Source organism: Flavobacterium sp. NLM (genome assembly GCF_002210235.1).
Taxonomy (GTDB): domain Bacteria; phylum Bacteroidota; class Bacteroidia; order Flavobacteriales; family Flavobacteriaceae; genus Flavobacterium; species Flavobacterium panici.
Genome location: NZ_LIAC01000002.1, coordinates 230,686 through 461,371 on the forward strand (window position 1 = coordinate 230,686; position 230,686 = coordinate 461,371).

The 230,686-nt window shown below is 35.0% G+C and carries 174 protein-coding genes and 1 riboswitch (1 of these 175 cut by a window edge); of the genes, 102 read left to right on the top strand and 72 right to left on the bottom strand.

Annotated features, from left to right (window positions below):
• The first annotated feature begins 80 nt into the window (after positions 1-80).
• On the top strand, positions 81-461 hold the full coding sequence (locus APR43_RS03055; protein ID WP_053471925.1) for an STAS/SEC14 domain-containing protein: 381 nt from the start codon (positions 81-83) through the stop codon (positions 459-461).
• 139 nt (positions 462-600) lie between these two features.
• On the opposite strand, the gene APR43_RS03060 is transcribed toward APR43_RS03055, so the two are convergent.
• Together APR43_RS03060 and APR43_RS03070 are read right to left on the bottom strand one after the other, a co-directional pair.
• Positions 601-822: a hypothetical protein gene (locus tag APR43_RS03060; protein ID WP_053471924.1), complete on the bottom strand. Its 222-nt coding sequence runs from the start codon at positions 820-822 to the stop codon at positions 601-603.
• A gap of 459 nt (positions 823-1,281) precedes the next feature.
• Positions 1,282-1,770 carry a hypothetical protein gene (locus APR43_RS03070; RefSeq protein WP_053471922.1) on the bottom strand — a complete coding sequence of 163 codons (489 nt, stop codon included), beginning with the start codon at positions 1,768-1,770 and terminating at the stop codon, positions 1,282-1,284.
• A gap of 251 nt (positions 1,771-2,021) precedes the next feature.
• On the opposite strand from APR43_RS03070, the gene APR43_RS03075 reads away from it, so the two are divergent.
• The 3 genes from APR43_RS03075 to APR43_RS03085 all read left to right on the top strand — a co-directional run bounded on the left by APR43_RS03075 (position 2,022) and on the right by APR43_RS03085 (position 3,741).
• A complete protein-coding gene (locus APR43_RS03075; RefSeq protein WP_053471921.1) occupies positions 2,022-2,420 on the top strand; it encodes a hypothetical protein in 399 nt (132 codons plus the stop codon).
• 218 nt (positions 2,421-2,638) lie between these two features.
• Entirely contained in the window at positions 2,639-3,115 is a 477-nt protein-coding gene (locus APR43_RS03080; protein WP_053471920.1) for a TlpA family protein disulfide reductase, read from the top strand.
• Between the two features lie 11 nt (positions 3,116-3,126).
• Complete coding sequence (locus APR43_RS03085) at positions 3,127-3,741, top strand: thioredoxin family protein (RefSeq protein WP_053471919.1); 615 nt, start codon at positions 3,127-3,129, stop codon at positions 3,739-3,741.
• Between the two features lie 50 nt (positions 3,742-3,791).
• Here the strand turns inward: APR43_RS03085 and APR43_RS03090 are convergent, their stop codons facing one another.
• Positions 3,792-4,523, bottom strand: coding sequence for an AAA family ATPase (locus tag APR43_RS03090; protein ID WP_053471918.1), 732 nt, complete (start codon positions 4,521-4,523; stop codon positions 3,792-3,794).
• Between the two features lie 30 nt (positions 4,524-4,553).
• The gene (locus APR43_RS03095) at positions 4,554-5,285 is read right to left on the bottom strand and encodes a YggS family pyridoxal phosphate-dependent enzyme (protein ID WP_053471917.1); all 732 of its coding nucleotides are present in this window, start codon (positions 5,283-5,285) and stop codon (positions 4,554-4,556) included.
• Between the two features lie 183 nt (positions 5,286-5,468).
• Here APR43_RS03095 and APR43_RS03100 point away from each other — a divergent pair, with 183 nt between their 5' ends.
• The 3 genes from APR43_RS03100 to APR43_RS03110 all read left to right on the top strand — a co-directional run bounded on the left by APR43_RS03100 (position 5,469) and on the right by APR43_RS03110 (position 6,908).
• Complete coding sequence (locus APR43_RS03100) at positions 5,469-5,696, top strand: thioredoxin (RefSeq protein ID WP_053471916.1); 228 nt, start codon at positions 5,469-5,471, stop codon at positions 5,694-5,696.
• A 270-nt stretch (positions 5,697-5,966) separates the two neighbouring features.
• Positions 5,967-6,230, top strand: a complete 264-nt coding sequence (locus APR43_RS03105; protein WP_053471915.1) for a DUF2024 family protein — start codon at positions 5,967-5,969, stop codon at positions 6,228-6,230.
• 72 nt (positions 6,231-6,302) lie between these two features.
• Entirely contained in the window at positions 6,303-6,908 is a 606-nt protein-coding gene (locus APR43_RS03110) for a MarR family winged helix-turn-helix transcriptional regulator (RefSeq protein ID WP_053471914.1), read from the top strand.
• Here APR43_RS03110 and APR43_RS03115 read toward each other — a convergent pair.
• The 8 genes from APR43_RS03115 to APR43_RS03150 form a co-directional block, all read right to left on the bottom strand.
• Positions 6,903-8,315: a PLP-dependent aminotransferase family protein gene (locus tag APR43_RS03115; RefSeq protein ID WP_053471913.1), complete on the bottom strand. Its 1,413-nt coding sequence runs from the start codon at positions 8,313-8,315 to the stop codon at positions 6,903-6,905. The two genes, APR43_RS03110 and APR43_RS03115, sit on opposite strands and share 6 nt — an antisense overlap.
• A gap of 121 nt (positions 8,316-8,436) precedes the next feature.
• On the bottom strand, positions 8,437-9,084 hold the full coding sequence (locus tag APR43_RS03120; protein WP_053471912.1) for a protoglobin domain-containing protein: 648 nt from the start codon (positions 9,082-9,084) through the stop codon (positions 8,437-8,439).
• 119 nt (positions 9,085-9,203) lie between these two features.
• The gene (locus APR43_RS03125; RefSeq protein ID WP_053471911.1) at positions 9,204-9,770 is read right to left on the bottom strand and encodes a cysteine hydrolase family protein; all 567 of its coding nucleotides are present in this window, start codon (positions 9,768-9,770) and stop codon (positions 9,204-9,206) included.
• Positions 9,771-9,843: 73 nt separating this feature from the next.
• Positions 9,844-10,806, bottom strand: a complete 963-nt coding sequence (locus APR43_RS03130) for a GlxA family transcriptional regulator (protein ID WP_053471910.1) — start codon at positions 10,804-10,806, stop codon at positions 9,844-9,846.
• Between the two features lie 16 nt (positions 10,807-10,822).
• Positions 10,823-11,716, bottom strand: coding sequence for a dienelactone hydrolase family protein (locus APR43_RS03135; RefSeq protein ID WP_053471909.1), 894 nt, complete (start codon positions 11,714-11,716; stop codon positions 10,823-10,825).
• Positions 11,717-11,847: 131 nt separating this feature from the next.
• Positions 11,848-12,141, bottom strand: a complete 294-nt coding sequence (locus APR43_RS03140; RefSeq protein WP_053471908.1) for a DUF3861 family protein — start codon at positions 12,139-12,141, stop codon at positions 11,848-11,850.
• A 19-nt stretch (positions 12,142-12,160) separates the two neighbouring features.
• A complete protein-coding gene (locus APR43_RS03145) occupies positions 12,161-12,892 on the bottom strand; it encodes a LytR/AlgR family response regulator transcription factor (RefSeq protein ID WP_053471907.1) in 732 nt (243 codons plus the stop codon).
• A complete protein-coding gene (locus tag APR43_RS03150) occupies positions 12,892-13,935 on the bottom strand; it encodes a sensor histidine kinase (protein WP_053471906.1) in 1,044 nt (347 codons plus the stop codon). Before APR43_RS03150 ends, APR43_RS03145 begins: the two co-directional genes overlap by 1 nt.
• 266 nt (positions 13,936-14,201) lie before the next feature.
• On the opposite strand from APR43_RS03150, the gene APR43_RS03155 reads away from it, so the two are divergent.
• From APR43_RS03155 to APR43_RS03170, 4 genes are all read left to right on the top strand, one after another.
• A complete protein-coding gene (locus APR43_RS03155; RefSeq protein ID WP_053471905.1) occupies positions 14,202-15,356 on the top strand; it encodes an efflux RND transporter periplasmic adaptor subunit in 1,155 nt (384 codons plus the stop codon).
• 5 nt (positions 15,357-15,361) lie between these two features.
• The gene (locus APR43_RS03160; protein WP_053471904.1) at positions 15,362-18,529 is read left to right on the top strand and encodes an efflux RND transporter permease subunit; all 3,168 of its coding nucleotides are present in this window, start codon (positions 15,362-15,364) and stop codon (positions 18,527-18,529) included.
• 18 nt (positions 18,530-18,547) lie between these two features.
• A complete protein-coding gene (locus APR43_RS03165; RefSeq protein WP_053471903.1) occupies positions 18,548-19,954 on the top strand; it encodes an efflux transporter outer membrane subunit in 1,407 nt (468 codons plus the stop codon).
• A 304-nt stretch (positions 19,955-20,258) separates the two neighbouring features.
• On the top strand, positions 20,259-20,747 hold the full coding sequence (locus APR43_RS03170; RefSeq protein ID WP_053471902.1) for a hypothetical protein: 489 nt from the start codon (positions 20,259-20,261) through the stop codon (positions 20,745-20,747).
• A gap of 108 nt (positions 20,748-20,855) precedes the next feature.
• On the opposite strand, the gene fucP is transcribed toward APR43_RS03170, so the two are convergent.
• The 7 genes from fucP to APR43_RS03205 form a co-directional block, all read right to left on the bottom strand.
• Positions 20,856-22,169, bottom strand: coding sequence for an L-fucose:H+ symporter permease (gene fucP, locus APR43_RS03175; RefSeq protein WP_053471901.1), 1,314 nt, complete (start codon positions 22,167-22,169; stop codon positions 20,856-20,858).
• A 158-nt stretch (positions 22,170-22,327) separates the two neighbouring features.
• Positions 22,328-22,768 carry a MaoC/PaaZ C-terminal domain-containing protein gene (locus tag APR43_RS03180; protein ID WP_012026101.1) on the bottom strand — a complete coding sequence of 147 codons (441 nt, stop codon included), beginning with the start codon at positions 22,766-22,768 and terminating at the stop codon, positions 22,328-22,330.
• A 203-nt stretch (positions 22,769-22,971) separates the two neighbouring features.
• Positions 22,972-24,039, bottom strand: coding sequence for a Gfo/Idh/MocA family protein (locus APR43_RS03185; protein WP_053471900.1), 1,068 nt, complete (start codon positions 24,037-24,039; stop codon positions 22,972-22,974).
• A 77-nt stretch (positions 24,040-24,116) separates the two neighbouring features.
• The gene (locus APR43_RS03190) at positions 24,117-25,343 is read right to left on the bottom strand and encodes an extracellular solute-binding protein (RefSeq protein ID WP_053471899.1); all 1,227 of its coding nucleotides are present in this window, start codon (positions 25,341-25,343) and stop codon (positions 24,117-24,119) included.
• 2 nt (positions 25,344-25,345) lie between these two features.
• Complete coding sequence (locus APR43_RS03195; protein WP_053471898.1) at positions 25,346-26,482, bottom strand: CaiB/BaiF CoA transferase family protein; 1,137 nt, start codon at positions 26,480-26,482, stop codon at positions 25,346-25,348.
• 1 nt (position 26,483) lies between these two features.
• Complete coding sequence (locus APR43_RS03200) at positions 26,484-27,629, bottom strand: CaiB/BaiF CoA transferase family protein (RefSeq protein WP_053471897.1); 1,146 nt, start codon at positions 27,627-27,629, stop codon at positions 26,484-26,486.
• On the bottom strand, positions 27,626-28,774 hold the full coding sequence (locus APR43_RS03205; RefSeq protein ID WP_053471896.1) for an ABC transporter substrate-binding protein: 1,149 nt from the start codon (positions 28,772-28,774) through the stop codon (positions 27,626-27,628). Before APR43_RS03205 ends, APR43_RS03200 begins: the two co-directional genes overlap by 4 nt.
• Before the next feature lie 323 nt (positions 28,775-29,097).
• On the opposite strand from APR43_RS03205, the gene APR43_RS03210 reads away from it, so the two are divergent.
• From APR43_RS03210 to APR43_RS03230, 5 genes are all read left to right on the top strand, one after another.
• Complete coding sequence (locus APR43_RS03210; RefSeq protein WP_053471895.1) at positions 29,098-29,862, top strand: SDR family NAD(P)-dependent oxidoreductase; 765 nt, start codon at positions 29,098-29,100, stop codon at positions 29,860-29,862.
• Positions 29,863-29,964: 102 nt separating this feature from the next.
• Entirely contained in the window at positions 29,965-30,819 is an 855-nt protein-coding gene (locus APR43_RS03215; RefSeq protein WP_053471894.1) for a fumarylacetoacetate hydrolase family protein, read from the top strand.
• A 216-nt stretch (positions 30,820-31,035) separates the two neighbouring features.
• Positions 31,036-32,049: a zinc-binding alcohol dehydrogenase family protein gene (locus APR43_RS03220; RefSeq protein WP_053471893.1), complete on the top strand. Its 1,014-nt coding sequence runs from the start codon at positions 31,036-31,038 to the stop codon at positions 32,047-32,049.
• A gap of 180 nt (positions 32,050-32,229) precedes the next feature.
• On the top strand, positions 32,230-33,027 hold the full coding sequence (locus APR43_RS03225) for an SDR family oxidoreductase (RefSeq protein ID WP_012026092.1): 798 nt from the start codon (positions 32,230-32,232) through the stop codon (positions 33,025-33,027).
• Positions 33,028-33,033: 6 nt separating this feature from the next.
• Positions 33,034-33,864: an amidohydrolase family protein gene (locus tag APR43_RS03230; protein WP_053471892.1), complete on the top strand. Its 831-nt coding sequence runs from the start codon at positions 33,034-33,036 to the stop codon at positions 33,862-33,864.
• Positions 33,865-34,067: 203 nt separating this feature from the next.
• On the opposite strand, the gene pelA is transcribed toward APR43_RS03230, so the two are convergent.
• On the bottom strand, positions 34,068-35,363 hold the full coding sequence (pelA, locus tag APR43_RS03235) for a pectate lyase (RefSeq protein WP_240514916.1): 1,296 nt from the start codon (positions 35,361-35,363) through the stop codon (positions 34,068-34,070).
• A gap of 14 nt (positions 35,364-35,377) precedes the next feature.
• Entirely contained in the window at positions 35,378-37,057 is a 1,680-nt protein-coding gene (locus APR43_RS03240; RefSeq protein ID WP_053471891.1) for a glycoside hydrolase family 28 protein, read from the bottom strand.
• A 421-nt stretch (positions 37,058-37,478) separates the two neighbouring features.
• On the opposite strand from APR43_RS03240, the gene APR43_RS03245 reads away from it, so the two are divergent.
• The 5 genes from APR43_RS03245 to APR43_RS03265 all read left to right on the top strand — a co-directional run bounded on the left by APR43_RS03245 (position 37,479) and on the right by APR43_RS03265 (position 44,532).
• Complete coding sequence (locus APR43_RS03245) at positions 37,479-39,980, top strand: L-rhamnose mutarotase (RefSeq protein WP_053471890.1); 2,502 nt, start codon at positions 37,479-37,481, stop codon at positions 39,978-39,980.
• A 176-nt stretch (positions 39,981-40,156) separates the two neighbouring features.
• Positions 40,157-41,221, top strand: coding sequence for a Gfo/Idh/MocA family protein (locus tag APR43_RS03250; protein ID WP_053471889.1), 1,065 nt, complete (start codon positions 40,157-40,159; stop codon positions 41,219-41,221).
• A complete protein-coding gene (locus tag APR43_RS03255; RefSeq protein WP_053471888.1) occupies positions 41,218-42,798 on the top strand; it encodes a sodium:solute symporter in 1,581 nt (526 codons plus the stop codon). Before APR43_RS03250 ends, APR43_RS03255 begins: the two co-directional genes overlap by 4 nt.
• A 221-nt stretch (positions 42,799-43,019) precedes the next feature.
• Positions 43,020-43,508 carry a hypothetical protein gene (locus tag APR43_RS03260; RefSeq protein WP_053471887.1) on the top strand — a complete coding sequence of 163 codons (489 nt, stop codon included), beginning with the start codon at positions 43,020-43,022 and terminating at the stop codon, positions 43,506-43,508.
• 4 nt (positions 43,509-43,512) lie between these two features.
• Positions 43,513-44,532, top strand: a complete 1,020-nt coding sequence (locus APR43_RS03265; protein WP_053471886.1) for a hypothetical protein — start codon at positions 43,513-43,515, stop codon at positions 44,530-44,532.
• Positions 44,533-44,544: 12 nt separating this feature from the next.
• Here APR43_RS03265 and APR43_RS03270 read toward each other — a convergent pair whose 3' ends face one another.
• Positions 44,545-44,760 (bottom strand): helix-turn-helix transcriptional regulator, encoded by a 216-nt coding sequence (locus APR43_RS03270; protein WP_053471885.1) that lies wholly within the window; start codon positions 44,758-44,760, stop codon positions 44,545-44,547.
• A 163-nt stretch (positions 44,761-44,923) separates the two neighbouring features.
• Here APR43_RS03270 and APR43_RS03275 point away from each other — a divergent pair, with 163 nt between their 5' ends.
• Positions 44,924-45,127 (top strand): SymE family type I addiction module toxin, encoded by a 204-nt coding sequence (locus APR43_RS03275; RefSeq protein ID WP_053471884.1) that lies wholly within the window; start codon positions 44,924-44,926, stop codon positions 45,125-45,127.
• A 361-nt stretch (positions 45,128-45,488) separates the two neighbouring features.
• Here the strand turns inward: APR43_RS03275 and APR43_RS03280 are convergent, their stop codons facing one another.
• Positions 45,489-46,700: an MFS transporter gene (locus APR43_RS03280; protein WP_053471883.1), complete on the bottom strand. Its 1,212-nt coding sequence runs from the start codon at positions 46,698-46,700 to the stop codon at positions 45,489-45,491.
• A 101-nt stretch (positions 46,701-46,801) separates the two neighbouring features.
• Here APR43_RS03280 and APR43_RS03285 point away from each other — a divergent pair, with 101 nt between their 5' ends.
• The 32 genes from APR43_RS03285 to APR43_RS03440 all read left to right on the top strand — a co-directional run bounded on the left by APR43_RS03285 (position 46,802) and on the right by APR43_RS03440 (position 116,346).
• Positions 46,802-47,620 (top strand): AraC family transcriptional regulator, encoded by an 819-nt coding sequence (locus APR43_RS03285; protein ID WP_053471882.1) that lies wholly within the window; start codon positions 46,802-46,804, stop codon positions 47,618-47,620.
• A gap of 436 nt (positions 47,621-48,056) precedes the next feature.
• Positions 48,057-50,243, top strand: coding sequence for a family 78 glycoside hydrolase catalytic domain (locus APR43_RS03290; RefSeq protein ID WP_053471881.1), 2,187 nt, complete (start codon positions 48,057-48,059; stop codon positions 50,241-50,243).
• 228 nt (positions 50,244-50,471) lie between these two features.
• Positions 50,472-52,145, top strand: a complete 1,674-nt coding sequence (locus APR43_RS03295) for a hypothetical protein (RefSeq protein ID WP_053471880.1) — start codon at positions 50,472-50,474, stop codon at positions 52,143-52,145.
• A 188-nt stretch (positions 52,146-52,333) separates the two neighbouring features.
• A complete protein-coding gene (locus APR43_RS03300) occupies positions 52,334-53,458 on the top strand; it encodes a glycosylase (RefSeq protein WP_053471879.1) in 1,125 nt (374 codons plus the stop codon).
• Between the two features lie 264 nt (positions 53,459-53,722).
• Positions 53,723-57,004, top strand: a complete 3,282-nt coding sequence (locus APR43_RS03305) for a glycoside hydrolase family 2 TIM barrel-domain containing protein (protein ID WP_240514918.1) — start codon at positions 53,723-53,725, stop codon at positions 57,002-57,004.
• Positions 57,005-57,192: 188 nt separating this feature from the next.
• Entirely contained in the window at positions 57,193-60,597 is a 3,405-nt protein-coding gene (locus tag APR43_RS03310) for a glycosyl hydrolase (RefSeq protein WP_053471877.1), read from the top strand.
• Between the two features lie 264 nt (positions 60,598-60,861).
• Positions 60,862-62,286, top strand: a complete 1,425-nt coding sequence (locus APR43_RS03315) for a sialate O-acetylesterase (protein ID WP_053471876.1) — start codon at positions 60,862-60,864, stop codon at positions 62,284-62,286.
• Positions 62,287-62,498: 212 nt separating this feature from the next.
• Entirely contained in the window at positions 62,499-64,829 is a 2,331-nt protein-coding gene (locus APR43_RS03320; RefSeq protein ID WP_053471875.1) for a DUF5703 domain-containing protein, read from the top strand.
• Between the two features lie 19 nt (positions 64,830-64,848).
• Positions 64,849-67,308, top strand: coding sequence for a polysaccharide lyase family 1 protein (locus APR43_RS03325; protein WP_053471874.1), 2,460 nt, complete (start codon positions 64,849-64,851; stop codon positions 67,306-67,308).
• A gap of 173 nt (positions 67,309-67,481) precedes the next feature.
• The gene (locus tag APR43_RS03330; RefSeq protein WP_053471872.1) at positions 67,482-69,497 is read left to right on the top strand and encodes a glycoside hydrolase family 127 protein; all 2,016 of its coding nucleotides are present in this window, start codon (positions 67,482-67,484) and stop codon (positions 69,495-69,497) included.
• A gap of 382 nt (positions 69,498-69,879) precedes the next feature.
• The gene (locus APR43_RS03335; RefSeq protein ID WP_053471871.1) at positions 69,880-70,866 is read left to right on the top strand and encodes a pectinesterase family protein; all 987 of its coding nucleotides are present in this window, start codon (positions 69,880-69,882) and stop codon (positions 70,864-70,866) included.
• Positions 70,867-71,524: 658 nt separating this feature from the next.
• Positions 71,525-74,905, top strand: a complete 3,381-nt coding sequence (locus tag APR43_RS03340; protein WP_053471870.1) for a SusC/RagA family TonB-linked outer membrane protein — start codon at positions 71,525-71,527, stop codon at positions 74,903-74,905.
• 19 nt (positions 74,906-74,924) lie between these two features.
• Entirely contained in the window at positions 74,925-76,898 is a 1,974-nt protein-coding gene (locus APR43_RS03345) for a RagB/SusD family nutrient uptake outer membrane protein (protein WP_053471869.1), read from the top strand.
• A gap of 138 nt (positions 76,899-77,036) precedes the next feature.
• On the top strand, positions 77,037-78,746 hold the full coding sequence (locus tag APR43_RS03350) for a polysaccharide lyase (protein WP_053472031.1): 1,710 nt from the start codon (positions 77,037-77,039) through the stop codon (positions 78,744-78,746).
• A 72-nt stretch (positions 78,747-78,818) separates the two neighbouring features.
• Positions 78,819-79,508: a DUF3826 domain-containing protein gene (locus APR43_RS03355; protein WP_053471868.1), complete on the top strand. Its 690-nt coding sequence runs from the start codon at positions 78,819-78,821 to the stop codon at positions 79,506-79,508.
• Positions 79,509-79,558: 50 nt separating this feature from the next.
• Entirely contained in the window at positions 79,559-81,265 is a 1,707-nt protein-coding gene (locus APR43_RS03360) for a polysaccharide lyase (RefSeq protein WP_053471867.1), read from the top strand.
• Between the two features lie 234 nt (positions 81,266-81,499).
• Positions 81,500-84,655: a DUF6298 domain-containing protein gene (locus tag APR43_RS03365; RefSeq protein WP_088636381.1), complete on the top strand. Its 3,156-nt coding sequence runs from the start codon at positions 81,500-81,502 to the stop codon at positions 84,653-84,655.
• A gap of 183 nt (positions 84,656-84,838) precedes the next feature.
• Positions 84,839-86,239 (top strand): glycoside hydrolase family 140 protein, encoded by a 1,401-nt coding sequence (locus APR43_RS03370; protein ID WP_053471865.1) that lies wholly within the window; start codon positions 84,839-84,841, stop codon positions 86,237-86,239.
• A gap of 187 nt (positions 86,240-86,426) precedes the next feature.
• Positions 86,427-87,995: a glycoside hydrolase family 28 protein gene (locus APR43_RS03375; RefSeq protein WP_053471864.1), complete on the top strand. Its 1,569-nt coding sequence runs from the start codon at positions 86,427-86,429 to the stop codon at positions 87,993-87,995.
• Between the two features lie 79 nt (positions 87,996-88,074).
• Complete coding sequence (locus tag APR43_RS03380; protein ID WP_053471863.1) at positions 88,075-88,992, top strand: glycoside hydrolase family 43 protein; 918 nt, start codon at positions 88,075-88,077, stop codon at positions 88,990-88,992.
• 180 nt (positions 88,993-89,172) lie between these two features.
• The gene (locus tag APR43_RS03385) at positions 89,173-91,038 is read left to right on the top strand and encodes an exo-alpha-sialidase (RefSeq protein WP_053471862.1); all 1,866 of its coding nucleotides are present in this window, start codon (positions 89,173-89,175) and stop codon (positions 91,036-91,038) included.
• 148 nt (positions 91,039-91,186) lie between these two features.
• Positions 91,187-93,958 carry a glycoside hydrolase family 78 protein gene (locus APR43_RS03390; RefSeq protein WP_053471861.1) on the top strand — a complete coding sequence of 924 codons (2,772 nt, stop codon included), beginning with the start codon at positions 91,187-91,189 and terminating at the stop codon, positions 93,956-93,958.
• A 168-nt stretch (positions 93,959-94,126) separates the two neighbouring features.
• Positions 94,127-95,545 (top strand): acetylxylan esterase, encoded by a 1,419-nt coding sequence (locus tag APR43_RS03395; protein ID WP_053471860.1) that lies wholly within the window; start codon positions 94,127-94,129, stop codon positions 95,543-95,545.
• 261 nt (positions 95,546-95,806) lie between these two features.
• Entirely contained in the window at positions 95,807-98,257 is a 2,451-nt protein-coding gene (locus tag APR43_RS03400; protein WP_053471859.1) for a glycosyl hydrolase family 95 catalytic domain-containing protein, read from the top strand.
• 176 nt (positions 98,258-98,433) lie between these two features.
• The gene (locus APR43_RS03405) at positions 98,434-100,002 is read left to right on the top strand and encodes an MGH1-like glycoside hydrolase domain-containing protein (protein ID WP_053471858.1); all 1,569 of its coding nucleotides are present in this window, start codon (positions 98,434-98,436) and stop codon (positions 100,000-100,002) included.
• 254 nt (positions 100,003-100,256) lie between these two features.
• Positions 100,257-103,007 carry a glycoside hydrolase family 78 protein gene (locus APR43_RS03410; protein WP_053471857.1) on the top strand — a complete coding sequence of 917 codons (2,751 nt, stop codon included), beginning with the start codon at positions 100,257-100,259 and terminating at the stop codon, positions 103,005-103,007.
• Between the two features lie 143 nt (positions 103,008-103,150).
• Positions 103,151-104,296: a sialidase family protein gene (locus tag APR43_RS03415; protein ID WP_053471856.1), complete on the top strand. Its 1,146-nt coding sequence runs from the start codon at positions 103,151-103,153 to the stop codon at positions 104,294-104,296.
• Positions 104,297-104,537: 241 nt separating this feature from the next.
• The gene (locus APR43_RS03420; protein WP_053471855.1) at positions 104,538-105,422 is read left to right on the top strand and encodes a sugar phosphate isomerase/epimerase family protein; all 885 of its coding nucleotides are present in this window, start codon (positions 104,538-104,540) and stop codon (positions 105,420-105,422) included.
• A 197-nt stretch (positions 105,423-105,619) separates the two neighbouring features.
• Entirely contained in the window at positions 105,620-108,349 is a 2,730-nt protein-coding gene (locus APR43_RS03425; protein WP_053471854.1) for a glycoside hydrolase family 20 zincin-like fold domain-containing protein, read from the top strand.
• 340 nt (positions 108,350-108,689) lie between these two features.
• Positions 108,690-112,220: a malectin domain-containing carbohydrate-binding protein gene (locus tag APR43_RS03430; protein WP_053471853.1), complete on the top strand. Its 3,531-nt coding sequence runs from the start codon at positions 108,690-108,692 to the stop codon at positions 112,218-112,220.
• 335 nt (positions 112,221-112,555) lie between these two features.
• The gene (locus APR43_RS03435; protein WP_053471852.1) at positions 112,556-114,973 is read left to right on the top strand and encodes a sugar-binding domain-containing protein; all 2,418 of its coding nucleotides are present in this window, start codon (positions 112,556-112,558) and stop codon (positions 114,971-114,973) included.
• Positions 114,974-115,134: 161 nt separating this feature from the next.
• The gene (locus APR43_RS03440) at positions 115,135-116,346 is read left to right on the top strand and encodes a DUF4272 domain-containing protein (RefSeq protein ID WP_053471851.1); all 1,212 of its coding nucleotides are present in this window, start codon (positions 115,135-115,137) and stop codon (positions 116,344-116,346) included.
• A 220-nt stretch (positions 116,347-116,566) separates the two neighbouring features.
• Here the strand turns inward: APR43_RS03440 and APR43_RS03445 are convergent, their stop codons facing one another.
• From APR43_RS03445 to APR43_RS03460, 4 genes are all read right to left on the bottom strand, one after another.
• Complete coding sequence (locus APR43_RS03445; RefSeq protein ID WP_053471850.1) at positions 116,567-117,562, bottom strand: FAD:protein FMN transferase; 996 nt, start codon at positions 117,560-117,562, stop codon at positions 116,567-116,569.
• Positions 117,563-117,569: 7 nt separating this feature from the next.
• The gene (locus APR43_RS03450; RefSeq protein WP_053471849.1) at positions 117,570-119,753 is read right to left on the bottom strand and encodes a PepSY domain-containing protein; all 2,184 of its coding nucleotides are present in this window, start codon (positions 119,751-119,753) and stop codon (positions 117,570-117,572) included.
• A gap of 136 nt (positions 119,754-119,889) precedes the next feature.
• Entirely contained in the window at positions 119,890-120,372 is a 483-nt protein-coding gene (locus APR43_RS03455) for a DUF2271 domain-containing protein (RefSeq protein WP_053471848.1), read from the bottom strand.
• A gap of 43 nt (positions 120,373-120,415) precedes the next feature.
• Positions 120,416-121,903, bottom strand: a complete 1,488-nt coding sequence (locus tag APR43_RS03460; RefSeq protein WP_053471847.1) for an ankyrin repeat domain-containing protein — start codon at positions 121,901-121,903, stop codon at positions 120,416-120,418.
• Positions 121,904-122,634: 731 nt separating this feature from the next.
• On the opposite strand from APR43_RS03460, the gene APR43_RS03465 reads away from it, so the two are divergent.
• From APR43_RS03465 to APR43_RS03475, 3 genes are all read left to right on the top strand, one after another.
• A complete protein-coding gene (locus APR43_RS03465; RefSeq protein ID WP_053471846.1) occupies positions 122,635-123,609 on the top strand; it encodes a ribonucleotide-diphosphate reductase subunit beta in 975 nt (324 codons plus the stop codon).
• A 12-nt stretch (positions 123,610-123,621) separates the two neighbouring features.
• Positions 123,622-125,319: a ribonucleoside-diphosphate reductase subunit alpha gene (locus tag APR43_RS03470; RefSeq protein ID WP_053471845.1), complete on the top strand. Its 1,698-nt coding sequence runs from the start codon at positions 123,622-123,624 to the stop codon at positions 125,317-125,319.
• A 173-nt stretch (positions 125,320-125,492) separates the two neighbouring features.
• Complete coding sequence (locus tag APR43_RS03475; RefSeq protein WP_053471844.1) at positions 125,493-127,094, top strand: Na+/H+ antiporter; 1,602 nt, start codon at positions 125,493-125,495, stop codon at positions 127,092-127,094.
• Positions 127,095-127,115: 21 nt separating this feature from the next.
• On the opposite strand, the gene APR43_RS03480 is transcribed toward APR43_RS03475, so the two are convergent.
• Complete coding sequence (locus tag APR43_RS03480; RefSeq protein ID WP_053471843.1) at positions 127,116-128,693, bottom strand: FAD-dependent oxidoreductase; 1,578 nt, start codon at positions 128,691-128,693, stop codon at positions 127,116-127,118.
• Between the two features lie 156 nt (positions 128,694-128,849).
• The gene (locus APR43_RS03485) at positions 128,850-129,506 is read right to left on the bottom strand and encodes a DUF6766 family protein (RefSeq protein ID WP_053471842.1); all 657 of its coding nucleotides are present in this window, start codon (positions 129,504-129,506) and stop codon (positions 128,850-128,852) included.
• A 209-nt stretch (positions 129,507-129,715) separates the two neighbouring features.
• Between APR43_RS03485 and APR43_RS03490 the strand changes: the two genes are divergently transcribed.
• Positions 129,716-129,919 carry a hypothetical protein gene (locus tag APR43_RS03490; protein ID WP_123924607.1) on the top strand — a complete coding sequence of 68 codons (204 nt, stop codon included), beginning with the start codon at positions 129,716-129,718 and terminating at the stop codon, positions 129,917-129,919.
• Positions 129,920-130,048: 129 nt separating this feature from the next.
• Entirely contained in the window at positions 130,049-130,231 is a 183-nt protein-coding gene (locus APR43_RS03495; RefSeq protein ID WP_053471840.1) for a hypothetical protein, read from the top strand.
• A 74-nt stretch (positions 130,232-130,305) separates the two neighbouring features.
• On the opposite strand, the gene APR43_RS03500 is transcribed toward APR43_RS03495, so the two are convergent.
• The 6 genes from APR43_RS03500 to APR43_RS03525 all read right to left on the bottom strand — a co-directional run bounded on the left by APR43_RS03500 (position 130,306) and on the right by APR43_RS03525 (position 144,326).
• Complete coding sequence (locus APR43_RS03500) at positions 130,306-131,157, bottom strand: outer membrane beta-barrel protein (protein WP_053471839.1); 852 nt, start codon at positions 131,155-131,157, stop codon at positions 130,306-130,308.
• 52 nt (positions 131,158-131,209) lie between these two features.
• Complete coding sequence (locus APR43_RS03505) at positions 131,210-140,995, bottom strand: T9SS type A sorting domain-containing protein (protein WP_165590689.1); 9,786 nt, start codon at positions 140,993-140,995, stop codon at positions 131,210-131,212.
• 14 nt (positions 140,996-141,009) lie between these two features.
• The gene (locus APR43_RS03510; RefSeq protein WP_053471837.1) at positions 141,010-142,146 is read right to left on the bottom strand and encodes an ABC transporter substrate-binding protein; all 1,137 of its coding nucleotides are present in this window, start codon (positions 142,144-142,146) and stop codon (positions 141,010-141,012) included.
• A 55-nt stretch (positions 142,147-142,201) separates the two neighbouring features.
• Entirely contained in the window at positions 142,202-142,795 is a 594-nt protein-coding gene (locus APR43_RS03515; protein ID WP_053471836.1) for a phage tail protein, read from the bottom strand.
• 682 nt (positions 142,796-143,477) lie between these two features.
• Positions 143,478-143,732: a hypothetical protein gene (locus APR43_RS03520; protein WP_053471835.1), complete on the bottom strand. Its 255-nt coding sequence runs from the start codon at positions 143,730-143,732 to the stop codon at positions 143,478-143,480.
• 249 nt (positions 143,733-143,981) lie between these two features.
• Complete coding sequence (locus APR43_RS03525; RefSeq protein WP_053471834.1) at positions 143,982-144,326, bottom strand: winged helix-turn-helix transcriptional regulator; 345 nt, start codon at positions 144,324-144,326, stop codon at positions 143,982-143,984.
• A gap of 227 nt (positions 144,327-144,553) precedes the next feature.
• Here APR43_RS03525 and APR43_RS03530 point away from each other — a divergent pair, with 227 nt between their 5' ends.
• The 5 genes from APR43_RS03530 (at position 144,554) to APR43_RS03550 (ending at position 148,508) form a co-directional block, all read left to right on the top strand.
• Entirely contained in the window at positions 144,554-145,045 is a 492-nt protein-coding gene (locus APR43_RS03530) for a GNAT family N-acetyltransferase (RefSeq protein WP_053471833.1), read from the top strand.
• 2 nt (positions 145,046-145,047) lie between these two features.
• Positions 145,048-145,533, top strand: a complete 486-nt coding sequence (locus APR43_RS03535) for a MarR family winged helix-turn-helix transcriptional regulator (protein WP_053471832.1) — start codon at positions 145,048-145,050, stop codon at positions 145,531-145,533.
• Between the two features lie 27 nt (positions 145,534-145,560).
• Entirely contained in the window at positions 145,561-146,409 is an 849-nt protein-coding gene (locus tag APR43_RS03540; RefSeq protein WP_053471831.1) for a helix-turn-helix domain-containing protein, read from the top strand.
• Between the two features lie 81 nt (positions 146,410-146,490).
• Complete coding sequence (locus APR43_RS03545; RefSeq protein ID WP_053471830.1) at positions 146,491-147,216, top strand: siderophore-interacting protein; 726 nt, start codon at positions 146,491-146,493, stop codon at positions 147,214-147,216.
• A gap of 320 nt (positions 147,217-147,536) precedes the next feature.
• The gene (locus APR43_RS03550) at positions 147,537-148,508 is read left to right on the top strand and encodes a hydrogen peroxide-inducible genes activator (RefSeq protein ID WP_053471829.1); all 972 of its coding nucleotides are present in this window, start codon (positions 147,537-147,539) and stop codon (positions 148,506-148,508) included.
• A gap of 414 nt (positions 148,509-148,922) precedes the next feature.
• Here APR43_RS03550 and APR43_RS03555 read toward each other — a convergent pair whose 3' ends face one another.
• Positions 148,923-149,690, bottom strand: a complete 768-nt coding sequence (locus APR43_RS03555) for an alpha/beta hydrolase (protein WP_053471828.1) — start codon at positions 149,688-149,690, stop codon at positions 148,923-148,925.
• A 205-nt stretch (positions 149,691-149,895) separates the two neighbouring features.
• Positions 149,896-150,312, bottom strand: a complete 417-nt coding sequence (locus APR43_RS03560) for an OsmC family protein (protein WP_053471827.1) — start codon at positions 150,310-150,312, stop codon at positions 149,896-149,898.
• 370 nt (positions 150,313-150,682) lie between these two features.
• Here APR43_RS03560 and APR43_RS03565 point away from each other — a divergent pair, with 370 nt between their 5' ends.
• Together APR43_RS03565 and APR43_RS03570 are read left to right on the top strand one after the other, a co-directional pair.
• Complete coding sequence (locus APR43_RS03565; RefSeq protein ID WP_240514919.1) at positions 150,683-153,139, top strand: hypothetical protein; 2,457 nt, start codon at positions 150,683-150,685, stop codon at positions 153,137-153,139.
• Positions 153,140-153,638: 499 nt separating this feature from the next.
• Positions 153,639-154,895, top strand: coding sequence for a retropepsin-like aspartic protease (locus APR43_RS03570; RefSeq protein ID WP_053474495.1), 1,257 nt, complete (start codon positions 153,639-153,641; stop codon positions 154,893-154,895).
• Between the two features lie 10 nt (positions 154,896-154,905).
• Here the strand turns inward: APR43_RS03570 and APR43_RS03575 are convergent, their stop codons facing one another.
• From APR43_RS03575 to kaiC, 9 genes are all read right to left on the bottom strand, one after another.
• Positions 154,906-156,843: an AAA family ATPase gene (locus tag APR43_RS03575; protein WP_053474496.1), complete on the bottom strand. Its 1,938-nt coding sequence runs from the start codon at positions 156,841-156,843 to the stop codon at positions 154,906-154,908.
• Between the two features lie 18 nt (positions 156,844-156,861).
• Positions 156,862-159,948, bottom strand: coding sequence for a DUF262 domain-containing protein (locus APR43_RS03580; RefSeq protein ID WP_053474497.1), 3,087 nt, complete (start codon positions 159,946-159,948; stop codon positions 156,862-156,864).
• A gap of 182 nt (positions 159,949-160,130) precedes the next feature.
• Positions 160,131-160,625 (bottom strand): hypothetical protein, encoded by a 495-nt coding sequence (locus APR43_RS03585; protein ID WP_053474498.1) that lies wholly within the window; start codon positions 160,623-160,625, stop codon positions 160,131-160,133.
• A 223-nt stretch (positions 160,626-160,848) separates the two neighbouring features.
• A complete protein-coding gene (locus APR43_RS03590; protein WP_053474499.1) occupies positions 160,849-161,082 on the bottom strand; it encodes a hypothetical protein in 234 nt (77 codons plus the stop codon).
• Between the two features lie 353 nt (positions 161,083-161,435).
• Entirely contained in the window at positions 161,436-161,840 is a 405-nt protein-coding gene (locus APR43_RS03595) for a response regulator (protein WP_053474500.1), read from the bottom strand.
• Between the two features lies 1 nt (position 161,841).
• Positions 161,842-163,098, bottom strand: a complete 1,257-nt coding sequence (locus tag APR43_RS03600) for a sensor histidine kinase (RefSeq protein WP_053474501.1) — start codon at positions 163,096-163,098, stop codon at positions 161,842-161,844.
• Positions 163,099-163,101: 3 nt separating this feature from the next.
• Positions 163,102-163,398 (bottom strand): circadian clock KaiB family protein, encoded by a 297-nt coding sequence (locus APR43_RS03605; protein ID WP_053474502.1) that lies wholly within the window; start codon positions 163,396-163,398, stop codon positions 163,102-163,104.
• A gap of 2 nt (positions 163,399-163,400) precedes the next feature.
• Positions 163,401-163,694, bottom strand: a complete 294-nt coding sequence (locus APR43_RS03610; protein ID WP_053474503.1) for a circadian clock KaiB family protein — start codon at positions 163,692-163,694, stop codon at positions 163,401-163,403.
• 1 nt (position 163,695) lies between these two features.
• Positions 163,696-165,375: a circadian clock protein KaiC gene (kaiC, locus tag APR43_RS03615; protein WP_053474504.1), complete on the bottom strand. Its 1,680-nt coding sequence runs from the start codon at positions 165,373-165,375 to the stop codon at positions 163,696-163,698.
• Positions 165,376-165,700: 325 nt separating this feature from the next.
• Here kaiC and APR43_RS03620 point away from each other — a divergent pair, with 325 nt between their 5' ends.
• From APR43_RS03620 to APR43_RS03655, 8 genes are all read left to right on the top strand, one after another.
• A complete protein-coding gene (locus APR43_RS03620) occupies positions 165,701-166,444 on the top strand; it encodes an SDR family oxidoreductase (RefSeq protein WP_053474505.1) in 744 nt (247 codons plus the stop codon).
• 506 nt (positions 166,445-166,950) lie between these two features.
• Positions 166,951-168,243, top strand: coding sequence for an epoxide hydrolase family protein (locus tag APR43_RS03625; protein WP_053474506.1), 1,293 nt, complete (start codon positions 166,951-166,953; stop codon positions 168,241-168,243).
• 251 nt (positions 168,244-168,494) lie between these two features.
• Complete coding sequence (locus APR43_RS03630; RefSeq protein WP_053474507.1) at positions 168,495-168,908, top strand: cupin domain-containing protein; 414 nt, start codon at positions 168,495-168,497, stop codon at positions 168,906-168,908.
• Positions 168,909-169,311: 403 nt separating this feature from the next.
• Positions 169,312-170,313 (top strand): alpha/beta fold hydrolase, encoded by a 1,002-nt coding sequence (locus tag APR43_RS03635; protein ID WP_053474508.1) that lies wholly within the window; start codon positions 169,312-169,314, stop codon positions 170,311-170,313.
• A 192-nt stretch (positions 170,314-170,505) separates the two neighbouring features.
• A complete protein-coding gene (locus APR43_RS03640; protein WP_053474509.1) occupies positions 170,506-170,916 on the top strand; it encodes an organic hydroperoxide resistance protein in 411 nt (136 codons plus the stop codon).
• A gap of 119 nt (positions 170,917-171,035) precedes the next feature.
• Entirely contained in the window at positions 171,036-171,776 is a 741-nt protein-coding gene (locus tag APR43_RS03645) for a DUF1223 domain-containing protein (RefSeq protein ID WP_053472762.1), read from the top strand.
• 405 nt (positions 171,777-172,181) lie between these two features.
• On the top strand, positions 172,182-173,198 hold the full coding sequence (locus APR43_RS03650; RefSeq protein ID WP_053472761.1) for a sensor histidine kinase: 1,017 nt from the start codon (positions 172,182-172,184) through the stop codon (positions 173,196-173,198).
• Positions 173,179-173,946, top strand: a complete 768-nt coding sequence (locus APR43_RS03655) for a LytR/AlgR family response regulator transcription factor (RefSeq protein ID WP_053472760.1) — start codon at positions 173,179-173,181, stop codon at positions 173,944-173,946. Before APR43_RS03650 ends, APR43_RS03655 begins: the two co-directional genes overlap by 20 nt.
• 220 nt (positions 173,947-174,166) lie before the next feature.
• On the opposite strand, the gene APR43_RS03660 is transcribed toward APR43_RS03655, so the two are convergent.
• The 3 genes from APR43_RS03660 to APR43_RS03670 form a co-directional block, all read right to left on the bottom strand.
• Entirely contained in the window at positions 174,167-174,979 is an 813-nt protein-coding gene (locus APR43_RS03660; protein ID WP_053472759.1) for a helix-turn-helix domain-containing protein, read from the bottom strand.
• 315 nt (positions 174,980-175,294) lie between these two features.
• Complete coding sequence (locus APR43_RS03665) at positions 175,295-176,173, bottom strand: oxidoreductase (RefSeq protein WP_053472758.1); 879 nt, start codon at positions 176,171-176,173, stop codon at positions 175,295-175,297.
• 291 nt (positions 176,174-176,464) lie between these two features.
• Entirely contained in the window at positions 176,465-176,851 is a 387-nt protein-coding gene (locus APR43_RS03670) for a DoxX family protein (RefSeq protein ID WP_053472757.1), read from the bottom strand.
• Positions 176,852-177,021: 170 nt separating this feature from the next.
• On the opposite strand from APR43_RS03670, the gene APR43_RS03675 reads away from it, so the two are divergent.
• The 12 genes from APR43_RS03675 (at position 177,022) to metQ (ending at position 188,511) form a co-directional block, all read left to right on the top strand.
• Complete coding sequence (locus tag APR43_RS03675) at positions 177,022-177,594, top strand: Crp/Fnr family transcriptional regulator (protein WP_053472756.1); 573 nt, start codon at positions 177,022-177,024, stop codon at positions 177,592-177,594.
• A 331-nt stretch (positions 177,595-177,925) separates the two neighbouring features.
• Complete coding sequence (locus APR43_RS03680; RefSeq protein WP_053472755.1) at positions 177,926-178,480, top strand: YceI family protein; 555 nt, start codon at positions 177,926-177,928, stop codon at positions 178,478-178,480.
• A 5-nt stretch (positions 178,481-178,485) separates the two neighbouring features.
• Positions 178,486-178,704, top strand: coding sequence for a tautomerase family protein (locus APR43_RS03685; RefSeq protein WP_012025971.1), 219 nt, complete (start codon positions 178,486-178,488; stop codon positions 178,702-178,704).
• 5 nt (positions 178,705-178,709) lie between these two features.
• Positions 178,710-179,444: an SDR family NAD(P)-dependent oxidoreductase gene (locus tag APR43_RS03690; RefSeq protein ID WP_053472754.1), complete on the top strand. Its 735-nt coding sequence runs from the start codon at positions 178,710-178,712 to the stop codon at positions 179,442-179,444.
• Between the two features lie 73 nt (positions 179,445-179,517).
• Positions 179,518-179,895 (top strand): nuclear transport factor 2 family protein, encoded by a 378-nt coding sequence (locus APR43_RS03695; protein ID WP_240514920.1) that lies wholly within the window; start codon positions 179,518-179,520, stop codon positions 179,893-179,895.
• Between the two features lie 16 nt (positions 179,896-179,911).
• A complete protein-coding gene (locus tag APR43_RS03700; protein ID WP_053472752.1) occupies positions 179,912-180,997 on the top strand; it encodes an NAD(P)H-dependent flavin oxidoreductase in 1,086 nt (361 codons plus the stop codon).
• Between the two features lie 309 nt (positions 180,998-181,306).
• A riboswitch (SAM riboswitch) is annotated at positions 181,307-181,407 on the top strand.
• 280 nt (positions 181,408-181,687) lie between these two features.
• A complete protein-coding gene (locus tag APR43_RS03705; protein ID WP_053472751.1) occupies positions 181,688-182,677 on the top strand; it encodes a TlpA disulfide reductase family protein in 990 nt (329 codons plus the stop codon).
• A 192-nt stretch (positions 182,678-182,869) separates the two neighbouring features.
• A complete protein-coding gene (locus APR43_RS03710) occupies positions 182,870-184,342 on the top strand; it encodes an aminotransferase class V-fold PLP-dependent enzyme (protein WP_240514921.1) in 1,473 nt (490 codons plus the stop codon).
• Between the two features lie 185 nt (positions 184,343-184,527).
• Positions 184,528-185,517: an NADP-dependent oxidoreductase gene (locus APR43_RS03715; RefSeq protein ID WP_053472749.1), complete on the top strand. Its 990-nt coding sequence runs from the start codon at positions 184,528-184,530 to the stop codon at positions 185,515-185,517.
• Between the two features lie 458 nt (positions 185,518-185,975).
• Positions 185,976-187,007, top strand: coding sequence for a methionine ABC transporter ATP-binding protein MetN (metN, locus tag APR43_RS03720; RefSeq protein ID WP_053472748.1), 1,032 nt, complete (start codon positions 185,976-185,978; stop codon positions 187,005-187,007).
• A complete protein-coding gene (locus tag APR43_RS03725) occupies positions 187,000-187,653 on the top strand; it encodes a methionine ABC transporter permease MetI (protein ID WP_053472747.1) in 654 nt (217 codons plus the stop codon). Before metN ends, APR43_RS03725 begins: the two co-directional genes overlap by 8 nt.
• 45 nt (positions 187,654-187,698) lie before the next feature.
• Positions 187,699-188,511 (top strand): methionine ABC transporter substrate-binding lipoprotein MetQ, encoded by an 813-nt coding sequence (gene metQ / locus APR43_RS03730; protein ID WP_053472746.1) that lies wholly within the window; start codon positions 187,699-187,701, stop codon positions 188,509-188,511.
• Positions 188,512-188,655: 144 nt separating this feature from the next.
• Here metQ and APR43_RS03735 read toward each other — a convergent pair whose 3' ends face one another.
• Entirely contained in the window at positions 188,656-189,324 is a 669-nt protein-coding gene (locus APR43_RS03735; protein WP_053472745.1) for a response regulator transcription factor, read from the bottom strand.
• A gap of 100 nt (positions 189,325-189,424) precedes the next feature.
• On the opposite strand from APR43_RS03735, the gene APR43_RS03740 reads away from it, so the two are divergent.
• From APR43_RS03740 to APR43_RS03775, 8 genes are all read left to right on the top strand, one after another.
• Positions 189,425-189,658: a hypothetical protein gene (locus APR43_RS03740; protein ID WP_053472744.1), complete on the top strand. Its 234-nt coding sequence runs from the start codon at positions 189,425-189,427 to the stop codon at positions 189,656-189,658.
• A gap of 108 nt (positions 189,659-189,766) precedes the next feature.
• Positions 189,767-191,794, top strand: a complete 2,028-nt coding sequence (locus tag APR43_RS03745; protein WP_088636382.1) for a sensor histidine kinase — start codon at positions 189,767-189,769, stop codon at positions 191,792-191,794.
• A gap of 158 nt (positions 191,795-191,952) precedes the next feature.
• Positions 191,953-192,555, top strand: a complete 603-nt coding sequence (locus tag APR43_RS03750) for a murein L,D-transpeptidase catalytic domain-containing protein (RefSeq protein WP_053472742.1) — start codon at positions 191,953-191,955, stop codon at positions 192,553-192,555.
• A 252-nt stretch (positions 192,556-192,807) separates the two neighbouring features.
• Positions 192,808-193,644 carry an STAS domain-containing protein gene (locus APR43_RS03755; RefSeq protein WP_053472741.1) on the top strand — a complete coding sequence of 279 codons (837 nt, stop codon included), beginning with the start codon at positions 192,808-192,810 and terminating at the stop codon, positions 193,642-193,644.
• 16 nt (positions 193,645-193,660) lie between these two features.
• Positions 193,661-194,059 carry an STAS domain-containing protein gene (locus APR43_RS03760; RefSeq protein ID WP_053472740.1) on the top strand — a complete coding sequence of 133 codons (399 nt, stop codon included), beginning with the start codon at positions 193,661-193,663 and terminating at the stop codon, positions 194,057-194,059.
• Complete coding sequence (locus APR43_RS03765) at positions 194,040-194,456, top strand: anti-sigma regulatory factor (RefSeq protein WP_053472739.1); 417 nt, start codon at positions 194,040-194,042, stop codon at positions 194,454-194,456. The genes APR43_RS03760 and APR43_RS03765 overlap by 20 nt, the downstream gene beginning before the upstream one ends.
• Complete coding sequence (locus APR43_RS03770) at positions 194,449-195,462, top strand: SpoIIE family protein phosphatase (RefSeq protein ID WP_053472738.1); 1,014 nt, start codon at positions 194,449-194,451, stop codon at positions 195,460-195,462. The genes APR43_RS03765 and APR43_RS03770 overlap by 8 nt, the downstream gene beginning before the upstream one ends.
• A 2-nt stretch (positions 195,463-195,464) precedes the next feature.
• A complete protein-coding gene (locus tag APR43_RS03775) occupies positions 195,465-197,081 on the top strand; it encodes a sensor histidine kinase (RefSeq protein ID WP_053472737.1) in 1,617 nt (538 codons plus the stop codon).
• Positions 197,082-197,135: 54 nt separating this feature from the next.
• On the opposite strand, the gene APR43_RS03780 is transcribed toward APR43_RS03775, so the two are convergent.
• The 13 genes from APR43_RS03780 to APR43_RS03845 form a co-directional block, all read right to left on the bottom strand.
• Complete coding sequence (locus APR43_RS03780) at positions 197,136-197,948, bottom strand: SDR family NAD(P)-dependent oxidoreductase (protein WP_053472736.1); 813 nt, start codon at positions 197,946-197,948, stop codon at positions 197,136-197,138.
• 125 nt (positions 197,949-198,073) lie between these two features.
• The gene (locus APR43_RS03785; protein ID WP_053472735.1) at positions 198,074-198,661 is read right to left on the bottom strand and encodes a TetR/AcrR family transcriptional regulator; all 588 of its coding nucleotides are present in this window, start codon (positions 198,659-198,661) and stop codon (positions 198,074-198,076) included.
• A gap of 96 nt (positions 198,662-198,757) precedes the next feature.
• Positions 198,758-199,240, bottom strand: coding sequence for a cupin domain-containing protein (locus APR43_RS03790; protein WP_053472734.1), 483 nt, complete (start codon positions 199,238-199,240; stop codon positions 198,758-198,760).
• Positions 199,241-199,325: 85 nt separating this feature from the next.
• Complete coding sequence (locus APR43_RS03795; RefSeq protein WP_053472733.1) at positions 199,326-200,786, bottom strand: FAD-binding oxidoreductase; 1,461 nt, start codon at positions 200,784-200,786, stop codon at positions 199,326-199,328.
• A 26-nt stretch (positions 200,787-200,812) separates the two neighbouring features.
• Positions 200,813-201,550 carry a Dabb family protein gene (locus APR43_RS03800; RefSeq protein WP_053472732.1) on the bottom strand — a complete coding sequence of 246 codons (738 nt, stop codon included), beginning with the start codon at positions 201,548-201,550 and terminating at the stop codon, positions 200,813-200,815.
• Between the two features lie 45 nt (positions 201,551-201,595).
• Positions 201,596-202,618 (bottom strand): heme-binding protein, encoded by a 1,023-nt coding sequence (locus APR43_RS03805; RefSeq protein ID WP_053472731.1) that lies wholly within the window; start codon positions 202,616-202,618, stop codon positions 201,596-201,598.
• Between the two features lie 55 nt (positions 202,619-202,673).
• Entirely contained in the window at positions 202,674-203,036 is a 363-nt protein-coding gene (locus tag APR43_RS03810) for a putative quinol monooxygenase (RefSeq protein ID WP_053472730.1), read from the bottom strand.
• An 89-nt stretch (positions 203,037-203,125) separates the two neighbouring features.
• Positions 203,126-204,400: a ferritin-like domain-containing protein gene (locus APR43_RS03815; RefSeq protein ID WP_053472729.1), complete on the bottom strand. Its 1,275-nt coding sequence runs from the start codon at positions 204,398-204,400 to the stop codon at positions 203,126-203,128.
• A gap of 5 nt (positions 204,401-204,405) precedes the next feature.
• Positions 204,406-206,286: a GMC family oxidoreductase gene (locus APR43_RS03820; protein WP_053472728.1), complete on the bottom strand. Its 1,881-nt coding sequence runs from the start codon at positions 206,284-206,286 to the stop codon at positions 204,406-204,408.
• Positions 206,287-206,301: 15 nt separating this feature from the next.
• Positions 206,302-206,724: a sugar dehydrogenase complex small subunit gene (locus APR43_RS03825; RefSeq protein WP_053472727.1), complete on the bottom strand. Its 423-nt coding sequence runs from the start codon at positions 206,722-206,724 to the stop codon at positions 206,302-206,304.
• Between the two features lie 866 nt (positions 206,725-207,590).
• Positions 207,591-208,832, bottom strand: a complete 1,242-nt coding sequence (locus APR43_RS03835; protein ID WP_053472726.1) for an MFS transporter — start codon at positions 208,830-208,832, stop codon at positions 207,591-207,593.
• A gap of 4 nt (positions 208,833-208,836) precedes the next feature.
• On the bottom strand, positions 208,837-209,049 hold the full coding sequence (locus APR43_RS03840; protein ID WP_053472725.1) for a hypothetical protein: 213 nt from the start codon (positions 209,047-209,049) through the stop codon (positions 208,837-208,839).
• Between the two features lie 10 nt (positions 209,050-209,059).
• The gene (locus APR43_RS03845; protein WP_053472771.1) at positions 209,060-209,653 is read right to left on the bottom strand and encodes a TetR/AcrR family transcriptional regulator; all 594 of its coding nucleotides are present in this window, start codon (positions 209,651-209,653) and stop codon (positions 209,060-209,062) included.
• Between the two features lie 207 nt (positions 209,654-209,860).
• On the opposite strand from APR43_RS03845, the gene APR43_RS03850 reads away from it, so the two are divergent.
• The 5 genes from APR43_RS03850 to APR43_RS03870 all read left to right on the top strand — a co-directional run bounded on the left by APR43_RS03850 (position 209,861) and on the right by APR43_RS03870 (position 215,350).
• Positions 209,861-210,262 carry a DoxX family protein gene (locus APR43_RS03850; protein ID WP_053472724.1) on the top strand — a complete coding sequence of 134 codons (402 nt, stop codon included), beginning with the start codon at positions 209,861-209,863 and terminating at the stop codon, positions 210,260-210,262.
• Between the two features lie 241 nt (positions 210,263-210,503).
• Entirely contained in the window at positions 210,504-210,839 is a 336-nt protein-coding gene (locus APR43_RS03855) for a hypothetical protein (protein WP_235992020.1), read from the top strand.
• A gap of 98 nt (positions 210,840-210,937) precedes the next feature.
• The gene (locus tag APR43_RS03860) at positions 210,938-212,593 is read left to right on the top strand and encodes a peptidase domain-containing ABC transporter (protein ID WP_053472723.1); all 1,656 of its coding nucleotides are present in this window, start codon (positions 210,938-210,940) and stop codon (positions 212,591-212,593) included.
• A 2-nt stretch (positions 212,594-212,595) separates the two neighbouring features.
• Positions 212,596-213,954 (top strand): HlyD family secretion protein, encoded by a 1,359-nt coding sequence (locus tag APR43_RS03865; RefSeq protein ID WP_053472722.1) that lies wholly within the window; start codon positions 212,596-212,598, stop codon positions 213,952-213,954.
• Entirely contained in the window at positions 213,935-215,350 is a 1,416-nt protein-coding gene (locus tag APR43_RS03870; protein ID WP_053472721.1) for a TolC family protein, read from the top strand. Before APR43_RS03865 ends, APR43_RS03870 begins: the two co-directional genes overlap by 20 nt.
• 253 nt (positions 215,351-215,603) lie before the next feature.
• Here the strand turns inward: APR43_RS03870 and APR43_RS03875 are convergent, their stop codons facing one another.
• On the bottom strand, positions 215,604-216,479 hold the full coding sequence (locus tag APR43_RS03875; RefSeq protein WP_053472720.1) for an NAD(P)H-binding protein: 876 nt from the start codon (positions 216,477-216,479) through the stop codon (positions 215,604-215,606).
• A gap of 80 nt (positions 216,480-216,559) precedes the next feature.
• On the opposite strand from APR43_RS03875, the gene APR43_RS03880 reads away from it, so the two are divergent.
• Positions 216,560-216,922, top strand: a complete 363-nt coding sequence (locus APR43_RS03880; RefSeq protein WP_053472719.1) for a winged helix-turn-helix transcriptional regulator — start codon at positions 216,560-216,562, stop codon at positions 216,920-216,922.
• A gap of 123 nt (positions 216,923-217,045) precedes the next feature.
• On the opposite strand, the gene APR43_RS03885 is transcribed toward APR43_RS03880, so the two are convergent.
• From APR43_RS03885 to APR43_RS24405, 8 genes are all read right to left on the bottom strand, one after another.
• Positions 217,046-217,435 carry a RidA family protein gene (locus tag APR43_RS03885; RefSeq protein ID WP_053472769.1) on the bottom strand — a complete coding sequence of 130 codons (390 nt, stop codon included), beginning with the start codon at positions 217,433-217,435 and terminating at the stop codon, positions 217,046-217,048.
• Positions 217,436-217,610: 175 nt separating this feature from the next.
• The gene (locus APR43_RS03890) at positions 217,611-218,174 is read right to left on the bottom strand and encodes a Crp/Fnr family transcriptional regulator (protein ID WP_053472718.1); all 564 of its coding nucleotides are present in this window, start codon (positions 218,172-218,174) and stop codon (positions 217,611-217,613) included.
• A gap of 481 nt (positions 218,175-218,655) precedes the next feature.
• Complete coding sequence (locus tag APR43_RS03895) at positions 218,656-219,900, bottom strand: sensor histidine kinase (protein WP_053472717.1); 1,245 nt, start codon at positions 219,898-219,900, stop codon at positions 218,656-218,658.
• 10 nt (positions 219,901-219,910) lie between these two features.
• Positions 219,911-226,012: a HAMP domain-containing protein gene (locus APR43_RS03900; RefSeq protein WP_088636384.1), complete on the bottom strand. Its 6,102-nt coding sequence runs from the start codon at positions 226,010-226,012 to the stop codon at positions 219,911-219,913.
• Between the two features lie 99 nt (positions 226,013-226,111).
• Positions 226,112-226,543 (bottom strand): response regulator, encoded by a 432-nt coding sequence (locus APR43_RS03905; RefSeq protein ID WP_053472716.1) that lies wholly within the window; start codon positions 226,541-226,543, stop codon positions 226,112-226,114.
• Complete coding sequence (locus tag APR43_RS03910; RefSeq protein WP_053472715.1) at positions 226,540-227,991, bottom strand: sensor histidine kinase; 1,452 nt, start codon at positions 227,989-227,991, stop codon at positions 226,540-226,542. The genes APR43_RS03905 and APR43_RS03910 overlap by 4 nt, the downstream gene beginning before the upstream one ends.
• A 109-nt stretch (positions 227,992-228,100) precedes the next feature.
• Positions 228,101-228,478: a response regulator gene (locus APR43_RS03915; RefSeq protein WP_053472714.1), complete on the bottom strand. Its 378-nt coding sequence runs from the start codon at positions 228,476-228,478 to the stop codon at positions 228,101-228,103.
• A gap of 155 nt (positions 228,479-228,633) precedes the next feature.
• Positions 228,634-228,786, bottom strand: coding sequence for a hypothetical protein (locus APR43_RS24405; protein ID WP_165590693.1), 153 nt, complete (start codon positions 228,784-228,786; stop codon positions 228,634-228,636).
• 138 nt (positions 228,787-228,924) lie between these two features.
• Between APR43_RS24405 and APR43_RS03920 the strand changes: the two genes are divergently transcribed.
• Positions 228,925-229,737 (top strand): helix-turn-helix domain-containing protein, encoded by an 813-nt coding sequence (locus APR43_RS03920; protein WP_053472713.1) that lies wholly within the window; start codon positions 228,925-228,927, stop codon positions 229,735-229,737.
• 80 nt (positions 229,738-229,817) lie between these two features.
• Positions 229,818-230,686 carry the 5' portion of a serine hydrolase domain-containing protein gene (locus APR43_RS03925; RefSeq protein ID WP_053472712.1) on the top strand. 793 nt of this gene lie beyond the right edge of the window, so 869 of the gene's 1,662 nt are visible here — the first part of the coding sequence; the start codon lies at positions 229,818-229,820; its stop codon lies beyond the right edge, outside the window.

Sequence of the window (230,686 nt, forward strand, 5' to 3'; positions counted from 1 at the left end):
AGTAAATTTGAGTAGCATTTGATATTGGATATCAAAAGAATAAAACAACTATTTAAATAACTCAAAAAGTGTAAAAAACCATGATACATCAAATTGACACTACTGATAACATTGTTGCCTTTAGAGCATTGGCAGAAGTAACAAAAGAAGATTTTTTAACCGCTGTGGTTCCCGCAGTAGAACATTTAGTAAAGCAAACTAACGAAATCAATTTTTTATTAGTACTCGATACTGATATTAAAAATTTCACAGCCGGTGCATGGCTTCAGGATGCACTTTTAGGATTAAAACATTTAGGGAAATGGAATAGGGCAGCCATCGTAACAGATTCTGAAGATATTATCTCTTTTACAAACGGGTTCAGTTATGTAGTTCCCGGAGAATTCCACGGATTTAAAAAAGAAGCTTTCAACAAAGCCTTAAACTGGGTTGAAGGAAATATAAATTTGCCGGCTAATTAATAAATTAGCTAATTAGAGAATGCGACAATTAGATAATTGATCATCAGCAAATAAAAACAAACATGACATTAATAGAAAATGCCCGTTAGGTTTAAAACCTTAACGGGCATTTTCGCAATTAGCAAACGTTTTTCTTTTATTACTTTGCTACTTTTTTATAAACTGCTGCAGACAATAATGGCAGTGCAAGACTTCCTACAATTGCGGCAGCTTTATTATGTCCGGTTTTCTTTAAAACAGCTCCAACTAAAATAGAACCAAATCCGGCAATAGCCAGCTGTTTTACAGAAAGATTAGCAGTATTATTTTCGATAGGTTTTATTCCGTGCAATAATGGGTCAATGAATTGTAAATTTTCCATGATTTTTATTTATTTAATTATACGTATTTCTATTTGTTAATATTCTTTTCTTTATCAGTTTCAGTCTCAATTTTTTCAATTTCCACTTTTTCTTTTTTTATAGCTTGTCGCAGAAGAGCAAAAAGACTCATATAAATGTTTGCCATAAACACCAGCGAAAACCCGGCCAAAATATACCCGCGCCAGTCGTTTAACAAAAGTTTATAATCTGTCAAAAATAAAAAGCCAATTGTAACGTAATGACTAAAACAATATTCGCAGGTAAAAAGATAAAAGAACTTTCTAGTGAGTAAAAACTTCTCATTTTGAGACCGTTTTACACACCATTCATGAGGTTCTCTAAAAATCTCTTCGTGCGTTATAGTCCAGCTGATACAAGCTATGGGAACAGACAGTATAAACAGCCAGAAAATTTGAGTTGCTATAGTCATAAACTGATAATGCTTTAACTAGTTTTTCTTATTCTCTCGGGTGATTTTCCGGATAATGTTCAGCGTCAAAATCGTCTAACTCTTCGTCATTATCAAGATCGCCGTCTTTTTCTAAATCATCTTCAGAATCTAAATCCGGATCATACTCATCATCAAAATCATTTTCTTCACCGTCATTTGTAATGGCATCATCTTCATTTATTATTCTTTCCTCATTTGGAATATTTTCAGATCTAACATTCGAATTTTTTTCAAAATCCTGTTCAGGATGTTTCAAATCTTCGATAAACTCTTCCTGATATTGATAAGGATCTTCATCTCTTGCATAATTGTCATTATCTATCAGTGTATTTTGCTCTATAACATCAGGATCGCTTTCGCCAAATTCCCAATTATTTTCTTTCTTTAAATCCTGTTTGTATTGATCTTCATTAGAATACGTCCCATCTACAAGCGTATTTTGATCTATAAAATCCGGATCCGTATGACCGTAGTCATAGTTGTTTTGCTTTTCCATGGCTTTACGTTTTAAAGTTGTATTTTACAAAGTTAGCAAGCGTGTAGACGGAATGTTTTACAGGAAAATAAATTATAGTTGCATAATTAACAGTTGCTTACGATTTAATGACCTAAGAAATATGTTCTCCAGCTTTTTTATTTCATTAAATTTGACTTATCATAACATATTAAAACTTTTTGCAGGAAATGCAATGCTATAGACAATCCTAAATTTACTTGGATTAATACATAATTAAAGAATAAAAGAATATGAAAAAGCTATTTTTAATTTTACTGTTTTTATTGCAAATCTCTGGAGTCTTTGCACAGAATCAAGTTGAAGATCCTTCATCAAAAAAAATTATCGGAACCTGGTATAATGATGCAAACCGAAATGCAAAATGGATATTTGGTTCAGATGGAAAGCTTTATAATTATGATAAAGATGTTTTCAAAGTTATGTTTCGCTATACTATTTCACACAGCTGTCAAAATAATTCAGATGATACTACTGAATTTATAACTTTAATGGATAAAGACGGAAATGAATTTTGTTTTAAAATAAATGCCATAAACGAGAATAAAAATGGGATTTTATCTTTAACCAAAATGGATACGATGCAGCCACTTCGTTTTGTCAATAATGTAAATATTAAAAGCGGAATGTAATTCCAAACGTTCCTACGGAACGTAACGAAAACACGCATATTTTTTTCTACCAACGAAATGTTCCTATGGAACATTTTTTTGTTTCTAAGAAATAAAACTTTGTGCCTTTGCGCCTTTGTGGCATTTTTTTTTCCTGCATTAAATTTTCATTAACAAAAAGTAAGATTTCATTAGTTTATATTTGTAAGGCACAAATTAATCCTAAAGCGTTGTACCTCATGAAAATCAAGTTTTTTTTCTATATATTTCTATTTGGTATTTTTTCAGTTTCAGCTTATAGTCAGAACGTGAAGCTGTTAAATATCAATCAGCTTAATGAAAGAATCAAAAACGGAAAAGACAGTACTTATGTAGTCAATTTTTGGGCAACCTGGTGCGCACCCTGCATTAAAGAACTGCCGCATTTCGAAAAACTCAGCGCAGAACACAAATCAGAAAAACTTGCTGTTTTATTAGTAAGCCTTGATTTCAAATCAAAATTAAGTTCAAGCGTCGTTCCTTTTGTGAAAAGAAAAAACCTGAAAAATGAAGTATTTCTTTTAAACGAAAGCAGTCCGCAGGAATTTATTGACCGAATTGACCCAAGCTGGTCAGGAAGTATTCCCGCAACACTTTTTATCAAAGATGATAAACGAAAATTTGTAGAAAGTGAATTTACCTATGAACAATTATTAACTGAATATAAAAAACTGTAAACCCGTAAACCATGAAAAAAATAATTCTATTATTCGCATTGGCACTTTCTGCCTTTTTAGCGCAGGCACAAACTGGAACAACTCTTAAAGCCGGAGATACTGCACCGGATTTTAAGTTAAAAAATGTAGACAATAAAGAAGTTTCTTTTGGAAGTTTTCCAAATGCTAAAGGTTATATCGTTGTTTTTACTTGTAATACATGTCCTTACGCTGTAGGTTACGAGCAAAGAATCATTGATTTAGATAAAAAATTCAAACCACAGGGATATCCGGTAATTGCCATTAATCCAAACGATCCGGAAGCTTCTACAGCAGATACTTTCAATAAAATGCAGGATTTAGCAAAAGAGAAAAAATATCCTTTCCCATATTTATTTGACGCAGGACAAAAAATTACTGACGAATACGGAGCAAAACGTACACCTCACATTTTTATCGTTTCTAAAACTGCAAAAGGAAATGTAGTAGAATATGTTGGAGCAATTGACAACGATCCGGAAGGAACAAAAACGGAGAAAGTAAAATATGCCGAAGATGTAATTGCATCTTTAAAAAGTGGACAAAAACCAGCTGTAACACAAACTAAAGAAATTGGCTGTACAGTAAAAAGAAAAGCAAAAGCTTAATTATCAGAATTTAATTTGTTTAAAAAACGCCTCAATATTGAGGCGTTTTTTTATGCAATAGTTTCGCTGATTTTCTGTTCTTTAAGTTCCAGTTCAGCAATAATTTGTTTTTTCATTATCGTCTGAATATAATCTTTTGCTTCAGCATAAGAAATATCATATTTACGTAGAATATCCTGAAAATGAACAGGAAAATCAGCTAGTAATTTATCGTAATAAATATTCAGTTCTTTTTCAGTTGGCATTTCAAATTTTAGTTTAATTTGAAATCTTCGCAGCAAAGCCGTATCAATACTGTTGTAAAAATTCGTAGCACAAATCAGTAAACTGTCCGTAGGTAAATAATCAATTAACTGAATAATTGTATTTACCAAACGTCTCATTTCGGCAACATCTTTATCGTCGCTTTCACGGCTTTTTCCAATTTGATCAAATTCATCCAGAAATAAAACGGCTTTTTCGCGAATCGCTTTGTCGAAAATCGCCTTTACATTTTTAGATGTTTCACCAATTTTAGCATTAATTAAAGTACTTAGGTTAATAATAACAATGCTTTTATTTAAAGCCGTTGCAATAGCTTTTGCAGTTGTCGTTTTCCCGCAGCCCGAATGTCCGTGAAGCAGAATTTTATTATCAACTTTAAGGTTATATTTTTTTAATTCCTCGATGTATTTATGCTCTTTTATGGTTTGAAGCAAAGCAGATTTATTCTCTTCGCTGAAAAGCAGATCGTCCAGCGCAATTTTTTCAGTATCGTTTACAACAAGTTCGTACAGATTCATTTGAGATTTTATTTCGTGCAAAATTAAGTTTTATTCTGCAATATTTTCGTTCCAGATTTCTTTCCCTAAAAAACGGTTTCCAAAAATAGAAATTCCAATTCGCACCATGTTGGAACCTTCGGCAATAGCCAATTCTAAATCCTGAGACATTCCCATAGAAAGTTTTAAATTGGTTATTCCATCAATTTTTGCATCGTAAATTTCATCTCTTATTTCTCTAAGCAAACGAAGCGACGGACGCATTTTTTCTTTCTCAACATCTAATAATCCAATCGTCATTAATCCTTTGATTTTTAAAGTATCATATTTTCTGATTTCTTTAATAAAAGAAACAACTTTTGAAGGTTCTAATCCAAATTTACTTTCTTCAAAAGAAGTGTTGACCTGAATGAAAACATCAAGATTTCTATTTTCTTTTAGAAGCTGTTTGTGTAATTCTTCCGCAAGACTTAATCTATCAAGAGATTGAATACAGCTTACATATTTCAAAATATCTTTGACTTTATTGGTTTGCAGATGTCCAATAAAATGACGTTCGATTTTTAAATCTTTTAATTCTGAATCTTTATCTCGAAATTCCTGCATTTTATTCTCACCAATCAGGTTTTCTCCAGCTTCGATTGCAATTCGTATTCTCTTGGCAGGAACAGTTTTAGTTGCCAATAATAATTGAACATCAGAAACATTTCTGCCAGAAAGTTTACAGGCATTTTCGATACGATCGTGAACCTGTTTCAAATTAAAAATAATATCCTCTTTCATAACAACAAAGGTATCGCTATTGTGGAATGTAAAAAAGATCCAGTTTTTTCTATATAAACTAGTCCAGTTTATTTGAAGAACCAGACCAGAAAATGCTCAGAAATGACAAAACTGGATTATTTAATGGTTAGGTATCCTGCCTAATTTTGTCTCGCAATGAAGTCAAATTAAAATCAAATCAAAATGAGTAAATCAATTTTTTATCATGCAGGTTGTCCAGTTTGCGTAAGCGCAGAACACGACATTTTAAATTTAGTAAAAGATGTTGAAGTAGTAAACATCGGAGAAGACAGATCTCGAATTGCTGAAGCTCAAAAGGCTGGTATAAAATCAGTTCCGGCTTTGGTAACGCCAAACGGAAATGTATTGCACATTAATTTTGGTGCTTCTATGGAAGAAGTGATTGGGTAAATACAAATAGTCTTCAAACTTTGTCAAAGTTTTAAACTTTGACAAAGTTGACTTATCAGAGAAAATAATATACTTAAAACAAAACAAGGAATTTAATTTTTAACACATAGAAACATAGATTTTTTCTTTTAAAAAGAGTGCAAAAAGAAACTAGTTTCTAACACATAGCTATGTTTGTTTAAACAAGTGAAACGCCTTTACAACGCTTTAAAAACTATGTCCCTATGTGTTTAAAAACAATAACACAACAAATAAAAAAATAAAAATAACATGAAAGTAGCAGTATGGGATACTTATGTAACCCGAAAAGACGGTAAAATAATGCATTTTGATATTTTGGTAGATGAAAATACAGACGATGCAAACCAGGTTTTTGAATATGGAAAAGCATACCTTAAAACAGTTTTACAAGAAGGTCAGCCTTTGACCTCAAAAGAATGCAGATTTTGTCATATTGACAAAGCGCCTGCAGATATAGAAAATCAAATTCTTAAAGACGGTTTTTCGATTATTGAAATGGAAAACTGTTATTAATTTTTCGTTTAGAATTATTAATTCATAGACTGAAAGTGTGGGGACTTTCAGTCTATTTTATTTGTTATAATTATGAAAAATATCTTCGATTTAGAAACGCAAAATAATAGTTTAGACGGAAAAATTACGGCAGGATTTGAACGCTTATCGCAAGTTTTCAGAGTTTTGTTATGGGAAAAGGCCAAAAAGCACGATTTGAGTCCAATACAGATTCAGGTTTTGATATTTATAAAACATCATACCAAAAATAAAGCAACCGTAAGTTATCTGGCGAAAGAATTCCATTTGACAAAAGCCACGATAAGTGATACAATCAAAATATTAGAACAAAAAGAATACATTACAAAAACTGTTAATGCGAATGATTCCAGAAGTTCTACAATCGAACTCACGGCAAAAGGTTTAGAAATGGTTTTGGTAACCGAAGATTTTACAGATCCGTTATTTGATTTGGTTAAAATAGTATCCGAAAAGGAGAAATCGGTTTTATGGAAAAATCTTAGTTCTGTAATTGAGCAATTGCATAATCTGCAAGTTATAAACGTTCAAAGTACGTGTCACAATTGCGGCTATTTTGTACAGCAAAATAAAAATAATTATTGCCGATTAATGGACATTAAATTAGAAACAAAAGACATCAGATTAGATTGTAACGATCACAAACCAGTTCGGTTATAAATATTTTGAAATTGCTTTTATTCCTTCTTCCATTTGTTCTTCGGTAAGGGATGCATATCCTAATCTAAATCCATTTATTGGAGTGCCAAAACTGAATTTTTCAGGAAACATAATTTTGATTCCTTTAGAAAGCAATTCGGTACAGACTTTTTCTGAGTCAACAATTTTATTCGGAACAATCCAAAAAGCCAAACCGCCTTCGGGTTTAATAAAAGTAATTTTATCTTTTAAATGAAGTTTACAAAGACTTTCAAAATGATCTCTTTTGGCTTTATAAATCAGGTTTGTTTTTTTGAGATGTCTTTTGATTTTGCCTTCATTAATCAGATGAAGAACGGCTTCTTCCATAATATTATCACCCTGAACATCAATTATTCTGCGGTGATTTGCTATTTTCTCAATATTTTGAGAAGAACTTGCCACATAACCAATTCGTAAAGCCGGAGCTACAATTTTACTCAAAGTTCCAATATAAATAAAGTTTTTCGCATTGCTGTAACTCGAAATCGGCAGAATTGGACGCTGTCCGAAATGAAACTCATTATCGTAATCATCTTCAATAATTGTAAATCCGTATTGATTAGAAAGTTCAATGAGTTTTAATCTTTTCTTTAAACTCATCGTAACCGTTGTTGGAAACTGGTGATGCGGCGTTACATAAATCGCTTTTACAGAAGAATGTTTTTTAAGATGATTTTCGACTTCATCTAAATCTAAACCATCTTTGGTAACACTAACCGGAAGCAGACTTGCACCGGCATTTTCAAAAGCTTCCCACGCAGGTTTATAACCCGGATTTTCTATTATCACATAATCTCCTTTTGATAATAAACAATGCGCCGCCAGATACATCGCCATTTGACTGCCGCGCGTAATGCAGATTTCATCTAAAGAAACATTCATTCCGCGTTTAAAATTCAGCATTTGTACAATTGCTTTTCGAAATTCGATATTCCCAAGTTCATTGCTGTAACCCATAATCTGCCAGCGCGATTTTCTGTTGAAAATTTCACGATAAGCACGTGCCAAATCGTTCATAGGAGCCAGGCGGCTGTCGGGAAGTCCGTCATCAAAAACGAGATGCGGTTTCTGATTTTCGACTGCAATATTGACTTGTGTTTCTGCTTTTTTATTTGGGCTGATTTCAGGAAGAATATCGGCAATAAATGTTCCTTTTCGGTCCATTGTAATCAGCCAGCCTTCGGCAATCAAAACATCTAAAGCTTCAATTACCGTGTTTCGGTTCACATTTAATAGTCCGGCCAGCTGACGGCTTCCGGGCAAAGCATTTCCACTGGTTAGTTTTCCGGATTTAACCGCATTGATAATAGCATCAGCAATTTGCAGGTAAAGTGCTTTGTCTGATTTTTTATCTAAGTGAATTTCAAATTGCCAAGGTCTGAGCATCTGGACTAGTGATTTAAATTAAAAGTGTATTTTGTGGGTAGACCAAATTTACAATAATTTTGTCGTGCAGTAAATAAAAAAACAGCCAGAACTAATCATTAGTTTTGGCTGTTTTTTTGTTTTAGAATTCTCCTTTTTTCATATAAGGCTGACCCCAAAGTATACTTTGCATTAAAACACTTTTTACCCAGGCATTATACATTTTATCAACATCGGCGGCACTTGCTCCGGTTTTTGCCAAAAATGGTTTTAACGTCGTTGTAACCGGAATGGTTAAAGCCGGAATATAACGATAATTGATCACAGGAACAGAAGTAACATTGTCTGTTTTATTTTTCTTGGTGGTGTAATGTCTTAAACCAATTTCATATTGATAGTTAAGCCAGTCCTGATCGTATTTTGCTTCAGCTGTTTGAAGAATCCACATTTTAAAACGACCTCTGACTTTTGCTAAATATTCTCCGTCTGGTTTTCCGGTTTTAGTGTTTCCAAAAAAGTAAACCAATTGTGGTGTAGATCCCACAAATCCGTACCAAACATCCAGAATGGCATCTGTTTGACCTTCAAGAATGTCGTGGCTCATTTGTAAATACTTTACATCTTCATCAGAAAAAAGTAAAGATTGTTCTAAAAGTTTTAATTCTTCAAGTGTAAACGGAGATTTCGCTACTTCTTTAGTTCCGTACGTATAACCGTGCGGTGCTTTTGTTTCCTGCGCTGCCGCTTGCAGGGTAATAATAAGTACTACTGCTAAAATTGCTTTTTTCATTTTTTTGATTTTTTGTTAGGACATTATCGTCATGACAAACTTAGGTAGGCATCCTAACTAAAAAATGATCCAGTTTTTTGATTTATAATACTAAACTGGTTTAAAAAGCCGCAATTATTTTATAGTAATTCTAATAATTTTTCAGTCGTAATTACTTCTGCAAATTCCTTATTCAGACTGGCTAAAGTAGTTTGATGAATTAATTCTGAATCAAATTTTTCACCATTTATTCCAACTCTATCAAAAGTAGCTGTGGCATCTGCAATTAATAAAGTTTCATAACCATAATTGCCCGCCATTCGTGTTGTTGTAGAAACACAATGATTTGTAGTTAAACCCACAATAACAAGATCGGTAATGTTTTGCGAGTCCAGTCTTTCTTTTAAATCAGTGCCAATAAAAGCGCTGTTTACATTTTTTGTAATTACTGGTTCATCGCCAATTGGTTTTGCTTCGTCTTTAATTTCAAATCCGGGATTAGAAGGATGTAATTTTGAATTTGGATGTACAGAACTGTGCACAATGTGAAAAATGGGTAATTGCAGCATTCTCCATTCTTTAAGAATTATTGCAATTTTTGTTTCGGCATCTTTATTGTTTCGGTTGCCGCCCCAAAAGTCTTCTTCATTAAAACCTTTTTGCACGTCAATTATGACCAAAGCGGGATTTTTTTCTCTAAGTTTCATTTATTTATCTATTTGATTAGATTACAAATGTACTTTGGAACTAAATGCAGAAAAAGGACAAACAATAGTCGGTTTAGGACAACAGGTTTTTGATCGAAGAACTCAAAGCATCGCTGTTTTGATGCAGTACAATTTTTAATTGTTTAGAAGTTTTGTAACCGCATAAATGGGCAATATGTTCTATTTTATAATCAGAATTAGCGAGAAGACTTTTTGCTTTTTCAATTCTTAATTTGGTTCGGTAATCAGCAATTGTAAGGCCAGTTTCTTTTTTAAAAATTCGGGTTAGATTTCTTGGGCTTACATAAACTAATTCAGCTAAAAATTCTATGGTCGAAGTTTTTTCTAAATTGTAAATAATCCAATCCTGAATGGTATGGATTTTTTCGTCACGATGATTTCGATATTGTAAATAAACGCTTTCCTGTTCTTCCGTTCCGTTTCTTCTTTTATAAACTACGAGTTCTTTGGCTATTTTTGATGCTGTTTCTTTGCCGTGTCTTTCTTCAATTAGAAACAAAGCCAAATCAATTCCGGTAACAATTCCAGCACTTGTGTAAATGTTTTCAGACTTCGTATAAAGTGTATTTTTTTGTGTTTTTACAAGAGGAAAATCAGTTTTAAGTTTCTCGACAAATTTCCAGTGCGTGGTACATTCTTTATAATCTAAAAGTCCTGATTTTGCCAAAAGAAAAGCTCCGGTACAAACACTGCAAATTGTAGTTTGATTTTGATTTGCTTTGTGCAGCCAGTCAAAAAATACAAGATCATCAGCAATTGAATTTAAAGCGCGCGTGCTAAATCCGGAAATAAAAATAATATCTTCTTTCTGCGGACTAACTTTTGTAAAATGAATTAATGAAGAAAGTTCTAAACCAGAATTTGAACTTACAGAAGATTGCCCGCTAATAAATATCAATTGATAATCCAAACCCAAATCACGAGCTTCCTGAAACACTTCGACAACACCGCTCAAATCAAGTAAAGTGACTTGCTTTGGAATATAGAAATAAACCGATGGTTTAGTTTTTGTCATTGTAGAAACTTCTCGTTTATTTTTTCAGTTTTATTTTAAAAAAATCGATAGTTCTTGTCCACGACAGCGTTGCCGCTGCTTCATCGTATCTTGGCGTTGTATTGTTATGAAAACCGTGATTTACATTTGGATAAAAATAAGCGGTATTTTCGACTTTATTTTTGTCTAAAACTTCCTGAAATGCCGGCCAGCCTTCGTTAACGCGTGTATCTAAGCCTGCGTATTGCAATAGGAGCGGAGTCTTAATTTTTTCGGCTTCTTCTTTTGTTGGCTGTCCGCCGTAATACGGAACCGCAGCCTTTAAATCGGGAATTTTTACGGCCATCATATTCGAAATCCATCCTCCAAAACAAAAACCGACAACGCCAATATATCCGTTGCAATCTGGGTGTGCTTTTAGATATTCGTAAGCGGCAATAAAATCTTCGAGCATTTCTTCGCGGGTACGTTTCTTTTGCAGTTCTCGACCTTCGTCGTCATTTCCGGGATAACCGCCTAATGGTGACAAAGCATCTGGCGCAAGAGTAATAAAACCTTCAATGGCAGCTCTTCGCCCCACATCTTCAATATACGGATTAAGTCCGCGGTTTTCGTGAACCACAATTATTCCGGCTAATTTCTTTTTAGAATCCGCTGGCTGAGATAAAAGCCCTTTTATAGAACCACCGCCTTTTGGAGAATCGTAGTTGATGTAGCCCGTTTTTAATCTAGGATCTGTTGGCTGCACCAAAATACTGTTGACATAATTGGGCGTCATAAAACTTAAAAGTGACGGAAGTGTAAGCGAACCAACCGCAAATATGGAAAGTTTTTCTACAAACTGTCTTCGGTTAATTTTATTATGAGCATAATCATCATATAAATCAAATACTTCCTGACTGATATCTTCTTTGGTTATTTTGTTATCCATGATCTTGATTTTTTGGGATAACTAAATTAGGGAATAAAAAGTTAATTGTTGATTATGAATTATGAATATTCCTTAGTGAATAGTTTTAGCTGGAGAAACTGAAAACTGTGACTGCGACTAAAAACTTCCGTTTAAAGACTTTTCAACTTCTTCATAAAAACTGGAAACACTTCATTCAATTCATCAAACAAAGGATTATTTCGGTGTTTTAGTTTTATTTCGCTGAATAATTTTAAACCAAGTGCAAATTGTGTGGCTTCGTGCGGGTTTTCGAATATATTTTTGTCCTTTATTTTTTGGATGATTCCGAAAATTTCGTCGTGATTATCGAATTCTATTCCCAGTTCTTTTGCCGGATGCGTGTCGCCGTTGGCATATTCTTTTAAGCTTAGAGTTAGATAATATTTGTTGGATCTTTTTTGCATGATATTTTAATTTTCAATATTATTTCAGCCATTTATCGACAATCGTTTTAAATGTTTCTTTGTATTGTTCGCCCACCGTAATTTCCGTTTTTCCAATGAAAATTGAATTCTTGGTAATGGCGTTTATTTTGTCAAGAGAAACGATAAACGAACGATGAACACGCATAAATTTTGCCGATGGTAGTTTTTCTTCTAAAGCTTTTAAGGATATCAGCGAAAGCACTCCTTTTTGAGAATCGTCAAGATGTACTTTTACATAATCTTTTAAACTTTCGATATATAAAATTTCTTTAAGTGGAATTCGAACCCATTGGTATTCTACTTTTAAGAAAATAAATTCATCATCTGCCGCAACTGTCTGGAAGTTGTTTGAAGCTTCTTCTGTTATTTGCAATACTTTATTTGCAGCACGCAGAAACTCCTCATAACTAAAAGGTTTTAAAAGATAGTCGACTGCATTTACTTTATAACCTTCAATAGCATAATGATTGTAAGCCGTTGTAAAAACGATTTTTGGCACTAAACCCGGCTGTTCCTGCAAAAGTCTCGCCAGTTCCATTCCCGTTAAATTAGGCATATTGATATCCAGAAAAACAAGATCTGGCTGTTTTTCCCGAATTATACTCATGGCTTCAACAGCATTATCACAGCTTGCCATTAATTGTAAAAAAGGAGTTTGTTCGATAAAAGTTTCGACAAGTCTTAATGCGAGAGGTTCATCATCTACTGCTATACATTTTAATGTTGTCATTACTCTAAGTTTATTTGCAGTTTTACATCATACATTCCGTTTTTACCAATGCCGGCTGTCAGCGTATGTTTATTTGGGTAAATTAAATGAAGTCTGCGTTTTGTATTCGTTAAACCAATTCCGCCTTCATCAGTCGTTGCTGTTTTTTCGAAATAGGTGTTTTTTACCTCAAATTCAAGATTACTTCCGTTTTGTCTCAGCGAAATATAAATTTCACTTTTATCCGTAGCATGAATGCCGTGTTTAAAAGCATTTTCTACTAAAGGTAGTAATAACATTGGAACAATTGGGTAATCGTGTATCTTTTCTGGAATGTCGGTTGTAATCGTCAATTTTTTGTTTGCACGAAGTTTCATCAGCGAGATAAAATCTCTCATAAACTCGGCTTCTTTTAATAAAGTAGTTGTTTCTTCCGTACTGTAAAGTAAGTAGCGCATCATTCGGCTTAACGTATGAAGCGCATTTCTCGAATCTTCAATATTTGTATAAGTAAGCGAATAAATACTGTTTAGGGAATTAAAGAAAAAATGCGGATTAATCTGCGCTTTCAGCATCGCCAGTTCGGCCATCGTTTTATCCTGTTCCAGTTTTTGTTTGTGCTGTGCGGCTTTCTGCCAATGCTGTAACATTGCCCAGCTCGTGCTGATTCCTAAAACCAATAAAGTGAGCATTAATACATAATTGTCAAAATATGGATTTCGGTATTTTTTAAACCCTAAAACTAAACTGATTTTATTATGAAGATCGGTTTGAGAAGTATAAAAATAGGCAATAACCTGCATGGCAAAAACGGTGAGAAAAGCCCAAATCAAAAACGGAGAAGTATTGTCTTTTATAATGGTTTTTGGAACTATGATTTTGGCATTAGAATAAAAAATGATAATTAGTAAAACCAATACAACGATCTGCCAAATCCAAAACACACCCGGAAGTATTACATTCCAGGTTAAAGGCATGTAAAACAACATGATAAATCCCAATAATACCCAGCTCAGAATATGAAGTCCGGTAAAATAATAAGGTCTATATACTTTTGGTGCCATTTCGAATTTTATCTTTTTTTGACAATATTACTCTTTATTTAAATGCGATTTTGAACCAATCGCTAAAAACAGAATTACAGTCCGTAAAAACCATTTTTGAGCCGATGAGTTTAGGAATTAAACGCTTGTTTAACTTTTAAAAAATCCCATCGTGTGTCAGGCTATCTTTATCGATTGTCATTTGCTCTCCGTCTATTTCAAAATTTTTGCTTGTTATATTTTATTTCTTTTGTTGTCATATAATCGATAATTAGATATTATTTCAAATGAATAAGCAATCATTTTTAAGCATTCTCGCAGCATCAGTTATTATCGCATCTTGCGGTAAAAATGATAAATCGGCTCAGGCCGGAGGCGCACCGCAGGTTAAAGAGTATAAAACGCTGACTTTACAGCCGGAATCTGCTACATTAAACAGCGATTATCCTGCCAGTATTCAAGGACAGCAGAATATAGAAATCCGACCTAGAGTTGAAGGATACATCGATAAAATATTTGTTGATGAAGGAGCGGTTGTAAAAGCCGGGCAGCCATTATTTAAAATAAGCGCGCCAGAATATGAGCAGCAAGTTCGTACAGCATCTGCCAGTATTAAAAGTGCTCAGGCCGATTTAAGTGCAGCAAAACTGGCTGTTAACAAAGTAAGGCCATTGGTTGAAAAAGGAATTATAAGCAAATACGATTTAGAATCGGCACAATATACTTATGAATCTGCTGTAGCTTCTTTAGCTCAGGCAAACGCCGCTTTAGTAAATGCTAAAACTAATTTAGGATACACAACTGTAACAAGTCCGGTTGACGGCGTTGTAGGTTCGATCCCGTTTCGTTTAGGAAGTTTGGTAAGTTCTAATACAGCTGAACCTTTAACTACAGTTTCAAGCATTGGAAATGTGTATGCTTATTTTGCTTTAAATGAAAAAGCACTTTTGAATTTTACTAAAGATTCCGGAGCTTCATTAAATCAAAAAATTAAAAGTCTGCCGGCAGTTTCTTTATTGCTTTCAGATGGTTCTGCATACGATCAAAAAGGAAAAATAGAAACCGTAAACGGATTAATTAATACCGAAACCGGAACTGTAAATATCAGAGCTCGTTTCCCAAATCCAAGAGGAGTTATCAGAAGCGGAAGCAGTACAACTGTTAGAATTCCAAATGACGTTAAAGATGTAATCATAGTTCCTCAAAGCGCAACATTTGAACTTCAGGATAAAATATTTGCAGTTGTTTTAGGAAAAGACAATAAAACTAAAAATGTCAATATCACGGTACTTGAAAACACAACTAATAATTATTATGTAGTAACAACCGGTTTAAAAGCTGGTGACGAAATTGTATTAGAAGGAGTTGCTGCTCTTAAAGAAGGAAGCGAGATTAAAGCTCAAAATCAAAAAGCAGAAACAGTATACGCCGATTTAAAATAAAAGAAATGTTTAAAAAATTTATACAAAGACCTGTACTCTCGACAGTAATATCTGTTATTATTGTCATTTTAGGTGTTTTGGGCCTAATTGAGTTACCTATTTCTCAGTATCCGGATATTGCGCCGCCTACGGTAAACGTATCGGCAAGTTATACGGGTGCCAATGCAGATGTGGTATTAAAAAGTATTGTAATTCCGCTTGAAGAGCAAATTAATGGTGTAGAAAACATGACGTACATGACTTCTACAGCAACAAATGATGGAAATGCTTCGATCAAAATTTTCTTTAAAGTAGGAACAAATCCTGATTTAGCAGCGGTAAACGTTCAAAACAGGGTTTCAAGAGCAACAAGTTTACTACCAGTAGAGGTAACTCAGGCTGGGGTTACGGTAACCAAGAGCCAGAGTAGTAACTTATTAATTTTCTCTTTATACAGTGAAGATAAAGCTTACGATCAGACATTCCTTCAAAATTATGCGAAGATCAACCTTGTACCGCAAATTCAGCGTGTAGTTGGAGTAGGAGATGTAACTGTTTTTGGTGCCAAAGATTATTCGATGAGAATCTGGCTGAAACCAGACGTAATGCAGCAATACAAACTGATTCCTAGTGATATTTCGGCTGCTTTGGCAGAACAGAATATCGAAGCCGCACCAGGTAAATTTGGTGAAAACGGAAATCAGGCTTTTCAATATGTAATTAAATATAAAGGACGTTTAACAAGTGCTCAGGAATTTGAGGATATTGTTATAAAATCAGTCGGAAACGGACAAATGCTTCGCCTTAAAGATGTGGCTAAAGTTGAGTTAGGCTCTTTAAGTTATGCTTCAACGATTAAAACAAACGGTGTAGAATCTGCAGCGATGGCGATCAGCCAGACTCCGGGATCGAACGCACGTGACGTAATCAACAATTCTAAAAAATTGATTGAAGAAGCAGCGAAGAGTTTTCCAAAAGGAGTAAAATATACCATTCTGGTTGACGTTAACGAAAACTTAGATGCTTCTATTGAAAAAGTAATTCATACTTTGATCGAAGCTTTTATATTGGTTTTTATTGTAGTATTTATTTTTCTTCAGGATTTTAGATCCACTTTAATTCCAGCAATTGCAGTTCCGGTTGCGATTGTAGGAACATTTTTCTTCCTGAGTTTATTCGGATTTACGATTAACTTATTGACGCTTTTTGCAATGGTACTTGCCATTGGTATTGTGGTCGATGATGCGATTGTGGTCGTCGAGGCAGTGCATGCCAAATTAGATCATGGTTATAAATCGGCTAAGAAAGCTACGATTGATGCGATGAGCGAAATTTCGGGAGCCATTATTTCGATTACATTGGTAATGGCTGCGGTATTTATTCCGGTAACTTTTATCAATGGATCAACAGGGGTTTTCTACAAACAATTTGGTATCACGCTGGCTGTTGCGATTATTCTTTCGGCAGTAAACGCTTTGACTTTAAGCCCGGCTTTGTGTGCTTTGCTTTTAAAACCACACGCAGACGATCATAAACATAAAAGTTATTTACAAAGATTTTATACGTCGTTTAACGTTGCATTTGAAAATGTAACCGAAAGATACAAGCGTTCGGTAAGTTTCCTTTCCGTTAAAAAATGGATTGTATTAGCCGCTATTGTGATTGCTGGTGCCAGTTTATTTTATATGATGAAAACTACGCCGTCTGCTTTCGTTCCTGCGGAAGATCAGGGAACTGTTTTTGCCAATATTAGTTTACCACCTTCGGCTTCGATGGAACGTTCTGATGTAATTGCTAAGAAAGTAGACAGTATAGCGAAAACTATTCCGGGAGTAAAAAACACGCTTCGTATTGTGGGGCAGAACTTTACGGCTGGAGCGGGAAGTGCTTACAGTATGGTTATTGTAAAATTATATCCTTGGGATCAGCGTGAGTTGAGTGTTAATGATGTTATCGGACAGCTTTTTGCTAAAACAAGCGGTATTCGTGAAGCTAATATTTTCTTTATTTCACCGCCAACAATTCAAGGTTTTGGACAAAGTGGTGGATTCGAATTCCAGCTTCAGGATAAAGGCGGACACACAACTGCTGAATTCTTTAAAGTGAATACGGAGTTCTTAGAAAAATTATCAAAACGTCCCGAAATACAATACGCAACAACGCCGTTTAATCCTGGTTTCCCTCAATATATGATGGATATTAATTTGGCAAAAGCCAAAGATGCAGGAGTTTCGATAAATTCAATTTTATCAACAATGCAGGGATATTATGGCGGATTGTATGCTTCGAACTTTAATAAATTCGGAAAACAATACCGTGTAATGATTCAGGCTTCACCGGAATTCCGTACCAATACCGAAGGACTGAACAAAATCTTTATTAGAAACAGTGCCGGAAACATGGCGCCAATTACAGAATTTGTAAAAATGACCAGAGTTTTTGGGCCGGAATCTATTTCAAGATTTAACCTTTTCTCTTCAATTGCTATTACGGGAGCACCAAATCCTGGATTTAGTTCCGGTGATGCGATCAAAGCAATTCAGGAAGTGGCAGCAGAAGATCTTCCGGCGGGTTATGGATATGAATTTTCAGGATTAACACGTGAGGAATTAGCCTCTGGAAGTGAAACGATTTTCATCTTTATTTTGTGTTTGGTTTTCGTTTATTTCTTACTGAGTGCGCAATACGAAAGTTATATTTTACCATTTGCGGTATTATTCTCGATTCCGTTTGGATTAGCGGGAGCGTATTTATTCTCGATTATTTTTAAACTGAACAGTAACATTTACCTGCAGATTTCCTTAATCATGTTAATTGGACTTTTGGCCAAGAACGGTATTTTGATTGTCGAATTTGCCTTGGACAGAAGACGAAAAGGTCTGCCAATTGTACAAGCCGCAATTGAAGGAGCCGTGGCGCGTTTACGACCAATTTTGATGACTTCGTTCGCCTTTATTTTAGGATTAGTTCCGTTGATGTTTGCTACCGGAGCAGGAGCTGTGGGGAACAAATCGATTGGTACAGGAGCTGTAGGAGGGATGTTAATTGGAACCATTTTAGGAGTATTTGTTATTCCGGTTTTGTTTATCATTTTCCAGACTTTACAAGAAAGAGTGAGCGGCCCTGCAAAAGATGGTTATGATGATGAAGACGATGACGAGGAAATTCAGTTAATAGAAGCTCACAAAGAGTAAAATTAAATTAAAACAGAGATGACTAATAGTTCAAATAAATATATTCTTATGGTAATTGCAGCCGCGCTTTTAAGTGCGTGCTCGATTACCAAAAAGTACGAACGCCCAACAACACTCTCGACAGATAAACTGTATCGTGATGAGGCTTCCGCCGATTCGACTACGATTGCAGATATGCCGTGGCAGAGCGTTTTTAAAGATGAAAAACTGAATGCATTAATTCAAAAAGGATTAGACAATAACCTTAATTTGAAAAATGCAATTGAGAATATCATACAAGCACAAGCTTCACTTCGTCAAAGTAAATTAGCGTATTATCCAACTTTACAATTGGATGCCAATGCAACACACACGAAACAATCTGAAGCAGGGCTAAACTTTCCGGCGGGAATTAATATCAATACCTTGACAACGACTTATAAATTAGGTTTGAGTACGTCTTGGGAAGCTGATATCTGGGGAAAATTAAGCAGTTCTAAAAGAGCGGCTTTAGCAGCTTATTTAGCTACAGATGCGGCGAAACAAGCGGTTCAGACGCAATTGATTTCAGATATTGCGAACAATTATTTTAGATTGCTGGCTTATGATAAATCGTTAAAAATCACACAGGAAACATTAGAAAGCCGTATTAAAAATGTGGCAACTATTAAAGATTTAAAAGAAGGCGCAATTGTAACAGGTGCGGCGGTTGTACAAAGTGAAGCTAATCAGTATGCGGCAGAAGTTTTGATTCCGGATTTGAAACAAAGTATTCGTGAAACCGAAAATGCTTTGAATATCTTATTAGGACAAGCTCCGGGACCAATTGACAGAGGTGAATTAGGAACGCAGGTTATTCCCGAAAATATTGCAATTGGTGTGCCTTCGCAGTTATTACAAAACCGACCAGATGTTCGTCAGGCTGAGTTTAATTTCAGAGTTGCTTTTGAATCTACAAATTTGGCTAAAACCTATTTCTATCCAAGTTTAACGCTTACAGCAAGCGGTGGATTTTCGAATTTAGAGTTAAAAGATTTCTTTAGTAATTCTATTTTTTATTCGATTATTGGAGGATTAACACAGCCTATTTTTAATCAGGGAAAAAACAAATTGAGATTAACAACTGCGCAGTCGCAGCAATTACAAGCTTACAATAACTTTCAGCAGAGTCTTTTAACGGCTGGTCAGGAAGTTTCGAATGCTTTGTATTCGTATCAAATGGCCGTTGAAAAAGAAGATTCAAGACAAAAACAAATTGAAGCTTTAGTAAAAGCAGTCGATTTTACGCAGCAGCTTTTAGAATACAGCTCTGCAACTAACTATACAGATGTATTAACTTCTGAACAAAATCTTTTAGCGGCGCAATTAAGCGGAATCAACGATAATTTACAAAAATTGCAAGCCGTTGTGAACTTATACAGAGCTTTGGGCGGAGGCTGGAAATAAAATTGTTTCAATTTGAATATTACGTTCGTCGTCAAAATTCGAACCTTGGTCTAAAAGATAATTTAGTGTAAAAAAAAGATTATATTTTTGATTGGTTAAAAATATTAGTATATCCGCCATTAAATTAAATTGAAACATGACTAAAACGCCTCAGAAATGGGGCGTTTTAAATTTAATATATATCGGTTGAAAAGTACTCTTCGTCGATTGATTTAATGTTTTTGTATAATGGATATTGTAAATGTAGATTTTGGCACTACTTTAGATTAATATCTACTAAAATTAATATTAAAAACTCAAAATCATGAAAAAATTAGTATTCGCCTCAGTATTATTTATGAGTGTATTTTTTGCCCATGCGCAGGTATCAGTCAATGTTAATATTGGAACACCTCCAAGCTGGGGACCAGAAGGGTACGATAACGACAGGTATTATTATTTGCCTGACATCGATGTGTATTATGATGTAAACCAAAGTGTATTTATTTACGACAACAGCGGAAATTGGACTCGTGCTAAAAGGCTTCCTTCAAGATACAGACAATATGATTTGTATTCAGGTTATAAAGTAGTTTTGACCAATTATAGAGGAGACGCTCCGTATACGTATCATACCAAACACAGAGCTAATTATCCAAAAGGTTATCACGGAAAACCTCAAAAAAACAGAGGCCCAAAACCTGAAAAGTACAACAAACCTAAAGGTGAGCACAAACACGATAATAAAAACAACAATAAATCTAAAAAAGATTCAAAAAAAGACCACGATCATTCCCACAATGATCATCATTAATTAAATAAACATGACAAAAAACGCCTCAGTAATGAGGCGTTTTTTTATAAATAAAATTGATGTAAGATTTATTTTCATCATTCACAATTCACAATTAACCATTCGCAATTAACCATTCACAATTTGATTGAGATTTTTTACTTTATGTCCATACAAACCAAACGATAAAATAATCACAAAACAAACCAGAGGAATTATATATCCAGACTGAATATCATCGTGTTTCATATCAATTAAAGTTCCCATTGCGTATGGAAGAATCGCTCCGCCTACAATTGACATTACCAGCCATGAAGAACCAGTTTCAGTATTTGATTTTAAACCAACCAATCCTAAAGAGAAAATAGTTGGAAACATAATTGACATAAAAAATCCGATGCCGCCAAGTGCATAAATAACTACAATTCCGGTTCCGTAAATGGCTAATAAACAAAGTACAATACTGGCACCACAGTAAATCGAAAGTAAGATATAATCTTTTACAAACTTCAGGAAGAAAGTACCAATAAAACGCCCTGCCATAAACAAGAAACCATAAACACCAAGATAATATCCGGCTGTTTTTTCGTCTAAATGTGCACCTTGCTGTGCAATTCTAATAAAGAAACTCGTAATACAAACCTGTGCGCCAACGTAAAAGAACTGCGCTACAACTGCCCAGCTTAAATGACGAAATTTTAAAACAGAGAAAAATCCCGGTTTAATTTCAGCTTCAGTATGTTGTGGTTTCATTGAAGGCAAATGCATGAAATAGAATATAATCGCAACTAAAACCAATACACTTCCTAAAATAATATAAGGCATTTTTACCGCAGCCGCTTCGCCTAATAAATACGTTGCTTTTTCAGCTTCCGGCATCGCTGCCATTTGTGCCGGAGTATGATTTTTTCCTGATAAGATAAATAACGAACCCACAATTGGAGCCACCATAGCTGCTAATCCGTTGAAAGAAGCCGCTAAATTCAATCTTTTAGAAGAAGATTCAGCAGGGCCTAAAATCGCAGCATAAGGATTGGCACTTGTTTCTAAAATCGTTAATCCGCAGCCAATTAGAAATAAGGCGAATAAAAACAATTCATAAGTTCTTGAATTTGCAGCAGGCACAAATAAAAAGGCTCCTGCAGCGAAAACCAGTAATCCGGTAATGATGCTGTTTTTATACCCAAATCGTTTAATGAGCATTCCCGCAGGAATCGCCATTATAAAATAAGCAAAAAACACCGAAGTATCAATCAATGTCGATTGGCGGTTGTTTAATTCACACGCCTTTTTTAAATGCGGAATTAAAATAGAATCCAGATTATGTGCCATTCCCCAAAGGAAAAATAAGCTGGTAATTAAAATAAATGGCAGAAGATAGTTTGTTTTTCCGCCTTCGGTCGGCACTTCGTGAAGATCGCCTGTTTGGTTTGTTACTTGCATTTGTTAGATAGTTTTTTTAAAGGTTCAAAGTGACAGAGTGACAAAGGTTCAAAGGTTTTTCTGTAGAGACGCACTGCAGTGCGTCTATTCTAAAGGTACTGAAAGGAGAAAAAACCTCTGTCCCTTTGGCACTTTGAACCTTTGTACCTCAAAAAGGATTATTTCTTTTTAACCAAAAGAAGGTGGTCGCATACCAAAACCACTTCACCTCTTTGGTTGATGATTTCGACATGTTCTGTTACGGTTCCCATTTCTGGATTTTTTGCTTCGCCTTTTTCAGAAATTGTGATTTCAGAATGGATTGTATCGCCAATATGAACTGGTTTTACAAAACGCATTTTGTCGTATCCTCTTGAAAAAGCTTCAGGATTTATTTCTGATGCCGTTAATCCGATTCCGATGGCAAAAACCATAGTTCCGTGTGCAATACGCTGTCCGAATGGCTGTGTTTTGCACCATTCCTCATCCATATGATGCGGGAAAAAATCTCCCGTATGTCCGGCATGAACCACAAAATCGGTTTCTGTAATAGTCCTTCCTAATGTAACTCTTTTATCTTCAAGTTGATAATCTTCGAAAAAGGTTGATTTGAAATACATAGTTTTTTGTTTTTTGAACCATATAAGTAATGTAAGGTCATTTAAGCAGTGCGTTGATTTTAAGAGTGCTTATTTTAGGTCATAAAAGCTATGCGCAAAATGATTTAAATGAACTTACATTACTTGTATGGTTTTAAATTTTTATTTCTACTTTTTACACAAAGTGATTAAATGAACTTATATCACTTATATGGTTTAAAATTTTATAGTTCAGTGAGGTAAATACCGCCGTTTGTGTTACTGATATAGCAAGCTTCAACGACTTTCATGGTGTCTAAAACGTCCTGAACGCTTGCTAATAATTTAGAATCTGAGCCTTCTTTAAAACGCATTAGATTCGACATTGTCCCTATGAAAGCTTCTGGAAACCAGGAACCTTCAAGATTGATTTTTTTCCATTCGTATTGACCGTTTTCGTCTTGAATTGCATATTCAAAAATGTCAGGAAGTCCGTCGGGATAATTCATTAATAAACCCATTTTGGCTTTAATGGCGCCTTTTGTGCCTTCCCATTTAATGTAGCTTTCTTCATGATTTGGACCAAAATGATGATCATGATTGGTATTAATCACCACATGTTTGTCTTCGCCATAATCTAAAATAATTGTAGAACGGCTCGATGATAATTTTTTAAGAGGATGTTTCGCTGTTTTCGCCATCACACTTTTCGGATTTCCCAGAAACGAGCGAATGCAATCGATATAGTGAACACTGTGAAAAAGAATTTCCAATCTAGGATGTTCCTTAATCAGTGGAAACAATTCCCACGGCGTATTTACCGTTACTTTAAATTCAAAATCGTATAAATCGCCAAGCAAACCTTCGTTAATTAAATATCTTGCAGCGCTCACAAAAGGCGAAAAACGGAGCTGAAAATTGATGGCAGCCACAAGGTTTTTTCTTTCGCAGACTGCTACTATTTCTCTGGCCTGAGCCAAATCATTTCCCATAGGTTTCTGAATCAAAACGGCGGCACCATCAGGCAATTGCTCCAATATTTCAATATATTGATCCGGCAAAACGGTAATATCGTAAACCGCATTTGACGGTGCATTTTTAACCGCATCGGCAACATTTTCAAAAACGTGCTGAATCTCAAATTCTTTGGCTAAATCGTGTGCTTTTGCAATCGTTCTGTTCGTAATGCCAAAAACCGTAAAACCAGCCATTTTGTAAGCGGGCAAGTGCGCATCTTTTACGATTCCACTTGCACCGATAATGATAATGGGCTGTTTGGTTTCAGGCAGTAAAGGTTTATATGGAATATTCATTTTGTAGTATATTTATGTTCAGTTAGCGGCGCAAACTTTGTCAAAGTTTAAAACTTTGACAAAGTTGACCAGCCTAATCAATTCGTTAGTTTTTCAATATTTTCCTGTGTTTCTTCTAAAAGTATTTTCGACGAAATATCCGTTTCAATTGCTTTTAAAACCATTTGATCTATCAATTCTGCTACTTTTGGCCAGATTGGAGTTTGCGGTAAAGTCAAAGCATTTTCATGCAGCATTTCCAGTTTATGATAATACGGAATCGTTTTGTTGATTTCGATATCACTCCAGGTTGATTTTCTGCATCCAATTCCGCCTTCGATTGTCAATAATTTATCGCTTTCTGCTGTTGTTGCAAATCGTAAAAAATCATACGCAAGTGCTTTATTTTTACTTCCAATGCCAATTGTATAAAGCCAATATACATTTAATGAAGCCGTTTTGTGATTTTCATCATGCGGTAATTCGGTAATATCCACTTTGCCTTTTACTTTCGATTCTTCAATTACTTCACACATCGAGGCAAATCCAAACCAATTAATTGCCATTGCAGCTTGTCCTTCGGCGAAAGCCATTCCTGCTTCAACAGAACCAAAATTCTTAGAACCCGGATGAACCGCATTTGTGTTGTTAACGATTTTTCTATAATAATCTAAAGCTGTAGCTGCTTGATCATGATTGATGTTTATTTTGTTCTGATCATTTAAAAGAGATCCCCCGCGCGTCCATAACTGCAGGCAGAAATCGAAAACCATATTATGACCGTCAGGATAATTGGCAAAAACACAGCCGAATAAGTTACTTTCCGGCCGATTAAAAAATGCGGCAATTTGGGTGAATTGCTCCCAAGTTTTTGGAGGGAACAATTCGTAACCAAATTGTTTCTTGAAGTTTTCTTTTTCGGATAAATCTTCAAATAAATCTTTTCTATAAATTAGACATTCCGGGCCGTCGTGAAACGGAAGTCCGTAAGTTCCGCCATTAATCTGCTGCAGGTTTAATAGCGATTGATGCCAGCCTTCAGGATAAACCTGCGGCGGGTTTTGATTGATAAAAGAAGTTAAATCCAGAACCGCTCTTTCATTTGCGGCATCAAAAATCCAATCGGTATTTAAGTGTGCTATATCCCATTTTCCGTTTTTTAAACCTTTATTGACGATGGTTTCTTCATAAAGATCGTGCAGTTCCAGCGGAACCATTTCAACCTCAATCTCAATATTGTTTTTCAGGCAAAATGCGTCCCACAGCTTTTGCAGCGTACTTTCAAAAGGAGAAAATTTTCTAACAGCGATTCTGAATTTGTCCATACTTATGCTATAAATTCTTTTATAATTCGCTCGTTATCTTGTCCTAATTTTGGAGAACCTTTATCAGATGTAAAATATTGACCATCAATTTTTATAGGACATCTTGTAGTTTTATACGTATAGCCGTCGAGCATTTCAACTTGTTGCGTAAATTCCAAAACTTTAAAACCATCTTCTTTGAAGAGCTGTTCGTAGTTTAAAACTCCCGCACACCAAATGTCAGCAGGTTCTAAAATATCCAGCCAAAACTGTGTTTCCTGTGTCAATAGGTGAGAAGCCAGGATATTTTTTATTTCGTCTCTTAGCGTAAATTTATTCTCTGGAAATTGTAATAATTCATCACATTTCAACAGTGAAGCTAAAACCGGAATCGATCCCATTGCCAAAGCCAGATAACCATTTTTAGTTTGATAAATTCCGTATGGCGCGCCTAAATAAGCGTGAGCATTATTAGTTTTAGTTCTAACGGGTAATTCTCCGCCATCATTAAAGAAAGTAGTAATCGTTTCAAACTGAAAATCAAAAGCAGATTCAAGCATACTTACCTGAACCGTTCCGCCTATATTTTGTGTTGCTTTTCGATATAAAGCCGCTAAAATTCCTTGTGCTAAATGTGCGCCCGCAAGCATATCTACAATCGATAATCCCATTGGTACCGGGCCGTCTTCCTGATTACCGCTCAGCCAGGTTAAAGCCGTTAAAGATTGTAGTAACAAATCTTGTCCTGGTAAATCTTTAAGTTCTGGATGATTCCCGAAACCAGAAATCGAAGCGTAAACTACCGTTGGATTTATCGCTTTTACATCATCATAACTTAAACCAATGCGTTCCATAACGCCCGGTCTGAAATTATGCATGACAACATCGGCTTTAGCCAGTAATTTTTTTAATTTTTGAAGTTCTTCCGGCTGTTTAAAATCAATGGCAAACGATTCTTTATTTCTGTTTATGGTATGAAAAACAGACGATTCGCCGTTCATGATTAAGTCAGAAGTATATAAGGTTCTGCAAATATCGCCAGTTCCCGGTTTTTCAATTTTTATAACGCGTGCGCCCAAATCGGCCAAGCGAAGACTCGCCGACGGACCCGATAGAAACTGACTAAAATCTACTATTAAATAATCTTCTAAAGGTTTCATTCTACTCGTTTAAAAATTGCTCGTGTATTATTAAATTATCTTCGCCCACTTTAGGCGCTGCTTTTGTGCTGCTTAAAATTTTGCCATCAAGCTGAATCGGACTTCGGGTTGTAACCAAAGTTTTGCCGTCTGAATTTTTTACGGTTTGTTTTAATTGTAATTCTTTCACAAAAGGCTGTTGATCCAAAATTTCGTAATTCAAAACTTTTCCTGCCCAAATACCTTGTTTTTGAAGTAATCCTAACCAATAATCTGCTTTTTGTTCGGCTAGTTTATCAGCTAAAATGATTCTGATTTCGTCTCTTTTTTTAAACCAAAGAGGTTTATCAGCATATTTTTTTAAATCAACTCCAAGCGTATTTCCTATGAAAAGTAAATCGCCCATTGCCAGCGAAATATAATCGTCTTCTGTTTTGTAAACTCCGTAAGGCGCACTTAAAAAAGCATGTGCACTTCCTTTAACATCACCTCGTTCAGGCTGTTGTCCGCCATCGTTTAAGAAAGAAGTAATGGCTTCAAACTGAACATCTAAAATAGATTCGAGTAAACTCACTTCAACCAAAACACCTTTTCCGGTTTTGGCTCTTTTTAATAAAGCAGCTAAAATTCCCTGTACAAAATGATTCCCGCACATTAAATCGGCGACAGCCAGACCAAACGGAACGGGACCCTGACTTTTTCGGCCGCTAAGCCAGCTTAAACCCGAGAGTGATTGCAAAAGCAAATCTTGTCCCGGTTTTTTTGCCCAAGGGCCTTTATCGCCGTAACCTGTTATAGTTCCGTATATTATCTTCGGATTTATGGTAAGCGTTGTAGTATAATCTAAACCGATTTTTTCCATCACGCCCGGTCTGAAATTATGCGTCATAATATCGGCCTTTTCGATTAGTTTTTTGATTAAAACCAAATCGTCTGGATTTTTTAAATCGGCTGCAAAAGATTCTTTATTTCTATTAATTGTATGGAACAAAAGACTGCTGTCGTCAACAAAAAGATCTTTAATGCTTAATTGTCGGCACGCTTCGCCTTTTACAGGACGTTCAATTTTAATAACTCTTGCGCCTAAATCGGCTAACTTTAATCCGGCAGAAGGACCCGCCAAAAACTGGCAGAACTCTAATACAATTAATCCTTCTAATGGTTTCATGAATTTTGCAATTTTAAGGATTTAGTATAAAGTCCATTTAATGCATCTAAAACCAGTTCTTCATCTCCGCCGTTTATTAAATAATCACGAACTACATCGCCGGCATGATCCTGAAAATACATATGTCCGGAATATCTTGGTCGTAGAAAAGCTCTTTCTAAAGCTGGTAAAGTATTTTTGAAATAATTGTTTGTTATTGAATTGATTCGGTCATTTTTCCAGGCTTGCAAATGTCCCGGCTGACCTCCGTTATCGGCAAAAATATTCTGCTGAACTTGTGATGAACCTGTAAATTCAGCATAACGAATTGCTTCGGGAATATGTTTGCTGAAAGATGAAACCGCTAATCCTGTTCCGCCCAGAGAACTAATCATAGGTGCATTATTCAGCTTAATCAAATCATAAAAATGAAGCAGATTTTTGCTGTATCCTGCTCTTGAATAATTAGAATATCCGTAAGCAAAAGGGCAGTAGGCAATTTCATCTGAATTTACCATGGCCTCGTAAACCTGAATTGGATTTCGGTTAAAATTTGCCGGATCAATTAATTGTGCCAATTCTCGAAACATCTGTAAAGCTTTTTTTCCTGTTTCTACAGAAATAACTTTTTCTTCAGACTGAAACGGAGCTTCGCTTAAACTGCAGCAAAACATATAAAAACTCATTAAAACATCAACCGGGATTCCGGCAAATGCGACTAATCCTTTTTTGGCTAAAGCCAATAATTCATTGTATGTCTGAGGCACTTCAAGTCCCTTTTTTTCTAAAATATCCAAACGTGCAGCAGCAACCGGAGTCGCGGCATCAATTGGCAAAGCCCATAATTTATTACTGAAAACATAACTTCCGTATGATTTACCTACGGTATTTATTTCCTGATCTTTAATATAATCGGCAGGCAGATAATCTGAGAGTGGGAGGATAGCATTTGTATGTGCTCCAAAACCAGTCCATGGATGATCGATAACCAACAAATCAAATCGTTTTGCTAAATCTTCGATCGAAGCATCTGCAAATTCTTGTAAACTTCTTTTCTCCCAGGTAATTTCGATATCCGGATTTAACTCGGTAAAGCGTTGTGCCGTTGCAACCATCGGTAATAAACCTCTTGTATGGTTCCACGTTATGCCTTTTAATACTGCCATTTTTCTTGAATTATGTATTTAGAAAATAATAAATGTAAAAAATACAATTACAAAATTAGGAATTAGATTGAATTGAGCAAGAAAATGTAACTTTTTACATTGATTTTTTTATCAAAAGTTTTGAACAAGGCATATTTTTTTACAAAGCAAATAAAAAATGTTATAATTTATTAAAGAATGATCATTTTATTATATTAGTAGAAAAATAAAATGCAAAATTATATTTAATCGATTACATTTGTAATTGTGTATTTTACATTTATTAAATTAACCACATTATTGGTTCCATTAATTGAGATTCTTAAATATTAAATTATAGTAAAATGTTTTCATTACAAAGTAAAAAAGCAGTCATAACAGGAGGCGGAAGCGGAATAGGAAGAGCAATTGCAGTCTTGTTTGCCAAACAGGGAGCAGAAGTTCATATTATTGATTTATCTATTGAAAGTGCGCAGGATGCTGTTGACGAAATTAAAAATGCAGGAGGAAATGTGTTTTCGTATTCGTGTAATGTTTCCAGTCAGGCTGATGTTAAAGCGACTTTTGAAAAAATAGGAAACATTAATATCTTAATCAACAATGCCGGAATCGCTAATATTGGTAAAGTTGACACGACTTCTGAAGCTGATTTTGATCGTGTAATGGACGTAAATGTAAAAGGAGTTTACAACTGTTTGTTTGCCGCGATTCCACAATTTAGGCTTTCAGGTGGTGGTGTGATTTTAAACATGGCGTCAATTGCGGCGTGGGTTGGAATCTCTGACCGATTTGCTTATTCAACTGCAAAAGGAGCTGTAATGGCAATGACTTTATCTGTAGCAAGAGATTATTTAAATGAAAATATCAGATGTAATTCTATTTCTCCGGCAAGGGTTCACACGCCTTTTGTTGATGGATTCATCTCTAAAAATTACGCAGGAAAAGAAGAAGAAATGTTCGAAAAATTGTCTAAATCACAGCCAATAGGCCGTATGGGAAAACCAGACGAAATTGCTGCTTTGGCTTTATACTTATGCAGCGAAGAAGCCGGATTCATCACCGGATGCGATTACCCAATCGACGGAGGATTTATTAAATTAAACAATTAGATACTGAGATTCTAAGATGTTAAAACTCTAAGAAAAAGCTCAGTATCTTAGAATCTCAGCATCTTAGCAACTTTTAAAAAATAACCTAAAAATAAGAATACAATGAAATTAATACGTTTTGGAGAAATCGGAAAAGAAAAACCAGGAGTTTTAATTAATGAAAAAAGATATGATGTTTCTTCTATCGTTTCAGACTTTAACGAAAGCTTTTTTGAAGATAATGGTTTAGAAATATTACAAAAAGCATTAGAAAGCAATCCTTCTTTACCAGAAGTTGATGCCAGTGTACGTTTGGGATCTCCGGTTGCAAGACCTTCAAAAATAATCTGTATTGGATTAAATTATGTGGATCACTGTAAAGAAACTGGTGCTCCAATTCCAACAGAGCCAATCATCTTTTTTAAATCAACGACTTCTTTATGCGGTCCGGATGATGATGTAATTATTCCGAAAAACAGCGTAAAAACCGACTGGGAAGTGGAGTTAGCATTTGTTGTAGGCAAAAAAGCCAGTTATGTTGAAGAAGCTGAAGCTCTAGATTACGTTGCTGGTTATGCTTTATTGAATGATTACAGCGAAAGAGAATTTCAAATCGAGCGCGGCGGACAATGGGCAAAAGGAAAAGGATGCGATACATTTGCGCCTCTTGGACCATTTTTGGCGACGAAAGATGAAGTAAAAGATGTTGATAATTTATCGATGTGGCTGAGTGTAAACGGTAAAAAATACCAAGACAGCAACACGTTGAATTTGGTTTTCAAAATCCCTTATTTACTGCATTATTTAAGTCAGTTTATGACTTTGCTTCCGGGCGATATCATTAGTACAGGAACACCACCGGGAGTTGGTTTGGGTATTAAACCAGATCCAATTTATTTAAAAGCGGGCGATGTTGTAGAACTTGGAATTGAAGGTTTGGGTACAAGCAAGCAGACTGCAGTTGCATATAAAAAGTAATTATTAACTCGTTGAGTATAATTTTTTTTAACAGATAGAGACATAGATATTCTATGCTCAAAAAAAGGCGTTTCACTTGCAATAACAAACATAGCTATGTGTAAATGATATATCATTTATTTTCGTCTTCTTATTAAAAAAGTAAAAACCTATGTTTCTTTGTGTTAAATAAAATTTCACGAATTGTGTTCTACGAGTATTTTAAAAAAATCAAAGATGAAATTTATTGTATGCGAAAAGCCGCAGGAATTTAAATTAAAAGAAAAAGAAATTCCCGAACCAAAAGACGGTGAAGTTCTCTTAAAAATAAAAATAATCGGAATTTGCGGGACTGATATTCACGCTTTTGGCGGAACGCAGCCGTATTTTGAATATCCCAGAATTTTGGGACACGAACTGGCAGCAGAATATGTAAAAGGAAATGCAGCAGGTTTTAAACCGGGCGATAAAGTAACTTTTATTCCGTATTTCAACTGCGGAAATTGTGTTGCGTGCCGAAATGGATTAACAAACTGCTGTGTAAATATTAAGGTTTTTGGAGTTCATATTGACGGCGGAATGGCCGAATATGTTTCTATTCCGGAGCAGTATTTACTTCACGGTCAAGGATTAGATTATGATGAACTGGCATTGGTTGAACCATTGGCAATTGCAGCGCACGGAGTACGAAGAGCGGCTGTTAAGTCAACAGATACTGTTTTGGTAATGGGAGCAGGGCCAATTGGAATTGGATTGATTCAGTTTGCTAAAATTGCGGGAGCAAGAGTGATCGTAATGGATATCAACGATTACCGATTAAACTTCTGTAAAACCGAATTGAATGCTGATGAAACTATTAATCCGTTAAATAATGATGTGGCCGCTAAATTAGCTGAATTGACAAATGGTGATATGGCGAATGTAGTGATCGATGCGACTGGAAATCAGAAAGTAATGAACAGCGCTTTCAATTATATTTCGCATGGTGGAAGATTTGTTTTAGTCGGCCTTCAAAAAGGCGAATTGAGTTTCAGTCATCCTGATTTTCATAAAAGAGAATCTACTTTGATGAGCAGTAGAAATGCGACTATTGAAGATTTTGAATATGTAATGAAATGTTTGAAAGAAGGTAAAATAGATCCTAAAAAATACATTACGCACAGAACGAGTTTCTCAGAAATGATTACGGATTTCGGACAATTAATTGACCCGAAAAATAATGTAATCAAGGCGTTAATTGAGATAGAATAAGATTATAGTTAAAAATTTTACGCCACAGTTTGTCATTCCGAGGAACGAGGAATCTCCACGAGAAACTCTACAAAGATTGGCGAATTTCTATGAGGAGCTTCTTGTGAAGATCCTTCCTTCGTCAGGATGACAAAACTGAGAAAAATATAGCTATTGCTAAACCTTTAAATAACCACAAAAATGGATTTAAATTTAAAAAATAAAATTGTTGTCGTTTCCGGTTCGGCTGGAAAGGAAGGCAGTATTGGAGAAACAATTATTAACCGAATTGCAGACGAAGGTGCTATTCCGGTTTTAGTTGACAGAAATGCAAGAGGTTTCGCTTACGCTGAAGCTTTCCAAAAAAGAGGAATAGATTCGTTATTTGTTCAGACTGATGTTACTGATCCTGTTGAAATCGAAAATGCTGTAAAAACAATCGTAGCAAAATACGGAAGAATCGATGCTGTTATCAACAATGTTGGTGTAAATGACGGTGCAGGATTAGATGCTTCTTATGAGGAATTTATGGATTCTTTGAAACTGAATGTCGTGAGTTACTTTTTGTTAGTTAAATACGCGCTTCCATACTTAAAAGAATCAAAAGGAAATATCCTGAATATTGGTTCAAAAGTAGCTTTAACAGGGCAGGGTGGAACTTCGGGTTATGCTGCTGCGAAAGGAGGAGTTTTAGGACTTACAAGAGAATGGGCCGTAGATTTGATTCAATTCGGAATCCGTTCGAATGCGATTATTATTGCAGAAAGTTATACTCCGGCGTACGAAGACTGGATTAAAACATTGGCAGATGGAGAAACCGTTTTAAAGAAAATCAATAAAAGTATTCCGTTTGAAGGCAGAATGACCAAAACAGAAGAAATTGCAGATACGGCGCTTTTCATTATTTCTGATCGTTCATCACACACAACAGGACAATTTGTTTTTGTTGATGGTGGTTACGTGCATTTAGATCGTGCTTTAATCAACGATGTTAACTAATTCAGGATGAATAACCGAATCGATTCTCATCAGCATTTTTGGAAATTTGATCCCGTTAGGGACAGCTGGATCGATGAAAGTATGTCGAAAATCCAAAGAGATTTCCTGCCGGATGATTTATTGCCTTTACTTACAGAAAATAAGTTTTCGGGTTGTGTAGCAGTTCAGGCAAGTCAGTCTGAAGAGGAAACCAATTTCCTTGTGGATCTGGCTTCAAAAAATGATTTTATAAAAGGAATCGTAGGCTGGGTTGATCTTCGTGCAGATAATATATCAGAACGTTTACTTCATTTTTCTTCGAATAAAACCATTAAAGGATTCCGACACGTTGTACAAGGTGAGGCCGATGATTTTATGTTTAGAGAAGATTTTCGCAACGGAATTTCGGCTTTAAAAGAGTTTGATTTTACGTATGATATTCTGATTTTTCATCGTCAGTTACCGGCTGCGATAAGTTTGGTAAAAGATTTCCCAGACCAAAAGTTCGTAATAGATCATATTGCAAAACCAGATATAAAATCAGGAAGCATTGATTCATGGAAAAGCGGCATCGAAGAAATCGCAAAATACGACAATGTATGGTGTAAAGTCTCCGGAATGGTCACAGAAGCCGATTGGAAAAACTGGAAACCAGAAGATTTAAAACCGTATTTAGATATAATTTTTGAAAATTTCTCAACAGATAAATTGATGTATGGTTCAGATTGGCCAGTTTTAAATGTAGCTTCTGATTATAAAGAGGTTGTAAAAACTTTAGAAGATTATATTTCGAAATTTTCTATCGAAGATCAAAATAAGATTTGGTTTGAAAATGCGGTTGCTTTTTATAATCTCTAAGAGATTTTTTGCCACAGATTAAAATGATTTTCACAGATTTTTTTTCTTTGTCAAAGTTCAAAACTTTGACAAAGATTTTCACTCATAAACTTGTCAAATATAGCCCGTGGTTTCAACCACGTGGACGTAATATTGTCACGCTTCGTATTGTGTTCCCGTGTTTGAAACCACGGGCTATGTTTGAAGATAGGGGGGCTAGTTTGTCATTTCGACCGAAGGGAGAAATCGCACTCGAAATTCCGCAATCTGTATCGCCAATCTTTGTAGATTATTACAGTGAGATTGCTTCGTTCCTCGCAATGACATCCATAATTCTTCAAAACATCATTTCCAGAATCCCATTTCTTCTGCCAAGCCTCATATTTCTTCAAAACCTTTTCCGGTTTATCTGTATACCACGCATAACCGCTTCTGCGCTCTCGGCTTACTTCTGCCAACGAATACAAAAACTGACTGTCTCTATCGCAGAATAAAGGTTTATGAGTTCCTAATTCATAATATCTCGTCCAGATTTGCGGTGCTGTAGAATCGGTTACAATGCGTACATCATTGGTGATTTTTTTATATTTAGATTCCATTTCCGGAGCTTTAAAACTTTCAACTCTGGTATTGTATATTTTAGAATCCTGAAACCATTTTACAGCACTTTGCACCGAGTTGATTATCTTTTCATTCGGATTCTCGATTGCCATTAAAAATAGCACTACATCAACACTTTCGGCGTTACAGATACTTGGCGGTTCAAACTTTCGCGCCCATGCAGGCAAAAGCGTAATTTCATCATGCTGCTGACACCAGGCCGTTAGTTTTCCATCGTCTTTAATCTGCATTTTTAAAATACAGTCAATTCCTTTTTCGTACGAAGCCGTTACTTTTTTTCGAGTTTTAGCATCGATAAATTCAAAATCAGGATCGTTGTTTACGATGTTTTTTAAAAGATTTATAATACCCATATAAGCGCCATCATTAAAGGTAATATGTCGGCTGTACCCTTTTTCTAAAGGAAAATATTGAGGCCATCCACCGTTATTGTATTGCGCTTCCAAAATAAAATCAATTCCTTTTAATGCACCGTCTTTGTATTTTTCCTCTTTAGTCAAAGTATAAACCTGAGCCAGATAATTGATGTGCGTATAAGTTGTTTCATTGTCAAAAGTAGTATGCAGAATCGGTTTGGTTTTAATAACCGTATCGATTTGCTTTGGAGTCAGAATCGCTTTCATATCGTAATTCTTCGGCCATCCGCCATTATTACGTTGAAAAAGCAAAATATTATCAGCGATTTTAGCATAATCCGTTTCAGCATATTGCGGCTGATTTGGAACCGGATTTACAATATTGGTCGCATCTTTAATGTGATACCAATGATTGGTTCCATCTGTAAAAGGTTTTGTACTGATTTCTGATTTTTCCTCTTTGTTAGTTTGTGCATTCGAATGTAGAAACGAAAAAGCACACAGACTTAAAACAACTGCTTTTGAATTATTAATAAAATTCATTTTTGAAATTGGGATTAAAATTTTACAGCTCCTTTTGGAACATCATTTCCAAGCGTCGTTGTTTTTGAAAAATCTAAATTTTTAGAAGAAACCAATTCGATATTAGCGTTTCCTTCACCATTGATATTTACAGCTTTAGAAGATGTAGAATTGAATTCAATATCTTTTAAAGACATATTTTTTACATTGTAAACTTCAAATACATTGCTGTTTTCTATATCTAGTTTCGCATTGTTGATTTCGATTCCATTTGCATCAATAATTGAAAATCCTTTTTCTGCCGTAACCGTTAAGTTTGAGATTTCGATATTCTCTAAATTCATTTCGGGAAGACCTTGTAAAAACACCGCTTGCTGTGCGCCTTTAATCGTAATATTTTTGATTGAAATGTTTTTAAATTGAGGCGTTTCTTCGTTTACCGGAATTGCTTTTGTGCTAACTGTATTTCCACCTTCGGCTAAAGTTTCAGCAATGGATTTTCCTCCATAATACAAATCGAACGAAATCGCCTGAGACGGAATATCAGTCATAAAAATATCTGATATATAAATATTCTCAACGATTCCGCCGCGTCCGCGAGTACTTTTAAAACGTAAACCCACATCAGTTCCCATAAAAGTACAGTTTGAAACATGCAGGTTTTTTACACCGCCAGACATTTCACTTCCAACCGTTACACCACCGTGTCCGTGATATACAATGTTGTTTCTTATGATAATATTTTCGCACGGAATACCTCTTTCACGCCCGTCTTTATCTTTTCCGGATTTAATGCAAATAGCATCATCACCAACATCAAAACTTGAATTTTCGATTAAAACATTTTTGCAGGATTCAACATCCAGTCCGTCGCCATTTTGGGAATACCAAGGATTACGAACCGTTACATTGCGCACAATTAATTCATCAACCATTAATGGATGAATATTCCACGCTGGAGAATTTTGAAAAACAGGTCCATCAAATAAAACTCTTTTACTGTTTTGAATACTTACTAAAACCGGACGAAGAAAATCGTGAATAGCTTCAAAATCTTCTTTAGTTTTTAAGTCAGGGCGAACATTTTGATCTGCACCTTTCGAACCTTTCAAATATTGTTCTGACGGATACCAACTGTCTTTCTTTTCATTTAAAACTCCGCCAGAAGCGACAAATTTCTTCCATTGCTCATCTGTCAATTTACTTTTTTTAACTTGTCGCCAAGCTTCACCAGAACCGTCCCAAACCCCATTTCCTGTAAAGGCAACATTCTCTAAGTTTTTGCCATAAATAGGTGAGATACAACGCCAAGTATTCAAACCTTCAAAACTGGTTTCAATAATGGGATATAAACTTTTATCTGTAGAAAATTTGATCAAAGCCCCTTTTTGCGCATGTAATTCAATATTGCTTTTTAGGATTATTGGCCCTGTAAGCCAGATTCCCGGAGGAATTATAACTTTCCCTCCGCCTTTTTTAGAAACAGCCTCAATAGCATCGGCGAAAGCCTTAGTATTTAAAACGTAACCGCCATTAACGGCACCAAAATCTTTTATGTTTACGCTTCTTGTGGGGATTTTTGGCTCATTAATTTTTACCATTTTAAATTCAATGTTTTTGTAAACATTTAGTTTTTGAGCAAAACCTGTTGTAGATATACTCATTATTAAAATGGTTATAACGGTGCAAACAAGGTTAATTCGGTTAGTTTTCATTCTTATTATATTGTGGTTATTATTTTCTTCGGAATGTTAAGTAAGTCTTTTATGTGTTAATTTTTTATTCAATGAATAAAAAAACTGTTTTATAAATTATAATCTATAAATGTAATCGATTACACAAATCTATTAAAAAAATATTATGAAACGACAATTTTGATAAGTTTATCATAGATTTTTTGAGAATTTAACTTTTTTCGAATGCGAAACGAAAGAATATTTAAAAGTCAATTTTCCATATTTAATCTGTAAAACTGAATGTTCATTAAATTACAGGAGGGTACAGGATGCATAGTTGTTTATGTTCGATTAAATTGTGCCGTATATTTAATTTAATTGTTAAAAATAATCAGAATGTAAAATATTTAGTATTTTAAATTTAGTTTCTGATAAGTTTAATGATGAAAAAAAGAAAATAATGCGTTTAATTCCTTTCAACAAATTACTAGTCGTTTTTTTGATGGTATTCTCGCTTTCAGCAAGTGGAGCAGAAATTTGGGTTTCAACATCAGGAAAAGATTCGAATCTCGGAACAAAATCAAGTCCGCTGGCAACGGTTCAAATGGCAATGCGAAAAGCCAGAGAACTTCGTCGTTTAAAAGATCCATCGATTAAAGACGGAATCCGAATCATAGTAATGAATGGAACGTATTATTTAAACGAACCTTTATTTGTACGACCAGAAGATTCTGGAACAGCAGAAAGTCCGACAACAATTGAAGCCGATGTAAATGCAAAACCAATTATAAGCGGTGGAATTGAAATCACAAACTGGAAAAAAGTCGGGATTTTAAATGGTAAAAAAGGAACATTTTGGGTTGCCGATGCGCCTCAAAAAGCGGGTTCAATCATCAATTACAGACAATTATGGGTAAACGGAAAAAAAGCCGTTAGAGCCAAAAATACTGCAGGAAATGCAATGGACAGAATTTTGTCTTGGGATCATGAATCGCAAACTTGTTGGATTCCGTTTAAAGATAAATCAGTGAAGTACGAACCAGGAATGGAAATGTTTATCGTACAATGGTGGTCGATTGCGAATCTTCGAATTAAAAATATTGAAGTACAAAAAGATAGCGCCAAACTTTCGTTTGAAGAACCAGAAAGTCGTATTCAAAGCGAACACCCATGGCCTGCACCGTGGATTTCTAAAAATAATGGAAATTCAGCTTATTTCTTAAACAATGCTTTTTCGCTTTTAAATGAACCCGGAGAATGGTATTTGGACAAGAAAAATGCTAAGATCTATTATATTCCAAGAGCAGGAGAAGACATTAATTCGGCAATTGTAACTGCGCCTGTTTTAGAAAATTTGGTTGAAGTAAAAGGAACGATCGATTCTCCTGTGAGCCATTTTAGATTTAAAGGAATTTCATTTCAGTACAGCAATTGGCTTCGTCCTTCACAGCAAGGTCATGTGCCATTGCAGTCTGGTTTGTATTTGTTAGACGCTTATAAATTAAAAGTTCCAGGAACACCAAATCAGGTGAATTTAGAAAATCAAGCTTGGGTGGGAAGACCACGTTCGGCGGTTGAAGTAAATTATGCCAACAATATTCAGTTTGAATCATGCCGTTTTGAGCATTTGTCTTCGACTGGTTTAGATTTAAATAAAGGAACAAATCACAATACTGTAAAAGGAAATTTATTTAAAGATATTGGCGGAAGTGCCATCAACGTTGGGATTTTCTCTGAAGAAGCTTTTGAAGCGCATTTACCTTTAATCATAAAAGATGAAAGAGAAATGTGTTCTGATGAAGTGATTTCAGATAATTTAATTACGAATGTAACCAATGAAGATTGGGGAACTTTAGGAATTAGTGCCGGTTTTGTTCGAAATATAACCATTGAACACAACGAAATTTCGGATGTGTCGTATTCCGGAATGGCGATGGGCTGGGGTTGGACGCATACGCCAAACGTAATGCAGAACAATAAAATTCTGGCGAATAAAATTCATCATTATGCAAAACATTTACATGATGTAGCAGGAATTTATACGCTTTCTGCACAGCCCAACAGCCGAATTGAAGAAAATTATATTGATAAGGTTTACTATAGCCCGTATGCACACGATCCGTTTTTATGGCTGTATTTGTATACCGATGAAGGAAGTGAAGGTTTTACGATTAAAAACAATTGGATTGCCGAAAAGAAAATCCTTAAAAATCATAACGGTCCAAAAGGAAATATTTGGGAGCATAATGATCCGTATGTAAGTTCTAAAATAAAAGATGCTGCCGGAATTAGAGCACCATATAAAGATTTAGAAAAAGAAGTCGTAATCGATGAAAAATGGGGACTGCAGGAAATGCCAAAACCGTATGCAATTGAATTGATAGGTTCTGATTTTGATATCGAAAAAATCAAATCGACTTTAACCGGATTTAGAATTGTAGGTCAGGAATTGTATCAATGGAAAAATCATTTGGTGATTTACGGAAAAATGAATCAGCCAGAAAGAACAAAGCGAAAACTGGCAGGCGCTTTTCCTTCTTTAGAAATTAAAATCTATGATGATTTGGTTTATGATTTCCAAAACTTCGAAAGATGTAAAGATTCAAAACCAGCATCAGACTGGGAAAATATTGTTTTAACGGCGAATCTTCCTGCTGATGAAAAACTACAAAAAGAATATGTAGAGTATCATAAAACACAATTTGAAAAATGGCCAGAAGTAGCCAAGGGTTTCTGTAATGCCGATTTTCAGCAATTACAGGTTTTCAAAAAAGACAGACAATTGATTTTGGTGATCAGTATTCCGAAAGGAGAAAATCTGGATAAACTAAATCCAAAAACAACCCAAAATAATCCACGTGTAGACGAATGGAACGCCTTAATGAAAAAATACCAAAGCGGAATCGAAGGCGCGAAACCAGATGAAACCTGGATTTTCTTAAACAAAGTAGAAGCGAAATAGTACGTTACGTTAAACCCGACAGGTTTTTAAAACCTGTCGGGTTTGTAATGCAGAAAATATTTTGCCACAGATTAAAAAGATTAAAATGATTTTTATAATCTGTGAAAATCCTTTTAATCTGTGGCAAGAAAAAAAATCTAAAATCTAAAATCAACAATCTAAAATAACCACACCTCATGTTAAAAATAGCCATTCTGGGACTTGGAGAAGGACGAAGCACAATGTCGGCCGCTATAGAAAGTTCAAAACTAGAACTTGTTAAGATATGCGACAGAAACGAAGAATTGTGTAAACAGCGAGCAAAAGAATTCGATTTTCATTCGTACACCACCAATTACGACGATTTATTAAACGATGCGTCAATTGACATTATAGCGATTTATACGCCAGATCATCTTCATGCACAACATGTAAAACAAGCTTTACTGCACGGTAAACATGTCGTTTGTACCAAACCCTTTATTGATGATCTTTCGGATGCCGCAGCACTTTTAGAATTAAGTAAATCAACTGGAAAGAAAGTTTTTATCGGTCAAAGTTCCCGTTTCTTCGAACCAGCCAAAAGGCAAAGAGCGGATTACGAAGCAGGTTTAATTGGAGATTTAATTACAATAGAAGCTCAATATCACGCTGATCACAGATGGTTTTTAAAGAAAGAATGGTCGTTATTGCAATCGTTTAAATGGTTGTACGGAGGTTTGAGTCATCCTGTAGATTTCATCAGATGGTATTTGCCAAAAATTGAGGAAGTAATGGGTTACGGAATGATTAGCAGTAATGGGCAATCAGCAGGTTTAAAAAATGAAGATACGATGCATTTTATCTTCAAAGCAACGGATGGAAGAATCGCCCGTGTAAGCGGTGTTTATACTTCGCCGACTCAGCCCGCACAACGCGACAGTGGAATGAGCACAATTTTAAGAGCTACAGAAGGGGCAAGTCAAGCTGATTATCATGAATTGCGCTATGCCGTTACTGATAAAACTGGCGAAGAAAAAGTAATTACTTGGGGCGATAGCACGATAAAATATTATTTCCGTTTTGAAGGACAAAGTCATCATGGTGGGGAATATCAGAATTATTTAGAATATTTTGTTGATAGTATCGAGCAAGGTTTTGAAGCTTATCCAAACATGGAAGAAGGAATTGGAACCGTTGCTTTATTACAGGCAATGGATAAATCTTTGCAAACTGGAATGCCGGTTAAAATAGCCGATATTCTTAACGAATACGGACTATGAACAGTATCTACGATAAATTAACCACGCTCGATTTTGTAATTGTTGCGGGTTATTTAGTGGCTTTATTAGTCATTGGATATGTGGTAAGTATGAAGCAGAGAAAGAAAAACGAAACGCTTTTTCTGGCCGGAAACTCCTTAAACTGGTACAGCATCGGGTTTAATATGTGGGGAACTAATGTTGGGCCTTCGTCATTATTGGCTTTTGCGAGTATTGGTTACGCAACGGGAATTGTAGCAGGAAATTTCGAATGGTACGCTTTTGTTTTTTTACTGCTTTTAGCGATGGTTTTTGCGCCAAGATATATTGCCAGTAAAGTAAGTACGATGCCCGAATATATGGGAAAACGCTATGGCGACAGTACGCAGAATATTTTGGCTTGGTATGCTTTGGTAAAAATATTAGTAAGCTGGCTGTCTTTAGGATTATTCAGCGGAGGCGTTTTAGTACGTCAGATTTTGGGAATTCCAATGTGGCAGAGCGTAACGGTTTTAGTAATTTTCTCTGGAATTTTTACGTTTGCAGGAGGATTAAAAGCGATTGCTAAAGTGAATGTTTTTCAGATGATTCTGCTGATTGTAGTTTCATTGACACTTTCCTTTTTAGGCTTGCAAAAACTGGGTGGAATCGATGTTTTAATTGCTAAAACACCTTCAAACTTTTGGAATTTAGTTCGTCCTTCAGATGATGCGCACTATCCGTGGCCGGCTATTTTATTGGGATATCCTGTTGCTGCGGTTGCTTTTTTTTGTACTGATCAATCGATGGTACAGAGTGTTTTAGGAGCTAAAAATCTGGAGCAGGGACAATTGGGCGTAAACTTTATCGGATGGTTAAAAGTTATGGCTTTGCCGTTGTTCATTCTTCCCGGAATTTTGTGTTATGCGTTATATCCAGAATTAGGAAGCAATTCTGATCTGGCTTATATGACAATGGTTACCAATCTTTTCCCAAGCGGAATGAACGGTTTGGTAATCTGTGTGATGATTGCGGTTTTGGTGGGAACAATTGGTTCTTCGTTAAACGCTTTAAGCACTGTTTTTACGAATGATATTTATGTTAAGAAAATCAACCCGACGGCAACTATTCAGGATCAAATTAGAATTGGCCGATTAACAATTGCTGCTGGATGTGTTTTTGCCATTCTAATTGCCGTTGCGATTGACAATATAAAAGGACAGAATTTATTCAACATATTTCAGGCGGTTTTAGGTTTCTTGGCGCCTTCGTTATCTGTTGTTTTCCTTTTGAGTGTTTTCTGGAAACGTACGACTAAAAAAGCCGTAAATGCAACACTTTCTTGGGGTTCGGCTTTTAGTTTGTTTGTTGGGGTTTTGTATCTATGGATTTTCCCTGCCGATAAATATCCTGCTTGGCCTCACTTTTTATTGATTTCATTTTACATTTTTGCTGTACTTTTAATTACAGCTGTTATTATTTCTTTAACCGATAAAAATCCTGAAGTTAATTTTTCAGATGAAAGGGATATTCCTAAAACGAGTAAAAAGGTGAAGCTTTTGTTTGGGTTGTTGGGGTTGACGATTTTGATTTTGTATTTGGTTTTTAATGGGAATTAGATAATTTACTTAGTTCTAATTTATATAAACGCTTCTTTTATACAGGAAGCGTTTTTTTTTATATTTATAAAATAAAGAATGTTGAAAACACGTGTAAATACGTATTAATTTGCGAAGAATAAATAGTACGTTTGCATCAACGGGCTTCCAAATGTTAAGTCTTAAATCGAATTTTATTATCTGAAAACTATTAAAAGAGATATTAAAAAATTATGTAGCATATGAATGATTTTTTTAACAAGCTATCCTCTTATAACCTATTTAATAATCTTCTTCCAGGAATATTGTTCGTAGTTTTAATCAATCACTTTACCAATTATAAAATTTCCCATGATAACTTACTAATTAACGTTTTTCTATATTATTTTATAGGTCTTACAATTAGTAGAATATCGTCTGTTTATATTGAACCATTTTTAAAAAAAATCAAATTTGTAACCTTTCGCGATTATAAACTTTTTGTAGATGCAAGTAAGAAAGATAATAAACTTGAAATATTATTAGAGGTAAATAATAAATTTAGAGTTTTATTGACTACTATTATTTTAGTAATATTATCTAAAGTTTACTATTCTATTGATCTTAAATGGTTTAATTTTTCTGAAAACACCCAAGAATATTTACTTCTTATTTTTATTGCGATAATTTATTTGTTCGCATATAGAAAACAAACAAATTATGTAATAAAAAGAATTGACGCTAATACTTAAAAGTATGGATTTTGTAATAGATTTTGTATATGTTGGAGATGGGGATGGAATTGTTATTTGGGCAAGAAACCCAAATGAATCAGACATTGTTTTGTTTCTTGATGGAGGAAATCAAGGTTTTGGAAGTAAGATTGTCACACATTACAAAAAATGGATCAAACCTCATTTGTATCAGAACAGAAGGATTGCTTTTATAAATAGCCATCCACATGCAGATCACATAAATGGATTAATTGAATTAGTCAAAGAACTTGGAGAAGAAATGACTTGGGGAATTTATAACGATCCTGTTAAATTTATTTCTGAAGAATTACGAGAGAATATTAGACAATCAGCATTAAGAAAAGAGGATGCGGACATTGAGCATCTTTACAAGTCATTTCAAAAAATTCAAGAATTAAATGACTTATGTGAAAAATTCAATATTGAAAGAATAGAGGCTTTAAGTGATGTTTTTAATTATAATAAAGTTAAGATTGTTTCACCATCAAGAGAGTTTTACAAATCTAAAGTTCAGCTGTTTACAAATATTGATTTCCTCAAAAAAGTTGATTATTCAAAATCTTTTACAGAAGTAAATGAAACAGATGAACTATTAAAACCTTGTCAAGTTGTTGATGAAAAAAACGATGCTTCTCCAGAAAATCTTTCCTCAACAGTTATTGAATTAATTGATAGTAATAACAAAAGGTACTTACTAACAAGTGATGCTGGAGTAGAATCATTTGATGATATGGAAAAGAATGGATTTAGTACTGAAAACTTATTTTTTGTTCAACTACCACATCATGGAAGTCGAAGAAATATAAGTACAAATTGGATTGGAAAGTTTGATCCAGAAATGTTTATAATTTCAGCAGAAGGAAATATAAAGCATCCTCGTAAAGCAGTTTTAAGTTGTATTAAAAAAAATCTACCGAATTGTAATATTTACAGTACTCATAAAAATAAAGGAACGCTTTCATATACAACAAAAAGAGATGTTTTTCCCAATAGAAATTGGGGGAGTGCAGAACCAATATAAAATTTGTTTTTTTTATGATTTATTCCCAGTAGAAACCAACAACTCCCGAATATCAACCTTCAAATATTTAGAAACCTCATAAAGTGTTTCAATAGAAGGCTGAGCTTCATTTGTACACCAACGCGAAACAGTCGATACAGTTTTACCTAAATGATTAGCTAATTCCTTACTAGTTCGATTGTTTTCAACCAAAACAACTTTTATTCTATTTAACTTAAGTTTCGACACAATGTTGATTTATTGACATATCATGCAAATATCTTATAAATTAAATATAATAAAAATAATACTTAGAATACTCAAAATTGCCCTAAAACAATAATTTAGTGTCTAAAAAATATTATTTGTAGTATAATTTTTACTATTTTTGTTTTAATGAAATAAAAATAAAATGAAACAATCAGCGAAAAGACGATTAAAAATACAACCAAAACATATTGCAAGATCATATCATCGATACGTTATATTTCCAGAAATTCGTCTTTGCGGAAAATGGCTTCAGAAAATCGGTTTTAATTACGGGAATTTCGTAACGATTGAACATCAGCAAAATAAAATCATTATTACAACCAACAATGAAATTGAAGCAAAATAAAAATCATCTATCTAAACATAACCCGTGGTTTCAACCACGTGGACGCAATACATAACATTCCGTTTATCAAAATACGTTTCCCGTGGTTGAAACCACGTGCTATGTTTTGAAAAAGATTGCAAATACACAGATAAAATTTTGCTCGCAAAGTCGCTAAGGCGCAAAGTTTTTTATGAGTTGCCTCCAGTTTTAACTGGAGGAATATATTATAACAATAGAAAGGCTTTAGCCAAATATCTACAATTTGGCTAAAGCCTTTTGAGCTTTGTATTATCTGTCATCCAGCTAAAGCTGGACGCAATTAAAATCTTAAATTAAAAAAAAACTTTGCGTCTTAGCGACTTTGCGGCATAAAAAAAAATTAATCAACCTTCTTTTTCTTCTCCAAATTCGGCAAGAATCCAGTAATAATCCCAATTAATGGCAGGAACGCACAAATCTTAAATACATATTCAATACTTGTAGCATCGGCAATTTTTCCTAAAATAGCAGAACCTAAACCGCCCATTCCGAAAGCAAACCCGAAGAAAAGACCAGCAACAAGTCCAACTTTTCCAGGCATTAATTCAGTTGCATAAACCAAAATCGCAGAGAATGCCGAAGAAAGAATTAATCCGATGATTACAGATAATGTTCCAACCCAGAATAAAGAAACATAAGGCAACATTAAGGTAAACGGAGCTACTCCTAAAATAGAAACCCAGATTACATATTTTCTGCCGTATCGATCTCCAATTGGACCTCCAATCAAAGTTCCTGCAGCAACTGCGCCTGAAAACAAGAACAGATAGACTTGTGACTGCTGAATCGTAATGTGGAATTTATCTATAAGGAAGAAAGTATAATAACTCGTAATACTGCTCATGTAGAAATACTTAGAGAAAATCAAAACCAATAAAATAACCAACGAAGCAATTACTCGGTTTTTAGACAAATGATGCGTTTCGATTTGGTGAGAAGCTTTATTCGCATTTCTTTCCGATAAATGTGCCGTATACCAAATCGCAATTTTATACAAAGCAAAAACACCAACTAAAGCGATAATACAAAACCAAGCGATATAAGATTGTCCGTGCGGAATAACAATAAAAGCAGCTAATAAAGGCCCGATAGCACTTCCGGCATTTCCTCCCAATTGAAAAATAGATTGTGCCAAACCTCTTTTTCCGCCCGAAGCCAAATGCGCCACACGCGAAGATTCAGGATGAAAAATCGAAGAACCAATCCCGATTAAACTTACTGATAATAATAAGTAAACAAAGCTTGAAGATATCGAAACCAGAAAAAGTCCAACCATTGTAAAACACATTCCAACAATCAGCGAATAAGGTTTAGAGTTTTTATCTGTATACATTCCCACAAACGGCTGTAAAATAGAAGCCACCATTTGGTAGGTTAAAGTAATAATACCAATTTGGGTAAAACTAAGATTAAAATTTTCTTTAATTAATGGATAAACAGAAGGGATAACAGCCTGTAAAAGATCATTAATTAAATGAGAAAAACTGATAATGAATAAGATCGAATAAGTGGTTTTTTTAACTATGTCAGGATTTGCTTTAATAGTGTCCATGGGATATTTTTTGATTTTTAAATTAGATTAAAAAACAACAGCTGTATTATTTTTTGCAAAGATTAAAAGAATACTAATGTCAGAATTGCTATATTTGGACAATGAATAGTCAATATCGGACATATAGAATGGCGCAGGAACATGGATACAGAGTTGATCCATCGATACCTGTTATTGGTTATACCGAAATGGTAACCAACGAAATGTGTATTTCGCATTCGCATCCAAGAGGTCAGTTAATTTATGCAACCCGTGGCGTAATGAATGTTGTGGTGGGCAATCATATTTGGGTTGTGAATCCGTTGCAAGGTTTGTGGCTTCCGGGCGGAGTAGAGCATCAGGTTACTTTTCAGAAAGACGTTAATTACTACAGCGTTTTTATCGATCCCTCTGCAATGGAAGGATTGCCAGAAAACAGTTTTTCATTTGATATTCCGATGTTTTTAAAGCAGTTGGTTTTTAAAATCATTTCTTTTGGAGTAGAAGGAAATCTTACGCCATCTCAAAAAAGAATTAGTGACGTTTTTTTAGACGAACTGGCTTTAATTGAGCCAAGTGCCACATTCTTGCCAACAACCAATCACGAAAGACTTCAAAAAGTTGTTGAACTTTTAATGAATGATGTTTCAAGCAAAAACACAATAGAATATTACGCCGAACTTTCTTTTATGAGCACCAGAACTTTGTCTCGTTTGTTTATTAAAGAGCTGGGAATGAATTTCAGCGACTGGCGTACACGTTTAAAATTATTGGAAGCTATAAAACGTTTAGGTGAAAAACAATCCATTAAAGAAATTGCTTTTAATTTAGGTTACGAAACTACAAGTGCCTTTATTTATATGTTTAAAAAGCATTTAGGAAAAACGCCTTCTAATTATATTTTAGAAGATGAAAATGAATCTGATAGGATGATTGCTTAGATTGTAAGCCTAAATTAGAACGCGGATAAAACGGATTTACTTCGTAAAGACTCGGATTTACACGGATTTTTCTTTTAGTTTTATCCAAATAACCACAATCAATGTCATTTCGACGAAGGAGAAATCTTCGCAAGTAACTCCGCAACGAAAGTCCAATCTTTGTAGAGCTTCTCGTGGAGATTTCTCCTTCGTCGAAATGACAAAAAAGAGCAAATAATTAAAATCCGCTTTCATCCGCATCTTCGCGATAGCGAATCTGTCTCATAAGCGTCCCATAAAATTGTAACATCATTTTTTTTAATACTAAAAAAGTAATAACTCATAATTTTTCCCTTAAAAAATTATCAAAAAGTACTCTTTTTTATGAAATAGCAGGATAGTGCAGGGTGTGAAATGTGATGAGAACACTTAACTTTAGTCCCAAAATAGACTAACTATGCTAAACCGCTTTTCCATTTTTAAGACTTTACTTCTTTTCGTTGCTCTTTTTTCTTGTTCTCAAATATCGGCGCAGGAAAAACCAAAAGAAGCGACATGGATCTGGTATCCAGGAGATTTTGAAGTTTGGTTAAGCAATAAAATGCAGGTAAGACGCACAGAACGCGAGGCAGTATTTCCACCGCTTTGGCAATATTATAGCCCTTACGCTTTGGTCACTTTTCAGACAGAAGTAGATATTCCAAAACCAGATGAAGTGAAAATCTTTTCAGAAGGACCTTTTCAATTACTTTTAGATGGCGTTCAGATTTACGGACAGCCAAAATCAATTGCAGTCCCTGCCGGAAAACATAAAATTTCCTTTAAAGTTTATAATCAGGAAGTGTTGCCAGCCATTTATATTGCTGGTAATTACGTTAAATCTGATGCTTCTTGGAAAGTAACCAACGAAGATAAACTTTGGATAGATGAAACTGGAAAAGCACAGCAATCCGGGACGCCTTGGGTTCCAGTTGGTTCTTGGAATTTTAATTCGCCAGAAAATAAACCTTCTGGGTTTAAATTAACAACCAAACCTTTAAGTGCGAAGAAAACCGAAAAGATAGGATCTGGCCAATTGGTAGATTTTGGAAAAGAAACTTTTGGTTACATTAAAATTCACGGCTTAAAAGGAAAAGGCAAACTAGCACTTTATTATGGTGAATCTCGTGAAGAAGCGTTAGATTCTGCCAAATGTGAAACCTTAGATCATTTATCTTTTGATGGAAAACAATCTGAAACCTACACACATAATGGCTCGAAAGCATTTCGGTATGTTCAGGTGCAAGCAGATGCAGGAGTAAAATACGATTCGATTTCGATGCTTTATGAATATCTGCCATTAGATTATCGTGGCGCATTCAAGTCTTCGGATGAACAATTGAATAAAATTTGGGATGTGTCGGCTTACACGATGCATTTAACGTCTCGTGAATTTTTTATAGACGGAATTAAACGCGACCGCTGGGTTTGGTCTGGCGACGCTTATCAAAGTTATTTAATGAATTATTATTTATTCTTTGATTCGGCTTCGGTAGAACGAACACTTTTAGCACTTCGTGGAAAAGATCCTGTAACGGCTCACGTAAATATTATAATGGATTATTCGCTTTATTGGTTTGTAGGTGTTTACGATTATTACTTACATACAGGTGATACGAAATTCATCAAAACTTTTTATCCAAGAATGAAATCGCTTATGGATTTCTGTTTAGAAAGAAGAAACAAAAACGGATTCCTTGAACCATTAGAAGGAGACTGGGTCTTTATTGATTGGGCAGATGGACTTCCAAAAACGGGCGAGGTTAGTTTTGAACAAATGCTTTTAGCCAGAAGTTTAGAAGCGATGGCTGTAAGTGCTGAAATTGCTGGTAAAAATGAAGATCAAAAACAATATCAAAAATTAGGGAATGATTTAAAAACGAAATTATTTGATGTGTTTTGGGATAAAAAAGAAAACGTCATGAAGCATCAGCGTATCGACGGTAAAATCCAAAATATTGTAACCAGATATGCTAATATGTTCGGTATTTTCTTCAATTATTTTACTGAAGAACAAAAACAAAATGTAAAAAAGAAAGTGTTGCTGAATAAAGATGTTCTTCAAATCACTACACCATACATGCGTTTTTACGAATTGGAAGCCTTGTGCGCAATGGGCGAACAGAATTATGTTTTAAAAGAAATGAAAGATTATTGGGGCGGAATGCTGAATGAAGGCGCAACCTCTTTCTGGGAAGAATACAATCCAAACAAAAAAGGAACAGAGCATTTAACGATGTACGGACGTCCTTACGGGAAAAGCCTTTGCCACGCATGGGGCGCAAGTCCGATTTACTTATTAGGAAAATATTATTTGGGCGTAAAACCAACTGCTCCAGGTTATTCAGAATATGAAATTAAACCAAATCTTGGCGGTTTAAAATGGATGGAAGGAAAAGTGCCAACACCAAACGGAGAAGTTGCCGTGTATTGCGACACTAAAGAAATCAAAGTAAAAGCAGGCGAAGGAGAAGGAAAATTGATTTTTGAAAGTTCAGTTAAACCAAAAACAAACTCTGGAACGATTACAGAATTAGCAAAAAATAAATATCAATTGATTGTAAAACCGAATGTGGAGTATAAAGTGAGTTATAAAGCTTTGTGAGTAATTAGTAATTAGTGAATAGTTTATAGCGTCGAGTTTGTCATTCCGAGGAACGAGGAAACACACTCGTAACCATAAAGATTATCACGTACAGTTTGTCATTTCGACGTAAGGAGAAATCTTCGCAAGTAACTCCGCAAAGATTGTCGATTATAGTTGCAGAATTCCTAGTGTGATTCCTCCTCCGTCGGAATGACAAAAAAAGCTCAATAAAAAAATAAAAAACCAATGTTTTCAAAAAATAAAAAATACAATTTCAAATTAAAAGCAGCTTTCCTAATGCTCTTCACTGTCTGCATTCAAGCCACAGCACAAACGACATGGAAACCAGCATCATTCGAAATTGTAAAATCCAATTACAAAACATTCAAAACGACACAATACGCTCATGTATTTTCAGGAAGCAAACACAATATAGTTCGTTTAGCTCCAGAATTACAAGGTTTAACGGGAATTGAACTTCCTTTGGATCAATATAAAAATGGAACAAATGCCCCTTTACAATTAAAATTTAAAGAGCCTGTTCAGGTTTTAATTGGTGTTTTTCAAGAAAATAATTCAGAATATCTTCAAGCTGATAAACTTCAAAAGTCTAAATTAATTTTAGAAAACGGATTGACGATTACAGGTTTACCTCCAGTAAATGTTTATGCGATTTCATTTCCAAAAGGAACACAAACTTTAAATCTTGGAAAAGGATTATTTGCTGTTTTAGGAGTTGTAAAAGCTTCTGAAAAGCTAGAACCAAGAAATGCCAATTTTCCAGACGGAAAACTTTGGAATCCAACTTTTATCGTTGAAGGATTTTCAGATGAAAAACCACTTTTCGAAATTATCGGCGGAGAAAATAAACCCGTTATTGATGAAGGAATGTCTGGAACAGAAGGAATTCAAGGAGGTTTTGAAGGAGGACGTGTGGTAAAAGTCGGAGATACGTATCATATGTTTCCAACTGAAAGAGCAGGAGAAAAAGGTGTTGATTACTATTACGATCGTGTAAAAACCAAAATTGGACATTGGACAAGTAAAGATGCCATTCATTGGAAAAGAGAATCAACCATTTATCAAGCAAGCGGAACTTACGCCGTTACAGAAGATGATAATCCAATGAACGATCGTCGTGCAGCCATCTGGTCGTATATGCCGGTTTTTAATGAAAAAGCAAACAAATGGTACGGCTATTATTTGGCTTATACCGTAAGTAAAACAATAGAACCAAATCATTCATTCGGAAGAATTTGGCGTTGTGAATCAACTGTAGACGGAATCAATGGAATTGGCGGCCCTTATAAAGATATGGGAATCATTATGGAACCCGGATTAGATTCTCAGCCTTGGGAAGGACGTCAGGGTGTTGCGTCATTTTTTCCATACCAAGTGGGCGATAAATATTTCGGCTTTTACAGCGGCGCTTATCCGTTTAATTCTTGGGCAGATTATCCAAAGAAATCGGGAAAAGGCTGGTTTGTGGCTTTAGCCGAATCCAAAAGTTTAGAAGGTCCTTGGTTGAGAATGAACAAAGGTCTGGAACCCATTAAAACCATGCATCCGCAGTTTGTAGAAAATCCAATTGTAAGTCAATTACCAAACGGTCTGTACATCGCTATTTTCGACGGTGGCCCAGACGGCTGGGGACACCATTTACCTAACATGATTGCGTATTCGTTATCGGCTGACGGAGTGAATTGGGCAGAAGCACATTATTTACCAATAGAAACCAAAGTTGATAAATGGTGGGATATTATGAGAACGCCTTTGTGCTTAATCCCAGAAGGAAATGACGTTTACACAATAGTTTATAATGCAATCGACTTAAAAAGAAGATTTCATCCAACAGGAATGGTAAAAGTAAAATTGAATAGAGATGTGATGGATTCTAAATTAAAAGAGTTGAAGAAATAAAAGAGAGTGGGAAGAAGAAAGATGCAAGAAGCAAGATTTTAGAATATAGAAAATAGAGAATAGAAAATAGAGAATAGAGAATAGAGAATAGAAAGTAAAAACTTTGCGACTCTGCGACTTTGCGAGATTAAATCTTTCCAAAACAAAAACTTAGAGCCTTAGCGCCTTCGTGGCAAAAAAACATAAAAATGAAAATTAAATACCTAATTCTAACCATTTCAGCACTTGCTATAACCAGCTGTGCGACCAAATACAAGAAAAGAGAAATTACCGACAGCGTAATGCAGGAGATTTACGAGGAAATTAAAACACCTTATAAATACGGTTTGGTAATGGTTCCAACTGACAACTCATACAAAATGGATTGTCCGAGTGTATTTAGAAAAGACGGCAAATGGTATATGACCTATTTAATTTACGATGGAAGAGGTTATGAAACCTGGCTTGCAGAAAGTGACAACCTTTTAGATTGGAAATATCTGGGAAAAGTAATGTCATTTTCAGAAAATGAAAAACACTGGGACGTCAACCAAAAAGCAGGATATATTTCGTTGCAAGATCCAACTTGGGGCGGAAGCTACGAATGGGAAAAATACGATGACAAATACTGGATGAGTTATTTTGGCGGAGACAGCAAAGGTTACGAAGCAGGCGTTTTATCAATCGGAATGGCATATACCAAAGAAGCGCCGACAAAACCACACGAATTTCAGAGATTAGAAAATCCGGTTTTGACTCCAAAGGACAAAGACGCCAGATGGTGGGATAATAGCACGATGTACAAAAACAGTGTGATTCGCGATAAAGATAAAGTGATAGGACATAATTTTATCATGTATTATAATGCCCGTGGTGATAGCATAAATCCGGCTAAAGGCGCTGAGCGCATTGCGATGGCGGTATCAAACGATATGAAAGAATGGAAACGTTATGGCGATAAACCTTTAATCAACCATCATAAAGGAATCTCAGGAGACGCTTATATTCAGCGTATTAATGATACTTGGGTTATGTTTTATTTTGGAGCTTTTTGGACGGGTTGGAATCAAGGCGCATTTAACCGTTTTGCAGTTTCGAATGATTTAGTAAACTGGACCGACTGGAATGGTGATGACTTAGTTAAATCATCAGAACCTTATGATGATATGTTTGCGCATAAATCATTTGTGGTAAAGCACGATGGCGTTGTTTATCATTTTTACTGCGCGGTTAATAAAGCAGAACAAAGAGGAATTGCCATTGCAACGTCTAAAGATTTAGGAAAAAGTAAATTGAATTTTGTGGCACCGCCGGAGAAAAAGAAGAAGAATTAAGAGGGAAGTACAAAGTACAAAGAATTAAGATATCGTACGTTTTAAAACCTGTCAGGTTTAATTACGCAAAAATAAATAAAGACACAGTTTGTCATTTCGACGAAGGAGAAATCTTCGCGTCAATATTCTACAAAGAGAGGAAATACTTTGTAGAGCTTCTTACGGAGATTCCTCCTTCGTCGGAATGACAAAAAAACGAATAAAAAAAATATAGAATTAATGTCCAAACCATTTCAAATAAATAACTTTTCAAGGTTTCGATTTTTGATACCAAAATCGGTATTCACATTTTTCATTTTACTTCTAACATATCCCACGCAAGCCCAATCCGTTACAGGAGAACCTGCTGGGATTCCAGAATTTCATAAAAAATACAAGTTTGCTCCGTGGGAAGATCCAACAGTTACAAGCATCAACAGACAACCATCAAGAGCAACAGCTTATTCTTACGCAAGTGTTGAAGACGCTTTAAAAGGCGATAGAACCAAAAGCCGAATCCAGATACTAAACGGCGATTGGGATTTTAAATATGCCGTAAATCTAAAAGAAGCTTCAAAAGATTTTTATAAAAATACGGTTTCAGGCTGGGATAAAATCGAAGTACCTTCCAATTGGGAAATGAAAGGATACGATAATCCAATTTACAAAAGCGCCGTTTATCCGTTTAGACCCATAAATCCACCTTATATTCCTAAAGATTATAACGGAGTTGGTTCTTACCAAAGAAGTTTTACGGTTCCAGAAAACTGGAAAGATATGACCGTTACTTTACATTTCGGAGCTGTAATTTCAGGTTTTGAGGTTTGGTTAAATGGAGAATTTTTAGGTTATGGCGAAGACAGTTTTCTGCCATCAGAATTTGATATTACGCCTTACTTGAAAGCAGGAGAAAATGTAGTTTCAGTTCGTGTAATCCGTTGGACAGATGGTTCTTATTTAGAAGATCAGGATCATTGGCGCATGAGCGGCATCCAGCGTGAAGTTTTCATTATGGCTGAACCAAAATTGCGTATTCAGGATTTCTTTGTTCAAACAAAATTAGACAAACAATATACAGATGCGATTTTTAAACTGCGACCGAAAGTGGAGAATTTAACAGGAGAAAAAATAAAAGATTACACGATGAATGTTCAATTGTATGATGGTAATAATACGGCAATGTTCAAAGAACCGCTTCAAAGACCTGTGATTGATTTGATCAACGAAAGTTATCCTCGTCTGGATAATGTACGTTTCGGATTCTTTCAAGAAACCATTAAAAATCCAAAGAAATGGAGTTCAGAAGAACCGAATTTATACACAATGGTCATTTCCATAAAAGATAAAAACGGAAATGTTACCGAAGCCAAAAGTTGTAAAGTTGGTTTCCGTTCAATTGAATTTTCGAAAGAAAATGGAAAAATGCTCATTAACGGAAAAGAAACCTATGTATATGGCGTAAACCGTCACGACCATCATCCAACAAGAGGAAAAGCCGTTACAAGAGAAGATATAAAACAAGATGTTACTACGATTAAAAAGTTCAATTTCAACTTTATACGTACAAGTCATTATCCAAACGATCCTTATTTCTACGAATTATGTGATCAATACGGAATCATGGTTATGGATGAAGCCAATCAGGAAACACATGGAATTGGCGGGAAATTAAGCAACGATCCGCTTTGGACAAATGCTTATATGGAACGAATGATTCGAATGGTCGAAAGAGATAAAAACCATCCATCGGTTGTAATGTGGAGTTTAGGAAACGAAGGAGGAAAAGGGCCAAATCATTCGGCAATGTCAGGCTGGGTTCATGATTTCGATATTACACGTCCAGTTCATTACGAACCAGCGCAGGGAAATGCAAAATTAGACGGTTATATCGATCCGCTTGATCCAGGATATCCAAAAACAATTGATCATGCGTACCGATTCGAAAATCCGCAGGATGATTCGTATGTTGATATGGTCAGCCGTTTTTATCCGGGCGTTTTCACACCGAAATTTTTAGTCGATCAAAAGAAAGATACTCGTCCGATTATTTTCGTTGAATATTCTCATGCGATGGGAAATTCAGTTGGAAATTTAAAAGAATTGTGGGATGAATTCCGTTCGCTTCCTAGAGTTATCGGAGGCTGTATTTGGGAATTTAAAGATCAGGGATTAGTAAAATTTGATTCCAGATCAGGACAGAATTATTTTGCTCACGGAGGAGATTTTGGCGAGAAATACCACGACGGAAACTTCAATACAAAAGGAATTGTAGATTCTAACGGAAAACCAAAAGGTTCCATTTTTGAAAACAAATGGGTGTATCAGCCAGCGGTTTCGACTTTAAACGGAAACCAATTAGAAATCAAAAATCGTCAGGCCGTTAAATCTTTAGAAGGTTATATTCCGGTTTTAAAAGTGATGGAAAACGGAAACGTGATTAAAACTCAGATTTTAAAACCATTTAAAATTGAAGCAGGACAATCGACAGCTTTAGATATCAGTTCGTATCTGCCAAAAATGAAAGCAGATGCGGAGTATATTTTAAATATCGAATTCCAACTTTCAAAGGATGAATTATGGGCTTCAAAAGGTTACGCTGTCGCGGAAGATCAGTTTATATTGAAAAAGAAAGAAGCCGTTTCTCCAGAATTTAAAAAAGAAACGCTGAACGTTTCTGAGTCAGATTCAGATTTTAAAATCAAAGGAAAAACTTTTGACATCACAATTGGAAAAACAAACGGAGCTTTAAGTTCTTATATTTTTAACGGAGAAGAACAAGTTTTTGCACCGCTATTACCGAACTTCGTAAGACCGCTTACAGACAATGATAAACGTGGTTGGAAATCGCAAAAGTTGTTGAAACAATGGTACAAAGCAAAACCAAAATTGGTTAACATTTCAATTGATAAATCAGCTTCTGAAATTAAAATAACAAGCGATTACGAAGTTATAAAAGATAGTGCGAGCGTAAAAGTGATCTATAATATTTTACCAAACGGATTAATAAAAGTAGATTACAGTTTAAAAGCTTCAAACAAATTGCCGAACATTCCAAAAATCGGAATGCAGATGGGTGTTCAGAGAAAGTTCGATCAGATTTCATGGTACGGAAAAGGGGAACTGGAAAATTACAGCGATAGAAGTTTTGGTTCGTTTGTTGGGAAATATTCACTTCCAATTAATGACTTTATCGAACATTACCCAAAACCACAGGAAAACGGAAACAGATGTGATGTAAGGTGGATGGCATTAAGTACTCCGCAGAAAAACAACGGATTTTTAGTGGTAAACGATACCAAAGTTCTAAGTATGAGTGCATGGCCCTACACACAGGAAAATCTAAGCGCATCGGGACATACTTACGATTTGAAAGATCCTGGATTTTTGACAGTAAACATCGATTTAATCCAAATGGGAGTAGGAGGAAATGATAGTTGGACGATTGTTGCACAGCCATTAGAACAATATCAGATTAAGTCTGGAGATTATGAGTATAGTTTTTATTTGACGCCTTTCAGTGGTTCAAAAAATCAATTGGAAAGTAGTTTGAAGCAGTTTAAATATTAGTAATTTATAATTAAAAATTAAAAGGTATAGTTTGTCATTTCGAGGAACGAGAAATCGCACACGTATGTCGACAAAGATTGAGATTTTGTTTGAGGAGTTTCTAATGCGATTTCTCCTTACGTCGAAATGACAAATAAAAACGAATATTAAAACCTGTCGGGTTTACAAACGAAAATAAAACAGTAAAAATGTTTCAAAAAAAACACCTCTTTTTTATCTTACTCTTTGCGGGCATTGTCTCCGCACAGGAAATCCATAAAAAAGAAAATACCTTTTTTCAGCCTACCAAAGAATCCTCAAAACCGTGGACGTATTGGTATTGGATGCAAAGCGCGTATTCTAAAGAAGGCATCACAGCCGATTTAGAAGCGATGAAAAGGGCAGGTATTGAAGGTGCGTATTTAATGACGATTAAAGGACCAGCAAATCCGCCTTTGATTGATCCGCCTGTTTTGCAGTTAAGCAAAGAATTCTGGGATTTAGTGCATTGGGCTTTAACAGAAGCCGATCGGGTTGGAGTAAAACTTGGATTTCATCCTGCCGATGGTTTTGCCGTTGCCGGAGGCCCTTGGATAACGCCCGAAATGTCAATGCAAAAGGTAGTTTGGAAAGATACTATTGTTAGCGGAAACAACTTTAAAAATCTAAAATTAGCCATTCCGAATCATTACAAAGATTATTATAAAGACATTGCAACGTTTGCTATTCCTGTAAAAGAAAGTTTTATTACATCGGATAAAAAACGTCCAAAAATAACATCAACAAATCCCGAATCTGATGCGACTATTTTAAGTTCATCAGATAAAGACGGACTATTTAGAATGCCGAAAAAGGGTTGGATTCAGTACGAATTTCATGAACCTTTTTTATGTAAATCCATTCAAATTGAAACCAAAGGAAATAATTATCAGGCGCATCGTTTACTAATTGAAGTCAGCGATGACGGTAAAAATTTCAGAAGTTTAGGGAGATTAACAACGCCGCGCCACGGCTGGCAGGATGTTGATGCATTTTATACGCACAGCATTGTTCCCACAAAAGCTAAATATTTTAGATTCGTTTACGATCTGGAAGGAACAGAACCGGGCGCAGAAGATTTAGATCCTGCAAAATGGAATCAAGGTTTAAAAGTGGCCAAAATCTATTTGTCAAATGAACCTTTAATTGACAATTACCAAGGAAAATCGGGAGCTATTTGGCGATTGAGTCCGCAGACAACCGAAAAAGAAATTAATGCTTCAGATTGTATCGATCCATCAAAAATGATCAATATTTCGAAGTTTGTTGATGCAAACGGTATTTTAAATTGGAAAGCTTCCGGAAAAGGAAATTGGAGAATCATTCGTTTTGGACATACTTCAACAGGACATGAAAATGCAACGGCAGGAGCGGGAAGAGGTTTAGAAGTTGACAAATTTAATGCTGAAGCCATTCGTTTTCAGCTGGATCATTGGTTTGGCGAAATGCTTCGTGTTGCGGGTCCAGAATTAGCTTCAAAAGTGGTTAGAATTCTACATATGGACAGCTGGGAATGTGGAAGCCAAAACTGGTCGCCTGTTTTTAGAAACGAATTTAAAACCCGCAGAGGGTATGATATTGTAGATTATCTGCCTGTTATGGCGGGAATTCCTGTAAAAAATATCCAGACTTCAGAGAAGGTTTTATATGATGTTCGAAAAACAATTTCAGAATTGGTTGCCGAGAATTTCTTTGGGACTTTACGACAAATTGCTGACGATGCTAATGTAAAATTCAGTTCAGAAAATGTGGCGCCAACGATGATGAGCGACGGACTTTTGCATTTTAAATATATTGATTATCCAAGCGGTGAATTTTGGCTGAAAAGCCCAACGCACGACAAACCAAACGATATGTTAGATGCTATTTCCGGCGGACATATTTACGGAAAAGATATTATTCAGGCAGAAGCTTTTACAGCTTTAAAAATGGATTGGGACGAACATCCAGGAAATTTAAAAGTAGTTGCCGATAGAAATTATGCTTTAGGAATTAACCGTTTTTTCTATCACGTTTTTGTACATAATCCGTGGCTGGACAGAAAACCCGGAATGACTTTAGACGGAATTGGAAGCTATTTTGAAAGAGACCAAACTTGGTGGGAACCCGGAAAAGCTTGGTTTGAATATTGCCAAAGAGTACAGTTTCAGTTACAGAAAGGAAAACCGGTTATTGATTTAGCCGTTTTTATTGGCGAGGATTTACCTTCGCGTTCCGTACTTCTGGATCGTTTAGTGCCTTTTATTCCGAATGTTTTTGGAAAAGAAAGAATTGAAAGCGAAGCTATTCGTTTGAAAAATGAAGGACAGCCAAGTACTAAAATTCCAAAAGAAGTAAGTTTTTCTAAAAATTCAACCGATTTATCGCAATGGATTAACGCGATGAATGGTTACCAATACGATTCGTTCAATTCAGATGTTTTGATAAACCGCGCAAAAGTAGAGAACGGAAAAATCTCTTTTGAAGGCGGAATTGAATACGGAGCCTTATTGTTTCCGGGAACTCATAAAATGGCACCAAATAAGCTGCTTTCTTTGGCTTCCGCCGAAAAAATATTGCAATTAGTAAAAGATGGTGCAACGATTTTTGTTGATGAAAAACCAAATTTAGAACCAGGTTTACAATCGGATACAAATTTTAAAAAATGGCAGAATGTAATTGATGAAATTTGGAACAATCCAAATACATCAACTTGGAAAATTGGAAAAGGAACGGTTATAAAATTACCTTATTTAGAAAATGATTTTGCTTCAATTGGAATCTCTCAAGACGTTTATTTTCCAAATTTAAATAGAGCTGATTCAGAAACAATTGCCTGGACACACCGCAAATCTGATACGGAAGATGTTTATTTTATTTCTAATCAAAAAGAGGAAAAAAGAACATTTGAAGCTTCTTTTAGAATTTCAGGAAAGATTCCACAATGGTACAATCCCGTAACTGATAAAACTTCGGCTTTAGCCAATTGGAAAATAGAAAACGGAAGAACAATTGTCGCTATTAATTTAGATGCAAACGAATCTGGTTTTGTGATTTTTAAAGAGGAAACAAAAGAGATTTTAGCTCAGAGAAAATCTTCTGAATTTGAAACTGTTCAGACTTTAGATGAAAACTGGGAATTACAATTTGATCCGGCATTTAAAGGTCCAAAAGAAATTGTAAAAACAAATAAACTTTTTGACTGGAGTACTTCAGAAAATGATCAGATTAAGTATTATTCGGGAACTGTAGTTTATAAAAAAGAGTTTATCTGGAAAGGAAAAGATTCTAATAAAATCTGGCTTGATTTGGGTGAAATTGCCAATATTGCAGAAATCAAAATCAATGGGAAAGATTGTGGGACGCTTTGGACTTTCCCTTTCAAAACAGATATTTCAAAAGCTTTACAAAAAGGAGAAAATACTATAAAAATAAAAATCACAAATACTTGGGCAAACCGATTAATGGGCGACCAAAAACTTCCAAAAGAAGAACGATTAACATGGACAAATGCTGCATTTCGTTTAGAAGGAGAGCCGTTGCTGAAAGCAGGATTATTAGGGCCGGTTTTGCTTGTGAAAGAAAAGATTAAATAATTTTTTTGCCACAGATTAAATGGATTAAAAAGATTTTTCTAATCTGTGATAAAAGAAAAAAAATCAATTGCCTCTAGCTTTAGCTGGAGGTTTAAAAAGATAATAAGATAAAGGCTTTAGCCAAATAGTTAGTTTGGCTAAAGCCTGAGATGTTGAAAAATAATATAACCTCCAGCTAAAGCTAGAGGCAATTGAAAAATAAAAATATCCACAGATTAATAATCTTTTTTAATCCATTTAATCTGTGGCAAAAAAAATATAGAAATGAAAAAATCAATTATTGTCTTATTAACGATTTTAGCGAGCTTTCAAATTAATGCCAAAATCAAACTACCAGCATTGTTTACGGACAACATGATGTTGCAGCAAAAATCAAATGCTCCAATTTGGGGCTGGGCAGAAAAGAATGCTAACGTTGCGATAAAAACGTCATGGAATTCTAAAATCTATAAAGTAAAAGCAGACAATTCAGGTAAATGGAAAACAGAATTACAAACGCCATCATTTGGCGGGCCGTTTGTAATTGAAGTTTCAGAAGGAACTGAAAAAGTGACCATCAAAAATATTTTGATTGGTGAAGTTTGGTTGTGTTCAGGACAATCCAATATGGAAATGCCATTGAAAGGATTTCAAGGTCAGCCCGTTAGAAATGGAAATGAAATTATCGTAAGATCAGCAAATAAAAACATTCGGATAATCACCATTCCGCGTGCTACTGTTTTAGAACCTTTGCAGGATTTTGAAGGAAAATGGGAAACAGCTTCTCCAAAATCAACAGCTAATTTTAGTGCAACGGCTTGGTATTTCGGTTCACTTTTACAAGAAGTTTTAGACGTTCCGGTTGGGTTGATTCATGTTTCGTACGGAGGTTCAAGCATGGAAGCGTGGATGAATCAGGAAATGCTGAAAGATTTCGCAAGTGCTAAAATTCCGACTACAAAAGAAGAATTGGCAAAAGATCCAAATCGTGTTCCTACGACTTTGTTTAACGGAATGCTTTCGCCTGTAATTGGTTACGGAATCAAAGGCTGTATCTGGTATCAGGGAGAATCAAATTACGAAAGAGCTTCTGAGTATGCTGCTTTAATGAAAAAAATGGTTTCAAGTTGGAGAGCTTTATGGAAACAAGGTGATTTTCCTTTTTACTATGCTCAGATTGCACCGTTTAATTATGCTTCTTTTCATCCAAAAGATTATTTAGAAAAATACAATTCGGCTTATATAAGAGAAGCGCAGTTGAAAGCTTCAAAGGAAATTCCCAATTCAGGAATGGCCGTTTTAATGGACATTGGAGAAGAAAATAACATTCACCCAATGGACAAAGAAAAAGGAGGAAACCGTTTGGCTTTTCAGGCTTTGGCAAAAACCTACGGAATTGAAGGCTTCGAATTCGAAAGTCCTAAATACAAATCGATGGAAATAAAAGATGGTTCGGTTACGGTTTCTTTTGATGATGCAGCTAATGGAATTACGTCTTATGATAAAGAAGTTACTGGTTTTGAAATAGCTGGAGAAGATAAAGTTTTCTATCCGGCAAAAACAGTTGTGAGAAGAAAATCAGTGGTTTTGAGTTCAGATAAAGTGGTTAAACCAGTTGCTGTTCGTTATTTATGGAAAGATTTCGCGAAAGCAGAATTATTTAGTGCTGGAGGTTTACCAGTTTCATCTTTTAGAACAGATGATTGGTAATCGATTAAACCTTTTATGATATTTCAAGTCTTATAAGTTCATTTAAGTTATTACTTGATTGGTTAAAAGATTTTTTGAGTTAACCTGCTGGCTATTTAATGGTTGGCAGGTATTTCTTGAAAGCAGATAAAATAAATCAACATACTCGATAAAAAATATTAATGCAAAGTGGCTCTCCATTTTTAAGTAATTGTATGTCTAAATAAATAAGTGTGAAAAATACAATAATTTTCTTTTTTCTTTTTGCAGGGCTTTTAGTTAAGGCGCAAATTCCTGTGCTTGAAAATTATAATCAGGTTTGGAATACACAGAGCAGCAATTCATCAGAATCTATGCCTTTGGGAGGCGGAGATGTTGGTATGAATGTCTGGGTAGAAAATGGCGATTTGTATTTTTATTTTTCACGAAGCGGAACTTTTGATGAACATAATACTTTATTAAAATTAGGTCGGGTAAAAGTGACTTTAAGTCCGAATCATTTTGCCGGAAAAGAAGGTTTTCATCAGGAATTGAAATTAAAAGATGGTTATATTTTAGTTGGGCAGAATGGCACTAAAATCAAACTTTGGGTAGATGTTTTTAAACCGATAATCCATTTAGATTTAGATAGTAAAACTTCGCTTAAAATGACCGCATCTTATGAAAGCTGGCGTTATAAAAATCGCGATTCAAAAGGAAAAGCCAATAATGCTAATTCTTATAAATGGGCACCGCAAGGAGATATTGTTATTTTTAAAGATTCTATTGCATTTGAAAATAACGGCATAAAATTTTATCACAGAAACAGAGAGAATACTGTTTTTGATGTAGCGGTTAAACAACAAAAAATGGAATCGGTTAAAGAACAAATGCTGAACCCGATTGCGAATTTGACTTTCGGCGGATTTATGACGGGCGATAACCTAAAACCCGATGGAACGTATCTAGGAAAATACCAATCGACAGATTTTAAAGGTTTTAATTTAACGAGTATAAAACCATCTAAAAAGCATTCTTTAGAAATTTATTTAAACACCAGCCAATCTGATTTAAATACTTGGAATACTGGACTGCAGCATCAGATTTCATCCAATAAAAATACTTCAAAACAAGCAGAAAAAAACACTATAAAATGGTGGAATGATTTCTGGAACCGCAGTTTTATTTTTACTCAAAAAAATCAATCGATTGAGAAAGATTCGGTTTATCAAATTGGACAGAATTATCAGTTGTTTCGATATATGTTAGGATGCAATGCGTATGGAAAATATCCAACAAAATTCAACGGCGGATTATTTACGGTTGATCCTGTTTTTACTAATGCAGCTTTAGATTTTACACCCGATTTCAGGAATTGGGGCGGAGGAACGATGACGGCTCAAAACCAGCGATTGGTTTATTTCCCGATGGTAAAAAGCGGTGATTTTGATATGATGAAATCGAAGCTGGATTATTATTTGAGTTTACAGAAAAATGCTGAGTTAAGAAGCAAAGTTTACTGGAACCATAACGGTGCATCTTTCACCGAACAATTAGAAAATTTCGGATTGCCAAATCCAGCAGAATACGAATGGAAACGCCCCGCAGATTACGATCCGGGAATGGAATACAATGCATGGCTGGAATATGAATGGGATACGGTATTTGAATTCTGTCAAATGATGTTACAGCAAAAACAATACGCAGGGGAAGATATTCAGAAATACAATTCGTTTATTATAAGCTGTCTTCGATTTTTTGATGAGCATTATCAATATCTGGCGAAACAGCGAGGAAGAAAAGCTTTGGACGGAAACGGAAAACTAGTTTTATATCCGGGTTCGGGCGCTGAAACTTATAAAATGGCGTATAATTCTAATAGTACAATTTCGGCTTTACAAGTTATTACAGCTAATCTTTTAGAATTTTCTTCGGAACAATTATCAAAAGAAGAATTGGAATATGTAAAAGGTTTTCAAACGAGAATTCCGCCTTTAAACTTCGGACAAATCGAAAATCATAAAGTATTAGTTCCGGCAAAATCTTGGGAAAGAGTTAATAATTCTGAGGTTCCGCAATTGTATTCTGTTTATCCGTGGGGAATTTATGGCATTGGAAAACCAGATTTAGAAACCGCTTTAAATACATGGAAACACGATCCCGATGCTTTAAAATTTAGAAGTCATATTGGATGGAAACAAGATAATATTTTTTCGGCTCGTTTGGGTTTAACCGAAGAAGCAGCAAAATATAATACTTTAAAAATGGCGAATTCAGAACGACGTTTCCCTGCATTTTGGGGTCCGGGATTTGACTGGGTTCCAGATCATAATTGGGGCGGATCGGGAATGATTGGCATGCAGGAAATGCTTTTACAGGAAACGGATGGTAAAATTTATCTTTTTCCTGCATGGCCAAAAGATTGGAATGTTCATTTCAAATTACATGCAAAACAAAATACTACAATTGAAGCCGAACTTCTAAATGGAGAATTGAAGTTTTTAAAAGTAATTCCGGAACAAAGGAAAAAAGACATTATAAATCTGTTAGGAATTTCAATAGAAAAAAAGAAAAAATTAAACTAACTAACTATTACCAAATAAAATGATTAAGAAATTACTAAGTGCTGCAGTTTTGTCTATGCTTTTGACAGCAAACGGACAAGCACAATCAGTTCAAAATACTGATAAACAAATTGTAAAAGTAGACTTCGATTTTTTTCAAAGAAAATTGGAAGAAGTTCATGATGTAAGTTATGATTCCTGGGTTGTCAGCGATCAAAAAGAAGCTGAAAAAACATTTAATAATGTAGCATTTAAACTAAAAGGAAATTTTACTTCAAAATGGTATAAAGTGGGGATGAACGCTCCGTTTTATAATAAATTAGGAAGCGACGGTTTGGTTACGGCTGAAAATTTAGAAATGAAAATCAGCGGATTAAAAGCGGGAAAACACACGCTTTTGACTTTTCATAATGCTTTTGATGTAATTACAGGAAAAACTTTTTCGCCTATAAAAATATATGTAAACGGAAAGTTTGAGCAGACTGTAAATGCAAGCCAAAGAGCCAATGCTAAAATTGATGCAGCGATGGCGTATATCACTTTTAATGCAGAAGCAGGCAAAGATGTAATTGTTCGTTTTGAGATTGATCCAGCTTCAAATCCAGAAGTTATAAAACAGATTGTAATCAATGGTTTTGAAATTGATACGCCAAACTTGATGAATCAGGCGCGTACTCCGGAACCAAGAAACAGAGACGAACATGTTGAAGTAAGTAAAAATTTGATTTTAAAATGGGATGCTGTAAAAAATGTGGCATTTCATAAGTTGTATTTTGGGGAAGATAAAAATGCGGTAGAGAATGCAACAGAATCTTCAAAAGAATTTAAAGGAAAATTGACTGATAAATCATATTCAGTTTCTGATTTATATTCAGGAACAACTTATTACTGGAGAGTGGATGAAGTAGATAATAATGGTCAGGTAACTTTAGGAAATGTTTGGTCGTTTAAACCTGCACAATTGGCTTTTCCGGGAGCAGAAGGTTACGGACGTTATGCTGTGGGAGGACGCGGCGGAAAAGTAATTGAAGTAACAAACTTAAATGACGATGGACCGGGAAGCTTACGTGATGCAATCAATCAGGAAATTGGACCGAGAACAATTGTTTTTAATGTTTCGGGAAATATAAAACTGGCTTCGAGATTAGTGGCAAATCAGCCTTATATTACTATTGCAGGACAAACTGCTCCGGGAGAAGGAATTACGATCAGCAGAGCGCCAATTGGATTAACAGGAAATGATGGCGTTGTCCGATTTTTAAAAGTGAGAATTGGCGGCGGAACTACTTATGACGGAATGGGATTAACGGGTGCTGATTACAGTATTATTGATCATTGTTCTATCAGCTGGACAATTGATGAATCTTTTAGTTCGCGTGGTGCGCATCATATTTCTTTACAAAGAACTTTAATTTCTGAAGCTTTGAATGTCGCTGGACATGATAAATATGAAGTTGGGAAAATGCACGGATTTGCGGCTACAATTGGCGGTGATATTGGAAGTTTTCATCACAATTTACTGGCTCATAATTACGGAAGAAACTGGAGTATTGGTGGTGGTTTAAACGGAGATGGTTATTATACAGGAAGATTGGATATTACAAATAATGTGGTTTACAATTGGGGACAAAGAACTACAGACGGTGGTGCAAACGAGGTAAATTTTGTAAATAATTATTACAAACCGGGCGCTTCGACTAAAATATTTGTAGCGTTAAATGCGCAGCACGAAGGAGTTGGAAAAGGAATGCAGCGTTATTATTTCAACGGTAATATAATGCCAGGTTATTTTGATGAGAAATCTCAGGAAAAAGGGAGAAAATCTACTATAAGCCATAATGAGAAAGTAGAATATGAAACATTTGTTGACAAGCCATTTTTTCCTTCTTATATAGAAACACAATCGGCGAAAGCGGCCTATAAAAATGTACTTTCAGATGTTGGTGCAAATCAGCCGTTTTTTGATAAACATGATAACAGAATTATTGATGAAACTTTAAAAGGAACGTTTAGTTTTAAAGGAAGCAAAAGTGGTTTAGGTGGAATGATAGATAATGAACAAGATGCAGGCGGATGGCCAAATTTCGCTTCAGAAACGCGTCCGGCAGATTGGGATACAGATCACGATGGATTACCAAACTGGTGGGAAAAAGCTTTTGGCTTAAATGAAAATTCAAAAGCGGGAGATTTTTCAGATGCTAATCAAGATACAGATAAAGACGGTTTTACGCAGTTGGATAATTATTTAGATTGGCTTGCTCAGCCTCATTATTTTGTAAATTCAGGAGAGAAGAAAGTTTTAAACGCTGCGGATTATTTCAAAGGTTATGAAAATAAACCGGCGTATACTTTCTCTGATCTTAAAAATGGAAAAGTGGTTTTAAAAGGAAAGGAAATTGAGTTTACAACCGTTGAAAAAGGATTCGCTTCTTTCGTCCTAACCGTAAAAGATACAGACGGAGATTCAATGAGCAGAACGATTAATTTCTTTGTAAAGTAGAAAAGAGTCTGCCACGAATTACACGAATTTTCACTAATTTTTTACGCAGTATAGTAAAAAACAATTCGCGGAAATTCGTGTAATTCGTGGCAAAATAAAAATCCGTATAAATCCGCGTTTTGCCAAAGGCAATCCGTGTCATCAGCGTTACAAATTCATCACAATAAGAAAAAATGAAAAAGAACATCATCATCTCAAGTTTGTTTCTTTCAACCGTAATCTTTGCACAGAATAAAGGTTTGGTTGCGAATTCAGAAAGCCCGTATTCGAAACTGCAAAGTGTAGGTTTACAAGATGTAAAATGGACAAAGGGTTTTTGGAAAGAACAATTTGATGTAGAAACCAAAAATACTTTGCCGTATATGTGGGATTTGTATCATAATGAAACTTCGCATGCTTATAAAAATTTCGAAATTGCTGCAGGTTTAAGCAAAGGAACTTTCAAAGGACCTTCATTTCATGATGGTGATTTCTATAAGATTTTTGAAGGAATGGCAGCAACGTATGCCGTTACAAAAGATAAAAAACTGGATGCCGAAATGGATAAAGCTATTGCGCTTTTCGCGAAAGTACAGCGCAAAGACGGTTATATTCATACACCCGTTTTAATCGACGAACGCTGGGGAACTTTAGGCCCGGAAGAAGTAAAAAAACAATTGGGTTTCGAAAAATACAATATGGGACATTTAATGACTGCAGCTTGTATTCATTATCGTGCTACCGGAAAAACAAATTTCCTCAATATCGCAAAAGGAGTTGCCGATTTCTTGTATGATTTCTATAAAAAAGCTTCACCAGAATTGGCCCGAAATGCGATTTGTCCGTCTCATTATATGGGAATTGTCGAAATGTACAGAACGACTAAAAATCCGAAATATCTGGAATTAGCTAATAATCTAATCGATATTCGCGGAACTACAAATGACGGAACCGATGATAATCAGGACAGAGTTCCGTTTAGACAACAGACAACTGCAATGGGGCACGCTGTAAGAGCAAATTATCTTTACGCCGGAGTTGCCGATTTATATGCTGAAACGGGAGAAAAGAAATTGCTAGATAATCTAGAATCCATTTGGGATGATGTAACGTATCGTAAAATGTACATTACTGGAGGTTGTGGTTCTTTATACGACGGCGTTTCGCCAGACGGAACTTCTTATGATCCAACTGTAGTGCAGAAAATCCACCAAGCTTACGGAAGACCTTTTCAATTACCAAATGCAACGGCACATACTGAAACCTGCGCTAATATTGGAAACGTTTTATGGAACTGGAGAATGCTTCAAATTACGGGCGATGCCAAATATGCTGATATTGTAGAATTGGCATTGTATAACAGCGTTCTTTCAGGAATGGATTTAGAGGGAGAAAAATTCCTTTATAATAATCCGCTGAATGTTTCTAATGATTTACCATTTCATCAGCGTTGGGGAAATGAGCGTGAAGGGTATATCGCCTTATCAAACTGTTGCGCACCAAACGTAACCAGAACAATTGCAGAAGTTGGAAATTATGCTTACAATATTTCGAAAGAAGGTTTGTACGTTAATTTATATGGAAGTAATCAATTGAAAACAAAATCTTTAAATGGAGAAGAAATCGAAATCGAACAGCAAACCAATTATCCTTGGGACGGAAAAATAACCTTGAAAATCGTAAAAGCTCCAAAAGATTTACAAAATTTCTTTTTAAGAATTCCAGGTTGGAGTCAGAATGCTTCGATTTCAGTTAATAATTCAAAAATTACTGATAAAATCGTTTCTGGAACTTATCTGAAATTAAACCAAAAATGGAAAAAAGGAGATGTAATTGAATTGAATCTCCCGATGCCAGTTGAATTAATGGAAGCTAATCCGTTGGTGGAAGAAGTTAAAAATCAGGTTGCTGTAAAAAGAGGACCTTTGGTATATTGCTTAGAATCAGACCAACTTCCTGCGAAAATAAGCGTAAATGATGTGGCTTTAAATGTGAAGTCGAAATTTACAACTAACAATTTTACATTAAATAATAGAAACTTAGTCAGCATTGATGCTGAAGCGGTTCTAAATTCTAATAATTCATGGAATAAAACTTTATACAAACCGCTTTCTTCTAAAGATGCAACTGTGGTATCGGTAAAATTGATTCCGTATTTTGCTTGGGGAAATAAAGGAAAAGGAGAAATGACGGTTTGGATGTCGCATTAAATTTTGTACGCTGATGAAACGGATTTACTTCGTAAAGACACGGATTAAAAACGGATTTTTAAATTTCTAAGATTATTAATCGTACAGTTTGTCATTCCGAGGAACGAGGAATCGCACACGTAACTCGACAAAGATTGGCGATTAAGATTGGCGATTAAGATTGGCGATTAAGATTGGCGATTAAGATTGGCGATTAAGATTGGCGATTAAGATTGGCGATTAAGATTGGCGATTAAGATTGCGGAATTTATAATGCGATTTCTCGTTTTATTTTCGGTAGAGACGCACAGCAGTGCGTCTTACGTGTTTTTAAGAATGTGTATACGTGACTTAGACGCACTGCTGTGTGTCTCTACAATCTAAAAATCTTAAATAAAAAATCATGAAATATATTCTAGCTTTATTTTTACTAACAACATTATCTATATCAGCTCAAACGCTTGATAATAAATTAGCATTAAATGTTGCACAAGACGGTTCTGGAGATTTTAAAACCATTCAGGAAGCGATAAACAATGTCAAGGACAATTCAGAAAAACGAGTTGTAATAACAATAAAGCCAGGAAAGTACGTAGAGAAATTAGAGATTCCGACTTCTAAAACATTCATTACTTTAAAAGGAACAGATAGAGAGAAAACTATTATTTCATTTGATGACTTTTCAGGGAAACCGCTTCGTGAAAATGATCCATCTGGAAAGAAAACTTTTGGAACTTCAACTTCATATTCTTTTTTAATTAAAGGAAACGATTGCACGCTAGAAAATCTTACCATTGAAAATACGGCAGGAAGAGTAGGACAGGCAGTGGCGCTGCATATAAAAAGTGATCGGGTTATTGTAAAGAACTGTAATATTTTAGGAAATCAGGATACGTTATTTTTATCACAGGAAAATACCCGCGCTTATTTTGAAAACTGTTTTATAAATGGTACAACCGATTTTATCTTCGGAGCGGCAACAGCTTATTTTTATAAATGTACAATTGAAAGTTTAGCGAATTCCTATATTACAGCCGCTTCAACTCCGCAAGGTCAGGCATATGGATTTGTTTTAACAGATTGTAAACTTACTGCAAAGGACAAATCGGTAGATAAAGTTTTTTTAGGAAGACCGTGGAGGCCTTATGCGCAAACCGTTTTTATAAATACGGATATTGGTTCACATATCACACCAGAAGGCTGGAACGCATGGATTGATACCAGATTTCCTGATAAAGATAAAACAGCGTATTATGCAGAATACGGCAGTAAAGGTTCTAGCGCAAAAGATTTGTCACAAAGAGTATCCTGGTCGCATCAATTGAAAAAAGAAGATATTAAAAAATACAACCGGGATTTAGTTTTAAATGGATGGAATCCAAATAAATAGTGATTAGATTCAAACTTTTTACTACTCAATTGTTACCACATTTGATAACTATAGGTTTTTTTCTGGATTTTGTGCCAAAAAAGCATTTCTATTTTTTTTATTGGTCAGATTTTACGTTTAAAAAAAATATTTTTTTAGTAAAATTTTAAGGAATGTTTTGTAAAGCGAAAACGTTTTCATGTTGTAAGATTTCTACTTTAAAAAAAGGCTTTTCTCTAAAAAGAAGAGCCTTTTTTTCGTTTAATAAAGCTAAACTTAACCCATTAAAATACAGTGTTTCAGTACCTGTTTTTGCAGAAAAAACAGCTATTTTTTGTTTTTAATGCTAATTCTTCTGCATTTGCTTTAAAAGCAGTTCTTCTATTTAATTATACTCAAACTTATTACTCGTTTTTTCTATTTTGTCTATTTTTTCCTTCTTTTTTTTATTAATATTGTTTTTTTGAGTTAGTTTTTTTTAGATAATGCCAGTAAAGCAGGATAGAACAGGACGGTTCTAATTCGTCATCGTTATATTTTTGGTATACAAAATAAATGTGTTTTTAACATTTAATTTAAAGCCTATTAAACTTTTTTTAATTTTTGATATCTTTAAGTGAAACACATTTAACATGACTAACTAACACTAAAATAAAACCTAACCAAAACAAAAACATTTATGAAACAAGCACTTTTAAAGAGATGTAGCTTTCTTTTGTTTACACTGATGAGTGTGATGAGTTATGCTCAAACAACAAACAGCACTCACGTAACTGTTACAGGTACAGTTACAGATAGCTCATTAGGGCTGTTGCCAGGAGTAAACGTAACTGAGAAATCTACAAAAAATACAGTTACCACAGATTACAATGGTAAGTATCAAATTAAAGTAAAAAGTGGAGCAACTTTAGTTTTTTCTTTCATTGGAATGAGAAAACAAGAAATACCATTAGATGGACGTATTGTTGTTAACGCAAAATTGACAGAAGATTCTAACCAGTTAGAAAATATAGTTGTTGTAGGTTACGGTACTCAAAAGAAAAAAGAACTTACAGGAGCTATCGCAACAATTAAACCAGATGATTTAATGGACTTGCCGGTAACCAACTTATCCGACGCATTAAAAGGATTAGTTCCTGGTCTTGCAGTTAGTGGAGGTTCAGGACGTCCTGGAGATGCTGCGACTATTCAAATTCGTCAGACTTTTGGTTTCTCAAAAGATGGAAACTCAACTATACCATTAGTAGTAATCGATGATATGGTTCAGGTTGATCCAGCAACAGGTAAAGCTACGTTAGATGCTTTTAATAGATTAGATCCTTCAGAAATTGAAAGTATCACAGTTCTTAAGGATGCGTCAGCTGCTATTTATGGTTCTCGTGCTTCTCAAGGTGCGATAGTTGTAAAAACTAAAAGAGGAAAAGCAGGTAAAGCTAAATTTAGTTATAACAGTCAATTTGTAGTTAATGATGCTGTAAGCCATACTAAAACAATGAACGCTTATGAATATGGAGTTTTTAACAACAGGTTTTTAACAGGACAAAATCCAACTATTGCTCCGGCTAGCTTATTTTCTCCAGCGGAATTAGAAGAAATGAAAGGATTAAATTATGACTGGTTAAAAGAAGCTTGGAAGCCGGCTATTCAACAAAAACATTCCTTTAACGTAAGTGGAGGTAGTGAAGATATTACCTATTTCGCAGGAGCAACTTATTTAACGCAAGATGCAAACCTTGGATATCAAAAATATGATAAATGGAATTATCGTACAGGAATTAATGCAAAAATTGCAAAGAATTTAGATTTCTCTGCGGCTATTTCTGGAACTTCTGCATTTATCGATAAATCGTTTACTAAAGCAGCGGCGAATATCAGTGATGGAGGTTATGGAACAGCAGCAGGTGGTGAGCAGGCTGATTATGGATATTTAGTGCATATGCCAAAATTTATTCCGTGGGAAACTACAGTTGATGGCAAACAATATTATATGTCTCCATTTCCTAATACAAACAAAAATTTTGGAAGTGCAAATGCAAATAATAATATTGCAGGATGGAATTATTTTGCTAACCTGGATAATGGTTCACATCAAACAACAGATGATTCATCTTTCAATGTAAATGCTTCTTTGAATTATAAAGTAGAAGCTATTAAAGGTTTGTCTTTTAAAGCAACTTTTGCTAGAACAAAAAATTCAACTTATTCTGAACAAATTCAGCTGCCTTATGACCTGGCAAGAATTACGAATTATCAATTACAAGATAATCACCTTGCAAGTGCAGCGTATCCTAGTGCTATTGAGAAAAACCCAGAAGTAGGTGGTATGATTGATTATGCTATAGATACTAACGTTCGAAATGCGAGAGTTTATTATAATAGTAATTTTTCTAAGAGTACTCAAGCAGATTTTTTTGCAAATTATAACAGAACTTTCGGAGATCATCAGGTTAGCGGAATGTTTGGTATAGAAAGATCTGAATCTGAATGGCAGAGTACACGTTTAGCTTACACAAATACTCCAAAAGATTACCTTGGAGATTGGCGTACAGCAGGAACAGTTGATACAGGTAACTCTACTGCTTTAAAAGGAAACAATGCGACACTTTCATATTTTGGAACTTTAAATTATAACTACAAGTCAAAATATTTATTACAATTCCTTTTACGTAGTGATGCTTCTACAAAGTTTGCACCAGAAAATTATTGGGGAACTTTTCCTTCTCTTCAATTGGGTTGGGTAGCTTCTAAAGAAGAATGGTTTGAAAGAATGCTGCCAACGGTAAATTTCTTTAAATTACGTTATTCTATTGGTAAAACAGGAAAAGATAACCTTCAACCATGGAAATGGTATCAGTTTTATGATCTTACAGTTAATAAAGGATGGCAGTTTGGAGAAAATGGAGGTCAGTTAGGATCTGGATTAACCCCTAAAGTGAATCCAAACAGAGATGCAAAATGGGATTCTACGCTAAAGCATAACCTTGGTTTAGATTTAGCTTTTTTACGAAGCAGATTGCAGTTTACAGCAGATTTCTATTATGACATAACAAAAGATATGTTAACAGATATGGGTAGTGCTACCGGTGTACCAATTGCTATTGGTGGAGCATTTGCAGAACAAAATTATGCACAAGTTGATGCTTGGGGATCTGAGTTAAGCATTAACTGGAGTGATAAAAGAGGTAAATTTAGTTATGATGTGGGAGTGAATTTTAGTTATGCAGATAACAAAATTGTAAAATTCCCAGATCAAGGAAATTTACTTCCATCTAATAATACAAGAAGAGAAGGATATTCAGAAGGATTTAATCCAGTATGGGGATTCAAAACATGGAATGGAACTTCAACAGGAGACGGTATTTTACGTACAGATCAGGATGTTACTAATTATTGGAACTATTTATCTCAAAATGCAGCTGCAGCTGGTGTTGCGCCAAGTTATTTAGGCATAACTGATCCTACTAAACTTCAAAAAGGTTCATTAGCTTATCAGGATCTTGGTGGTGTTCTTAATCCTGATGGAACTCTTAGCGGGCCTAATGGTCAAATTCTTGCAGGAAATGATTATGCTAAACTGGCAAACAGCAGCAGAACATATGGATTTACTACCAATTTAGGAATGAAATACAGCAGTTTTTCTTTAAGAACTCAAATTTCAACATCTTGGGGAGGAGCAAATTTTGTAGACTTAGTAAGTCAGGGAACTTCTAGCGCTAATAATATGTGGGCTCGTGAAACTTTTTGGAATGATATGTACGGTACAGATAATCCAAATGGTAAATATCCTAATTTAGCACAAACAGGTGTATTAAGCCCTTCTGATTTTTGGCAGATAAGTACTTTCCGCTGCTTTGTTAGAAATTTAACTGTAGCATACGAAATTCCTAAACAAGCTTTGGCTAAAACTAAAATACAGAATATATCATTAGGTGTAACCGGTAATAATCTTTGGGATTTTTATAACCCTTATCCAGATCATTATCGCAATATGTACGACAATTCTTCTGTAGGTTATCCTACTCTTAGATCATGGTCGTTTAATTTAAACGTATCATTTTAATTTAAATTCGATGTCAATTATGAAAACAAAACTTAATATATATATACTTTCAGCACTTGTACTTGTTTTAGGTGCTTCTTGCAGCGATAATTTCCTGGAAGATGTTAAGCCTATCGGACAGTATGATGATTCATTCTATCAAAGTCAGGCACGTGTACAAGCATATGTTGATAATCAATATTTTGATTTTTTTGCAGCTTTCAAATCACCAACATCAACTGTAATTGGGGTTTATAATGATGTAAACACCAAACTAACAGAAGAGCAGGGAGGAGTTCAGGATTATACTAACCCAAGTAAACTACTTAATAGTCCTGATGTAGCAAAAGATTATTTTGGTGCTAAAATTGGTACTGGTCTTGTTAATAATGCCTATACAAGAATTAGAGAATGCAATAATTTAATTGAGGATATTGATGTAAAAGGAGCTAGTTTAGATAAAACATTCCGTGATCAGGCAAAAGGTCAAATGTATTACATGCGTGCTATACAATATTTTGATTTAATGCGTACTTATGGAGGTGTTCCTATTGTTACAAAAGTTATGAACCCTTCTACTGATGATGAAAGTATAAAACTTCCAAGAGCAAAAGTATCTGAGGTAGTGGCTCAAATAGTGGCAGATTTAGACATGGCCGCTAGTTTATTGCCTGGAGACTGGAATTCTGCAAATTATGGACGTTTTACAAAAGGTGCAGCTTTGGCTCAAAAATCTCGTGTGTTATTAACTTTTGCAAGTCCTTTATTTAATAAAAGCTGGGATGGCTCAAATGAGCGTTGGCAAGCAGCCCTGGATGCCGGATTGGCAGCAGAAAGTGTATTAACACAAAATGGTTACGGATTATATGGAAATTCAATTAAAGAATGGAATGACATGTTCTTAATTGATAATGTTAAATGTAGAGAAGCAATTACTGTTCAGCTTTTATCAAGTTCAAATAGTGATATCAATTTTAACATAAACAACAACTGGGAAAAATCGATTCGTTTACCAAGTCAAGGAGGAAGCGGTGGTATTTCTGCTCCAAAAGAAATGATTGATTTGTTTCCAATGAAGAATGGTTCAAGACCAACTGCTGCAAATGGATATAATGATTTTACTTTTTTCCTTAATCGTGATCCAAGATTTTACAGAACATTTGCTTTCTCAGGAGTTAAATGGGCGTATAAAGAAAATTCTAATGCAGTTCTATGGTCATACCGTTGGTTAGATAATAAGAATAAACCTTATTTTAATGACCTTAACACCACATCAACAAGCCCTGCATTTGTTCGAAAAATGACAAATACAACAGCAACCAATGCAGTAAATTATGCATATTCACCAACTGATATCATGGAATATCGTTATGCAGAGCTATTATTGAATATTGCAGAATGTTATGCAGCATTAGGACAAACAGGTAATACTTTAGCTTATTTAGGAAAAATCAGAGCTCGTGTAGGTATTCCTGCAGCAAACAATTATGGAATTGGTACATTGGCAGATAAATATGCTGCTATAGAAGCGGTATTATATGAGCGCAGAGTTGAATTAGCATACGAAGGAAAACGTTACTGGGATGTACAACGTTGGAAATTATACAGCGATGAACCACTTGGACCTAATACAAGCAACAGCTGTCAAAAATTAGGTTTAGCTCCTATTAATGGAACTCAGCGAACAGGAAATTACCTGCAGTACAAAACAACTGCAACTGCAGCTGATCCTTTAGCAGCATCACGCGCAGGCATACTTGCAGATCCGGATTCAGCTAATTTCGAAACACAGTTAAGTACTTTAGCGGCATATTATAATGATAATTTTGTACTTGCTACTTTAGTTACTCCAATGGATAATGTTAGTGGAGCTGCTGTTAAAATTAAATTCAATCCAAATTATTACATAAGCGGTCTTAATACAACAGCTTTAAGTTCTAACCCATGGTTAATACAAACAATAGGCTGGAATGATAATTTTGGAGGAGCTGGAACATTCAATTATCAAGAATAAGATAAGCACGATGAATTGCCCTAAATCATTAAGCATATCTAATAATAAAAAACAAAATTAAACATGACAAACCTTCACCTGTATTCTACTTAGATGCAGGTGATTTGTTTAAACAGAATTACCAAAATCAAAATTAACATGAAAAATTCCGCATTATTTATCTTGACACTCCTGTTTTTGGGAAATGCAAAATGTTTCGCTCAGTATCCAAAGCTAAGTGCAGAAGTTCAGGCGCAGGAAAAAGCTATTAAAGATGAAGCAAACAGACTTTCTGATGAAGCTTGGGCGAAAGCTTTAGTAGTTATTGAAGAAGAAGCAAAACACGGTAAACCATATATTCCATGGGCATCTCGTCCAAATGATTTACCTCAGGCAGAAATTCCTGCTTTCCCGGGTGCAGAAGGAGGCGGAATGTTCACTTTTGGAGGTCGCGGCGGAAAAGTGTACACGGTAACAAGTTTAGAAGACCGCGGGCCAGGAACACTTCGTGATGCATGTGAACAAGGAGGAGCAAGAATAATAGTATTTAATGTTTCAGGAATTATCAGAATCAAAAGTCCATTAATTATTCGTGCACCATATATTACAATTGCAGGACAAACAGCTCCCGGAGACGGAATTTGTGTTGCAGGAGAATCAGTTTGGATTGATACACACGACGTAATTATCAGACACATGCGCTTCCGCAGAGGAGAAACTTTCGTTGGGCGTCGTGATGATGCAATTGGAGGAAACCCTGTTGGAAACATTATGATCGACCACGTATCAGCAACTTGGGGATTAGACGAAAATATGTCAATTTACAGACACATTTACAGCCCGGGCCCAGGTTATCCGGATATAAAAGTAGGAACCGTAAATATTACAATCCAAAACAGTTTATTTGGAGAAGCATTAGATACTTACAATCACGCTTTCGGAAGTACTTTAGGTGGTGAAAACTGTTCCTTTATGAGAAATATGTGGGCTAATAACGCAGGAAGAAACCCTTCTATTGGTTGGAACGGAATTTTCAATTTTGTTAACAATGTGGTTTTCAACTGGTACAACAGATCTACAGACGGAGGTGATTATACAGCAAATTACAACATCATCAACAACTTTTACAAGCCAGGTCCTGTAACCGATTTATCTCAGCCAATCAGCTATAGAATTTTAAAACCAGAATCAGGAAGAAGCAAATTACCTTATATGGTTTTTGGTAGAGTTTACGCAAACGGAAACGTAGTAAACAATAACGAAAAAGTAACAAAAGACAACTGGGACGGCGGAATTCAACTTGAAAATAAAAAAGGAGAATTAATGTCTTATGACGAAGCAAAAGTCTATTTCGATAAAATGAAAGCAGACAAACCTTTCCCAATGCCATGGTTCAACAAATTCATGACCGCAGAAGAATCATATGAATTTGTACTTAAAAATGTTGGAGCAACTTTGCCAATTAGAGATAAAGTTGACGAAAGAATCGTAAGAACAGTAAAAACAGGAGTTCCTGAATATTCAAAAGGATTAGAGAAAAAAGAATTCTATCAATTCGAACACAGACGTTTACCGATGGATTCTTATAAAAAAGGAATCATTACAGATATTTCTCAAGTTGGAGGATATCCGGAATACAAAGGAAAACCTTATGTAGACACAGACAAAGACGGAATGCCGGATGCATGGGAGAAAAAATACGGATTAAATCCAAACGATCCATCTGATGCACAAGGAGATTTAAACGAAGACGGATATACAAATATTGAAGATTACATCAACGGTGTAAACCCTGCAATAAAAGTTAACTGGAAAGATCTTGCTAATAATAAAGAAACATTAGTTAGACCAATATTAGATTTAAAATAAGAAACATTTTGAAAACATTCTTGTTTCGCAATGAAATGAGAATGTTTTTAAATATTAAAATATCACGAAAAGATGGCATTAAGAAAATTTAATATCAGTTTTTTAGCGTTGGTTTTTGCATTTTCAGCTTTAAATGCGCAGCAGCATTTAGATCCTGAATACATTAAAGTTACCAATGAAAGAGCAGCAAAAATAGTTGCTAAATTAGACTTAAAAGATGCTAAAAAAGAAACATCAGTTTCAAATATTGTAGCACAGCAATTTAGAGATTTAAGCGAAATTCAAGATGGAAGAGACGCTGAAATCAAAAAAATAAAAGACGACAGCACTTTAGCAAAAGAAAAACAAAACGAAAAGATTGATAAACTGAAATCAAAAGCAGACGAATCAATTGAAAAACTGCATAAATCTTACCTTAAAAAATTAGGTAAAGAATTATCAGAAGACAAAATTACTGAAGTTAAAGATGGAATGACGTATGGCGTACTTCCAATAACTGTTGCAGGTTATAATGATATGCTTCCAAATTTAACTGCAGAGCAAAAAGACTATATCTACAAAGCTTTAGTAGAAGCCAGAGAACATGCAATGGACGGCGGCTCATCTAAAGAAAAACACGGATGGTTTGGCAAATATAAAGGAAGAATCAACAACTATTTATCAAAACAAGGTTACGATCTAAACAAGGAAAGTGCTGACTGGCACAAACGTATTGAAGAAAGAGAGAAAAGTAAAGTAAAAGATTCGACTTCAAAAGAATAATCAATTATAAACTTTACACCAAAAAACTATAAACCTTAGATTATCTTTTCATGCAGACTATCTTCCCAATAACCACATTAAAAAGAACCATGATGATTTTTTCATTTTGTTCTTTCTTTACTTCAGCATATGCACAATATCCGGAAATTCCCAAACCGCTTCAAGACAAAGCCGATGCAATATTGGCCGATGAAGAAAAAAGGTTAGCCGAAATCTGGAAAAATAATTACAGTACAATACAGGCAGAAGCTAAACAAGGAAAACCATATTTACCTTGGGCATCTTACCCTAAAGATTTTGTTCAGGCAGATATTCCTGCATTTCCGGGAGCCGAAGGCGGCGGAGCATTTACAGAAGGCGGCCGCGGCGGAAAAATATTTGTAGTAACCAGCTTAGAAGACAGCGGGAAAGGAACTTTTCGTGAAGCCTGTGAAGCTGTTGGAGCGAGAACAATCGTATTCAATGTTTCTGGAATAATTCAGTTGAAAAAAAGAATCAGCATGCGTGCACCTTACGTTACAATTGCAGGGCAAACTGCTCCGGGCGACGGAATTTGCATAGCAGGAGAAACTCTGGAAATTGATACACACGACGTAATTATCAGACATATGCGTTTCCGTCGTGGAGCAACAGAAGTAACCAGAAGAGATGACGCACTTGGCGGAAATCCAATAGGAAATATAATCGTAGACCATTGCTCTGTAAGCTGGGGATTAGACGAAAATATTTCATTATACAGACATCAGTTTGCGGCAAATGAAAAATCAAAATTAGAAAAACTGCCAGCTTGTAATATTACCATTCAAAACACCATTTCTTCAGAAGGTTTAGATACTTATAATCATGCCTTCGGAAGTACAATTGGCGGATTAAACAGCACATTTATGCGTAATTTATGGGCAGATAATATTTCAAGAAATGCCTCAATCGGAATGTACGGTGATTTTAATTTCGTAAACAATGTGATTTTCAATTGGTGGAATCGTTCACTTGACGGAGGAGATTATCGTTCGATGTTTAACATCATCAATAATTATTTCAAACCGGGACCAATAACACCATCAGATCAGCCAATTCGTTACAGAATTCTAAAACCGGAATCAGGATATATGAAACCAAAAACATATGGAAGAGCTTATGTTTCTGGGAACTTTATCGTTGGTTCTCCAGAAGTTACAGCCGATAACTGGAATGGCGGTGTACAATTAGAAGATCTTCCAAAAGCAGAAGTAAAATCATATTTAGAATTTATCAAACAGCCAAAAGCTTTTACAATGCCTCATATTACCATTATGAAAGCAGAAGAAGCCTATGAATTTGTTTTAAATAATGTGGGAGCAACAATTCCTAAAAGAGACATGGTTGACGAAAGAATTATCAAACAAGTTCGCACAGGAAAAATTGAAGTTAAAGACGGTTTAGAAAACGCAATTGGAAAAGATTTTATTAAAAGAAGATTACCTGCAGACTCTTATAAAAAAGGAATAATTACACATCCTGATCAAGTAGGCGGTTATCCGGTTTATAAAGGAAAAGCCTATAAAGATTCTGATAATGACGGAATTCCAGATGCTTGGGAAAAGAAAAATGGTTTAAACCCGAATGATGCTTCTGATGCCAACAAAGATGCAAACGGCGACGGATATACCAACATCGAGAAATATTTTAATGGAATTGATCCAAGTAGCAAAATAGACTGGACAAAAACCGAAAACAATACAGATACATTAGCAAAATCAAAAGGATTATTGCAGTAATGTTTTAACGAAATAAGTTCAAAGTTTGTCATTTCGACGAAGGAGACTCGAGCGATAGCGAACAGGCGAAGCAAATCTTCGCAAGAAACTCCACAAAGTAGATTCAGCAACTAAGATTTCTCCTCCGTCGAAATGACAAGATTGGAGAAAGCAGGATTTTATAGATTTATTGTTTTTTAAAAGATTAATTTTAAGAATCCAAAATCTAAACTCTGAAATTTAAAATAAGAAAAAGTGAATTTCAATCGACTAAAAAATATAGTTTCTTCTTTAAAAAGCCCATTATCTTTGATGTATGTTGCTCTGATTATTAGTGGAAACATCACAGCACAAAACAATTTTCCAGATATTGTTAAAACCAAAGAAGGAAAACTTTCGTTTACGGCAGATAATAAAGGAAATCAAATACCTGATTTTTCATTTGCAGGATATATGGCTTCTGAAAAAGCAATTCCAAATGTGGAGAATAAAATCTTTGTTCCAAAACAAGAAGAAGATGCCACAGAAAGAATTCAGGCAGCAATTGATTATGTGAGTAATTTGAAACCAAATAAATCAGGATTTCGCGGCGCTGTACTTTTAGATAAAGGAATTTTTAAAATCAGCGGAACTTTATTCATTAAAAAATCAGGAGTCGTTTTACGCGGAAGCGGAAATACTGAAAACGGAACAATTCTATTAGGAACCGGATTAAAACGAGAAGCGATAATTAGAATTTTAGGAACTGATGATAAAAAATTAGGTGAGACTTTTGAGTTCAATACAGCTTATACACCACTTGGAACAAAAAAAATCCAATTAAAAAACACCTCTAAATTAAAACCATCTGATGAAATTATCATCAGCAAACCTTTAACCGATAATTGGATTAAAGAGTTAAAAATGGATGATTTTGGAGCCGAAACCGGTTGGGTTGGCTGGAAAAAAAATGATTGGGATATTACTTGGAATAGGGTCGTAACCAATATCAACGGTAATGAAGTAACTTTAAATGCACCGTTAACAATGACTTTGGATGATGCTTACGGACCAGCAAAAGTGGCGGTTTATTCTTGGTCAGGAAGAATTGAGCAAATCGGGATCGAAAATATCCTGATGAAATCAACTTATGATCAGTCAAAACCAAAAGACGAAGAACACAGATGGTTAGGAATTAGCATCGAAAACACAAAAAATGCGTGGGTAAAACAAGTAAATTTCAAGCATTTTTCTGGAGGTGCAGTCGCTTTATTAAAATCAGCGCAGCAAATTACAGTTGAAGATTGTATTGCAACAGAACCTGTTTCTGAAATCGCAGGTTTTAGACGTCATACTTTTTATACCGAAGGGCAGCAAACACTATTTCAACGTTGCTACTCAGAATATGGTTACCACGATTTTGCAGTAGGCGGATTTGGAACGACAGGACCAAATGCATTTATTCAATGCGAGTCGTTTATGCCTTTCAATAATAGTGGCGCAATAGGAAGTTGGGCAACAGGAGTATTATTTGAAGTTTCGTATATAGACGGACATGCTTTAAGTTATAACAATAGAGAACAAAATGGCAGAGGCGCAGGATGGACAGCTGCAAACAGTGTAATCTGGGAAACATCAGCCTCTAAAATAGAATGTTACAGTCCGCCAACAGCGCAAAACTGGGCTTTTGGAACTTGGGGCGGAATCATGGCTGGCGACGGTCATTGGAAAGATGTAAACGGTCATATCAATCCGAGAAGTTTGTTTTATGCACAATTAGAAAATCGTTTAGGACAGCTTCCTGTAAAACCTTTTATTTATGATTTAGGTTCAGAACCTTCATCAAGTCCCGAAGTTGAAGTGGCACAAGAATTAACTAAAAATTCTGTTGCTCCAAAAGAAAGTTTACTACAATGGATTGCAGAAGTTTCAAAAGCAAATCCAATTGATGCGAACAATTCAGGTCTTAAAAATGCCAATGATTTAAAAATAAACCCGACACAAAATATAAATTCCAACAATAAAGTAATAACAAAAAACGGCTGGTTTACTTATGATAATAAAGTAATAGCAGGAAACCGATTAAGTGTGCCATGGTGGAGAGGAAGTCTTAGAGACAGTGACATTTCTAAGTCATTGCCAGATGTTACCAGATTTGTTCCTGGCAGAACCGGAACAGGTTTTACAGACAATATCAATGAAGTAGCAGATTATTTGAGCACCAATAATATGGTCGCTTTAGAACATAATTATGGTTTATGGTACGAAAGAAGAATGGACGATCACGAACGTGTTCGCCGTTTTGATGCCGATGTTTGGCCGCCATTTTACGAACAGCCATTTGCAAGAAGCGGACAGGATTTAGCTTGGGATCAATTGAGTAAATATGATTTGACAAAATTCAATGACTGGTATTGGGATCGTTTATCTCTTTTTGCAGATTTAGCCGAAACCAAAGGACAATTGTTAATCAATCAACAATACTTTCAACATAATATTATAGAAGCCGGAGCGCATTGGGCGAGTTCACCTTGGCGTTCCGCAAACAATATAAACAGTACAGGTTTTCCGGAACCGCCGCCATATGCGGGAGACAAACGTATTTTTATGGCAGAACAATTTTACGATGTTAATAATCCTGCCAGAAGAAAATTGCACCAAGGATTTATTCGTAAATCATTAGAAAATTTTCAGGAAAACAGCAACGTAATTCAGTTAACAAGTGCCGAATATACGGGGCCGCTTCATTTCATGCAGTTTTGGATTGATGAAGTTCAAAAATGGAAAGACGAAACAGGCAAAAAAGGAATCATTGGTTTAAGTGCGACAAAAGATGTTCAGGATGCTATTTTAAATGATGTACAAAGAGCCAAAACAGTAGATCTAATTGACATTCGTTATTGGTATTACAAAGAAGACGGATCGGCATACGCGCCCCAAGGCGGATTAAATTTAGCACCAAGACAACACGCCAGAAAACTAAAAACAGGAAAAGAAACAGACGATCAGGTATATCGTGCAGTTCGTGAATACAGAGAGAAATATCCTGAAAAAGTAATTCTATATTCGACAGATGCGTCGCCAAGATTTGGATGGCCGGCTTTAATGGCAGGAGCTTCAATGCCTAATATTCCAAAAATTGCACTTCCTGAATTTTATTCCGCTTTAAGCGAAATGAAATTAGTTGAAGGAAACACATTTTCAGATAATCTTTGGAAATTAGAAAATAAAGGAAAAAGCTATCTTTTCTATTTAAAAAACAATCAAGATATCACAATTGATTTATCAAATGAAAAAGGAACTTTCGAAGTATATGCAATAAACGCCACAACAGGAATTATCACAAAAAAAGCAAACATAAACGGAGGAAAACAAGTAACAATCCCACAATCTGAAATAAAAGAAAAAGTGCTTTTTGTAGTGAAAAAATAATTGCCCACGGATGGAACTGATAAAACAGATTTACACAGATAATTTTAAAAATTAAAGATTAAGAATTAAAAATTAAAAAATAAATCTGTTCAATCTACATGAAAAGAATAAACCAGCGAAAACCCGTTCAATCAGTTAAACCTGTGGCCCAACCAAAAAAACATAAATTCAAAATAAACCAAAATGAATCTGAAAATTAAATATTTATTCGTCTTAAGTATAAGCTTTTTGCTGGCAGCACAAAGCGGATTTTCGCAATCAACAAAAGGCGCACTGCCTCAAATCAAAGTTTCTAAAAATCAGCATTATTTTATTACCGAAGATGGAAAACCATTTTTCTGGTTAGGTGACACAGGCTGGCTGACATTCGGAAAACTAGACAGAGCAGGCGTTGATAAATATTTTAAAGACAGAAAAGAAAAAGGATTCAACGTTGTTCAGGTAATGGTTTTGCATAACATAAATGCTGTAAACGTTTATGGCGATGCAGCTTTAATCAACGAAGATGTTTCAAAACCATTAATAACATCTGGGAACAACTTCAACAACGCAACAGAATACGATTACTGGGATCATGTAGATTACACTTTAGACGTGGCTCAGAAAAACGGAATTTACTTAGCAATGGTCCCGGTTTGGGGAACAAACGTTTCAAAAGGAAATAAAGTAAGCAAAGAACAAGCAATTGTATACGCTAAATTCTTAGCTGACAGATATAAAAACAGAACCAACGTCATTTGGTTAAACGGAGGAGATACTCACGGAAATGAATTTCAGGATATCTGGAACGCCATTGGAAATACTTTAAAAACAAATAATCCCAACCAATTAGTGACTTTTCACCCGTTTGGGAGAACCGATTCTTCAGAAAACTTTCACAACGAAAAATGGCTGGATTTTAACATGTTTCAATCAGGACACAGAAGATACGATCAGGATTCATCAAAAACGAATTTCAAAGAAGACAATTACAAATTTGTGCTAAGAGATTTCGAATTAAAACCAACAAAACCTACACTTGACGGAGAACCATCATACGAAGAAATTCCACATGGTTTGCACGATACTTTACAGCCAAAATGGACGGCAAATGATGTTCGTCGTTACGGATATTGGTCAGTTCTTTCAGGTGCCGCAGGTTACACATACGGACACAACGCCGTAATGCAAATGTTCAGAAAAGGCGATAAACCAGCTTACGGAAACAAAGAATTATGGACATCGGCAATTGATGCGCTAGGAGCAAAGCAAATGATTTACATCAAAAAACTAATGTTAGAATTCCCGTTTTTAGAAGGAGTTCCAGATACTTCATTAATTGATAACCAAGGAGAAAAATACGATTATATTCCAGCAATAAAAGGAAAAAAATACGCTTTGATTTACACTTACAACGGAAGAAAAATCGAAGTAAATATGGGCAAGATTTCTGGAGATAAAGTTTCAGCAACTTGGTACAATCCAAGAAACGGACAAAAAACAAAAATTGGAATTGTAGATAATAAAGGAACCAAAGAATTCCAACCTTCAGGTAAAAAAGAAGATGGTAATGACTGGGTTTTGATTTTACGTTCTATTAAGTAATTAGTGAAATGCTATTCCCCACGATCTTGTCATTTCGACGAAGGAGAAATCTTCGCAAGAAACTCTACAAAGTTGCTCAACCATGCGGAGCTACTAACGAAGATTTCTCCTTCGTCGAAATGACAAAAATGAGACTGAAAAATCTGAGCTAATCATTTTAATCTGTGGCAAAATAAAAAGATAAACTATGAAAAACATACTAATAATTCTCTGCTTCATAACAGGATTAAACACCGCTTTTGCAAACGACGGCTGGCTGAACATCCTAAACGAAGGCGGAAACAACAAAGGAATAAAATGCACCGAAGCCATTCAAAATGCCATAGAAAAAGCTTCTAAAAACGGCGGCGGAACCATCTTTTTTCCATCTGGAGAATATTTAACAGGAGCTTTAAAACTAAAAAGCAACATTACCATTCACTTAGATTCTGGTGCTTTATTAAAATTTTCAGACAATTTTGATGATTATCTGCCATATGTAGAAATGCGTTACGAAGGATTAGTAATGAAATCATTCTCACCATTATTTTATGCTAAAGATGCTGAAAACATCACCATAAAAGGAAGAGGCGTAATTGACGGACAAGGAAAAGCTTGGTGGAATGAAGTCTACAGAATCGAAACCGCAAAAGGCCCGATTCCGTTAACGAAATACCAAAAAATGTGGGACGAACAAAATCAAGGAATTGTATATTCGGATTACTATAAAAGAACAATCGATAAAAAGTTTTTCAGACCTTCTTTTTTTCAGGCTTATGGTTGTAAAAATATTTTAATTGAAGGAGTAACATTTCAAAACTCGCCTTTTTGGACGATCAATCCGGAGTTCTGCGATAATGTAACCGTAACCGGAATCACAATTTTTAATCCGCATTCACCAAATACAGACGGAATTAATCCATCGTCTTGCAAAAATGTTCATATTTCAAATTGTCATATCAGCGTTGGAGACGACTGTATCACCATCAAATCAGGAAGAGACGAAGACGGACGTAAATATGGAGTGCCGACAGAAAATGTTACGATTACAAATTGTACTATGTTAAGCGGTCACGGCGGCGTTGTAATTGGTAGCGAAATGTCGGGCGGAATCAAAAAAATCACCATTTCAAACTGCGTTTTTGATGGAACAGACCGCGGAATCCGCATTAAAGCAGCACGAGGAAGAGGCGGTGTTGTAGAAGATATTCGCGTAGATAATATCGTAATGAAAAATATCAAAGAAGAAGCAATTGTATTAAGCCTTTTTTATGATAAAGACACCAAAGCTGAACCTGTAACCGAAAAGACTCCGATTTTCAGAAACATTCACATGAGCAACATAACAGCTTCAAACGTAAACAAAGCAGGACAAATTTTAGGAATTACCGAAATGCCAATTCAAAACATCACATTCTCCAATATCAACATGGACGGAAAAGAAGGTTTTACAGTAAACACAGCGACAGATGTTGAATTTCATGATGTAAAAGTAAATGCAACAGTTGGTTCTTCTTTCAAAATATCAGATTCAAAAAATATCATTTTAGATAACGTTGGATCTTCAACACCAATAAAAGGTATTCCGGTTATAAAATTAGATAATGTTTCAAACACAATGATTAATAATAATTTTCCATTTAATGCGACGGATATTTTTATCGAAGCAAATGGAAAAGAAACAAAGAATATTTTCCTGAAAAACAATGTGTTTAATAATGTAACAACAGTAGTTAAAAAAGGGACAGCTTTAGATAAAAAAGCAATTATAGAATAGATTATAATAACACAGATTTCACGAATTTACACCAATTTAATTCGTGATAATTCGTGAAATCTGTGTTTAATTTGACAACATGAAAAAAATATTCATCATATTAACTCTTTTAATTTTCACGATCAGTTATTCGCAGAAAAAGAAAGATTTATATCTTTTTACGTCGTTTCGAGAACCTGCAACAGAAGGTTTGCATTTGGCCTACAGCGAAGACGGTTACAATTGGAAAGGACTTCAAGGATCATTTTTAAAACCAGAAATCGGAGCCAGTAAAATTATGCGTGACCCGTCAATCACAAAAGGAGGTGATGGAACCTATCACATGGTTTGGACAACAGACTGGAAAGGTGGAAACGGTTTTGGCTACGCAAGTTCAAAAGATTTGATTCATTGGTCAAAACAAGAATACATTCCGGTAATGAAAAACGAACCGGAAGTAGTAAACGTTTGGGCGCCGGAGATTTTTTATGATGATGTCAAAAAAGAATACATTATTATTTGGGCATCGACAATTCCGTTTAGATTTGAAAAAGGAGTTGAAGAAGAGAAAAATAATCACAGAATGTATTATGTAACGACAAAAGATTTTAAAACTTTTTCAGATACAAAATTATATTACGATCCAGGTTTCAGCGTCATTGACTGTGTGATTGTAAAGAAAAGCAAGAAAGATTATGTCTTGGTTTTGAAAGACAATACGAGACCCATGCGAAACATAAAAGTAGCTTTCGGAAAATCGCCTTTAGGTCCGTTTCAAAAAAGTTCTAAACCTTTAACCGAATATTTATCTGAAGGTCCAACGGTAGTGAAAGTCGGTAAAAACTGGCTGTTGTATTATGATAATTACGGTTCAAAAAATTATAAAGCTTTAAGCACAACAGATTTTGTTCATTTTGAAGACGTTTCATCAAAAATAAGCCTTCCAGAAGGACACAAACACGGAACGATTACAACAATCTCTGAAGAAGTTTTAAAAGAATTAATTGAAAGAAAATAAAAGAAAAGGCCACAGATTTCACAGATTAAAATGATTTTTATAGTATTTAATAATCAAAAAAATAAATCTGCGTAATCTGCCAAATCTGCGAGACAAAATTTTTCTCCCGCAGATTTTGCAGATCAAGCAGAAAAAAAATCTTTTTTAATCTGTGAAATCTGTGGCAAAAAAATAAATAACATGATTGCTTTCCAAAACATAAAAACCAACATCGCAATTACAGCTACAATCCTTTTGACTTGTACAGCTGTAAATGCGCAAAATGATACCGTGCGTTATGTTGGTAAAACACTTTCAAACATCGATTATCACCACGGACAATTAAGTCCAGCAGTTGGAGTTCACGCTACGCAGATTATGCGTGCAAGCCGTGAACATCCAGAAAAAGCAGATGGTTTTGGATGGACATACAATCACCAGCCTACAATGGCATATTGGAATGATACTTTTTATCTGCAATATTTGAGTGATCCTGCGGGAGAACATATTCCGCCGAGCCAGACTTTAATTATGACTTCAAAAGACGGCGTAAGCTGGAAAATGCCAAAAGTAATTTTTCCAATTTATCATATTCCTGACGGATGGAAAAAAGAAGGCGTAGAGGGTGTTGCCAAAAATCTTGATGCGATTATGCACCAGAGAATGGGTTTTTATACCTCAAAAGACAAACGACTTTATGCTTTAGCGTATTACGGAATCGCAATGGATGAAAAAGATGATCCAAACGACGGAAAAGGAATTGGACGTGTGATTCGTGAAATCAAAATAGACGGAAGTTTTGGTGAAATTTATTTCATCAGATACAATAAATCTTGGGATAAATCGAAATCGGCATTTCCCTTTTATGCACAAGCAAAAGACAAAGGTTTAAAAAAAGCCTGCGAAGAAATTCTATCTGATCCTTTGATTTTACAGCAATGGGTTGAAGAAGCAGATCGTGATGACGAATTGATTCCGCTAAAAAAACCTTATAAAGCTTTAAGTTCATACCATTTACCAAATGGAAATGTGGTTGGTTTATGGAAACACGCTTTAACTTCAATCAGTAAAGATGGCGGAAAAACATGGGAATATAATCCACTTCGTGCTCCCGGTTTTGTGAACAGCAACGCTAAAATCTGGGGACAAAAAACCTCTGACAATCGTTATGCAACGGTTTACAATCCGTCAGAATATCGTTGGCCTTTAGCTATTTCAACAAGTGATGACGGTTTGACTTACAAAGATTTATTATTGGTTCACGGCGAAATTAGTCCGATGCGTTATGGTGGAAATTACAAATCAGCAGGACCTCAATATGTACGTGGAATCTCAGAAGGTGACGGAACTCCGCCTGACGGAAAACTTTGGATTAGTTATAGTATGAACAAAGAAGATATTTGGGTAGCGTCGATTCCGGTTCCGGTTACTTCGGTTGTTACTGAAAATGCAAATGATATTTTTAACGATCTTCCTGACGGACAAGAATTAAAATTATGGAATACTTATGACCTTTCCTGGGCTTCAACTAAAATCGAAAAAAAAGCCGATGGCAAAAAATGGCTGACATTAAGAGATCAGGATAATTTTGATTATGCGCGCGCAGAACGTGTTATTCCGTTTGCAGAAAAAATGGAAGTGACTTTTACAGTAAAACCAGAGCAAAATAACCACGGTTTATTACAGGTTGAATTTCAAAATAAACAAGGATTACCAGCGGTAAGATTGGTTTTTGATTCGGATGGACAATTAAAAGCAAAAAATGGCGCTCGTTTTGGTGGAATTACAAAGTACGAAGCCGGAAAAGAATATAAAGTAAACGTGAAACTGAACGTTAAAACCCGCTCGTATACGATAAAAGTAAACGACGAAAAAGAATCAACGAGAATTTTTTATGCTCCGGTTGATGGTTTTGAGCGAATTATGTTTCGCACAGGTGATCAAAGATATTCTCCAAATGCAGACACAGAACCAGACACAGACGATTATGATGATTTACCCCAAACCGGAAAATTAATCCCGGAAGCGGTATTTAATATTCAATCGTTGATTACGAAAATGTTATAAAAAATAGAACGCGGATGATACGGATTCGCTATCGCGAAGACGCAGATTTACACAGATTTTATATTTTTAAAGAAATAAAAATCAGTTTTTATCCGCGTCTTTACGAAGTAAATCCGCATCATTCGCGTGCTAATCTCAACAATAAGAAATGAAGCATTTTAAAATTATACTATTCCTTTTAGTCACTTTCATTTCAAATGGACAAATTTTGCCTGTCCATTTAACCACAGAAATGGCTGAAAATCCATTAGCAGTAGTTCAGAATCAGCCGAGATTTAGCTGGCAGTTGGTTTCAAAAGAATCTAATGCATCACAAATTGCCTATATTATTTTGGTTGCTTCTTCTGAAGAAAAATTGCAAAATGACGAAGGTGATATCTGGAATTCTGGAAGAGTAGATTCTAATAAAAACCTGCATATTTTTTATAATGGAAAACCATTAAAAAGTGAAACCAAATATTTCTGGAAAGTTAAAGTTTGGAATCAAAAGGGAAAAGTTTCTAAATGGAGTAAAACTGCTTCTTTTAGAACCGCTTCGTTAGAATCAGATTTAAATCCGGTTTGGATTGGAGCAATCACAAAAGCAGACAGCCATCTGCCGGAAGGCCGAAATTATCATTCGGCAACTTTCAATAGAGAAAAAAAGAACTCATTTATCAACGCTTCAGATTCATTGTCCGGCAGAAGCATAATACTTCGTAAGCCTTTTGAAATTAAAAAAGAAATCAAAGAAGCGGTTATTTATATTTCAGGTTTAGGGCATTACGAATTGACTATCAACGGGAAAAAAGTTGGAAACAGCCAATTCGCACCTTTATGGACGGATTACGATAAAACAGTAAATTACAACGTTTACGAATTAGGCGCCAAAGAATTTCAAAAAGGCGATAACGTAATTGGTGTTCTATTAGGAAACGGAATGTACAATACACTTGCCGAAAGATATACCAAATTCTTCGTGAGTTTTGGTCCGCCGACTTTATTCTTTAAAATGAAAATCAAATATAATGATGGTTCAGAAGAAATTATAAAGTCAGATGAAACTTGGAAATACAGCAAAAGTCCAATTACCTACAATAGTATTTTTGGAGGAGAAGATTACAATGCTAATTTAGAACAAAAAGGATGGAACAGTAAAGGTTTTAAAGATTCGAATTGGAAAAAAGTTGTCGTTCAGGAAGCGCCAAAAGGAATTTTAAGACCGCAAATTGCACCGCCGGTTACGATTCAGAAACAATATGAAGTTAAAATCGTAAAAGAGCTGAAACCAAATTTCTATGTTTTTGATATGGCGCAGAATCTTTCGGGATTTCCAACGATCAAAGTAAAAGGCAAAAAAGGGCAAACCATTCGTGTTTGGGTTGCTGAAGGATTAAATGAAGAAGGCACAATTGCTCAGGGAAGATCTGGAAAACCATACTATTACGATTATACATTAAAGGGAAAAGATGTAGAAGAATGGACACCAAAATTCAGTTTCTATGGTTATCAATATGTTCAGATAGAAAACATTAATTATAAAGAAGATAAAAATGCAGCGCTTCCAACTTTGGTAGAGTTGAAATCGAATTTTATTTATAATTCGGCTGGAGAAGGAGGAAGTTTTGCATGTTCTAATGAAATTTTCAATAAAACACACGAGCTGATAAACAACTCCATAAAAAGCAATTTCCAAAGTGTTTTTACCGATTGTCCGCAACGTGAAAAATTAGGCTGGCTGGAAGAGATTCAGTTGAATGGTCCAGGTTTAATGTTCAATTATAACTTGCAGACTTTCCTTCCGGCAACAATGCAGAATATTTCTGATTCACAGCGTGATAACGGTTTGATTCCAACAATAGTTCCTGAATATGTAATTTTTGGAGGTGACTTTACCGATTCTCCAGAATGGGGCGTAACAGGCGTAATTCTGCCTTGGATGTATTATGAATATTACGGAGACGCTTCTTTATTAGAAAAATATTTTCCTGTAATGAAAAATTACGTGGATTATTTAGGAACAAAAGCAACCGATCATATTGTGTCGCACGGATTAGGCGATTGGTACGATTACGGAACACATGCCGCAGGATATTCTAAAAACAGTCCAATTGCGCTTTCTGCGACTTCACATTATTATTACGGAGCTTATTTAGTAGCAAAAGCGGCGAAATTATTAGGCAAAACAGAAGATATTGAAAAGTATGAAACATTGGCTTCTGATATCAAAACAGCTTTTAATGCGAAGTTTTTTAATGCTGAAACTAAACAATATGGAACAAATAGTCAGTTTAGTAATGCTGTACCGATTTTTATGAATATTGTCGAACCGCAGTATAAAGAAGCTGTAATGCAGAATTTGCTAGCCGATATTAAAGAAAAAGGCGATCGTTTGACAACGGGAGATGTTGGAAATCGTTATTTATTCCAGACTCTGGCGAGAAACGGCGAAAACGAAACCATGTTCAGAATGCATAATCATTATGATGCGCCGGGTTATGGTTTTCAGATTAAATTTGGCTTGACCACTTTAACCGAACAATGGGATCCGAGAAAAGGAAATTCTTGGAATCACTTTATGTTAGGGCAAATAGAAGAATGGTTTTATCAAAGTTTAGCCGGAATCATGTCTGATCCTGAGAAGCCTGGGTTCAAACATTTCTTTATTCAACCGGAAATGGTGGGCGATATGGCTTTCGCGAAAGCGGACTATCAATCGGTCTATGGGAAAATTGCTTCTTCGTGGGAGAAAAAAGATGGTAAATTTATTCTGAATGTTCAGATTCCTGTGAATACAACGGCGACAATAAAGTTACCTGTTTCTAAAGAATCAGAAATAAGAATTGATAATAAAAAAGTGAGAACAGGTTTTGATGAAAAAGCTCAAAAGCCAGTTTTGGAATTTGGATCTGGAAATTATATAATAGAATGCAAAATATAGAACGCAGATGACGCAGATTCGCTATCGCGAAGACGCGGATTTTTACGGATTTTTTTATCTCTTTTGCGATAATAAATATTTTAAAAAAATCCGCTTTAATCCGCGTCTTTACGAAGTAAATCCGTGTCATCAGCGTTCAATTTTAAGTTAGTTTAACACAACGAAACAATGAAAATTAAAAACATATATATAACAATTTTATTTTTTGCTTTGACATTTGCCAATGCGCAAAGTACTTCTGATACTAATTTTAGAAAACCAGTTTCAGAAACACTAAAAAAAATAGAGACTGTTTTTAAAGTCACGATCAACGATGATAGAGGTTTATTAAAAGGAAAAGAACTCGACTATGCCGACTGGAGAATTGAACCGGGAAATTTGGCAGTTTCGTTAACTAATATTTTGGCACCGTTTGAATTGATGTATTTCAAACAGCCGGATGGAACCTACATTATTCGTAAATATGAAAACCATAAAGTTTCAGTTGATAAAGGAAAAGAACGCCTGTTTTATTTGGAAAGCCTTTATTCGACTAAAGAACAATGGGAGAAACGCAAAACGGAGTTAAAAGCTTGTATGATAACCTCATTTGGTTTAGATAAGGCGCCCCCAACACCAAAATCTAAACCACTTTTAACTCCAAAGAGAATTTATAAAGATTACAGTGTTGAAAATATCGCTTTGGAAATCCTTCCAGATGTTTATGCAACAGGTTCTATTTATAAACCATATCCATTAAATAAAAAAGCAGCAGTTATTTTAACTCCTGACGGACATTTTGGGGATGGACGATATAGAAAAGACGAGCAGTACCGTTGTGCTATTATGGCTAAAATGGGTGCAATTGTTGTGTCGTATGATTTATTTGCCTGGGGAGAATCATTATTGCAATTTCCGGAAGAAACGCATAGAAACAGCATTGCATCGACGGTACAGGTTTTAACCGGAATTCGTTTTCTGGATTATTTAGCAACTGTAAAAAATGCTGATATGTCGAGAGTTGGCGTTACTGGTGGTTCTGGTGGAGGTTCTCATACCATGTTTTTAGCAGCGATTGATGATCGTGTAAAAGTTTCAGCTCCAGTTGTAATGGTTTCTTCTCATTTTTCAGGAGGTTGTCCATGTGAAAGCGGACGCGGCATTCACCTTTGCGGAAACGGAACAAACAACGCGGAAATCTCAGCTATGATGGCGCCAAAACCACAATTGATTGTTTCAGATGGAAAAGACTGGACTTTAGCAGTTCCGGAATTGGAATTTCCTTTTATTCAAAGAACGTATGAATTGTACGGGAAGAAAGATTTAGTGGAGAATGCTCATTTTGCAAAAGAAGGACACGATTTCGGAATTTCGAAACGGATGGCTTTGTATCCATTTATGGCGAAATATTTAAATTTAGATTTGAATAAAGTAAAGAATGAAAAAGGCGAAATTGACGAATCGACTTGTGTAATTGAACCTTATGAGAAATTATATGTTTTTGGAAATAAAGCTGAAAATCTGCCGAAAAACGCACTGAAAGACATCAACAAATTATATGAAATGTTTGGAGAAAAAAATCTGAAAGTTTACGAGGTTAAGAAGTAAAAGAGTTTGCCACTAATTTCACGAATTGGCACGAATTATTTTTTCTGCCACAGATTAAAAGGATTAAAAGGATTTTTTATCTCCCTAATCTGCTAAATCTGCGAGAGTAATTTTTTTTTCACGCAGATTTAGCAGATCTAGCAGATTTTTTAATCAGTGGAAATCCATTAATATATGGCAAATAAATTAGAGAAATTGAAAAAAAAATTAAAAAAGAAATTAGTGCAATTCGTGTAATTCGTGGCTAAAAAAAAATATACTATGAAGTTAAAAATTAAAATAACGACAATCTTTATCGGAATTTTTTCCTTGACTGCAACAGCACAAAGTGACTTAAAACTTTGGTACGATAAACCGGCTGCAATCTGGAACGAAGCTTTGCCTTTGGGTAACGGACGTTTGGGAGCAATGGTTTTTGGCGATCCGGCAGTAGAACGTTTACAGTTGAATGAAGAAACGATTTGGGCGGGTTCTCCAAATAGTAACGCACATTCCAAATCAATCGAGGCTTTGCCAAAAGTAAGGCAACTTATTTTTGATGGAAAATTTGATGAGGCACAGGATTTGGCGACACAAGATATCATGTCGCAAACCAATGACGGAATGCCGTATCAGACTTTCGGGAGCGTTTATATTTCATTCGCTGGACATCAAAAATATACTGATTATTATCGAGATTTAGATATCAGTAATGCTACAGCAAAAGTAAAATACAAAGTAAACGGCGTTGAATTTACGAGAGAAATTTTAACCGCATTTTCAGATCAGGTTATTGTGGTAAAACTTTCTGCGAGTCAGCCGGGACAAATTACGTGTAACGTTTTTATGAACAGTCCGATTGATAAAACAATCGCTTCCACAGAAGGTAACCAAATTATACTTTCGGGTTTAGGAAGTAATTTTGAAGGTGTAAAAGGAAAAGTAAAGTTTCAGGGAAGATTATCGGCTAAAAATAAAGGCGGAGAAATTGATGCCAGCAACGGAGTTTTAAGCATTAACAAAGCTGATGAAGTGATTTTGTATATTTCGATTGCAACCAATTTTAAAGATTATAAGGATATTTCGGGAGATGAAATTGCGAAAAGCAAAGACTATTTGGCGAAAGCCGAAGTGAAAGATTTTGAAACGATTAAGAAAGCTCACATTGATTTTTACCAAAAATTATTTAATAGAGTTTCTTTAAATTTAGGTTCAAATGATTTAGTTAAGAAACCAACAAACGAGCGAATCAGGGATTTTTCGAAACAATTCGATCCGCAATTGGCTTCGTTATATTTCCAGTTTGGGCGTTATCTTTTAATTTCAAGTTCACAGCCGGGCGGACAGCCAGCGAATTTACAAGGAATTTGGAATGATATGGTCACTCCACCTTGGGACAGCAAATACACCACAAACATTAATGCCGAAATGAATTATTGGCCTGCACAGGTAACCAATTTGCAGGAAATGCATGAACCATTTCTTCAGATGGCAAAAGAGTTAGCTGTAACTGGCGCAGAAACGGCTAAAACGATGTACAATGCAAATGGCTGGGTTTTACACCACAATACTGATATCTGGCGTGTTACAGCTCCGGTAGATGCTGCTGCTTCAGGAATGTGGCCGACGGGTGGTGCCTGGGTTTGTCAGGATTTATGGGAAAGATATTTATACACGGGAGATAAGAAATATTTAGCAGAAATTTATCCAATCATGAAAGGCGCAGCCGATTTCTTTTTGGATTTTATGGTTATTGATCCTAATACAAAATATTTAGTAGTCGTTCCGTCAAGTTCTCCTGAAAACACACATGCTGGAGGAACAGGAAAAGCAACAATTGCTTCTGGAACTACAATGGATAATCAGCTGGTTTTTGATTTGTTTACGCATGTTATGGAAGCTTCGGCTTTGGTTTCTCCAGATGCTGCTTATACTAAAAAAATAAGCGATGCTTTGGCTAAAATGCCTCCGATGAAAGTGGGTAAATACAATCAATTGCAAGAATGGCAGGACGATTGGGACAATCCGAAAGACAATCATCGACACGTTTCGCATTTGTATGGATTGTATCCGAGTAATCAGATTTCGGCAATTAAAACACCTGAATTATTTGAAGCTGCAAAACAATCTCTAATTTACAGAACAGACGAATCTACAGGCTGGTCAATGGGATGGAAAGTGAATTTGTGGGCGAGATTATTAGACGGAAATCATGCTTATAAATTGATTCAGGATCAATTGCATTTGGTAACAGCAGACCAAAGAAAAGGCGGCGGAACGTATCCGAATATGTTAGATGCACATCAGCCGTTTCAAATTGATGGTAATTTTGGTTGTACAGCCGGTTTTGCCGAAATGTTAATGCAGAGTCAGGAAGATGCCATTCATTTATTGCCTGCTTTGCCAACCGTTTGGAAAGACGGAAGCATTAAAGGTTTGGTTGCCAGAGGCGGATTTGTAATTGATATGACTTGGAAAAACAATAAAGTTTCGGAATTGAAAATTTATTCAAAAATAGGAGGAAACTGCCGATTGAAAGTTGAGAATACTTTAAAAGGTTCTTCAATCAAAAAAGCAAAAGGAAAAAATTCTAATCCGTTGTTTTATGATGTTGAAGTGAAGAAACCGATTATTTCTAAAGAAGCAAAATTGCCTAAAGTACAATTGCCAAATTATAATATTTATGATGTAAATATGAAAGCCGGGCAGACGTATATTTTTACTGGAAATTAATATTTTAAAACCATATAAGTAATATAAGAAAATATAATACTACGCAATATTTGTCATTTCGACGAAGGAGAAATCTCCGCAAGTAACTCCGCAAAGTGAGTTGCCAATCTTTGTCGAATTTCTAACGAAGATTTCTCCTTCGTCGAAATGACAAGATTGAATAAAAAACAAAACTAATGTTGACAAATTTCAAACATAAAATAATAACACTTTCAATAGTAATTGCTTGTATAAACAGCGGTTGTAAATCGGGTGTGGGGCATTCTCAAAAAGGAAAAGCAGTCATTTTAAAAGAAAAAAACTTCAAACATTATGTTGATTATTTCAACACGATGGAAGATGAAAACTTAAAATTCGCGATTCCGAATGATAGTGCGTGGACCTGGATGGAAAAGAATATTCCGTTGTTTGAATGCCCGCAGCAGAATTTTGAAGAGATTTATTATTTCAGATGGTGGAGTGTGCGAAAACATATTAAGAAAACACCACAGGGATTTGCGATTACGGAGTTTTTGGTTGACCGTTCTTATGCCGATAAATACAATATGATCAGTTGTGCTTTGGGGCATCATATTAACGAATTCAGATGGGTTCATGATCCGAAATATATTGAGCAGGACGTTCATTTATGGTTTAGAGGGAATGATGGTAAACCAATGAAAAAATTGCGAACTTTTAGCAGTTGGACGGCTGATGCTTTATACAACCGTTATTTAGTGAATAAAGACGATAAGTTTTTATTGGATATGTATCCTGATTTAGCTGCGGAATATTCGGCTTGGGAAGGCGATAGAAAACGTAAAGACGGCCTTTTCTGGCAGTTTGATGTAAAAGACGGAATGGAAGAATCGTTGAGCGGTGCGAGAAAGTTTAGAAATGCAAGACCAACGATAAACAGTTATATGTTCGGAAATGCTGTTGCTTTGTCTAAAATGGCGAAAATGAAAGGCGATTCGAATCAGGAAAGTTATTTTTCGGCAAAAGCAGATACGCTTCAAAAATTGGTTGAAACCAAATTATGGAATCCCAAAAGCGAATTTTTTGAAACTTTCACAGAAAAAGATACATTAGCGCAAGTTAGGGAAGCGATAGGATTTATTCCGTGGTATTTTAATCTACCGGAGCAGAATAAAGGTTTTGAAAAAGCTTGGGAGCAAATTAAGGATGAAAAAGGATTTTCGGCTCCGTTTGGTTTGACAACAGCAGAAAGAAGAAGTCCAAGATTTAGAACACATGGTACTGGAACCTGTGAATGGGACGGTGCTATTTGGCCATTTGCAAGTTCGCAGACGTTAACGGCTTTAGCGAATGTTTTGAATAATTACAATCAGAATTATGTTGCGAAAACGGATTATTTCAAACAAATGAGCTTGTATGTAGAATCGCAATATTTTCATGGAAAACCATATTTGGGAGAATATTTAGACGAAACAACAGGTTATTGGTTAATGGGTGACAGAGAAAGAAGCCGTTATTATAATCATTCCACGTTTAATGATTTGGTGATTACCGGATTGGTTGGTTTGCGTCCGAGAGCAGATGAAAAGATCGAAGTAAATCCATTGATTCCTCAGGAAAAATGGGATTGGTTTTGTTTAGATAATGTTCTGTATCACGGCAATATTATTACAATTCTTTGGGATAAAACAGGAGAAAAATATAAAAAAGGAAAAGGTTTCAGGATCTTTAAAAACGGAAAAGAAATAGCGGTTTCTGAGAGATTGGAGCGAGTGATTTCTGAGTAAAGATTAAACATTTAACGATCTAGTTTGTCATTTCGACGAAGGAGAAATCTTCGTTAGTAGCTCAACAAAGATTGTCGATTTTGAATGTAGAGTTTCTTGCGAAGATTTCTCCTTCGTCGAAATGACAAAAAATGCGCATATTTTTCTCCCGCAGATTTATGAGATTTAGGAGATTTATATTAAAGCAAAATAATCCGCTCAATCTGCCAATCTGCGGGAGAAAAAAATAAAGCCAAAAGCTTAAAAATAATATCATGAAAAAGTTTTTTTTACATCTTACTTTAATCATTTCACTTTGCACCATTTCGGCGAAAGCCCAAAACAAAATCATTGTGGGTGATTTAAAATGCGAAATGCTGACTAATCCGGAAGGAATTGACGTTTTACAGCCAAGATTGAGCTGGAAAATAAAAGCAAGTGTAAATGATGTAAAACAAACTCATTATCAAATTTTAGCCTCTTCGTCTTTAGAAAAACTAAATGCTGGAAACGCAGATTTATGGGACAGCGGGAAAGTACAAAGCGACGAATCTGTTAATATAATTTACAACGGAAAAAAGTTAAAAGATAGACAAGATGTTTATTGGAAAGTAATTGTTTTTACGAATATAGGCGAAGTAAAATCGACAGAAACGGCACATTTCAGCATTGGAATTTTAACTTATGCCGACTGGAAATCGACACGATGGATTGGGTATGAGAAAACTTCTCCCGGAGATAGTATTTCGCAGTATTCCAGATTATCAGCGAGATATTTAAGAAAAGAAATCGAGCTAAAAAAGAAAGTAAAAAGTGCCAAAGTTTATATCATAGGAATGGGCTTGTACGAGTTATACATTAACGGAAATAAAATTGGCGATCAGGTTTTGGCGCCCGTTCCTACGGATTATACGAAGAATGTAAAATACAATGTTTTTGATGTGACTTCGCAATTGAAAGAAGGAAAAAATGCATTGGGAACGATTTTAGGAAACGGACGTTTTTTTACGATGCGTCAGGATTATAAACCGTATAAAATCAAAACATTTGGCTATCCGAAAATGGCTTTGCAATTGTTTGTAGAATATGCTGATGGAAGCAAAGATGTGATTCGCACAGATGACACTTGGAAGATTACGACTGATGGACCGATATTATCAAACAACGAATACGACGGTGAGGAATACGATGCCCGTAAAGAAATGAATGGCTGGAATACTATTAATTTTGATGATAAAAAATGGCTTTTGGCAGAATATGTTCAGGAACCAGGCGGATTCTACGAAGGACAGATGTCTGCGAATATGAAGATTAAACGCGAAGTAAAACCTATTTCGATTAAACAAACCCCAAAAGGAACTTATATCTTAGATATGGGGCAAAATATGGTGGGCTGGTTACAATTGAAAGTAAAAGGAAATGCGGGAGATAAAATCACGATGAAATTTGCTGAATCTTCACAACCAAACGGTTCGTTATATATTGCCAATCTTCGTGATGCCAAAACAACGGATATTTATACGTTAAAAGGCGAAGGCGAAGAAATTTGGGAACCACGTTTTATTTTTCATGGATTCCGATTTGTTGAAATTTCAGGTTTCAAAACCAAACCGACTTTAGAGAATTTTGTTGGAAAAGTGGTTTATGATGATATTGCCACAACAGGAACTTTTGATTCTTCAAACCCAATAATGAATCAGATTTTTAAGAATGCCTGGTGGGGAATCAGCGGGAATTATAAAGGAATGCCAATCGATTGTCCGCAGCGAAACGAGCGTCAGCCGTGGCTGGGAGACAGAACTACGGGAGCTTACGGAGAAAGTTTTTTATTTGATAATCAGACTTTGTATGCAAAATGGTTAGATGATATTAAAAATTCACAAACGATTGACGGCGGACTTCCGGATGTTGCGCCTGCATTCTGGCGTTATTACGGTGACAATGTAACTTGGCCGGGAACGTATATTACAGTTGCTGATATGCTGTATCAGCAATTTGGCGATAAAAAAGTGGTAGAAAAACAATATCCGTCTATGAAAAAATGGATGGATTATATGGAAGAAAACTATTTGGTTGATGATATTATGACCAAAGATAAATACGGTGATTGGTGTGTTCCACCAGAATCGTTGGAATTAATCCGTTCAAAAGATCCTTCTCGTTTAACAGACGGCGAATTGATTTCGAGTGCTTTTTATTATCAGCTTCTAAATATCATGAAGAAATTTGCAGTAATTGCCAATGCACAAAATGATATTAAACATTACGACGAATTAGCTTTAAGGATCAAAAAAGCATTCAATGCCAAATATTTTAATACAGCAAAAAACAATTACGCCAATAATACGGTAACAGCCAATTTATTGCCTTTGACTTTTGGAATGGTTTCTGAAGGATTAGAGCAAAAAGTTTTTGAAAACTTAGTGCATGAAGTTGAAGTAACTAAAAACGGTCATGTCAGCACTGGTGTTATCGGAACACAGTTTTTAATGAGAACATTAACCAATTTTGGTCGTGGAGATTTGGCTTTTAAATTAGCATCAAACAAAACGTATCCAAGCTGGGGTTATATGGTCGAAAACGGTGCGACAACCATTTGGGAGCTTTGGAATGGAAACACTGCCGATCCTGCAATGAATTCACAAAATCACGTAATGCTTTTAGGTGATTTATTGATTTGGTATTACGAAAATATGGCGGGAATCAAAAGCAATCCTCAAACTCCCGGTTTTAAGCAAATTATCATGAAACCAGATTTTAATGCGGGATTAACTTATGTAAATGCTTCTTACGAATCGGTTTACGGAACAATTAAAAGCGATTGGAAAAAAGACAAAAAAGCTTTGGTTTGGAATATTACCATTCCAGCAAATACTTCTGCATTAGTTTATCTTCCAACAACTGATATTTCGGCTGTTTCAATTGATAAGCAAAAATTAGATAAAACTTCGCATTCTTATAAAACAGAAAAAAGTAATCTAGTTATTACACTTTCATCAGGTTCTTATGTTTTAAACGTTAAATAGTCAGCATTTTCAATAATTCGGGACAGTACAGGATACATCTTTAATTTTTTAGTGTCATTTTTACATTTATTAAATAATTTTGTGCGAAAAATTATTAGTAATGTATTTATAATCAAAAATTTTAATTCATAATAAAATTAAAAATGAGAATAATAAAATTGACATTTGTCTTGTTTGGACTTTTCCTTTTAGGAAGTTGTAAGTCGGCTTTAGAAAAAAAGACCTGGAAAGAGGGGATTTTGGTAGATGAATTTATTTATGATAAAGCGCCTTATCCGTCTTGCCACGCCGTTACAATTGTCGAAGCAACAAATGGCGATTTAGTTTCATCTTGGTTTGGAGGAACTGCAGAAAGAAATCCTGATGTCTGCATTTATGTAGCAATCAAACCTAAAGGAAGCGATAAATGGGGCGAAGGCGTAAAAGTAGCCGATGGCATGATGAAAGAGGGACCGAGATTACCTACATGGAATCCGGTTTTATATCAAATTCCGGGCGGTGATTTAATATTATTCTACAAAATTGGACCAAAACCATCTGAATGGTGGGGCGTAATCAGAACTTCATCTGACGGTGGAAAAACTTGGTCAGAAGCAAAAAAAATGCCTGACGGTTTCTTAGGGCCAATCAAAAATAAACCAGTTTTATTAAGTAACGGAACTTTATTATGTCCGTCAAGTATTGAAGGCGACGGCTGGAGACTTCGTATGGAATCTACTCCAGATTTCGGGAAAACTTGGGTAATGGGCGATACGCTTCCAAGAGGAAAACAAAAAATTAATGCGATTCAGCCTAGTATTTTATTTCATAAAGACGGAAGTATTCAGGCAATTGGTAGAACCAGAAACAGAGCGATTTTCAGCACATTCTCAAAAGACAACGGAAAAACCTGGTCGGATGTTGAGTTAATCGGATTGCCAAATAACAACTCAGGAACAGATGCTGTAACACTTAAAGATGGCAGACATTTATTAGTTTACAATCATGTTCTTCCTCCGGGAAAAGAAGCAAAAGGGCCAAGAACACCTTTGAATGTTTCGGTTTCTAAAGATGGGATAAATTGGAACGCGGCTTTAGTTTTAGAAGATTCAAAAATCAGTCAATATTCTTATCCATCCATAATTCAAAGTTCTGACGGAATGGTTCATATTGTTTACACTTGGAGAAGAGAAAAACTGAAATATGTAAAAATTGATCCAAGTAAACTGGTGGCACTTCCAATTAAAAACGGAATCTGGCCGGGCGACGAAAACAAAGTGGTTACAGCAGTAAAAGCGGAAGAAGAGTAAAGAAAAGTTCGCCACGAATTTCACTAATTTCCACAAATTTTTTTAAATATTAATTCGTGAAAATTGGTGCAATTCGAGGCAAAAAATATAAAGCCACAGATTAAAAGGATTAAAATGATTTTTTATTCTAGTTAATCTCTAAAATCTGCGAGAGTAATTTTTTTCACGCAGATTTAGCAGATTTAGTAGATTTTTTTTAATCATTTTAATCCTTTCAATCTGTGGCAAAAAAAATATAAACATGAAATCTAAAAGAAATTTATTTGTTGCAATACTTGTTGTTTTATCAACAACATTTAATAGTTGTGTAACGGCTCAGTCTTCGAACAAAAAGCAAAAATATAAGGTTGCAGTTTGCGACTGGATGATTTTAAAAAGACAAAAATTAGGTGCTTTTGGTTTGGCTGCTGAATTAAAAGCTGATGGAATCGAACTTGATATGGGTGGTTTAGGAACACGTCTCACTTTCGACAGCAAATTAGGCGATCCTGTAGAAAGACAAAAATTCCTGGATAAATCAAAAGAAACAGGCGTTGGAATTAGTTCTATTGCGATGTCAGGATTTTACGCACAGTCTTTTGCTACAAGAGAAATCACGCCAATGATTACGGATTGTATACAGGCCATGAAAAGTATGAAAGTAAAAGTAGCTTATTTACCATTAGGAACTCAAACAGATTTGGTTAAAAATCCGGAATTACGTCCAGAAGTGATTAAAAGACTGCAATGGGCAGGAAAAGAAGTCGGTAAAATTGGAGGGGTTATCGCAATTGAAACTTCTTTGAGTGCTACAGAAGAGAAAAAACTTTTAGACGAAGTGGGTTCAAAATACATTAAAAGCTCTTTCAATTTTGCGAATGCTTTAGATAATAAAAGAGATATTTCATCAGAATTGAAAATCTTAGGAAAGAAATATTTAGCTCAAATTCATGCTTCGAATACGGATCAATTTTGGTTAGAAAATGACAAAGCGATTGACATGCCAAAAATCAAACAAACTTTGGACGAAATGAAATGGAGCGGATGGCTTATTGTAGAGCGTTCTCGTGACGTAACACAAGTGCACAATGTAAAAGCCAATTACGGAGCAAACGTAGCCTATTTGAAGAAAATTTTTCAAAATTAATTTTATTATAGCCACAGATTAAAAGGATTAAAATGATTTTTTTAATCTGTGGAAATCTTTTTAATCTGTGGCAAAAAAATTAAAAAATAATCTGCTTAGATCTGCCTGATCTGCGTGCAAAAAATTTCACGCAGATTTTATAGATATGAGCAGATTTAGCAGATTATTTTTAAAAAGAATACCCAAAACAGCATACCATGAAATATTTACAATTACTTTTTTTATGTTTTTGCGTCTCTTTCGCGACAGCACAAAATGTCACTATTGTTAGTGATGCAACTTCGCCGAGAGCAAAATTCGGAGCAGAGAAATTATCAGAAACCCTTTCAGCAAAAAGATTCAGCGTAACTTCTTCTGATAAATTCAAAAAATCAAAAGATCAGGTAATTGTAATTGGAGAAAAAGGAACCGATTTCTGGAAGAAAAATGCTAAAAGCGCTAAAATTGACGACAGTAAATTAGGTAAAAAAGAAGGCTTTCAAATTCGCACTCAAAAAAATATCATTTACATTGAAGGAGCAGACGCAAGTGGAACATTATACGGTGCATTAGAATTAGCAGATAAAATTAAAGCTTCAGGAAAACTTCCTTCAGAAATTAATATTGAAGACAGTCCAGAAATGGTTTTGCGTGGAGCTTGTATCGGAATGCAGAAACCTGTTTATCTTCCGGGTCGTGATGTTTACGAATATCCGTATACACCAGAAACTTTTCCTTGGTTTTATGATAAAAAATTATGGGTGAAGTATTTGGATATGCTGGTAGAAAACCGCATGAACTCACTTTATTTATGGAACGGGCATCCTTTTGCTTCTTTAGTGAAATTAAAAGAATATCCATTTGCGGTTGAAGTAAGTGACGAAGATTTCAAAAAGAACGAAGAAATCTATAAATTCTTAACCGTTGAAGCCAACAAAAGAGGAATCTGGGTAATTCAGATGTTTTATAATATTATTGTTTCTAAGCCATTTGCTGAGCATTACAACATTAAAACACAAGATCGTTCGCGTCCAATTACACCTTTATTGTCAGATTATACCAGAAAATCTATTGCTGCTTTCATCGAAAAATATCCAAATGTTGGTTTAATGGTTTGTTTGGGAGAAGCGATCAATACCGTTGATGATGATGTGGAATGGTTCACCAAAACAATTATTCCGGGTGTTCGCGACGGTTTGCAGGTATTAGGAAAAACAGAAGAACCGCCAATTATCCTTCGTTCTCACGATACAGATGGCCCTTTGGTAATGGAAAAATCGCTTCCGTTATATAAAAACCTTTACACAGAAAGTAAGTACACTGGAGAATCTTTAACGACATATACACCGGGCGGACCTTGGGGAGAAACGCACAAACAGTTGAGTGCTCTGAAATCAATTCATATTGAGAATGTTCATATTTTGGCAAACTTAGAGCCTTTTAGATACGGTTCACCAGATTTTATTCAGAAAACGGTAAAAGCTATGCACAGTGTTCATGGAGCAAATGCATTGCACTTATATCCGCAGGCATCATATTGGGATTGGCCGTATTCGGCAGATAAAACCAAAAATGGCGAACGTTTATTAGAAATGGATCGTGATTGGATTTGGTACAAAGCTTGGGCAAGATATGCCTGGGACAGTAAAAGAGATAGAAACGAAGAAGTGAAATTCTGGGATAAAGATTTAGCTTCAAAATATGGAACTAGTCAAGAAGCAGCAAATAACATTTTAAAAGCTTACGAAGAAACAGGAGAAATTGCTCCTAAAACATTAAGACGTTTCGGAATTACGGAAGGTAATCGCCAGACTTTATTATTAGGAATGTTTGAAAGCCAATTGGTAAATCCGTCGAAATGGCGTGTTTATCCGGGATTCCACGAATCTTGCGGACCTGCAGGCGAATTGCTTTTGGAATATGCTAAAAAAGAATGGAACAAAGAACCGCATTCTGGCGAACTTCCAACACAGATAATTGCTGAAATAACAGAACACGGAAGATTGGCTGTTGAAGCCATTGATAAAGCCGAAGCCAGCGTAACCAAAAACAAAGAAGAATTTGCACGTCTTAAAAATGATATGCATGCGTATAAGGCTTTCGCCGATTTCTTCTCAGAAAAAGTAAAAGCAGCTTTATTGGTTTTAAGATACAGTTATTCAAACGATATTACCGATTTAGACAAAGCAATGCCTCATTTAGAGAAAAGCATCGCGCATTACGAATTATTGGTGAATTTGACAAAAGATACATACTATTATGCCAACAGTATGCAGACTGCTCAACGTAGAATTCCAATAGGAGGAGACGACGGAAATAATAAAACATGGGCTGAATTATTACCGCATTATGAGCGAGAATTAGCTAATTTCAAAAGAAATTTAGAGAAGTTAAAATCATCAAAAGACGGAAAAATTGAAACCAAAGAAGGAAAACCTTGGAAAACAGTCGAAGTAACTTTCATCGACGAAAAACCGGGAACTTATTTGGTTAAAACAGGAACAAAAGTTTACGGAACAGATATTTCTGAGTTAACTAAAATTGCTCCTGAGCTTCAAAATTTAAAAGGTTTCACTTTTGTAGAAAATGATCAAAATGAAAAAGGAACACATTTGAAGTTTAGAAACACAAAAGCTGTTAAATTAGTGGTTGGGTATTTCAATTCCGATCAAAAGAGATTTTTATTACCGCCAAGTTTGGAAACTGATGCAGCTGGAAATGCGCACGGTCAAGCCGAAGTGATTCTGGCAAGTGCGATGAATTTGAAAGATTTACCACGTGTAAACATTCATACATACACTTTCCAGCCGGGCGAGAATAAATTAGATTTAGGAAAAGGAAAAGTATTGATTTTAGGTTTTATCGACGCAGATCAAACGATAACGCCACGGGATGTTGGGTATATCGATGCAGGAGAAAAAGCAGCGATTGACTGGTTGTTTTATTAAAATAATTTACTGCGTCAGTTCGCTATCGCTCGTGTGGGCGTGCCCCTCCGGGTCGGGCTTTCGGCTATATCTTTTATTCCGCTAAAGCTTCATAAAAGGATACCGCCTCAATCCCTCACGCAAACTCGTAGTTAATTTAGACCTGACGGGTTTTGAAAACCCGTCAGGTTTGCTCAAAGTATAAACACAATCTTGTCATCCCGAGGGACGAGGGATCTCCACAAGAAGCCCTGAAAAGATTACGTTTCCTGCAAGGTTTTCAAAACCTTGTAGGTATTCTAAAATGAACGTTAAAAAGTAAACCTACAAGGTTTTGAAAACCTTGTAGGACATAGAAAATATGAATAGAATAGTTTTTTTTATTTTTTGTTTTTTTTCAAGCCTTTGCTTTGTTTGGAGTCAGAGCAAAGATTCGGGGAAGTTTCGTAAAGAAATTTCGCTGAATTCGTCTTGGGAAACCGTAATACTGGATAATCTTCCGCTGAAAGAAGAAGATTTTGTAGAAAATCCAAAAACTGATTCCAATTGGCAAAAGGTTAGTGTTCCGCACAACTGGGATCAGTATTATGGTTACAGAAGAACAAAACACGGAAATTTGCACGGAACAGCCTGGTATAAAAAAACTTTAAAACTGGATAAAAAAGACGTTTCAAAACAACTTTTTCTCTATTTCGAAGGCGTAAGTTCGTATGCAACTGTTTGGGTCAACGGCAAAAAAATAGGCGAACACAAAGGCGGACGAACGACTTTTACATTAAACATTACAAAAGCTGTTTCTTTCGATAAAGAAAATATCATTTTAGTAAAAGCAGCGCATCCCTCTTTTATTGCAGATTTGCCTTGGGTTTGCGGTGGCTGTTCCGGTGAATGGGGATTTTCAGAAGGTTCTCAGCCAATGGGGATTTTCAGGCCTGTTTCTTTGGCAATCACAAATGATATTCGAATTGAACCTTTTGGTGTTCATATTTGGAACGATAAATCAGTTTCAAAACAAAAAAACATTCTTCATACAACAACCGAAATCAAGAATTATGGCACTTCAAACCGAAATGTAACGATTGAAAATATACTATTTGATGCTTCGGGAAAGAAAGTTGTTGAAGTAAAAAGCGACATTAAAAATCTTTCGGAAGAAACAAAAGAAATAGCACAGACGCTTCCGGAAATTATAAATCCAAAATTATGGTCGCCTTCCAATCCGTATTTGTATAAATTGGTGACTTCTGTTTATGAAAACGGAAAAATAATCGATCAGTTAACAACTCCTTACGGAATCCGCTGGGTGAGCTGGCCTGTTAGTCATGATGGAAAAGACAATCGTTTTTTTATTAATGATGAACCTGTTTTTATAAATGGCGTTTGCGAATATGAACACTTAATTGGAAACAGTCATTCGTTTTCTGATGAAATGATTCATTCCCGAATAGAACAGATCAAAGCAGGCGGATTCAATGCTTTTAGGGAAGCGCACCAGCCACATAATTTATTATATCAAAAAGAATTAGACGAAAGCGGAATTCTGTTTTGGAGTCAGTTTTCGGCACATATTTGGTACGATACGCCTGAGTTTAAAGAGAATTTTAAAACTCTTTTACGCGAATGGATTAAAGAACGTAGAAACAGTCCGTCGGTTGTGATGTGGGGATTGCAGAATGAAAGTACAATTCCTAAAGAATTTGCCGAGGAATGTACGAAGATAATACGCGAAATGGATCCGTTATCCGCTTCACAGCGCATTGTAACGACTTGTAATGGAGGAGAAGGAACAGATTGGAATGTCGTTCAAAACTGGTCAGGAACATATGGCGGAGATCCGTTAAAATATCATTTGGAAATGACGACTCAGTTATTAAATGGCGAATACGGCGCATGGCGTTCTGCCGATTTGCATACAGAAGGAGAATTTGACCAAAAAGGAACTTTAAGCGAAAACCGTTTTTCTCAATTAATGGAAATTAAAGTCCGCGAAGCCGAATCTGTAAAAGATAAAATCGCGGGACAATTCAACTGGCTTTTTGCTTCGCACGAAAATCCAGGACGAGTTCAGAATGGCGAAGGGTTTAGAGATATTGATAAAGTTGGACCTGTAAACTATAAAGGACTTTTTACGATCTGGGGAGAACCTTTGGATGCGTTTTATATGTACCGTTCGAATTATGTTTCAAACAAAACCAATCCGATGGTTTATATCGTTTCGCATACTTGGCCAAGCCGTTGGGAAACTGCGGGAATCAAAAACGGAATCGATATTTATTCCAATTGCGACGAAGTAGAATTGTTCAACGATGTGAATAAATCTTCTTTAGGAAAACTAAAAAATCCAGGAATCGGACAGCATTTTCAGTTTAATAATGTCAATATTCAATACAATGTTTTGTATGCTGTTGGATTTGTAAACGGAAAAGCAGTTGCCAAAGATTATATAATTTTAAATACACTTCCGAAAGCGCCAAATTTTGATGCTTTAATATCTGATAAAACTGATATTATAAAAGCTAAAACCGGCTATAATTACATTTACAGAGTAAATTGCGGAGGTTCTGAATTGACAGATTCTTTAGGGAATACTTGGTTTACCGATACTCATAAAAACGGACAGCATACTTGGGGTTCTTTATCATGGACAGATAATTTCGAAAAACTTCCAGATTTTTTCGCTAGTCAGAGAAAAACTTTCGACCCAATAAATGGTACAAAAGATTCTGAGTTATTTCAAAGTTTCAGATATGGCGCTGACAAATTACGTTACGAATTTCCTGCTCCAGATGGTGAATATTTAATAGAATTATATTTCACAGAACCGTGGTATGGAACCGGAGGCGGAATGGATTGTAAAGGCTGGCGTTTATTTGATGTTGCCATCAACGATAATGTTGTTTTAAAAGATTTTGATATTTGGGCAGAAGCCGGACATGACAATGCTTTGAAGAAAACTTTTGTTGTAAAAAGTACAAACGGAAAAATTGTGATTTCGTTTCCAAATGTAAAAGCTTCGCAGGCAATAATTTCGGCAATTGCAATTGCAGCAAAAGATATTCATGCAAGACCAGCAGCTGAATCTCCAAAAAATATAGAAAATTATGTGCAGGCAACTTATGATAAAAGTCCTAATACTATAGCTTCCTGGCTGGATATTAATTCAAAACAATATTCAGATTCGGATGTTGTTTTTACCGAATTGCCTTCTGAAGTTTTTGGTGCAGATTATTTACAATTTTCTGATCATTCTAAAATTAAAGGAACTTTTTCTGCCAAAGAAGATTCGGATTTATATCTTTTTATAGATAATAAAAATTTGAATTTAGAGAAGTTTACAGATTATAAAAAGTTAGAAGAAAAAGCTAAAAACAGTAATCAAACCGAATTTATAATTTTTACTAAAAAGGTAAAAAAGGGCGAAAAAATTTCTTTTGATAATAGTGAAGAGATAACTACAATTGCGATCGTTCCAACTTATGATATGGGCGAAAAAGACGATTCAAGGCCTGTAGTAATCATTGAAGCGGAAAATGCCAAAATCACGGGAACCGGAATTGAAAAAGGAAATTTCAAAAAAGCCGATTATATTGAGTTTACTCAAAAAACAAATAATAGTATTCAGTTTGAAGTTAAACCCGGAGTGGCAGGGATTTATTTAATGCGTTTTCGTTTTATGAATAGAAATGAAACGCCGTTAAAAGTGAAATTCAAAATGGAAGATGCGTACGGAATTTTAATGCGAAATGATACGATTGAGTTTTTTCCTTCGTCTGAAAAATGGAAGGTTTTAAATACGACTTCTGGTGGTTATATTAATGCCGGTAGGTATAAAATAACCTTGGAAGGTGATGATTTGAAGGGATTGTTGTTGGATAATTTTGAATTTCAATAAGGAGTGTTTGCCACGAAGGCACAAAGACGCAAAGGTTTTTCTGTAGAGACGCACAGCAGTGCGTCTACGTTCCAAATGTCCATACTGTGTGTTAGACGCACTGCTGTGCGTCTCTACGGTAAAAAATGGTTGTAAAAAAATGATAATAATATCAATACAAAGCATATTGTAGAGACGCACAGCAGTGCGTCTACGCTCCAATTGTCTATACTGTGTGTTAGACGCACTGCTGTGCGTCTCTACGGAGAAACTTTGCGGAGTTTCGAGCGTGGGCTTCGACTTCGCTCAGCTTCACAAAACGGTGTAAAAATTAGATTAGAATAAAAAACATATTTATGATAAAACATAAAAACATATTTCAAAAAATTATAATTGCATTATTGTTTTCAGTATCAATTTTTGCACAAAAACAAGCCAGAATTGTAGAGGATTTCAATAAAAACTGGAACTTCAAATTAGGTGATTATCCTGAAGCAGTCAATGCTAATTATAATGTGTCAGATTGGAGAACTCTTCAACTGCCGCACGACTGGAGCATTGAAGGTACTTTTGACAAAGACAGCAAAACCAAACAAGCGCAAGGCTTTTTACCTGCGGGAAAAGGATGGTATCGTAAAGTTTTTACTATTCCAGCGAGTTGGAAAAGCAAAACGATTTCGATTGAATTTGACGGTGTTTTTAAGAATAGCGAAGTTTTCATTAATGGAAAATCATTAGGAATTCGTCCGAATGGTTATATCTCTTTTAGTTATGATTTGTCTCCGTATTTAAATTATGGACAAGCCAATACTATTGCTGTCAAAGTTGATAATGATGCTCAGCCAAACTCAAGATGGTATACAGGTTCTGGGATTTACAGAAATGTGAGATTGGTGACAAATGAAAAACTGCATGTAGGGAAGTGGGGGACTTTTATAACTACGCCTGAAGTTTCAACAAAGAAATCAAAAGTGCATTTAGAAGTTACAATTGATAATGATAACGATACCGCCAGAGAATTTACATTGGTCACTTCTATTTTAGATGCTAAGAATAAAGAAGTAGCTAATAAGGTTTCTACAGAGAAAATTGAAGCTAAAACATTTGAAACGAAGGTACATAATCTTGATGTTCTAAAACCACAATTATGGAATACTGAAAACCCGTATTTGTATAAAGTAATCACAAAAATCTACGAGAAATCTGTACTAGTCGATAATTATGAAACACCGCTTGGATTTAGATTTTTCAATTTTGATTCAGAAAAAGGATTTTCTTTAAATGGAAAACCAACAAAAATATTAGGAGTTTGCCTGCACCATGATAATGGTGCTTTGGGTTCGGTAGAAAATATTCATGCTGTTCGAAGAAAACTGACTTTGATGAAAGAAATGGGAGCAAACGCAATCAGAATGTCACATAATCCGCATTCGTTGGAAATGATGCAATTGTGCGACGAAATGGGTTTCATTGTTCAGGACGAAGCTTTTGATGTTTGGAAAAAGAAAAAAGTAACCAACGATTACCATAAAGATTGGGATGCCTGGCACAAACAAGATTTAGTAGATTTTATTAAAAGAGACCGAAACCATCCATCGGTGATGATGTGGAGTATTGGTAACGAAATCAGGGAACAATTTGATTCTACTGGAATTGCGATTACAAGAGAATTAGCTAAAATTGTAAAATCTTTAGACACAACACGTCCTGTAACTTCGGCTTTGACCGAAAATATTATTGAGAAGAATTTTATTTATCAATCGGGAGCTTTGGATCTTTTAGGATTTAATTATAAACACGAAGATTATAAAGATTTTCCGGAACGTTTTAAAGGACAAAAAATATTGGCATCTGAAAGTGTTTCGGCTTTGGAAACGCGAGGGCATTATGATTTCCCAGACGGAATTAAAGCATGGCCAACAAAACACGGCGCTCCGTTTGACGGAAATCCAGATTGGACTGTTTCGGCTTACGATCAGGTGAAATCGTATTGGGGCGCAACACATGAGGAAAACTGGAAAACAATCAAAAAACAGGATTTCATGGCAGGAACTTTTATCTGGACTGGATTTGATTATATCGGAGAACCTGATCCATATCCGTATCCGGCAAGAAGTTCTTATTTCGGAATTGTTGATTTAGCGGGACTTCCAAAAGATGTATATTATATGTACCAAAGCGAATGGTCAACAAAACCTGTTTTGCATATTTTCCCACATTGGAACTGGAAAAAAGATCAGGAAGTTGATGTTTGGGCGTATTACAATAATGCTGATGAAGTGGAATTATTCTTAAACGGAAAATCTCTCGGCATAAAATCAAAACAAAATGATGATCTGCATATTTCATGGAAAGTAAAATTTGAACCGGGAACGTTAAAAGCAATTTCAAGAAAGAACGGAAAAGTTGTTTTAGAAAAGGAAATCCACACAGCCGGAGAAGCTTCAAAAATAGATTTAAAAGCAGATAAAACTATTATCAAAAATGACACTTATGATTTGGTTTATGTAACGGTTTCAATAGTTGATGCAGCTGGAAACTTATTACCAAACGCTGCAGATTTAATCAATTTTGAAGTGACTGGCGGAGGAAAATTAGTTGGAGTCGATAATGGTTATCAAGCTAATTTAGATTCTTTTAAAGCGAATTCCTGCAAGCTTTTCAGTGGAAAATGTATTGCGATAATTCAATCGAATGGGAGGAAAGAAAATATTCAATTGAAAGCAACGACAGCTGGTTTACAAGCTTCTGTAATTGAGGTAAAAGTAAAGTAAATTCATCTCTCGCAAAGTCGCAGAGCCGCAAAGTTTTTTTGAACCATATAAGTTATATAACTTATATGGTTTATTTTTATGAAGCTTGAATAAAATTAGGCTTGCTATTTTTGTAGAATAAAACTTATATTAGCATTTGAAAATAATATAAAAGCCATCAAATGATTTGCACTATTTATTCACATCATTTAGGAATTCAAAAGATAAAAGAAATATTTCTATCTCATGTGCCTAAAGGAACTTTTTCAGCAACTAGTGAGTTTCTGGATTTTGAAATTAAAGGAGGAATATTAAGTCCTTCAAAAACAATAAGAATTTCTTATAGACAAAGGGCAGTTCCATCGTATAAAATTCCTGAACTTGATGATTCCGATTTAACTGCCAATCTGAAAGGATTATATGGATTTGTAAATTCACTGCCAACTGTAAATGAAAAAGTAAAAGGTTTATTTCTTCATAAAATACAAACTCTAAATTCTGAATTTTCAATTAGTCAGGAAAAAGGGGAGGTTAAAGAATTAAAAGCAATTTTAGCAGAAATTGCAAAAGAGTTTGATGCAATTGTATTTGTTGAGCCAGATGCTATTATCAGTAAATCGGATTCACAGCATTTTTTAGATAAAAATCTAAACCTGATTATTGATACAAACGGTAATTGTGAAATTGATGATTTGGGAGTAAGTATAAACTCTGAATATTTTGATGATGATCAGAGTCAATTAGACGAAGATCAAATAGCGAGAAAAGAAAAAAGCGAAAAAATCCTTGAAAAAGAAAATATAAAGATCAATATACATTTGCCATGCATTGAGTCTGAAAGTGAAACTACACTTAGAACACCTAAAGAAATTGCAGAAAGAGTCAGTGTATTGGCTATAACGAACTTAGTTGCATTTAATACTATTTCTGCTGAAGAAGCAGTTGAATATTTGCAGCATAATAAGCTTTGGGATTTTACGACCGATGGAGAAAAAGAATTTCTTGCCGATCCTACCGAGGACAGAAAAATGTATGAAACATGGAAATGCGAAGGAATTTGGACTTTAATGTGGGCTTTGAATAAAGTTGAAAATTTAGATTTTCCGAGTGAATTTTGCAATCTGGAAAATATCAATTCTGATGATTATCCTGTTGGGAAAGATAAAGATCTTTTTGATTTTATTAATTCGATAAATTCAACACGAACGAAAAGCGAAATTTTAGATGCTGCCGATTTATATTACCGTTATAATTGGGCTTGTGTTGATGCAAGAATTAACGGAAAACAAATTGAAGCAATAAATCCGGGAATTGTTTATGAAAGGCAATATGCCCTAAACTGGCTTATAAACTATATGGATCAGGATTGGGATGATGTTACCTGCGATACTTAATAAGAATTAAAAATCAGCAATTATTTTATAACTGAATCTACAGGCTTAGCTAATATAAAATTTGGCTAAAGCCTTTTTGCATGACTTTATATATTTCCTCCAGCTAAAGCAGGAGGCAATTAAAAACTTTGCGACTTAGCTCCCGATGGCTATCGGGATTGCGAGATTAAAACATTACAAGCTTAACTCATAACTCACAATTTATAATTCATAATTAAACTTATAACTTGTAAGCAAAATTCTTAGACTTGATCACTTTTCCATTATCATTAATCATTACACAGCTGTATTCAGAGAATTTTTGAAGTAAAAGCAAACCTTCCTTTTGGCCTAAAACCATTAAAGAAGTGCTTAATCCGTTTGCGGTTTCGGCATTGGGACCAAAGACTGTCACACTGCATAAACCAGTTGCAGGATATCCGGTTGCAGGATTTATAATGTGAGAATATCGTTTTCCGTTAAAAACAACGAATTTTTCATAACTGCCGGATGTTGTTACAGCACCTTGATTTAGTGGAACAACAGCCAAAACTTTTTCAGGTTTAAACGGGTTTGTAATTCCTATTTTCCAAGGCTGTCCGTTGGGTTGTTTTCCCCAAGTGCTCATATCTCCAGAACCGTTTATAATTCCGGCTTGAATGCCTTTTGCAATCATCATCGCTCGGCATTTATCAGTTGCGTAACCTTCGCCCAGAGCGCCAAAACCAATTTTCATTCCTTTTAACTTTAGGAAGATTGTCGATTCAACGCTGTCCAGAATAATATTTTTATAGCCCACTTTCTCCACCGATTTTTTTATGGCTTCCGCCGAAGGCATTTCGGTCATCGATTCGTCAAATTTCCAGATTCTGTCCATAGCGGCAAAACTAACGTCAAAACTGCCGTTTGTAATTCCCGATAATTTTATGGCTCTTTGCGTAAGTTCAAAAACTTCACGATCGACTTTTATGGGTTTTATTCCGGCATTTTGATTGACTTGAGAAACTTGTGAATCTGGTTTCCAATCAGAGATTAAATTTTCAATTCGGGTAATTTCGGCAATAACTTCGTTGATATTTTGTTCGGCAGTTAAAGAATCTTTGGCAACAATACTAATATCAAAACGTCCGCCCATAAGTAAAGTCGTTCTTTTTCGTAATATTTGCGAATGCGCTGATAAACAACAGCTAATTGCAAAAAGACATAAAACTTTATTTAGGAAAGATATCTTTGTCATCATTTTATTAATAGCAATCGGTTAATAATTGCCCATTTTCTTTATATTCTAAGAGACTTTTAGTTCTATTAGCTAGACACAATTCATCCAGAATTGTTTCAACATCCTTTTGCATCGCAAGAGATCCGCAAATCATAATAACGCCGCCTTGTTTCAATAAATCAATAAAAAAAGCAGTATCTCTTTTTATCAAATCCATTACATAAATATGTTCGGCTTCGCGCGATAAAGCAATGTGAAAATTATCCAAATGTTCTTTTTGAATCATTATTCCAGCAAACTTTTTATAAGCCTGAAGGGTTGGCGTTTCCATTCTAAATCCGCTGTAAAGGTGTATTTCTTTCTTAGCACTATTTTGTTCGATCATTCCTAAGAAAGGAGCAATTCCGGTTCCGTTTGAAATAAAAGCCACTTTTTGAGCTTTATTAGGAAAATGAAAGGCTCTGTTATTAATAATTCTGGCTTTGATTGTATCTCCAATTTCTAAATTATTTAAAAATCCAGAACCTAATCCGTTTGGATGCAGTTTTACAACCAATTGCACATTTCCGGAATGATTTCCGATAGAATAAAGGCGTTCTCTTGAATCATTCGCCGGATAAATAGCCAGTAAATCACCCGAAGCAAATTTAGTTCGGCTACTGGCACGTAAAGTCAATATAAAAGTATGTTCGGTATCAGAAATTGGAGTTTTGTCTAAAACCATTAATTTCTGCAAACCTTTTGGAACATGATTGTATAAAGATGGAGTAGTGGCAAGTGGAATTTCGGCTTTGGCACTCCATAATTTTATCCATTCTACAAATTCTATTGCCGATTTATCGTTAACAGTACGTAAATCTAAAAAGCGTTCTGCCCAATTTTGAGTTTCTAAAAATTGGTCAATTTCAATTGCAAATTGGCAGAAATCAGGATATGATTTGGATCCGAAACCAACGACAGAGAATTTAATTTTTTGTTCCTGATTTTGTTTCTGTAAAAGCGCTTTAAATTTTGTTCCGTTAGATGGTGCATCGCCTAAACCGTGTGTTGATGAAAAAACAATAATATGTTCTGCTTTCGGGTAAACCGAAAAACTATTTAATTCCGCAATAAAAGCTTTTTTTCCGTGTCCGATTAATTGTTTCAAAATAGCATTGGCAAATCGAAAAGAACTTCCGTTTTCAGAACCAACTAAAAGAATGTACTTGCTTTCATTGGCTTTGAATTTATTTTTAATTCGGCTTGATCTTCTTTTTAAAGTAATAGCAAAACCAGAATAAATAAAGAAAAGGATATTGATACAGGCAATAGCCAAAATAACGGCCCAAATTCCGTTAATTCTTCCCGTATGAAGGTCAAGGCTTAAAGCGGCAAACTGAATTGTCTTTGGTGAAAGCTTTTCAGAAATCAAAGTTCCATCAACCTGATTGACTTCAATTTCACGATCTTTAAGTTCAATGATATAATATTCTTCAGGATCATCGGTAAAAGGAAAGTCGATTTTTTTTACGTCAGACAGCAATATAGTTTTAAATACTGAAGTTTTTTTGGCTTCCGCCGAAAGCTCTGTTTTTACTGGTTTCGGTTTTTCTTCGCCCATAAAAAAGTTGAATCTTTCGAGCGATAAATACGTTCCGGTAAGTGCAATAATAAAAATCGGAATTAAAGCCAGACGTCCTAAAAGAACATGATAATATTGAGCAAAATATTCTTTAATGACTTTCGAAAAGAAATTACGGATTCCTCTTTGTCTTTTTAAAACCAATACAAAACCCGAAATGGAAATCAACAGTAAACAAAAAGAGATTACGCCCACAAAAAATCGTCCGGTTTCATGAAGAAAAAGCGAACGGTGAAAACCGGTAACCCATTGAATAAATTCGCTTTTTTTTTCAGGCTTTCCTAATGTTTTTCCAGTTTTGGGATCGATGTAAGCATTAATGTCATTTCCGTCTGCATCAATTGCCTGCAGCGTTACAAACTGATTATGATCGACACTTAATTCTGTAATTTCTGAATACTCTTTTTTCAATATTGGCAATGTTTCCCCCAACGTTATTTTATCAAAATTGGCAGCTTTATACGGAAGTGTTTTTTCCTGTACGGCATCGACAGCCAGAATGATTCCGGTAACAGATGCTAAAAGCAGAAATATCGAAGAAAATAAGGCTAAAGCCAAATGTGCGTAACGCCAGAAAGAAAGAGTCATTTAGTGTATTCTAGAAATGTAATAAAATATTTAAAGCTTTGCCAAAATTAAAAACTTTGACAAAGCCTGAATTCAAGTTTAAGCAGAAAAAATAAAATTCATGCTTATTATGAGGTTAAGAAATAATTACTAAAAATTATATTTTGTTTAGTCGTACATATTTGATGTAACCTTTTCCGTCTGTTTTATCAGCAAGACCTTCTGTTGAAAGCGGAATTTCAAGATCGCTTACGTAATATTTTTGATCTTCAACAGCAGTTTCAAAACGTAATTTGTAACCTTTATTAATTTTCGAATCTTCGATTTCTATTGTGGTTACGCTACGATCACCGCCTGTTACAGATGCGCCTGTTTTTGCACTGATGTCTTCTCCTTTTTGAGCGTGAAATTTATTCCATTCTTTTAAAGATTTGTACCATTTTTTGTCATCGCCCATTACATAAAGCGTTTTTTCGTATGCGCCTGTTGGGTTAATAAGCGAAACTACGATATAGGCACCTTCTCCCATATAATTTGTCATTTGAAGCATGCATTTGTATTTGCTTGATTGTGCATTTGCTTGTAAAGAAACAAGAAGGATAAGAGCGCTTGTAAGTGCAATTTTGAATATTGATTTCATTTTTTAATTGGAATTTGGAATTTTATTTTTGGAATTTTATGACTTATTTTAAAAAGTCAATTGATACGTTATTTTTTGTAAGCAGTTCATTTTCTTTAGCCAGGGCATAAGCTGTTTCATCAAATTCTGTGTTGATGTCTTTTTTTGCTCCGGCAGAAATAAGATATTTTAAAACTACATCATCTTTAGACGTCATTGCTGCTCTGTGCAAAGCTGTTAAGCCATCTTTGTTTTTAGCATTTATATCTACTTTTAAATCCGTTATTTTTTTAAGAAGTGTAATGTTATTTTTTGTAATTGCGAAATGGTATAAAGTATTTCCGTCTTTTTGAGTAGCTGCTAAGTTTAATCCTTTGTCCTGAAGTAATTTAGCTTTTGCATCAAAAGGATCAGCAGTCGTTTCTTTTCCGGCAGGTTTGTATGATTGAACCAAATAAACACCTAAATTATTTCCGTCTTTATCTTTTACATTCACATCGGCACCTTTGTTTAAAAGTAAAGCTACAGCTTCTGGAGTTCCAGTTCGTACTGCGTTTGTCAAAGCCGATTCTCCTTTTAAGTTTTGGCCATTAACGTTTTTTGTAACTGGAAGTAAAATTTCTAAAACCGCAGTTTCTTTAGCCGAAGCTGAAGCCATCAAAGGTATATTTCCTTCTTTATCAGCTTTATTAGCATCAGTACCTTTGCTTAAAAAGTATGTAACAATTTCAGCCTGATTTGGTTTTCCAGCTAAAATATGCAGTACATTTTGACCTGCTTTATTTTGTGCATTTGCTTTTAGTTTTACTTCTTCAACTAAATATTTATAAGTCTCAATTGTATTTGTTTCTCTGCGGCTTCCTTGTGCAGCAGTAAAAAGCGCGTTATCATTTGGTTTTATTCCTTTTTCAATAAGTTTTTTCAGGAAAGGAATGTTTCCAGATCGTGCAGCGTATGTAAAAGCAGTATTTCCGTCACTATCAACATCTTTAAGAGATAATCCTTTTGTAGAAAAATATTCAGCAGCTTTTAAATCTTTATCAGAAGAAATGGCCAAAAGCAATAAGTTTGCTCCGTTTGCATATTTTTTCTTCGGATCGATTCCGGCTTTAAAAAAAGCTTCATATAAAGCAGGATTTGCTTGTCCGTTTGAAGCAGCAAAATCTGCAGGAGCTGTACCGTGGCTGTCTTCAAAATTAACATCAGAACCTTTTTTAATTAAATATTCAACTAATTCTGTATTTCCTCTGTAAGCTGCCCAGTGTAAATATATACGATTATCATGCGTTAATTTTGTTATGGAATTTCCAGGCTGATCGATTAAGAATTTGATCGTTTCATTTGGAGCATCGTTGTTGATTGCCAGCGTAGTAACATCAAAAGCATTAATGTTAGCTTCTGCCGGATTGTTTCCTTTTGCTATTTCAGCTTTTACTGTTTCGACATTTGGAGATGTTTTCCAGAATGATGCCTCTAAAAGCGTATTTTTTTGCTGTGCATTAACAAATGAAACAGCTGCAAATGCTAAAGAAATAAAAAGATTCTTTTTCATATTTTGTTATGTTGTTTATTGGAGTTCTTGTTCCAAAAATTATAGATGAGATTAAAGTCTATTTAGAATAAATCAAAATAATGACAAATGTAAAGATTAATATTTTTATAGCAAGTTTTATTGCTTTTAAAAGTTTAATTCTAGTGTATTTTAATCTAATCCTAAGTTTTCGATTGTCTTTTCTCTGCAACAACTATTTTTTAAAATTTTAAGACAACGGTTTTAAATTTTGGTTTAATAAGTGTTTAATGTTTTTTATTATTTTAAATTTTATATATCTGAAAATTAGTTTGTTAATATTTTTAAAAGTAGAACATTTTCTAAGTTTCAGATTTTATTGTCTATCAGATGAAACTCTTTTAAGAGGAAATTTGACGTTTACTTTTGTTCAAATTTGAATCAAAAAAGTCCAAATTTGAATTTTGGATGTTAATAACTGTTTTTTTATTCTTCGTGTTTTTTTTAATTTTTGTGTTGACAACTCTATTTAGATTTAGTATAAATAACTGGTATTTGGGCAACTACGAAAAATTATGAGCCTGTTAATAAATTGTTTTTTTAATGGTTTTCAAACTAATTTTTTCCTGTTGATAATTGTTCGGATTTTTAACATCAAAACCTAGTCTAAAGGAGAATCGTGGGTTAATTTTGTAGGTATAGAAAACGCAGTTCCCTACCTCAAATCCTGTAATTTTCTATTCTTAATTAGTCACCGTTAAATACTATATACTATGTCTATATTTGATAAAAGAGTCAATTATAAACCTTTTGAATACCCGGAGGTTTTGCAATTTACAGAAGCGATAAATAAAGCGTATTGGGTTCATACAGAAGTTGATTTTACTGCTGATACTCAGGATTTTCATGCTCATTTAACAACCGCAGAAAAAACGGCTGTGAAGAATAGTTTACTGGCAATTGCACAGATTGAGGTAGCTGTAAAAAGTTTTTGGGGAAACATTTACGAGCACTTTCCAAAACCTGAATTTAATGGTTTAGGAACCACTTTTGCAGAGTGTGAATTCAGACATTCTGAAGCCTATTCCCGCCTTCTTGAAGTATTAGGTTATAACGATGAATTTGAAAAACTGCTGGACGTTCCAGTTATCCGCAGACGTGTCGATTATCTTTCGAATGTTTTAAAAGATACTCGTTCTCAGGACAATCGTAAATATATGGTTTCGCTGATTTTATTCAGTATTTTAATTGAAAACGTTTCGCTTTTCAGCCAGTTTGCTATTCTGCTTTCTTTTACAAGATTTAAAGGTTACATGAAAAATGTGAGCAATATTATTGCGTGGACTTCTATCGATGAGCAGATTCATGCTAATGGCGGAATTTTCATAATCAATAAAATCAGAGAAGAATTCCCGGATTATTTTGATGCTGATACTTTAGAGTTAATTAGAGAAACGGTTAAGGATTCTATTGCAGTCGAATCAGACATATTAGACTGGATATTTGAAGAAGGTGAAATTGAAAGTATTAAAAAAGGTGATTTAGTGAATTTTATGAAATTTAGACTTGACGAAAGCTTAAAACAAATTGGAATTCCTACCATATTCAACGTTAATATTGAAGATTATAAAGCTTTGGCCTGGTTTGAAGAAGAAGTTTTTGCAAACAGTCTGGATGATTTTTTTGCAAAACGTCCTGTAGAATATACCAAACACGATAAAAGTATTACGGCAAACGATCTTTTCTAATAGCAAAACAGTATGAGTACAATAGATACAAATGAAGTAAATAGTCTTCCGCAAAATGAAGCAGGAACCAAAATGTGGTGGAAGAACTCTGAGAGTGAACAAATTTTAAACCGCGGTTATCTTTTAAAAGGAGAAACGGTAGAAGGTGCAATTGACAGAATTTGTACGGCTGCCGCAAGAAGATTGTATAAACCGGAATTAAAAGAATCTTTTGTAGAAATGATCGAACGCGGCTGGATGAGTATCAGCTCGCCGGTTTGGGCAAATATGGGAACCGAAAGAGGTTTGCCTATTTCTTGTTTTAACGTACACGTTCCGGATAAAATTGAAGGAATTACACATAAACTGGGCGAAGTGATCATGCAGACTAAAATAGGCGGTGGAACTTCTGGTTATTTTGGAGAATTGCGTGAACGCGGAAGTGCGGTAACGGATAACGGAAAGAGTAGTGGAGCGGTAAGTTTTATGAAACTTTTTGATACGGCTATGGACACGATTTCTCAAGGCGGAGTTCGTCGCGGTGCATTTGCTGCGTATTTGGATATCGATCACCCGGATATTGAAGAGTTTTTGAAAATTAAAAGTATTGGAAATCCAATCCAGAATTTGTTTACTGGAATTTGTGTTCCTGATTACTGGATGCAGGAAATGATTGACGGTGATAATGATAAAAGACAAATTTGGGCAAAGGTTTTAGAAAGCCGTCAGCAAAAAGGACTGCCTTATATCTTTTTCAGCGATAACGTAAATAAAAGCAAACCACAGGTTTATAAAGATCAAAACCTGAGAATCAATGCGAGTAATTTATGCAGTGAAATTATGCTTCCGTCAACTCAGGACGAATCTTTTATTTGTTGTTTATCATCTATGAATTTGGAACTTTACGAAGAATGGAAAGATACTGAAGCGGTAAAACTGGCTATCTTTTTCCTTGATGCGGTATTGCAGGAATTCATCGAAAAAACAGAAGGTAACTATTATCTTTCTGCAGCGAATAAATTTGCTAAAAGACACCGTGCTTTAGGTTTAGGCGTTTTAGGATGGCATTCTTATCTGCAAAAAAACATGATTCCGTTTGAAGGAATGGAAGCTAAATTGAAAACAACGGAAATTTTTAAACATATAAGCGATAAAGCTGATAAAGCAACCCAGGAATTAGCGAGAATTTATGGTGAACCAGAATTGCTAAAAGGTTACGGAAGACGTAATACGACAACAATGGCAATTGCGCCAACGACTTCATCATCAGCAATTTTAGGGCAGACTTCTCCGGGAATCGAACCTTTTAGCAGTAACTATTATAAAGCTGGTTTGAGTAAAGGTAATTTTATGCGTAAAAATAAATACCTAAAAAAACTGCTTGAAGAAAAAGGTCTGGATAATGAAGAAGTTTGGAGAGAAATTATGCTAAATGGCGGAAGTGTTCAGCATATGTCGCAGCTTTCTCAAACGGAAAAAGATGTTTTTAAAACTTTTAAAGAAATCAGTCAGCTGGAAATTGTACAGCAGGCAGGAATTCGTCAGAAATTTGTAGATCAGGGACAGAGTTTAAATCTTAATATTCCGGCTGAACTGCCAATTAAGGAAGTAAACCGTTTAATGATTGAAGCCTGGCAACTAGGTGTAAAAAGTTTGTATTACCAAAGAAGCCAAAGTGTTTCTAAAGAATTGGTAACAAGTTTGGTTACTTGCAGTAGTTGTGAATCGTAAAAAAGAAAAAAAGCCGAATCTTATTTTAGATTCGGCTTTTTTTATGTGTTTGAATTAAAGATATATGCCAATAAATGCAGTATTCTTTTTAATAAGAATTTAATTTAGTTCTCATAAAATATTAATTTAGCAACCAGAAATTATCATCCAAAACAAATAAATACCCGCAGTAAATGGAAAATATCACAGTAATTATAATGTTACTTTTTGGCGTAGCTTTTCTTAGTTTAGTAAGTAAAAGGTATAATTTTCCAATTCCTATTGTACTTGTACTTTGTGGTGTAATTATTAGTGTTGTGCCGGGATTGCCGGTTATTGCGCTGAGTCCTGAGGTTGTTTTTATTATATTTCTTCCGCCGCTTTTGTATCACGCTGCATGGCATACAAGCTGGTCTGATTTTAAACAAACAATCCGCCCGATAACTTTGGCGGCTGTTGGTTTGGTTTTTTTCACTACAGGATTGGTTGCTGTTGTGGCACACTGGCTTATAGATGATATTTCCTGGCCGTTAGCATTTTTACTTGGTGCTATTGTTTCGCCTCCCGATGCAGTTTCTGCGACGTCTATTACTAAAGGTTTAGGTCTGCATCCAAGATTAATTGCCATTCTTGAAGGAGAGAGTTTAGTGAATGATGCCAGCGGTCTTGTGGCGTATAAATATGCTTTAACTGCCATTACAGCTGGAAACTTCGTTTTATGGCAGGCGGGATTAAACTTTGTTTTAATGTCGGTTTTAGGGATTGCAATAGGTTTGGCTGTTGGTTTTATAATGTATTATATCCATAAAAGATTTGTTTGTGATGACATTATTGAGGTAACACTTACGTTATTGACTCCTTTTTCATCTTATTTAATTGCGGAGCATTTCCATGGTTCCGGAGTTCTCGCAGTAGTGGCTACAGGACTTTTTTTGGCCGCAAGATCTGGTACTATTTTTTCGCATGAAAGCCGAATCATGACCAATACAATATGGGATGTTTTGAGTAATATTTTAAATGGTTTAATCTTCATTTTAATTGGATTGCAATTGAGACAGATTATTGAAGGGATCAGTAATTATTCTGGAGATTCGTTATTTATTTGGGGAGCTGTAATTAGTATTGTTGTAATTGTTGTTCGCTTTTTATGGGTAGTTCCTGCAACGATGATTCCGAGGATGCTCAGTAAAAAAATCCGAATGAAGGAAGAATTTGATTATCGAAACATGATTGTTTTCGGGTGGTCGGGAATGCGCGGCGTGGTTTCAATGGCTGCGGCTTTGGCATTGCCGTTAATGTTGAATAAAACGGAGGAATTTCCGCTTCGTAACCTGATTATTTATTTGGTTTTTTGTGTGATTCTTTCGACTTTGGTCATTCAGGGACTTACGCTTCCGTGGTTAATTAAAAAACTTAAAATTGAGCGCTATTCTATTTTGGCTGAAGAATATGATGTCCGAAATATTATTGTTTCTGAAACCATTGCGCATATCGAAGATAATTTATCGCTGCTTGATGATGAATTGCTTCATAATATTAAAAGTAAATATGAAGTAAAATTTAATCGTTTGCAGAAAACCGAACTTCCAGCCAACTTTTTTGGAAACGGAAAAGTATTTGGAAATGAAATTTTTAATGATTTTACCAAAATTCAAATTGATCTATTGAATGTAGAACGTAGTAAACTCGAAGTTATGCATAAAGCGGGTTCCGTAAACGAAGAGATTTTTAGAAAAATAGAAAAAGAACTTGATCTTGAAGAAACACGTCTTTGGATGGAAATGTATGAGGAATAGATTTTAAATAAGCAGTAAATCTTATTTGACTTGAATTTTGTTTAGATCGTTTTTTGCCGGACCGTTTATAACGGTTCCGTCGGCGGCAAATCTTGAACCGTGGCAAGGACAGTCAAATGATTTTTCATCGGGATTCCACTGAACAATACAGCCTAAATGTGGGCAGACTGCAGAAAAAGCCTGCAGCGTATTATCATAATCCCGATAGGCGGCAATCTTTTTTAATCCAAGAGAGAGAATCCCACCTTCGCCGGCTTTTAAGTCTGCTGTATTATTTATATCAGATGCGGTAATCCAATCCAGATACTGTGCTGCCATATTTCCGGCTTCTTTCATAAAATCTCCTAAGGCTTTAAAAGTGATTCGGGATGGATTGTATAAATCTTCCCATTTGTTTTTAATTCCCAAAATTTGATCTGTAATAATCATGGCGCCAATTGTGGCGTGTGTCATACCATTTCCAGAATCCCCAGTGATAATATATATGTTTTCATCGCCGGGATTTTTACCCATAAACCCTAAAGAATCAAAAGGTTCCATAACCTGTCCAGACCATTTATAACTAATTTCGTCCAGCATTGGAAAATATTTTCTGGTCCAGATTTCCAGCTTTTCATATCTTGATAATGCAGATATTCCTTCTTCATCTTCTTGCCCGGTTTTATGATCTTCTCCGCCTGAAATCAGCAAATCGTATTGATCATCAAATTTTTCTAAACGAACATAATGATAGGGCTGCGAAACCCATTTTGATTCCATATCGCCCGTGTCCCACCATAGGGAATAGGGTATGACTCCTTTTGGAATTTTTCCGGCAATAACATAAGTTCTGTAAGCGTGCTGTTTGGTATGCATGGTTAAAACATCGTTGACCGGCGTGTTGGTTGCCACAACAATGTGTTTTGCAGTAAAATTGAAACCATTTACTGAAGCTCCTTCTTTTGTAATACTGTCTGCATGTGCTTCAGTGAAAATGGTTCCACCGAGTGCTGTAACAGCTTCGGCAAGTCCTTTTAAATAATGTAAAACATGAAACTGTCCCTGATTTCTAAATTCAATAGATCTTTGGTTTTGAGTTCCGTCTAAATATGGTGTATTGTTTAATAGTGAGGTTTGGAGTCCGGCATCTTTTGATGCCTGAAATTCTTTGTCGAGATTTTCTTCTTTATCGCTTGGATGAAGAAATAAATAACCCTTTACTCTTTTAAAATCGCAGTCTATATTTAATGTAGTAACTATTTTTTCAATTTCATCAATTGCTGCGGTATGGCTTTCAGCTGCAAGGTGAGCATTTTCTTTGCCAAATGTATTTTCAAGATAGTAATATCTGTCATCGAGTGCGCAGGTTAAATGTGCTGTAGTTCTTCCGGTTTCGCCGCTTCCTATAAATCCATCTTCGACTAAAACTACTTTTTTTCCTGCTTTTAAAAGTTTATATGCAGTTGTTAAGCCGGCAATTCCGCCGCCAATGATTAGTACTTCAGTTGAAATATCCTCACTTGGTTTATCAAAAGACAAAATTGGAGTTGTATCGATCCAAAAGGAAACATTATCGCCAGAAGTTATACTTCCTTCATTTAGGTTATCTGAATTATTCATATTGTAGTTTTAAATAAATGAAAATCATATAAGTAAACTCAAAGCTACAAGGAAGAATAAAAAAGAGGCTTACATTTTTATTGTCAATATTTTATAGTATTTCCAGTCAGAATAGGAGTAAGTCAAAATTTCAGTATTAAAAAAATATTTTTTAAATTAAACTCCGGTTTCCATGTTGGGAGCATCTACGGGTTTTGATTGAGAAGAGCCAATTTGGCGTAGGTATATAGATAATATCACGATAGCAAATACCGATAGAAATTCGCTCTGCCAATTTTGAAAGGATTCAAACCAAAATCTTGAATTTTTTATAAAGGAGGAAATCGTTTCTAATTGTTTTCCTTCCAAAAGTAATTTTTCATTTTCGTCTTTAAGACTTCCATAAAAATGAAGTATTAATGAAATAAGAAATAGTAACAATAGTGAAACTGATAGGGAATGTTTGTATAGTGTCAAAATAAAGCCTCCTTTTTTAACGGGCCACGGAGCATTTTTTCGGTTAGGATCTGGTTCCCGGTCTACTTCTTCTTTTTGATTAATTTTTTTTGATTCTGATGACCCTTTTTGTTTTAAGAAGATAGTTAATACAACAAAAAGACCCATTTGAAGAAATTCACTTTCCCAGTTTTCAAAAGTAGATTCAATGAAATGTCCTGATAAAAGATACGAGCTCAGACTTATTATTTTTCCTCCTTCGCTAATAAGTTCTTTATTGTGTTCTTCAAAACCAAATAAAATCTGACCAATTAAAGTTCCTCCAAATAGTATCAAAAAGCAGATACTTAAACCATTATTGCGAAAATAAGTTTTCATTTTATTATTGTTTCTACAAATTTCACAAAATCAGCGTTTATGCAGTTATATAATTAAATTTTCAATTTATACATTTTGCATTGTATAACAATAATTTAACACATTTCTTTGATTCATATAAAGGATAGCAGAAATTATGTAATAGTTTTGATATTCAGAAAGTTAAATTTGAAATATTAAAATGAATGCAAACAGAAAAAAATATAATTATGAAAACGATATTAAAAATTAAAATTGCAATGTTGGTTCTGTTAACGGGATTAGCATTTTCTTGTAAAAAGAATGAACCAACGATAGAGTCTCAAAGCAGTATAGATTCGACTGAAGCTATTATTGATACTGTAGGACCAGATGTTGATACAGTTACAAATGATACGGTTAGAACTATTACTACAGATTCTGTTAAGAAATAGAATATAAATAGCAATCTAAATTAGAAAAACCTGTAATGGATTAGTCCGTTACAGGTTTTTGTTGTTTATAATGATTATAAGTTTTTTTTAATAGTCAAAACTGTATTTTTGGGCATAAAAAACAAATTTATGAAAATGACAAACTTTATTAAAATTTTATCTTTTACTTTATTGATAGTATGTATTGTGAGCTGCAGTGTTCATAACTCTTCTTCATCATCAGGAAAAATTCCTCCTGGACAGGCTAAAAAAGCGTCTGGAAGTAAAAGTGCAAAAGCTTATGCTCCGGGTCAGCAAAAGAAGAGAAGATAATTGCTCTGGATTTATTTATAAAACAAAAAAAGCTATTCAATACTGAATAGCTTTTTTTAATTGGTCAAAAATTATTATCGCAATGCAAATCTTAATTTAAGACCGTATGAAACAAGTCTGGCACTGCTGCTTAAAGGAGAATTAAGTAAGGTATCATATCCTAATTGTACGGGTTGTTGAGCATTGTATATAACAATTTGCCCGTTTCCGGTTTTGTCATAGATATTATTTAGACCATACTCAAAATAGGCACCAATATAAAAAGAATTTCTAGTTCCTAATTCTTGTTTTAAACCAGTTTCAAAAGTGGCTGAATAAGAAACTTCTGTATTAAGATCTTGTTTACCGGTTACTAAATCATTTGTACTTGCAAAACCTGCAAAAGCCGGACTAAACAATTCTACATTGTATTGTGGATAGTAACCGCTTGTAGTTAGATTTTGAAAAGTTGTTTGGTAACTTCCGCTTGACGCGAAACCAATTTTAGCCCCCGCAGCGACATATAATTTAGATGTTCCCGGAGTTTCAAATTGAACATTAATTGGCACATTGATATAAGCCAGTTTTTGTTCTTCTCTCACATTTGTACCTTTGTATCTAAATTGAAAATTCTCATTTTCAGCGTCAGTAGCAGCGTATGCTCCTGCAAAGAAATTATATTTTAAATCTGAATTGTAGGTTTGATATTCAACTCCAATTCCTAAGCTTAAACTTTCGCTTAAATAATAAGAATAACGAAGACCTGCATTAACGCCAATCCCCGGTACTGTTTTTCCGGAAGAATTAGCATCGATATAAGAAAATGGCCCTCCCAAAGAAATCGAAAATTCTTGTTTTTTATCCTGGCCATAACTATTTAAAGACGCTGCTAAAAATGCCGTGAAAATGGCAATGGATGTGATATAGCTGTAAATATTTTTTTTCATCTTAAGTTATATTATGCCAGTACTATTTTTATCTAGTACTGGCAGGGTTTATTTATTTTACAATTACTTTGAAAGTTTTTTTGATGTTAGGCGTTTCAAGAACTACCATGTACATATTGCTCTCAGTTGTTTGAGGTAATTGTATTTCAGTTTTAGCTGTAGATGATTGTACAGTTTTTACCAATTGACCTGTAACAGTGTAAAGGCTAATTTGCATTTTCGCTAATTCTTCCTCAGGGAAATCTGCTTCAACAGTAACTACTTTTCCAATTTCAATTGGGTTAGGATAAACTTTAGCCAGCAGCGTATTTGTCAATGTAACTTTAGAAGCACATACATATAGTACTTTTCCATCTTTAGTTGTCATTTTTACACTATAATCTGCCGTTGGATCTAATAATGAAGTAATGCTGTTTCCTGCAGAATAATACTGACCTGTTCCTATTGGCTCATCGTTTTTGAACCATTCGTAAGAAGCAAACTCATAACCTCCATTTGTCTGTGGATTGTTATTTACAAGGAGTACGTTATTAAATTTCTGTTTAACAATGTCAAAGAAATTAAATGGTTTCACAACTACTAAAGAGTAAGTTGCAGATAAACTTCCGTCTTGTGATGTAATTGTTACATTCTGACTGTAAATTCCTGGTTTAGGAGTTTGAATTGTAAAATTAGAAGAAGGAGTTATTATTGCACCTGATTCATTTAAGATAGATACATTTGGATTTGTTTCTCCACATGGAAGTACATAAAAAATTGTTTTTCCAGGGTTATCAAAAACTTTCGTTCCAATAGTGATTTTCTTAACATCGATATTGTTGTTTAAGATCACTAACAACTGTGAAACATCGGCAGCAGGAAGATAATTATTATCTCCAGGCTGATGAGCCGTAATTAATACATCACCAGATCTTAACATATTTACCACGCCTGTAGCAGAAACTGTTGCAGGAGCTAATGGTGCAGTATATGTTGATGTGTAAGTAACAGCTAAATTTGAATTTGAAGTCGCTGTTAAATTAAAGGTATTATTTGCTCCAAGTGTTTTAACCGGAATTGCATTAAATGTAATTTGCTGTGCTGCTTTATTAATAACCAGATTAGCTGTCAGCGTTACTACTGCACAATTTGGCGCGCTGGCTGATGGTGTTACTGTCGCAGTAACTACATAAGTGCCAGCATTTGTTGACGTATTATTAGCAGAATAGGTAACAGTTGCTCCAGTTGGCAGATTCGCAACTTGCAATGCATGAGCATTTCCATCGTATGTAAATTGAGCACCGCTAAAAGTTACAGCATTCAATGGAGAAGCAAGTACTTTTACTGTTTGCGGTTGTGTTGTAATGTTTCCATTTCCGTCATCATATTTCCATGTAATTACATAAGTTCCTACTGCATTGTAGCTTAAAGGATCTGTTGTTGTTCCATTTAAAATTCCTGCACAATTATCTGTAGCAGTTGGAATAGCGATATCTGATGCTGAAACTGCACAATAATTACTTATTTCAGGAAGACTAGCTACAGTTGGTACTGGCGCTGTTGCATCTGGAGTTGTAATAATAGTTATTGTTTGAGTTAATAAACATCCATTAGCATCTGTAATTGTTACAGAGTAAGTTCCTGCGCTTAATCCAGTTGCTGTTGCAGATGTTCCGCCAGAAGGTGACCAAGCATAAGTATATGGCGCTGTTCCTCCAGCTGCAATTACTGTTGCAGTTCCGTTAGTTCCTCCGTTGCAAGAAACATCAGTTTTAGATATTGTTGCAGCAAGAATTGTTGGTTGAGCAATAGTAACAGATTGTGTTGTAGTACAACCGTTAGCGTCTGTAATTGTAGCAGTGTAAGTTCCTGCGCTTAATCCAGTTGCTGTTGCAGCTGTTCCACCTGATGGTGACCAAGAATAAGTATAAGCTCCAGTTCCTCCAGTTGCAGTTACCGTTGCAGATCCATTATTTCCTCCGTTGCAAGAAACATCTGTTTTAGATGTTGTTGCAGCAAGAATTGTTGGTTGAGCAATAATAACAGATTGTGTTGTTGTACAACCGTTAGCATCTGTAATAGTTGCAGTATAAGTTCCTGCGCTTAATCCAGTTGCTGTTGCAGCTGTTCCTCCTGATGGTGCCCAAGAATAAGTATAAGCCCCAGTTCCTCCGGTTACATTTACAGTTGCAGATCCGTTAGTTCCTCCGTTACAAGAAACATCTGTTTTAGATGATGTTACAGAAAGGGCAGAAGGTTCACTGATTGTTACTGTTTGTGTTGTAGAACATCCGTTAGCATCTGTAATAGTTGCAGTATAAGTTCCTGCACTTAATCCAGAAGCTGTTGCAGCTGTTCCTCCAGTTGGTGACCAAGAATAAGTATATGGTGCTGTTCCTCCAGCTGCAGTTACAGTTGCAGTTCCGTTAGTTCCTGCGTTACAAGAAACATCAATTTTAGATGATGTTGCAGCAAGAATTGTAGGTTCTGTAATTGTAACAGATTGTGTTGTAGTACATCCGTTAGCATCTGTAATAGTTGCAGTATAAGTTCCTACAGCAAGACCAGAAGCTGTTGCAGCTGTTCCTCCAGATGGTGACCAAGAATAAGTATATGGTGCTGTTCCTCCAGTTGGAGTTACTGTTGCAGTTCCGTTAGTTCCTCCATTACAAGAAACATCTGTTTGTGATGCTGTTGCAGAAAGAATTGCAGGTTCAGTAATAATAATACTTTGTGTTGTCTGACACGCGTTTGCATCTGTTACAGTTACTTTATAAGTTCCTGCGTTTAATCCAGTTGCTATTGCAGCTGTTCCTCCAAAAGGTGCCCAAGAATAAGTATAAGCTCCAGTTCCTCCAGTTACAGTTACAGTCGCAGTTCCGTTAGTTCCTGCGTTGCAAGAAACATCTGTTTTAGATATTGTTGCAGCGAGGATTGTAGGTTCAGCAATAGTAACAGATTGAGTTGTAGTACATCCGTTAGCATCTGTAATTGTTGCAGTATATGTTCCTGCACTTAATCCATTTGCTGTTGCATTTGTTCCTCCAGATGGAGCCCAAGAGTATGTATAACCAGGAGTTCCTCCAGTTACATTTACAGTTGCAGATCCGTTAGCTCCTCCGTTACAAGAAACATCTGTTTTAGATGTTGTTACAGAAAGGGCAGAAGGCTCAGTGATTGTAACAGATTGAGTTGTAATACATCCGTTAGCATCTGTAATAGTTGCTGTATAAGTACCTGCGCTTAATCCAGAAGCTGTTGCAGCCGTTCCACCAGAAGGTGACCAAGAATAAGTATATGGCGCTGTACCTCCAGCTGCAATTACTGTTGCATCTCCGTTAGTTCCTGCATTACAAGAAACATCTGTTTGAGATGTACTTGCAGTAAGGATTGCAGGTTCAGTAATAGTAACAGATTGTGTTGTAGTACATCCGTTAGCATCAGTTACAGTTACTGTATAAGTTCCTGCGCTTAATCCAGAAGCTGTTGCAGCCGTTCCTCCAGCTGGTGACCAAGAATAAGTATATGGTGCAGTTCCTCCAGTTGCAGTTACAGTTGCAGTTCCGTTAGTTCCTCCGTTGCAAGAAACATCTGTTTGAGATATTGTTGCAGAAAGAACAGCAGGTTCAATGATTGTTACTGTTTGTATTGTTTGACATCCATTAGCATCAGTAATGATTGCTGTAAAAAGTCCAGGGGCAAGACCTGTTGCAGTTGCAGCAGTTCCTCCATAAGGAGACCAAGAGTAAGTATATGCTCCAGTTCCTCCAGACACAGTTACAGTTGCAGTTCCATTAGTTCCTCCATTACAAGAAATATCTGTTTGTGATGCAGATGTTGTCATAGCAGTTGGTTCTGTAATAACAATAGATTCCGTTGCAGTACAACCATTAGCGTCTGTAACGGTTACAGTGTAAGTTCCTGGAATAAGATTGTTTATCAATGCAGTAGTTTCTCCAGAAGGACTCCAAGAATAAGTGTAAGGAGCGGTTCCTCCAGCAGGATTTATAGTTGCAGTTCCGTTTGCCCCTCCATTACAAGAAACATCTGTATGAGATGGAGTTAAAGTAAGTAGAGTAGGTTCTGTAATTGTAACAGATTGAGTTGTAAAACAACCATTAGCATCTGTAATTGTTGCAGTATAAGTTCCAGGACTTAATCCAGAAGCAGTAGCTGCTGTTCCTCCAGAAGGAGACCAAGAATAAGTATATGGTACTGTACCTCCAGTTGCAATTACTGTGGCAGTTCCGTTGTTTAATCCATTACAAGTAATATCAGTTTGAGATGCTGTTGCAGCAAGACTAGCTGGTTCTGTAATAGTAACAGATGTAGATATCTGACAGAAGTTTGCATCTTGTACAGTTACTGTATAGGTTCCTGCAGCAAGGCCAGAAGCAGTAGCAGCATTTCCTCCAGTTGGAGCCCAAGTGTATGTGTAAGCACCAGTTCCTCCAGTTACATTTACTGTAGCAGTTCCGTTAGTTCCTCCGTTGCATGAAACATCTGTTTGTGATGTTGTTGTTGCAAGAATTGTTGGTTCAGTAATAGTAAAACTTTGTGTTTTGGCACATAAGTTAGCGTCTGTAACAGTTACAGTATAAGTTCCTGCAGAAAGACCATTTGCTGTTGCAGCTGTTCCTCCAGAAGGTGCCCAAGAGTATGTATAACCTCCAGTTCCTCCTGTAACGGTAACACTTGCAGATCCGTTTGCTCCTCCATTACAAGAAGTATTTATTTGCGGACTTGGTGTTACTATAAGTTCAGTTGGTTCTGTAATAGTAAAGTTTTTTACAATAGAACATCCGTTAGCAGATGTAATCGTTACAGAATAATTACCAGCTGTAAGATTAGTTGCTGTATCAGCATTTCCACCAGAAGGTGACCATACGTAAGTAAAAGGTCCAGGTGCCCCACTTGGAACTACAGAAGCAGATCCTGTATTTGTCCCAAAACATAATACATCAGTTTGTGAAGTAGTTGCAACTAAAGTATTTGTTGTAGTAATTGTAAAGTTTTTTGTTATTGTACAACCATTAGCATCAGTAATTAGAACACTATTAGCTCCGGCAGTTAATCCGGTTGCTATTGCAGTTGTATCACCAGATGGTGACCATAAATAAGAATATGGAGTTGTACCACCGCTAACACTTACGGCTGCCTGACCACCAGTTGAACAAGTTGCATTTATTTGACTTTGTGTAGCGAATAAGGCGCTTGGCTGCGTGATTGTAAAACTTTGTGTTATTGAACAGCCATTAGAGTCTGTTACTAAAACACTATAATTTCCTATTGCTAATCCTGTAGCAGTTGCAGCAGTTCCTCCAGAAGGTGACCATAAATAAGTATATGGAGATGTACCTCCAGATACAACTACTGAAGCCGTTCCCGTTGCACCACCATTGCACAGAACATCCGTTTGTGATGATGTTAACGATAAAATTGCAGGTTCAGTAATAGTAAAACTTTGTGTACTTTGACATACATTAGCATCTGTAACAGTTACTGTGTAAGTTCCTTGTGCTAAACCAGACGCTGTAGCAGCATTTCCTCCGGTTGGTGACCATGAGTAAGTGTAAGCTCCGGTTCCACCAGTTACATTTACAGTTGCAGTACCATTTGTACCACCGTTACAAGAAACATTAGTTTGAGAACCAAAACTTGCTACTAGAGCAGCAGGTTCCGCAATAGTAAAGCTTTGAGTAGTCTGACATCCATTTGCATCGGTAACCGTAACAGTATAGGTTCCTGCCGATAGTCCATTTGCACTAGCAGTATTTCCTCCGGTTGGAGCCCAAGAATATGTATATCCAGGAGTTCCTCCGGTTACAGAAACTGTAGCAGTTCCATTTGCACCTCCATTACATGAAACATCTGTTTGTCCAACAGCAGTAGCTGTAAGTGCAGCAGCAGGTTCAGTAAGTGTAAAACTTTGAGTTTTCTGACATAAGTTACTATCAGTAACTGTAACCGTATATGTTCCAGCTGTTAGTCCAGTTGCAGTTGCAGCAGTTCCTCCAGATGGAGACCAAGAATAGGTATATCCTCCAGTTCCTCCAGTTGCACTTATAGTTGCAGATCCAGTGTTACCACCAAAGCAAGCTATGTTAGTTTGTGCTACTGGTGATGCTGTTAAAGCAGCAGGTTCTGTAATAGTAAAACTTTGTGTTATCTGACAGCTATTAGCGTCAGTAACTGTAACAGTATATGTTCCCGCTGTTAGTCCAGTTGCAGTTGCAGCAGTTCCTCCAGAAGGTGACCAAGAATAAGTGTAAGCACTAGTTCCTCCTGAAACGGCTACACTAGCAGATCCAGTTGCAGCACCGTTACATAAAACATCAGTTTGTGATGGTACAACCGCAAGAGCAGCTGGTTCTGAAATAATAAAACTTTGTGTAGTTTGACAGTTATTAGCGTCGGTAACAGTAACAGTATAAGTTCCTGCAGCCAGACCAGAAGCAGTAGCTGCCGTTCCTCCAGAAGGAGACCATGAATAAGTATAACCAGGAGTTCCTCCAATTACTACTACTGTTGCTGTTCCGTTTGTTCCAGAGTTACAGCTTACATTATTTATAGTTCCCTGAGAAGCCACTAATAAAGGTGGTTCATTTATGGTAAAGTTTAATATTTTTTCGCATAGAATAGCATCTTTTATACTAACAGTATAATTTCCAGGTGCTAAATTACTAATAGAAGAAGATGTAGCAGCATTTGACCAAAGATAAGTGTAAGATCCTACACCTCCTAATGGTACAACTGATAAGGAACCATTAGCAGCTCCATTGCAGCTAATGTCTACTTTTGTTGAAGATGCACCTATATTAGAAACTTGTAATGTAACTGCATTTGAAACTGCAGCTGGAGTACAATTTCCAGTTGCTATTAAACGATATTGATAATTATTTAATGAAGCAGTTGCGCCTGTTATGGTAAGTGTTGCTGTAGTCTCTCCAGAGTAAGGAGCACCACTTGTAACATTACTAAATCCAGATCCTGAATTTACCTGCCATTGATATCCTGTAGCATTAGAAACTCCAGCGCTAAATGTTGTGCTAGATCCAGAACAAATAGCACTATCAGTTGGCTGTGCAGTGATTGCCGGAGGTTGATTTACGGTTAAAGATGCACTATTTGAAGTTGCATTAGGAGTACATAAACCTGTAGCAACAACTCTATATATATATCCATTTAATCCCGCAGTTGCGCCAGTGATAGTTAATGTTGCAGTAGTTGTACCAGAATATGGTGCAGCAGCTGGAACATTAGCAAAACCAGCACCCTGATCTACCTGCCACTGATATCCTGTAGCATTTGCAGCTGTTGCAGAAAAAGTAGTATTAGCCCCTGCACAAATTGTACTTGCAGATGGCTGAGCAGTGATTGCCGGAGCTTGATTTACAGTTAAAGCAGCACCGTTTGAAGTTGCATTAGGAGTACATGAACCAGTAGCAACAACTCTGTAAACGTACCCGTTTAATCCCGCAGTTGCACCTGTGATAGTTAGTGTTGCAGAAGTTGTACCAGAATATGGTGCAGCAGCTGGAACATTAGCATAACCAGCACCCTGATCTACCTGCCATTGATAGCCTGTAGCATTTGATGCTGTTGCAGAGAAAGTAGTATTAGCACCTGCACAAATTGTACTTGCAGATGGCTGTGCAGTAATTGCCGGTGCTTGATTTACCGTTAAAGCTGCACTATTTGAAGTTGCATTAGGAGTACATGCACCTGTAGCAACAACTCTGTAGATATAGCCGCTTAATCCCGCAGTTGCACCAGTGATAGTTAATGTTGCACTAGTTGTACCAGAATATGGCGCAGCAGCCGGAACATTAGCAAAACCAGCACCCTGATCTACCTGCCATTGATAACCTGTAGCACCTGAGGCTGTTGTAGAAAAAGTTGTATTAGCACCTGCACAAATTGTACTTGCAGATGGCTGTGCTGTAATAGCCGGAGCCGTATTAATAGTCAAGGCCGCGTTGTTTGAAGTGGCAGATGGACATGTTCCTGAAGCTACAACCCTGTAGATATATCCATTTAATGCTGCAGTTGCGCCAGTAATAGTTAATGTTGCAGTAGTTGTACCAGAATATGGCGCAGCAGCTGGAACATTAGCAAAACCAGCACCCTGATCTACTTGCCATTGATATCCTGTAGCATTTGAAGCTGTAGCTGTGAAAGTTGTATTAGCCCCTGCACAAATTATACTTGCAGATGGCTGAGCTGTAAAAGCTATAGTATTCATACTTCCTGTAACCGCAACATTTCTAGTTGTTATACCTGTTGAAGAAACAGTAATATTACCAGATGGCGTTCCTGTAGCTGATGCCGCTAAACGAGCATATATGGTTTTAGTTGTTACAACACCGCCTACGTTAGGAAAAGAAATATTGTTAGTGTAAATACCAGCTACTGATGTAGAAATTTCAAAACCAGTAGGAGCTAATACATCCAAAGATGAGGTTAAACCACCACCACTTATTGTAAAACTTTGTGCTGTTGAAGCACCACCACAGCTTGAAAACGCACTCAATGATGTTGTTGATACAATAGAACCCGCAGGTTCAGTAATAGTTACAGTTTGAGTTTTATTACATCCTCCAAGGCCATTAGGAGTACTATCAGTAATCGTTACGGTATAAGTCCCCGCAGTAAGACCAGAAGCAGTAGCTGCTGTTCCTCCAGATGGAGACCATGAATAGAAATAAGGAGTAGTTCCGCCTGTAACACCAATTGTCGCCGAACCATTATTAGCACCGTATGTACTCGCATTACTTTGTGATGAAATTGAGCTGCTAAGTGCCGTTGGAACAGTTAATGTTGCAGTAGTAGAATTTACAGAAGAAGCTCCTCCAGCAACACAACGATAAACATAAGCATTCATTGCAGATGTAGCACCTGTTATAGTTAGTGTAGAAGTACTGCTGGTACCTATAGAAGTTACGATTGAGTAAACACCACCATTCGAAATGTTAGTAAAACCACTTCCGTCATCAACCTGCCATTGAAGACTGGTAGCATTAGTTGCAGCAACTGAAAATGAAGTATTAGCAGTAGGGCAAATAGTTTTGCTGGTTGGCTGCAAAGTAAATACCGGCGGCGTTGTAGATATAGATGGAGTTGGATAACTAGCCGCTGTTATAGCATAGTTAGTTGGACTAGCAGTATTCGTATCAATAAGCCAGTTTGCCGGATTATTGATAAGGCCTAATAAAGTAGTAACATTACCTGTTAACGTACCATTATATTTAGCATTTGGATATTCTGGACCTGGTGCCGGGAATAAAGAAATACAAGTTGATCCATTAGTTAATCCAGATGGTAAAGCACTTGCATTTCCCCCAGTCGTACCAGCTAGATTCCATTTAGTTGTTGAGTCATAATCAGCTGAATTATAATCACCGTGAACCCCTGCTATAAAAGTTGGAAGGTCTGGTAAGACGGGTTGAACACCTGTAGATGATTGATAAGCTAACATCTGATCACCACCACTAAGGTTAAATCCTGTAGTAAAGCCAGGAGCATAACCAATACCCGTCGTACCCGTTACTGTAAAAGTGTCGGCAGATGTTTCCATTACCGAAACAATAGTTCCTACCGGAGTAAATGCGGGTACTGTCCATATTAGATGTGGTTCTGTACTTCCTAGTACCCAGGTTGTACCATTCCATCCGCGTTCAGTAAAATAAACAACTGTTCCGGCCGATATATCTTTCAGAACAATAAAAGAATACCCGTCTAAAGGACTCGTGTTATAACCAATAAAGGCTATATCTCCCGGGCCCAGTTGGGCATTTGCTTTTTGCTGCACAAAAAATGTGCACAAGAGCATAATAAATAAGAGTAATTTTTTTTTCATAACATACGTTTTAGTTAATGACATAAATAAGCATTCTGCCAACCGCCTTGTTGATCAGGCTTTGTAAATGAAGTGAAAGCCTTAATAAAATTTCCGTCATTTATCAATGTCTCAATTTTTCTAAAGCTTATATTATTAAGGGAATCTAAATTTAATTCGTAGATATAATGATTAAATATTGTTCTGTTTGTCTCCTTGTCAAAGTGAATAGCCCCTCTGGGACCCACAATATTTAATTTGTTTATCTCTTCAATTAAAGAATTCAAACTAAAATCTTTTGCATTTAGAAGAATGTTCTTTAATATCAGTCCGTTTTCATATCCTAAAATTGAAAATACTGATGGACTTTCAGAATAAGTATTTAGATATTCGGAGGTGAAATCTAATGTTTCAGTATCATTTTGCATCCATGAACTTACTACATAAAGATTGTGTGGATTGGTTTTGTAGTTTTCTAATATTTTATCATTGATAAAAAAAGGAGTTACATAAAAAGGATATTTTTGTGTAATCTTATTTTGACTTACAAAACCAGCATTTTCTTCGGCATATATACCGCTGTAAAATGCAAAAACGGCATCAGGTTCCTGATTATTAATATTCTGATCCATATATATGGCTTCATCTTCTCTTGGTACAAAAGGAGTAATGTAATGTCCTGAAAAATTACTACCTTCCTTAAATGCATATTCAATAGCACTCAGCATACCATAACCAGAGTCATAAAACGAAGTCGAAGTGGCAATTTTTTTATACTTTTTGCTTGTTGTTAGATAATTTCCTAAATGATAGCAGGATTCAGTTAATCCAAATGAATTAATGTAAACCCCTTTTGGAGTTACAGTTTCATAAGGTAATGTTGCTCCTAAATCTGCTGCTATTAATAAAATTCCATTGTTTGAAGCATATTTATAAACTTCGGCTACATTATAATGACCAAAAAAACCTATAATAATAGATACATCTTCCTGAAAATTTAATTTCTGAATTTTCTCAATTATTATTTTATCGTCTGCACCAATACCTATACTTTCGACAAAAAATTTTGTTTTGAGATTGTTAAGTTTTAAACCTCGCATAAAATCTTTATCCAGGCCGGGATACTGTTGTGACTTTGGAATTAAAATTCCTATTTTGATGTCGTTATCCATAAAATTTGATTAAAAAAAACAGAGGCAGGAATACCTCTGTTTTTATAATTTGATATTAGTTACGAGAAGGGAAAATTCCTTCCATAGCAATACAAAGATTAATACCCAAATATGGATCTCTAATGCTAAATGCCTGAGAGCCTCCTGCAATAGTTGTAGAACCAGATATACTTGCAGTTATACCACCAAGTTTGGTTGTATTTGCAGTTGGCTCACTGTAAATAGCTGGTGTAGCTCCACCAGATGCAAAGAAGTTATTACCGTTGTCAGTTTCATTAGAATTTGTCCCGCCAGTAAAAGCATTTGCAGTAAAAGCTAAATTTACCTGACCAGTACCAGTTCCAGGAATAAGCTGGTGATTGTGCTGCGGCATATTGTTTATAGTTAGTGTAGTGTTTTCAGTTCCACCAACTTGTCCATAAACAATAGGAGTTAAGCCAGGTCCGTTACCAACACCAACCATGCTGCGTCCTCTTAAATCTGGCAAAGCAAAAGTAGTTTGTCCATTTCCGCCGTAAGTAGTACCAAGTAATGAAAAAAGGGCAGTATTTTGAGCAATTGAAATTAATTGACCGCTGCAAGTTTGCCAGCCCCTAGGATTAAAAGTAAATCCAAAAGCCATAATTGATCCTAAAAAAATGTCATTCATAATTTTTCTGATTAATAGTTAGTATTAGTTATTTTGATTTATTTATAATTTGCCAGATTTGGTTAAAAAAATACTCTGACAGTTTTTTATTACAACGCTAAGTTACTTGAATGTAACTATTTTTAAAACAGGTGTTTATACCTGATTTTTAAAGTAGAGAGTATTTTGTTAAAAAAATAGCTCCTACATTTTTAAATTGAATCACTAAACTTTTATGGTTTTAATTCAGGATTAAAATTAGATTTCAAATAGGTTAACAAGGAAAAATATGTCATAGAACAGGTTTTTCTTGTCATGAAATGGCTTTTTAATAAAGGCGTGTAAGGTTTGTTTTATAAGGCTTTTTTGTATAAATAAAGTTAAAACACAAACAATTTAATTTGTAGTTTTTAGTTTGTAAGTTTCTTCTTCAAGAACCATTATAATAAAGATAAATAAAAGCTTACAAATAAAAATTAAATATTTGTCAGATTTTTTCGAGGTAAATAAAAAATATTATTGTATAATATACTGATTTAGAGTGTAAGTAAAAACAAACTGTCAGGAACTATATCTTCGTTATCTTATTTATTAAGGCTTCGAAAAATGTTCCTGACAGTTTATTTAAAGAATATCCTTAAAAATGGATATTGATGCAGTTTAGAGATTTGAAGAATAACTTCAGTATGGGATTTGCTAATTTTTAAACTTCACAAGACGAAAGTTCATCTATTATAGTTTTGACACTGCGAATAAAAATTTCAGTGTTTTTAGTTTCCTCCTTAATATAGATATCATAATCGGTTAAATTAAACTGTTCCAGCATATCTTTTTTAAGATACTTTATCATCGATTCAATACTTCGCGTATCATTGTCGTTTTGTCTTTTTAGTTCACGATGTTTGCTCTCCAGATATGATAAAGTCTTTTTTAATCTTTGAATGCTCAATTTATCCACGTTTCAATCTTTTAAAATTAATAGAAAATAATCACCAACTAAATATCTAATCCTTCGTACTTACGATTAAATCGATAATTCAGTTTTAATAATTTTCGAGGGTTTTAAAATATTTTATTTGAAGATGGTTTAACTTTTTGAATATCTTTTAGTTAAGATATGTGTAGAGTAAAAAAAACTTTATGTTTCTTAAGAAAAAACTTAAATGACCAATTATTAGCCGGGATTTCTAATACTATAAGAAATATTCTAAACTTCTTGTTCTCTATTCTTAATATGATTTCGATGTGAAATTCCCCATTTAATCATTTCCAAAATTATAGGCCCGAAAGATTGGCAATAAGAAGTTGATTCATAAAGGATAGGAACTTCTGCATCACGATCTTCGGTTCTTTTTACCAAATTATTCAGTTCCATATCTTTTAATTCCTTCGATAACATTCGCGAAGTAATTCCAGGAATACTTTCCTTAATATCCTTAAATCTATGATTTCCGTTGCAGATAGAATTTATAATAGGCAGTTTCCATTTTCCACCTAAAACATATATAGTATCCTGAAGAGCCTGAACTTCTTCTTTTTGATTTCTTGCCATATTTTTTAAACCATATAAGTTATATAAGAAATTTTAAGTTTTTTGTTTTCGTATTAATCTCAAAGATCATTTTAATCCTTTAATCTGTGGCATAAAAAAACTTTGCGTCTTAGTGCCTTCGTGGCATTAACCAAACAAAAGTATAAAATAAATCATAAAATTGAATAAATGTTTTTATTTATGTATTTAACTACGTAGTTTTGTAATACAAAAAAAAATAAAATATCATGGAGCCAAAAATTAAACTTATAGAAAACCAATATTCAAATGTTATTGTCGATTTAATATTAAACATTCAGCAAAAAGAATTTAATGTTCCCATCACTATCGAAGACCAGCCCGACCTGCTTACTATTGATGATTTTTATTATGCCAGCGGAGGAGGTTTTTGGGGCGCATTTATAAAGGAAGAACTAGTTGGAACGATCGCTTTGGTAAAATTTTCTGATACTGAAGCCGCAATTCGAAAGATGTTTGTAAAGAAAGAATATCGTGGAAAAGAATTTTCAATCGCTCAGAAATTATTAGAGACACTAATAAGTTATTGCAAAGAAAATGGAATCAATGATATATATTTGGGAACAGTTTCTATATTAGAAGCTGCATTGCGTTTTTATGAAAAGAATGATTTCGTGCGAATCGAGAAAGAAAAGCTTCCAAAAGCATTTCCTTTAATGGCACCAGACAATGTATTCTGTCATTTAACTTTAAAGAAATAAAGATGAACATTATAGACGAATCAGGAATATTGGCCCTTTCAACACGATTGCAGCGATTGAGCGAACAATTGCGAAAAGACGGCGCCTTGTTTTATAAGTCATACGGAATTGATTTTGAACCTAAATGGTTTCCCGTAATTTATACTTTATATCATAAAGAAGTTTTAAGCGTGGTGGAGATTGCCAATGAAATAGGTTATACGCATCCATCAACCATAAGTTTATTAAAAGAACTGGAAAAACAAAAACTGATTCGTTCTAAAAAAGATAAAATCGACGAGCGTAAAAGACTCCTTCAGCTTACAGCAAAAGGTCAGGAACTAATCGAGCAGATGAAACCTGTTTGGGATGTTATGAAAAAAGCCTTAAGCGATATTGCCGATAATCAAAATAATCTGCTTCAGGCCATTAATGAAGCCGAAAATAAAATTGTTCATCAGAGTTTTTTACAAAGAGCTTTACAATTAAAAAGCGAAGAAAAGCAGTAATTCCTCATATTCGAAATATCATAAGCATTGAAAAAAATACCTATATACAATCAAAGTCCCGAAGCTGTTGGCGGTATTTTTATTGCCTATCATTCTGCAGACGATCTGGCCAATTTCGATGCTAAATTAGAAGCACACCGTGATGATTTTTTTATATTTTTTGTGCTTACAAAAGGACATGCCATTTTAAAATGTGACATGATCGATATCGAAATAAAAGCCATTAATGTACTGATGATCAAACCGCTTCAAATTCATCACGGACAGGATGGTTCGATAGACGCAGCAGGATACTATATTGGTGTGGCTCCATTTCTTATTCCGAATAATTGTATCGAGATTTTCCAGAATTTAAAAACTTCCGAACAGTTAAATACAATTAATCCGGAATATAAAGAAGAACTTTTGGATACCATCCATTTATTGCATCGTTCGTTTAAAAGTAAAAACAAGAACAAACCGCAAATTATTAATGGACTTTTTAATGCGCTGATTTATCATTTTGCCAATATCTATTCTGGCTCACAAAATCCTGTAAAAGAGATAAAAAATCAGTCGGCCATGATTTATGCTGATTTTAAAAAGCTTATTTCAGATCGTACTTTTCTAAAAAGTCCGTCATATTTTGCAAAGAAATTAAATATCACAACTTCCCATCTCAATGACTGTGTCAATGCTTCTTCAGGTAAATCAGTTACCTATTGGCTTCAAAATGCTATGATTATCGAAGCACAGAGATTACTTTATTATACCGAAAGTGAAGTAAAAGAGATTGCCTTTATGCTTGGCTTTGAAGATCATACTTATTTTTCAAGACTATTTAAAAAAATCACCAAAGAAACTCCACTTTCGTTTCGTAGAAAATTCCGTGAATAGTCCAATCATCACCACTTATTATTCAATGCCTTTTTAGGGCTTTATTTTCAATTTTGAATTGAATTTTAAAACCTGAAAATTATGAGTTCAATGCCTAAAATTATTGGCGATTTTATGGAAATGGCTTTCGCCGGTAAAATTTCCAAAGTAAGCGTGATGACTATAGAAAAACCAAGCCCGAATATAAAAATAATCAATTTTAAAGGTACTTTTCCGCATGTTAAATTCAAGCTCGGACAAGCCATAGTAATTCGGATTAACGATACCAATTACCGCAATTATACCCCAAGTAAATGGGACAGCAAAAACGGAACATTTGAAGTCATCTTTCATATTCACAATAACGGCCCCGGAAGCGCATTTATAAATAATCTAAAACCTAATGATCAAATTACCGTTGGCATGCCAAGAGGTTTTAAAATTTTTAATAAAGAAGCAAAATACCATTTCTTTTTTGGTGACGAAACTTGTATTAGTGTTTTTAAAAGTATGAAAGATGAAATTAACCGAAGTGAAAACAATTATTTAGGTATTTTAGAACTGGATGAACTTTCAGTTGAAATTCCTAAAAAGCTAGGGCTAAATGTAGATATCGTTCCAAAATCAATCCGCAAAGCAGAATCGGCAATAAAATCACTCCAAAATCTTGATCCCGAAATCTGGAACTTATGGAAAAATGGATATTTCTATTTAATGGGAAATGCCAAGTCCATTCAGGCATTTCGAAAAGCGTTAAGAGAAAAAGGCGTTTCAAACAAAAACATTCACACACAGCCCTATTGGGCAGAAGGAAAAGTTGGACTTTAATTCCCTGAAGTAACAAAAAGAAAAAAGCGATCTTATTGGGATCGCTTTCTTGGTTAAAATATTAAGTGGAACATCAACGATATTATAAGAATGATAAACCCAATATGCTCCAAAAACAAATACCATTTGAATTTACGCCCATTCTCTAACACCATTTCATATATGTACGATAAATTCTATATTTTTGGTTTTGAAAGTATTGTTAAAGTTTTACAAATATTTTTCACGCGTAATAACTTTGACAAAGTTTATTCCCGAACAAAAAAAGAAAAAAAACTTAGTACCTTAGCATCTCAGCACCTTAGAAACTAAAAAAAAAAATGACCATTCAGCAGTTAAAATATATTGTTGCTTTAGATGACGAACGCCATTTTGCAAGAGCGGCCGAAGTCTGCATGGTAACTCAACCCGGATTAACAATTCAGTTAAAGAATCTCGAAGAAGAAATTGGAATTAAGATTTTTGACAGAAATAAAGTGCCATTAACACCAACAATCCTCGGAACAGAAATAATCAACAAAGCCAGAAAAATTCTTCGTGAAGCCGATGAAATTCGTGATTTTGTTGTAAACGAAAAAAATCTTCTGGAAGGAGAATTGAGACTTGGAATCATTTCAACTTTATCGCCTTATCTCATTCCGTTGTTTATTAATGCAATGAAAGAAGCGACACCAAAAGTGCATTTTATTATTAAAGAAGGTTACACGGGACATTTAATGAGAGATCTGGAAATTGGTGCGATTGATGTAGCTATTATGGCAACACCAACGGGAAACCCCAATTTAATTGAACATGTTATTTTTAAAGAGCCTTTTGTAGCTTATTTAAATGAATCACATCCAATGGCAAAGGAAGATTTTTACGAACTTCAGCCCGGAGACAAAACCGAACTGTTACTGCTGCATCATGAGTATTGTTACAATGCACAGCTTCTGGATATCTGCGGATTAAAATCATCAGATAAAATTAAGGAACAATTTACCTACGATATCAATTCAATAGAAACCTTAAAAAACCTCGTTCGCGCACATTTAGGATTTGCGATTATTCCGCAGCTTTCTATTTTAAACGAAGCACAATCACAGCTTTTTAAACCTTTCAAAGAACCCATTCCGGTAAGGGAAATCAGTTTAGTAGTTTCAGATTCTTTTTCGAAGAAATTATTATTAGAAAAAATGAACGAAGCCGTTTGGAACTGCCTTCCGGATGCACTCAAAAAAGATTTCGCATACAAAAAAATCCGCTGGAACGATTCACCGTATTTTGTAAAAGCGATTAGTAAAGTTTCTTAGAAGTAAATTCCAATAAAAAAAATCCAAATTCTAAGGAAAATTCCAATAAAAAAATTCCAAATTCCAAATTTGTTAAGGCTTGGAATTTGGAATTTTTCTGTTTTTGTCATTCCGAGGAACGAGGAATCTCCGCAAGAAACTCCGTATAGAATGTCGCCAATCTTTGTAGACCTAGTTATAGTTATAGACAAAGTAATGTCATTTCGACGTAAGGAGAAATCTCCACAAGAAACTCCGTATAGAATGTCGCCAATCTTTGTAGAGCTACTCGCGGAGATTTGCTTCGCCTGTTCGCTATCGCTCGAGTCTCCTCCGTCGAAATGACAAGATTATGAATATTTTGAAATTTCAATTCCCATTTTTTTTTGGAATTTGGAATTTTACTCCATTTTTGGAATTTTAAAAAATTGGAATTTATTTTTTCGAAGCCGCAATAATCACATCAGCAACTTTTGCCGGTTGAGAAATAAAAACCACATGGCTTCCTTTTATTTCTGTAATTTTTGTGTTAGAACGTTTGTACATTGCACGTTCGATATCAGGATTGATACTTTTATCTTCAGTTGCTACGATTCCGTAAGATGGTTTAGTTCTCCATGCTGCTTTAGTAATTGGAGTTCCAAAACCCTGAGCGTGAAAAGCACCTTGCGAAGCAAACATAAAATCAGCATCTTCTTTACTTAAATCATCTGCAAAACCAGCGTGAAATTTAGCTTTATCATAATAAGCAATTCCTTTATCATCTGGAGGCAATACACCATTTTCTGGAGCAGGAGGCGCAGTTTGCAACCACTGAATAGAGTTTTCTCCATTATCAGGCTGTAAAGCGGCAACATAAACTAAAGCCGCAACTTTTGGGTGATTTCCGGCTTCTGTAATTACAGTTCCACCCCAAGAATGTCCAACTAAAATTGTTGGTCCGTCTTGTTTGTCAAGAGCTAAATTTGTTGCTTTAACATCATCTTCTAAAGAGCTTAACGGATTCTGAACAATTGTTACATTATATCCTTTTTTGGTTAAAATCTGGTACAAACCTTTCCATCCGGAACCGTCTGCAAAAGCACCGTGTACTAATACTACATTTTTAATTTGTGGAGCAGCTTGTGCGTTTACATTTGCTGATGTAAATACTAAACTAAAGATTATTGCTGCGAATGCTAAAAAGCTTTTAATTGTTTTCATTTTTAAAATTTTAGATTGTTGATTTTAGATTTTAGATTGTTGTGTTGTTTTATTTGAAAATTCAACACAATCTTGTCATTTCGACGGAGGAGAAATCTTCACAAGAAGCTCTACAAAGATTGGATGCTTACCAAGCGGAGTTACTTACGAAGATTCTTCGTTCCTCAGAATGACAAGATTGTGTTGAAATTTTATTATCTAGAAATTAATTCAACGTTACCGCCAAAGTAATTTCAGTGTTTAATAATTTCGAAATTGGACAAATTTCTTTTGCTTTTTGAGCTGCTTGTTGAAAATCTTCTGCAGAAATTCCAGGAACTTTTCCAGTTAACTCTAATTGAATTAAAGTAATTGTACCGTCTTCAAAAGTTACTTTAGCAGTTGTATCTAAATCTTCTGGAACAAAACCAGCCTCAGATAATAAAAAGCTTAACTGCATGGTAAAACATCCAGAGTGTGCCGCTGCGATTAATTCCTCTGGGTTTGTTCCAACACCTTGTTCGAAACGAGTTTTAAAAGATAATTGTGCATTATCTAAAGTTGTGCTTTGAGTACTAATAGTACCTTTTCCTTCCATTCCTGTACCTTTCCAGTTTGCGTTTGCTCTTCTTGTAAATTTCATAATTTCTATTTTTTAAAGTTATTTTTTAAGATGATCAAATCATTTGTTTGATTTTGATGAGACAAATTTATGGCGATGATGTTTATTAATCAAATTAATAATTTTTAGTACTTATAAAAATAATTTATAATGATAGATTTTACAGGGCTGGAACAAAACTTTAGTTTATAATTTTTTTTTCAGATAAATTTTAAATCTAAAAAGAAAAGAGATTATTTCTCTGTTTTTTTGGTTTCAAGTTAGAATTTGAAACCAACTAAACGCATGAATAATAGTTTTATATGTTCTATGGATTTAATTTTATTCAAAACAATTTTACAGGAATACCCCAGAGAATAAATTTTTAATGAATAATCTAACTTTTAAATTTATGAAAAAAGCTTTTCTAATAATTGTAGTTTGTTTGAGCACAGTTTTGTTCTCCTGCAAAAAAGGTAAAGATACAGATCAAACAAATCCCGAAACGGTAAAGTCTGATACTGCCGATGCTGCATTTGCCGATAATGGCTGGCCGCGCGAAACTGAAAACAATGGAACAAAACTCGTTTATTATCAGCCGCAGGTAGATGACTGGAAAGATTATAAAGAAATCACAGCCCGACTTGCTTTTTCGTTAACACCAAAAGACGGCAAACAAGTTATAGGTGTAGCTTCTTTAAAAGCAGAAACACTGGTCGATAAAGATAACCGAAGCGCTTTTATTAAAAACCTTCAGGTAACTGATGTACGATTTCCTGCTCTCGACAAAAAGAAAGTTCCCGAAATGGAAAAACTCTTTAAAGAAACACTGCCCGTAAGCGGAGATCCAATTTCAGTAGATCGTATTTTGGCAGATTTAAGCCAGACCAAAAGCCCTGCAAAAGGTATTACGGCTAAGAACGATCCTCCTGCGATTTTTTACAGCACCAATCCTGCGATTTTATTAATAGTGCAGGGAGAACCGGTTTTAGTGCCCGTAGAAAAAACAGATATTCAATATGTAGTCAATACAAACTGGGATTTATTTTTTGATAAAACTTCTAAAGATTATTATCTGTTGGCTGAGAATGTCTGGCTTACTTCCAAAAAAATAGACGGTAAATGGATTAAAACAGGAAAATTGCCTTCGGGGTTAATTAACCTGCCTTCGGGACAGAATTTTGATGATGTTAAAAAGATGATTCCGCCTCCTCCAACGGGAACGGCGCCAGAAGTTTTCTACAGCAATAAACCAGCTGAATTAATTGCCGTATACGGAAATCCAAAATTTATTAAAATTCCGGGAACTAAACTAATGTACATTGACAATACCGAAAATGATATTTTTGCGAATGAAACCGATGGACAATATTATGTACTATTCTCTGGAAGATGGTTTAAATCGAAAGACTTAACCGGACCGTGGACGTATGCTGGAAATAACCTTCCTGCTGATTTTGCCAAAATCCCTAAAGATTCGCCACGAGCAAATGTATTGTCGTCTGTACCCGGAACGCAGGAAGCCAAAGATGCCGTTATGCTGGCACAAGTTCCCACAACTGCAATTTTAAAAAAATCTGATGCCGAAGCCAAAGTAAAAGTAACGTACGACGGAACGCCTCAATTTAAACCTATTGAAGGTACAAAAATGCAATATGCAAGTAATACGCAGGAGAAAATTATAAAAGTAGGCGATTTGTATTATTTGTGTTTTCAGGCTGTTTGGTTCATGTCAACAAGTCCGAACGGACCTTGGAAAACAGCCGATTCTGTTCCGAAAGAAATTTACACCATTCCGCCGAGTTCTCCCGTATATAATGTAACCTATGTTACGCAAACCACAACCGATACAACTGTCGAAAGCAGTTCAACAGCAGGATATTTAGGTGCTTTTATTATTGGTGCTACAGTAGGTGCTATATTAACGTATGGCACAGGATGGTATTATCCGCCTTATGTGTATTATGGCGGATTATACCCAATTTACCGTCCGTGGCCTTATGCGTATGGAGCAGGAGCGGTTTACAATCCGTGGACGGGTGGTTATGCTGTCGGAAGACGTGTTTACGGACCTTATGGCGCTGCCGGAACTTCGGCCTGGTATAATCCGGCAACAGGAAGATACGGACGTTCTGCAAGTGTTCAGGGTTGGTATGGCGGTCGAACTGCTGCAAGTACTTACAATCCGTGGACGGGAAATTATGCCAGAACCAATCAAGGACATAATGCGTATGCGCAATGGGGACATTCAGCTGCTACAAATGGCAATCAATGGGTGCAGACAGGACACGTTACAACCCGACGCGGAACGGCAATTGGTTATGAAACTTCGGGAGGAAATAAAGGTGTAATTACGCATCGCAGAGGCGGAGGAACTACTATTCATACCAATAATAATGTATACGCAGGCCACGACGGACATGTTTATAAAAAAGATGCAAACGGAAACTGGAGTCATTATAATAACGGAAACGGTGGCTGGACGCAAGCAGGAACTTTAGGTTCATCAAAAAAATCAGGTGAAGCAATTGAACGTAATAAACCAAATCAGGGATTGGGTACGAATGGAGCAGGAGAGAGGATTCAGCGTGATAACTTGCCGAAACCGGAACAAAACTTAGGCGGCGAAACCCGACTAGGCGACAGAACCCAGCATGATAATTTCCCAAAAGCAGATCAAACTCTCGGACAGCCGAATAAAAAGCTTGGCGAAGCAGGTCGTCCTGATATTACAAACGATCTTGATCGCTCAGCATTATCCAGAGACCGCGGAGAATCGCAAACCCGAAATTTCCAAAACTTCCAGCATCAAGGTGGTTTTAACGGTGGCGGATTTAGAGGCGGCGGAGGCTTTAGAGGCAGAAGATAAATAAAAGTAAAGGTTGATTATTTTTTAAATTCCAATTTTTAAATTCCAAATTCCAATCTCTCGTATTGGAACTCAGGATTTGAGAGTTGGAATTTATTTTTGAAATCAAGATTCTGGAATTTAGAATTTAACCACAATCTTGTCATTTCGAGGAACGAGAAATCTTCGTTAGGAACTCTACAAAGATTAGCGAAATTCATTAAAAATTCCAATTTTTAAATTCCAAATTCCAACGCATTTTTGTCATTTCGAGGAACGAGAAATCGCACTTGCATATCGACAAAGATTGGCGCTTTTCTTTGCAGAGTTTCTAGTGCGATTTCTCGTTCCTCGAAATGACAAGACTTTGAAAAGTTATAATCGTTCCTATTGAGACGATGCAATTTGGGATTTGAGAGTTGGAATTTATTTTTTGAGATTCAGAATTTTGGAATTTGGAATTTAAATATTGGAATTTAAATCTTTAGATTTTCCCTATATTTAATAAAAAATCAGACAAATGAACTCTAACAAACTTTTACTTTGTCTTTTATTCACAATGCAAATAGCATTAGGACAAACCAACCCCGACATTACCTTAAAACAATTAAGCAAACAGCATCAGTATGCTAAAATGGACAGCTTAAACAATAAGGAAAAAGGCAAAGACTATTATTTCTATAAAGGATTATATGCCAATGTCTGTAATAATCCCAAGTTGTCAAACCAGTATTTAGACAGTTTAAAAAACAACGAACTGACGAATAGTTACGAATTTGCGAAGCTGAAAAACGATAATTATATCAAACTCTTTAATTACAATTTGGCTTATACGGCTTCTAAAGTTTTGACGCTTAAATTTCAAAAACAATATACCGAAGCCGAACTTCAGGACGAATTAAACACACAGCGAATCTGGCAGACTTTACGCAATACACGTGCACAGACAATCGATAAATTCTCGACAATTTCAGTTGCTGCGGTAAAAGACAAAGCGGGTTTAATTACAACAGAAGTTAAGGCAAATGAAACGCAGTCCAGTTTTGTTTTTGATACCGGAGCAGGAATTAGCTGTATTACCGAAAGTGTGGCAAAGAAAATGGGAGTTAAAATTCTGCCGGATAATAATATTTCGGTGGCGAGTTTTACGGGACAAAAAAACAAAGTTCGTATAGGCGTTGCACCCGAAATTAATTTAGGAGAATTGAAAATTCATAATGCGGTGTTTTTAGTATATCCAGATAAGGCTTTTACCTTTGCAAATGGCGCTTATGTCATTAACGGAATTATTGGTTTTCCTATAGTAAAAGAGTTAGGAACGATTACGATTGAAAAAGATAAACTTACCTTTTCTAAAGAATTAGAAACCAATACAACCGAAAAAAACTTATTTGTTGACGAACTCAGAGCTATTGTAATGCTCACGTATAAAGGCAAAACCCTGCCGTTTAATTTTGACAGCGGAGCAAAAGAAAGTCTTTTCAACAAAGCGTTTTACGAAACCTTCAAAACCGACCTTGATCGAATTGGTACTTTAGAAACGTCTAAATCTTCCAGCGCTGGCGCAGAAGTAGTTTCTACAGAAGTTTTGGTTTTAAAAGACCAGCAGATATATCTTGGAAAAAAACTAATTCAACTCCCAAAAATGGAAATTGACCAAAAGGAGTATGGTGTTTATGGAGAAGTAAATTTTGGAAATATTGGGCAAGATGTATTAGGGCAGTTTGAAAAGGTTGTGATTAGTTTTGATGGGAATTATTTGAGGTTGGAGGATTAGGTACAATTATTTATGGCAAAGTTACAGTAATAGGCAAAGCTTTAACTGTATGAAGTTTTTTTAATAAGTCTTCAATAGGCTGCCAATTAGTACCGTCAAAATATTCTATTTGAGTAAGATAATTTGTTGGTTTGGAAATCTTCATTCCTTTTTGAACTAAGAAAAGGTAGATTTTATTAATAGCATCTTCTAAAGATATATAACTAAATCTGGGATCATTTTTTCTAGGGTTAAATTTATCTCCATCATTTCCATTAATAATACTGTAAGACTTTACAACATAACATTTTGAAAATGATAAACTATAATTTCCACTATTAAGTAATGAAATTAAAGAATCCTCTAACTTTAGTTCATAATAATAAAAATGTCCGGTTGCTAAATCTATTGGATAAGTAATTTTTACAATTTGTTTAGAGCTTAATACGCACTTAAAATTTGTAGAAATGTCTAAACTACGTAAAAGATCCTTCACTTTTGGAATTGAATTTTCTAAAATTTCAAGTTCTGCTTTGTAAATTTGTGATGAAACCTCATGATGAGATAGAGGATGGATAAGATTTTGTAATAATCCAATGATTTTTGATATCTCTTTAGTATCGGAATTGATTTTTTCTAAAAATCTTTTTGTTTTAGATAGTAATACGGTTAGTTTGTATTCAGGTAGTTGAGTGTTGTCGGCATCTGACAATTCATATTTTGGGACAAAATTCTTTATAATTTCCTCGATAGACTTTCGAAAATAATTTGCTGCTGCTGGATAATCTGGACGCTCACGATCATACAAATATCTTATAGCTTTTTCATAATGAGATGAGCCTTTAACTAGAATAGGTTTAGAAATTTTGATACCACTAATAACTTCAGTTCCAACGTAGATTTCTAAAGATGACCACGATTTATCATTGTAAATTTCAAATTGCCTTTTAGCTAATTCAAACCAATGTCTATCATAGGTGGAAATAATTTTTTGATAATCGGAAAACTCTTCTCGAAGTATATTTAATATCGGAATTCGATTACCAGAATCTAAACCAATAAATACATCATCTAAATATAAAAGCTTAAGATCAACTGAAGAAGGATTCTGTAATAAAGATGCTAAATATAAACAAATTGCAATTGCAGATAATCTTGCTTCATTTAAATAATCGCTGTAATCACCATGAATAAGAACACCATCTTTATAAACATTAAGTCTCAAATCAGCAGTTGTATTCCATTCCCATTTGTTATAACCATAATTGAAATTCAAGGGAAGGAGCTCATAACCGATTTGAATATTTAATTCAGAAAAATATGAACTTAATAATCTATTTAGTTCTTTAAAAACTGAATCTAGAGTAGAAGTAAGTTGAATTTGAAAGATAGGAAGCTCTCGCTTTCCGTTTTTGTGACAACGATCATTTCTTGTATAGGCATCTGTAATTAAGTCCCTTTGAAGTTGGACCCATTTAGGTTTGAAAGGGACTATACCTCCACTTGATAATGGGATATGATTTCCAAGAAGTGAAAGTACAATTAAGTCAAATAAATTAGGTCTGACATCTGTGTGTAAATAAACTTTTAATAGATCTGTATAATCAAGAAAACCTCTTATTCGTGCAGCGGTTTGAATGAAGGCAACATTGTTATCTGAAAATGTACTACCAAATGTATATTCTTCCTCAGTACCTGTTATAATACTCTTGGTTGGTAAATCATAATCTGAAAATTTTATTTTAATATTTCCTTCCTCATGTTCTAGATATTTATTTTTAACGAAACTGAGTGAAGTTTGATTTGATCTTGAAAAATAATTATTTAATGCCTTATATAAAGAACTTTTACCACTTCCATTTTCACCATAAATTAATACGTTTTCCCCATTTGGCAAGTTTAAAATATTAAATTTACTGCAGTATGCACGACAGTTTTCAATTTCTACAGATATAATCCTTTTTGCCATTTAGAGTGATTGTTTTACTTAAAAAATATTTTCAATATTTTGAATTTCTGGGACATTTAATAGTTTCAATAGATTTAATGAAAGATTATGATTAGGATTACTTAAAACTTGGTAAACATTATTAATGTAATCCAATTTTGAACTTTGTTCATCTATATTGATATCAGCTTTATCAACATATTCTGCAATCTCAATACCTTCTGCCTTAAATGAAATAGGATAATAAATTTCATAAACTAAAGCATCGATTAATCTCTCAAAGAATAATTGTGATTCTGAATTTTGATTTCCATATAAAATACAATCAATAATTTTTACAAATGTTTTTTGCTTTTCAGTTTTTAAAACTGGTATCTCTATAGATTTTATATCAGCAATAGTAATATTTTTTGCCAAATCATCTTGACTGAATTTATTTAAGTAATATGTTGTAAAACAATATCTACTTGAAAGAATTGCTAAAATATATTTTATGTCTATACCATATCGATTTACAACCAATCCAATAAAATTGGTACTAAAAGCTAATTTTGATTTATAAAATGCTAGATCAAATCTTGAATAAGAGATGATGTTTCTTCTAATTAAAATTTTATCACGAAGATTAAAGAAATCTTTAATATTATAATTTTCAGCTTCGGGTAAATAAGCTAATTGATCTTTTGATACTGTAAGATTTGAAAATTCAGCTTTTTTAAGAAAAGGATAATATTTATGATTATTTACAGTTAAATCTGCTACAATTCCAAGTGAAAGAGTTGCAATTTCGCCAAGTTTCGCCAGTTGATAAAACTGAAAATTACTTTTTTCTAAAAATAAAATATCTGTCTTTTTAAATTTTGATTTAAAAAGGAAAACATTATTATCGAAAATCTGTTTATTTTCAATTCCAGTCATGTCCTTAAAAAGAGATTTTAATGAATCACGAATTTCAATTTTATTTATGCTAATTACTTCTATTGGTATATCATATAGAAAATACCATAAAGCATAAAAGGCTTGTTGTGTTCGACGTCCATTTTCAACTATAAATATCTCATCTAAATTTTTATTTAAAATAGAAAGAGAATCATCTTCATTATTTGAAAGTAAAATTTTTAATTTTCTAATAAAATCAAATTCTAAGTCATTTGCAGCAACAATAAAGTCATTTTTAAGTAAATTGTCTTCAAGTGTTTTTGTTATTTCATTTTTTGATTTTACTCTAAAATTGATTTTATTTACTACTTTATAAACGTCTACATCTGTAGGAATAAAGTGATTTGATTTTTCTGAACGATTCCATGTAAATTGAAAATATGCTAAAGCGGTATAAATATTTTCATTTTCCATTCTAGAATTGTTTTTTCTTAAATAAAACCAACCATTGTGATTATTATGAATTGATTTTATTGTTGAAATAACATCTCTAGAAACATAAGAATTCCACATCTCGAAGGTATCTTCTTTTATTGGATATGGCTTATTGTTTAATCTAATAAATAGGTCAATAGGTTCAAAATTTCTATTGTTTTTGAAACTAATTTCTATAAACCACAAATCAAAATTTTTGATCTTTTCTTTTTGCTCAGGGCTTAATTGATGAAACTTTTTCCCATGCAAATTATTTAAAATACTATTTTTTATATAAAGTGCAAAACCATCTTTTGTTGATCTCCTTAATTTGTTATTTTCATCAAGATAAGCTTTTTCAATAAAACCTAAAATACTTAAAAGACGTTGCTGACCATCTAATACTTCGGAAATTTCATCTTCTCTCTTATAAACAAAAATTGGTGGAAGTTTAATTCCAAGAAGGATACTTTCAATTATAGATGAAGATTTTTTCTTATTAATCACTTCATTTCGTTGATATGGAGGACGAATTAAAAACCTTTGGCGCTCCATTTGACGACAAATATCCATTATTGCAATAGATGAAGGCTCAGGTTTGTTTATTCTTAGATCATCAAAACTAATTCTTTCTTCATCTTCTGGTACAACATCCTTATTTCGTTCTTTAAAATCTGAATTATATTGAAGATAAATTGAAAAATTTATTTCAAATTTTTCACTAAAAAAGTTGGCAGTAATTTCATATCTTTTGTACAGCTCTTTTGAAAAAGAACTCCTTACAACTTCAAAATATTCGATATTATCATTAAGATATATAACTAATTCATGGATTATTTCATTAGTTATTAATTTAAGTGATAATTCTTCATTTTCCATAATAGAAAACGCCCAAAAAAGACATTCAGATATTAATCTATTATAATTTTCGTCATTTAAATAGAACAATGACTTTATTTTTAAAAGAAGATTCAATTTTTCAATAAAACTTGTATAAATTTTCTCTATTTCGAGTTCATCTATATCAGTAAACAAAAGTTCATAGAATTTTGAAATAATAGTATCTTTCTTTACAGAATAATATTTAATTGGAATATTATGTTGAACTAATAATTGACGGATTTTTTTTAATATTATTTCATTATTTGATTTTTCAAAATGTAAGACATTTGAAACATTTCTTAAAAGTATTTTATCACTTAAAAGCTTCTTTTTAAAAAAAGAATTTAGATTATCATCAATGTATATAGCATTATCTATTTCAGCAGGTTTTAAGGGAGTTATGCCTGAATTGTATCTTTTGAAGATTTCTTTTTTTACAATATCTTCCATTTCTTCGTCAATATGATTCTGACTATGAAAGCTAAATTCAATAATTCTCAATTTTGTATCCCAAAATAGATCTTGTAGGTGTAATTCCAAATCTTTAAAAGATTTGTTAGCTATACCAACATTTTCTAGTTTTTGAAGCCCATTTTTTTTTAAACGTAATTCACTATTTATAAACCTTAAAATAGTTTGATATCTTTGTCTACCATCAATTACTTCTACTTTACTGCCATTTCTAAAATAAATTAGTGGAGGAATTTCTGTACCTAATAAAATGCTTTCTATGAAATAAGTTGCTTTTTCATCGTCCCAAACATAATTTCTTTGATAAAAAGGCTTGTAATCGGTATTTTTAACTCTTTCTTCATTGTTAAACAAACTTTCTATAGACATTACCTTTGGCTCTATCTTTATTTTATGTTCAAATATTTCTCTTATTTCCATTTGATCTTAGCAGTTTAAGTAGAATTTCAATTATTATGAATTGAAAAGTTCAGAGTAAAGATAAATTAAATTGTTATAAATGTGAATAATTTATTTATCATATTCTTCCATTTTTCCCTACTGTAATGTTTAATCAATTGATCTCAAATTCTTTTTTAATAAAAATATAAGAGTTTTATTTATTACTTTAAATTTAAGATTATACTGAATATTTCTTCTCCGATTTCTTTAGCTCCTTCACAATTACTAAAATGAATTTCATTTTGAAACTTTGGCCAATAGCCATAATTTTTTCTAACTAAATAAACTAATTCACCTTCTATCGCTTCAATAAAATTTCTTTCGTTATCGTATTTATGATCAAATATCGCTACGGAAACTGATAAATTCCGGTATGTATTATCAATTTTATTAAGCCATTTATAGCCTTTGTAACCTTTTCTTGCTTCACCATTTTTAATATAATAATTAAAAGATGTGCATCCTCTTTGAAATCTTGTTTTGATTGAGGTATTTGCTTCTCCTACATAAAGTATTTCATTTTCATGATGAATTATATAAAGTTTTCTTCTTTCTTTCGATAATGCATTACCATTTTGAGGAGACAATTGAATCTTACAACTATCATTATCACAATCTAAAAGATTTAAATCATATTTTTCAAAAATATACTCCATTCTATAAATATAGTTTCATTAAATTTTTTAATAAATTGTAATAATAAGTAGAATTAACATACTCTAATTACGGTAAACCGTAATTCACTAAAATTTCTTCCCAACAAGTATATCAATAATCCAAACCCAAAACAACGCGTACTTATACGGTATTTTCAAAACAAAAAAACAAACCCTCAATCATAAAAAATGATCAAGGGTTTAAAAAATTAAAAAGAAGAATTTACTCCACATCCAAATAAGGATTCAAAATCTCGGCTAGTTCATTGAGCCAGTAAAAACTATTTTCTAGTTTGGGTATTTCTTGCTGCAGGGTTTCGTTTTCTCTTATTAAACTTAACGAAAGAACAAAATTTACCTGCCTTAAGGCTTTTGCCATTTGTTCTGGCGCTACGGTTTGATTGAAGAAATTGGTAAGCCTGATTTCGGCTTCTTTAGAAAGGGTTTTGGTACTCATAATCTTAACTTTACGGAAATGAAACCCGCGTGACTTAGGTGTCCTACGCTGTTAAGAGAGCGTTGCAGTTGTTTCCAATACCGCCACCATACCACACGGGCAAACTTTTTTTCTGATATCATATCTTAACTATTAGGACTGTAAAGATATCAAAAAATGTTTTAAATTGTAAGAAAAATATTTCTTTTAAATTTTGTTTCTAAATCAAATTTCCACAAAATCTTCTAATGAAAACGAGTGTCCTAGCCCTGATCGAAGCGACATCCTTTTTCTTGCTTCTTTAGCAAGAAAAAGATATAGCGGAGAGCAGGAATCAGCTCCTAAATAGTATTACGAATATATGAAATGAAAACCTAAGCTTGTATAATACTCAAAATTGTTTTTGGAATTTCGGCGAAAGCCTCAAATGAATAAGGTTTTATAAGATACGCTTTTACGCCCAGATCATCGCATTTTTCTTTGTAGGACGGATTTATGCTGGTGGAATAAACAAAGCAGGGAATATCTTTTAAGTCTGAATTGTTTAAAATTTGCTGTAAGGCTTCGATGCCGTCGACAATGGGCATGTTGATGTCGGTCAGGATTACGTCTGGACTTTCGTTTGCCGTGTCTTTTAGGTAATTAAGCAGTTCTTCGCCATTGGCTACAAGGCTTACTTTGCCAAAATTGGGGTTTTGATTGAATGTTTCGAAGATCACATCAGCGTCATCATTGTCATCTTCGGCAATTATGATATGCAGGTTGTTTTTTTGTGGCATTTTATAAAATTGGAAAGTAAAGATTAAATGTCGTTCCTTCGTTCAGTGTACTTTCGACGGTAATGTTTCCGGAGTGGTTTTCCATAATCTTTTTACAAATCGCAAGGCCTATACCGTTTCCTGAATATTCGTTTCGGGCATGAAGGCGCTGAAAAATGGTAAAGATTTTAAGAAGATGGCTCGACTCCATGCCAATTCCGTTGTCTTTAATTTGAATCTTTACAAATTTAGCATTTTGATTTGGCATTTCGGCATTTAAATTTTCTGCCTGATAAATTTCTATAAGCGGGGCAACGGCTTCTTTACTGTATTTTATGGCGTTGGTAATAAGGTTGCCAAAAAGCTGCCTGATTTGGACTTTAGAGGCTTTTATGGCAGGGAGTTTTCCTATTTTAATATGGGCTTTTTTATCTGCAATTATAATTTCGAGATCTTCAATTACTTCGCCAATTATGGTTTTCAAGTCAATTTCGGCTCGTTCTTCCTGCGCGGTGTGCGACGAATACTGCACTAAATCATCTACCAGAGAATTCAACCGCAGTGCCGATGATTTTAAAACATTCATTGATTTGGCATCGTTATCAGAAAGGTAGCTTCCGTCGATTCGGTCATTATGCATGACAATTTTCCTCAGTGGTTCTTTTAAATCGTGCGAGATAACATGAATAAATTCTTCGAGATTGGTATTGATCCGGTTTAACTCTTTGATTTTTTCTTCCAGTTCCTGCTGATGATGGAGCAGGGCTTCTTCGTGTTTTTTCTTTTCGGTCAAATCGGTAATCACAATTCCAATCGCTTCTACAGAAGGTTCGAGATCGGTTAGTGCGATATAAGCCGGAAAAGTTTTTTTGTCTTCACTCGATTTAAAAAGAATTTCGTGTGTGGCGATTCCGTACCTAAGTGCCTGAATAAGCTGGACAAACTGTGTGGGATTATCAAAATATTCATTTAAATACGTCCCAATAATTTGTTCTGACGGAATACCTACTAATTCAGAAAAGTAGTCGTTACAGTACAGTATGAGTCCTTTGCGCGAAATACTAAGCGCACCCTGTCGGAACTTTTCAATAAGAAGTCGGTACGTATAATCGGCCGTTTCGAGAGAATAAAGCTGGGGTACTCCGTTATTGTTTACTACCAGTGCATCTACATCTCCTTGTTTTATGGCTTCGACTATACTGTTTGCTTCATAAAGCTGTTCTTTTAATGACTCGATTTCGGTCAATAAATCTTCTATATTTTTATCGGTAACCTCCAAATTCTACATAATATTTAATATTCTCAGTACTTTATCTTTATCTGATAAATCACCTAAAATGATTCTTTTGGGCTCGGGACTTATCTTTAATAACGTAGGAATTGCTACTATCTGATGTATCACGGCCTGTTCTTTATCCCTGCTGATGTCTACGATTTCTAATTCGTAGTTTTCTTTGAGATAAGTATCGCATATTCTGCGTAAATTTTCAATTGCATGTCCTGATTTAACAGACATACCTGAAACAAAAAGTATGAACTTATGTTTGGTTGTACTTGTGCCATCAGATGAATCTTCCATGATTAAGCGTTTATAGGTTTAATATTAAGCCCTACAAGCACTCTTTCTTCATTAGAAAGGTCACCTATAATTTTACGGATTGGCTCAGGAAATTTCCTGACCAGGGTTGGTACAGCCAAAATTTGATCACCTTCTGCCAATTGAGGATTTTTCAGCAAATCGATAATCTCGATGCTGTATTTTCCTTTTAAATGTTCTTCGGCGTACTTTTTTATATTTTCAAGTGCCTTGATCGATTTTGGCGTCTGGCCTGCTATATAGAGCAATAATTGCCATTCGGCTACTTCTTTTTTCATTTTAATTTTCTTTTTTCTTAGAAGATAATTTAGCCTGTAATTCTTCTGTTGCTTTCAGGATACTCAATTCTTCTTCTGCCGATTCAAATTCGGTTCTCAAGGCTTCAATATTGGCTTCCAAAACTTTGCGTTTGCGCTCAATTTCACGGTCTTTTCTGCTGATTTCGTTTTGAAGTTTAATATCAGAAATGGTTTTCTTAAACTGATGCGACTGTCTGGCAGCACCGGTCAGGATTCCCTGCGGACCTAATTCTACATCGAGTAATTCGATTCCTTTTTTAGTGATCACAAACTCGCGAACCTGATTAGAATGTCCCATTCCTCTTGCTTTGATAATAAAAATACCGCGATTTCTTTCACCAACGCCTTCCATATCACGAACCGTTATCCAGGTATCGACTAAAGACGATACGGATTCTTCTGCCAGATCTGGTCTAAAATTATCTGTTTGTTTATTTAATGACGTAAACAAAGCCGTAATATTATTTGCTTTGAGCATATCTATGAGCCTTACCAGCATAGAACGGACTTCTTGTTCGCTTCCTACTGTAATAAGATTACTGATTGGATCAATAATAATAGTGGTAGGCTGAAATTCTTTTATTAATTTTCGAAGTGTAAGCAAATGCAGTTCCAGACCATTCAATGACGGACGTGAAGAATGGATTTGCAAAATACCCTTTTTGATATGTTTGTCGAGATCAATTCCAATTGATTTCATATTGCGAACCAATTGCTGCGGCGATTCTTCGAAAGCGAAATAAATCGTTTTTTCGTTTTTTTCGCATTGTTCATTGGCAAAATAACAGGCAACCGTAGTTTTAGCTGTTCCGGCAGTTCCTGAAATTAAAATATTGCTTCCGCGATAAAATCCGCCGCTATAAAACATTTCGTTTAATCCGGGAACACCTGTAGAAATAATATCCGAAGAAACTTCGTTGTCGAGTTTTAACGATGTAATAGGAAGTACCGAAATACCTTCTTCATCAATTAAAAACGGATATTCGTTTGTTCCGTGTGTTGAACCTCTGTATTTTACAATTCGGAGTCTTCTGGTCGAAACTTGTTCAATAACACGATGATCGAGAACAATAACACAGTCAGAAACATATTCTTCTAATCCTTGTCGGGTTAAGGTTGCTTCGCCGCGTTCTCCCGTAATTACAGCAGTTACGCCTTTTGTTTTCAGCCAGTGAAATAATCTTCGTAACTCAGCTCTTAAAATCGCCTGATTGTCAAGACCAGCAAATAAAGATTCGATTGTATCCAGAACAACACGGGTTGCTTTTATAGAATCGATGGCGTGGCCTAATCTTATAAATAAACCGTCAAGATCGTATTCTCCGGCTTCTTCAATTTCTGATCTTTCAACGCGGACATGATCTACAACGAGTTTTTTATCCTTTTTGAGCTGCTCAAGGTCAAAGCCGAGTGATTTTACGTTTAAGGTAAGATCGTCTGACGGTTCCTCAAAAGACATGAAAACCCCGGGTTCGTTATATTCTGTAATTCCTTTAATAAGGAACTGCATTGACAATAATGTTTTTCCACAGCCGGCACCTCCGCAAATTAAGGTTGGGCGTCCTTTTGGGAAACCGCCATCAGTAATCTCGTCTAGTCCGTCAACGCCTGTAGGCGTTTTTGGGAATATAAAATGATGTGTTTTTGTTTTTTCCTGCACGATATAAAAATTCAGTATTATCTCAAATATACGTTTTCTTACAGAATTTACAATGAATTCTCATTAAGATTTAACAGCTGTTTAATGAAGTTTTAAAAATAAATTAAGAGAATTGATCTTTAAATATGAATAAATCGGATAATTTTAACCAAATAACTGCACATTCAATCTAAATATTTAACAGTAATTTTTGAGTTTTGCCTGAAATTGATTTTTGAGAATATTTAAATGTTAAAATCTACTTTTCAGTATACTCTATGATACCTTTAAAAAAGCAATACTATTTGCAATTTAACTTTGTCCCGTTAATTTAAAACATATAAAAATGGACAATTTAAAAGATAAAGTAGCCGTAATTACAGGCGGAAACAGCGGTATAGGATATTCTACAGCAAAACAATTAAAAGAGCAGGGAGCAAATGTGATTATTACCGGAAGAAGAAAAGAAGCAATTGAAAAAGCAGCACTGGAACTGGGCGTTACAGCAATAACATCAGATCAATCCAATATTTCTGATATTGAAAGCCTGGCTTTAAAAGTTAAACAGGATTTTGGAAAAGTAGACATCCTTTTCATCAATGCCGGAATTGCGGGATTAGGAAATATCGAGCAGGCAACAGAAGAACAATTTGACAGTATAATGAATGTAAATTTTAAAGGCGCGTACTTCACACTAAGCCGATTTATCCCAATTTTGAATGATGGTGCATCGGTTGTATTTCTTTCTTCCAATACTGCGAGTATGCCAGGGCCGGGATCTTCGGTTTATTCAGCAAGTAAAACGGCTTTGAATTCGGTTATGAGATCAGCAGCATTAGAATTAGCGTCTAGAAAAATCAGAGTGAATTCCGTTAGTCCGGGACCAACTCAAACCGAAGTCATGAAAAAAGTAGGTTTAGATGAAGCCACTGTAAATGGTATTATGGATATAGTTGTCGAGAAAGTGCCTTTAAAACAAATGGGGAAATCTGAAGATGTTGCCAAAATGGTTTCGTATATAAGCAGTGAAGCAGCAAAATTCATCACCGGAGCAGATTTTATTATGGATGGGGGAATGGTGTTAGCTTAATTGTTAATGGTGAATTATTAATTGTTAATTCTGCTGGTGATTTAACCACAAAGATGCTAAGGTTTACGCAATCCCGATAGCTATCGGGAGCTAAGATTTTTAATCTCGCTAAGTCGCGAAGTTTTTTTGTCTCCCGCAGATTTAACAGATTTAGCAGATTTTTTTGATTATTCACAATGAATTAAGAAAATAACAATCTGCTCAATCTGCAGAATCTGCGGGAGTAAATCTTTAATCTCTGGCAAAAAAATAATAATCTGTAGCAAAAACACAAATAAAGATCGCAAAGTTATTACCCACATAGCTTTGCGATCTTCGCATTTTTATAAAACCAAACAAGCCAAAAAACCTTAGCGCGCTTTGCGTTAAAAAAATCACATTCCACTCTGTCCGTTTCACCTCAAACTTCGTCCGTTTGGACTGTTTTCTCATTTCGTAAGAAGGGTTATCGAAATACTTTTGACGAAGAAATTAACTGATATTCAAATAATTTAAAAATCAAAAAAATGAAAACACTTCAACTAAACAAGCGTGCTTTTTTAAACGCTATTGCCACTGGAACTTTTATGTTAGCAACTGCCGTATCTTTTGCACAGAACGAAACTAAAACCGATTGTAATTTAATTCGTCCGTACCACATCAGCGTTTCGCAGGAAGCAATTACAGAACTTCGCAATCGAGTAAATGCTACCAGATGGCCGGATAAAGAAACTGTAGCAGATCAATCGCAGGGAGTAAAACTAGAACAGATTCAGAATCTGGTTAAATATTGGGGAACCGATTACGACTGGCACAAAACAGAAGAAAAACTAAATGCACTTCCTCAGTTTGTAACCAACATCGACGGACTGGATATTCAATTCATTCATATTAAATCAAAACATAAAAATGCGTTACCGTTAATTATTACTCACGGATGGCCGGGTTCATTTTTTGAACTTTTAAAAGTAATTGGTCCATTAACAGATCCAACAGCGTATGGCGGAAAAGCCGAAGATGCATTTGATTTGGTTATTCCTTCAATGCCGGGTTATGGTTTTTCTGAAAAGCCAAAAGGAACAGGCTGGGGACCAGAAAAAATAGGAAACGCTTGGGATGTTTTAATGAAACGTTTGGGTTACAAACAGTATGTTTCACAAGGTGGTGACTGGGGTTCTGTAATTGCCGATGCTATGGCGCGTCAAGCTCCTGAAGGTTTATTGGGAATTCACGTAAACATGCCTGCAACAGTTCCGGCAGATATTGCCAAAGCGCTTAAAGACGGAGATCCGGCACCAAAAGGATTATCGGTTAAAGAAAATACTGCTTTTAATTCTCTGAATAAATTATACACAAAAGGCGGTGGTTATGCCGGAATGATGGTGACTCGTCCGCAGACTTTAGGTTACGGACTTACAGATTCTCCTGTTGGTTTGGCTTCGTTTTTCTTAGATAAATTCAACGATTGGACCTACAGCGGTGGAAATGCCGAAAAATCTTTGACTAAAGATGAAATGCTGGATGATATTTCGCTTTACTGGTTTACGAATACTGCTAATTCATCTGCTAATTTATATTGGGAGAATAATGATAATAACTTCAATGCGGTAGAACAAAGAACAGCTGAAATCAAAATTCCGGTTGCGATAACTGTTTTCCCGGGAGAAATTTATCAAGCACCAAAAACATGGGCTGAAAAAGCATACAAAAACCTGATTTATTTTAAAGAAGTAAACAAAGGCGGGCATTTTGCTTCTTGGGAAGAACCACAATTGTTTTCCGTTGAACTTCGTGCCGCTTTTAAATCATTGAGAAAATAATCTAATATTTTTTTTAAACACATAGAGACATAGGTTTTTATATGCTAAAAAAGTTTCACGCAGATTTTAGCAGATTAAATTGAATAAAAAATCTGCGTTTATCTGCTTAAATCTTTTTAAAATCTGCGTGAAACACCCAGCAAACTATGTTTGTTCAAACAAGTGAAACGCCTTTCTAGACAAAGCAAATCTATGTTCCATGTGTTTAAAAAATCAACTGTTAAAAAACTAACTATTAAAAAAATAAAATCATGGAAACTAAAAAGCAAAAAACATGGGTTATAATCGCCATTATCATTTTAGGAATAATAGCCTTTTTGATTCCAAATCAAATCGCAGCCCAAACGGGAATAAAACGTACTGATTTACAAAAACACGATCTAAGCATTCCGGGAAGAGAAACCGTTCAAGCCAAAATAGATTTCGACGGACATACTGCTTTCGGAAAACATTCTCATCCGGGTGAAGAAATCATTTATGTATTAGAAGGTTCACTTGAATATGAAGTAGAAGGACAAGCACCCGTAACCTTAAAAGCCGGAGAAGTTCTTTTTATTCCAGCAGGAGTTGTTCATTCCGCTAAAAATAATACAAATGTAAAAGCATCAGAATTGGCAACTTATATAGTTGAAAAAGGAAAACCGGTTTTGGTTATGAAAAAATAGTTTCAGGTTTAAAGTTTCAAGTTGAAATGCGAATTAGTTTAACCGCAAAGCACGCTAAGGTTTACGCAATCCCGATAGCTATCGGGAGGAAAGTATTTGTTTCTCGCAGATTTCGGAGATTGAGCAGATTTGATTAAATAATTTGAAACGAATAAAAAATAGTCTGCTAAATCTGCAGAATCTGCGAGAGAAAAAATCATTTTAATCCTTTAATCTGTGGCTAAAAAAATATAAGAATATAGAGTTTTACGGCTAAACTACTCACATTTCACAACTTGACCCTTGTCCATTTCACCTTTTACTTTGTCCACTTCAGCTTTTTTCTCCTTTTAAAACGAGGATTGTCGAGATACCTTTGACGAAGAAATTAACTGATAATCAACTAATCAAAAAAATAATAATTATGAAAACGATAGTAAAAATCAAAAACAGAATTACAAACGCAGTTCTTTTAATAGCCTTTCTTTTAGTAAATGCAGTATCAATTGCACAAACAGAAAAACAAGATGGTTCACTAGGAACTTTAAAACAAATCAAAGCTGGATTATTAAACGTAGGATATACTGAAGCTGGTCCTTCAAACGGAACTCCGGTAATCTTGCTTCACGGATGGCCTTACGATATTCACAGTTATAATGAAGTAGTGCCAATTTTAGTTTCAAAAGGATATCATGTATTCACACCTTATTTAAGAGGTTCAGGAACAACAACCTTCCTTTCAAAAAATACTTTCAGAAACGGACAACAAGCAGCATTAGCAACCGATATTATTGCTTTTATGGATGCTTTAAAAATTGACAAAGCTGTAGTTGGAGGATTCGATTGGGGAGCTAGAACTGCAGTAGTTATGGCGGCACTTTGGCCGGAGCGTCTAAAAGGTCTGGTTTCGGTAAGCGGTTATTTAGTAGTGAATTTAGAAGCTAATTTAAAACCATTGCCTCCAAAAGCTGAATTAGGATGGTGGTATCAATATTATTTTGCAACCGAAAGAGGAAAATTAGGCTACAGCCAAAACACTTACGAATTCAACAAACAACTCTGGCAGATCGCTTCTCCGTTATGGAATTTTGACAAAGCAACTTACGACCAAACGGCTCAGTCTTTTGATAATCCAGATCACGTTGCAATTGTAATTCACAATTACAGATGGAGACAATCGCTTGAAGCAGGAGAATCTAAATACGACAGTTTAGAAAAACGCCTTGCAGCAAGACCGGAAATTAAAGTACCAACCATTACAATAGGAAGTGATTTTGACGGCGCTTTCGCAGATGGAAAAGCATACGCAAATAAATTCACCGGAAAATACGCCCACAGAATTCTAAAAGGAATAGGACACAACGTTCCGCAAGAAGACCCGAAATCATTTGCACAAGCAATTATTGATGTAGATGGGATGAAATAAATTATAATTACGCATAATCTTGTCATTCCGAGGAACGAGGAATCTCCACGAGAAACTCTACAAAGATTGGCGACATTCCTGACGGAGTTACTTACGAAGATTTCTCCTTCGTCGAAATGACAAGATTGTGGGAAAAATGAATTCCAACAAATAATCTAAAATCTAAAATCAACAATCTAAAATTTTTTAAACATGGAAACACAAGTATTATACACAGGAAAAACACACACAACAGGTGGTAGAGAAGGCGCTTCTCAAAGTTCAGATGAACAATTGAATATCAAATTAAGTTCTCCGGGAACATCACGTCCGGGAACAAACCCAGAGCAGTTATTTGCTGCAGGATGGTCGGCATGTTTTATTGGAGCATTAGGAATCGCAGCTTCGAAATTGGGAGTTAGACTTCCGGCAGAAACTGCAGTAGATGCAGAAGTAGATTTATGTGTAACAGAAGGAGAATACTCTTTACAAGCACGTTTAAACATCAGCCTTCCGGGCATTGATCGTGAAACTGCAGAAGCTTTAGCAGCTCAGGCACATCAAACTTGTCCTTATTCTAAAGCGACAAGAGGAAATATAAACGTTGAGATTAATATTCTATAATTTCTAAGTTGCTTAACCTGCAAGGTTTTCAAAACCTTGTAGGTTTAAATTATTAGACTTTCTAAATAAAAAATATACCTACAAGGTTTTAAAAACCTTGCAGGAAATAAATAGGAATCATGAAAAAGATAAAAATAATAAGTGCTTTTACAATGCTGTTTTTCTTAACCGGAAACACCATTTTCAGCCAAAGCAATCAGGATAAAAAAGGTTTTGCCCTTTTAGAATTATATACTTCCGAAGGCTGTTCAAGCTGTCCGCCAGCAGATGAATTACTGGGAAAAATTCAAAATGAATTAAAAGATAAAAATGTTTACGTACTTTCTTATCACGTTGATTATTGGGACAAACAAGGCTGGAAAGATATTTTCAGTAATGCAGATTATACTAAAAGACAATACGATTATGCGAAATACATGGGCAAAGATCCAATCTATACGCCGCAAGTAATTATTAACGGAAAAATCGATTATGTAGGTTCTCAGGAAACAAGTTTACGAAACGGAATTAAATCGGCACTTTCTAAACCCGCTTCGACGAATTTAAGCTTAGAAGCCAGTCAAAATGCAAATTCTATTGCTGTAAATTATAATGTGGAAGGTACTTCAAAAAACAGCCGTTTATTAATTGCTGTAGTTCAAAAAGAAGCCAAAAGCAATGTAAAAAGAGGGGAGAATGCTCATAGAGTTTTATCTCACTATCAAATCGTTCGTAATCTGCAATGGGTAGATTTAAACAAAGTAAAAAAAGGAACTGCATCTGTTCATCTTCCTAAAAATTATAATCCACAGGATTTTGAGATTATTGGTTTTGTTCAGGATATGAATTCAGGGGCAATTTTAGAAGTAAAACGAGCTTAAATTTTTTTGTTTCTCGCAGATTTAGCAGATTAGCAGATTTTTTTTTCCTTTCTTATCTGCAAAATCAGCTAAATCTGCGGGAGAATTAAAAATATATTTCACGCAGATTTGACAGATTCAGGCAGATTTTGCAGATTCTTTTCCCAAACAATTTGCGAATAAAAACTTTGCGCCTCTGCGGCTTTGCGAGATTAAAAAAACACTCCGTCATATTTGTCATTTCGAGGAACGAGAAATCTTCGTAAGTAACTCCATACAGAATGTATCCAATCTTTGTAGAGCTTCTCGTGGAGATTTCTCCTTCGTCGAAATGACAATACTTTGGGCTGACTTTTTAAATCTGCATAAAATCTTTTTTCAAAATAAAACTATCTTTGACAAACAGGATAAAAAACGGATACAATTATGGAAAAATCAAAACGTTTTCAGGTTTCGCTCAAAATTATTTGGGGAAGCTCGATTGCACTTGCAATTCTGGCTTCAATCCCAAAATTATTTGATGCAGATTCTACGCCTGGAGACATCATCATAAATTCTTCAATTACACTGCTGTTTTCCCTTTTTATATGGTATTACAACATTTATAGCCTGCCTAAATTTTCATCGCAGCGTACGAATAAAAGTCTGTTTAACTGGAAACTTTTACTGAGTGTTGTTTTGGGGATTTTGTTGATGGTGATTCTCGTAATTGCACATCAGGAACTTTTTCAGGTTTCAAAAATGGACGCGCCAATCATGTTCGAGCTTCGAGGTATTTTAATCAATTTGATTGTGTATATGTTTCTACATTTACTTTTTCAGAATTACCAGACCCAGCAAATGGGAGTAGAACTGGAGCGTACCAAGGCAGTACATCTAGGAGCACAATACGAATTATTGAAACAGCAGGTAAATCCGCATTTTTTGTTTAATAGTCTGAATACTTTAAAATCGATGGTGGATATGCAGGATCCGCAGAGTTCTGATTTTATCCTGAAATTATCTGATTTTTACCGATTTACTTTAGAAAGCAGAAAAATGGATTTGATTCCGTTAAAAGAAGAATTACAAATTTTAGATTCGTATGTATATCTGCTGAAAGCTCGTTTTGAAGACGGATTTGAAGTCATAAAAGAAATTGATGAAAAGCAATACGATTGCGCGATTCCGCCTTTTTCATTGCAATTATTAATTGAGAATTGTATCAAACACAATGTTGTTTCGCTTGATAAACCTTTGAAAATTAAATTATATACCGAAAATGATTTTCTGGTAATTGAAAATCCAATTCAGCTGAAACGGGGCACTTTGTCAACCGGAGTAGGACTGAACAATATCAACCAGCGTTTTCTGCATCTGGTTAACAAGGAAATTGAAATTGATAAAACCGAAACGCTTTTTAAAGTTAAAATACCACTGATTTATGACTATCGTAATAATTGAAGATGAAGTAAAAACGGCCAAAGCGCTTGGTCAGCTAATTTTGAGTATCAGACCCGATGCTCAAATTTTGTCGTATATTCAAAGTATAGACGGAGCTGTGAGTTATCTTTTAGAAAACGATCAGCCCGATTTGATTTTTATGGATATTCAGCTTGCAGATGGTTTGAGCTTTGAAATTTTCAAAAATGTAGAGGTTTTGTCACCCGTAATTTTCTGCACCGCTTTTGATGATTACGCCATCGACGCTTTCAAATCAAACGGAATCGATTATGTCTTAAAACCTTTTTCAAGAGAAAGTATTTCGCAGGCTATTAAAAAGGCTGGTGAACTGAAAAACTTCTTCCAAAGAAATAAAAAAATGATGCCCGATTTCGATTATCTCTTAACGAGAACAGGCGAGAATAAAGGGAAAAGTAGTTTTTTGGTTTTTAAAAATAATAAATACCAAACGATTCAAACAGAGAATATCGCTTTTTTCTACATCAAAAATGAAACACCAACAATAGTGACTTTTGATAAAACCGAATATCAAATAACGCAATCTCTTGATGAAGTTCATAAACTGTTATCAGCCATTCAGTTTTTCAGAATCAACAGGCAATATTTGGTAAACTTTTCTGCAATAAGAGAAGCAGAGCATTATTTCTCAAGAAAGCTGATTCTTAAACTTACCATTCCAACAGAAGAAAAATTATTGGTTGGGAAAGAGAAAGCAACGGCATTTTTAAGCTGGCTGGAGAATAGATAAGTTTACAGTCTCAGTTTTCAGTTGCGTTATTCAATCACAGTTTTATAGACACAGTTTGTCATTTCGAGGAACGAGAAATCGCACTAGATATTCCACACAGTAATTCTCCAATCTTTGGCGAGTTTCGCGTGCGATTTCTCGTTCCTCGAAATGACAAACTGCATAATCTGAATCCTGCAAACTGCGACTGAATACTGCGACTGTAAACTGAAACAAGATACTAAACCTTAGAAGGCGGCAACCCAAACTGTTTCTTAAAAGCAAATGAGAAATGCGATAAATCCTCAAAACCCACTTCTAAATAAACTTCCGAAGGTGTTTTTCCTTTTTCTTTAATTTGATAATACGCCTCCTGTAGTCTTTTCTGAATGAGCCAACGACTTGGGGAAAGATCAAAAATACGTTGGAAATCCCTTTTAAAAGTCGCTAAACTTCTTCCCGTTAAATAAGCAAAACGATCTAATTGAACATTAAAATGAAAATTCTTTTTCATAAATGCTTCAAGATCAATTTTTCCAGGTTCGTTGAAATCAAATAGGATATCTTTTAATTCCGGATGGCATTGTAATAAAATCGTAATGGCTTCATTTACTTTTAAAGTCTGAAGATCTTCGGTAATAAGTTGGTCTTCGTTGATGTAGGGAATCAGCGAATTCATAAAGCTTTTCAATAACGGAACTTCTTTTAACTGCAAAACCATTTCCGTTTCCGGACTTTTAATTAAACTTGTTTTTTGATTGTATTGTATAGAATAATCACGAAGTGCTTCCTGATTCAAATAAATCGAAATAGACTGAAAAGCGGTATTCGGATCAGGTTGTTTGATGAATTTTATGAGCTGATTTCTTCGGATAAATCTAAAATCGCCTGGGTTAAAAACGTATTCTTTATTGCCATTATTTAAAGTCAGAATTCCTGAAATTTGAAAACTTAAAACATGTTGTGCAGCAAATTGCTCGCCTTCACGATTTTGTGTGTAATAGCAGGAATACGCAATGGGCGAGGTTTTCTGATTTATTTTTGAATCGTTCATATCACAAATTTATAAAAATTAAAGTTGGAGAATATTTTAAACACATAGAAACATAGATTATATTCTAAATAAAAGATGTTTTAAAAATCTAGATTTTCACACATAGTTTTGTGTTTTAAACAAAAAACTTAAAATAATGTTTCCCGCAGATTTAGCAGATCAAGCAGATTTTTTTTTATTTAATCTATGTAATCTGCAAAATCTGCGAGAGAGTATCAAACTATGTTTGTTCAAAACAAGTGAAACGCCTTTATAGACAAAGAAAAACTATGTCCCTATGTGTTTAAAAAATTATGCATTAACCATTGATAATGCTTATTTCTTACCAGTATACCATTTTCCCTGAGCTGAATCAAAAAAACTTCCAGAATCTTCATGATCTGTAGACAAACTTACATTCATCCATTTCTCCATTTCTTCCGTTCTGTTTTTATCAGCATTTTGTAAAATTCCAATTGCTTCACTTCCCAAAACAAGATGTACAGGCGGATTTGGATGTGAAGCCAGATCAACCATCACTTTAGCCGCTTTTTCAGGATCTCCAACCGGAACAAAATTTCCACCTTTAAAGAAATCGGTACGTTGTTTCACCATTTCATAGCCTTCAATATCTTCGGCATACGTCATCGATGCGCCTGCCCAATCCGTGCGGAATCCGCCTGGTTCAACGCTCGTAACCAAAATTCCAAGCGGAGCAACTTCTTTGGCCAAAGCCTCAGTAAATCCGCCTAAACCAAATTTCGCAGCCTGATACATTGTTAAACCCGGATTCCCAACACGTCCGCCAACAGAACTGATTTGTAAAATTCGGCCAAAACCTTGTTTGCGCATAAAAGGCAGAACGGCGCGTGTAATTTCAATAGGCGCATATAAATTAGTTTCTAACTGACTTCTAACTTGTTCGCTTGTATAAGCTTCAGCAGCGCCAATAATTCCGAATCCGGCATTGTTAACCAATACATCAATTCTTCCGAAATGCTCAACGGATTTGTTTACGGCCTCATGAACTTCATCATAATTGGTAACATCTAATTTTAAAGGCAGAATCTGATCCTGAAATTTTTCTTTTAAATCATTTAACTGATTAATGTCTCGTGCAGTTGCAGCTACTTTGTCTCCGCTTTCTAAAACTGCTTCAGTAAGATTACGTCCTAATCCTCGAGAGCTTCCTGTAATAAACCATATTTTGTTCATTGTAATTGTGTTTTTAAGTTCATTACAAATTTACGGCGGGAATAGAGGTTGTTGTTTTGTTGAAAAGCTCAAATTTATTTGTTTTAAGGCTCAAGGGTGTTTTGCCGCGAAGACACAAAGGCGCTAAGTTTTGTTTTTGCCACAGATTAAAAGGATTAATGGGATTTTTTTCACGCAGATCTAAAAAGATTTAAGCAGATGTGAGCAGATATTTTTTTAATAATCTGTCCAATCTGCTTAATCTGCGTGAAAAAAAACTTTGCGTCTTCGCGACTTTGCGGCGAAAAAAAATTAGTTAGCTGTATAACTTACACTATATAATCTTCTAAACATTATATAAGTAACACTTACCATCACAAAAGCAATAATAGCATCAATAGTTGCAGGAAAACCTAATACAACCAATTTTGAAAAGAAAGCGAAAATAATGTCAAAAAATACTCCGGCAAATACCCATTCTTTTAATCGTAATAATTTATTTGGAATTAATAATGTGATGACGCCTGAAACTTTCATTACACCCAGGATGTAAATAAAATGAGCCGGATAACCTAGAAGCTGTGTAATTTCCCAAACCAATTTGTTGGTTGTCAATTCAAAAAATCCGCTGGCACCAAACCATAAAGAAGTTAAAATAATTCCTGTCCAATAAATAATTTTTGTTGTTTTTGCATTCATGATTTTAAATTTTAAGTTGTTAAACAGGACAAATTTGCGACAACAGCAATCGGTTTCATATTCAAATTTTGGTGAAACGGACAAATTCAAATCCGAAATAGACAATCAATAAGTTCATTTGATTTTATAACTTTACAAAAGATTTTCAAACCCAATAGTCACCATTTAAAATGGAAGCCAAAACACTTTTAAAAGAACATATCGCCAAAACAGTTTCGCTGACAGAGGAAGAGTTTGATTATTTCTTTTCGCATTTCAAATCCTTATCTTTTAAAAAGGGTCAAACAATTATCAGCGCAGGCGATAAAGTCGATTGTGAGTATTTTGTGATTTCGGGTTGTTTAAAGGCTTTTTATATTAATGATGAAATTAAAATGTACATTTTACAGTTTGCGATGCCAACTTGGTGGACATCTGATTATAATGCACTTTATAACCAAACTCCGGCTGCTATAAATGTGGATTGCATTACGGATGCCGAAGTTCTTTGCCTTTCTAACAGTGACCGCGAAAAACTCTGCGCCGAATTTCATCAGGTGGAACATTTTTTTCGTTGGAGAACTAATAAAGGTTATATCGCTTCTCAAAAAAGACTTTTATCTTTTATGAATAATAATGTCAAAATACGTTACGAAGAACTTTTGGCTTTATATCCTCAATTATACAATTTAGTTCCAAAACATTTAATTGCAGCTTATTTAGGAGTTTCGAGAGAAACTTTGAGCCGACTTTATAATTCTTAGTTTTTTTAGCCCACTGATTTTACGGTTTTTTTTTGTTTTGCGCAGATTTTGTTTCTCGCAGATTTTACAGATTAGCAGATTATTTTATTTGATTTTACCGCTGTAAAAACATAGCCCGTGGTTTCAACCACGGGGATTTAGATTGTGTTTATATATTGCGTCCCTGTGGTTGAAACCACAGGCTATGTTTTTATTCGGTCTCTATAGAAAAACCTTTGCACCTCTGAACCTTTGCCTCTTTGAACCTCCAAAATAAGAATGTGATCTACATCACGTAACCAATTTCCATAGTCGCCGTTCCTTTGTACTGTACTTTTAAATACAACAAAAAATGGAAACAATAAATTTTGAAATCGTAAGCTCAAACAGCAGCGTAGAATGGACTGGTAGAAAAGTTACTGGTGCACATAATGGTACAATTGGTATCAAAAATGGTAATTTCATCTTTAATGATGGAAAAATAAAAGGAGGAAATGTTGTTATCGACACCACTTCCATTAAAATTCTGGATGTAACAGATCCGGCAACGAACACTCAATTTGCAGGACACCTTGCATCTGATGATTTTTTCTCTATCGAAAAATTTCCAACAGCGACATTAGATATTTTAAGCGTAAAAGAAATATCAAGCACAACGTATCATCTTGAAGGAAACCTGACTATAAAAGATATTACACATCTTGTTGGGTTTGAAGCACAAGTAAAAAACGACAACAACACACTTTCACTAGGAGGTAAATTGATCATCGATCGTACCAAATACGATATCAAATTCCGTTCAGGAAATTTCTTCAAAGATTTGGGAGATACTTTAATCTACAACGACTTTGAGCTAGATTTTAATATCACTGCCGAAGCTGTTTTTACAGGACAATCTAAAAACTAATTATCATGCCTTACGTAAAAATCGAATTGACCCGCGAAGGAGTAACACGCGGGCAAAAACAAGAATTAATCAGTGGCATTACCAACCTGATTACAGAAGTATTAAATAAAGATCCGCATTTGACTCACGTTGTGATTCAGGAAATAGAACTGGACGATTGGGGTTATGCAGGAGAACAAGTATCAGTATTAAGAGAAAAAGGCATAACAGCCGATAAAAAATAAACATCATGAAAAAACAAACAATAATCGTTACCGGAGCAGCTTCTGGTATTGGAAAAGGAATCGCCAAATATTTCTTGGACAGAGGTGATAATGTGGTTATAAACTCCGTTACAGCATCTTCATTAGAAAAAACTTTCGATGAATTTGGCGCAGGCGAAAATCTGACAATGTTTGCCGGAGATGTAAGCGATAAAAAAACAGGCGAGCAATTGGTTAAAATTGCTTTAGAAAAATTTGGTTCTGTAGATGTATTGGTTAACAATGCAGGAATCTTTGCCAGCAAACCATTTTTAGAAGTAGACGAAGCGTATTTAGATACATTTTTGAAAACCAACCTAAAAGGAACTTATTTCACTACACAATCAGTGCTTCCACAAATGTTGAAACAACAAGGCGGCGTTGTAATTAATATTGGAACTCCATTAGTAAATCACGGTTTAGGCGGATGGCCGGCTTCGGCTCCAATTGCAAGTAAAGGTGCAATTCATGCTTTAACTATTCAATTAGCTGCAGAATTCGGAAAACAAAACATTCGTTTCAATACCGTTGCGCCGGGTGTAATTCGTACGCCAATGCACGGTGATAACGCAGATCAAAGTGCTGGTTTACATTTATTAAACAGAGTAGGAGAGATCGATGATGTTTCTGAAATGGTCTACACAGTTGCCAAAAGCAATTTTATTACCGGATCAATCATCAATGTTGATGGTGGAAAAGGTGCAGGACACAATTTAAATTAAGGTGAAAACTATATTATTAACTGCTTTTATGCTCTGGAGTTTTCAGGGCATAAAAGCTCAAAATACTAGTAAAATGGAAAATCAAATAGAAATTCAGGCTATTACCGATGCAATAGAAAACTTTTATTTTAAAGGTATTTATGAAGGTGATGAATTATTGCTTGGCAGTATTTTTCAACCCGGAACATTACTTTTCGGTGACATCAATGGACAACCGTATTTTAAAACCGTTGATTTGTATTTAGACGGCGTTAAAAACAGACAAAGTCCAAAGGATTCAGGAAAACCTTTTAAAGGTGAAATTTTACATATAAGCGTTGTAAATTCTATCGCTGTAGCGGAATTAAATGTTAAAATGTACGACTTTAATTATAGGGATTTTTTATCTTTCCATAAGATTAATGGCAAATGGCTTATCGTCAATAAAATGTTGACTGATACCAATAAATAACTTAAATTTTGTAGCTATGTGGTACAATACAAAAGCTAAGGAACTGTTAGGAATTGACTATCCAATTTTGCAAGGCCCTTTTGGTGGTAATTTATCAACGGTAGAATTAACAGCGACGGTTTCAAATCTTGGCGGATTAGGCGGTTACGGCGCATACACTTTAAGTCCACAGGAAATTTACGAAGTAGATAAACAAATAAAAGCAGCCACAGATAAAACCTATAATATTAATCTTTGGGTTTCCGATCATGACATTCCGGATGACGGTTTAACCGATGATCAATTTGAAAAAACAAAAGCGCTTTTTAAACCCTATTATGACGAGTTAGGAATTCCGTTACCGGAAAAACCAGCGCCGTTTCAATCGAGATTTGAAAACCAGTTACAAGTTATTTTAGATGTTAAACCAAAGGTTTTTAGCTTTATGTTTGGCGTTCCTTCAGATGATGTTTTAGAGCAGTTTAGAAGATTAGGAATTGTCACTGTTGGTGCTGCTACAACACTTGATGAAGCCATTTTTCTGGAAAGTAAAGGAGTTGATATGATTATCGCTTCGGGTTTTGAAGCAGGCGGACACCGTCCTTCTTTTTTAACCAATGCCGAAGCATCTGTAACCGGAACTTTTGTTTTACTACAATTAATTCGAGAAAAAATAAAAACACCAATCATTGCAGCTGGCGGAATTGCCGACGGAAAAGGAGTTGCCGCAGCCTTAACATTAGGTGCAAGCGCAGCCCAAATAGGAACCGCTTTTTTAGCTGTCGATGAATCGAATGCATTGCCAATTCACAGAGAAATGTTATTTTCTGATGCTGCAAAATATACAACGCTTTCACGCGCATACACCGGAAGATTAGGTCGAGGCATTACAAGCCGAATTGCAAAAGATATAATTGGAAAAGAATCGAACATTCTGCCTTTTCCATTACAGACTACTTTTATTTCTCTGTTGAGAAAAGCTGCACTCGATCAGCAAAAATGGGATATGATTTTATTTTGGGGCGGACAAATTTCGCCAATCTTAAAACATACCAAAGCAAAAGAATTGATGCATTCTTTGATTGAAGAAACTACGGCGTATTTTGATGGATTAAAGTCATAGTTCCTCGGAATGACAAGCGGTACGGTAATTTCTGTTTCAATACAAACTCATTTCAAAAATGGAATGAGTTTTTTTTATGCTTTTTCTACAGAAAAAAACAGAATTAGTCAATTTTATTCTATCAAACGTATGAATTTCCATTATAAAACAAGGAATTATTAAAATTATATCCTGATTTAATTATCTAAAAATCAATTATTTGTATTTTGTATAAAATGTTTTTCAATTAAAATTCAAAAAAAATAAATTTAAACACTACTAATTCGGTAGAATTAATATATATTTGTATCACAGAAAAATTCTGAATGATACTTATCCAGAAAGACTGAGGGAGTAGGCCCTATGAAGTCTTAGCAACCTGTTACCAAATAAGGTGCTAAATCCTTCCCGTCTTGCGGGACAGATAAGAAAAGATTGTCGCAAATCTGAATAAGATCATCATTGTTGAAATTATTTATTTTTTAAAATGAAAACCAAACTACATTTTTTACACGACAGTGACGAACTTTTGAATTCAATCTTCGAAGAATATAGTCTTGCTGGTTTCCGAATGCGAAAGCATTAAATTCTCTCTCATTTCTTTTTAAAAATCATTTGCTAAAAGCCTTTATAAATTGGCTTAAAGGAATTCTTTTGTCCCAATATTAAACGATAATAAAAATCATATCATCACCTTAAAATCAAAATAAAATGAAAAAAATACTATTAGGTTTTGCCTTATTTCTTGGAGTTGCACAAACTCAGGCGCAAGAAAATAATTTACAGTTAAAAGGAACTGTTGTCGATACAGTTACGCAATATGTGTATTTGCAAAAATTCCACAATAAAATGTTTACCACTATAGATTCGGTAAAAGTGAAAGACGGAAGTTTTAGTTTTAAAACTAAAGTTAAAACGCCAGAATTATACGGATTAAGTGTAAACACAGAGGATTCTCCATTGTATATTTTCCTCGAAAAAACACCTATTACAGTAAAATTAAGCCCGAAGAAATATTATACAAGTTCTGTAGTTGAAGGTTCTGAATCTCAGAATTTATTCGATGCCTATAAAAAATCAAAAGATGTAGAAATCAGTAAGTTCATTACAGAAAACCCTAAATCTATTGTTTCGGCTTATGTATTGTACAGAAACTGGTCGTATAGATTAACGCCGGAACAAATCACTCAAAACATTGCTTTGCTTGATAAAAGTCTGCAAAGTACCACTTACGTGAAAGAACTAAAAGAACTGGTTACTGTTTTAGACGGATTAGCGGTTGGTAAAAAAGCCCCAGATTTTACAGCTAATGATCCGCAGGGTAAACCAGTTCGTCTTTCAGAAAATTTAAAAGGCTACACTTTAGTTGATTTTTGGGCGTCATGGTGCGGGCCTTGCCGAAGAGAAAATCCGAATATCGTAGCGGCTTACAAAGAATATCATGACAAAGGATTTAATATCGTAGGCGTTTCTTTAGATAAAAAGAAAGAAAACTGGATTAAAGGAATTCAGGATGATAATTTGACATGGACTCATGTTTCTGATTTACTTTTTTGGAACAGTGCTATTGCTAAATTATATGGTGTAAGAGCGATTCCAGGGAATTATTTAGTGGATTCTAAAGGAATAATCGTTGCGAAAAACCTTCACGGAGAAGAATTACAGACTACACTTAAATCACTTTTAGGGCAGGCAAATTAATTTTTTTTAAACACATAGGAACATAGTTTTGCTTTATCTATAAAGGCGTTTCACTTGTTTTAACAAACATAGCTATGTGTGAAAATCTAGATTTTTTCAAATATCTTTTATTTAGAATATAATCTATGTTTCTATGTGTTTTAAAAAAAAAGCAATCAATAATAAATTTAGTTAATTAAAATGATAAAGGAAATGAATGCTATTGAGACAACAACAGAACCAATTGAATTGGAGTGTTACTTCTCTAAATTTAGAGAAAATACAATAGGAGTAGATCACCGTTTTAAATCCGTTTACGGGAATCAAAACCTGCTTTATGCAGATTGGGTTGCCAGCGGAAGATTATATGCTCCAATTGAGGATATTATGCTCAATAAAATTGGTCCAATGATTGCCAATACGCATTCACTTTCTAGTCAGACAGGAAAGACTTCGACGCACGCTTATCAATATGCGAGAGATATTATTAAGAAATCAGTAAACGCAAATACTTCTGATGTTTTGGTGACTACAGGAAGCGGAATGACTGCCGCTTTATCAAAACTGCAAAGAATAATGGCTTTGCGAACGAATGATGAACAAGATAAGCCTGTAGTTTTTATCACGCACATGGAGCATCATTCGAATCAGGTTTCGTGGTATGAAACCAACGCCGATGTTGTGATTCTGCCACCAGATGAAAATAATTTAGTCGATCCCAAAATTCTTTCGGAAGAAATTAAAAAATATGCTCACAGAAGCTTAAAAATAGGTTCGTTTACGGCTTGTTCCAATGTTACGGGAATTATTACGCCTTATCATGAATTGGCCAAAATCATGCATCAAAACGGCGGACTTTGTTTTGTTGATTTTGCAGCTTCGGCACCGTATGTCAAAATCGATATGCACCCAAAAGATACGGAACAGCAATTAGATGCTATTTTCTTTTCTCCACATAAATTCTTAGGCGGACCAGGAACTTGCGGTGTTTTGGTTTTTAATGAGAAATTATACAAATCTGAATTTCCGGATAATCCGGGCGGCGGAAATGTAAAATGGACCAATCCTTTAGGCAGATATTGTTATAGCGAGGTCATAGAAGTTAGAGAAGATGGCGGGACACCAGGCTTTCTACAAGTAATAAGAGCTGCTTTAGCTTTAGAATTAAAAGATAAAATGGGAGTGGCAAATATCAAAAACAGAGAAAAAGAATTGCTTGCTCTTTGTTTTTCGAGACTTCAAAAAATAAAAGGTTTATCAATTTTAGGAGATTTAAAAACGGAAAGAATCGGCTGTGTTTCTTTTATAATCGAAGATATTCACTATAATTTAATCGTAAGGCTTTTAAATGACCGTTTCGGAATTCAGGTTCGCGGAGGCTGGTCATGTGCAAGTACTTATGCGCATTATTTGTTTAATATAAACGAAAAGAAATCAGCACAAATTACAAACGAACTTTTAGAAAGAAACCAAAGCAATAAACCCGGCTGGGTACGTTTGTCGCTGCATCCAATTATGACAAATGATGAGCTTAATTTTATTTGCGATGCAATTGAACAAGTATCTTTACATTATAAAAAATGGAAGAAAGATTACGAATATAATTCGGTAACAAATGAATTTGAAAATCCTGAAATTAAAGAAACTATAGCCGAAGAAGTAAATGAATGGTTTAAGTTGGATTAAATTTTTTAAACACATAGAAACATAGATTTTTTAGTTTTTATAAAAGTTGATAAAAAGAAACTAGTTTCTCACACATAGTTATGTTTGTTTAAACAAGTGAAATGCCTTTTACCGCAAAGAAAAACTATGTTTCTATGTGTTTAAAAAATTAAACAGCTATACTTTTGTATAATAAAGCAATAAAAATGAAAGCAATTGTATTACAGGAAAACCGGGAATTTCAATTAGAAAACGTAGAAATTCCGCAGCCCGAAGAACATCAGATTCAGGTAAACATTAAAGCTTCAGGTTTTAATCCGATTGATTATCAAATGACGGAAGACGGATCTGAAAGAAAGCTTTTGCATTCTCCAATTCTGGGTCGTGAGTTTTCAGGGATTGTATCTGCAATTGGTAAAAGTGTAACTGATTTTAAAATTGGCGATGCAGTTTTCTGCGGATCAGGAAGCATGGGTTCTAACGGAACTTACGCTGAATATATTTGCGTTCCCGAAGCAATTGCGGTGCATAAACCTGCGAATATTTCCTTTGAAGAAGCGGCGGCAATTCCATCAGCAGGATTAACAGCTTTGCAAGCCTTTAAACGTATAAATGCCAGTTTTTCTGATTCCATATTAATTACAGGCGCTGCGGGCGGAGTTGGGAATGTGTTTGTGAAATTGCTTCTGGCAAATGGCTTTCAAAATTTTGTAGTTACAGCCGGAAATGAAAGTAGTATTAACGCATTAATTGACCTTGGTGTAAAACCAAAACAAATCATCAATTATAAAAAAGAAGAAATATACGAAGCTGCACTTTCCTTAAACGGAAATAAAAGCTTTGATATTGCAGTTGATTTGGTTGGAAACAACGTGGCAGAAATTGCTGCAAAACTTTTAAAAATCAATGGAATTTATGTTGATATAACCAATTTCTCTACTCCGGAATCGCGAGGAATTCTTTTTAGTAAAGGCGCAGTAATTTTAAACATCTCCAATTATGCCTACGGACTTGAAAAACGTTACGATTATTATAAAAACGGATTGAATGAGCTAAGGTTACTTTTGGATCGAGAAAAAATTACGCCACCTGCTATTTCAATAGTCGGAGAATTAGAAGTAAATACAGTAGAAAACGCCCATAGAATACTTCGTGAGAATAAAACGGAAGGAAAAAAGTTAATCATGAAAGTTTAAACTTAGAGAGATTTTTTTTCACGCAAATTTGGCAGATTTAGTCAGATTTTAATAGTAAAAAGTCAAAAAATAATCTGCCTAAATCTGCCAAATTTGCGTGAAAAAATCTTTTTAATCCTTTTAATCTGTGGCAAGATTGACGATAACCTGTACAGATCTTCTAATCTAATTCCTCGTTCCTCGGAATGACAATTCAAAGCAATCGTTATAGTAATCTACTATTTTGATAGGTTAATAAAAGTTTTAATGGTTTTTATACTAAAATTAAAATTATCTGTTTAAATTTGCAGCAACAATGAGAAATAATAGCCAGAAAATGAATAATTATTATAGCTGCAGCATGATGTGCTGGGATGCTTTATGATTGTTTGGCTTATATATAAATGATATTATTTATTTCAAAAAGCCTTTCAAATAATTATGAAAGGCTTTTTTGTTTTTAAACCTGAATTGAACAAATGATTGAATTAAAAAACGTTACCAAAACTTTTCATCAAAAGGACAGAATCGTTTCTGCTTTAGATGATGTTTCGCTAAAGGTGCCGCCCGGGAAAATTTTTGGTGTTATTGGAACTTCCGGAGCTGGAAAAAGCACACTAATTCGTTGTGTAAACCTTTTAGAAAGACCAACTTCTGGAGAAATTATTGTAGATGGAAAAGCTTTGATGCAATTATCAAATGCTGAATTGGCTACAGAAAGAAGACAAATCGGAATGATTTTTCAACACTTTAACCTGCTTTCTTCGAGAACTGTTTTTGATAATGTTGCTTTCCCGCTTGAATTGGTGGGAACTCCAAAAGCAGCAATTAAAACCCGTGTTTTAGAATTATTGCAATTAGTTGGTTTAGCCGAAAAAGCAAACGATTATCCGGCAAGCCTTTCCGGCGGACAAAAACAAAGAGTTGCGATTGCAAGAACTTTGGCAAATAATCCGAAAGTTTTGTTATGTGATGAAGCTACAAGCGCGCTAGATCCGGCTACAACACGTTCAATCCTGAATTTATTGAAAGACATTAACCGTCGTTTAAATATTACCGTTTTATTGATTACGCACCAAATGGAAGTTGTAAAATCTATTTGTGATGAAGTTGCGGTAATCAGCCACGGAAAATTAATTGAGCAGGGAAGTGTAGGCGAAATTTTTGCCGATCCAAAACATGAATTAACAAAAGAGTTTATTGCTTCTTCACTTCATTTGGAAATTCCAGACGTTTATCAGGAGAAATTACAAAAGACAGATAACGGAAGCTTAAATCCGTTATTAAAGCTTGAAATGACCGGAAAATCAGTTAATGAACCTGTTATTTCAGAAGTTTCAAGATTGTTTGATACCAACTTCAAAATCGTAAGTGCGCAGATGGATCAGGCCGGAGATGTAAACTTTGGCGTTATGCTGATCGAATTATCAGGAAAACGCGAAAACTACGACGCTGCCATTCAATATTTTATTTCAAAACACATTAAAACAGAAATCATAGGTTATGTCTGATTCTATTATCGCTTTATTATTAAATGGAACCTGGGAAACCATTGTTATGACATTTGTGTCTGGCTTTTTCGGTTTCCTAATCGGACTTCCAACGGGAGTTTTACTTTTTCTTACCCGAAAAAATCAAATACTGGATCAGCCGGTTTTAAACAGAACTTTATCGGTTATTGTAAACGTTTTTCGTTCCATTCCGTTCATTATTTTAATTGTTTGGATGATTCCGTTTACACGTGCTATTGTTGGAACTTCTATTGGAGTAAGTGCTGCTTTAGTTCCGTTAAGTATTGGCGCGGCACCGTTTATCGCCCGTTTGGTTGAAAACAGTTTATTAGGTCTGCCATCAGGTTTAATTGAAGCCGCAAGAGCTTTAGGAGCAACACCTTTGCAAATCGTATATAAAGTATTACTTCCAGAAGCTTTGCCATCCTTAATAAACGCAGCATCGATTACTTTAATCACTCTTGTAGGTTATTCTGCAATGGGCGGAGCAGTTGGAGCGGGCGGTTTAGGACAGGTTGGTTATCAATATGGATATATTGGTTATGATGCCGTAACGATGAATTCGGTTTTGGCATTATTGGTGATTTTGGTTTTCCTGATTCAGTTTATTGGAGACAGGTTATCAAAACATTTTGACCACAGATAAGTATCAATTAAAAATTAGGAATTAAAAATTAAAAATAGATTTGTCATGAAAATAAATTTCTTGAAAACAGCCGGAATTTTAGCTTTATCATTGGTTTTAGCTAATTGCGGAAAAAGTAAAAACAACGATCCACATTTTATAAAAGTTGGTGTAGCTTCCGGGCCAGAATTAAAAGTTGCAGAAGCGGCTAAAAAAGTTGCAAAAGAAAAATTTGGACTTGAGGTTGAATTGGTTTCTTTCAACGATTATGTAATTCCAAACGAAGCTTTAAGTCAGGGTGATATTGATGCAAATGCTTTTCAGCATAAACCTTATTTAGATGAGCAGTCTAAACAGCGTGGTTATAAATTGGCCATTATCGGAAATACATTCGTTTATCCGATTGCTGCTTATTCTAAAAAAATAAAAAACCTTTCTGAATTGAAAAATGAGAGTACAATTATTATCCCAAATGATCCAACAAACGGGGGACGTTCGTTATTGCTTTTACAGAAAAACGGTTTATTAAAATTGAAAGATGGCGTTGGTTTGTTACCTAAAGTAACAGATATAGTAAGTAATCCTAAAAACTTAAAAATATTAGAGTTAGAAGCGCCTCAATTGCCTCGTGCTTTAGACGACGCTAATGTTTCGATTGCAATTATCAACAACACTTTTGCTTCTGCAGCAGGATTGGTCCCGTCTCGTGATGCCTTGTTTGTTGAAGATAAAGATTCTCCTTATGTAAATTTGGTGGTAAGTCGTGAAGACAATAAAAACGAAGAGAAAGTAAAACAGTTTTTACAGGCTTTTCAATCTCCTGAGGTTGAAGCTGCAGCGGAACGTGAGTTTAAGGGCGGCGCTGTGAAAGGATGGTAATTAATTGTAAATTATGAGTTGTTAATTGTGAATTGAACTTTCACAACTAATTATTTGATATAAAAAAGGCAGATGAAACAATTTCATCTGCCTTTTTTATTTTATTGTGTTTTTGTTTGTGGCTTCAAATCTTTCTTTTGAAGCTTATATTAGGCCCAATTGCCTCGCTTTATTAATAAGCTCCGTATCGCCGCCTTTTTCTAATAATAAATGGCTTTTAATATTTGCTTTTCGCTTTTCTATTGAACTCATTGAAAGCGGAATATGATTTGGAATATTAACGGTTTTAACGCCTTGAGATAAAAGAATTAAAATCTGACTATCGTATTCATCCCAATTTAAATTTCGGTGCGTTAATTTCTTCTGAGATTTGATAATCTCGTCGCTGTAAATTATTTCCCCTTTTAGAATTTTTTGGCAGATAGCCGGAAAAGATTCAAAATTAACTTCACTTTTTGATATAAACCCGTCGGGAGCAATAGTTTTTATAATTCTGTTTACGATGAAGGCTTCGGTATGCATTGTCAGTAATAGAATTTTGCAGGAAGGAAGCACTTTTCTAATCGTTATTGCCAAGTCAATACCATTAGCAATATTGAATTCTTCATAAGGCGGAAGATTAACATCCAGAATAGCAAAATCCAGTCTGGTGTTTTGTTTTTCAAGCAGCATTATCTTTTTATAGGCAGTCTCGCAATTGTATTCTTTTAGGAAGATGGGTTCAACTGTATCAAAGCAATCGTCAGACAGAAGGTTGACATAACTGTCTACCGTCATAGGATGATCATCAACAATTAAAATATTAAGTGACATTATCGTAAAATTTAAACAAAATTAAACAATCTTACGGATTTTCCGTAAAATATGCAACTTTTTTGGATGTTTTTTTGCAAAAACATAAAAATAACACACCATGAAAAGTAAAGTAATTCGTATTCTTTTTGCATCAATTTTAATGATGAATTTATCTTGTACAACTGATGATCTTGACAACCAAGATTTTAATTCATCCGAAAAAAAAAAGCTTAATAACCAAATCAGCAAAGATGAAACTGTTAACTCCAAAACAATTGACTCTTTAAAAATCAGTTATAATTTACAAGTGAGCGCTCCAGATGGAGATCCGCTAAATCCAAAAATTAAATAAAACATGTTCGACTCTATTCGCTGAAGACTATAATACTGATATTGAAGTATTATAGTCTTCTTTATTTATAATATATTTGAATTTAATTTATAAAGTATCATTTTGAGATTGAAGTCAAAAATATATATTCCAATACTTCTATTAGTAATAGTAATTTTATTAGTGTTTTATCATAGGAGAGATGAATTAAAAATTAGAAATCAAAATCAAAATACTTTTGATGCAGAATACTTTAATAAAATTTCAGGAACTGCAAAAGAGAAATATTTAGATTCGCTTGTCAATAATTTAAAGCATCTAAAAAATGACTCAGTTGTTAGAAATTTATATTTAAAAGCAGGAGAGGAATATTATTATTTAAATAATATAAAAAAATCACATTCCTCAAGCGTAACAGCTTTGAAATTATCAAGAGAAGAAAACGATAGTTCCAGAATTGCAAAATCCCTTTATTTTATAGGCGACTGCTATGAAAGTTCCCAAAAAGACAGTGCCTACTATTATTATCTGCAGGCTCAAAAAATTTATTTAAAAATTCACGACTACGACAAGTTAGGGCAAATGTATTTTAATAAAGCCTATGTTCTTTTTTATGATGGAAATTATGTAGAATGTGAGGTAGAATTAACCAAAGGTCTTGAATACTTAAAAGATTCAGATAATATAAAATTGCTTTATTCCTGTAATACCTTAATGGGGAATTGTTTAGAAAAGCTGTTTATGTACGATCAGGCTTTAAAATATCATCAACTGGCGTTGAGAAATTTAAAAGCAATGAAAAAAAATAATACAGATAGCGATGAAGTGAATAATTTCAATATTTCATCTGTAATTAATATTTGTAATTTATACGATTTAAAAGGCGATTATTCTAAATCAATTAAAGAATTAAAGCCTTTGCTGACTAAACATTTAAGAAAGAACTGGCCTCGGTTTTATGCTATTGTTTTGTCTAACCTGGCTTATTCTAAAATGAAAAATAAAGAATATAAAAATGTTGAATCAATGTTTTTAGAGTCTTTAAAAATTGTTGACAGCTTGGGATATACTTCTGACGTCATGTATAAAAAAATTCATTTAGGAGAATTTTACCTGACACAAAATGATTCTTTAAAATCCTTAAAAACTTTGCAGGAAGCTTATACCGTTTCTATCAAATTAAAAAATACCAACGAAACTTTAAATACATTAAAACTGCTAACCCGAATAGACAGCAGAAAGAGATTGTTTTATGCCAATCAATATATTGCTATAAGTGACAGCATTAACAGTATTCAAAGCAGAACCAAGAATAAATATGCCAGAATTGAATATGAAACTGTAAAGGTCGAAGATGAAAATAAGATTTTGACTAAAAAGAACTTTTATATTTTAATTTTTTCTTTTGCCTTGTTTTTAGTTTTGTCGGCAATTTCGGTAGCTATTTATTTAAAGTATAAGAACAAAGAATTGCGATTTGTAAAGCAGCAGCAAAGTGACAGCGATGAAATTTATCAGCTTTTGAGCGAACAGCAAAATATAATTAACGCCGCCAAAGAAGAAGAAAAGAATAAAATTGCAAGAGAACTTCACGACGGTGTAATGAATAAGGTATATGGTGTAAGAATGAATTTAGGATTTTTTAATTCTAAATCAGACGAAAAAACGATAGAAAAAAGAAAGCAGTATATATTTGAATTGCAGAATATCGAAAATGAAATCAGAACCATTTCGCATGATTTAAATCAGGATTCTTTTTTAGAAAGTAATGATTTCAATACCCTTTTATCTAATTTAATTAAAAGTCAAAATGAGATTAGTAAAACGCAGTTTAATTATTTTGTAGATGAGAGATTTGAGTGGGAGCAGGTTCAGAATATTTATAAAATAAACTTTTACCGCATTATTCAGGAAGCGCTTCTAAATATTCAAAAATATGCTCAAGCCTCAAAGGTTGATGTTAAAATAGATTTAATTGATAAAGATGTTTTGCAGTTATCCATTATAGATGACGGTGTTGGCTTTGATATCAATACAGTAAAAAGAGGAATTGGCTTGTCTAATATAAAAGAGAGAACCAACTCTTTAAAAGGAAACTTCGAAGTAAAATCTAAACCGGGCGAAGGAACCGAAATCATAGTAACTTTTACTATTTAACTGAAAAATAGAGAGATAGAAAAATAAATCTTATTTTGTTGCTCTTCAGACTTTTAGGTGTGCTTTTTTGATTTATTGCAGACTAATTTTGCTTTGTTAATTTGACTAAAACAAATTAATGAAATTTTAGACTTTGCATTAAATTAAAAATATTTGTCATGAAAATATGCAGCTTAATCTTTTTATTTTTTACAATTAGTTTTTTTGGAAATCCTGTAGAAATTAAAAATGATACTCCGCCGTTGAGTCCGGAAATGGAAAGACTTAATACTGAGCTTTTGGATGTGAAAGCGATGATAAAAAAAAATGCGGCTTACAATACAAAAATAGCCTTCTTTATTGATATGAGAATTAAATCGGGTAAAAACAGGTTCTTTGTTTACGATTTAGAAAAAGATGAAATTGTAGACCAGGGTCTTGTAGCAAACGGTTTTGGTTCCGAAACGACAACTAGGGGGGAATTAAAATTTAGTAATGAACCCAATTCAAAATGTACATCTCTAGGGAAATATATTGTTGGTAAATCCTATAGAGGAATGTTTGGGAAATCTTATAAATTATCTGGTTTAGACGAAACAAACAGCAACGCGGCAAAAAGAGCCATTGTACTGCATTCCTATTCAGCAGTTCCTAATGAAGAACAAGACTATTATATAGCAAACAGTCATGGCTGTCCAATGGTAAGTGAAGCTTTTTTTAAAAAATTAGAAAAGATAATAGACAGCTCAAAACCTAACATTATTTTACATATTTATTATTAATTAAAACATATTTAAATGGTTGAAAATTAGTCCGAATACGATTATATATTCAAAAGAGACAGCTTAAGACAGCTGTCTCTTTTTTGTTTATTATCATCTAAATTTTAACAGAATTTCATGTTGTTTTTATTTGATTATTTGTTTTTAACATAATATGTTAAATTTTTTCTTTCTTCCGTTTTAGTAATTCTTTTCCCAACATCCAAATTAAAATCCTATATTTGTTTAAGAACAAATCCAAATTTAATCCTCATGCAAAATAACTTATTGAGTGGCTTAAAAGAGCACGAAAACAAATTACTAACCATATGGTCTCAACTTTTAATCGATGGTGGATCTGATGACGGAGCAGTAGAAGAAGAAGAGTCAAAAGAATTTGCTTCTCTGTTTTTAAAAGCTGCCGCTGCTGCTGAAGGTAAAATTCAGGATTCTCAGGAATTTGAAAAAGTCGAGGATCTTATAGTTGGAATAGCTTCATCACGAGGAAAACGTGGATTTTCGCCAAGAGAAAATGCGCAATATTTAATCACATTCAAAGAAGCGGCTTCTAAAATACTATCTGAATTAATAAAAGACCCGGAACAGCTTTTTGATGCAAACCTGCAGCTAAATGCAGCTTTGGATAATATGACTATTTTGACTTTTGAAGCTTTTATGCGAGGAAGAGAAGATATAATATCCAGACAAGTGGATGAAATCAGTGAAATTTCAACTCCGGTTATCACCGTTTGGGAAGGTGTAGTTGCCCTGCCTATTATCGGAACTTTAGACAGTTCGAGAACGCAGATTGTAATGGAAAATTTACTGCAGCAAATTGTAGATACAGGAAGTTCTATTGCTATTCTTGATATTTCGGGTGTTCCGGCGGTAGATTCTCTGGTGGCGCAGCATCTTATTAAAACTGTAAGTGCAACCCGATTAATGGGAGCTGAATGTATCATAAGCGGTATCCGTCCGGAAATTGCTCAGACAGTAGTACATTTAGGAATTGATCTTACGGGAATTATTACTAAAGCATCGCTTGCAAGTGCACTTAAAACGGCATTTGATATGTTGCAGCTTTCAGTTGTTAAAAGAAAAATAGTTTAAGATTTTATAAATTGATATGGAAAGAATTCCTATACTTAAAATGGGAGATTTTCTGCTTGTTACCATACAAGTAGATTTGTACGATCAACTTGCAGAAAATCTTGAATCAGACTTAATAAACACCATTAGTAAACATAGTTCAAAAGGTGTATTGATAGATATATCGGCGGTTTCTATTATCGATTCATTTATGGGTCGAATATTAGGAAACATAGCTGTAATGTCTAAAATAATGGATGCACAAACAGTGGTTGTAGGAATGCAGCCGGCTGTAGCTATTACACTGGTAGAATTAGGATTATCTTTAAACGGAGTTATAAGTGCCCTGAATGTTGAGAAGGGCATGGATCTACTGCGCTCGAAAATGCAAATAAGCGATAATGAAGAGCAGGATTATGACGACGATATCGAATAGTAAAGAAGAAGCACTTATCGTAAAAGAACAAGATGTAGTACCATTACGCAACCGGGTAAAAGAGTATGGCGTAAAAATTGGTATGAGCATTTTAAATCAAACTAAATTAATTACGGCAACCAGCGAACTTGTTCGTAACCTCCTTAAATATGGCGGCGGCGGTAAAGTCATTATAGAGTCGGTCAGTAATGGCCGTGATAATGGCGTACGCGTTACTTTTATTGATAATGGCCCCGGAATAGCCAATGTAGAACTGGCTATGAAAGACGGATACAGTACCGGTAAAAGCTTAGGCTTAGGATTACCGGGTACTAAAAGACTTGTCAATGAGTTTGATATTAAAACAGAATTAGGAAACGGTACCACCGTAACTATAACAAAATGGAAAAATGGATAATACTTTTTCCACTTACAAGATAGACGATCGAAGTCTGATTGCTTTTATAAAAAGAGAAATACATAACCTGGCGCTTCAATTAGGATTTACGCCGCACAGAGCAGGAGAAACGGATATAATTGTAGCAGAATTAACTTCCAATCTTATTAAATATGCAAATGGCGGTGAATTGCTGTACAGGGCTAATATAGAGGAAGGGCAAAACGAAATTGAAATTTACTGCCTTGATAAGGGAATAGGATTTGAAAATGTGTCAAAAATAATGAATGACGGTTATTCGTCATCCAATACATTGGGACATGGTTTGGGCTCGATCAAAAGACTGAGCAACGATTTTCAAATTTATTCCATGAAAAACTGGGGTTGTGTACAGTACGTGAAAATTTGCGAAAAGCCGGATTTTCGTTTGTCTGATATACAAAAAGGTTTATACCATAAAGCCATAGCTTTAAATTATCCCGGTGAAAAAGTCTGCGGTGATGGTTATCATATTAAAAATCTTAAAAAAGGTTTTCAAATATTTGTAGGTGATGGTTTAGGTCATGGTGTAAATGCCCATGAAGCCGTGCAGCTTGCTGTTAAAGCATTCAAACAGTCGGTAGAATCTGATCCTGCGGAAATCCTAAGGGATATCCATTCAAAAGTAAAAAAAAGCCGAGGACTTGTTGCTACAGTAGCCACAGTAGATTATAGTTTAGAAACCTGGAATATTTGCGGTATTGGCAATATCAATACGCGAATTTACGACGGATTAGAAAACAAAACTTATACGCCTTATAATGGAATTATTGGACACAATATTCCGCGTACATTAAACAATTCGGTTGTTCCTTACAAAAAGCACCAAATTATTATCATGCATAGTGACGGACTAAGAACAAGATGGAATCTTAGCGATATGAATTCTATATTTAAACAAAGTCCAGGAATTATTGCATCAGCATTGCTTAAGGAAAATATCAGAGGTACAGATGATGCCACAATTCTTGTTGGTAAAATAATTTAGTTATGAAGGAAATCATAAAAATAAATCTGGATAACGAAATGGACTTAATACTGGCCCACAAACGCTGCATGAAAATTGCCGAAATGTGCGGTATGCCATCATCTTTCCAGACAAGATTTTCGACAGCAGTATCCGAAATAGCAAGATGCTCGATTGCAAAAGGTAAAAATTCTTTGCTTGTTTTGGGAATTAATGTTATTAAAGCAACTCAAAAAGAAATTATCGCAATCATTACAGATACTGTAGATTTAAAAAACTGCAATCCTGAAGCTTTTAATTATGCATCGAAAATTTCCGGAAATATAGAATACAGTTATTTAAACAATCAGTCTACAACGAGAATAAGCCAGCCGGTTGCTTCTCCGGGACTTCTTTCAGAAACTAAAATAAAGGGATTTATCGATTATTTTAAATACGAACCTCCTTTATCGCCTTACGATGAAATCAGAAAGAAAAACATTGAACTCATTGCGCTTTCAGAAAAACTGGCAGAAAGTGAAAACAAATACAAACAGCTCGCCAACACAATTCCTATTTTAATTTGTGTAATAAATGAGCGTAATAATGTTCTTTTAACCAATGAGTCATTAGAGCATTATCTGGAAGTTCCAATTCTTGCTTTCGACAAGAAAAACCTAAGTAATTTTATTCATCCTGATGATATTGACGGAATATTGGAAGGCTGGAAAATAGCAAAATCAAAGCGTTCTGAATTTTTAGGGGAAACCCGAATTAAATATGGTTTAAGTTATATCTGGCATTTAATTTCGATTATGCCAAACAAGGCAGAAGACGGTACTTTTAACAGCTGGCTAGTTTATTTTGTAGACATCAATGCTCAAAAAATGGTCGTAGAAACGCTGAAAGATAATACAGAATTAAAATTAATTCAGCGTGAGTTAGAAAGTGCCAATTTAAAACTGGTTTTTAAAAATAAAGAATTAGAGCAGTTTGCCTATATTGCCAGCCACGATCTTCAGGAACCACTTCGTAAAATCATGATTATGCTTTCGCGCGCCGGGGAACATTTAAGTGAAGACCAAAGGAAATTATATTATTTTGATCGAATAACGATGGCGGCAGGAAGACTCTCGAACCTGATTACTGATGTTCTCAATTATTCGAGAATTGACAATAAGAAACAAATATTTGAAGAAGTTGACCTTAACCAAACCCTTTCGGAAATATTAGGAGATTTAAGTCTGGTTATTGAGGAAAAGAATGCTATAATTGAAATTAAGTCTTTGCCGACAGTTTTAGGCCTTGATACACAACTTCGCCAGTTATTTTATAATTTGGTCAACAATGCTCTTAAATTTAATACTGCGGTACCTGTAGTAACTATTTCAGCATCAAATATTAATGAAGATAACAACGTATCTTCACCAGAAAATTATCATATAATTTCAATTGCCGATAACGGAATTGGAATGGACAGTCAATATTCTGGACGTATATTTGATATGTTTCAAAGATTACACGAACGCGATCAATATGGAGGAAATGGGATAGGACTAGCTTTGTGCCGCCGAATTATTGAAAACCATAACGGAGTAATCAATTTTACCAGTAAACCCGGAGAAGGAACAATCTTTTGGATTTATCTTCCCAAAAAATAAATAAAAAAAGGCAATCAACAGATTGCCTTTTTTTATTATGATAAAGAGAATTAATTATCCGTGAGCTGCAACTGAAACATCAGCCCATTCTTCCCATGTTTTTAATTTTTGTTCGTAGGTTTGTTTAGCAAATGGTAAAGCTATTTTTCCTAAAAATAAACGTAAAGGAGGATTTTCTGCTTCAACTAATTTAATGATTGCAGGAACTGTCGCGCTAACTTGTCCAAATGTGTCGGGATCGTGTCCGTCTGCAAGTGCTTTTTTGATTCCGTCGTAAGCAGGAATACTTTCGCTGTGGAATCCGTTACCCCAAATATCAGTAAAGTAACCATTTGGCTCTACTAATGAAACATTGATTCCGAATTGTTTTACTTCAGATGCCAAAGTTTCGCTTAAACCTTCAACGGCAAATTTTGAAGCATTATAAAGTCCGATAACCGGTAAAGTTGCGATTCCTAAAATAGAAGAAACCTGAATAATGTGTCCGCTTTTTTGGTTTCTCATAATTGGTAAAACAGCTTGTGTTAACCATAAAGTTCCAAAGAAATTAGTTTCGAATTGTGCTCTAGCTTCCGCTTCACTTGCTTCTTCAACAGCACCGTTTAAAGCGTAACCTGCATTATTGATCAAAATATCAATTGTACCGAAATGATTTTTTACTTTCTCAACTATTGCAAATGAATCTTCGCGTTTATTTACGTCAAGTTTTAATGGTAAAATTGCGTCTCCGTATTTTGCTTTTAAATCGTTTAATGTATCGATATTTCTCGCTGTTGCAGCCACTTTATATCCTTTTTCTAAAAATGCTTCTGTCCAGGCTTTTCCAAATCCTTTTGATGCTCCTGAAATTAAAATTGTTTTTGACATGATTTCTTAAATTGTTAAATGTGAATTGTTAATTGTGAATGATCTTATTTTAATTGGTATTATATTTTTGTTGATATTGTTATTTATAAATATGACTGATCGGTCATATTTTTGATAAAAAAAAATTAGATGCTGTTTTGGTCTATTAAATTTTTTAAGGTTTTAACAATGATTTCCATTTTATCATTGTTTCCGGACATTCTTGACATTAAATGTCCGCCTTCGAGCATTGCAAACATTACAGTTGCAAAATCTCCAGGTTTTAAATCAGTTTTAAATTCTCCGTTTGCTATTCCTTTTTCTACTAATCCAGAAAGCAATACTTGACCGGAACGAATAACAGTATTTACCTTTTCTTTTACTATTGGGTTTGTATCATCAGCTTCTGTTCCAAAATTCAAAAGAGGACAGCCTCCAAAAACCGGTGGCTGCAACGGATTACTAAAAAAGTCTATATATGCAAACAACTGTTCTTTTGAAGTTTTGTATTTACTTATTGCTGTTTGAATTTTTGTGTTAAGCATTTTAATATTATGATCAACAGCTGCACAAGCTAAAACTTCCTTATTTTCAAAATGTACATACATGCTTCCTTTAGACAATTTGGTGGCTTCCATAATATCGCTCATAGAAGTAGCTGCAATTCCTTTTGTATTAAAAATAGGAGCGGCTTTTTCTATAATAAATTGTCTGGTTTCTTCACCTTTTGCCATGATAGCTTTTATTTAACGGTACAAATATATGACCGATTGGTCATATTTACAAACAAAAAGAAGATTATTTTTTAAAAAATTTCAAAATGTGCCTGTTTATGAGGGATTAGTAAGGGCTATAATTAATTTTTTGTGTTCAGGATATTGTGCAATTAAGGTATCTCGATCTCCTAAAAAGTAATTATCAGGATTAAAAGGAGGCGCCATTGATACGCCCATAAGGCTCCAGGAATCTTTACTTTTAATTCTGGAACCAATCCATGTTCCGCCCGGAATTACTTTCATTGGTTTTCCGCCTTTAGCAATATCATTACTAAAAATACATATTTCTGATTTTGGCGTATGACCTTCCGGGTATAATAAAAGCATTTCTACAGGCTTTCCCGCATAAAAATGATACAGCATATCTCCTGTAACTTTATGCATAATAGAGCAGCGGGAATTATCCAGAAAATAATAGATCGCGCTGCAAGGAGTATTTTCGGCAGGCGGGATAGGGTAAGTATTGGCAAAATAACCGCCTTCGGTACTGTTTAACTGCAAATTAAGAAGTCTAATTATTTCAGATGCTGGTGACATAATGTTAATGTTTAATTGGTTTGTTAGAAATAGTAAATCCCCGAAGATTTATACTAAAACTTCGAGGATTTGGGGTTAGTAAGCATTATACTCTGGTTCGGTTGATCGGGCTGATATCTGTTAATTCTTTTGTTGGATTAAATGGCGAACCAACGCTTTGCTGGAAATTAAAATAATTGTTTGGATCTACTTTCTTTTTAATTTCTAAAAGGCGTTTGTAATTGCTTCCGTAATATTGTTCGGCCCAGTTGTGCTGTAAAGGATCAATGTAGTTTACATAAGCTCCCGTAGCATTTCCGGCATCAGATAATCTTTCGAAAAATTCATACGCCCATTCTACATTTTTCAATGTATCTCCAGGTTTATCTAAATCCCAGATTGCTTTAACTTCCGGAATAAAACGGCTGTTCCTGTGTACGTATGCTGTAGCGTCTGAGGCAACATTTTCGATTGCACCTCCGGCATGTGTCCAAACGGCAAAACTTTCCGCAGACGGAGCTTTACTCATCGATTCTATAATAACCTTTGCTACTTTATTATTCATTCCGCCTTCTGGAAGAACCGTAGAACGGATGTAGGAACTTCTTCCGGCAACTCTTGTCGTGTAACCGTTATAAAATTCCCAGTCCGGAAGTGTCATATTAAACAAATCGGCATTAATTGGTTTTAGTTTTAAAAGTCCCTGAAGATGTTCAATTCCTTCGGCGCCGTCACCATTAAAAACCGGAGTTAAACCCAGCACTTTTACATTGGTCACTTTGTCAATTAGGTCTTTTTGATTTCCCATAAAACCATAAACGGCCATTGCGTCGGGAACGGTTTCAACCCATTCGTTGTAATAACCTAATACATCTTCGGCCATTTCTAACGGATATCGAATTTGCCCCACTAACATTTTTTTGCTTAAAGGTTTACGAACTCTCATTTCCATTTCGACTACAATTCCAAAGTTTCCGCCTCCGCCTCCGGAACAAGCCCAGAAAAGATCAATATCTTCTGCAGAAGTACTGTGTAAACCAATATGACGTAGTTCTCCGTCTGGAGTAACAATTTTTAAACTTTCAAGATTATCGATGCTCATTCCGTAGGAACGTGAAACAAAACTATAACCGCCGCCTAGCATAAAACCCGGAGGTGCAACAGTAGGGCAGCCGCCGCCTACGGGAATTAATCCTGTACTGGTTAACTGCATAAACTTGTAAACATCGTACCAGATTACGCCCATTTCTGCCGTAACGGTTTCTTTTTTAGGATCGAATGTAATTCTGTTTAAATTTTTCATTGCAATTACAACACCGCCTTCATTCAGGCAATAACCGGCAGCACTGTGTCCGCCGCCTTTTATGGAAAAAGGAAGATCGTTTGTAATGGCAAATTTTAATCCCAGTCTCACATCTTCAACTACGGCCGGAAAAATGATTAAACGCGGTCTGAACTGAATTCGGCCGTTATCAATTTTTATAACATCTTCATATTCTGAATCGCCGGGCTGAAGCACATAACCGCTCAGCTCACGAACTAATTCCTGAATTGCTGTTTCTATCATGATTTTTAGTTTTTGAGGTTAATTTTTTATCTGGTAAGCGAATACACTTTTGATTGATATTTTATGTAAGAATCAAAAATGTACGTGTTGTCAATCATTCCGGCTGTTGCAGGAAAAAAATCTTCGTGCTTTTTGCTTGTCAGATAATCATCGTACGCTTTTTTACTTTCGTAGATAATAGAAACCGCAACATCAAAATTTCTAACAGAAACATTTCGTTTAATGTCGGTTAATCCGCCGGTTGAAAACTGCTGAATTCCCAGATGTCCTGATAAATATTCTACACAGATATCCGTAAATTTTTTAATGTTTTCCGGAGATTTATCTTTTAGAGAGAAATACAAGTCATGAAACATACTTTGCGGATAGTTTCCATCGGCACCAATAGTTTGCGGTTCAGATGAATTTCCTCCAATAATAAGATTGGTTACATAATAATCCATAACACGTCTTGTTGTGCCCGGAACCCATCTGTTTACGTCAATTACGAACTGATTATGTGCAGAATCATTTCCGTTATAGACATTAAAAGCATCTTCGTTTGCAAAAAGCTGATGCATGGCAATGTCATAATTAAGATCATTTTCAGGACGAATCATATCATCGGCTCGAACACCAATCCAGAACGAAATCATTCCAACAGATTCAGAAAGATATTGTCTTGCTTCTGCCATATAAGCTTCTACAATGCCTTGCGCATTACTTGTACCCAGATTGAAGTACGTGCTGTGCAGCAACATGGGTGCGTTATTTGAATTTTCCATTTGAATTTCTTTTAAATTTTTTTAGTTGATTTTCTTCAGAAATTATTATTGCTGAAGACGAAGTGTTGCTACTGAAATATGAGGCCATTTAATTTCGACAACGCTTCCATCTGGGGCAAAAACGGGGAAATCAAGGATTACGGTTTGTGTATACTGCAATTGAAGGAATTCTGAACCATCTGGATTTGCAACAGTTTCGATCCAAAAAATTGCAGAAAGACTGTTTGCATTGGCATTTACATTTACAAACGGAATGTTTGTAATACCGCCAACCGGAGCAGTTGCGCCCGGAGTTGCAACGCCATCAATTGGGTTTGCATCTAAAAAGATTACAACGGTTTTAGTAATGTTTTGTCCTTTAATAGCATTTTCCAAAAGAATATTCGGGTTCATAATTACTTCTTTTGCAATTCCCGGAGGCGGAACAGCATTTACCAATTGTGATAAATACGTTTCGCTTGTGTCATTTACTCTTTTCCCGTTTACAATAAAAAACGGAGTAGGATCTGCTACTTCAAATTGTGGCGGCCCGTTTACGGTAAAAAAAGTTCCTTGTGCTAAAATTGAATCTCCGTGCGGAATTGAACCTAATCTGGCGATACTTGGCTGTACCGCAGGATCAGTACCACTTGGAAGATTTAAGAATAATCCCGTTTCTAAATGAATTCCGTTTTGACCGCTTGGCAGGTTAACATCATCTACTTGCTGTAAATAATGCAGCCCCTGAAAAGCGATATCAGATTGTGCATTTCCACGGTTGATAATATCGCCTCCAATTGAATTGAAAGTAAAAGTTTCTGCTGTTGAATTTAATATGATTTTAAATTTATCAGCCGGAGGCGGACCCGGTTTTGCCTGATTCATATTTGGAACTTCAATGATATTGAATCCCGGACCAACCCAGGTTCCAACTAATGAATTTAATACACCAAGATCAGCTGATGGAATTTCTACAGCTTCGGCTTTAAATTTTGACTTAAGGCCCTTATTGACTGTTTTTGTTTCTAGCTTTTCTAAACCTGACAGGTTCAGGTTTGCTAACGGATTGTTGTTTTGTTGTGATGCCATTTTATTTTTTTGAATTGATTTTGTTTTTAATAGGGTATAAAATTATTTTAAGGATTTAAAGTGCTTTTCGGCTAAATCCCTGAATCTGAAATAATACTTCAGTGGTCATGAAAACATTTGGCGGCGTGCTGAAATCACTTAGAAATAAATCGCCGTATGTTTTTACAAATTCAGTAAATATGGGGCCGTTTACATGTTTAAAAAACGCATCCTGATTTTCGTAAACTTCCCAAAAAATTACCTGACCCTGTGGCGGAGTCGGAAGGCTTTTTTGGTTGAAATCCGGAACGTGAACCATATACAATAATGTTTCGGGTTCGTTTTCCTGAACATCTTTTGCGAGTTGAATTAAAGCTGTTTTTGCTTTTTCTTCATTTCCGGGCAAAATGGTCCATTTTGCTTCAAGTGGGTAATACATAGTTTTGTTGTTTAGTTGTTAGTTATATTGACATTGAATTACAATTAAAATTGAAATCGCCATTGTCATTACCATTGAAATTGCCATTTTTATACTTCTACATATTCAAATGTTGGCCCTGCGCATTCGCCATTTTCCAGCGGAATGTTTAGTAATTCCAACGCTTTGTATTTAAGTTCATACATCACTGTAATTCCTTTAATAACAAGTTCAGGTTCACCGCTCACTGCATCGTTAATTCCGTTTAGGAGCTGTACATATACTTTATTGAAGTCTTTTGCTTTTTCCAGTAATTCAGGATTTTTTTCATAATCTTTCATTTTTGGATTTGCTTTCATATTATAAACAGATGACCAGCTTACCGTAAAAGGTTTTCCTGTTGGTATACTTTTTACAGGCATTTGAAAATTGGTATCATTCGCGCTGTACATTCTTCCAAAACAGATTTCCTGAAACTTGAAATAGTGTGCATATTCAATATCTTCTCCAAATAAAACCTGCTCTGTTGCAATAGTTCCGTCGATACCTTCACCTTGACCTACGATTTCTCCAATCGCTTCTTCGGCATCTTCATACGTTACAACTTTTGTGATTTTACCACCGCTTCCATAATAATGTTCGGCAGTAATTTGACGGCTTGGATCTCCAATGAAAATTCCATTCTTTGTTGTTTTCTTTGCTTCTTCATTTAAACGAAGCAAACCATAACGAATCGCTTCATAAAATTGCCCGATGCTATCAAAATGACCCGTAATAGGCGCTTTTGGATCAGAAGGTCTTTCGATTGTAGAAAATTCATCTAATGCTTCTCTGGAGAATTTTAAAAGATGAACTTCAAACGGAGGCGAACCTTTCGGGACTTCCGGAACAATGCCGCCCGGAAGCGGAGTAGGGTAGTTTGGAATAATCTCTTTTACGTTAAAAAGTTTATCACCTTTTTTAATTGTTTTTGGATCTGTAATAGCGTTCAGAATATTGGATACCAAAACCATGTGCAGCATTTCTTCAACCACGACACTTCTAATAAGCGCTGCCGCCTCTACATTGCTTCCTTCTTTAATCGTGTAAAGTCCGCATAAATAAGGAGGAATCGTTGAAAGCTCTAATTTTAAAGCAGTTCTAAGACAATCCTGAAGATGTTTCAAATCCTTGATGTAATTTTTTACATCTCTTTTAGACATTTTCAACGACATTCCTTTTGCACTTTTAGCTGTTATTGCCGGCGCAATACTGAGTTCATTATCAGCAATAAAGGCATTATCTGTTGCAACTGAGTAAACCTCTTCGTTAATATCCAGATCAGCAATTGGTTTAATTAGCTTTTGACGATTCGGATTGTTCTTTTGAAATAATTTATTTTCCATAATAGTTATTGTTCAAGTTGTTGAAGGATAGCTTCTGCCGCTTTAAAAGTTAGGGCAGACATAGTTAGAGTTGGGTTTGATGTTCCTAGAGTCGGCATATTTCCACAGCCTACTAAGTACAAATTTTCGTGGTCCCACGTACGCATATTGGCATCGACTACAGAATCTTCTTTTGAAAATCCCATTCTGTGTGTTCCTACAATGTGTCCTGCACCAGCAAAAGTGTAACCTTTGCCTTTGTAAGTCACATAATCAGCATCCGAAGCCGGATTGTAAGATGTAAAATCTTCAATATCACATTGGCTGAACAATTGCTCAGAAACAATTCCTGATGCTTCAAAAGCTTTCAGCATATATTCTGTTGCTTTATAATGAATTACAGGTCTGTAATTGCCAATATTATCTTTGTATTGAGGATCAATTGTTACACGATTATCTGGATCTGGAGCCTGTTCGCATTCAAAGTGTGTAAAGAATTGTCTTGTAACCAGATTTTCGATTTTAGCACGAAGCTCTTTACCAATAATGCCTTCATTTACAGCATTAATAACATCTGTTGCAGGTGAACCAGTTGGCCATGCCCAGCCCCAGTTGTCTAACGGTAAAATCCAGGCAGCGTGATTTTTACGGAATTCTCCATCTCTAAAAGTTGGAATGTTAGAAGTAGAACCCGGACCACGATACGGATAAATAGGATCTTTTGATAATCCCCATCTTAAAACCGTCATATGATCCATTAAATTACGTCCAACTTGGTCACTGCTGTTTGCTGCTCCTGACGCTAATAATAATTTAGCATTTTCAATTGCGCTGCAGGCCATTACATATAAAGTTCCTTTTGCAGTATGAGTTTCATATTCTGATGAACTTCCTTTGATATACGTTTTGTATTCAACGCCATTAATCCAGTTTGAAGTTTCGTTAATTAACAATCTTGAAGCAACAGCTTGTGTTTTTACGACAAGATTTCCCATGTCGCACTTTCTGAATGTTTTTAAGGCGTTGTATTTTGCCTGAACCGGACAAATAGGTACACAGCTTGCATTTCCTTCACAGCGCTGACCTGTGTATTGATCCCAGTTTGAACCAACCGGATCATATTCTCCGGGTTGATTTTTGATAATATCTAATTTTTTTGAACCGGGATTCCATTCCACTCCACCAATATTGTAATCAAGATTAGGGATTGAATTTCTTCCTTGTGGCGTACTGATACAAGTTAATTTATAGTCTTTACCATTAAGTTTAATGTTATTGTTTTTATCAATAACTTTTTTCATTACGCCGTCAAGGTAACTCGTTGGAATACCTTTCATTGGAAACACATAATCTTTACCAAAAATGTTTTTTTGTTCGATAGGATAATGCTGATCATCTACATTTCCAGAAACACCAATTTCGTTTTCAGCCATTTGATAATAACGGGACATATCATCATACTTAATTGGCCAGTCTACACCAACGCCATATTTAGATTTCATTACAAAATCGTTTGGCAGCATTCTAAGTGTAGTTCCAAGCCAGTGCAGCGTTGTTCCGCCTGGTGCTCTTGTATTATCACTTGCAAAAGGAAGCGGTCCCATTTGTACCAAATATCCTTTTGTTGAAGGTCTGTCTTTCGGGATTTTCTGAATATCAAGAACATCAATTGAAGGAGCATCTTTTATATTCGGATAAGGCGAATTCGGCACTTTTGCAGAAGCATTATAAAACGTATTAAGATAATCCTGATAGTTTTTATAATTAGCATCCTGATCCATTGCTATCCCTGCAGAAAGACCTGCTTCTAGCATTAAGACTTTCTTACCTGCATTGGTAAGAACCTTTGCTATTATTGATCCGGCAATACCAGAACCAACAATAACTACATCATAATTATTTTCCATTTGATTACCTTTTTGTTATGAATTTTTTACTGTAAGCGGACGTTCTGCCCATGAGCCGTAACCAGGTTGTTTTGCTCCCGGCGGATGTGTATGCGCAGCATTCCACATAAGTCCCTGAATATAAGAAGCTGATGATACTACATCGTTGCCCCAATTTCCGGTATACCAAAGGATAATGATGTTTTTTGCCAATCCATTATAAGCTGATGCAGCCATAAATTGTGAAGCTAAAGCAGCTTCAATGTTTTTTTTGGATTTGTCATTTAACAGCACATGAACATCAAGAAAGAAATAATCGATGTCCTGTTTGTCTGTGTTTTTCTGGATCGTGTTGTAGTAGGTTTCCAGCATTCCGGTAGCTTTAAGTTCAGTTTTACTGAATCCGGTTAGAAGCGCCGAAACCTCTAAAAAGAGTTTTGTGTGGGAATTAGGTTCCATGGTGTTAGTTTTTTGGGAATTAAAGGGTTAAACATTTTTTGTTAATTGGTTTTTGATGTAACATGTTTAAGTCCAATATGCTAACGTTGTACCTTGAGTATAGATGCGATGATACCTCCAGAAGTAAAGTCAAGCTTATACAATTGGCTGTTTCCGCAAGTTTTGAAGCGCAAGTATTAGTAGCGTTACTTTGCTTCGACACAGTAGTATTAGTTTTGATATTGAGCCTTGTTTTTTCTACTAAAATTACTGGAGATATAAAAAGGCTATTGATAAATTGATACAGGAGTAAGATTTTATGTCACAAAAGAGATAATTTTTGGTACTAAAACTTTTATAATGTTAGATAAGTTGTTAAAAGTTTAAAATATTAACATTAGCTTAAAGATTATAACATATTGAAATTGAGTTTTCTATGCGCTTATAATTAGTATCGGATGTAAAAGAGTTTTTATTTAGTTGCGTTATAAGCATAAAAATGCCCCAAAATAGTGTTTGACTTTTTTGGGGCAGTGTAAATCGAGACGGTCTCTTTTTTATTTTACATGTTTCTTTGTTCCGTAGGAACATTTCATTGGTAGAAAAATTATATTTTGATGATGGATTACGTTCCGTATGAACGTTTGATTTAGACATTGTTTTTAATAATCTGACCTATCAAACGTTCCTACGGAACGCAAATGTGGCCGATCTTTATTTTTTCTACCTACGAAACATTCCTATGGAATGATAAATCGGATATCAAAAATTAACCAATTAAGTCTCTAAAAACTAACAAAATATTTATAGCAAAAGAGCTGCCTCGACTTTAGAGGCAGCTCTTTATTATTTGAGAATTTGTTTAATTCTGAAGAATAAATTTCAGATTAAAGTTTATTCGCTTTAGTATCAACAATTTTACTTACTCTAAATACTAAAAAGATAGTAAGCAGCATAATTCCAGAAGCAGTCATTGCCAGAATATCATAATGTTCTAACGGTGCATAACTGTCTTTTTGATAAATAATTAATCCGGCAATTACAGCACCAAAACCTCCGGCCATTTGCTGTAAAGACGAGTTAATACTCATAAACGCACCACGATCCTGCGGATCTGGAATGGCAGACGTTAAAGTCGTTGACGGAACCATTCTGCTCATAATTGTTGCCATCATAAAAACGTTGATAAGCAATACAATATAGAATGGAGTTGGGCCAAAATGAGAATAAATATTGATTAGAATCACGGCAGATACAGTAGCAAATGCAAAGATTTTAAATTTATTTACCCTGTCACTCAACTTACCAATAAAAGGCATTGTAATTAAAGTTGCAATTCCGGTAATCATGAATAATAAAGGTAACTGTTCGTTAGTTACTTTAAGGTTGTTGATGGCAAACGCACTACCAAAAGGCATCATCATAAAACCTCCAATAGAAAGCAGGGCAGTAGCTAAAAATCCAACCTGATAATTCTTTTTAGAAATAGTATGGTACAAATGCATCAAGGCTGTTTTCTCTTGTTTTAAATGTAAATGCTCTGTAACAGGTTTTAATTTTACATATAAAATCATGGTGATAATAGCCGCCATTGCTGCAATCCATAAAAACGGAACGTGCCAACCCCAGGCATTTGCAATGTATAAACCAATTGGGATTCCAAGAACCTGACTCACGCCAAATCCCATTTGAATAAATCCCATTACTTTTCCTCTTTGCTTCAGGCTGAATAAATCAGCAACAATAGCAAGAGAGATTGAACCAATTACACCGCCAAATAACCCGGTGAAAACGCGTGCAGCAACTAACAGAAAAAAGTTAGGGGCAAGGGCACAAAATAAAGTCCCGATTGTAAATCCGATGTAAAAGAAAAGTAACAATTTTTTTCGGTCAAATTTATCTGCAAAACCAGCCGTTAGCAATCCGGAAATCCCGGCACTAAAAGCATAAGCAGAAACGGCAATACCAAATTGAGAAGCCGTAATATTTAAGGTTTTAATCATAATATCCCCAAGCGGCGACATTACCATAAAATCAAGCACAACCGTAAATTGTGTCATGGCTAAAAGAAATATAACCAGTTTTTGATAGCCATTAAAACCGGTTTCGATAGTTTGTTTTTCGTTCATATAATTATTGTAGTTCTTTGCAGTCAAAATTGTGAAAATTCAATAAGTCAATAATTTGAGCTGCGTTTAGTTTTTCGCTTATAATTCTCAATACGCAATCAATATCTTCCTGATCAATAGACCATTGCAATATAGATTTGTTTGCGTTTAAAAACGTTGCGATTTTGTTTTTACTTGTCTCTGTTTTTATATTAGTGGCGAATATCAATACATTCATAACATAAAATTTAAGGTGTTAATGCCTTTATCACGAGTCTAAAAGCTTCTTGTTGTATTTCATTTGTTAATTGAAATGGAGTGGTACCTCCAAGTCCTTTACCTTTTTCATGAAAACGAAGTAAATTGTACAACGGGCCATAAGCAATACTCCAGAATACCTCCTTTGATACTGGTACTATTTCTTTTCTTTCAATTGCCCGATGCAAAAACTTCGTCATGATTTCTTTGAGTTCCATCAAACTTTCGTTAACGATATGTTCACCATAATTTGAATTTTGTAGAATTTCCCAGCAGGCAATTTTATCAGTGTTTTTCAGCATAAACTCTGATCGGTTTTCCCATTGCTTGGCGAGACCTTCTACAAAAGGCATATCTGGCGAGAAATCTTTAAGCGAACTTTTAAAGAAGTAAGTGCCCATTTCAGTTCCAATTTTTTTAATCAGATCTTCCTTGTCGGCATAATAAATATAAAGTGTCGCTACAGAAATCCCGCACTCTTTCGCAAGTTTGTTCATTGTAAAGCCTTCTATGCCATACTTTACAATCATTTCTATAGTTTTCTCTTTAACTAATTCTTCTTTATTAATATCTCTTGTTCTCAAAATGAAAAGGATTTTATTGAATTGACATTGCAAAGATATAATAATAAATGAACGTTTATTCATTTATGAAAAATATTTTTCAAAAAACTTTAAAAGGGCAAAAGTTGGTTCCCAATATAATTTTACTATTTTTACTCTTAACAGCTATCATACTCAATATATTTGGTATGAAATACTGAATTGTTTTATTAACCTAATTATTTAAAAATGAGAAAAAACAACGATTTTGGTTTGTTAATACTTCGTATTACAATTGGATTTTTAATGCTTTTGCATGGTATTTCAAAATTTAAAGGCGGTTTAGATTTCATAAGCGGAATGCTTGTTGAAAAAGGACTTCCGGGTTTCTTTGCTTATGGTGTAATCATAGGCGAAATTTTGGCACCAATCTTAATTATAATTGGTTTTAGAACCAGAATTGCTGCTTTAATATTTGCTTTCAACTGTTTCGTTGCAGTTTTAATGGCACACAGTCAGGATATTTTTAAATTAAGCGATCATGGAGGTTGGGAATTAGACCTTCTGGGGTTATATTTCTTTACGGCAATTGCATTGTTTTTTACCGGAGGAGGAAAATTTGCTGCTTCAAAAAGCAATAAATGGGATTAAAAACTCATTAAAATATAAAATTATAAAGCGGCCGTTGAGCCGCTTTTTTTATGATTTTATTAGTAAGAAAGTCAGTAAAATCAGTGGGTGATAATAATTTGAATTCTAATGTTATTCTAATGTAGCGACGAAAATTTAGTTTTAACTTGCACCCTGAAATTTATTTTTTATGATGCTTAATAAAATTAAAAATAGCCTTTTATGTAAAGGCCTTCAGGCGTTACTAATCGGCTATTTTTTAATGAGCAGTATTAATGTCTCAGCAACTTTTAGCCGAATTATAAAAGAGAATACAGAAACTCATTCGGTTAAAGGAATAGCCTGCAATCTTTTAAAGAAAATCTTTAAGTGCGACGGAATCCCAGAAGAACTGGACGATTATGAAACAAAAGATACGAAGACCACAAAACTTGCAAAAGGAATTGTGTTATTAGAATATCTGGTTCCTTTAGATGCGTCTGTACCGGGATTTTATTTTCAAAATAATCTTAAAGGAAAAAATTATATAGATAATCCAATTTTCTCATTTGGATTTCACGGCAAGATTCATTTGCCGCCTCCACGATTTGTAATATAAGTGTTTAGTTTTGATTGGATTATGATAGTTTTTGTAATCCTAAATGCGATATTTTTCGTAAATTAACATCTATTAATCTTGTATTTATATATAAATCCATGACACCTTTAAAACGTTTTTACAACTTACTTGCGTTAGACAAACGTGACGTATACCAAATTATATTTTATGCCGCTTTTGCGGGTTTGGTAAACCTTTCCCTGCCTTTAGGAATTCAGGCGATTATTAATTTTATTCAAAGCGGACAGCTTAGTGTTTCGTGGATTGTACTGGTTTTTTTGGTTACAATTGGAGTTGGCTTTGGCGGAATCCTAACTATTCTGCAGCTGCGAATTGTAGAAAATCTGCAACAGCGAATTTTTGTGCGTTCGTCTTTTGAATTTGCTTACAGGCTGCCTTTAATCAAATTTAAAGAAATGTATTCGGAATACGCGCCGGAAAAAGCCAACCGATTTTTCGATACTCTTATGGTTCAAAAGGGAACAGCAAAACTTCTATTAGATTTTTGTACTGCCTTTTTGCAGGTTGGTTTGGGTATTATTTTACTGGTTTTGTATCATTCCTTTTTTACCGTAATTGGACTTTTATTTATCGTTATTCTGTATGTTATTTTTAAATTTTCTTATAAAGATGGTTTAGAAACAAGTCTTAACGAATCAAAGTTTAAATATAAAGTGGCGGCCTGGCTTCAGGAAATTGCACGTAATCGTGAAAGTTTCCGCAGAAAAGGCGGCTTCGATTATGCTTTAGACAGAAATGACGGTTATGTGAGTCATTACGTCAATTACCGCGAAAAGCACTTTCAGGTAATGAAAAAACAATACATTCAGCTTACTATTTTTAAAGTAATTGTTACAGCTGCTCTTTTGTCGATTGGTGGTTTTCTGGTAATTCACCATCAAATGAACATTGGGCAGTTTGTGGCAGCTGAAATTGTAATTGTATTGCTGATCAATTCTGTAGAAAAAATAATCTTCGGGTTAGAATCTTTTTATGATGTATTGACTTCTTTAGAAAAAATTGGTCAGGTAACGGATATGGAAATTGCCTGTATTCCGAAAACTTCTGCTGTAACCGAAACAGGAATTACAATCGAGACCGAAAGTATTGCTTACAATTATCCGGAACACAGCAAAAAATCACTTAAAAATATTAACCTGAAAATAAATCAGGGTGAAAAGATCATTTTAAGAGGAACAAATGGTGCCGGAAAAAGTACTTTATTACGCTTACTTGCCGGACTGCTTGAACCAGAAGGCGGCGCAATGTATGTGACCGATAATTTCATGAACCGTTTAGACGAAGACAGTTACAGAGCACAATCCGGAACACTTTTACAGGGCGATACACTTTTTGAAGGAACAATTAAGGAAAACATTCTTTTTGGAAATGAAACCATTAATAATGACGATTTAAAATGGGCTTTAGATAATGTGTGTTTAACGCCTTATATTAAAACTTTCCCGAACGGACTGGAACATCAGATTCATCCGGGCGGACGCGAACTTTCGGCTTCTGATGTGCAAAAGATTCTTTTGGCGAGAAGTATTGTGACCAAACCTAATATATTATTCCTTGAAGATCCGGTTGATAAAATGGACGAACTGACGTCGGGTAAAATTGTTGACTTTTTACTTGCCGAAGAAAATGACTGGACGGTAATTGTTACTTCTAAAAATGATGTCTGGAAGAACAAATGCAGCCGTATGATTACGATTGATGATGGAAAAATTATTAACGACATAAAGCTTTAATCATGCTTAATATATCTAAAGATAATAATGTACTTATAACGCCGGGCAAATACAAATCGATCACCGCCGTTGCCCGCAGACCGCACTATAAAATTTTAAACCGAGTAATTGTTGGCTTTTTAATTTTCTGCATTGCCTGTCTTTTTCTTCCGTGGACACAAAATATTTCGGGAAGTGGTTCTGTAACGACTTTAAAACCAGATCAAAGACCACAGACCGTTCATAATGCGATTGCCGGAAGAATCGAAAAATGGTATGTGCAGGAAGGGGATTATGTAAAAAAAGGAGATACGATTTTGTTTATTTCTGAAACCAAAGAAGATTATTTAGATCCTAATTTGGTTGGAAATACAAAAGATCAGGTTGATGCCAAAAAAATGGCGGTAGAATCGTATGCTGATAAAGTAAGTTCGCTGAACGTTCAGGCGCAGTCACTTAATACTGAAAGAGAATTAAAACTGCAGCAGGCTCAAAATAAAATTAAACAAGCCCAGCTGAAAATTAAAAGTGACAGCATGGATCTTGAAGCGGTAAAAACGCAATTAAGAATTGCAAAAACACAATTTGACCGTTCGACTGCATTAAATAAAGAAGGTTTAAAACCTTTGACAGATGTAGAACAAAAACGTTTAAAACTGCAAGAATCCGAAGCATATATTATTACACAACAAAACAAACTTTTGAGCAGTAAAAACGAATTGATAAACGCAAGAGTAGAAATAAGTCGTATCACGGCTGAATATTCTGAAAAGATATCGAAATCAAGAAGCGATAAATTCACCGCTTTAAGCACGCAATACGATACAAAAGCACAGGTAAATAAACTGGAAAACCAATACGTAAATTATAGTATTAGAAATGGTTTGTATTACATCACGGCTCCGCAAAGTGGATATGTAAACCGTGCTTTACTGGCCGGACTTGGGGAAACGATTAAAGAAGGAACGCCAATTATCAGTATTATGCCGGCAAGTTATGATATTGCGGTAGAAACCTATGTTGATCCTATCGATCTTCCGTTGGTGCATCGCGGTGCAAAAGTTCGTGTCTGGTTTGACGGATGGCCAAGAATCGTGTTTTCTGGATGGCCTGGATTATCCTACGGAACTTTTGGCGGTAGAGTAGTGGCAATTGAAAATTTTATTAGTGCCAATGGAAAATACAGGGTTTTAATTTCGCCAGACGGAAATAAGGATGAAAAATGGCCGAAAGAATTGAGTATTGGAGCGGGAGCGCAGAGTATTGCTTTATTAGAAACGGTTTCGGTTTGGTATGAAATATGGCGAAACTTAAACGGATTTCCGCCAAATTATTATAAGTCAGATGAAAAGGAGGCAAAAAATGGGAAAGACAAAAAATAAATTTAAGACTATAGTTCGACTGTTTTCTTTTTTGTTTTTATTTGGTTTTTCTGCTTATAGTCAGGATTTTAATAAGGAAGAATTGAGTTACAGCGAATATTTAGGATATGTAAAAAAATACCATCCGCTGGTAAAACAGGCGAATCTTGAAATTAGCAATGCTCAGGCAGCGTTGATGCTGGCGCGCGGTGGTTTTGACCCTAAAATTGAAGTCGATTACAACAAAAAAGAGTTTAAAGGAACTGAATATTATTCGATTTTAAACAGCAGTTTTAAAATTCCGACTTGGTACGGAATCGAAATCAAAGCCGGATTTGACGATACAGACGGACAATATTATAATCCGCAGAATCGTACGCCGGATAACGGATTAACTTCTTTGGGAGTCAGCGTGGCGTTGGGACAAGGAATGTTTATCAACCAAAGAATGGCAGATGTCCGCGAAGGAAAACTGCAGTTAAAATTAAGCGACGCACAGCGAAAACTGAGAGCCATTGAGGTTTTGTATAAAGCAAGTGAAGCGTATTTTGAATGGAGAAAAAGCTATAATGAAGCTGAGCTTTATAAGCGATATCTTGGTTTTGCCAGTACACGTTTTACAGGTGTAAAAAAACTGATTGAACTTGGTGATTCTCCTGCAATTGACAGCGTTGAAGCCGGAATTACGGTTCGAAACCGAGAATTAAATGTTGAAAACGCAAATCTAAAATTAGCAAAAGCAAAATTGTATTTGTCTAATTATTTATGGCTTGAAAATGTGCCTGTTGAATTGGGAGATATGGTGAAACCGGAAGAAAATTTAATTTTGACTTTAGAAGAAACGCTGAAAACAGATGCGATGATGGTCAATGTTGAAACTTTAGATTCGCATCCTAAAATTCAGGCTTTAGAAACTAAAATGTCGATGCTCGAAGTTAACAGACAATTGAAAGCCAATTGGCTTCTTCCCAAATTAAATGTAGGCTACAATTATATTTCTGAGCCTTCTTATTTTGATTCTTTTAATGCCGATGATTATAAGTTTAATATTGATTTCAGCATTCCGATTTTTTTGAGAAAGGAGAGAGGAAGTCTGAAAATGGCAAAACTAAAGATTCAGGATTTAAAGTTTGATATTGAACAGCAGAGACTGGAATTGAAAAACAAAATTAAAGCACAACAAACTGAGATTGCTTCTTTAAAAAGGCAGAAAAATGTAATTGACAATTTGGTAAAAGATTATGTAACAATGCTTAATTCTGAAGAGAAGTTATTTTCCTTCGGCGAAAGCTCGATCTTTTTGCTTAATTCGAGAGAGAATAATTTGGTAAGCGCAAAACTGTCTCAAATTAGTATTGAAAATCAGTTTTACATTTCAAATGCTGAGTTGTATAAAATATTGGCTAATCCCGATTAATTTGAATTTCATGTTATCATTCCGTAGGAATGTTTCGTTGGTAGAAAAATAATGCCCAACGACATGTTTACGTTCCGTAGGAACGTTTGAGATGTTGGATTATTGAAAAAATGTCAAAATCAAACGTTCCTACGGAACGTAAACAATAATGACAATATATGTTTTCTACCAATGAAATGTTCCTACGGAACAAAGAACACATAAAATAAAAGGGATTGTTTCGATTTTTGAGACAATCCCTTTTATTTTCTAATTAAAATTTACTGGCAAATTCTTTTGCAAAATCTTCCAGTTTTATTTTTCCGTCAACAGAAGCGTTGCTTGATGTGAAATGTTCAATGATTTTTCCGTTTCTTAAGCCAGTTCCCATTTCGGCATAAAGATTAGCAATTTCTTCCGGAATTCCTGCTTGTGCCATTCCTCCAAGAGCTTGTTCATCTGTAAATTCTACCCACGGTAATTCTGGTTTTGCAATTGCAGCACCCAACACTTTTGCAGCATCAGCCGGAGTGCGGACATCACTGATAATATATCGGATATTTTTTCCTGCCGGAGTATGCTGTAATTCTTCTGCGACAGCCTGAGCAATATCTACTGGATGCACAAACGGAATTGTTATTTCTGATGGATAATTAGAACCAATAATTCCCGCTCCCTGAATCATCGGAACATCATTATAAAAATTAGTAAAGAAAAAACCTGCTCTTAAAAAAGTTACAGAAGTATTCAGTTCCTTATATATTTCTTCAATTTTATGAAGTCCTGCAATTGGGCCAGTTCCGTTTGGTAAATGAGCGCCAATACTGCTTAACATAACGACTCTTTTTACTTGTGCTTCTTCAATTGCTTTTGCAAAAGATTTTCCAGCGTTTTCAGTATTTGCAATAACATTTGCTCCGCCTAAATTTGGAGGTGTCATGGCAAAAATAGCATCTGCACCTTTTAATGTTTCCAATAAAAATGCTGCATCGCTTACAGAACCTACTGCAGTTTTTGCGCCCAGATTTTCGATTGCTGTTTTTCTGTCGGCATTACTGCTTATTACGGTTACGTCGTGACCTGCAGCGACAAGTTTTGTAGTTAATGGTTTTCCTATGTTCCCTAAAGAACCTGTTACTATAATTTTCATATATATAATTTTTTTTATTACAGTTACAAAGGTATCTTTGTACTTACTTTTATACAAGTACTTACCCTATAGTATGTATCATGACAGCAATTAAAGAATCATCGACAATTCAGGAAAATAAGCAGTATGCACTGGAAAAATGCCCGGTTACGTTTGTAATGGAAAAAATAGGCGGTTACTGGAAACCTATTATTCTTTGGCATTTATCAAGCGGAATGAAACGTTACAGCGAATTAAAAAGAGAAATTCCTGCTATTACAGAAAAAATGCTCATTCAGCATTTAAAACAATTAGAAGCCGATGGTCTTGTGATTCGGGAATCAAGACCTGTAGTTCCTCCTTTTGTAACGTACAGACTCAGCAATGCCGGACAAGGTTTACTGCCTGTTATTGAAGCAATGGCAGCATGGGCTTTTAAGGTTAAAGATGGAGAGTATTTATAAGATTCTAAGTTGCTGAGATGCTAAGATTCTAAGTTTTTTAGTCGAAGGTAGAAAGTTGCAAAGGTTCAAAGGTTTTAGAAAAATCTTAGCATCTCAGAACCTTAGCAACTTAGCAACTAAAAATTACTTAACCACCGTTGCTTCCAATTCTACTTTAACGGTTTCAAAAAGGCTTTTTACTTCCATTAAAGTTGTGGCTTGCTGAATGTTGTGTTTTGCAATCCATTCCTGCAGAATATTAAAGTGAGGCCAAAGCTCTGAAGTTGCAGTTGTGTAAATCGTTAATCTCACTATGCCGCTGCATTCGTAACCGGCTTCGGTGATTACTTGTTCCAGATTTTGGATCGCTAGTTTTAATTGCGATTCCATGTTTTGATTGCTTGAAATTCCTTCGGCGTTTATTGCGGTCTGCCCGGAAACATACAATGTTCCCTGCGGATTTTTTACTTCAACTGCCTGATTATAACTACGCTCATTTTGCCATTTCCACGGATTGATAACTCTTTTTTCCATTTGATTTCCTTTTTTAGTTTGTGCCAATATTGGCATTGCTGTGATTAATAATAATCCTAAAAGTTTTGTTGTTGTTTTCACGATTACAGTTTAAAATTTATATTGCAAAATTGAAAATAACTTGTGGAAACAGGTCTTGATATTTGTCACGATTATCATGTGCGAAATGTCACATTTACGAAGATAAACGGCTTAAGGTTTCGCGCGAAACGCCTAAATAAGAAGCGATAAGGCTTTTAGGAACGCGCTGAAAAAGAGATGGATATTGTTTCAAAAGCTGTTCGTAACGTTCTTTTGGGTTAGAAGTCATCCAGTAAAGAATACGACGCTGTGAGGCAAGAAAACCAAAGTTGGCCTTTTCAAGAAGAAAGCGTAGCATTTTTGGGGAATTATCGCATAGATCTTTATAATCATCGAGGGTAAAACAAAGCACTTCTGTATCTTCCAGACATTCTAAAGACATGGTTGCTTTGGTTTGGGTGAAAAAAGCATAATAATCGCTTTCCCACCAATCTTCCATAGCAAAGGAAGCAATATGCTGTTTTAGGGATTCATCGGTGTAAACCAATTTTAAAAGTCCTGAAATGACAAAATAAGCATATTTTACATCATCGCCTTCCTGAATTAAAAATTGGTGTTTTTTGAATTTTTTGGTGATAAAATGCTGACTGATAAATGAAAATTCTTCATCTGTCAGCTTTATTATTTTTTCGATATGTTCCCGAAGTTTTTCCTGCATGATATGGTCAAAGATATTTAATTTTTTCGATGATCAAAAAGGGTAAAATAAATCAGATAGCCATATTCAAATTAAACCGGATTGAAATCCAGCCCTACAATATGAATCATCCCTTCGGGATTTTACATTCTGGGTGTTAATGCGATCTATAATTTTCAGCATCAAAATAAAGAGCCGGAGGCTCGATTTATATTGTAGGGCTGGATTTTAATCCAGTTTGGGTTATGATATTTTAGGTGTACAATGAAATTAAACTGGATTGAAATCCCGCGTTACAATGATATTAAACCAGATTGAAATCAAACATATCGTTAAACCGGATTGAAATCCGGCCCTACAATATAAATCATTCCTTCGGAATTTTAAAATTGGGATTTAAATACGATCGATATTTTGCGGCATCAAAATAAAGAGCCGGAGGCTCGATTTATATTGTAGGGCTGGATTTTAATCCAGTTCATATTGTAGATCCGGTTTCAATTCATTTTTGCGGAATATAAATATTAAACGTAGCACCTTCCATAGGTTTTGCAGTCGCGTTAATAATGCCATTATGATTTTCGACAATCTTTTTTACGATGGCAAGACCAATTCCTGTTCCGTCATAAATATCCCTGCTGTGCAAGCGCTGGAAAACGCCGAATATTTTTTCGCTGTGTTCCGGTTCAAAACCAATTCCATTGTCTTTAAAACTTATGTGGCAATAATTTTCTTCTGATGATAATTTATCATTTTGTAATTCTTGACCGCTGACGATTCTGCTTTTGATTTCAATTTGAAGCGGAATTTCCTTCTGAGAAAATTTCAAGGCATTGTTTACCAGATTTTCGATAAGCTGAATAAACAAAAACGGAATTATATTTATTTTACCATGAAGATCCGTAATAATCGAAGCATTTTTTTCCTTAATATTTTCCCGAAGCGCTTCTTTAACATTTTCAATAATGATATTAAGATCCGTATTTTCATAAATACGATCTGTAATATTTGTTCGGGAAAAAGTCAATAGATCATTGATTAATTCCCGCATTCGGTTGGTGGAATATAAGATTCGTTCAAATTTTGCCTGTCCGTCCGGACTTAAATTTGGATATTCTTTTGCAAGGATAATGTTTGTAAAAGTTTGAATTTTACGCAGCGGTTCCTGTAAATCATGACTTGAAATATGAGTAAAAGCATCAAGTTCCGTATTTTTCTTTTTTAACTCAGTTGCATATTTTTCTATAGCAATATATTGCGCTGCCAGTTCTTCATTTGCTTTTGTGATTTTGGCATTAAGTGCTGTGGCTTCTTCTTCTCTAAGGCGTAATTCCCTGTTTTTCTTATACAATTCGGTAAAAACCATCACTTTTGCCTGAAGGATTTCTGCAGATAAAGGTTTAATCATATAATCAACAGCACCAGACTGATATCCTTTAAAAATATAATCTGTAGTGTTCATATTTGCCGTCAAGAAAATGATAGGCACATGTTTAAGTTTGTCGCTTTGACGAATGAGTTCGGCAGTTTCGAATCCATCCATAAGCGGCATTTGCACATCCATAAGAATTATTGCAAAATCCTGACTTTTGAGCAGAATTCGCAGCGCATCTTTCCCGGAAGTTGCTTCTACAAATTCATATCCCTTATCTGCAAGTATGACCTGAAGTGAAAGTAGGTTTTCCTTCTTGTCGTCGACAATTAATATTTTAACCGGATATTCTTCTATGGGGTTCTGGCCTTTCATAATAGGGGAATTATTTTAACCACACTCTCATTAAAGAGGATAATTGTTCAACATTAACCGGTTTTGTAATATAATCTGATGCGCCGGATTCGATACAGCGCTGTCTGTCGCCTTTCATTGCTTTTGCTGTTACGGCAATGATAGTTAAGTCTTTATGTTTTATGTTTTTTCTAATGATTTTCATGGTTTCATAACCGTCTAATTCCGGCATCATAATATCCATTAAAACAATATCAATTTTTAGATTCTGACTTAAAATATCAATTGCTTCGTGACCGCTTTCTGCGCTGATAACATCTAAACCAAAACGTTCTAAAGCAGTTGTAAGCGCAAATAAATTTCGAACATCATCATCTACTAAAAGTACTTTTTTATTGATTAAGACATCTTCTTTTAAATAATACGTTTCGATTCTGTCTTTCATACTTTCCGGCAGATCTTTGTGTATACGATGCATAAACAAGGCAGTTTGATCTACTAGTTCATCAATAGATACAGCACTTTTTGTAATAATACTGTGTGCAAAACGACTCAGTTTAGCACGCTGTTTTTTATTCACATCGCCCGCAGAATGCACAATTATAGGCGTTTCCTGTCCGCTGATATTATTTTCCAGATCGCTGATTAAATCCAAACCATCAGCATCAGGAAGCATTAAGTCTAATATAATACAATCGAATGATTTTTCCTGTATCAATTTTACAGCATCTTTTGCCGTTAAAGCAGTTGATACCGAAATGTCTTCGCCTTCAACAGCTTCAACAATTCGTTTCAGTTCAAATTCATTATCATCCACTACAAGAAGATTTTTTTCTTTCTTGTCTTTAAAATCCTGAATATCATTAAAAAGAGAAGTCAATAATTCATTTTTGACAGGTTTAAGGAAAAAGTTTCTGGCACCGCGTTTTAAACCTTTGTTTCTTTCATCTTCTCCCGAAATAATATAAACCGGAATATGACGAAGCGTGAAATCTGTTTTTAGTCGGTCGAGAATTTTCCAGCCACTGGTGTCCGGCATATTTAAATCCATTGTAATGGCGTGCGGCTGAAATTGATTGATATAATCCACCACATCATTTCCGCGTGTCGTTACAATCGCTTTTATGCCATGCTGATGTGCTCTTTCCAGTAATATTTTAGCAAAGGTGACATTGTCTTCGGCAATTAAAAGAATTTTGTCATTTGGTTTAATATCAGTTCTGTCGTCGCCAACCTCATCTACAAAATATAAATCCATATCAGATTTTTTGAAACTTGCAGACGGAAGTGATTTTAAACGGCTTTTTCCGGCGTGAAGAACATTGGTTTCTTCATTTACGTTAATGTCTTCCAATTCTGGAATATAAACGAATTTCAATGGTAAAAACAAGGTAAATTTACTTCCAATATTGGTATCACTTTCCAGTTCGATGCTTCCGCCTAATAAATCAGAAAGCCCGCGGCTGATAGATAATCCTAAACCGGTTCCTCCATATTTACGGCTTGTAGAACCTTCTGCCTGTTGGAAAGCTTCAAAAATGATGTTTTGTTTTTCTTTGGAGATTCCAATTCCGGTGTCTGAAATTTCAAAAGCAACAACGGCTTCGGCATTTTCTAAACTTGCATTTTTCGTTTTCCAGTTATTATCTGCTTTGTAAATGTTTAATCTAACGCCGCCTTTTTCAGTAAACTTGAATGAATTGGAAAGCAGGTTTTTCAAAATCTGATTCAATCTTTGCGAATCAGTTTCCATTACCTCAGGAAGATTATGATCCATCATAATTTCAAAATTAAGATGTTTAGCCTGAGAAATAGGGTTGAAGGTAGACTCCACAAATCGGCTGATTTCTGCAAAACTAATCGGGTTGTAATCCACAGAAATATAACCGGATTCAATTTTAGAAAGATCCAGAATATCGTTAATTAACTGAATTAAGTCATCTCCGCAAGAGTTGATTGTTTTGGCAAACTGAATTTGTTTTTCGGATAAGTTTCCGTCGCGGTTGGCAATTAATTCGTTGGCGAGAATCTGCAAACTGTTTAACGGTGTTCTTAACTCGTGCGACATATTCGCCAGGAATTCAGATTTGTATTTGGATGTCAAAGTAAGCTGATCTGCTTTTTCTTCCAATGCTTTACGGGCAACCTCAACTTCTTGGTTTTTAAGTTCCACCTCTTCTTTTTGATTGGCCAATAAAATGGCTTTTTCTTCCAGCTCTTCGTTGGTATTTTTTAACACTTCCTGCTGGCTTTTCAGCTCGCTTGCCAATGATTGTGATTGTACCAATAATTCCTCTGTTCTTGAATTTGATTCGATAGTATTTAATACGATACCAATACTTTCTGTTAATCCTTCAAGGAAATCTAAGTGCGTCTGACTAAAGGTATCAAGTGAAGCCAATTCAATAACAGCTTTAAGTCTTCCTTCAAATAAAACCGGAAGAATAATTACGTCTTTTGGTTTCGCATCTCCTAAACCAGAATTGATCCTGATGTAATCTTTCGGAACATTACTTAAAATAATTCGTTCTTTTTCTACAGCAACCTGACCTATAAGTCCTTCGCCCATAGCGTAGGAGGTAGGTGAATTTTTTCGTTTAATGTAAGCGTAAGAGGCAATTAAATTCAGTTTAGAATCCATGAATTCTTCGCCTTCTTCCAAAATATAGAAAAGTCCGTGCTGTGCAGTAACTACGGCGGCAAGCTCAGAAAGGATTTTCATGGTAACAGATTTAAGCTCTTTCTGCCCTTGAAGCATTTGAGTAAATTTAGCCAAATTCGATTTCAACCAGTCTTGTTCCTGATTACGTAAAGTGGTTGCTTTTAGGTTTGAAATCATTTGGTTGATAGTGTCTTTAAGAGCTTCAACTTCACCTTTTGCTTCAACACCAATTGTTCGCGTTAAATCTCCCTGCGTTACCGCCGATGCTACCTCAGAAATAGCACGTACCTGAGTGGTAAGATTTGCCGCTAACTGATTTACGTTTTCGGTTAAGTTTTTCCAAGTTCCAGATGCTCCGGGAACGTTTGCTTGCCCTCCCAGTTTTCCTTCGGCACCTACTTCACGGGCAACCGTTGTTACCTGATCTGAGAAGGTGGCAAGTGTATCAATCATCTCATTAATAGTATCCGTAAGCTGTGCTACTTCACCTTTTGCATCAATAGATAATTTTTGTTTTAAGTTTCCTTTTGCTACAGATGTTACGACTTTAGCAATTCCACGAACCTGGCCTGTTAAGTTTGATGCCATTACGTTAACCGAGTCTGTTAAATCTTTCCATGTTCCGGCAACACCTTTTACTTCAGACTGTCCTCCCAGTTTTCCTTCGGTTCCTACCTCACGCGCCACACGCGTAACCTCAGATGCAAATGAATTTAACTGTTCCACCATCGTATTGAAGGTATTTTTCAAATCCAGGATTTCTCCTTTTACGTCAACGGTAATTTGTTTGGAAAGGTCACCATTTGCAACGGCTTTGGTTACATCGGCAATGTTACGTACCTGACCCGTTAAGTTCGATGCCATTTGGTTAACGGAATCTGTTAAATCTTTCCAGGTTCCGGCAACTCCGGGAACGAACGCCTGTCCGCCCAGTTTTCCGTCGGTACCAACTTCACGCGCCACACGAGTTACCTCTGATGCAAAGGCACGAAGCTGATCCACCATGGTATTTACGGTTTCTTTTAATTGGAGAATCTCTCCACGAACGTCTGCTGTAATTTTTTTCGACATATCTCCGTTGGCTACGGCAATCGTAACCTCAGCAATATTACGTACTTGTGTCGTTAAGTTACCCGCCATCTGGTTAACAGAATCGGTTAAATCTTTCCATGTTCCGGCAACACCCGGTACGTTGGCTTGTCCTCCCAGTTTTCCTTCGGTACCAACTTCACGTGCCACACGAGTTACCTCAGAGGCAAATTCACGAAGCTGATCCACCATTGTGTTCAGGGTTTCTTTTAATTGCAGAATTTCTCCGCGAACGTCAACGGTAATTTTTCGGGACATATCTCCGTTGGCCACGGCAATCGCCACATCGGCAATATTACGTACCTGTGCGGTAAGGTTTCCTGCCATTTGATTAACAGAGTCTGTTAAATCTTTCCAGGTTCCTGCAACTCCGGGAACATTTGCTTGTCCTCCCAGTTTTCCTTCGGTTCCCACTTCTCGCGAAACCCTTGTTACCTCCGAAGCAAAACCTCGAAGCTGATCCACCATCGTATTAATTGTATTTTTTAACTCTAAGATTTCTCCTTTTACGTCAACCGTAATCTGGAGCGATAAATCTCCTTTTGCTACGGCTGTTGTTACTTCGGCGATATTACGTACCTGTCCGGTTAAGTTGGATGCCATTTGGTTAACGGAATCTGTTAAATCTTTCCAGGTTCCACCGACACCTTCAACCTGCGCTTGTCCTCCCAGTTTTCCTTCGGTACCCACCTCACGCGCCACACGGGTTACCTCAGAAGCGAAAGAGTTCAGCTGACCCACCATTGTATTAATGGTATTTTTCAACTCTAAGATTTCTCCTTTTGTATCCACCGTAATCTGGCGGGATAAATCGCCTTTTGCTACGGCTGTTGTTACTTCGGCAATATTACGTACTTGTCCGGTTAAGTTCGATGCCATTTGATTAACAGAATCGGTCAAATCTTTCCATGTTCCGCCGACACCTTTTACTTTTGCCTGACCTCCCAGTTTTCCTTCAGAACCTACCTCACGCGCCACACGGGTTACCTCAGAACCGAATGAGTTCAGCTGATCCACCATGGTATTGATGGTATTTTTTAATTCAAGGATTTCACCTTCAACGTTTACAGTAATTTTTTTAGATAAATCGCCTTTTGCTACGGCTGTTGTTACCTCAGCAATATTACGTACCTGACCGGTTAAGTTGGATGCCATCTGATTTACGGAATCGGTCAAATCTTTCCAAACTCCACCCACACCTCGTACTTTTGCCTGACCTCCCAGTTTTCCTTCAGAACCTACCTCACGTGATACACGAGTTACTTCAGAAGAGAAGGAGTTCAGCTGATCCACCATGGTATTGATGGTATCTTTTAATTCCAAAATTTCACCTTTTACGTCAACGGTAATTTTTTTAGATAAATCTCCTCTTGCTACGGCAGTTGTTACATCGGCAATGTTACGTACTTGTCCGGTAAGATTCGATGCCATTTGGTTTACCGAATCCGTTAAATCTTTCCATGTTCCACCAACACCTTTTACCTGCGCTTGTCCGCCCAGTTTTCCTTCTGTACCAACCTCACGCGCCACACGGGTTACCTCAGAAGAAAAAGAGTTCAGCTGATCCACCATGGTATTGATGGTATTTTTTAATTCTAAGATTTCTCCTTTTACGTCAACGGTAATTTTTTTAGATAAATCTCCTTTTGCCACCGCTGTTGTTACATCGGCAATATTACGTACCTGACCAGTAAGGTTACTCGCCATTTTATTTACAGAATCGGTCAAATCTTTCCAAACACCGCCCACACCACGAACTTTTGCCTGACCTCCCAGTTTTCCTTCTGTACCAACCTCACGCGCCACACGGGTAACCTCCATCGAGAAAAGGTTCAGCTGTTTCACCATTCCGTTTACCTCTTTTGCAATTCTGAGGAATTCTCCCTGAAGTGGGTTTCCTTCAATAGACAAGGGCATTTCCTGAGATAAGTTTCCTTTTGCCACCGATGTAATTACGTGGGCAATTTCGATAGTAGGGTGAACCAGGTCAGAAATCAGGGTGTTTACAGATTCAACACACGAACTCCACGAACCACGTGCACCGTCAAGAACCACGCGATTGGTTAGCTTTCCTTGTTTACCAATGCTTTTTCCAACCTTTTGAAATTCAAAAACCATTCTTTCGTTCAGGTCGATAATTTCGTTTAAAGTATCGCAGATTGATCTTTTTATTCCGTTTTGATCGGTTGGGAAACGCTGCGAGAAGTTTCCGTTTTTAACTTTCAGCAAAATCTTTAAAAATTCGGCATCGTTAAGAATGGATTCTTCGGGTTCGATTTTTTTTACTTTGGTTCCAGATGGTTTTTTTTCATCTGTTATGATTGGCAGTGCGATCAAAACCTCATTTTCTGGTGTTTTATCGGTGTGTTTTGCTTTTTTCATAATTGGCGGCTTGGTATATTTTAGAGTTCAGATTTTAGATTATTTCTGATTTCTGATATTGGAATTTGGAATTTTAAAAAATTGAAATTTCTATTAAATTTAAGTATTTTCATTTAATAAAATTTTCCTTAGATGAAATTGTACAAAAGCATCCATTGAATCGGGTCTTTTTGTATTGTCATTGTAATTCAATGGTTTAATGATATATCCTGAAATACCAAGTTCTTCGGCGGTAACCCTGTCGTTATTTTCAGAAGATGTCGTCATAATAAAAACATTTAGGTCTTTTAGATTTTCATCGCTTCTTATGATTCTAAGAAATTCAATTCCGTTCATTCTGGGCATATTAATGTCCAAAAGAATCACATCCGGCACAAGCGGATTTTCTGGATCTCTTAATAGTTTTAATGCTTCAAGTCCGTTGTAGGCGGTATGAAGAATATATTTGATTTCTAATTTTTTTAAGGAACGTTCTACCGATATAGTATCCAGTTCATCGTCTTCAATTAGTAAAATGTTTGGCTTTCTCATACGGCTTTATTATTTCTCCAGGTAAAGGTAAATTCTGCCCCTTCGCCTAGTTTTGATTGTACATTGATGGTTTCACCTTGTTCGTCAATTATTTTTTTGACAATGGCGAGGCCAATTCCGGTGCTTTCCATTTCATTTTTTTCTCTTAGTGTTTGAAATATTTCAAAGATTTTTTGATGGTATTCAGGATCAATTCCAATTCCGTTATCTTTTATCGAAAACTCAAAAACGTTCATTATTTTTTCGCATTTTATTACGATGCGTGGATTTTTTGGATTGGAGTATTTTACAGCATTACTGATTAAGTTAGAAAATACCTGCTCGAGTTTTAAACGTTCTGTAAAGATTACGGGAAGATTAATAATTTCTAACTTGAATTTCCTCGGAACAATAGACTGTGCAATTTCATCAACCATTATATTGGTATCCACTAATTCAGGAGTTGTTTTTCGGTTTATTCGGGCATAATCCAAAAGGCCATTAATTAAGGCTTCCATGCGCTGCGTTCTTTTCGGAATTATGCTCAGATAATTTTTTAGGGCAGGAGAGAGTTCTTCTGATAAATCTTCTTCAATCCAGCTGATAACATTATAAATACCGCGAAGAGGCGCTTTTAAATCATGAGAAACCACATAGGCAAATTTGTTAAGTTCTGCATTTTTGTTTTCCAGTTCCTGAATGTTTTTTTCCAGTCGGCGCGACATAATGTTTAAAGAGGAAGAAAGTGCACTTAATTCGTCTTTTCTATAATCTTCAACTATGGTAAATTTTCCTTTAGAGATTGTATCTGCCACACGAACCATGGAGTTGATTCGGTTGGTAATCATAATAACGATATAAGCTGTACTTGCAATACCAACAAATATGGTTAAGGATAAAAATATGAGCGAAAATGTTCTGGTATTTGCTAAAGACTGCAGTAACATATCGCTGTGGTATTTTCGTGTTTTATATTCGATTTTGTCAAACCGTTTGAACTTTCTACTAATAGCATCATTGATATTTTTGCCTATATGTTTTTTAAATTTAGTGTCTATAAGGTTTTGATAAACTACGGGATTATTGTTTCTGCTTTCGATTAATTCTGATGTATATACAAGCCACTCAATATGCAGCTGTGTTATAGAATCTATAATAGACCGCTGGGTATTATCAATGCCAATAAGGGAACGCTGTTCTCTAAGATATTCGGGTACTTTTTTTATTCCTCTATTATATTCTTCTAAAAATGTGGTATCGTTTGTTAAAAAATAACCTCTTACGGCACTTTGCATTTCAAGAATGGCCCTGTGGGTTTTATTAGAATTTCTAATTACGGCTTCAGATTTTGAAAGAAATTGAGAATTAAGCTGTACTTTTTTAGACAGCCTGTAATTCGTATAGGAATCTGCTACAGAAAGTAAAATGATAAGCGTAAAAGCTACAAGTATTTGAGTTGATAATTTCATTGTCTTTCTGTTAGGAATACCAAAGGAACCAGGGTTTAACAATAAAAAAAAGCAAAAAACGGCACAGCGCAGTAAACGGTTTGAGCAGTATAATTAAGCACAGTACACATTATGCGATATAATGACTTAGTATTTTTTTTAATTCATTGAAATCACTTGGTTTTGAGATGTATTCATCTGCTCCGTATTTTTTGGCTTTAAGCTTAATTTCTTCAAATTGTGAAGTTGAGAAAATAATGATAGGAATATCTTTAATGATTTCCTGCTTTTTAATTTCTATTAAAAATTCTAAGCCGGACATAACCGGCATATTAAGATCCAGAAAAATAACATCGGGATTAATTTTTTTGTGGATCAGTTTATTGAGTGCTTCTACAGGGTTTTGCATCGATACATAATCAGCACTGGAAACTGCCTGAAGTGCTTCCATAAAAAAATCGCAATCGTCAATATCATCGTCAATTTGTAATATGTTTTTATAACTCATATAAATATTAGGGTGTTTATAAAAGATGATATTTCGTTAAAAACGAACAGCATGACAATATTTTTCTTACTCAAATGTAAAAATAATTATTGCCAATTTTAATCTCTTTTGATGTGTTTTTTGAAAGAAATTTATTAAAATTCTTAAAAAATATTTTAATCGATAGTCGCTTCTAATGTGTCTGTTTTGTGAGTTGAAGCTTCTTTATGATTGCTTCTGGAATTATCATCTTCGCAAAGCGATTCGCAGCTGTAGTTCAAAATTGAAATTAGGATAACAATTAAGAAGATTGGTAAAAGTATTTTCATGGATTTATGTTTTGGTGAAACATTTATAAGACTGAAAAGTATAACTATGCCCTAAAATTTTCTTACACAATTTTTAAATATTGTTCTATAATTCTCATGCCAAAATAATGTACATTAGTTTTCTGAAATTTTGTAACGATGAAACATTCAAAAAAAGGCGAATTTTACGGCGATACAAACAAGACTATTTATCTCGACGGAATTACTTTAACTGATACCGTTTACACACATCCTAAAGTGGACTGGCATTACCACGAACATGCTTATTTTACTTTTATTCTGGAAGGAAATGTTATTGAAGGAAATAAAAAAGAAGTCTACAATTGTTCTCCCGGAAGTCTGTTGTTTCATAACTGGCAGGATGAACATTATAACATAAAACCAGACGGATTTACGAGAGGTTTTCATCTTGAAATTGAAAAGCACTGGTTTGAGAATCTGAGTTTAAACAGCGAGAACCTTGAAGGAAGCAGTAAAATTTTAGATCCTGATATTAAATTGTTGATGTACAAAGTTTTCAGGGCTTCAAAAATAGAGGATAATAGTACTGACCTTTCTACTCAAATATTACTGCTCGAAATAATTTCACGTTTACAAAACAATTTTAAAGCGGTTTTAGATAAAAAACCAAAATGGGTAACAACGCTTGATGAAATCCTGCACGAACAATTTGCTGAGCCTCTTACGTTAGAATATTTAGCCTCGATATTAGATATTCACCCGATACATTTATCAAGGGATTTTTCTAAATATTTTCATTGCAATCTGGGCGAATATATTCGGAAATTAAAGGTTGAAAAAGCACTTTCGCTGATGTCTTCCCAAAATCAGTCTTTTACCGAAATCGCTTATCAATGCGGATTTTCAGACCAAAGTCATTTTAATCGCTGCTTTAGGGAAATGAATGAAATTAATCCATCAGAACATAAAAAAATACTTTTTAAGAAATAACCGCAATGTTAATTCTGTACAATTTTTAGTGAATGGAACGACATAGTTTTGCTTTTCAAATATTTATTAAAACTAAAATAATGACACGAATAATATTGTTTCTTTTACTGTCTTTTTGCGGTAAAATTGCGGCCCAAAATGATTTATATAAAGCAGACGAAATCACTTATGATATTCATAAAGCCAATATTGGCAAGGTTACTTTTATGAATGGAAATATTCCGCTGGCTGAATATAAAAAGACGGACATTTTAAAATCATTTGAACTTAAACCCAGATCCGATTTAAATATCAGAGTTTTTATGGATAATTCAGTAGTGAATTATTTACATCAATTAGCTCCTAAACTGCCTGCAGAAACACTTTTAAAAACCGGAAATCTTCAGTTTTCTTTTTATGTTGACGGTAAATTGATTTATACCGAAAATATTCATCACGGCTGCAATTTTGGTTCTGGCGGAAACAAAAATACATCGACAGTATTTAGAGTTCCGCTAACGAGTACAAAAGGAGAAGATTGGTGGGCAATGAACATGTGGGAACGATTTAAAAATAATGGCGGAGAAAAAGCCCTGAATGCAGGAACGCATGAACTCAAAATAGAACTCAGGCCTTATATAAAAATAGGCGACACTATAAAAACAGGAAATTTAATTGCCGAAGGCGAGTTAAAGCTGCTTATAAAACCCATTGTATTAACTAAAAAACAAATTGAAGTTCAGCAGATTCAGCCGGGAAGCGATTGGGAAATTTCAAATCAGTCTTTTGATAAAAAGAAAATTGAGGAGTTAAATTCAGCTATTGGCACTTATAATTTAAAAGAAATTACGAGTGTCGTTGTAATACACAATGGTAAATTATTGCTTGAAGAATATTTTAATGATGCCAATAGAAATACGCTGCACGACACGAGATCTGCCGGAAAATCTTTTGCTTCTACAATGATGGG

Coding starts and splice junctions, on each gene's coding strand:
- APR43_RS03055 (WP_053471925.1), top strand. CDS start 81: ATGATACATCAAATTGACACTACTGATAACATTGTTGCCTTTAGAGCA.
- APR43_RS03060 (WP_053471924.1), bottom strand. CDS start 822: ATGGAAAATTTACAATTCATTGACCCATTATTGCACGGAATAAAACCT.
- APR43_RS03070 (WP_053471922.1), bottom strand. CDS start 1,770: ATGGAAAAGCAAAACAACTATGACTACGGTCATACGGATCCGGATTTT.
- APR43_RS03075 (WP_053471921.1), top strand. CDS start 2,022: ATGAAAAAGCTATTTTTAATTTTACTGTTTTTATTGCAAATCTCTGGA.
- APR43_RS03080 (WP_053471920.1), top strand. CDS start 2,639: ATGAAAATCAAGTTTTTTTTCTATATATTTCTATTTGGTATTTTTTCA.
- APR43_RS03085 (WP_053471919.1), top strand. CDS start 3,127: ATGAAAAAAATAATTCTATTATTCGCATTGGCACTTTCTGCCTTTTTA.
- APR43_RS03090 (WP_053471918.1), bottom strand. CDS start 4,523: ATGAATCTGTACGAACTTGTTGTAAACGATACTGAAAAAATTGCGCTG.
- APR43_RS03095 (WP_053471917.1), bottom strand. CDS start 5,285: ATGAAAGAGGATATTATTTTTAATTTGAAACAGGTTCACGATCGTATC.
- APR43_RS03100 (WP_053471916.1), top strand. CDS start 5,469: ATGAGTAAATCAATTTTTTATCATGCAGGTTGTCCAGTTTGCGTAAGC.
- APR43_RS03105 (WP_053471915.1), top strand. CDS start 5,967: ATGAAAGTAGCAGTATGGGATACTTATGTAACCCGAAAAGACGGTAAA.
- APR43_RS03110 (WP_053471914.1), top strand. CDS start 6,303: ATGAAAAATATCTTCGATTTAGAAACGCAAAATAATAGTTTAGACGGA.
- APR43_RS03115 (WP_053471913.1), bottom strand. CDS start 8,315: ATGCTCAGACCTTGGCAATTTGAAATTCACTTAGATAAAAAATCAGAC.
- APR43_RS03120 (WP_053471912.1), bottom strand. CDS start 9,084: ATGAAAAAAGCAATTTTAGCAGTAGTACTTATTATTACCCTGCAAGCG.
- APR43_RS03125 (WP_053471911.1), bottom strand. CDS start 9,770: ATGAAACTTAGAGAAAAAAATCCCGCTTTGGTCATAATTGACGTGCAA.
- APR43_RS03130 (WP_053471910.1), bottom strand. CDS start 10,806: ATGACAAAAACTAAACCATCGGTTTATTTCTATATTCCAAAGCAAGTC.
- APR43_RS03135 (WP_053471909.1), bottom strand. CDS start 11,716: ATGGATAACAAAATAACCAAAGAAGATATCAGTCAGGAAGTATTTGAT.
- APR43_RS03140 (WP_053471908.1), bottom strand. CDS start 12,141: ATGCAAAAAAGATCCAACAAATATTATCTAACTCTAAGCTTAAAAGAA.
- APR43_RS03145 (WP_053471907.1), bottom strand. CDS start 12,892: ATGACAACATTAAAATGTATAGCAGTAGATGATGAACCTCTCGCATTA.
- APR43_RS03150 (WP_053471906.1), bottom strand. CDS start 13,935: ATGGCACCAAAAGTATATAGACCTTATTATTTTACCGGACTTCATATT.
- APR43_RS03155 (WP_053471905.1), top strand. CDS start 14,202: ATGAATAAGCAATCATTTTTAAGCATTCTCGCAGCATCAGTTATTATC.
- APR43_RS03160 (WP_053471904.1), top strand. CDS start 15,362: ATGTTTAAAAAATTTATACAAAGACCTGTACTCTCGACAGTAATATCT.
- APR43_RS03165 (WP_053471903.1), top strand. CDS start 18,548: ATGACTAATAGTTCAAATAAATATATTCTTATGGTAATTGCAGCCGCG.
- APR43_RS03170 (WP_053471902.1), top strand. CDS start 20,259: ATGAAAAAATTAGTATTCGCCTCAGTATTATTTATGAGTGTATTTTTT.
- fucP (WP_053471901.1), bottom strand. CDS start 22,169: ATGCAAGTAACAAACCAAACAGGCGATCTTCACGAAGTGCCGACCGAA.
- APR43_RS03180 (WP_012026101.1), bottom strand. CDS start 22,768: ATGTATTTCAAATCAACCTTTTTCGAAGATTATCAACTTGAAGATAAA.
- APR43_RS03185 (WP_053471900.1), bottom strand. CDS start 24,039: ATGAATATTCCATATAAACCTTTACTGCCTGAAACCAAACAGCCCATT.
- APR43_RS03190 (WP_053471899.1), bottom strand. CDS start 25,343: ATGGACAAATTCAGAATCGCTGTTAGAAAATTTTCTCCTTTTGAAAGT.
- APR43_RS03195 (WP_053471898.1), bottom strand. CDS start 26,482: ATGAAACCTTTAGAAGATTATTTAATAGTAGATTTTAGTCAGTTTCTA.
- APR43_RS03200 (WP_053471897.1), bottom strand. CDS start 27,629: ATGAAACCATTAGAAGGATTAATTGTATTAGAGTTCTGCCAGTTTTTG.
- APR43_RS03205 (WP_053471896.1), bottom strand. CDS start 28,774: ATGGCAGTATTAAAAGGCATAACGTGGAACCATACAAGAGGTTTATTA.
- APR43_RS03210 (WP_053471895.1), top strand. CDS start 29,098: ATGTTTTCATTACAAAGTAAAAAAGCAGTCATAACAGGAGGCGGAAGC.
- APR43_RS03215 (WP_053471894.1), top strand. CDS start 29,965: ATGAAATTAATACGTTTTGGAGAAATCGGAAAAGAAAAACCAGGAGTT.
- APR43_RS03220 (WP_053471893.1), top strand. CDS start 31,036: ATGAAATTTATTGTATGCGAAAAGCCGCAGGAATTTAAATTAAAAGAA.
- APR43_RS03225 (WP_012026092.1), top strand. CDS start 32,230: ATGGATTTAAATTTAAAAAATAAAATTGTTGTCGTTTCCGGTTCGGCT.
- APR43_RS03230 (WP_053471892.1), top strand. CDS start 33,034: ATGAATAACCGAATCGATTCTCATCAGCATTTTTGGAAATTTGATCCC.
- pelA (WP_240514916.1), bottom strand. CDS start 35,363: ATGAATTTTATTAATAATTCAAAAGCAGTTGTTTTAAGTCTGTGTGCT.
- APR43_RS03240 (WP_053471891.1), bottom strand. CDS start 37,057: ATGAAAACTAACCGAATTAACCTTGTTTGCACCGTTATAACCATTTTA.
- APR43_RS03245 (WP_053471890.1), top strand. CDS start 37,479: ATGCGTTTAATTCCTTTCAACAAATTACTAGTCGTTTTTTTGATGGTA.
- APR43_RS03250 (WP_053471889.1), top strand. CDS start 40,157: ATGTTAAAAATAGCCATTCTGGGACTTGGAGAAGGACGAAGCACAATG.
- APR43_RS03255 (WP_053471888.1), top strand. CDS start 41,218: ATGAACAGTATCTACGATAAATTAACCACGCTCGATTTTGTAATTGTT.
- APR43_RS03260 (WP_053471887.1), top strand. CDS start 43,020: ATGAATGATTTTTTTAACAAGCTATCCTCTTATAACCTATTTAATAAT.
- APR43_RS03265 (WP_053471886.1), top strand. CDS start 43,513: ATGGATTTTGTAATAGATTTTGTATATGTTGGAGATGGGGATGGAATT.
- APR43_RS03275 (WP_053471884.1), top strand. CDS start 44,924: ATGAAACAATCAGCGAAAAGACGATTAAAAATACAACCAAAACATATT.
- APR43_RS03280 (WP_053471883.1), bottom strand. CDS start 46,700: ATGGACACTATTAAAGCAAATCCTGACATAGTTAAAAAAACCACTTAT.
- APR43_RS03285 (WP_053471882.1), top strand. CDS start 46,802: ATGAATAGTCAATATCGGACATATAGAATGGCGCAGGAACATGGATAC.
- APR43_RS03290 (WP_053471881.1), top strand. CDS start 48,057: ATGCTAAACCGCTTTTCCATTTTTAAGACTTTACTTCTTTTCGTTGCT.
- APR43_RS03295 (WP_053471880.1), top strand. CDS start 50,472: ATGTTTTCAAAAAATAAAAAATACAATTTCAAATTAAAAGCAGCTTTC.
- APR43_RS03300 (WP_053471879.1), top strand. CDS start 52,334: ATGAAAATTAAATACCTAATTCTAACCATTTCAGCACTTGCTATAACC.
- APR43_RS03310 (WP_053471877.1), top strand. CDS start 57,193: ATGTTTCAAAAAAAACACCTCTTTTTTATCTTACTCTTTGCGGGCATT.
- APR43_RS03315 (WP_053471876.1), top strand. CDS start 60,862: ATGAAAAAATCAATTATTGTCTTATTAACGATTTTAGCGAGCTTTCAA.
- APR43_RS03325 (WP_053471874.1), top strand. CDS start 64,849: ATGATTAAGAAATTACTAAGTGCTGCAGTTTTGTCTATGCTTTTGACA.
- APR43_RS03330 (WP_053471872.1), top strand. CDS start 67,482: ATGAAAAAGAACATCATCATCTCAAGTTTGTTTCTTTCAACCGTAATC.
- APR43_RS03335 (WP_053471871.1), top strand. CDS start 69,880: ATGAAATATATTCTAGCTTTATTTTTACTAACAACATTATCTATATCA.
- APR43_RS03340 (WP_053471870.1), top strand. CDS start 71,525: ATGAAACAAGCACTTTTAAAGAGATGTAGCTTTCTTTTGTTTACACTG.
- APR43_RS03345 (WP_053471869.1), top strand. CDS start 74,925: ATGAAAACAAAACTTAATATATATATACTTTCAGCACTTGTACTTGTT.
- APR43_RS03350 (WP_053472031.1), top strand. CDS start 77,037: ATGAAAAATTCCGCATTATTTATCTTGACACTCCTGTTTTTGGGAAAT.
- APR43_RS03355 (WP_053471868.1), top strand. CDS start 78,819: ATGGCATTAAGAAAATTTAATATCAGTTTTTTAGCGTTGGTTTTTGCA.
- APR43_RS03360 (WP_053471867.1), top strand. CDS start 79,559: ATGCAGACTATCTTCCCAATAACCACATTAAAAAGAACCATGATGATT.
- APR43_RS03370 (WP_053471865.1), top strand. CDS start 84,839: ATGAATCTGAAAATTAAATATTTATTCGTCTTAAGTATAAGCTTTTTG.
- APR43_RS03375 (WP_053471864.1), top strand. CDS start 86,427: ATGAAAAACATACTAATAATTCTCTGCTTCATAACAGGATTAAACACC.
- APR43_RS03380 (WP_053471863.1), top strand. CDS start 88,075: ATGAAAAAAATATTCATCATATTAACTCTTTTAATTTTCACGATCAGT.
- APR43_RS03385 (WP_053471862.1), top strand. CDS start 89,173: ATGATTGCTTTCCAAAACATAAAAACCAACATCGCAATTACAGCTACA.
- APR43_RS03390 (WP_053471861.1), top strand. CDS start 91,187: ATGAAGCATTTTAAAATTATACTATTCCTTTTAGTCACTTTCATTTCA.
- APR43_RS03395 (WP_053471860.1), top strand. CDS start 94,127: ATGAAAATTAAAAACATATATATAACAATTTTATTTTTTGCTTTGACA.
- APR43_RS03400 (WP_053471859.1), top strand. CDS start 95,807: ATGAAGTTAAAAATTAAAATAACGACAATCTTTATCGGAATTTTTTCC.
- APR43_RS03405 (WP_053471858.1), top strand. CDS start 98,434: ATGTTGACAAATTTCAAACATAAAATAATAACACTTTCAATAGTAATT.
- APR43_RS03410 (WP_053471857.1), top strand. CDS start 100,257: ATGAAAAAGTTTTTTTTACATCTTACTTTAATCATTTCACTTTGCACC.
- APR43_RS03415 (WP_053471856.1), top strand. CDS start 103,151: ATGAGAATAATAAAATTGACATTTGTCTTGTTTGGACTTTTCCTTTTA.
- APR43_RS03420 (WP_053471855.1), top strand. CDS start 104,538: ATGAAATCTAAAAGAAATTTATTTGTTGCAATACTTGTTGTTTTATCA.
- APR43_RS03425 (WP_053471854.1), top strand. CDS start 105,620: ATGAAATATTTACAATTACTTTTTTTATGTTTTTGCGTCTCTTTCGCG.
- APR43_RS03430 (WP_053471853.1), top strand. CDS start 108,690: ATGAATAGAATAGTTTTTTTTATTTTTTGTTTTTTTTCAAGCCTTTGC.
- APR43_RS03435 (WP_053471852.1), top strand. CDS start 112,556: ATGATAAAACATAAAAACATATTTCAAAAAATTATAATTGCATTATTG.
- APR43_RS03440 (WP_053471851.1), top strand. CDS start 115,135: ATGATTTGCACTATTTATTCACATCATTTAGGAATTCAAAAGATAAAA.
- APR43_RS03445 (WP_053471850.1), bottom strand. CDS start 117,562: ATGACAAAGATATCTTTCCTAAATAAAGTTTTATGTCTTTTTGCAATT.
- APR43_RS03450 (WP_053471849.1), bottom strand. CDS start 119,753: ATGACTCTTTCTTTCTGGCGTTACGCACATTTGGCTTTAGCCTTATTT.
- APR43_RS03455 (WP_053471848.1), bottom strand. CDS start 120,372: ATGAAATCAATATTCAAAATTGCACTTACAAGCGCTCTTATCCTTCTT.
- APR43_RS03460 (WP_053471847.1), bottom strand. CDS start 121,903: ATGAAAAAGAATCTTTTTATTTCTTTAGCATTTGCAGCTGTTTCATTT.
- APR43_RS03465 (WP_053471846.1), top strand. CDS start 122,635: ATGTCTATATTTGATAAAAGAGTCAATTATAAACCTTTTGAATACCCG.
- APR43_RS03470 (WP_053471845.1), top strand. CDS start 123,622: ATGAGTACAATAGATACAAATGAAGTAAATAGTCTTCCGCAAAATGAA.
- APR43_RS03475 (WP_053471844.1), top strand. CDS start 125,493: ATGGAAAATATCACAGTAATTATAATGTTACTTTTTGGCGTAGCTTTT.
- APR43_RS03480 (WP_053471843.1), bottom strand. CDS start 128,693: ATGAATAATTCAGATAACCTAAATGAAGGAAGTATAACTTCTGGCGAT.
- APR43_RS03485 (WP_053471842.1), bottom strand. CDS start 129,506: ATGAAAACTTATTTTCGCAATAATGGTTTAAGTATCTGCTTTTTGATA.
- APR43_RS03490 (WP_123924607.1), top strand. CDS start 129,716: ATGAAAACGATATTAAAAATTAAAATTGCAATGTTGGTTCTGTTAACG.
- APR43_RS03495 (WP_053471840.1), top strand. CDS start 130,049: ATGAAAATGACAAACTTTATTAAAATTTTATCTTTTACTTTATTGATA.
- APR43_RS03500 (WP_053471839.1), bottom strand. CDS start 131,157: ATGAAAAAAAATATTTACAGCTATATCACATCCATTGCCATTTTCACG.
- APR43_RS03505 (WP_165590689.1), bottom strand. CDS start 140,995: ATGAAAAAAAAATTACTCTTATTTATTATGCTCTTGTGCACATTTTTT.
- APR43_RS03510 (WP_053471837.1), bottom strand. CDS start 142,146: ATGGATAACGACATCAAAATAGGAATTTTAATTCCAAAGTCACAACAG.
- APR43_RS03515 (WP_053471836.1), bottom strand. CDS start 142,795: ATGAATGACATTTTTTTAGGATCAATTATGGCTTTTGGATTTACTTTT.
- APR43_RS03525 (WP_053471834.1), bottom strand. CDS start 144,326: ATGGCAAGAAATCAAAAAGAAGAAGTTCAGGCTCTTCAGGATACTATA.
- APR43_RS03530 (WP_053471833.1), top strand. CDS start 144,554: ATGGAGCCAAAAATTAAACTTATAGAAAACCAATATTCAAATGTTATT.
- APR43_RS03535 (WP_053471832.1), top strand. CDS start 145,048: ATGAACATTATAGACGAATCAGGAATATTGGCCCTTTCAACACGATTG.
- APR43_RS03545 (WP_053471830.1), top strand. CDS start 146,491: ATGAGTTCAATGCCTAAAATTATTGGCGATTTTATGGAAATGGCTTTC.
- APR43_RS03550 (WP_053471829.1), top strand. CDS start 147,537: ATGACCATTCAGCAGTTAAAATATATTGTTGCTTTAGATGACGAACGC.
- APR43_RS03555 (WP_053471828.1), bottom strand. CDS start 149,690: ATGAAAACAATTAAAAGCTTTTTAGCATTCGCAGCAATAATCTTTAGT.
- APR43_RS03560 (WP_053471827.1), bottom strand. CDS start 150,312: ATGAAATTTACAAGAAGAGCAAACGCAAACTGGAAAGGTACAGGAATG.
- APR43_RS03565 (WP_240514919.1), top strand. CDS start 150,683: ATGAAAAAAGCTTTTCTAATAATTGTAGTTTGTTTGAGCACAGTTTTG.
- APR43_RS03570 (WP_053474495.1), top strand. CDS start 153,639: ATGAACTCTAACAAACTTTTACTTTGTCTTTTATTCACAATGCAAATA.
- APR43_RS03575 (WP_053474496.1), bottom strand. CDS start 156,843: ATGGCAAAAAGGATTATATCTGTAGAAATTGAAAACTGTCGTGCATAC.
- APR43_RS03580 (WP_053474497.1), bottom strand. CDS start 159,948: ATGGAAATAAGAGAAATATTTGAACATAAAATAAAGATAGAGCCAAAG.
- APR43_RS03585 (WP_053474498.1), bottom strand. CDS start 160,625: ATGGAGTATATTTTTGAAAAATATGATTTAAATCTTTTAGATTGTGAT.
- APR43_RS03590 (WP_053474499.1), bottom strand. CDS start 161,082: ATGAGTACCAAAACCCTTTCTAAAGAAGCCGAAATCAGGCTTACCAAT.
- APR43_RS03595 (WP_053474500.1), bottom strand. CDS start 161,840: ATGCCACAAAAAAACAACCTGCATATCATAATTGCCGAAGATGACAAT.
- APR43_RS03605 (WP_053474502.1), bottom strand. CDS start 163,398: ATGGAAGATTCATCTGATGGCACAAGTACAACCAAACATAAGTTCATA.
- APR43_RS03610 (WP_053474503.1), bottom strand. CDS start 163,694: ATGAAAAAAGAAGTAGCCGAATGGCAATTATTGCTCTATATAGCAGGC.
- APR43_RS03620 (WP_053474505.1), top strand. CDS start 165,701: ATGGACAATTTAAAAGATAAAGTAGCCGTAATTACAGGCGGAAACAGC.
- APR43_RS03625 (WP_053474506.1), top strand. CDS start 166,951: ATGAAAACACTTCAACTAAACAAGCGTGCTTTTTTAAACGCTATTGCC.
- APR43_RS03630 (WP_053474507.1), top strand. CDS start 168,495: ATGGAAACTAAAAAGCAAAAAACATGGGTTATAATCGCCATTATCATT.
- APR43_RS03635 (WP_053474508.1), top strand. CDS start 169,312: ATGAAAACGATAGTAAAAATCAAAAACAGAATTACAAACGCAGTTCTT.
- APR43_RS03640 (WP_053474509.1), top strand. CDS start 170,506: ATGGAAACACAAGTATTATACACAGGAAAAACACACACAACAGGTGGT.
- APR43_RS03645 (WP_053472762.1), top strand. CDS start 171,036: ATGAAAAAGATAAAAATAATAAGTGCTTTTACAATGCTGTTTTTCTTA.
- APR43_RS03650 (WP_053472761.1), top strand. CDS start 172,182: ATGGAAAAATCAAAACGTTTTCAGGTTTCGCTCAAAATTATTTGGGGA.
- APR43_RS03655 (WP_053472760.1), top strand. CDS start 173,179: ATGACTATCGTAATAATTGAAGATGAAGTAAAAACGGCCAAAGCGCTT.
- APR43_RS03660 (WP_053472759.1), bottom strand. CDS start 174,979: ATGAACGATTCAAAAATAAATCAGAAAACCTCGCCCATTGCGTATTCC.
- APR43_RS03665 (WP_053472758.1), bottom strand. CDS start 176,173: ATGAACAAAATATGGTTTATTACAGGAAGCTCTCGAGGATTAGGACGT.
- APR43_RS03670 (WP_053472757.1), bottom strand. CDS start 176,851: ATGAATGCAAAAACAACAAAAATTATTTATTGGACAGGAATTATTTTA.
- APR43_RS03675 (WP_053472756.1), top strand. CDS start 177,022: ATGGAAGCCAAAACACTTTTAAAAGAACATATCGCCAAAACAGTTTCG.
- APR43_RS03680 (WP_053472755.1), top strand. CDS start 177,926: ATGGAAACAATAAATTTTGAAATCGTAAGCTCAAACAGCAGCGTAGAA.
- APR43_RS03685 (WP_012025971.1), top strand. CDS start 178,486: ATGCCTTACGTAAAAATCGAATTGACCCGCGAAGGAGTAACACGCGGG.
- APR43_RS03690 (WP_053472754.1), top strand. CDS start 178,710: ATGAAAAAACAAACAATAATCGTTACCGGAGCAGCTTCTGGTATTGGA.
- APR43_RS03695 (WP_240514920.1), top strand. CDS start 179,518: ATGGAAAATCAAATAGAAATTCAGGCTATTACCGATGCAATAGAAAAC.
- APR43_RS03700 (WP_053472752.1), top strand. CDS start 179,912: ATGTGGTACAATACAAAAGCTAAGGAACTGTTAGGAATTGACTATCCA.
- APR43_RS03705 (WP_053472751.1), top strand. CDS start 181,688: ATGAAAAAAATACTATTAGGTTTTGCCTTATTTCTTGGAGTTGCACAA.
- APR43_RS03710 (WP_240514921.1), top strand. CDS start 182,870: ATGAATGCTATTGAGACAACAACAGAACCAATTGAATTGGAGTGTTAC.
- APR43_RS03715 (WP_053472749.1), top strand. CDS start 184,528: ATGAAAGCAATTGTATTACAGGAAAACCGGGAATTTCAATTAGAAAAC.
- metN (WP_053472748.1), top strand. CDS start 185,976: ATGATTGAATTAAAAAACGTTACCAAAACTTTTCATCAAAAGGACAGA.
- APR43_RS03725 (WP_053472747.1), top strand. CDS start 187,000: ATGTCTGATTCTATTATCGCTTTATTATTAAATGGAACCTGGGAAACC.
- metQ (WP_053472746.1), top strand. CDS start 187,699: ATGAAAATAAATTTCTTGAAAACAGCCGGAATTTTAGCTTTATCATTG.
- APR43_RS03735 (WP_053472745.1), bottom strand. CDS start 189,324: ATGTCACTTAATATTTTAATTGTTGATGATCATCCTATGACGGTAGAC.
- APR43_RS03740 (WP_053472744.1), top strand. CDS start 189,425: ATGAAAAGTAAAGTAATTCGTATTCTTTTTGCATCAATTTTAATGATG.
- APR43_RS03750 (WP_053472742.1), top strand. CDS start 191,953: ATGAAAATATGCAGCTTAATCTTTTTATTTTTTACAATTAGTTTTTTT.
- APR43_RS03755 (WP_053472741.1), top strand. CDS start 192,808: ATGCAAAATAACTTATTGAGTGGCTTAAAAGAGCACGAAAACAAATTA.
- APR43_RS03760 (WP_053472740.1), top strand. CDS start 193,661: ATGGAAAGAATTCCTATACTTAAAATGGGAGATTTTCTGCTTGTTACC.
- APR43_RS03765 (WP_053472739.1), top strand. CDS start 194,040: ATGACGACGATATCGAATAGTAAAGAAGAAGCACTTATCGTAAAAGAA.
- APR43_RS03770 (WP_053472738.1), top strand. CDS start 194,449: ATGGATAATACTTTTTCCACTTACAAGATAGACGATCGAAGTCTGATT.
- APR43_RS03775 (WP_053472737.1), top strand. CDS start 195,465: ATGAAGGAAATCATAAAAATAAATCTGGATAACGAAATGGACTTAATA.
- APR43_RS03780 (WP_053472736.1), bottom strand. CDS start 197,948: ATGTCAAAAACAATTTTAATTTCAGGAGCATCAAAAGGATTTGGAAAA.
- APR43_RS03785 (WP_053472735.1), bottom strand. CDS start 198,661: ATGGCAAAAGGTGAAGAAACCAGACAATTTATTATAGAAAAAGCCGCT.
- APR43_RS03790 (WP_053472734.1), bottom strand. CDS start 199,240: ATGTCACCAGCATCTGAAATAATTAGACTTCTTAATTTGCAGTTAAAC.
- APR43_RS03795 (WP_053472733.1), bottom strand. CDS start 200,786: ATGATAGAAACAGCAATTCAGGAATTAGTTCGTGAGCTGAGCGGTTAT.
- APR43_RS03800 (WP_053472732.1), bottom strand. CDS start 201,550: ATGGAAAATTCAAATAACGCACCCATGTTGCTGCACAGCACGTACTTC.
- APR43_RS03805 (WP_053472731.1), bottom strand. CDS start 202,618: ATGGCATCACAACAAAACAACAATCCGTTAGCAAACCTGAACCTGTCA.
- APR43_RS03810 (WP_053472730.1), bottom strand. CDS start 203,036: ATGTATTACCCACTTGAAGCAAAATGGACCATTTTGCCCGGAAATGAA.
- APR43_RS03815 (WP_053472729.1), bottom strand. CDS start 204,400: ATGGAAAATAAATTATTTCAAAAGAACAATCCGAATCGTCAAAAGCTA.
- APR43_RS03820 (WP_053472728.1), bottom strand. CDS start 206,286: ATGGAAAATAATTATGATGTAGTTATTGTTGGTTCTGGTATTGCCGGA.
- APR43_RS03825 (WP_053472727.1), bottom strand. CDS start 206,724: ATGGAACCTAATTCCCACACAAAACTCTTTTTAGAGGTTTCGGCGCTT.
- APR43_RS03835 (WP_053472726.1), bottom strand. CDS start 208,832: ATGAACGAAAAACAAACTATCGAAACCGGTTTTAATGGCTATCAAAAA.
- APR43_RS03840 (WP_053472725.1), bottom strand. CDS start 209,049: ATGAATGTATTGATATTCGCCACTAATATAAAAACAGAGACAAGTAAA.
- APR43_RS03850 (WP_053472724.1), top strand. CDS start 209,861: ATGAGAAAAAACAACGATTTTGGTTTGTTAATACTTCGTATTACAATT.
- APR43_RS03855 (WP_235992020.1), top strand. CDS start 210,504: ATGAGCAGTATTAATGTCTCAGCAACTTTTAGCCGAATTATAAAAGAG.
- APR43_RS03860 (WP_053472723.1), top strand. CDS start 210,938: ATGACACCTTTAAAACGTTTTTACAACTTACTTGCGTTAGACAAACGT.
- APR43_RS03865 (WP_053472722.1), top strand. CDS start 212,596: ATGCTTAATATATCTAAAGATAATAATGTACTTATAACGCCGGGCAAA.
- APR43_RS03870 (WP_053472721.1), top strand. CDS start 213,935: ATGGGAAAGACAAAAAATAAATTTAAGACTATAGTTCGACTGTTTTCT.
- APR43_RS03875 (WP_053472720.1), bottom strand. CDS start 216,479: ATGAAAATTATAGTAACAGGTTCTTTAGGGAACATAGGAAAACCATTA.
- APR43_RS03880 (WP_053472719.1), top strand. CDS start 216,560: ATGACAGCAATTAAAGAATCATCGACAATTCAGGAAAATAAGCAGTAT.
- APR43_RS03885 (WP_053472769.1), bottom strand. CDS start 217,435: ATGGAAAAAAGAGTTATCAATCCGTGGAAATGGCAAAATGAGCGTAGT.
- APR43_RS03890 (WP_053472718.1), bottom strand. CDS start 218,174: ATGCAGGAAAAACTTCGGGAACATATCGAAAAAATAATAAAGCTGACA.
- APR43_RS03895 (WP_053472717.1), bottom strand. CDS start 219,900: ATGAAAGGCCAGAACCCCATAGAAGAATATCCGGTTAAAATATTAATT.
- APR43_RS03900 (WP_088636384.1), bottom strand. CDS start 226,012: ATGAAAAAAGCAAAACACACCGATAAAACACCAGAAAATGAGGTTTTG.
- APR43_RS03905 (WP_053472716.1), bottom strand. CDS start 226,543: ATGAGAAAGCCAAACATTTTACTAATTGAAGACGATGAACTGGATACT.
- APR43_RS03910 (WP_053472715.1), bottom strand. CDS start 227,991: ATGAAATTATCAACTCAAATACTTGTAGCTTTTACGCTTATCATTTTA.
- APR43_RS03915 (WP_053472714.1), bottom strand. CDS start 228,478: ATGAGTTATAAAAACATATTACAAATTGACGATGATATTGACGATTGC.
- APR43_RS24405 (WP_165590693.1), bottom strand. CDS start 228,786: ATGAAAATACTTTTACCAATCTTCTTAATTGTTATCCTAATTTCAATT.
- APR43_RS03920 (WP_053472713.1), top strand. CDS start 228,925: ATGAAACATTCAAAAAAAGGCGAATTTTACGGCGATACAAACAAGACT.